The sequence below is a fragment of the Sphingomonas sp. SUN019 genome (assembly GCF_024758705.1).
Taxonomy (GTDB): domain Bacteria; phylum Pseudomonadota; class Alphaproteobacteria; order Sphingomonadales; family Sphingomonadaceae; genus Sphingomonas.
This window is the reverse complement of record NZ_CP096971.1, coordinates 2,730,185-2,956,945: the sequence shown is the minus strand read 5'-3', so window position 1 is coordinate 2,956,945 and position 226,761 is coordinate 2,730,185. Positions and strand designations below refer to the sequence as shown.

The following is a 226,761-nucleotide window of genomic DNA, read 5'->3' as shown; positions in this document are numbered from 1 at the left end:
ATTCCGGACGACGAGATCACGTCGTTGGAAATCCCGACCGGGCAGCCGATCGTGTACGAACTCGACGACGCGTTGAATGCGACCGATCGCTATTATCTGAACGAACGATAGGCGCTCAGAGCAGGACGTCGGCGCTGCTGCTGATCAGAAGCAGGAGGTTGGCCGTCATCAGCATCGCGATGTTCAACCGCCGCCGCGCGATGAACAACAATGCGATCAGCAGCGCCAGGATGCCGATTCCGGATACTCCCGCGAGGATAGCCGCAGCGTCGCTCATCGGCGCGGAATCGACCGGGTCGGGGATCAGATTCTCGACCGCGATCTGCCCTGCGATCTGCATCAGATTGGCGGCCAGCACGCCGCCGATCACCAGCCGGTGCTGGCGATCGTAGAAATCGTCGAGATCGCGCCACTCGCCGGGCTCCGCCGGAAAGACCAATGTCGCGACCATATAATAAGTGCCGCAGATCGTCAGGATTCCGAACAAGGTCAGGAAATTGGCCTGCAACTGGTTGCGGAAATCGAACGCAAGCAGCCAGAAGCTGGTCAGGTCGAGCACGACGAACAGGCCGAGAAGCGGGGTCAGCCAGCCGGGCCGCGCCTCGTCGCGGGCGTTACGGCGATAGGCGAGCGTGCGCGAAAAGCCGCTTAATACCTCGGTTATCGCCAGCCCCAGCAACAGGCTGACGAACGCAAACACCAGATCGAACCCGCTCACCCCGCCGCCTCCCCCGATCGACCAATGCGCTGCCGCGTGTGGCGCGGCGGCGCGCCCCGCGCAACCGCAGTTGCCTCCCGCCCTTGCGCTCGCTAACCGCCGGAAATGGCGCACGTCGGCATCATCATGGGGTCACAGTCCGATTGGGACACGATGCGGCACGCCGCGGCGACGCTCGACGCGCTCGGCGTCGCGCATGAGGCGAAGGTCGTGTCCGCACATCGGACTCCGCAGCGGCTGTACGATTATGCGACCGGCGCGGCGGATCGCGGGCTGAAGGTCATTATCGCGGGTGCGGGCGGCGCGGCGCATCTGCCGGGGATGGCGGCGGCGATGACGCATCTGCCAGTGCTGGGCGTGCCGGTCGAATCGAAGGCGCTGAAGGGCATGGATAGCCTGCTGTCGATCGTCCAGATGCCGGGCGGCATCCCCGTCGGCACGCTCGCCATCGGTAAGGCAGGCGCGATCAACGCCGGACTGCTCGCCGCCGCGATCCTCGCGCTGTCGGACGGTGCGCTGACCGAACGGCTGAAAGCGTGGCGCGCGGCGCAGACGGACGGCGTGGCCGAAACGCCTGAATGACTCCCCTCCCCCCCGGCAGCACGATCGGCATCCTCGGCGGGGGGCAGCTCGGGCGGATGCTCGCGTCGGCCGCGGCGCAACTTGGGTATCGCACCCACGTCCTCGCGCCCGACAGTGAAAGCGTGGCGGCGCAGACCGCGTCGTCGCTAACCCGCGCGGATTATCACAACCGCATCGTGCTCGCCGATTTCGCCGCTCAGTGCGACGTGGTGACGTACGAATTCGAGAATATCGACGTCGCGCCGGTCGAATGGCTCGCCGCACGCGTGCCGGTCCATCCCTCCCCCGCCAGTCTGAAGATTGCGCAGGAACGCGTTGGGGAAAAGCGCTTCGTCGAACAGGTCGGCGGCACCCCCGCACGCTGGGCCGCGGTGGCGACACGTCAAGAACTCGACGACGCGATTGCGAGCGTCGGCACGCCAGCGGTCCTGAAGACGACGCGGATGGGCTATGACGGCAAGGGCCAGGTGCGCCTCCAAGCGCCAGACGACGCCGACGCCGCGTGGGACGCGATCCAAGGCCCCGCGGTGCTGGAGGCGTTCGTCGATTTCACGCACGAATTTTCCATCGTCCTCGTTCGCGACGTCGACGGCCGGATGGTCAGTTACCCGCCGCCGTGGAACGAGCACCACGACGCGATCCTGTCGCGCTCCACGCTGCCCGCTCCGGCCGAGATCGCGCAGCATTGGACGCAGGCGGCGGCACTGACCGGGCGGATCGCCGATGCGCTCGGGCATGTCGGGGTGCTGACGTGCGAGTTCTTCGCCACGCCCGACGGTCCGGTGTTCAACGAAATGGCGCCGCGGGTACATAATTCGGGGCATTGGACGATCGAGGGCGCGGTCACCTCGCAATTCGAAAACCACATCCGCGCGATCTGCGGGCTTCCGCTGGGGGACACCGCGCTGACCGCGGCGCAGGTCGAGATGGAGAATCTGATCGGCGACGATTGGGAACGCTGGCCCGACGTACTGGCCGAACCCGGCGCGCATCTGCACCTGTATGGGAAGCGCGAGGCGCGCGCGGGCCGCAAGATGGGGCATGTGACCCGGTTGCGGCGGTAGCCCGGATCGACACGGGGCAAAGCCCCGTGTCGTCAGTCGCCGCCGTGCGGCGCTGGCCGGTCGGGCACGTCCGCTGCGCGGACCGCCCGCGTAGCCGGGCTACGCGGTTCTCGTGCCCAACATCGGAAAACTCCCGAACGCCCCCGCGCCCACGGTGCCCGTCACCGTATCGCCATCGACCGTGGCGGTCATGTCGAGCGTCATCGGCATCGGCACGGTCATTTCCTGCTTCCACGCCAGCGTATCGCCGTCGACGGTGCCGGACACGTCGTTGGACCCCATCGCGCCCGAATTGGTGCCGGTGAAGGTCGCGCCGTCGCTTTTCACGGTCAGCGTCGATTTCTGGTCGCCCAGCGGCGATTTCACGATCACGTCGTAGGTGCCATCAACGGACATCGATCTCTCCTATCTCGCGTCCGCCACGGACGCTGCCGGCATGACCTCGACCGGCAGGCCAATGCTGTCAAGCTGCGGCCGGACGGTCTTCGCATCGCCAACGACCACCCACACAAACCGATCCGGCGCAAAAGTCGCGCGTGCCGCAGCGTCAAGCTGATCGCGGGTCAGCGCACGGTATTTCTGCGTGATCGTCGCATAATAATCGTCCGCGCGCTGGTACAGGTCGTTGCGCTGCATCGCGCCCAGCACGTCGCCCGAGGTTTCGAAATCCCCCGACAGCGACCGAGTCGCGCCCGTGATCGTGCGGTCGAACTCGGCTTGCGTCAGCGGCTTCGCCGTCACGAAATCCTTCACGTCCTGCCGGATCGCGGCGATCGACGCGCCGGTCTTGTCGGCCTGCACCGGCGCGTTGATGACATAGGGCGCGCCGAAGGCGTTGCGATAGAAGCTGCCATAGGCGCCGTACGACCAATGTTTCGTCTCGCGCAGGTCCATGTTGATCCGCCCGAGGAAATCGCCGCCCAGCGCATCGTTGACCGTGATCTGCGGCAGCAGTTCATCGGTCCCGACCAGCCCCGTGCGCAGTCCCCCCGACACGAGCGACTGCGGCGAATCCGGCCGGTCGATCAGCAATATCCGCGGCGCGGGCAGGCTGCGATCGGTGCGGAACACCTTCGTCCCCGCCGCACCGCTCGCGGTCCAGCCCGCAAACGCCGTGTCGAGCGCCGCCTTCACCTCGGCCAGCGGACGATCGCTGACGACGAACACCTTCGCCTTGTCGGGCCGCAGCCATGCCTGCTGGAACGCGACCAGATCGGCGCGCGTCAGCCGCTCGACCGCCGCCGCATCGCCGCTGCCGCGCGATTTCGCATAGGGATTGCCCGCACCGTACAGGATCGGCGGCAGCACGCGCTGCGCCAGGCCCTCGGGACTGGTCATCTCCTGCGCGATCTGCGTCAGTTGCTGGTTCTTGACCCGCGCCAGCTCGCTTTCCGGGAATGCCGGGTTGCGCGCGATGTCGGCGAAGATCGCCAGCGACGGCGTCAGATTGGCGCTGGGGCTGCGGAAGCTGAGCGTCGTGCGATCGGGCGTCGATCCCGTGGAGATGTCGAGCCCCAGCCGCTCCTTCGCCTCCGCCAGCTGGATCGAATCGAGCTTCGCCGTCCCCTCGTCGATCATCGCCCGCGTCAGTTGCTCGGTCCCGAGCGTGTCGGCCACGTCCGCCGCCACGCCCGCATCGAAGCTCAGCACCCCCTGCGTGATGGGCACCGTCGTGCGCTGCGCATAGATCAGCTCGACGCCGTTCGACAATTTCGTCCGCTCGACCTTCGGGAAGGTCAGCCCCGCGACCTCGCCGACGCCCGGCATCGCGCCGCGCGTGCCCTTCACCGGCGCGGGCGGCGCTTCGACCACCTTGGCGGGCGGCGGTGCGATCGCCTCGTCGTACTTGTCGCGCTCACCCTGCACGACCGTCAGGGTATAGGCGGGTCGCGTCAGCCACTTCCCCATCGCCGCCTTCACGGTCGCGGGCGTTTGCGCGGCGAGGAGCGCCAACCGCTTCTTGTAGAAGCCCGGATCGTCCGAATACAGCGCGCCCTCGGCCAGCGCGACCGCCTTGCCGTTCGATCCGCCGACCGATTCCAGCCCGCCGATGCGCCGCGACACATTGGAGGTGACGACCCGCGCGACCTCGTCCGCGGTCGGCCCGGTCTTCACGAAATCGGCGATGATCGCATCCAGCCGCTTCGCCACCAGTGCGGGATCGACGCCGGGCCGAACCACCGCCTGCACGTCGAATGTCCCGACCTGCGCATAGTCGCTATTGCTGGCCCCCACCTGCACCGCCAGTTTCTCGCGCTTGACCAGGATATTGTCGAGCCGTGAACTGGCGAGGCCGCCCAGCACGGACGCCGCGACGTCCAGCGGCACCGCATCCCTGTCGTTCAGCCCCGGCACCGCCCAACTTTTGACGATCAGCGGCGCGGCGACGCGGTCCTTCATCACCTCGGATTTTGGCGCAGCCAGCGTCGGCACCGATACGGTCGGCCGCACGCTTTTCGGCCCCGCCGGGATCGCGCCGAAATACTTCTCGGTCAGTCGCTTCGCGGTCGGAACGTCGATATCGCCCGCCAGCACCAGCACGGCATTGTTCGGCCCGTAATGATCCTTGAACCACGATTTCACGTCGCCCAGGCTCGCCGCATCCAGATCCGCCATCGAACCGATCGTGGTGTGGCCATATGGATGGCCGGCCGGGAACAGCCCTTCGATCAACTTGTATTCGATCAGCCCGTACGGCTGATTGTCCCCTTCGCGCTTCTCGTTCTGGACGACGCCGCGCTGCTCATCCAGCACGCCCTGCGTGATCGCGCCGGTCAGATACCCCATCCGGTCGCTTTCCAGGAAAAGCGCCCGGTCCAGCGCCGCGGTCGGCACGGTCTCGAAATAGTTGGTGCGATCGAAATATGTCGTGCCGTTCAAATCGGTCGCGCCGACCTGTTTCAGCGGTTCGAAGAAATCGCCCGGCGCATTCTCGCTGCCGTTGAACATCAGATGTTCGAATAGGTGCGCGAAGCCGGTCTTGCCCTTCGGTTCGTGCTTTGATCCGACATCGTACCATATGCTGAGCCCAACCACCGGCGCCTTCCGGTCGGTATGGACGACCACGCGCAAGCCATTCTTCAGCGTGAATTGCTCATATGGAATGTCCACCGCGCGGACGAGATCGGCGACCGGCGCGGGCTTTGGCGCGGGGACTTGCGCGAACGCAGGAGCGGCCAGCGCGATCACGGCCGCGCCGGAGAGGGTCAGCACACGCAAGGGGGAATACTCCTGAAACAATTGGCGCGCAGCTTAGCGTCAACGCACACGGCGTAAAGCGGGCAACGTTCAGACACATAAACTTGACGGCCCGCAGAATGGTTGCCAAGGCAACGACATGGCGCATTTCGACGAGTCCAACTTCTTTCCCGACACGTCACCGGGGTATCTCGTCCGCGTCATCAATCAACTCAGCATCGCCGGGATCGACCGCGTCTTCGCCGAAGAGGGCCTGACTGCTACGCAATGGATGGCGCTGGTGTCGATCCACTTCGGGTTCGGCGACACCGGCGCGGCGCTCGCGCGCAGCCTGGCGCACGACAAGGGCGCGATGACGCGGCTGATCGACACGATGGAGGCGCGCGGCTGGGTTCAGCGGACCCGCGGCGACGGCGACCGGCGGCTGGTCAAACTGTCGCTGACCGAGGCCGGGCTCGAGGTGGCGATGCATGCGCGGCGGCAGGTGATCGAATGCTGGAACGAGTGGCTCGCCGACTGGAGCGAGGATGAGGTGAAGGCGTTGCTCGTCACCTTGCACAAACTCCGCACCTCGCTGGAGGCGAAGACCTGATGCGCCGTCTCGCACCGTTCATCGCCGTGCTGCTGGTCGCCGGCTGCACACCGCCCGACACGCGCCCCGCGGTGACGCCGCGCGCGCCGGCCGATCTCGGGCTGAACGGTCCCCCCGCCCCCGCGATCGATGCGACCTGGTGGCGCGCGTTCGGCGATCCGCAACTCGACCGCATCGTCGCGGACGCGCTGTCCGGCAGCCCGACGCTCGACGCCGCATTGGCGCGCGTGCGTCAGGCGCAGGCGACGCTGGCCGCGCGCGATTCGGAAGATGCGCCGCAGGTCGCGTTCGACGGTAATGCGCAGATTTCGCGCCTGAGCGGCGAATCGACCATCCCGCCGCCGTTCCGCGGCACGGTCCGGTCGCAGGGCAATCTCCAGGCCGGACTCAACTGGAACCTCGACCTGTTCGGGCGGCAGAAGGCCGCGATCGAGGGCGCGCGGGCATCGGTCGATGCGGCGCGGCTGGATGCGGCGGCGGCGCGGCTGATGCTCGCCGGGTCGGTCGTCCAGACCTATGCCGAACTCGCGCGCGCCGAACGCCAAGGCGCGATCGCCACGCGTACGATCGCCACGCGCCAGCGCTCCGCGCGGCTGGTCGATGTGCGCCTGCGCAACCGGCTGGCCAGCAAGCTGGATGTGCAGGCGGCGGGCACATTGGTGGCGCAGGCGCGCGTCGCCCTGGTGCGCGCTGAGGCCGCAAGGTCGCTCGCGGCCAATGCGCTCGCCGCGCTTGCCGGGCGCGGTGCGGACTATCCCGCGACGATCGGCGCGACCGATCTGAGCGCTGCACCCGCGCTGGCGCTGCCCGCCACGATCCCCGCCGACCTGCTCTCACGCCGCGCCGATATCGCCGCGGCGCAGGCGCGGATCGCTGCGGCAGCGGCGGGACGGCAGGTCGCGCGGCGGGCTTTCTATCCCAACATCAACCTGACCGCGCTCGTGGGGTTGCAGGCGGTAGGCCTGCAAAATCTGTTCGACATCAACGCCGGTACCGCCGGTTCCGGCGCGGCGATCCATCTGCCGATCTTCGACGGCGGGCGGTTGAAGGCCGACCTTGCGGGGGCGGACGCCGCGCTCGACCTCGCCATCGCCGACTATAACCGCATCGTGGTGGGCGCAGTGCGTGAAGCCGCAGATGCCGTCGCTCAGATCGGCGCGACAGACGCCGAACGCGCGCGGCAGGCAGACGTCGTACGCGGCTACGCCGAAACCGCGCGCCTCAACGCGGTGCGCGTCTCCAGCGGACTCGATTCGCGGCTCGCCGGGATCGACAACGACGTGCGCCAGCTGGAGGCCGAACAGGCCGCCGCCAACCTCGCCACCGACGCGCTGTCGCGCCGCGCTGCCCTCGCGGTCGCGCTCGGCGGCGGCTTCGATCCCTCCCGGAACCTCACGCCATGAACGATATGACGGTCAAGGATCGCGACATGACCGCGCGAACCGCTGCACCGGGCCAGCAGCGCGGCAATCCTGCACTCCGCAAGCGCCTCTTGCTGATCCTCGGCGTCGTGGTGCTGATCGGCGCGATAGTCTGGGCGGTGTTCCATTTCCTGCTCGCCGCGCCGCAGGAGGAAACCGACGACGCTTATGTCGCGGGCGATGTCGTCGCGATCACCGCGCGTGATCCCGGCAACGTACTGCGGCTCCACGCCGACAATACGCAGAGCGTGACGGCGGGCCAGCCGCTGATCGATCTCGATCCGCTGACCGCCGACGTGAACCTGGCTGCGGCCGAAGCTGACCTGGCGCGCGCCGTCCGCAGCACGCGCGCCGACTTCTCCCGCGTCAACGAAAGCGGCGCAGCGCTGGGGCAGGCGCGCGCGCAATTGGCCGCCGCGCAGGCCGACTACACCCGCCGCCGCGGCGCTGCGGCCGAGGGCGCGGTGTCGGGCGAGGAACTCGCGCACGCCGCCGATCAGGTCACCGTCGCACGCGCCGCGCTGCGCCTCGCCGAAAGCCAGCAGGCGCAGACCCGCAGCACCGTCTCGGGCACCAGCGTCTCCACCAACCCCGCGGTGATGACCGCGATCGCCGCCTATCGCCGCGCCGCGATCGCGCGCAGCCACATGCACGTCACCGCCCCGATCGATGGCGTGATCGCGCAGCGCACGGTGCAGGTCGGCCAACAGATCGCGGCAGGCGCCCCACTCATGGCGATCGTCCCGATGACGCGCCTGTGGGTCGACGCGAATTTCCGCGAGACGCAGTTGAAGGACGTCCGCATCGGCCAGCCCGCGACCGTGGTGGCCGACATGTACGGCGACGACGTGGTCTATCACGGCCGCGTCGTCGGCCTGGCGGCGGGCAGCGGCAACGCCTTCGCATTGCTCCCGCCGCAGAACGCCAGCGGCAACTGGATCAAGATCGTCCAGCGCGTCCCCGTCCGCATCGCGCTCGATCCGCAGGAGCTGATGGCCAACCCATTGCGCGTCGGCCTGTCGGTTGCAGCGACCGTGGACACGTCGACCCGGTCCGGCCCACGCCTCGCCAGCCCGGCGACGACGCCATACCGTGGAAACACCGATACGTCGGACCCCGAAGTCGAAGCCCGCATCCGCCAGATCATCGCAGCGAACCGCTAAGTGGCGTCCGCCGCTGTTCCAGCGTCCAATGGAGCATCGGGCACCGGCCCGCTGACCGGCGCCCGCCTCGCGCTCGTCGCGTTCGCGCTCGCGCTCGGCACGTTCATGATGGTGCTCGATACGACGATCGCGAACGTGTCGCTGCCGACGATCGCCGGCAATCTGGGCGTGTCGTCGGACAATTCGACCTGGATCATCACCGCCTTCGCGGTCGCCAATGGAATCTCCGTGCCGCTGACCGGCTGGCTGATGCGACGGTTCGGCGTGGTGCGCGTCTTCTGCACCTCGCTGATGCTGTTCACGATCGCATCGTTCCTGTGCGGCATCGCGTGGAACCTCCCTTCGCTGATCGCCTTCCGCATCCTGCAAGGCGCGGTCGCGGGGCCGATGATGCCGGGCAGCCAGGCGCTGCTGATCTCGGTCTTTCCGGTGGCCAAACGATCGACCGCGATCGGCATCTGGTCGATGACCACGCTGGTCGGACCGATCATGGGGCCGGTGCTGGGCGGCGTGATCTCCGACAATTATCACTGGAGCTGGATTTTCCTGATCAATGTGCCGTTCGGCATCTTCGCCGCGCTGATCTGCTGGACCAATCTGCGCAGCCGCGAAACGCCGACCGCGAAGCTGCCGATCGATACCGTTGGGCTGGGGCTGCTGATCCTGTGGGTCGGGGCGCTGCAGATCATGCTAGACCTCGGCAAGAACGCCGACTGGTTCGCTAACCCCGCGATGGTCGCACTGGCGGTGATCGCCGCGATCGGGTGCGTCGCTTGGCTGATCTGGGAGCTGACCGATGCGCATCCGATCGTCGATCTGACCCTTTTCAAACAGCGAAATTTCCTGATCGGCAACCTCGCCTTCTGCCTCGGTTACGCGGTGTTTTTCGCCAACATCCTGCTGCTGCCGTTGTGGCTGCAGACGCAGCTTGGCTACAATGCGACATGGGCCGGGCTGGTCGCGATGCCCAGCGGCATCCTGGCGGTTGCGCTGACGCCGCTGGTCGCGCGGCTGTCCGGGCGGATCGACGCCCGCATCCTGGCGACCGTCGCCTTCGTCAGCTTTGCGACGAGCTACTGGATGCGATCGAATTTGACGACCACCGCCAGCTTCACCGATTTCCTGTGGCCGATGCTGGTGCAGAGCATCGCGATGAGCACCTTTTTCCTCGCCATGCTCACGATCTCGCTCGATCGAATCCCGCCCGAACGCCTGCCGTCGGCGACCGGCATCGCCAATTTCGCGCGGATCACCGCGGGATCGTTCGCCGCGTCGCTGATCACCACCGGCTGGGACCGGCGCGAGGCGATCCACCAGTCGCGGCTGGCCGAGGCGGTCGGATCGGGCGCGCCATATCAGATGGCGGCCGACACGCTCCAGTCGTTCGGGCTGACCGCGACGCAGGCGGCGGGGGCGATCACGCGGCAGATGGTGGGGCAGGCATATCTGCTCGCCTCGACCGATCTGTTCCGGCTCTCGGCATGGCTGTGCGTTGCACTGATTCCGCTGGTCTGGGTCTGTCGCCGCCCCTCCCCGTCGGGCGCACCAATCGCGGCGGACTGACTTGCGCGAGGCCGGGTCCGCTCGCATAGCCGTTTAAGCGACCCGGCTTAACCGGGCGGGGAGAGCGGCGATGGATTTCAGCCTGAGCGACGAACAGGCCATGCTGCGCGACAGCGTGACACGCTATCTCGCGGACCATCCGTTCGACCCGAAACGGAAGCGCGACGATGTGGCGATGTGGCGCGATTTTGCTGTCCGGCTCGGCATCCTCGGCGCGGCGCTGCCCGAATCCGCTGGCGGGTTCGGCGGCGGCGCGGTCGAGACGATGATCGTGATGGAGGCGCTGGGCGAGGCGTTGGTGACCGCGCCGTATCTGGAAACCGTCGTGATCGCGGGCGGGCTGCTGAAACGCTTGCCGGGCGAACGTGCCGCGTCGCTGCTGGCGAAGATCGTGAATGGCGAAGCAACGGTCGCGCTGGCCGCGTTCGAGGCCGGGGGCCGTCATGCGCTCGAAGCCGTCACGACGACCGCCGCAGCGGACGGTAATGGGTGGGTATTGAACGGCACGAAGGCGGTGATCGTCGGCGCGCCTGCCGCAGACCATTTGCTGATCACCGCGCGCACTGCCGACGGGCTGTCGCTCTTTCTCGCCGACCGCGACGCGACTGGGCTGACGCGCCACGACTATCGCCTGATCGACGATCGTCCGGCGGCCGATGTGACCCTCCACAACGTTCGCGCCGTCCTGCTCGGTGATGACGGCGGCGCGCTGCCGCTGCTCGAGCAGGTCCGCGATGAGGCGATCGCCGCGCTGTGCGCAGAGGCGGCGGGGGTGATGAAACGGATGCTCGCCGACACGGTCGCCTACACCAAGGAGCGCAAGCAGTTCGGTCAGCCGTTATCCAGCTTCCAGGCGCTCCAGCACCGCATGGTCGATATGTTTATGGCGGTCGAGCAAGCCACATCCGCGGCATATCTGGCGACGCTCAACCTCAACGTCGACGCCACCACACGCACCCGCGCAATCGCAGCGGCGAAGGCGACCGTATCCGACGGCATCCGCTTCGTCGGACAGAATGCGGTGCAACTGCATGGCGCGATGGGCATGACCGACGAACTGGCGGTCGGCCACTATTTCAAACGCGCGACCGTGATCGAACAACAGTTCGGCGCGGCGGACCATCATATAAAACGGTACGTCGCACTCGCACAAGCGAGCTGACTTGCGAGCTCGGGGTGACCCCCGCCGTACAGTCGTCATCATGAATTACGTAATTTTCGTATTTCATTAAGGATAACGGTTTATTCCGGTCATCGGCGTCGCAGCTTGAACCAATCATGGGAGACAGCCGATGATCGCATTTCTGAAACGCCTGTTCGACCGGCGTCCTCTGCTGCTGGCCACGCCATCCGATGCGCTCGACCGCACGCACGAGTTGCTCGAGATGCTGCGCGACATGGACCGGATCGACTTTCGCTGAAGTTCAGCCGAGTGTTTCCACCTGCTCCGCCAGTTCGAGCCAGCGCATTTCCGCCGCCTCCTTCTCATCGCGCGCCACCGCGATACCTTTCATCAGCCGGTCGAACGCGCCGGGATCGCGTACGTAAAGGTCCGGGTCGGCAAGCGCCGCTTCATCCTTAGCGATCTTACGATCCAGCGCGTCGATCCGTATCGGTAGTTGATCGTAATCGCGCTGATCCTTGTACGTCAGCTTCGTTCGCACCGCGGCGATAGCCGGTGCTGCAGCCGACTTAGCGGCGGCCTTTTTAGCTTCCGTTCGCGGCTTGCGCTGACGCTCCCAATCCTCGTACCCGCCTGCCACGACGTCGACATGACCGGTCCCGTCCAGTCCCAATGTCACCGTCACCGTGCGATCAAGGAAGTCGCGGTCGTGGCTGACGATCAACACGGTCCCGTCATAGTCCGCGATCACCTCCTGCAGCAGGTCCAGCGTCTCGAGGTCGAGGTCGTTGGTCGGTTCGTCGAGCACCAGCAGGTTCGAAGGCCGCGCGAACTCGCGCGCCAGCAGCAGGCGTGATCGCTCGCCGCCCGACAACGACCCGATCTTCGCATCGATCATGTTCGGATCGAACAGAAACTCCTTCAGGTATCCGTGGACGTGCTTCTTCGTGCCCAGCACATCGATCCAGTCGCCGCCGTCGGCCAGCACCTCGCGCACGGTTTTCTCCGGCGCCATCAGCTTGCGCTGCTGGTCGATCACGATCTCGTCGAGCGTCTTCGCGCGCTTCACGCGGCCGGTATCGGGTTCCAGCTCGCCGGTCAGCAATTTCAGCAACGTCGTCTTGCCCGCGCCATTGCGCCCGACGACTCCGATCCGGTCGCCGCGCGTTACCCGCAACGTCAGGTCGCGGATGATCTCGCGCTCGCCGAACGATTTCGAGATGCGCTCGGCGTCGATCACGACCTTCGACTTGGCGTCGTCATTCCCCGCGCTCAGGTTCGCCGACCCTTGCGGTCCGAGCATCGCCGCGCGCTGTGCACGCATCTCGTGCAGCTTCGTCAGTCGGCCCTGGTTGCGCTTGCGCCGACCGGTGACGCCGCGCAGCAGCCAATGCTCCTCCAACTTCAGCTTCGCGTCCAGCTTCTCCGCCGCGCGCTGTTCCTCGGCGTGGACCTGTTCGGTCCACGCCTCGAACCCGCCGAAGCCGATCTCGGCGCGCCGGATCGTTCCGCGATCGAGCCACAACGTCTGGCGCGTCAGCCGCGTCAGGAACGTGCGGTCGTGGCTGATGACGACGAACGCGCCCTTGAAGCGCGCCAGCCAGTCCTCGATCCATTCGATCGCCGCGATGTCGAGGTGGTTGGTCGGCTCGTCGAGCAGCAGCACGTCGGGGTTCTGCGCCATCGCGCGCACGATCGCGGCGCGGCGGCGTTCGCCCCCCGACGCGGATGTAGCGTCGCGGGTCAGGTCGATGCCGAGCTGATCCGCGATCGCGTCGGCCTCATGTCGTTCCGGCGCATCGTCGCCCGCCATGACGTAGTCGGCGAGCGTCGCATGGCCAGACAAATCGGGATCCTGTTCCAGCAGCACGACGCGCGTGCCCGGCACGATCGTCCGCCGCCCCTCGTCGCAGTCGATCGATCCGGCGATGAGTTTCAGCAGCGTCGTCTTTCCCGCGCCGTTACGCCCGATCAGCGCGAGCCGGTCGCGCGGCTGGACGTGCAGGTCGAGATGGCGGAACAGCCAGCCCGATCCCTGGATCAGGCCGAGGTCTTCGTATGCAAGGATTGGGGCAACCATGGCCGCGCCAGATAGGCGCGCGCGGGCGAACCGCCAAGCGTTCAGTCGCGGGCGGGGTTCCGTATTGCTGCCAACCAACAAACAAAGGGCCGGGGTTGCCCCCAGCCCTTTGCTTTCGATTGATCGGAGCGGAAGACGAGCACCGGCAAAGCCGGTGCTGGCACGTCGGACGGGTTCGGCTTGGCCTGCCCGCCGGCCGTTCTGATTTCGTGTCCGGGGCAGCTTTCGCTGCCCCGGTCCGAAATCAGAAGTCCATGCCGCCCATGCCGCCCATGCCGCCGCCGCCCATGGGCATGGCGGGCTTGTCTTCCGGCATTTCGCTCACCGCCGCTTCGGTGGTGATGAGCAGGCCAGCGACCGAGGCCGCGTCCTGCAGTGCGGTGCGGACGACCTTGGTCGGGTCGATCACGCCGGCAGTGACGAGATTCTCGTACACGTCGGTCTGCGCGTTGAAGCCCATCGACGGATCGTTGCCCTCGAGCAGCTTGCCCGAGATCACCGCGCCGTCATGGCCTGCATTAGCCGCGATCTGGCGAACCGGCGAGTACAGCGCCTTGCGGACGATATCGATGCCGCGGGTCTGGTCGTCGTTCGCACCCTTCATGCCCTCGAGCGCCTTCGTGGCGTAGAGGAGCGCGGTGCCGCCACCAGGGACGATGCCTTCTTCGACAGCTGCGCGGGTCGCGTGCAGCGCATCGTCGACGCGGTCCTTGCGCTCCTTCACCTCGACCTCGGTCGAACCACCGACCTTGATGACCGCAACGCCACCGGCGAGCTTGGCAAGACGCTCCTGGAGCTTCTCGCGGTCGTAATCGCTGGTGGTGTTCTCGATCTGCTGGCGGATCGCTTCGGTGCGGCCCTTGATCGCGTCGGAATCACCCGCACCGTCGACGATGGTGGTGTTGTCCTTGTCGATCTGGACGCGCTTGGCGGTGCCGAGCATGCCGAGCGTCACGGTCTCGAGCTTGATGCCCAGGTCTTCCGAGATCATCTCGCCCTTGGTCAGGATCGCAATGTCCTCGAGCATCGCCTTGCGTCGATCGCCGAAGCCAGGCGCCTTGACCGCTGCGACCTTCAGGCCGCCGCGCAGCTTGTTCACCACGAGCGTGGCGAGCGCCTCGCCCTCGATGTCCTCGGCGATGATCAGGAGCGGACGGCCCGACTGGACGACGGCTTCAAGGATCGGGAGCATCGCCTGCAGGTTCGACAGCTTCTTCTCATGGATCAGGATGTACGGATCGTTCAGTTCGACCGACATCTTTTCCGGGTTCGTGATGAAGTACGGCGACAGGTAACCGCGATCGAATTGCATGCCCTCGACGACGTCGAGCTCGAATTCGAGACCCTTCGCTTCCTCGACGGTGATCACGCCTTCCTTGCCGACCTTTTCCATCGCTTCGGCAATCTTCTCACCGACGACGGTGTCGCCGTTTGCGGAGATGATGCCGACCTGCGCGATTTCCTTGGTGCCGGACACCGGCTTCGAGCGCGCCTTGATGTCCTCGACGACCTTCACGACGGCCAGATCGATGCCGCGCTTCAGGTCCATCGGGTTCATGCCGGCCGCAACCGATTTCATGCCTTCGCGGACGATCGCCTGCGCCAGCACGGTCGCGGTGGTCGTGCCGTCACCGGCGACGTCGTTGGTCTTCGACGCCACTTCGCGCAGCATCTGCGCGCCCATGTTCTCGAACTTGTCTTTCAGTTCGATTTCCTTGGCGACGGTGACGCCATCCTTGGTGATGCGCGGTGCGCCGAAGCTCTTGTCGATGACGACGTTGCGGCCCTTCGGACCCAGCGTCACCTTCACCGCGTCGGCGAGGATGTCGACGCCGCGCAGGATGCGTTCACGCGCATCGCGGCTGAATTTCACGTCCTTGGCTGCCATGGTGGCTACCCTTTCAAATGTGGAAAGTTAGGGGAAGGTTAGACCTAAATCAGGCCTCGACGATGCCCAGAATGTCCGATTCCTTCATGATCAACAGCTCTTCGCCATCGACCTTGACCTCGGTGCCCGACCATTTGCCGAACAGCACCTTGTCGCCGGGCTTCACTTCGAGCGGGTGGACTTCACCGGCTTCGTTGCGGGCGCCGGTGCCGGCGGCGACGACTTCGCCTTCCTGCGGCTTTTCCTTGGCGGTGTCGGGGATGATGATCCCACCCGCGGTCTTCTCTTCAGCCTCGATACGGCGGACGAGAACGCGGTCGTGCAACGGACGAAAGTTCATTGCTGATGCCCTCTTTACAGGTTGTGACAGTTTTTTGGCACTTGAGTCGGTCGAGTGCCAGCGGGGCGGATATGTGACCGCTGGCACTCCACGTCAACGGGTGCCAACGTACTATCGCGGAACTTTTCGTCAGACCGTTCGCGCGATCAGCCCAAGCCGTTCGCGCGCGCGCCAGCGCCACAGCAGCAGGATCGACACCGCCAGCAGTCCCGCCGCGAGGCCGAGCCATATCCCGACCCCCTCCAGCTTCAGTCCGAAGCCCAGCAGGATCGACGTGCCGAACCCCACCACCCAATAACCGAACAGCGCGACCAGCATCGGCACGCGCGTGTCCTGAATGCCGCGCAGCACCCCCGCCGCGACCGCCTGCGCGCCATCGAGCAACTGGAACATCGCCGCGACCAGCAGATATTGCAGCGCGAGCGCCACGACGCGCGCGTTGCCCGGCGCATCGACGTCGATATAGGCGCTGATGAACAGCCGCGGCATCGCCCAGATCAGCGACGCGGTGACCACCATCGAACCGATCCCGACCCACAAAGCGACGCGACCCGCGCGCGCGATCCATTCGCGGTCCTGCGCGCCGTATCCCATGCCGACGCGGATCGTCGCGGCCTGCGCCACCCCGAACGGAATCTGGAACGCGACCGCGGCAATGTTCAGCGCGACGGCGTGCGCCGCGACCTGATCGACCCCGATCAGCCCCATCAGGATCGCCGCCCCGCCGAACAATGCGCCTTCGAACATCCACGTCAGCATGATCGGCACGCCGAGCCGCACGATATCGCGAAAGCGCGACCATTCGGTGCGCCACCAATGGCCGAACAGCCGGTAGCGCCGCAGCCGCCGGTCGCGCGTCAGGATCACCCAATACGCCAGCGCCATCATCGTCATGCTGATGACGCTGGCCAGCGCCGATCCCTCCAGCCCCAACGCGGGAAACCCCGCATTGCCGAACACCAGCAGCCAGTTGCCGAGAATGCCGGTCAACAATGCGAGGCCCGTGACGACGAACGCCCAGCCCGGCCGCCCTAGCGCCGCCGCGCTGGTCCGCATGATCCCCGCCGCGACGCCGGGGATGGTGGCGAACAGGATGATGTCCATGAACGTGCCCGCGCGGCGTGCGACCTCCGGATTTTGTCCGGCGAGCAGCAGCAATGTCTCGCCATGCGCCAGCATCAGGATCACCGGTGCCGCCCCGGCCGCGCCGACCCACAACGCCATCCGCACGCTGCGCCGCACCTCGCGGACCGCATGTGCCCGCGCGCCGAGTTCGGCGGCGATGATCGGCGCGGCGGCGCTGGTCAGCCCGATCAGCGCGTACATGCTGAGGTTGAACAGGAACACGCCGAGCGTCGCCGCGGCCAGATCGACCGTTCCCAATCGCGCGACGAAGATCACATCGACCGCGCTGACCGCCATCTGCAGCAGGTTCGCGCCGACGAGAGGCCCCGCCAGCCGCGCGAGCGCCGACAGTTCCGCGCGGTCGCTGCGCGGTTTCGGGCCGGTCAGCGGCGGAGTGGCGGTCAGGTCCATGGCCGGGCGGCGTTAAGGGGTTCCGGCGCGTTCGTCACGCGGTCCACCCTCCAAAAAAACCACGGTCATTCCCGCGAAAGCGGGAACCCATGGCCGGAACCGTCCGCGGGCTCTACTCGACGTGCACGTGGCGCACGCGCGTTATAGGTTCCCGCTTTTGCGGGAATGACCGGGTTTGGTACATTGTCCCGACGCACGGCGTATTGCTCGCGCCATACACTTCGCGCTATTGGCGTATGCTGATCCCTCGGAGTTCCCGTTCCCATGAAGCTCGTGCGCGGCGCCTGGAAATTGCTGGTCGGCATCAAGGACGCGCTCGTGCTCGTCGCGATGCTGTTGTTCTTCGCCCTCCTCTTCGCCGCGCTGAACAGCCGCCCGTCGCCGACGACCATCAAGGACGGCGCGCTGGTGCTCGATTTCAACGGCCCGATCGTCGAACAGCCCGAAGAGATCGCGCCGACCGCATTCCTGTCCGGGCAGGAGGTCGGCCAGCAATATCGCCTGCGCGATGTCGTCCGCGCGATCGACGATGCGAAAAGCGACGCGCGGGTGAAGGCGATCGTGGTCGACCTCGATCGCTTCGGCGGGGCGTATCCCGCGGTGCTGGGTGAGGTCGCCGACGCCCTGACTCGTGCGCGGACGGCGGGCAAGCCCGTTCTGGCCTACGCCACCGGCTACACCGACGGCGGATACCGGCTGGCGGCGGCGGCCAGCGAAATCTGGATGGACCCGATGGGCGGCACATTGTTCGCCGGACCGGGCGGCAACCAGCTGTATTACAAGGGCCTGATCGACAAGCTGGGCGTCAACACGCACGTCTATCGCGTCGGCAAGTTCAAGGCCGCGGTCGAACCCTATACCCGCGCCGAGCAGAGCCCCGAATCGCGCGAGGCGAACGCGGCGCTGTACGGCACCTTGTTCGACCAGTGGAAGGAAGCGATCGCGCGGTCGCGGCCCAAGGCGCAGGTCGCCAACTGGCTGACCGCGCCCGACCGGGTCGTGCAGGCCGCGAATGGCGACATCGCACAGGCAAACCTTGCCTCGGGACTGGTCGACAAATTGGGCGACCGTGTGGCGTTCGGCAGACGGGTCGCGCAACTGGCCGGGACCGACACGAAGAAGCCCGCAGGGTTCTTCAACACGATCAAGTATGACAATTGGCTCGCCGCGCATCCGGTCGCCAAGACCGGCGAGATCGGGGTCGTGACGATCGCGGGCGAGATCGTCGACGGCAAGGCCGATCCGGGCACCGCTGGCGGCGATACCATCGCCAAATACATCTATGACGGGCTGGCCGAGAACAAGCTGAAGGCGCTGGTCGTGCGGGTCGATTCGCCCGGCGGATCGGTGCTGGCGTCGGAGAAGATCCGGCTGGCGATCCTGGAGGCGAAGCGCCGCGGCCTACCGATCGTGGTGTCGATGGGCGGGCTCGCCGCGTCGGGCGGCTATTGGGTGTCGACCCCCGCCGACGTGATCTTCGCCGAACCCGGCACGATCACCGGATCGATCGGCATTTTCGGGATCATCCCGACGTTCGAAAATGCGCTGGCCAAGATCGGCGTCACCACCGACGGCGTGAAGACCACCGCCTTGTCGGGCCAGCCCGACGTGCTGGGCGGCACGAACGCGGTGACCGATGCGGTGCTGCAATCGGCGATCGAGAACGGATACCGCCAGTTCCTGATGCGTGTGTCGCAGGCGCGCAAGCTGCCGGTCGAGCGCGTGAACGAGATCGCGCAGGGCCGCGTGTGGGTCGGCGGCACCGCGCGGCAATTGGGGCTGGTCGACCGGTTCGGCACATTGTCCGATGCGGTCGCCGAGGCCGCGAAGCGTGCCAAGATCGACCCCGCGACCGCGAAGATCGCGTATCTGGAGAAGAAGCCCGGCTGGGCGGCGGAACTGGCCAAGCAGATCGCGGCGCGCGAAGAGGACGATGACGCCGCCGCGCCCGCCGACGCCTTCGCACGGATCGCGTGGGAACGCCGCCAGACGCTCGCGCGGGCATTGGGCGACGTGCAGAAACTGGTGTCGGGCGGCGGGGTGCAGGTGCGCTGCATCGAATGCGCCGCGATGGGGCCGGTCGCGGCGGGTGGCGGCGATATCAAGTTGCTCGATCTGGTGCTCGCCAAGATCGGGCTGTGAAGACCAGGCTGTGATGTTGGCGGTCCTGTTGGTGCAGGCGGCGGTGGTCGCCGCGCCGACCGCCGCGTCGCCGCGCACGCTGTCGGGGCGGTTCGTGTGTGGCGCGCACGCCTATGACGTCGCGATTACCGCGACGCCCGCCGATCCGGCGCGCGCGGCGACACTCGACCGGCTGACGGTGAACAATCGTGCGCCCGATCCGGTGCAGATGGTGGAGATCACGCGGGCGGTGGGTCGGCTGTCGGACATCCGCTCGCTCGACCTGCGCTGCCTCCCCGACGGCGGCGAACTGTCGCTCTACGGCGTCGATCCCACCTCCCGGCGCGCGCGCATCCGGGCGCGGGTCGGCGCGGGTGGCGTGCGTGATGTGGGTTTCTCGGTCGAACAACCGCGGCGTTGAACCGCGCCGCGCACGCGGCTAGCGATAGTATTCGGAACCACAGGAGACCCGCATGGTCGCGATCCGCGCCGCCCGCCCCGAAGACGCCGCCGCCATCGCCGCAATCTATGCGCCCTATGTCCTGACCGGCACCGTCTCGTTCGAGACCGAAGCGCCCGACGCGGCCGCGATGCGGGATCGGATGACGGCGTCGGACGGGCTGTACCCGTGGCTGGTCGCGACGACCGGGGACGAGCCCGACGCGGGTGTCCTCGCCTACGCCTACGCGACCAAATTCCGCGATCGCCCAGCGTATAAATATGCGGTGGAGACCTCGCTCTACGTCGCGGGCGCGGTGCAGGGTCAGGGCGTCGGGCGGTTGCTGTACGAGGCGCTGATCGACACGCTGCGCGCGCAACGCTTCGTCCACGCGGTCGGCGTGATCGCGCTGCCCAACGAACAATCGATCCGCGCACACGAAGCCGCCGGCTTCCGACGCGGCGGGGTCTATCGCGAAATCGGCTACAAACAGGGCCGCTGGATCGACGTCGGCTTCTGGCAATGCGAACTGAACAATCCGGTCGTGCCACCGGTCGAGCCGAAGCGGTTTGCGGATGTGGGGGTGGTGCGGGATTGAGGCGGGATCGGTTATCAGAGAGAGAGAGAGAGAGAGAGAAAGAGAGAGAGAGAGAGAGACGACCCACTTGCGTTAAACTCAAGTTTACCGCGATAATTTCGTCGATGCCCAACCTCTTAAGAAGGACTGTCCGAGCGAAATGAGCAACGTCGTTACGTGGCTTGAAAATCACGACAAATTGGCAGGGTGGGCGCAATTTTTTGGTGCGACCTTCGCCCTTTTAATCACCTACCTCACCGCATTTGCGCCTGTCTGGCGGCGAAAAAGGCAGATGAAGAAGTCAGCCGACCGCCTTTTGTCTAACGGCTACGAAACCATCGAAAGCTATCATCGGACGTCCGCCCACTTTCTCCCTTTTCCGCTATCCCTTCGACAAGCTGCGCTTACTATGACCATTGTCGCCGAGGAAATTAGCCGTTTTCCTGTTTTTGAGCTGGACGACCAAGGAAGTCGATCGGCGGCTCGTCACCTTTTAGCGACAAGCGCCACGCTAAGCGCGCTAAGGCTTTTTCTCGAAACCATGGCGGTAGAACTCGACGGTCGAGACGGTACGGTGGAGGATCAAGAAGCAATCAGATCTTTTGTTGGCGACCGACTAGAAGCTATTCGAACAATAATAACCGGGTCTGAAATCAAGCGTCCTGTGTGGCCTACTTCGCCTGACGGATTGTTTTCGACATCCCAATAGAGGGAAATCTTACCGCCGCCCGCGATACGCCGGCAGGTGAAGATGCCACCGGATCGCCGCCGCCCTGAGCGCGAACCCCGCGCTCGCCGCCACCGCCGCCGCCAGCGGCACCGGCACGCCCGCCACCGTCAGCACGACGTGCAATGTCGACGCCAGCGCCGCGGCGGTGACGTATAGCTCGGGCCGCATCAGGATCGACGGTTCGCCCGCCAGCACGTCGCGGATGATGCCGCCGACGCAGGCGGTGACGACGCCCATCACCGCGGCGGGGACCGGGGGCACGCCGTAGCTGAGCGCCTTGGTCGCGCCGTACACCGCATAGGCCGCCAGTCCGACCGCATCGAACCAGTCGAGCGCCGCGCCGCGCCACCAGCGTTCGGGGGTCACCCAGATCAGGAACGCGACCGACAGGCAGAGCGCCGCCACCCGCGCGTCGTGCACCCAGAACACCGGCGCGCCGATCAGCAGGTCGCGCACCGTCCCCCCGCCGACCCCGGTGACGAGCGCGAAGAATGCCAGCGTCACCGCCGTCTGCCCGCGCTGCGCCGCCGCCAGCGCCCCCGACGCGGCGAATACGGCGAGGCCCGCGAGGTCGAGCCACGGGGCGAAGGCGGGAAGGAGCGCGACGGGCTGCATCCGGGCGGCGGTAGCGTGATGCGGACGGTGCGGAAAGGGTTGCTGTAGATCGCCAGTGCCACGGCCCGTCTGCCCTCGCTCGCATACTAATCCTCCCCTGCAAGGGGAGGTGGCAGGCCGAAGGCCTGACGGAGGGGTGTAACCCTTTCGATAGCGTGACACCCCTCCGGCGCTCCGCGCCACCTCCCCTTGCATGGGAGGATCAGAAGGAAACGAAAGTGGGTAACGTATCCGGCTTCAAAGCTTCCCGCCCAAAAAACAAAAAAGGGACCGGCATCGCTGCCGATCCCCTCTGTCACCTGGCGTCTCCGCTGAACGGGAGTCCGAAGACGGCCGTCCGCATCCTGCCTGGCGGCCCGTACATCCCTGACCACGAACGGCCGTGGGACGATACGGTGTGGCGGCGGGGGCTGAGCCGCGCGACCGCAAGGGTTGCGCGTTCACCTGATCCGTCCACCCACGCTGTCACCGATCCTCCGGGGGGAGCATCGGATCGGCGGTTTGGTCACCGGGGCCGACCTGTTCCGCTCCCTCGAAAGGCAGCGAAGGCGGTCGACCCGCGGCGGCCTGCTCCGCCAGCGCACCGAAATGCTCCTGGCATCGCGTTTCGGCCGTCGTTTGCCTGGGTCGGTCGTCGCATCCACAGTCCCGAAGGCCTGTTTCCCGCGCCGTATCCGCGCCCATCCGCGTGCGGCCCGCATCTCCGTTTCGACCCTTTCGGGCCGCATCGGCGATGCGTCGGTCCACCGTTCCTTCTCGAAAATCCGTACCCGCCTGCACCGTTTTCACGGATCGTGCGGAAAAGTTTTCCTGCCCGGTTCGGCTTCCCACCCGGCCAGTCGAACTCGGCCTCCCTTGCGGGTGCCCACGTCCTTCCGATCGGCATAGAGTGTTGCGATGTCTGGAGAATTCTCGCCTCCAACGCTTCCCTCTACACAACGGATGCTGTCACCCTTCGCGAGTCGCACCAAGCACGATTCGGGAGGATGGGCTGTGGATAACGGGGATAATTCGGGTATCCCCCGCATCGATGAACGGCACGTTGTTTCTGGTTCATGCAACTTCGATCAGAATGCACCGTTACGTAGCCGATATTGTTTCTCACCAACGATTTTTAATGAGGGAGTTTAGTTATGCGTAAGTTCATGTTGGCGCTGGGCGCCACCGCGATGGTCCTGCCTGCGCTCACCGTCGCGGTCCCGAATGCCGACGCGCAGAAGCGCTATAAGTATCGCGAATGGCGCGGCAATGACGGCCGGATGCGCTGCCGTAAGCCGAACGGCACCACCGGCCTGATCGTCGGCGGCGTTGCGGGTGGTCTGCTCGGCCGCACGATCGACACGCGCGGCGACCGGACGCTCGGCACGCTGGGCGGCGCCGCAATCGGTGCGCTGGCCGGTCGCGAAGTCGAGCGCAGCACGAGCAACCGTCGCTGCCGCTGAGCGTTTGACGCCACGGTTACCCGCGGGCGCGGTCCACACCGGACCGCGCCCGCTTTTCGTTTTCGGGAGAATGAAGATGCCTGTTCACAGTGGTTCGGCGCGTTACGAAGGCCTCGGCAAGGACGGCAAGGCGTGGGTGTCGACCCAGTCGGGCGCGCTCGCCGATCAGCCGTATGGTTTCGCGACACGGTTCGAGGACGAACCCGGCACCAATCCCGAGGAACTGATCGCCGCTGCGCACGCCAGTTGCTTCACGATGGCGCTGAGCTTCGCGCTGGCGAAGGCGGGGCACAGCCGCGGGACGCTGGATACGACCGCCAACGTCACGCTGGACAAGGACGGCGACGGGTTCAGGATCACGAAGTCGGCGCTGGAACTGCGCGCCAATGTGCCCGGCATCTCGGGCGACGATTTCGCCACCATCGCTGAAGACGCGAAGAAGAATTGCCCTGTTTCGAAGTTGATGACCGCCGAGGTGACGTTGGCGCACAGCCTGTCCGAATAATGGCCACGCGGTGAACGGAAAGTAGTTTTCCGTTCACGCAACTTGCCGCCGACCGGACTGTTCTACCCTCGCACTGTTCAAGGAGTTTCAAGGTCATGCGTTTCGTTCTTGCCGCGGCCCTCGCCGCTACGACTCTTACCGCCGTACCCGCGATGGCGCAGAACAACCCCAACCGCGAGTATCGCGAAGACCTGCGCGAGGCTCGTCAGGAGCGTCGTGAGGATTTGCGCGATGCCGATTCACGCCGCGACGTTCGCAATGCGCGGCGCGAATATCGCGGCAATGTGCGGGAGGCGCGGCAGGACCGCCGCGAGAACGTTCGCGACTGGCGGCAGTATCGCAACTACGATTACAATCGCGGCCCGCGCGGCCAGCGCTATTTCGCCGACAATTACTATCGCGACGGCCGTTATTATCAGCCGCGCCGCCTGAGCCGCAACGATCGCATCTATCGCGGCAACAACGGCCGGTATTATTGCCGTCGTTCGGATGGCACGACGGGCCTGATCATCGGCGGCATCGGCGGCGGTCTGGCGGGTAACCTGCTGACCAATGGCGGTTCGCAGACGCTGGGCACGTTGATCGGCGCAGGTGCGGGCGCGTTGCTCGGCCGGTCGATCGACCGCGGCGGGGTCACCTGCCGCTAAGACTTCGGTTTAGTGAAGCGTAACGGAAGGCCCCCGGCGAGCAACTCGCCGGGGGTTTTTTGTGTTTGACGCCCTCGCGGGCGTAAGTCGGTGCCAGCCCGCTCCCCCGCCCGGCCACCCACAGAATATCCTGAATGGGTGGCCGGGCGGGGGAGCGGGCTGGCGCCGACTATCGGCGTGAGCCGATCAAATCAGATAATCCCGCCGCCCAGCGCAAGCCGGATACCGAAGATCACGATCAGCACCAGGTTCAGATTGCGTCCGCCATTGCTGGACGACAGCGCACCGATCGCCGCGCCGACCACCGCGATCGGGATGACGAACCAATATCCCCACGCGAAAAACGGCAGGAAAGGCACGATGCCCAGCACGAGTGCGACGAGGCCGATCAGGATCGAGACGATGTTCAACATTGCACAGACATGGCGAAACCGCCGGTGTATTGCAAGAGTGATACGCACTCGCACGAACGCTTCGTTTACGCGCCAGCTGGTATGGTGACGCGACGATCACTTAATTGACCGAAAAGGTGCGGACATGGCCCGCCATTCACGCTGGACCCCGACCATCGCCGCGCTGCTGCTGGCCGCCTGCGGCACGCCGCCCGGCAATCAGGCCGCTGCGATCGACGATCTCGACAATCAGCTGACCGCCAACGCCGCCGATCCGGCCAACGATCCGGCGCTGAAAAGCGCACTGAAGGACCAGATCATGGTCGATCCGGCGCTGGTGCAGCAGGCCAACGACGGCGCGGTCCGTCCGCCGGTCCAGCCCGCGTCGGGCGCTCTCCCGCCCGATGACATTGCGGCGCGGTCAGGCCTCGCGGAGGCCGACACGCTCCGCGCCGCCCCCGCGCCGACCGGCAACTGCCGCGAATGTGCGGCCGCGCGGCGTTCGCTGACGCTGGGCGCGCTGGCGGAGGCGCAGGGGACGAAGGGCAATTGCGCCGCCAATATCGGTTATTCGAACGACTGGGCGAACCGCCTTCCGCGCGGGGTTCAGCTCTATCCCGACGCACGCGTGCTGGAGGCGGCGGGCGCGGACGGTCAGGGCTGCGCGCTGCGCGTCGTCAGCTTCGCCAGCGCCGCGCCGATGCAGCGCCTGCTAGATTATTATTACACCAAGGCGGGCGACGCGGGATACGCCGCGCAGCACAAGGCCGACGGCGCGGAACACGTCATCGCGGGCACGAAGCGCGGCGGCGCGGGCGCGTTCATGGCGATCATGCGCGCGCGCAAGGGCGGCGGCACCGAGGTCGATTTGATGGCCGACGGCGGAAGCTGACCCCCTTCCCTTCCGCTTTCGCGCGTTTGCCTCTAGGGGCACGCGATGCAACCGCTTCTTCTCGTGATGGCCGGCGGCGCGGTTGGTTCCGCGGCGCGCTATCTCACCGGCCGCGCGATGGGCGTGTGGCTCGGCCCCGATTATCCGTGGGGCACGCTGACCGTCAATCTGGTCGGCGGATTCCTGATGGGTCTGCTGGTCGGCGTGCTTGCGCGCAATAATGCCGGGGAGAGCTGGCGACTGTTGCTCGGCGTCGGTGCGCTCGGCGGGTTCACCACCTTCTCCGCCTTCGCGCTCGACGTGGTCGTATTATTCGAACGCGGAGCGATGGCCAGCGCGGCGCTATACGCGATCGCCTCGGTCGTCGGGGCGATCGTCGCGCTGTTCGCCGGGCTGTCGCTGGTGAGAGCAGTCGCATGACCGACGCCGTGCGCCAGTTCACCATCGCCCCCGACGACGACGGCATCCGCCTCGATCGCTGGTTCAAGCGGCATCTGGCCGATACCAGTTTCACCACGGTCGCCAAATGGGCGCGCACCGGGCAGATCAGGCTTGACGGCGCGCGCGTCGGCCCCGGCGACCGCATCGTCGCGGGGCAGGTGCTGCGCGTGCCCCCGCCCGAAGCGGTGCGCGTCGACGCCCCTGCGAAACGCGAACGCCCGCCGCTGAGCGACGACGAAGCATTGTTCGCGCGCGAGATGGTGATTCACAAGGACGCGCAGGCGCTCGTCCTCAACAAGCCGCCCGGCCTCGCGACTCAGGGCGGCACCAAGACGGTGCAGCACGTCGATGGGCTGCTCGACGCGCTGCAATATGAGGCGGAGGGCCGCCCGAAACTGGTCCACCGGCTCGACAAGGACACCAGCGGCGCGTTGCTCGTCGCGCGCACGTCTCGCGCCGCGGCGTTCTTTGCGAAGACGTTTTCGGGGCGGTCGGCGAAGAAGGTCTATTGGGCGCTGGTCGTCGACGTGCCCTCGATCGACGACGGCACGATCGACCTGCCGATCGCGAAACAGCCCGGCACCGGCGGCGAGAAGATGCACGTCGACGAGGCCGAGGGCAGCACCGCGCGCACGCGTTATCGCGTGATCGAACGCGCCGGAAACCGCTGCTGCTGGGTCGAATTGCAGCCCTTCACCGGCCGCACGCACCAGTTGCGCGTCCACATGGCGGCGATCGGCCACCCGATCGTCGGCGACGGCAAATACGGCGGACCCGCGGCGTTCCTGACCGGCGCCATTTCGCGAAAGATGCACCTCCATGCGCGGCGCCTGCGCGTCGATCATCCCGACGGCGGGCAGATCGATATCGAGGCCGAATTGCCGGCACATTTCGCCGAAAGCCTCGCCAGCCTCGGTTTCGAACAGATGTCGGGCAACAACATGCCGCTCGACGATTTCACGCCCGAGACGCGCGAGGAAAAGAAGACCAAAGCGCGCGCGCACGCCAAGAACATCCGCAAGGAACGCCGCGGTGAGCGGCGCGGTCGTGGCGATCCGGACCGCGAGCGGAAGCGGTGAGCGATCCCGCCCGCAACCGCTGGCTGGCGATCGTGGGATCGCGCATCGCCGGCGCGATCGGCGGGGCGTTCGGGGTGGTGCTGCTCGGTCGCGCCGAGACGCTGGGGCCGAAGCTGCTCGGTGTCGCGATCGTCCTTTCGGCGCTGGCGATGATCGCGATCGTTCCGCGCAGCCTCGCGCGGCGCTGGCGGACGCCGCCCGAATGAGACGGTTCTGGAAGAGCGTCACGATCGACGCCGACCGCGTGATCCGGCTCGACGACAAGCCAGTACGCACCCCCGGCCGCGTGCCGCTCGCGCTGCCGACCGATACGCTGGCCGACGCGATAGCCGATGAATGGCGCGCGGTCGGCGATAAAGTCGATCCGCGCGCGATGCCGCTGACCGGCCTCGCCAACGCTGCGATCGACCGCATCGCGCCCGATCCCGCCACCTTCGCCGCGGGCCTGGCGCGCTACGGGGAAAGCGACCTGCTGTGCTACCGCGCCGAATCCCCCGAACAATTGATCGCACGGCAGGAGGCGGCGTGGGATCCTTTGCTTGGCTGGGCGCGTGACCGCTACGATGTGCATTTCGAGACCGTCGCGGGCGTCATGCACCGCGCGCAGCCCCCCGCGACGATCGCGCGGCTGGGCGAAGCGACCGCCGCCCGCGACGCGTTCGCGCTCGCCGGGCTGTCGCCGATCGTCACGATCACCGGTTCGCTGATCGCCGCGCTTGCGCTGGTCGAGGGTGTGGCCGACGCGGACACGGTGTGGACCGCGGCGCAGGTGGACGAGGACTGGCAGGCCGAATTGTGGGGCGAGGATACGCTGGCGGCCGAGACGCGCGCGCTGCGGCGGCGGGAGTTCGATGCGGGGGTGCGGTTCTTGGGATTGCTGGGTTAGGATAGTAACAAATCCTCCCCTGCAAGGGGAGGTGGCAGCGCGAAGCGCTGACGGAGGGGTGTCGCGCTATCGAGAGGTCGATACCCCTCCGGCGCTCCGCGCCACCTCCCCTTGCAGGGGAGGATTAAGATTAAGCGTTCCGCCGCAGCTTGCGGATGAACCCGATCAGCCCGGTCTGGCGCGATCGCTTCAACCGCTCCGCCGCCAGGATCGTCTTCACGTGCGCGAAGCATTCCTCGACGTCGTCGTTGACCAACACGTAATCATAGCCGTCCCAGTGGCTGACTTCGTTCGCCGCGCGGCTCATGCGGCGGTCGATGATTTCGGTCGAATCGGTCGCGCGGCGCTTCAGCCGTTCGTGCAGTTCCTCCATCGACGGCGGCAGGATGAACACGCGCACCACGTCGCCGCCGGCGATCTGGTGCAGCTGCTGCGCGCCCTGCCAGTCGATGTCGAAAAGCACATCCTTGCCCTGCCCCAGCATCTCGTCGACCGGCGCGCGGGGGGTGCCGTAACGTTCGTCGAACACGTGCGCCCATTCGAGGAATTCGTGGTTCGCCGCCATGTCGCGGAACCGGTCGAGCGTGACGAAATGATAATCGACGCCGTCGACTTCGCCCTTGCGGATCGGCCGCGTCGTCGCGGACACCGACATTTCAAGCTCAGGTTCCGAGGCCAGCAGCTTGCGCGCGATCGTCGATTTGCCCGCGCCTGACGGCGAAGAAAGGACGAACAGCACGCCGCGGCGTTTGAAACCATGGTCGTCGTGCGAGATGGGCGAATCCATCCGCGCTACTGAAGGCGTGGGCGGGGGCGCGTCAAGCGCGACGCGCCCGGGACACGGTTACGGCCGCTGCGTATAGTCGCGCGGCATGACCTTCGACGCCTTGTGCCGGTCATACGCCTTTTTGGCGATATAGCCGCCGCCCAGGATCATCCCGAGCGGCCCCATGCGCGTCGCGGCGCGCGCGGCGATCGCGCCGATCGCCGCACCCCTCAGCCCGCCGCCGCGGCCGTTCTTGCGCAATTCGCCCCCGATGAGCGCGCCGATGATGCTGCGAATCATGCCTTCGTTCCCTTTTGAAATACTGCGTCGCCCATCGCGTCCTTGGCCTTGCCGATGCCGTGCAGCACCAGCCAGCCGACCGCATAGGTCATCACGACCGGGGCGAGTCCGCGGATGAGCGCCCCCGCCAACGCGCCGCCAATCGCGCCGTCCAGCGTCGAATCGTCGCCGTCGGCGCCATCGATCGCGCTGCCGATCGCCGCGCCGATTATCGAACTGAGCATCAAGTCCTCCGCTTCGAGCGGGATAAGTCCCGGCGCGGCCACAAGTTCCGTCGCGCGCTCTGGTTCGGCTCTCGCCGAACGAGGCGGTGCCAGCCCGCTCCCCCGCCCCGCCTCCCATTCAATATACTGTTGTGGGAGGCGGGGCGGGGGAGCGGGCTGGCACCGCCTCACGCGCGTGAGCGCGTCGGACAAATCACCTGCCCAGCATCGCCTCCGGCCGAACCACACGATCGAACGTCTCCGCATCGACCAGCCCCAGCGCCAGGCCCGCCTCGCGCAACGTCTGGCCATGTTCGTGCGCGTGCTTGGCGATCTTCGCGGCGTTATCGTACCCGATCTCGGGCGCGAGCGCGGTGACGAGCATCAGCGAGCGGTCGACCAGTTCGGCGATGCGCGCCCGGTCGGGCTCCAAGCCGTCGACGCAGCGTTCCGCGAACGTCTCCATCCCCACCGCCAGCAGGTCGATCGAGCGCAGCACGTTCGCGCCGATCAGCGGTTTGAAGACATTCAGTTCCAGATGCCCCTGCAAACCGCCGATCGTGATCGCGGTGTGGTTCCCCATCACCTGTGCGGCGACCATCGTCAGCATCTCGCATTGCGTCGGGTTGACCTTGCCCGGCATGATCGAGCTGCCGGGTTCGTTGGCGGGCAGGATAAGTTCCCCCAGCCCCGATCGCGGGCCGGAGCCGAGCAGGCGGATGTCGTTCGCGATCTTGGTCAGCGCGACGGCCAGCGTGTTGAGCGTTCCCGACAGATGGACGAGCGGATCGTTGGACGCGAGCGCCTCGAATGCGTTCTCCGCAGGAACGAAGGGGTGGCCGGTGATATCACGCAGCGCGCCGCCAAACGCCGCGGCGAACCCGGCGGGCGCGTTCAGCCCCGTCCCGACCGCGGTACCGCCCTGCGCCAGCCGGTTCGTGCCATGCTCCACCGCGGGCTCGATCCGCCGCCCGCACCGATAGAGCTGATTCGCATAGCCTGAAAATTCCTGACCCAATGTCAGCGGCGTCGCGTCCTGCAGGTGAGTCCGGCCGATCTTCACGATATCGTCCCACGCCGCGGCCTTGGCGGCGAGCGCATCGGTCAGCCGATGAAGGGCGGGAAACAGCCGGGTCGTGACGGCGATCGAGGCGGCGATATGCAAGGCCGTGGGAAAGCTGTCGTTCGACGACTGCGCCCGGTTCACGTCGTCGTTGGGATGAACTGGCGACTTGCCGCCGCGCGCGCCGGTCAGAACCTCGTTCGCACGCCCCGCGATGACCTCGTTCACGTTCATGTTCGATTGCGTGCCGCTCCCGGTCTGCCAGATCACCAGCGGGAATTGATCGTCGAGCTTGCCCGCGACCACCTCCGCCGCCGCCGCTTCGATCGCATCGGCCTTTTCCGCGCCCAAAGCATCGCGGTTCACCCGCGCCGCGGCCTGCTTCACCAGCGCGAGCGCATGGACGATCGCGATCGGCATCCGCTCGATCGGCGGAAAGGGGAAATTCTCGATCGATCGCTGCGTCTGCGCGCCCCAATAAGCGTCGGCGGGAACGTCGATCGGGCCGATCGAGTCGGTTTCGGTGCGGGTTTGTTTGGTCGTGTCGGTCATGCCGCCCCCAATACGTCATCCCCGCGCAAGCGGGGACCCATCGCCTGCGCTAGGGTGCAAGCACTACGGGCGTATGAATGGTTAACGCCCGAGATGGGTTCCCGCTTTCGCGGGGATGACGAAGGGATCGAGGAAACTCAGGGCCGTCACGGGAGTAAATCCCGTCACGTCGGGCGCGGCTTCGCCGCGTCGGCCGGCGTTCGCGTCGCTGCGCGACCGGCGATTAGCTTTGGCTAATCGCCTCGCTTCCGCTTGAAATCCACAGCCACCACGTTCGACCCGTCCTCCGCGCCAACGTTGGTATCGCCGTCGTTCTCGGCCGGATCGTGTCCGCCGGGGCCGTCCTCCGGCCCCTCCTGCGCCTGGAACCGCAGCTCGAAATTGACCGCAGGATCGTGGAAACCCGTGATCGCCGAATAAGGGATGACCAGCTTCGACGGCACCTGATTGAAGCTCAATCCCACCGAGAAGCGCGTGCCGTCCACGGTCAGATCCCAATAGCGGTTTTGCAGGACGATCGTCATCTCGTCCGGGAACCGCTCGATCAGCCGCTGCGGGATGTCGACGCCGGGGGCCTGCGTCTTGAACGTGATATAGAAATGATGCTCGCCGGGCAGCCCGCCAGACTCCGCCACGGTGCCCAGCACGCGCCCGACGACCGCACGGAGCGCCTCCTGGACGATCTCGTCATAGGGAATCAGGCTGTCTGCTGCGTGGTCTTCCATCCTGCGCATGGGTAGCGGGCTTACCGGCGTGGTCAAGATTGCATGAACCCACCCAGCCGCTATGGGAACGGCCATGCGCACCGCCACGATCAACCGCGACACCAGCGAAACGAAGATCGCCGTCACCGTCAACCTGGACGGCACGGGGCAGTACGATATCGCGACCGGGGTCGGTTTTTTCGACCACATGCTCGAACAACTCTCGCGCCATTCGCTGATCGACCTGCACGTCCGCACGCAGGGTGATCTGCACATCGACCAGCACCATACGGTCGAGGACACCGCGCTGGCGATCGGCGCGGCGGTGGCGCAGGCGCTGGGCGACAAGCGCGGCATTCGCCGCTACGGCGACGCGCTATCCCCGATGGACGAGACGCTGACCCGCGTCGCGCTCGACATTTCTGGCCGCCCGTGGCTGGTGTGGAAGACCGAGTTTACCCAGAAGCGGCTGGGCGAAATGGATACCGAGTTGTTTCAGCACTGGTTCCATTCCTTCGCACAAGCCGCCGGGATCACGCTGCACGTCGAGACGCTGCACGGCGACAACAACCACCACATCGCCGAAAGCGCGTTCAAGGGCCTCGCGCGCGCATTGCGGCAGGCGGTAGAGATCGACGCGCGCAAGGCCGACGCGATCCCGTCGACCAAGGGGACGCTGTAGGCCGATGCTAGCGCTGATCGACTACGGCGCGGGAAATCTGCATTCGGTCGAGAACGCGTTGCGGGCGGCGGGTTGTGCGGACCTACGGGTGACCGCCGATCCAGACGTTGTCGCGAAGGCGGAGCGCATCATGCTCCCGGGCGTCGGCGCATTTGGGGCGTGCGCGTCGGCGCTGCGCAGCGTCGACGGCATGGTCGCCGCGCTGAACCGTCGCGTGCGGGATGAAGGCGCGCCCTTCCTCGGCATCTGCGTCGGGATGCAGTTGATGGCCGATGCGGGCGAGGAGATGGGTACGCACGCAGGGCTCGGCTGGATCTCCGGCCGTGTGCGGTTGATCGACGCCGCGGGCACCGACGCGAAGGTGCCGCACATGGGCTGGAACGACGTGGTTCCCGCCGCCCACCATCCGTTGATCGAGCGCGGCGAGGCGTATTTCCTCCATAGCTATGCGTTTGAGGGCGCGGACGTGATCGCGACCACCGACCACGCGGGGCCAGTCACCGCCGCGATCGGTCGCGACAATCTGATCGGCGTGCAATTCCATCCCGAGAAGAGCCAGCGCTACGGGCTGGCGCTGCTGGAAAGGTTCCTGACATGGCGGCCGTGATCGCGCTCGATCCTCTCCTGCAAGGGGAGATGGCGCGCGCAGCGCGACGGAGGGGTGCCCCCCCCTCGATAGCGCGACACCCCTCCGTCAGCCCTGCGGGCTGCCACCTCCCCTTGCAGGGGAGGATTGGGTGACCCTCATCGTCTTCCCCGCGATCGACCTGAAGGCCGGGCAGGTCGTGCGTCTGGCCGAGGGCGATATGGATCGCGCGACCGTCTACGGCGACGATCCCGCGCGCCAAGCGATGCTGTTCGCGGATGCGGGCGCGCAGCACCTCCACGTCGTCGATCTCGATGGAGCGTTCGCAGGCAAGAGCATCAATGGCGAGGCGGTAAAGGCGATCGTCGAACGCTTTCCCGGTCACGTCCAGCTCGGCGGCGGCATCCGCACCCCGGACAGCGTCGCGCGCTGGTTCGATCTCGGCGTATCGCGCGTCGTGATCGGCACCGCCGCGCTCGACGACCCCGATTTCGTCCGCGACATGGCGCGGGAATACCCCGGCGGCATCGTCGTCGCGGTCGATGCGAAGGACGGGATGGTCGCGACCAAGGGCTGGGCCGACGTCTCGACCGTCACCACCACCGACCTCGCGCGCCGCTTCGAGGACGCAGGCGTCGCCGCGGTCCTGTTCACCGACGTCGGCCGCGACGGGATGCTGAAGGGCTGCAACGTGGAGGCGACGGTCGACCTCGCACGCAGCGTCGACATTCCGGTCATCGCCAGCGGCGGCGTGAAGGGCATCGCCGACATCCACGTCCTGGCGCTCCACGCACGGGATGGCGTGGAGGGCGTGATAACGGGCCGCGCGCTGTACGACGGGCGGCTCGATCTGGCGGCGGCGTTGAGCGTGGCTGCCGCGGCGTGAGGGGCAATTGCGTCTTCTCCCTCTCCCCTCCGGAGAGAGGGTTGGGGAGAGGGGCATATCGGTACGCCGACGCGACAGGCCCCTCTCCCGGCCTCGCTTCGCTCGGCCACCCTCTCCCCGCCAGCGGGGAGAGGGAGAGATGACCCTCCGCGCGCGCGTCATTCCCTGCCTCGACGTTTCGAACGGCCGAGTCGTGAAGGGCGTGAACTTCGTCGACCTGATCGACGCGGGCGACCCGGTGGAGCAGGCGCGCGCCTATGACGCGGCGGGCGCGGACGAACTCTGCTTCCTCGACATCGGCGCGAGTCACGAGGGGCGCGACACGATCCTCGACGTCGTGCGCCGCACTGCGGCGGTGTGTTTCATGCCGCTGACCGTCGGCGGCGGCGTGCGCAGCGCCGAGGACGCGCGCGCGCTGTTGCTGGCGGGGGCGGACAAGGTCGCGGTCAATTCCGCCGCAGTCGCGCGGCCCGAACTGGTCGCCGACATCGCCGAACGCTTCGGCAGCCAATGTTGCGTCGCCAGCATCGACGCGCGGCGTGTGGGGGATGCGTGGGAGGTCTTCACCCACGGCGGTCGACGCGCCACGGGGATCGATGCTGTATCGCACGCGCTGCGGCTGGCCGAACTGGGCGCGGGCGAATTGCTCGTCACATCGATGGACCGCGACGGCACGCGCGACGGATACGACCTGGCGCTGACCCGCGCGATCGCCGATCGCACCAGCGTACCGGTAGTGGCGAGCGGCGGGGTCGGATCGCTCGAACACCTCGTCGCGGGAGTGGTCGAAGGCCACGCCTCTGCCGTCCTCGCCGCGTCGATCTTCCATTTCGGCGAAGCGACGATTCGCCAGGCGCACGCCGCACTCGCCTCAGCGGGCGTGCCGGTCCGCGCTCACTGAAGCGCCCGCCGCACCGCAGGCATGATCCGCCGCACGATGATCGCGACCCCGCGCGCGGTCGGGTGCAGCCCGTCGCGCTGGATCAGCGCGCGGTTCCCTGCCACGCCGTCCATGAAAAACGGATACAGCGGCACACGGTGTTTCCGCGCCAGCCGCGGATACATCCCCTCGAACGCGCGCGCATAAGCGGGGCCGAGGTTCGGCGCGGCGCGCATTCCCGCCAGCAGCACAGGTATCTGCCGCCGTTTCAGTTCGGTCAGGATGCGATCGAGGTTCGCCTCGGTCTGCGCCACCGGCAACCCGCGCAGCATGTCGTTCGCGCCGAGTTCGACGATCACCAGATCGGGCGTCGCTTTCAACCCGCGCAAGCCCCACGCCAGCCGCGCGCGCGCCTGCGCCGCGGTATCGCCCGCAACGCCGCCGTTGCGCACCGTCGCCGCCACGCCCGCCGCCCGCAACGCGGCCTGCAATTGCGCGGTGAAGCCCTGGTTCGGCGGCAGGCCATAGCCCGCGGTCAGGCTGTCGCCGAACGCCCAGATCAGCGGCCGTCGCGGGTCCGCGGTCGCGGGCGCGGCGATCAGCATCGCCAACAGCAGGTGGACAAGCCAGCGCCCCACCCCATATCGCATCACGCGTGACATCCCTGATCCTTCCGGCAACAGCCACCGGCGTTAGCAGCGTCATTTCTGCGCGCAACGTGACGCTGACGCTCGGCCGCGCGCCGGCGAGCGTCCAGATCCTCCACGGCATCGACCTGGACGTGGCCGCCGGCGACACCGTCGCGCTGCTCGGCCCGTCGGGATCGGGCAAATCGTCGCTGATGGCGGTACTGTCGGGATTGGAACGACCGACGTCGGGCGAGGTGATCGTCACCGACCTGGATTTCGCGCAGCTCGACGAGGACGCGCTGGCCAAGGCGCGGCGCGGGCGGATCGGGATCGTGCTGCAGGCGTTCCACCTGCTCCCGACGATGACCGCGCTGGAGAATGTCGCGGTCCCGCTCGAACTGGCGGGCGACCCGGATGCGTTCGATCGCGCCGCCGCCGAACTCGCCGCGGTCGGCCTCGCGCACCGCACCGATCATTATCCCGCGCAGCTATCGGGCGGCGAACAGCAACGCGTCGCGATCGCCCGCGCGCTGGCGGGGCGACCGCGACTGATCTTTGCCGACGAACCGACCGGCAACCTCGACACCTCAACTGGCGCGGCGATCATGGACCTGCTGTTCGCCCGCCAGCGTGACGCGGGCGCGACGCTGTTCGTCATCACGCACGACCCAAGCCTCGCCGAACGATGCGCGCGCGTCATCACGCTGGCCGACGGCCGCATCGCGACCGACCGGCGGAGCGTGTGACCCTCACGCCATGAGCCTTGTTGGGCGGCTGGCGCTCCGCGATCTCCGCCGCGGCGGGCGCGGGTTGTTCCTCCTGGCGTTGTGCCTGTTCTTCGGCACCGCCGCGCTCGCGGGAATCGGCAGCCTGTCCGCCAGCATGATCGCCGCGCTCGACGCGCAGGGGCGGCAGATGCTGGGCGGGGATGTCGAGCTGCGCGTGTCGCAGCGCCGCGCGACCGTCGAGGAAGCTGCCGCCTTCGCCGCGCGCGGGCCGCTGTCCGAAACAGTCGGGATGCGCGCGATGGCAGACGCCGAACGCGGCGACGCGCCGGTGTTGGTCGCGCTGAAGGGCGTCGACGCGCGCTGGCCGCTGATCGGCGATTTCCGCCTCCAACCCGGCGCGCTCGCCCCGCGCCCGGCGGGCCTGCAGGCCGCCATCGCCCCCGCGCTCGCCGACCGGCTGGGGGTAAAGGTCGGCGACAGGCTCCGCGTCGGCGCCGCGCGCCTCACGGTGATCGGGATCATCGCCACGGAACCCGACGCGCTCGGCGAAGGCTTCAGCCTTGGCCCGCGCGTATTGGTCGACATGGCGGGCCTGGACGCGACCGCCGCGGTCCAGCCCGGCAGCCTGTACGACAGCCGCTATCGCCTCCTCCTGCCGGTCGGCGCGAACGCCAAGACGATCGGCGATGGCCTGAGCGACCGATTTCCCGGCGCCGGCTGGTCCACCCGCACTCCCGACCAGGCCGCGGGCGGCCTGCGCCGCGGGATCGCGCAGCTCGGGCAATTCCTGCTGCTCGTCGGCCTCTCCGCGCTCGCTATCGCGGGGGTCGGGGTTGGCAGCGGCGTCGCGGCGTACCTTGCGGGCAAGACGCGGATCATCGCGATGCTGAAGGTGCTGGGCGCGGAATCGCGCACGATCGCCGCGATCTTCCTGACCCAGCTCGCCGCGGTCGCCGCGATCGGCATCGCGCTCGGGCTGATCGTCGGCGCGGCCGTGCCGGCGATCGTCACGGGAGTCGCGGGCGATGCGCTCCCGGTCGTGCCCCGCCTCGCGCTCTACCCCGTTCCGCTGCTGACCGCGGCGGCGCTCAGCGCGCTCGTCGCGCTGCTGTTCGCGCTCCCCGCGCTGGCGAGGGCGCGCCGCGTTCCCGCCGCCAGCCTGTTGCGCGATGTGGTCGCCAACCGCCGCTGGCCCTCGCTGCGCACCGCCGCCGCGATGACCGGCCTGCTGGCGCTGCTCGTCGCGCTCGCGGTGCTGACAGCCTCCGACCGCATCCTCGCATTGGGCTTCGTCGCTGCGATGGCTGTGCTGGTGGCGCTGTTATGGGGCATCGGCATCGCACTCCGCCGCGGGCTCGCGCGCCTGCCGCGCCCGCGCCGCCCGCTTCTTCGCCTCGCGCTCGCCAATCTCCACCGCCCCGGCGCGCAGACCGACCGTCTGGTGGTCGCGCTCGGCCTCGGCTTCGCACTGTTCGTCGCGCTCGCCACGATCGACACCAGCCTGTCCAGCGAGATGGCCAGCCGCGCGCCCGCGAAAGCCCCGCGCTTCTTCGCGATCGACCTTCAGCCCGACGACGCCCCCGCCTTCCGCACCGCGGTCACCCGCGCCGCACCGGGCGCGCGGATCGAGGCCACGCCGTCGCTGCGCGGTTCGATCGTCGCACTGAAGGGTCAAAGCGTCGCCGACATGAAGACCGTGCCCGAAGGCGCGTGGGTGCTGCGCGGCGACCGCACAATCACCTGGGCGAAGTCGCTCCCGCCGCGCAACGAGATCACCGCCGGACGCTGGTGGCCCGCCGATTACCGCGGCCCCCCGCTCGTCTCGATCGAGGATCGCGCTGCGGAAGCATTGGGCCTGAGGATCGGCGACGAGATAACCGTGGCGGTGCTGGGCGTCGATGTGACCGCGCGGATCGCCGCGACGCGAAAGATCGACTGGAGCGGCCTTGGCCTCAACTTCGCGATCGTCTTCTCGCCCGGCCTGATCGAGGAAGCGCCGCACAGCCTGCTCGCCAGCGTCTATGCCCCGCCCGGCGGCGACGGGGCAATCGCGCGCGACGTCGCGCGCGCCCTCCCCTCGGTCACGATGATCCGCGTCGGCGATGTGATCGGGCAGATCGGCGAATTGCTCGGCCAAATCGCGCTCGCGATCCGCGTCGCCGCCGCGGTGACCGTCGCCGCCGGACTCGTCGTATTGGTCGGCGCGATCGCCGCCTCCGCAAGGGCACGGCGCACCGACGCGGTGATCCTGAAACTGCTCGGCGGCAGCTCGGGCCAGGTATTGGGCGTGCAGGCGATCGAATACGCTCTGCTCTCCGCCTTGCTTACCGGCGTCGCGCTGGCCGTCGGCGGCGTCGCGGGCTGGTACGTCGTGACGCAGGTGTTCTCGCTCGGCTGGGCGCCCGACTGGAGCGTCGTCGCACTGACGCTGGCCGCGTCCGCTATCGTCACGCTGGGGATCGGCGTGCTCGGCAACCTCCCGCTCCTCCGCACCCGCCCCGCCGCCGCGCTACGCGCCGACTAGCATCCGACCACGCCGCGCCCTAAGTCACCGCTATGCTGACCCCAGATCAGGCGCGCGATCGCGCCCAGGACATTGTCGCCCGCGCACAGAAGGCGGGCGCAGACGCCGCCGACGCGGTGTTCGCCGCCGACGCCTCGACCGAAATCTCGATCCGCCTCGGCAAGCTGGAGGACGTCGGCCGCTCCGAAAGCGGTGACCTTGGCCTGCGCGTCTTCGTCGGCAAGCGTTCCGCCAGCGTCTCCACCTCGGACCTGTCCGACGACGCGCTGTCCGCACTCGTCGACCGCGCGGTCGCGATGGCGCGCGAAGCGCCCGAGGACGAATGGGCCGGTCTCGCCCCCGCCGAACGCCTGATGCACGGCGCCCCGCCGCTGCTCGACCTCGACGACGGCGGAGAGATTGCGCCGACGTTCCTGCGCGAGGTCGCGCTCGCCGCGGAGGACGCCGCGCGCGCGGTCCCCGGCGTCACCAACAGCGAAGGCGGCGGCGCAAGCGCAGGGCGCAGCGTCTGGGCGCTCGCCACCAGCCACGGGTTCGCTGGCTCCTACGCCACCACCAGCTACGGCCTGTCGGCCAGCGTCATCGCGGGCGAGGGCGGCGGGATGCAGCGCGACTACGCTTATCATTCCACGCGCCACCTGAACCGGCTCGAAGCGGCGGACGACATCGGCCGTCGCGCAGGAACTCGCGCCGTCGCGCGTGTGAACCCCGCGAAGGTGCCGAGCGGACCGATGCCTGTCGTGTTCGATCCGCGCGTCGGGGCCAGCCTGCTCGGCCACCTGACCGGTGCGATCTCGGGCCAGGCCATCGCGCGGAAGACCAGCTTCCTGCTCGACGCGCTTGGCACACAGGTCTTCGCGAAGGGCGTCAGCATCCACGACGATCCGCACCGCCCGCATGGCTTGCGCTCGCGCCCGTTCGATGGCGAGGGCCTGCCCGTTTCGCCGACCGCGATCATCAATGACGGCATGCTGGAGATGTGGCTGCTCGAATCCGCCGCCGCGCGTCAGCTTGGCCTCGAACCGACCGGCCACGCCGCGCGCGGCGTCGGCGGCGCCCCGGGCGTCACGACCAGCAACCTGTACATGGCCGCGGGCCGCGTTCCGCCCGCGACGCTGATCGCGGACATCAAATACGGCGTGTTCGTGACCGAGTTGATCGGCATGGGCGTCAACGGCGTTACCGGCGATTACAGCCGCGGCGCGGCGGGTTTCCTGATCGAGGATGGCGAGGTCACCACGCCGGTCGCCGAATTCACCATCGCGGGGAATCTGAAGCCGATGTTCGCGAACCTGACGCCTGCGAACGACCTGGAATTCCGTTACGGCGTCAACGTGCCGACGATCCGCATCGACGGGATGACGGTGGCGGGTGGCTGACGCCCTCGCGGACGCCGTCGCGGCCATCGCGCGCGAGGCCGCGGCGATGGCGCATGCGCGCTCCGCGACCGACTTCGCGCGATCGGAAAAGATCGACGGCAGCCCGGTGTGCCAGGTCGATCTCGACGTCGACGCGATGCTCCGCGCGCGGCTGTCGGCGCTGCTGCCCGACGCAGGCTGGCTGTCGGAGGAAACCGCCGACGCGCCCGATCGCCTGTCGCGCGAACGCGTGTGGGTGGTCGATCCGATCGATGGCACGCGCGACTATATCCGCGGCCGTCCCGGCTGGGCGGTGTCGATCGCACTGGTCGAACATGGCCGCCCGACGATCGGTGTGCTCGACGCCCCCGCGCGCGGCGAAATCTGGCGCGCGACTGCAGGTGGCGGCGCGACGCTGAACGGCGCGAGTATCCACGTCGGCGGCCGCGTGGACTTCCCCGGTTCACGTGTCCCGACAGACAGTCTGCCCAAAGTCGACCGCGATCTGGTCGCGGTCGAAAAGCCCAACTCGATCGCCTTGCGCATCGCGATGGTCGCCGCCGACCGCGCCGACCTCGTCGCGACGCTTCGCTGGGGCAACGAATGGGACATCGCCGCCGCCGTCCTGATCGCTGCGGAGGCGGGTGCGGCGGTAAGTGACGCTCTCGGCGCACCGCTTAGGTTCAACAAACCCGACCCCCGCGCCTTCGGCGTGCTGGCCAGCACCCCCGGCATCCACGCCGCCGCGGTCGAACGCCTCAGCGACCGCGCGAAGGTGATCTTGGCGGCTTAAAAATCCTCCCCTGCAAGGGGAGGTGGCGCGTAGCGCCGGAGGGGTGTCGACCTCTCGATAGGCAGACACCCCTCCGTCAGGCTTCGCCTGCCACCTCCCCTTGCAGGGGAGGATTGGAAGGTCACTTCCCGCACGCCACCACCGTCGCGATCACCGCCAGCGTGTCGCCCGGATCGCGCACGCGGACCGTGTCGAGCCCCAGCTCCTTCGCCGGATAATCGTTGCCGCCGGGGAAGATCGCGTCGCCGACAAACATCATCGCGTCCAGCGCGATCCCGCTGGCGTCGCGCAGTTTCTTCAGGCCATACGCCTTGTCCACGCCCTCGCGCGTGATGTCGATCGAGGTCGCGCCGCCCATGTTGATCGACAGGCCCGGCAGGCGCCCCCGCAGGTCGGCCTGGATTACCTTGCGCTTGGCGAAATCGGGATCCCAATGCTCCTTCGCATCGATCGGGGCCTGCTGGCCGAGCGCGGAGAAGGTGATCTGGCTGCCGCGGTCCTCGATCCGTTCGCCCCAGGTCTGTTCGGGCTGAAAACCGGTCGCATCGAGACTCTCGTTGAACGCGGAGATGATCTTCGCGCGTTCTTCGTCGCTGAACAATTCGGCATAGACCGGCGACCATTGGCCGTCCTTGTGCGTGTACAGTTTCGTCCCCGTCGTCGGCATCAGCCACAGTTTCGTGAAGTCGGCGCGCGCCGGCAGGCGGCTGGCGACCTGCTTGTCGAACTGCGGCCAGTCCCCGCCCGAGATCACCGCGACGTTCACCACGCCCAGCAGGTCGGCCAGCGCCTCCGCCATATCGTCCTTGATCGCCTGCTTGCTCTCGGCCAGCGTTCCGTCGAGATCGAACGCAACTAACTCTTTCATCTACGAAACTCCGCTCAGGATAAGGGTGTCGATGGCGTGCGCGACACCGTCTTCGTCATTGCCGCGGGTCACGTCGTGCGCGACCGCCTTCACCGCATCGGGCGCATTGCCCATCGCGATCGACCGGCCCGCAAGCTTCAGCATGGGCAAGTCGTTGGCCTGGTCGCCGATCGCGGCGATGTTGGCGAAGTGCACACAGAACGCATCCGAGAGCGCGCCGAGACCCGCGCCTTTGTCAGCACCCAGCGCGGTGACGTCGAGGTAATAGGTCTGCGACTGCATGATGGTCGCTAGGTCGCGGAATTGCACACCGACGCGTTCGGCAAGCTGCCGAAGTTGTCTCTCGTCATCGCTGACGAAGGTGATCTTGTCCGCGCGATCGAGCAGCGGATCGAGGTCGGTCACCGCGACCGGTTCCTGATTGGCCGCGATCCGCTCGCTCGCGGTGTGCGGACCGTTGGGGTCGGTCGCGTACCAACGATCGTCCGCGAACACCCACGTCTCGACCGGCGCATCCTTGGTGAGCGCGACGATCCCGCGTGCGACCTCGGGCGTGATCGTCAGGTGCCTGGACACGCTGCCGTCGCGGCGGAATACGATGCCGCCGTTGAACGCCGCCATGTCGCCGTCGAGCGCCAGCGCCTCGGCGATCGGCAGCATCCCCGACATCGGCCGCGCGCTGATGATCGTGAACGCGATGCCCGCCGCGCGCAGCCGTTCGACCGCGGCGATCGTCGCGGGGGTCACCTTTTTCTGCTTGTCGACGAGCGTCCCGTCGACGTCGCTCACCACCAAGGCTATACTCATTGCGGAATCTCGACGTGACCGCCGAAGCCGTAGCGCATCGCCGACAGCAATTTGTCCCCGAACATATCGTCGATCCGGCTGCGATAGCGCGCGAACAGCGCGGTGGTCAGCACGTTGACCGGCGTCGCCTGTTCCATCGCGGCGTCGATCGTCCAGCGGCCCTCACCCGAATCCGCGACATGGCCGGAGAATTGTTCGAGCTTCTGGTCCTTGGCCAGCGCGATCGCGGTCAGATCGAGCAGCCAAGACGAGATCACGCTGCCGCGCCGCCAGACTTCGGCCACGTCGGTCAGGTTGAAATCGAAGCGTTGATCGTCGGGCAGCCCCGGCGCACCGCGGCCGTAGAGCACGTCGAACCCCTCGGCATAGGCCTGCATCAGGCCGTATTCGATGCCGTTGTGGACCATCTTCACGAAATGCCCCGCGCCTGCGGGACCGGCGTGGATATAGCCCTTTTCCGCGCGCGGATCTTCGCCGTCATGCTCGTCGCGACCGGGGGTGCGCGGGATCGTGCCGACGCCGGGCGCGAGCGTGTCGAAGATCGGATCGAGCAGGTCGACCGTTTCCTTGTCGCCGCCGATCATCATGCAGTAACCGCGTTCCAGACCCCACACGCCGCCCGACGTGCCGACGTCGACATAGTGATGCCCGTGGTCGGCCAGTTCCTTCGCGCGGCGGATATCGTCCTTCCAAAAACTGTTGCCGCCATCGATGATGATCGTGCCCGCGGGCGAGGCCTTGCAGATAGTCTGGATCGTCTGTTCGGTCGGATCGCCCGCGGGCAGCATGATCCACCAGATCGCGGGCGTACCCAGCTTGCCGCGCATGTCATCGAGCGAATCCGCGGTGATCGCGCCCTCACCGCCCAGCGCCTCGACCGCGGGCGCGTTGCGGTCCCACACGACGACCTCATGGCCCCGACGCATCAACCGCCGCGCGATATTGCCGCCCATCCGGCCGAGGCCGACGATGCCGATCTTCATGCTGTATCTCCGTGAGGCCGACCCCAACTCCGCTCATCCTGAGGAGCCATTGAGCTTGTCGAAATGGCGTCTCGAAGGGCGTGGACCGTCCTTCGAGACGGGGCTTCGACAAGCTCAGCCCCTCCTGAGGATGAGCGGGTGTGAGGATTCGAGTGCAGAACGGTTCAAGCAGCCGCGGGTTGCTTGTGCGCGATCGCGGCCAGCAGGGTGTCGAACGACTTCACGAACGACGCCACGCCTTCCTCCACCAACCGATCGGTGGTCCCGCCCAGATCGAGCCCCAGCCGCTCCGCCTCGGCCAGAACATGACGCGCGTCATCCACATCCGCGGTCAGCGTTTCCGCCGCCACGCCGTGGTCGCGGAACGCGTCCATCGTTGCAGGCGGCATGGTGTTGACCGTGTCGGCACCGATCAGCGTGTCGATGTAGAGCGTGTCGGGATAGGCCTTGTCCTTCGTGCCGGTCGACGCCCACAGCAACCGCTGCGGCATCGCGCCCTTCGCGGCCAGCGCCTTCCAGCGGTCGCTTTCGATGAAGTCGAGATACCATTGATACGCCAGTTTCGCGTTGGCGATGGCGACCTTGCCGCGCACCGCTTTCGCGTCGTCCGACCCCAGTTCGTCGATCTTCTTGTCGATCGCGCTGTCGATCCGGCTGACGAAGAAGCTGGCGACGCTGGCGATACGGTCGATCGGCTGCCCTTCGGCAACGCGCTTTTCCAGACCCGCGGCATGGGCCAGCGCGACCGCCTTATATGCTTCGATCGAGAACAGGAGCGTCACGTTGACGTTGATCCCGTTCGCGATCGACGCGGCGATCGCCGGTACGCCTGCGCGCGTGCCCGGAATCTTGATCATCAGATTGGGCTTGTCGACCCGCCCCCACAGTCTGCTCGCCTCGGCGATCGTCTCGTCGGTGTCGTCGGAGATATAGGGCGACACCTCAAGGCTGACGTAACCATCCTTCGCGTTCAGCCGGTCGTACACCGGGCGGAGGATGTCGCACGCCGCCTTGATATCCTCGATCGCGAGATGTTCGTATCGCGCGATCGTCGCGGCTTCCGGGTGCGCGCGGTCGAACGCGGCGAGGCTGTCATCATAGGCGGTACCCTGCCCCATCGCCTTTTCGAAGATCGACGGGTTGGAGGTCACGCCGGTGAGGCCGTCTTCGTCGACAAGTTTCTTGAGGCCGCCGTCCGCGAGGAATTTGCGGTCGACGAAATCGAGCCACACGGCCTGGCCGAGGTCTTCGAGTTGGTTGAGGGTAGTCATCACGTTCACTCCAAAATTCGTCCGTACCCCTCACTCCGCTCATCCTGAGGAGGGGCTGAGCCTGTCGAAGCCCCGTCTCGAAGGACGGCCCGTGTCCTTCGAGACGCCATTTCGACAAGCTCAATGGCTCCTCAGGATGAGCGGGGTGGGGTAACCCGCCGCTCAATGCGTGGGTGGGGGTAATCCGTCACCCGACAAACCGATGCGGGCCTTCTGGTCTTCTACGAACCCATCACCTGCTTCGCCACCTTCACGATGTTCTCCACCGTAAAGCCGTACTTGTCCTGCAGCTTGGCGATCGGGGCCGATGCGCCGAAGGTCGACATGGTGATCGTCTCGCCCGACAGCCCGACATAACGGTCCCAGCCGATCTCCCCCGCCATCTCGATCGCGACGCGCGCGCTGACGCCCTTCGGCAGCACGCTTTCCTTGTACGCGTCGGATTGCAGTTCGTAGCGATACCAACTCGGCATCGACACCACCCGTGCAGCGACGCCGTCTGCGGTCAGCTTTTCATACGCCTCCACCGCCAGCGACACTTCGCTGCCGGTCGCGATCAGGATCACTTGCGGGTTTTCGGCGCTGGCCAGCACGTAGCCGCCCTTCGCCAAACCGTCGGCGCTGGCATATTTCGTCCGGTCCAGCGTCGGCAGCGCCTGCCGCGACAGGACCAAAGCGGTCGGATGCTTGCCGTCCTCCATCGTCGCGCGCCATGCGGCGGCGACTTCGTTCGCGTCGGACGGGCGGATCGTGTCGAGCCCCGGAATCGCGCGCATCGTGGCCAGATGCTCGATCGGCTGGTGCGTCGGGCCGTCTTCGCCGACGCCGATCGAATCGTGCGTGTAAACCCACACCGATCCGATTTCCATCAGCGCCGACAGCCGAACCGGCGCGCGCATGTAATCAAGGAACACCAGGAACGTGGAGCCGTAAGCGCGCAGCCCTGACAGCGCCATGCCGTTCACGACCGCACCCATGCCATGTTCGCGCACGCCGAAATGGAAGTTCGCGCCGCCGTAATTGTCCGCCTCGAACGACGCCGCGCCCTTGATGTCAGTCTTGGTCGACGGCGCGAGATCGGCCGAACCGCCGAGCAGCCACGGCACGCGCTTCGCGATTGCGTTCAGCACCTTGCCGCCCGCGTCGCGGCTGGCGACGCCCTTCGCATCGGCCTCGAACACCGGAATGTCCGCGTCCCAGCCATCGGGCAACGTTCCGCCCATCAGCGCGTCGAGTTCCCTGGCGAGATCGGCGTGCTCGGTCCGGTATTTCTCACGCAGTTCGTCCCACGCCTGACGCAGCGGCGCGCCGCGGTCCGAGATCGACTTCTCGAACCCGGCCTGCACGCCGTCGGGCACGTAGAAATCCTTGTCGACCGGCCAGCCGTAGGCTTCCTTGGTCTTGACGATATTCTCCGCGCCCAGTGGCTCGCCATGCGCCTTCTCGCTGCCCGCGCGGGGGCTGCCCCAGCCGATCACCGAATGGACGACGATGAAGGTCGGGCGGTCGTTCGTCGCCTTGAACGTCTCGAATGCGGCGGTCAGCGCGGCCACGTCGTTCGCGTCGTCGACGTGGATGACGTTCCAGCCGTACGCCTCGAAACGTTTTCCCACATCCTCGTCGAACGCGAGGTCGGTCGCGCCCTCAATCGAGATATGGTTGCTATCGTAGATCCAGCACAGGTTCGACAGCTTCAGATGCCCGGCGATGCTCGCCGCTTCGCCGCTGACACCCTCCATCATGTCGCCGTCGCCGCACAGCGCATAGACGTCATGGTCGAACAGGTCGAAGCCCGGCTTGTTATAGCGTCCCGCCATCCAACGTTCGGCGATCGCCATGCCGACCGCATTGCCGCAGCCCTGCCCGAGCGGGCCGGTGGTCGTCTCCACGCCGGTGGTGTGGCGATATTCGGGATGGCCGGGGGTCTTGGAACTCAGCTGGCGGAACTGCCGGATATCCTCCAGGCTGACCGCCTCCGCGCCGTCCTTTTGCTTTACGCCGGCGAGGTGGAGGAGCGAATAGAGCAGCATCGACGCGTGGCCGACCGACAGCACGAAGCGGTCGCGGTTGGGCCAGTCGGCGTGCGCGGGGTCGTAGCGCAGGAACTTCGACCAGAGCGTCCAGCCGACCGGGGCCAGCGCCATCGGTGTGCCGGGGTGCCCCGAATTCGCCTTTTGCACCGCGTCCATCGACAGCGTGCGGATCGTGTCGATCGCCAGGCGTTCGGGCGAGCCGTCCTCGTGTACCGTGGACAGGGTGGCGGTATCGGTCATGAAAATCCTCGCTCGGCTCATCGGTCGAACGAACGTCCGCCCGATGCGTTGCCCTTTTATAAGAGTCGCCGCCGCTTTAGCCGCTCGCACCGGCGCGTTCCACCCGCGTAACGACACCATCATGGGCGATGTACGCCGCGTCGATCTCGTCGAGGAACAGCCCGTGCCCGAGCGCGCCGGGGATTGCGTCGATTTGCGCGGCGAGGGTTCGGGGATCGTCGAGCGTGGGGAAACGGCAATCGGCGATCAGATTACTGTTGTCGGTCAGGCCATCGCGGACGATCACGATCGCACCAAGCCGTTCCAGCGCCGCGACAACGAAGCTGAGCGCGAACGGCAAGACCTCGACCGGCACCGCCGCGCGGCCGATCGCCGCGACGTGCTTCGATCCATCTGCGATCACCACCATCCTCCGCGCCGCGCTCGCCACCGCCTTCTCGCGCAGCATCGCCCCGCCCGCCCCCTTGATCGCGAAGAGTCGCGCGTCGATCTCGTCCGCCCCGTCGATCGCCAGGTCGATCGCGGCCACGCGCGCGAAGTCGACGACGTCGATCCCCGCCGCCCGCGCCGCCGCCTCGGTCGCAATACTGGTGGCGACCGCGGTGATGCCTAGTCCTTCGGAGACCCGCCGCCCCAGCGCCGCGATCGCGTACGCCGCGGTCGACCCGGTGCCGAGCCCGACCAGCATCCCGTCGCTCACCTCGGCCACCGCAGCCTCCGCGGCGAGGCGTTTGTCGTCGTCGATCATACCTCAGCTATACCGCTGCTCTTCCCACCACGGAAAATAATCCGGCATTCCGCTCGACACCTTGTCCGGATAGACCGGCGTCCGCTTCTCCAGAAACGAGGTCACCCCCTCCTTTGCGTCGCCCGACCGCCCGCGCGATAATATGCCGCGGCTGTCCACCTTGTGCGCGTCCATCGGGTGCTGCATCCCGAGGCCGCGCCACAGCATCTGCCGGATCAGCGCGACCGAGACGGGGGCGGTATTGTCGGCGATCTCGCGCGCGATTTCGTGCGCGCGGGCCTTCAGCCGGTCGCCCGGCACCACCTCCTTCACCAGGCCCCCCGCCAGCGCCTCGTCGGCGGGGAACACGCGCCCCGAATAGCACCATTCCAGCGCCTGGCTGATGCCGACGATGCGCGGCAGGAAGAACGACGATCCCGCCTCGGGTACGATCCCGCGCCGCGCGAACACGAAGCCGAAGCGCGCGGTGTCGCTCGCCAGCCGGATGTCCATCGCCAGCGTCATCGTGCTCCCGATCCCGACCGCGGGACCGTTGATCGCCGCGATCACCGGCTTCAGGCATTCGAAGATGCGCAGCGTCAGCCGCCCGCCCCCATCGCGGGCGCTTTCGCTGCCATAGCGCAATTCGCCATCCGGCCCGACCGGCGAATCCGCGCCGCGCCCTTCATAGTCGAACGTTTTCCCCCCGCCCGACAAATCCGCCCCGGCACAGAAGGCGCGCCCCTCGCCCGTCACAATTACACAGCGCACGGCGTCATCGGCGTCGACCTGATCGAACGCGTCGATCATCTCCGCCATCATCTGCCCCGTGAAGGCGTTCAACTTCTCGGGCCGGTGCAGCGTGATCGTCGCGATCCCGTCGGCGATGTCGTAGCGGATCTGTTCGTAAGCCAAACCGGTTCTCCTGTTGTTTGATGCGCTCACGCGCATGGAGCGGTACCAGCCCGCTCCCCCTCCCGGCCGCCCACAGAATATCCTGAATGGGTGGCCGGAAGGGGGAGCGGGCTGGCACCGCGACAATTCACAACGTCTGTCCGTCGTCGATCGTCATCACCGACCCCGTCACCTCGGCGCTGGCGTCCGAACACAGATACAGCAGCATCGGATCGAGCGCGCCGGCGCTCATGATCCGCGGGCGGGCGAAGCGGGCGAGCAGCTTCTTGCCCTCGGCGTGCTCCCACAGATCGGCGTTGATGTCGGTCAGGATATAGCCCGGGCAAAGGACGTTGACGTTCACGCCGCGCAGCGCCCAGTCCTTGGCGAAGCTGCGGCCCATCTGCATCACCCCGGCCTTGGTCGCGGCATAGGCGCCGGTGTGCGGTGAGACGTGATGCGCGGTGATCGAGGAGATCAGCACGATCCGCCCCCGCCCCGTTTCGGTTGATCCCGCGGCGATCATCCGTTTCGCCCCTTCGCGCGCGGTCAGGAACACGCCGCGCAGGTTCACCGCGACCGTCTGGTCGAACGCCTCCATTTTCATGCCGAGCGAACTCGCGCCGTGCGCGATCCCGGCATTGGCGACCACGGTATCGACCGTCCCGAACGCGGCCTCCGCCGCATCATACGCCGCGATCGTCGACGCCTCGTCCGCCACGTCCATCGCCACCGCCAGCGCTTCGCCGCCCGCCGCCTCGATCGCGGCGCGCAGTTCCTCCAGCAAGGCGGTTCGCCGCGCCGCGATCACCACCTTCGCCCCGCTCGCCGCCAGTTGCAGCGCGAACCGCCGCCCGATCCCCGACGACGCGCCCGTCACCAACGCAACACGCCCGCTCAGATCGAACGAAAATCCCGCCACGCACCTCTCCTCGGCATCACCATAACATTATTTATGGTGGGCAAGGCAAGCCCGCTCTACCCCAGCACCGCGTGGAGCAGGTGGATCGCATCCGCCTCGCGATTGACCCCCAGCTTCGCGAACAGCGTGCGCAGGTGCGTGCGCAGCGTTTCGCGCGTGATGCCGCGCGCGGCGCAGATTTGCGCGCGCGGCTGCCCCATCAGCAGCGCCAGCGCGATCGCCGCCTCCGCCGCAGTCAGACGGTACGTGTCGCGCAGCACGCTCGCATCGATCGGGCCGGGATAAAGCGAGCGTTTCACCACCAGGATTGCAGCGGGCGCGAACCCCATGCTCCAGTCGCGCGCGGGCAGGCAGTGGAGCTTCAGCGTCATCACCCCGCCGGTCCCGCCCTCGACCTCGTCCGGCACGACGACATGCCCAGCCAGCGCGCGGCCCGATGCGACCGCATTCATCGCCGCCGACAGCCGCCGCTGATCCTCCGCGATGGGCAAGGCGACGCGCCCGTCCGCCAGTCTCACCACCCCGGCGCGCAGCAACCCTTCTGCGCTGACTGTCCGCGCGCGCACCCTCAGGTCGGCGTCGAGCACGAAACACGCAGTTCCCATCGCGTCGAAACTGCCCGCGATCAGATGGTGCCCCTGCCGCTCCAACGCCACCTGCAGCGCCGCTGCGGCGACCGCATAATCGCGCAGTTCGGCGAAATCGGCGCGCACCGCCGCCGTGGTCGGCCCGGACCGCGCCGACCGCAACAGCGCGAAGCCCAGCAGATTGTGCTCGTCGCGCCGCAAATTTGTCTGGCAGCCGTGCGGGATATCCACATCACGCGTCAGATCGAGATAGGCGTCATTGACCAGCCCGCTCCGCGCCGCGGCGTAATGCGCCTCGTGCAGCACCGCGTGCGGGCCGGCCGCCACGCTGGCGGCGACGCGGTAGTTGATCAATGGCGATCCGTGATCGATCGCGTCGAACCGGCGCAGCGCGCCCGCATCGATCCCGCTGACGAAGTTGAACGCGACATCGTAATCCGGCCCGAACCCGATGATCTGCGCATGATCGGACCGGCACGCCGCCGCCACGTCGGACAGCACGCCCAGCCACCGATCGGGCTCGATCGCAGCCGCCAGCAACTTGTCCGCCAGGCCATGATGCCGCCTCACCGGAATCCCCCTTCCCGGTTGCCAACCCCACCGAACGTGCTGCGCGCGCCCGATAATTCCTTATTATTACATCGTTTCCTAACGTGATACGATCGATTTTACGTAATCATTATCCATAATGGGTAAGATCAGACCGGATCGGATCGAATCAACCGGGTCGTCTATTGGCGAACAGCCGCGTCAGCAGCGCGCCCGCCGCATCGCCGATCGCATCGGCGACCGCCTGCGGATCGATCGCTTGCGTCCCGCCGACGCCAGGCTGTGGCGGGACCGGGGGCACGGGCGGAACGGGCGGCGCCGGAGGAACGGGAGGTGTCGGCGGAACGGGAGGGGCCGGCGGAACAGCGCGCTCTTCGCCCGCGTGCGGCGACTGCCGCCGTTGCCGCCCCGCACTCGCCGCCGCCGCGGTCGCCGCCAGCGCCAGCCCGGACGCGATCATCTCGCGCCCCTGCGGCGAATTCGCCTTCGCGATCAACGCCTCGCCCATGCGGCGCAACTCGTCCGGCACCTCGAACCCCGGCGCGCCGCGTCCCGCCGACCCGCCTGCCGAAGCCTCCGCCGCCATCCGCGCGGCATAGGCCGCAGCAGCAGCCTCCGCCGCCTTGCGCGCCGCCTTCTTCGCGTCCTTCTTCTTGCCCATCGTCAGCCTCTATCGTGTGTATCGCAGATATAATACACCGCCCGGCGTTTCGCTAGGCCCGGTCGTTCGAAAAGCGTTGCCGCGATCATCGCAGCCAAAGCGCCAACCGCATCGATACGGCCGCAACATCGCGCAATTCGCATTCCCACACCGTCATGGCGGACCAGCCAAGGCGGTCCAGCGCGGCCGCTACATCCAGGTCGCGCGCGCGGTTGCGAGCGATCTTCGTGCGCCAATATTCAGGGTTGGTCTTCGGCGCACGACTTCCCCGCGCGCAATTATGGCCGTGCCAGAAGCATCCATGTACGAAGAGCGCCTTGCGCCGACCGATAAAGGCGATGTCCGGCGTGCCCGGCAGATCGGCCCGGTGCAGGCGATAACGATAGCCGAGGTCGGTCAGGATACGGCGAACCGCCCGTTCCGGCGACGTATCGCGCGACCTGACCCGCGCCATCGTCTCCGATCGGGTCAGGGGCTTTTCGGCTTCAGGTCGTTTCGCCGTGATCGCCTTCATCGTCCGGTTCGTCCGTCTCGCGTTCTTCGACCGCCGCTTCGCCCCCAAGCGCGGCGAAGCGCTTGTTGGCGAGCCACGCCAGTCTATCCGCCTGCGTCGCCAGCGCGCGACGCAGGCCGGCCTGAACGTCGCGACCGGCGATGATCTGCGAGAGCCGTGCGATCGTCTGCGCGCGTCGCGCGATCCGCAAATCCGGATGTTGCCGGATGCGCCGGACGTCCTCGCTTACGATATCGCCCCTGATGCTGGGCGGCGTCTCGCAGACCGGGACGTCTGGCGGATCCTTCTCATTGAGAATTTTGCCGAACTTGCTTTCGGCGACGAGCTTCAGGAAGATGGTGCGCTCCAACGCGTCGAGATGCTTCGCCGCTTCGACCGCGCCAGCAGTCTTGCCGCCCACCTCTTGATATTGCGGCAGCGGCCATACAGCGATCGATCGAACCTCGAACGGATCTAGCACCGCCATCGCCACCGCATCGGTGCGCTGGTTGGTCAGGTGCCGGGCGATCCGTTGTCCCAGGCTTTCGCGCGTTTGGCCCACGTAGATCGGTTCGCCGTCATAATCGAAGAATGCGTAGACGCCCCACTTCACCGCACCGACCGTTATCGACGCTCCCTTTCGAGTCTGCGGTGCGTCAGTGTGAAAGCTCGACAGCGATTGGGAAACGAACTGTTGCAGCCCGCGCCTCAGTTCAACCGTTTCGCTCGGCGGACTCTTGGTGGCGAGGTCGGCAACGGGGCCTTCATCGTTACGCCGCGACAATACGAACCTCACGCTGGTGCAACACCGGCTCCAATATCGTCTCCGCGATATGCCGCACCACGGGCACCGCCACGCCGTCCCCGGTCAGGTGATAGGCATCGTTGTATCGCAGCGGCAGCCGATATTCCTCGGGCAGCCCCATCAATCGCGCGGTCTCGCGCGCCGAGATCAGCCGGGTCCGGACCCGCCCATCCTCGACCGCGACAATCGTCTGCCGGCTCGATCCGCCGCCGGGCGTCCGCAGGCATCCTGCGAGGTCGAAACGCACTTCTGCGCGCTGCATCTTGCGACCCTGCTCGATCCGCGTGCGTTTGTAGACCGCGCCGACGCTTTTGCCGCCGTTCGCCGCGACCAGATCGATCTTGGCGCGATTGACCGGGGTCATCATCGCCAGAATCTTTGCGGTTTCCGCGTCGCTGCGCCACGCCACGTCGTGCGGTTCGTCTTCGATCAGATCGATCAGCCGCGCATTTCGCTTTGGCGGTTGGGGCGGCGCAAACCATAGCCACATCGACCGCAATTGTTCGGGCAAGGCGGCCTGCGCCGCGCGGAGGCGCGCGGGATGCCAGCGATCGAGCGCCCACGGACTCTGGATATGGCCCGGCACCGGCAGCGAATCGTCGATCGCGACGACGAACAGGCGCGGGCGCGATTGCGGCAGGAACAGTTGCGCATCGACCACCATCGCGCCGATCCAATATCCCGCCTTCGCGACCGTCGCGCACAGCGCCGCAAAGTCCGCGCCGTCGTTCGACGTCAGCAGCCCACACACGTTCTCCAGCACGATCGTCCGCGGTTTGCGACCCTCAGCGCGCAAACCCTCGATCAACCGCCAGAACGGCCAGAACGCACCCGACCGACCACCGCTCAGCCCAGCGCCCGCACCCGCCAACGACAAGTCCTGGCACGGAAACGAAGCCCAGACGAGATCGGCCCGCTCCGGCAATTGCGCCGTCGTCACCGCGCCGACGTCGCCGACGTGCAACGCCGCATCGCCCCAGTTTTCTGCGTAAGCCGCGCCCTTCTTCGGATCGAAATCGTTTGCGAACAAGCAGTCCCAGCCCGCGCCTAACCCGGCGCGCGCCATCCCGCCGCCGGCGAAAAACTCGTAAAAGACAGGTCGTTCGTCCATCATCGTCACCATGCCGATCCCCGCTCGCCACGCAACCCCGCTTGCCCGGTCGCGCGCCTGACCCCATCTGTCGGCATCGTGCCGTGCTCCCGCTTGCGGATCAAGAACAAATATGGAACACTCCTTCCCATGCTGACCCACATCTCCGTCCGCGGCGCGCGCGAGCATAATCTGAAGGACGTGAGCGTAGACATTCCGCGCGATACGCTGACCGTCATCACGGGGCTGTCGGGCAGCGGCAAATCGTCGCTCGCGTTCGACACCATCTATGCCGAGGGGCAACGCCGCTACGTCGAATCGCTCAGCGCCTATGCGCGGCAGTTTCTGGAGCTGATGCAGAAGCCCGACGTCGATCATATCGAGGGGCTCAGCCCCGCGATCTCGATCGAGCAAAAGACCACCAGCCGCAATCCGCGATCGACCGTCGCGACCGTCACCGAAATCTACGATTACATGCGGCTGCTGTGGGCGCGTGTCGGCATCCCCTATTCCCCCGCGACCGGCGAGCCGATCGCCGCGCAGACCGTCAGCCAGATGGTCGACCGCGTAATGGCGCTGCCCGAGGGCACGCGGTTGTTCCTGCTCGCGCCCGTCGTGCGTGGGCGGAAGGGCGAATATCGCAAGGAAATGGCCGAGTGGCAGAAGGCCGGCTTCACCCGCGTCCGCATCGACGGCGAAATCCACGAAATCGACGAAGCCCCCGCGCTCGACAAGAAATACAAGCATGACATCGAGGTCGTGGTCGACCGGCTCGTCGTGCGCGGCGACATCGGTACGCGGCTGGCGGAATCATTCGAGACTGCGCTGAAACTCGCCGAGGGGCTGGCGTATGTCGACCCCGCCGATCCGGTCGAACCGCATACGCCGAAATCGATGATCCTCGGCGATCACGCGCCGCCCGGCCGGATCGTGTTCAGCGAAAAATTCGCCTGCCCGGTCAGCGGCTTCACGATCAGCGAGATCGAGCCGCGGCTGTTCAGCTTCAACGCCCCGCAGGGCGCGTGCCCGGCGTGCGACGGCCTCGGCGAAAAACTGATCTTCGACGAAGACCTGGTCGTCCCCAACCACGCGCTCAGCATCAAGAAAGGCGCGGTCGCGCCGTGGGCGAAATCGAACCCGCCCAGCCCCTATTATATGCAGGTGCTCGGCAGCCTGGCGCGCGAATTCGATTTCAGCCTGGAAACGCCGTGGGAGGATCTGCCCGAGGAGGTCCAGCGCGTCATCCTGCACGGGACGAAGGGCAAGCCCGTCACGCTGACCTTCATCGACGGGCGCAAGAAATACGACGTGAAGAAGCCGTTCGAGGGCGTCGTCGGCAACCTCAACCGCCGCCTGCTCCAGACCGAGAGCGCGTGGATGCGCGAGGAACTGGCAAAATACCAAAGCTCGCAGCATTGCGAGACCTGCCACGGCGCGCGCCTGAAGCCCGAGGCGCTGGCGGTGAAGATCGCGATGCAGAACATCAGTTACGCCACCCATCTGTCGGTGGTCGACGCGCTGGCGTTCTTCACCGACCTCCCCAGCCACCTCGGCGATCAGCAGAAGGCGATAGCCGAACGCATCCTGAAAGAAATCGTCGAGCGCCTCGGCTTCCTCAACAACGTCGGGCTCGACTACCTCAACCTCGATCGCACCAGCGGCACGCTCAGCGGCGGCGAGAGCCAACGCATCCGCCTCGCGTCGCAGATCGGCAGCGGCCTGTCGGGCGTGCTCTACGTCCTCGACGAACCCAGCATCGGCCTCCACCAGCGCGACAACGATATGCTGCTGAAGACGCTCCGCCGCCTGCGCGACCTCGGCAACACCGTGCTGGTCGTCGAACATGACGAGGACGCGATCCGCACCGCCGATTACGTCATCGACATGGGGCCGGGCGCAGGCCTCCACGGCGGGAGCATCGTGGCGCAGGGCACGCTGAAACAGCTCCTGAAATCGAAGGGCAGCGTCACCGCGGACTATCTCAACGGCACGCGCTCGGTCCCGCTCCCCGACGAACGCCGGACCGGCAACGGGCGGAAGGTGACCGTCCACAACGCCACCGCCAACAACCTGACCGGCGTCACCGCCAGCATCCCGCTCGGCACCTTCACCTGCATCACCGGCGTGTCGGGATCGGGCAAGTCCAGCTTCACGATCGACACGCTCTACGCCGCCGCCGCACGCGCGCTGAACGGCGCGCGCATCCTGGCGGGCAAGCACGACAAGATCACCGGCCTCCAGCATCTCGACAAGGTCATCGACATCGACCAGTCGCCGATCGGCCGCACCCCGCGGTCGAACCCCGCGACCTACACCGGCGCCTTCACCCAGATCCGCGACTGGTTCGCCGGCCTCCCCGAAAGCGCCGCGCGCGGCTACAAGCCCGGCCGCTTCAGCTTCAACGTGAAGGGCGGCCGGTGCGAGGCGTGCACCGGCGATGGCCTGCTCAAGATCGAGATGCACTTCCTCCCCGACGTCTATGTGACGTGCGACGTCTGCCACGGCGCGCGCTACAACCGCGAAACGCTGCAGGTGAAGTTCAAGGGCCACAGCATCGCCGACGTGCTCGACATGACGGTCGAGGACGCGGCGGAATTCTTCAAGGCCGTCCCCCCGATCCGCGACAAGATGGCGATGCTGGTCGAGGTGGGGCTGGGCTACATCAAGGTCGGGCAACAGGCGACGACGCTGTCGGGCGGCGAGGCGCAACGCGTGAAGCTCGCCAAGGAACTCAGCCGCCGCGCCACCGGCAACACGCTCTACATCCTCGACGAACCGACCACCGGCCTGCATTTCGAGGACGTCCGCAAACTGCTCGAAGTCCTCCACGCGCTGGTCGAACAGGGCAACACCGTGGTGGTGATCGAACACAACCTCGACGTCATCAAGACCGCCGACTGGGTGCTCGACCTTGGACCAGAGGGCGGCGTGAAGGGCGGCGAGATCGTCGCCCAAGGCACCCCCGAGGACGTCGCCGCCGAACCCCGCAGCTTCACCGGCAAATACCTCGCGCCGCTGCTGGAGCGGGCCGAGCGGGCAGCGGCCGAGTAAATTCCTCCCCGGCACGGGGAGGGGGACCATTCGCTACTTCAGCGAATGGTGGAGGGGCCGCCGAAGGCGGTGGCGGGAGCGTGAAATCAATGCCCGGATACAGACCAGAATTCGAAGCCGCCCTCCGCCTCTTCGCCCGCCTCAGCGAGGCGATGAAGGCGCGCGGTCTGCCGCGGCCGATCCTCGTCGGCGGCGCGGCGGCGGAATATTATTCGGGCAGCGCAGTCAGCACCGGCGACTTCGATATGTGTTCCCCCGCGGAGCCCGAGCTTGAAGAGGAAATGGAGCGCCTCGGTTTCATCCGCCCGATCGGTCCCGGCCACACCACGCTCGGCTGGGTCCATCCCGAACTGAAGCTGGGTTTCGAGATCGTCGCCCGCGTGCCGATGGACGGCAACATCCCGCAGGACCGCATCCTCCTGATCGAAAATGTCGACCCCGGCGCGTCCTTCGCGATCATCTCGGTCGAGGATCTGATCGCCGACCGCATGGGCCAATATGCGTCGGGCACCGCAAAGGACCGGCTTGAGCAGGCGCGCATCCTGTTTCGGCTTAACCCGCAGATCGATCTGGACTATCTCGATCGACGCGTCCGCGAAGAGAGTTCTGGCGATCATGGCATCGAAGACGTCCGAGACTGACCCCGAGCCCTGGCCCGGCCCCCGCGTCGATTTCACCGATTTCGCCGCCAGCCTCGCCGCGCGCCGCGCCGAACTCGGCGAACCCGACCTGCCTCGCAACTCCGGCACCCACCGCACCCCGAGCAAGCGCGCGTTGCTGAAATCGATCGAGGATGCTGGGGGAAAATGGTAACAAAGTAGGATAAGTCAGCAGGTGAAAGCGGTAAATTGAAAGACGGTGATGCATATTTAGAATCGCCAGTTTTCTCCGATTGGCCCGCCGACGATGACATCCTGATCGAGCTAGGCCGTCTCATGACGATTTGGGGTGGCCTTGAGTCCGGATTAAACGTCGCGATCGGTAAGCTCGCGGGATTCGACGCAGTTGCCGATGTTCGACCGATGATACTTATCGCTCATGGCAGCTTCCCGCAGCGCGTGGATAACCTTAGTTCACTATGTCATCAGCTACAGGATCAGTTTGATAACTTGCGCGTCTATCAAGAGGTTGTGTCGGCACTTAGGGCGGTTCAAGCCCAAAGAAACAAGTACGCGCACAACATGGTCGTTAAAGATCCTTTGAACTCAATCCATGTTATGTCACGCTTTTCCGCTAGAAACAAAATATTGTATGACGTTGAGACGGTCAGTGCGAGAGACATTCGAAAAGTAACTTTTCAAGTCCACGCTGTCTCGCTGAAGCTTCATGCGTTGGTAACTGGAAAAGTTTATCCTCCGATTTGGGACCGCTTTCAGCCAAAAGAACCCTGATCATCTAAACTCCGATCACAACCCCGCCGCCTTCCGCAGCGCCTCATTGATCCGCCCCTGCCACCCCGCCCCCCCCTCTCGAAACCGCTCAATCACATCGGGATCGAGCCGCAGCGTCACCTGACGCTTCGCGCGATCGCGCAGCGGCGGTCGCCCGCGCACCACGCCGTTTGGCCCGAGATAGCCCGTCGCCGGACGGATCACCTTCCCGCCGATGGAAAACTCGGCGACGTCCAACATTTCGTCCGTCAGCTCCGGCGCGTCGTCGGCCGGGTCAAGCCAGGCGGTTCCGGTATCTGGCTTGCTCTCGCTCATTTGCCTTCCTCATCGAAATGACACGGCGTCCGTCCGCCGCTTCCGCCCAGACCACCGCCATCAACCGTCCGTCGAGCAGACCGTAGGTTACGATCCGCCGCTCCGGATAGGCGAAGCGATCATCCTCGAACTCGAACACCGGCCCGTTGAACACTTTGGCGGCATCGGCGAAGTCCAATCCCCGGTCTGCAAGCGCGAGCGCTCGCTTCGCCGGATCAAAGCTGATTTTCAAGTCCGCCCCTTATGTAACTACAAAAAAGAAACCGTCAATCGTCACGTCAGATGCCGCGCCCAATGATCCTCGGAAACGATCGCGATCGGGATGCCCGCCTCGCGGAAATCGACCGCCTTCACGATCTTAGTTCCGAACGACGAATGCTTCCACGACTCCGTCGCATACATTCCGATGACGAGGACATTCGTCTTCTGCGTCAGGCTGCCGCACACGCCGCCCCGCCATGTCACCGCAGCCTCGCAATCCGCGCGCTGGCCGAAGTTGAACGTGCCGGTAAGACAGTAGCGTCGGCCACTGAAATCCAGCGTCGGCGCGGGATCGCAAAGCGGCAGACTGGTCGATTTCAGCACCTCCCCCAGTTCGAAATCGCGGCTCGAAAAGCTGTTCAGTGTATCGAGCAGATCGCGGCATTCCTCCGCATCTGCGATACCGTCTGCCAACACAGCGTTGATGCGGTGATATAGTCTGGCAATCATCGGCTGATTGCTGATCGCCATATTCGCGGCGAGCCATTTCTGCAGAAACTCGATCTCCGCCTGATTCAATGTTCCATCCGCCGCGACACCGCGTGCAAGACCGACCAGTTCGTCGATCTGCCGCGATGTGATGCGGTCGTTGCCGATCAGATTGAATCTTTCTTCCGTCATGTTTCCCCCTCGCGATCCGCAATGCTGTCCGCTTCTTTCTGGAAAATCAATCGCTTCAGTTCAAACTTACGATTGATCGGCACACGAACACACCAAGAACAAACATTTTCCTACACGCCCGAAATGCGATAACTGGTCTCCCCTCACCGAACTGAGGGGGAACGAAAATGCCGACCGACATCAGCCACCTGCCGCCCGCCCCGCGCCGGGTAATCCCGTCCAGCACCCCGCAACCCGACGACCACCGCACCCCCCTCACCGACTGGCTCGCGCACATCGCCGCCGGGCGGATCGGCGCGAACCCGCCCGCGTCCGCCGCGGTCACCGCCAACCGCGACGCCAGCGCCGCCCTCTTCACCGCCCGCCGCCGGGAGCAACGCGCATGACCGCGCTCCTCGCCGCGCCGCACGCAACCGAGCGCCCCGCCCTCCCCACCGAAACCTTCCTGCCGCAGGACGAGACCCCCCACTTCTCCTCGCGCCGTCACGACGGCTGGTCCGCCGCCAACCAGCGGCTGTTCCTCGAAGCGATCGCGGAGGGGCATGGGGTCGACGCGGCCAGCCTGCGGGTCGGGCTGTCCGCATCCTCCGCCTACGCCTTCCGCCGCACCGCAAAGGGCGCGGCGTTCGCGCTCGGCTGGCGCGCGGCGGGGCTGGTCGCGCGCGACACGATCGCCGAAACCCTGCTGGTCCGCGCGCTGGAGGGGCAGGTCGACACGCTCGTCCGCGCCGACGGCACCACCGTCACGCGCCACCGGCACGACAACCGCCTCGCCATGAGCCTCCTCGCGCGGCTCGACCGGCAGGTCGAAACCGCCGCCGATGCCGACGTGAAGGCCGCGCGGCTGGTTGCGCAGGAATTCGACGCCTTCCTCGATCTGGTCGCGCGCGACGAAGGCCCTGCGCGCGCCGGACTCTTCCTCGCGCGGCGTAGTGGAGGGCTCGATGAATGCGCGGACGACGCGCGCGATCTCGCCCCGATCTACGCGCTCGCCGCCGCCGACCGCCTGGTCCGCACCGGGGTCGCGACCGCACAGGAGGTCGACGTCGCCGATCTCGATCCGGCCGCCCGCGCGCACTGGACCGCCGAACAATGGGCGCGCGCCGAAGCCGCCGGGCTGGTCGCGCTCGCCTGCCCCGCCGACGAACCGGAGCCTGAAGAAACCTCGCCTCCAGAAACCTCGCTCTCAAAAACCTCGCTATCTTATCAACATTCTCAACATTCGCCTGCCGAAACCGCCACCGACGACATCGAGGATCACATCTGGTGGGATTATGAAGCGAAGGAATGGCGCACCGATTTCCCCCCGACCGACGATTTCGACGGCGACGAGCACGGCGACCTCGGCCATGTCGACTATCAACGCACGCTGGGCGAGGACGAGGCGGCGGTGATGGGCGCCGGCCCGGATCACTATGACGACGAAGACCTCGCCGATCTGGAACGCGCGCGTGACGCCTTCTTCGCGCAATTCGCCGTCCCTGACGATGATCGCGCGGAACCCGCTCACCCCGGCTCGGAAACGCCGCCATCGCCTGCACTCGCGCAAGAAGCGGCTGGCGTCCCCGCCGGACGCACCCTAGCATCGCCGTCATGACCACAACTCGCCTCGCCACCCCCGCGCTCCTGCTCGCGGCCTTCGCCACATCCAGTTGCGCTACGATCGCCGGGACGGTCGGCGAAAGCTTCACCACCGCGCTGGTCGGCGCGCAGGAAGTGCCCGGCCCCGGCGATCCGCAGGCGACCGGCACTGCGAAGGTCACCGCCGATTCCGCGACCGACACGATCTGCGCCGACGTCCGCACACAGCGGCTCGCGCCGGCTACGATGGCGCATATCCACAAGGGCGCACGCGGCGTCGCGGGGGCGCCGGTGCTGACCATCGACACCCCGACCGGCGGCCGGTCGAACAGATGCTATTCGGTCGACAAGGCGCTGGCCGCGGCGATCCTGGCCGATCCGGCGGGCTATTACGTCAACGTCCACACCGCGCAGTTCCCGAAGGGCGCGATCCGCGGGCAGCTTCGGTAAGCGGCTGGAATATTTGGTGTGCGCCGGACCCGATCGGCGCGGCGCTTCGTTAGGCCAACTCCAATCACGTACCCGGAGTAAGACACCATGGCCGACACCAGCCACGACATCCGCACGCTCAACGGCCTGATCGCCACCACGATCGACAGCGTCGACGGGTACACCGAAGCCGCCAAGGATTCGGACAGCGGCCGTTTCGCGCAGATGTTCAACGATCGCGCGAGCGAACGCCGCCAGGTCGCGACCGCGCTGCAGGGCGAAGTCTCGCGGCTCGGCGGCAATCCTGAGGACGACGGCACGATCCTGGCCGGCGCGCACCGCGCGTTCCTGAACCTGAAGTCCGCGGTCACCGGCAAGGACGACAAGGCGATCGTCAACGAGGTCGAGCGCGGCGAGGATCACATCAAGGCCAAGTTTGAGGAAGCGCTGGCCGACGGCGAGGTCTCGGCCGAGGTCAAGACCGCGATCCAGCAGGCATACGGCTCGGTCCGCGAAGGCCACGACCAGATGCGCGACCTGAAGCATTCGATGGAAGCATGACGGGCCGGCCGGGCGGCGTGATCGTCGCCCGGCCTGATAACCGCCTGCTCATCACTTCGCGGTAATGCGCGAATGGTGAGATATTCCCTTCCCCTCCTGCTGCTGCTCGCCAGCCCCTCGCTGCTGGCGAACGGCCATACCGGCACCGCGACGCCACGCACCGCGCCCGAACTCTCCGACCTCGCGCTGTTCGCCATGGCCGCCGCCGGAATCTGGTTCACCCGCCGCGCGCTCAGAAATCGCGCGCGAAAAGATTGACCGCAAGCGCCAGCCGGGGCAGCGAGGCGGGCATGGCCGACGACATCCTCGACCGTCTCGAAGCGACGATCCGCACCCGGAAGGACGCCGAGGCGCTGACGTCCTACACCGCGTCATTGTTCTTCCAGGGCCGCCACAAGATCGCGCAGAAACTGGGCGAGGAAGCGGTCGAAACCGTCATCGCCGCGTGCGCGGGCTATGACGAGGGCATCGTCCCCGAAGCCGCGGACCTGCTGTACCACCTCCTCGTCCTGCTCGCCGACGCCGGCCTGACGCTCGACGATGTGCGGACCGAACTCGCCCGCCGCGAAGGCCAGACCGGCCACGACGAAAAGGCCGGCCGCCCGCTCTCCTTCCGCCCCGAATGAGGTAGCTCATGTCCGTCGACGCGACCAAGCCCTACGACGACAGCAACATCTTCGCAAAGATCCTGCGCGGCGAAATCCCGTCGAAGCGCGTGTACGAAGACGAATACGCACTCGCCTTCCACGACATCGCGCCGTGGTCCCCGACGCACCTGCTGGTGATCCCCAAGGGCCACTACGTGTCGTGGGACGATTTCAGCGAGCGCGCCTCCGACGCCGAGATCGCCGGTTTCGTCCGCGCCGTCGGAAAGGTCGCGCGCGACGCCGGGCTGGTAGCGCCGGGCTACCGTCTGCTCGCCAACACCGGGTTGGACAGCCACGCCGAGGTGCCGCATCTCCACGTCCACATTCTCGCAGGCCGTCCGCTCGGCCCGATGCTGGTGCGGAACGATACCGCCCAGAAAAGCGGCGACGCGTGACCCAAAAGCCGCACGCCGCCACCGACCGCCGCTAAGGGATTGCGCGTCACACAATTGCCACTAGGCTCGCGCGCTTAACGCATTTCGGGCCGCCGGGGGGTGGCCAAGGGAGAATTATGGCGACCAGACCCGTACCTGGGCTTATCGGCCGAATGCTGCTCCGCAAGACGGTGGAACAGGTCCAGCGCGAAACCGAGCAGAGCGAATTGAAGCGTACGCTCGGGCCGTGGAACCTCGTTTTCTTGGGTATCGGCTGTATCATAGGCGCTGGCATCTTCGTGCGGACGGGCAGCGCCGCATCGCTCCATGCCGGCCCCGCGGTGCTGCTGTCGTTCCTGATCGCTGGCGTCGTCTGTGCGCTAGCGGGCCTGTGCTACGCCGAACTCTCCTCGACGCTGCCGGTGTCGGGTTCGGCCTATACCTACAGCTACACCACGATCGGCGAATTCGCGGCGTGGATCATGGGCGCATTGCTGTTGCTCGAATACGGGCTCGCGGCCTCGGTCGTCGCGGTCGGCTGGGCGGGGTATGTCGTCAGCCTGCTCGGCGATTTCGGACTGGTCATCCCGGTCGAGTTGACCGGTCCGTCGGGCCATACCGTCATGCAGACGGTCGGCAATGCGATGGTGCCGGTGGTCGTGAACGGCGCGCCGGTGACGTATCTGTTCAATCTGCCCGCCTTCCTGATCTGTATGGCGATGACCGCATTGCTGGTCGTCGGCGTGTCCGAAAGCGCGAAGGTCAACAACGTCATCGTCGCGATCAAGGTCACCGTGATCCTGGCCTTCATCCTGATCTGCGGCGGTTACGTGATCGCGCATTTCGACACGCTGAAAGCGAACTGGGACCCGTTCATCCCGCCCGCCACAGGCGGCGAGGGCGAATTCGGCTGGGGCGGCATCCTGCGCGCCGCGTCGATCGTGTTCTTCGCCTATATCGGGTTCGAGGCGGTCTCCACCGCGGGGCAGGAAGCGAAGAATCCGAAGAAGGACATGCCGATCGGCCTGCTCGGGTCGCTCGCCGCGTGCACCGTGATCTATATCCTGGTGTCGATCGTGATGACGCTGATCGTCAACTACAAGACGCTGAACGTGCCCGATCCGGTCGCGGTCGCGGTCGATGCGCTCGGCCCGCAATGGGCGTGGTTCGCAAAGTTGGTTAAGGCGGGCGCGATCGTCGGCCTGACGTCCGTGGTGCTGGTGCTGATGTACGGCCAGACGCGCATATTCTACACGATGGCGCGCGACGGGCTGTTGCCACGCGTCTTCGCGACGGTACATCAGAAGTTCAAGACGCCGTGGGTCAATACGATCCTGGTCGGCCTGATCACCGCGTGCGCGGCGGCGTTCTTCGACATCAACACGCTGGGCGACATGACCTCGGTCGGGACGCTCGCGGCGTTCGCGATCGTGTGCCTGTCGGTGATCTGGCTGCGGCGCACGCATCCGAACATCCCACGCGGGTTCACCGTGCCGTTGTTCCCGATCCTGCCTGCGCTCGGCATCCTGGCTTGCGTCGCGTTGATCTTCACCGTCGAGACGCGCGTACTGGTCTTCTTCGGGTGGTACACATTGGGCGCGGTGGTGCTGTATTTCGTGTACGGGATGCGCAACAGCCGCCTGTACAAGGGGCTGGACCAGGAAGGCGGACCCGCGATGGGTGAATATGTCGCGCCGGTCGGACAACAACCCTGACCTGACGATGGTTCGAGCAACGAAAGGCCGGGGGCGACCCCGGCCTTTTTCGTTTCCGTGCTTGGCGGCGTTTCGCGCCTCGCCTAATCCACAGCCATGACCGCGCTTCCCAAGACCGACGCCGAGGTCGCCGCCGAGCTGGAGACGCTCGCCGCCGAGATCGCGCGCCACAATGCGCTGTACCATAATGACGACGCGCCCCAGATCAGCGATGCCGATTACGACGCGCTCGTCCGCCGCAATGCGGCGCTGGAGCGGGCCTTCCCGCACCTGATCCGCGCCGATTCACCCAGCCATCAGGTCGGCGCGGCCCCCGCCGGGCATCTGTCAAAGGTTGCGCACGCGCGGCCGATGATGAGCCTCGACAATGCGTTCGACGATGGCGAGGTCGAAGAGTTCGCAGCGCGGGTCAGGCGTTTCCTGAAACTGCCCGCCGACGCCCCCGTCGCGCTGACCGCGGAACCGAAGATCGACGGCCTGTCGTGTTCGCTGCGCTACGAGGCCGGAAAGCTCGTCCAAGCGCTGACCCGCGGCGACGGCACGACCGGCGAGGACGTGACCGCCAACGTCCGCACGATCGGCGATATTCCCACCACGATTCCCACCACGATCGCCGATGCCCCCGCCGTCTTCGAGGTGCGCGGCGAGGTGTATATGGCGAAGGCGGATTTCGCCGCGCTCAACGCCCGCCTGCTGGCCGAGGCGGAAACGACGGGCAAGGAAGCGCGCCAGTTCGCCAACCCGCGCAACGCCGCCGCCGGATCGCTGCGGCAGAAGGAAGCGACCATCACCGCCAGCCGCCCGTTGCGCTTTCTGGCGCACGGTTGGGGCGAAACATCGGACCTGCCCGCCGACACGCAATCGGGCGTCGTCGCGGCGCTCAAGGACTGGGGCTTCCCCGTCGCCGCTGGTTTCGCGCGGGTCGAAACCACCGCCGACGCGCTCGCAATCTATCGCACGATCGAGGCCGCGCGCGCCGATCTGCCGTTCGACATCGACGGCGTGGTGTACAAGGTCGATCGGCTCGACTGGCAGGCGCGGCTAGGTCAAGTGGCGAAGGCCCCGCGCTGGGCGATCGCGCACAAATTCCCCGCCGAACGCGCGCAGACCGAACTCGTCGCGATCGACATCCAGGTCGGCCGCACCGGCGCGCTCACCCCGGTGGCACGGCTCGCCCCCGTCACCGTCGGCGGGGTCGTCGTCACCAACGCGACGCTTCACAACGCGGACGAGATCGAGCGGCTGGGCGTCCGCCCCGGCGACCGCGTGGTCGTTCAGCGCGCCGGCGACGTGATCCCACAGATCGTCGAGAACCTGACCCCCGACGAACCGCGCGACCCGTGGACCTTCCCCACGCATTGCCCCCAATGCGGATCGGCGGCCGAACGCGGCGAGGGCGAAGTCGTCTATCGCTGCACCGGCGGGCTCATTTGCCCCGCGCAACGCGTCGAACGGTTGATCCATTTCGTCTCGCGCCACGCCTTCGACATCGACGGGCTCGGCGCGACGCTGATCGAGGCGTTCTTCACCGACGACCTGATCGCCTCCCCCGCCGACATTTTTCGGCTTACCGAAGAGCAACTCGCCGCACGGAAAAAGGATGGCCGCACCTGGTCGGCGAACCTGATCGCTGCGATCGAGGCGAAGCGCCAGATCGCGCTCGACCGCTTCCTGTTCGCGCTCGGCATCCGCCACGTCGGCGAAGTCACCGCGCGCGACCTCGCCCGCCGCTATCGCTCAGCCAGGGCGCTCGGCCGCGCGCTGCGTCATGCGGTGTTCCTCCACCACCGGACGCAGCCCACGCTGGGCGAGCCCGAGCGCAAATTCGTCCTCCGCCGCGACAAACTGCTGGTCGCCGCGATCGAGACCCCCGGCATCGGTCCCGAGGTGGCGGGCGCGCTGATCGGATTCGCCGCCGAAGCACACAACCGCGCCGTCGTGTTCGACCTTTTGCGCGAGGTCCGCCCGGCCGACGTGATCCACGAAACCCGCACGTCCGAGGTATCGGGCAAGACGGTGGTCTTCACCGGCAGCCTGGAAACGCTCAGCCGCGACGAGGCCAAGGCGCAGGCCGAATCGCTCGGCGCGCGAGTCGCGGGATCGGTGTCGGCGAAGACCGACCTGGTCGTCGCCGGGCCGGGCGCGGGATCGAAGGCGAAGAAGGCCGTCGACCTAGGCATCCGCGTGGTGAACGAGGCAGAGTGGGCGGAAATCGTCGCTTCCGCCGGATAACCGGCCCGCGCAACCTGTCGCCTTTTTGCAACGCCCGGCCAAGGAGTCGCACCCCCGCCGGAATCGACTCGCCCGTGTAACGCAACCGACATAATGCCGGTGCACGGGCGCGCCATCGGCACAGAAACGAGCCGCGACCAGAGCCAGGGCTCTCAAGGGGAATATAGATGCGTAATAACCTGCTTTTGGGTGCGGCCGTCGTCGCGCTCGTCGCTCCGGTCGCGGCGATGGCCCAGGAAACGACCTCGGTGATCCGCGGTACGGTCACCGCCGGCGGCGCGCCGATCGCCGGCGCCAAGGTCACGATCGTCAACGTGCCGTCGAACACGACCAGCATTGTCACGACCGACGCGACCGGCGCGTTCAACGCATCCGGCCTGCGCATCGGCGGCCCGTTCTCGGTGATCGTCGCGGCCGAAGGGTATCCGCAGACCACCGTAACCGACATCTATACCGTGATCGCCCAGGCGTATGACCTGCCAATCGACCTGCAGCCGGGCGAGGGCGCGGAAGTGGCCGCCGGCGGCGACATCGTCGTCACCGCGTCGCGCCTCGCGAACGCGCGCACCGTCAGCCAGGGTCCGGCGACGGTCCTGAACGCGGCGCAAATCGCCAATGTTGCGACGATCAACCGCGACGTGCGCGATCTGATGCGCCGCGATCCGATGGCCCGCCTCGACGACACGCCCGGCGGCGGTCGCGCGGTCAGCTTCGCGGGCCAGAACGCACGCTTCAACCGTTTCTCGGTCGACGGCGTGCCGGTCACCGACAATTTCGGCCTCAACCCCGACGGCCTGCCGACCCGCCGCTCGCCCGTGCCGCTCGATGCGATCGGCCAGTTCCAGACGAAGGTCGCGCCGTATGACGTGCGCGAAGGCAATTTCCAGGGCGGCGCGATCAACGCCATCCTGAAATCGGGCACCAACGAATTCCACGGCACCGGCTTCTACGCTTATTCGGACGACGGCCTGACCGGCAAGAAAACCAAGGCTGGCCCCGGCGTCACCACCGGACGCATCACGCTCCCCGATTTCAAGGTCGAGAATTACGGCGCCGAACTGTCCGGCCCGATCATCAAGGACAAATTGTTCTTCATGGTCGCGGGCGAGCGCATCCGCGCGGGCACGCCGATTCCGGAGGGCACGCCGGGCAACAACGCCGGTACGATCATCCCTAACATCACCGACGCGCAGGTCACCGACATCCAGTCGATCGCGCAGTCGCGCTACGGCTATGAAACCGGCGGCGTGCTCAACAATTCGAAGGACAGCGACGACCGCGTCGTCGCGCGCCTCGACGCGAACCTGTCGGATACGCAGCGCGCGTCGCTGACGTATCTGTACACCAAGGATTCGATCCAGTTTAACCAGAACAGCTTCGTCACCGGCACGCCGGGTCTTGGCCTGGAATCGAACGGCTACGTGTCGTCGAACCGGTTGCACACCGGCGTGTTCCAGTTGAACTCCGACTGGTCGGACGAATTCTCGACCGAAGTCCGCGGCTTCTACAAGGATTACAAGCGCGGTCAGGATCCGATCCTGGGTCGCGGTTTCGCGCAGTTCCAGGTCTGCACCGCGCCGACCTCGGATCGCACCGCGCCGGGCAGCGCCGGCGCAGGCGCGTCGACCGCCTGCCAGCCGGGCTTCGGTCAGGTCAGCTTCGGCCCTGATGTGTCACGCCAGTCGAACGAACTGACCAGCCGCACCTTTGGCGGTCTCGTCCAGGCTCGCCTGACCCGCGACGGCCACGACCTGCGCGTGTTCGCCGACGTTCAGGACACGAAGATCTTCAACCTGTTCCTGCAGCGCACCGCAGGCGATTATTACTTCGATTCGATCGCCGATTTCCGGGCGGGCAATGCGCAGCGCCTGCGGTACCAGAATGCGGTGCCGTCGCTCGATCCGGCGAACGCCGCCGCGGCGTTCCGCTATCAGTCCTACGCCTTCGGCATTCAGGATAACTGGACGGTCAGCGACATCTTCACGCTGAACTACGGCGTCCGGTTCGATATGTACGGCGGCAACAGCCGTCCGGCGTTCAATCAGAGCTTCACGCAGCGCGTCGGCTTCCCGAACACGTCGTACATCAGCGGCCGTTACGTGATCCAGCCGCGCGTCGGCTTCGATTTCAAGCCGGTCAGCGACATCAGCCTGCGCGGCGGCATCGGCATCTTCTCGGGCGGGTCGCCCGACGTGTACGTGTCGAACAGCTTCTCCAACACGGGCTTCCTGTCGAATTCGATCGACATCCGCCAGAACAACGACGGCAGCTATTCCGCCCCCGGCGCCACCAACCCGGCGGCGGTCGGCACGGCCGGTCTGGTCAACGTCAACGGCACCACGATCCCGGGCACGATTAACAGCTATCTCGCCAGCGTGACGACGTCGGCGGCATCGCCTGCGCCGACCAACGCGCTGGACAAGGATTTCGAGCTGCCGTCGCAGTGGCGCGGCACGTTGTCGGCCGACTGGTCGCCGTCGTTCGGCGACAGCGCGTTCGGCACCGGCTGGAACTTCGGGGCCGATTTCTTCTGGTCGAAGGTTCGCAATCAGGTGTTCTTCACCGATGCGCGCGTTCGCCCGAACGGCCTGCTCACGCCGGATGGTCGCACGCGTTACAGCCCGGTCACGACGTTTGCCGACAACAATTTCGACATCATCCTGACCAACACCAACAAGGGCCGCAGCCTGATCGGCGTCGCGCGCGTCAGCAAGACGTTCGACTGGGGTCTGGAAGCAGGCGTCAGCTACACGTACCAGGATATCAAGGATCAGGCTCCCGCGACCTCGTCGACCGCCACCTCCAACTATGGCAACGGCGCGTTCCTCGATCCCAACGGCGCGGCGTACGGCATCTCGAACGATCAGGTCCGCCACAATCTGAAGTACAATCTGACGATCAACCCGGCGCTGTTCGGCGACTATAAGACGACGTTCGCGCTGTTCGGCGAAACCCGTATCGGCCGTCCGTACAGCTACACGATGCAGGACGCGTCGAACAACCGCAGCCCGGTGTTCGGCACGGTCCAGTCGTCGTCGCGGTACCTGCTGTACGTGCCGACCAGCGGCACCGATCCGCTGGTGTCGTATGACAGCACCGCCACCCAGACCGCGTTCGAGAACCTGATCAGCTCGACCGGCCTGGCCAAGTATCGCGGCAAGATCGCACCGCGCAACGCGTTCAATTCGAAGTGGTTCACCCGCTTCGACCTGCATCTGGCGCAGGAAATCCCGACCTTCGTCGGCAAGTCGCGGGTCGAGCTGTTCGCGGATATCGAGAACTTCACGAACTTCATCAACAAGAACTGGGGTCAGATCCGGGAATATCAGTTCCCGTACACAATCCCCGCCGTGCGTGTTCAGTGCCTTGCCGCGCCCGTCGCGACCGGCACCGCGGCGACCGCGATCACCAATTCGTCGCAGGCGTGCGCGCAGTATCGCTATCTCGCGCCTAACTCGACGCCGACCGACACGATCTATTCGCGTCAGTCGCTTTATGCGATCCGCGTCGGCGCGCGCTTCACCTTCTAAGCGCAGCCTGCACGAAAGCACTCGGGGCCGCCGTCCATACCGGACGGCGGCCCCTTCTTTTTGCGCCAGCGTCGCACCCGGTGTAGAGGCGCGGGCCTATGGCGACCACGCTTCCAAACCCGGCCACTCCCACGTCTGCGTCCGCGGATACCGCCGTCGCCGCGGCAATCCGTACGCGGACGATGTTCGCGCGGCCGTTCTTCGAGGACAAGGCGCGCGCGTTCTGGATGCTGCAGGCGGCGGGCTGGTCGGGGTATCTGATCCTGCGCTCGGTCTCGACGCTGTCGAACGGCTTCAGCCTGCAACTGATCGTGCCGGTCATCATCGAATCGATCGTCGGCTATTGCATCACGCTGCTGCTCTCGACGCTCTACGGCCTGTATCGCGGTTTTCCGCGGATCACCGGCGCGTTGCTGTCGATCTTCACGCTCGCGGCGGCGACGTTCCTCTATTCGGTGCTCGACGCCTTTTCGTTCAGCTTCATGCGCGACGCTGCGCCGGGGGTGAATTTGACGCTTTTGCTCGGCACCGTATTCCTCAATTTCACCGTGCTCGCCGGATGGTCGGCGCTCTATTTCGGGATCAATTTCTATCTGATTGTCGAGGAACAGATCGACCAGATGGAGCATCTGGAAACGCAGGCGTCATCCGCGCAACTCGCGATGCTGCGCTATCAGCTGAACCCACATTTCCTGTTCAACACGCTCAATTCCATTTCGACGCTCGTGCTGCTGAAACAGACCGAACGCGCGAACGCGATGCTCAGCCGCCTTGCCTCGTTCCTGCGCTATACGCTTGCGAACGAACCGACCGCGCACGTTACGATCGCGCAGGAGGTGGAAACCCTGAAGCTGTACCTCGAAATAGAAAAGATGCGTTTCGAGGACCGGTTGCGCCCGAAATTCGAGATCGATTCCGCAGTGGAAAAGGCGCGCCTGCCATCGCTCCTGCTGCAGCCGCTGGTCGAAAACGCGATCAAATACGCCGTGACGCCGAAGGAAGACGGCGCCGAAATCTGCGTCACCGCGCGGCTCGCCGGGGAACGGGTGCAGATCGGCGTATCCGACACCGGACCGGGATTGCAGGGAACGACGAACCGTCCATCCCTTTCAACCGGTGTCGGCATTGCCAATATCAGGGAACGGCTGGCGCAGGCCTACGGAACGGATCATCGTTTCACGGTTCGCGCGATGCCGCTTGGCGGGTTCGGGGTCGAGATCGAATTCCCGTTCCAGCTCGAATGAAAGAGTGAAAGAGACTAGATGACCATTCGCACCATCCTCGTCGACGACGAGCCGCTCGCGATCCAGGGGCTCGAACTGCGTCTGGAGGCGCATGACGACGTCGAGATCATCGCCAAATGCCAGAACGGGCGCGAGGCGATCAGCGCGATCAAGACGCACAAGCCCGACCTCGTCTTCCTCGACATCCAGATGCCCGGCTTCGACGGCTTTTCGGTCGTGCAGGGGTTGATGGAGGTGGAACCGCCGCTGTTCGTGTTCGTCACCGCCTACAGCGACCACGCGCTTCGCGCGTTCGAGGCGCAGGCGGTGGATTACCTGATGAAGCCGGTCGAGGAATCGCGCCTCGCCGACACGCTCGACCGCGTCCGCCAACGCTTGTCCGAAAAGCGCGGCGTCGAGGAGGTCGAGAAGCTGAAGGAAGTGCTGGCCGAGCACGCGCCCGAGGCTGCGGCGGAAATGGTCGATGGCGGCGATCAGGTGAACGCCAGCCGTTTCGAAAAGCTCATCAACATCAAGGATCGCGGGCAGATCTTCCGCGTCGACGTGGACACGATCGAACGCATCGACGCAGCGGGCGACTACATGTGCATCTACACCGGCGACAACACGCTGATCCTGCGCGAGACGATGAAGGATCTCGAAAAGCGCCTCGACCCTCGCCGCTTCCAGCGCGTCCACCGCTCGACGATCGTCAACCTCGACCTGGTGAAACAGGTGAAGCCGCACACCAACGGCGAATGTTTCCTGGTGCTGGATTCGGGCGCGAGCGTGAAGGTCAGCCGCAGCTACCGCGACGTGGTGGCGCGCTTCGTCCATTGATCGCAAGAATCGGATAGCCCGGTACGGCCGCGCTCGGGCAACCGGCGCGGCGAGGGAGACAAAACATGTCAGCCAAGTTCGACACCTTCGCCGCACTCCATATCGCGGGCGACCCGATCGTCCTGTTCAACGTCTGGGACGCGGGCAGCGCGCAGGCGGCGGAACGCGCGGGCGCAAAAGCGATCGCGACCGGCAGCTGGTCGGTCGCCGCCGCGCACGGGCTGAGCGATGCCGAGGCGCTTCCGATCGACCTCGCGCTCGCCAGCGCGGCGCGGATCGTGGGCGCGGTGACGCTGCCGGTGACGATCGATTTCGAGGGCGGCTATGCGGTCGATCCCGCCGCGTTCGCCGCCAACGTTGCAAAGCTGGCCGCGACCGGCGCGATCGGCTGCAATGTCGAGGATCAGGTGATAGGCGGCAAGGGAATCCACCCCGTCGACGCGCAGGCCGCGCGCATCTCTGCGGCGCGCGCCGCTGTCGGCCCGGCCTTCTTCATCAATGCGCGCACCGACATCTTCCTGCAGGCCGCGCCCGAAACGCATGACAAGGCCAAAGTCGACGCCGCGCTGGACCGCGCCCGCGCCTATGCCGATGCGGGTGCCAGCGGCTTCTTCGTCCCCGGCCTCGCCGATCTGGCCTTGCTCAGGCGCGTTTGCGAAGCGTCGCCCCTGCCCGTCAACGTCATGGCCTCCCCCGGCGCGCCATCACGCGCGGCCTTCGCCGAGGTCGGCGTGGCGCGGATCAGCCACGGCCCCTTCCCCTACCGCGCCGCACTCGCGTCGTTCGAGGAAGGCGTGAAAGCCGCAATGAGATGATCCGCGTCGCCGCGCTCTGCCGGTTCGTCCACTAAGGACAATCGCTTAGCCCCTTGCGGCCTGCCCTGCGTTGCGTCAGCAAGGTGTCGGGGCGCGCCTGCGCGGGGGGGACAAGATGATTCGACGGGGCCTGACGCTGCTCGCGCTTGGGGGATTGGCGATCGGCGCGGTCATCAGGGTCGATGCGGAGACCCCCGCACCGCCCGCGCGGCATACGGTGGCCGACTTCGCGCAACTGCCGCTGGTCGAGAACCCCACGCTGTCGCCCGACGGGACTCAGATCGCGGCCAAGATCGCGATCAGAGGAACACAATATTTCGCGATCCTGCCAGTCGACGGCAGCCCCAAACGCATGGTCGCGCTGGGCGACAACGACCTCAACTGGTGGCGCTGGGTCAACGACGACTGGCTGGTGATCGGCATCGGACAGACCACCGATGTGCAGGGCGACGATTGGTACATAACGCGCGCGTTCGGCGTGAATGCGAAAGACACGAAAATCGTGAAGTTCGCGGCCACGCAGGCGGGGCAGGATGCCGACGACGTGATCTGGACCGCGCATGACGGCAGCCCGCGGATATTGCTGTCGTATCAGACGTCGATCTATCTGAGCGACCCCGGATATTGGCCGCGGATCGACGAATTCGACGTCTCCACGGGCAAGCGGCGGCGCGTGCTGGATGCGCATGAGGGCGTACGGCAATGGTACGCCGACGGCGACGGCATCGTGCGCATGGGCATCGGGCACAGCGCCGATGGCCGCGCGACCCGCGTCCTCTACCGTCCGGCGACGGACAAATCGTTCCGCGTGATCGATCGTGCGAAAACGCGCGACGACGCCGTGATGGCGCCCGCCCTGTTCCTGCCGGGTGGCGACAAGGCGCTGATGATCGCCGACGACGATGCCGGGCTCAGCGCGTTGTACGATTTCGACCTGACGACGCTGGAACGCGGCAAGCAATTGTTCGCCAGCAAGAGATACGACATCGGCGGGCTGGAAACCGACCATACCGGTTATCGCCTGCTCGGCGTGCGGGTGAACGAGGAGGCGCCCGCGATCCGCTGGACCGACCCCGACGTCGCTGCGCTGGAGGCGGAAGCGGGAAAGCTGGTGAAGGGCGCGACGGTGCGGGTCGTCTCGCTCAGCCGCGATCATCAGCGCGCGATCGTCCGCGCGGGCAGCGCCGAAGCGCCGGGGCTGCTGCTGTTGTTCGATCGCAAGGCGGGCGTGCTCGATTCGCTCGCCTTCACCAACGAAACCTTCCGCAGCCGCCGGCTGCATCCGGTCCGCACGATCCGGTACAAGGCGCGCGACGGGCTGGAGATCGCAGCGGTCCTCACCCTGCCCAAGGGGCGCAAGACCGGATTGCCGCTGATCGTCCTGCCGCATGGCGGCCCGTTCGCGCGCGATACCGAGGAATGGGATTGGTGGACGCAGTTCCTGGCCGACCGAGGCTATGCGGTGGTCCAGCCCAATTATCGCGGGTCGTCGGGCTATGGCACGCCGTTCACCGCCAAGGGTGAAGGGCAATGGGGCCTGGCGATGCAGGACGACCTGAACGATGCGGTCACTTCGCTGGCGGCGCAGGGCATCGCCGATCCGAAGCGCGTATGCATGGTCGGCGCATCCTACGGCGGTTACGCCGCGGAGCGCGCGGCGCAGCGCGACGGCCCGCTGTTTCGCTGTGCGATCGCTTATGCCGGCGTGTCCGATCTCAACGCGATGATGCGCTATGACGGGCGCTTCCTGGGCGCGGGCGCGCGCAAGGACTGGATGCGCAAGCAGGCGCCCGATCTCGCCGCGGTGTCGCCGGTCAACTATCCCGAACAGTTCACGATCCCGCTGCTGGTCGTGCATGGTGCCAAGGATCGCGTGGTGCCGGTGCGGCAGTCGCGCGCCTTGGTGCAGAAGCTGCGCAAGGCGGGCAAGCCGGTCGAATACCTTGAACAGCCGCTCGCCGATCATCATTTCAGCCGCGCCGAGGACCGTCAGTCGTTCCTGGAGGCGATGGAGGCGTTCCTGACCAAGCATAACCCCGCGTGACCGCATCGCGGACGATCCGCGTCGCCGCGCTGTACCGCTTCGCACCGTTCCCCGACTGCGCCGCGTTGCGCGATCCGTTGTTAGCGCTGTGCGAAGACGCGGGCGTGCGCGGCACGATCCTGCTGGCGCCCGAGGGGATCAACGGCACGATCGCGGGGCCGGACGCCGGCGTCGAACGCGTGCTCGACCATATCCGCGCTCTGCCCGGTTGCGCCGACCTCGAGGTCAAGGACGCGCAGACCGACGCCATGCCGTTCCACCGCCTGAAGGTGCGCCTGAAGCGCGAGATCGTCACGATGGGCGTGCCCGACATCGACCCGCTGCGCGAGGTCGGGACGTATGTCGCGCCCGAAGACTGGAACGCGCTGATCGACGCGCCCGATACGATCGTGATCGACACGCGCAACGATTACGAGGTCGCGGTCGGAACCTTCGCCGGGGCGGTGAACCCGGACACGCACAGCTTCCGCGATTTCCCCGCCTGGTTCGCCGCACACCGCGACGAACTGGACGGCAAGCGCATCGCGATGTTCTGCACCGGCGGCATCCGCTGCGAGAAGGCGACCGCCTTCGTCAAGGCGCAGGGGATTGAAGACGTATTCCACCTCGACGGCGGCATCCTGCGTTACCTGGAGACCGTCCCGGAAGCGGAAAGCCGTTGGCACGGCGAATGCTTCGTGTTTGACGAACGCGTCGCGGTCGGCCACGCGCTGACGCCCGGCACGCACGAACTCTGCCGCGGCTGCCGGATGCCGGTCAGCCCGCAGGACCGCACATCGCCGTTGTATGAGGAGGGCGTCGCCTGCCCGCGCTGCCACGATCGCCGCGACGAAACCCAGCGCGCGGGCTATGCCGAACGGCACCGGCAGACGAAACTCGCTGAAGCGCGCGGCGAGCGGCACGTTGGCGGCGCCGTACCCAACCCCCGTTCGCCCTGAGCGAACGGTGTTTAGGGCTGAGTAACCAAGGCTCGGCAAACCGCCCCACATCTGCTACCGGCCCCGCCATCATGCTCAATCTCAACGGCATCACCGTGCGCCTTGGCGGCCGCACGATCCTCGACGGCGCGACCGCGGCGTTGCCGCCGGGCAGCCGCGTCGGGCTGATCGGGCGCAACGGCGCGGGCAAATCGACGATGGTGCGCGTCATCGCCGGGCTGCTGGAGCCCGATGGCGGCAGCGCGGACATGCCGCGCGGCAGCCGTATCGGCTATATCGCGCAGGAGGCCCCGCACGGCGCCGACAGCCCGTTCGAAACTGTGCTGGCCGCCGATATCGAACGCCGCGTGCTGCTGGCGGAGGCCGATACCTGCCAGGACCCCGACCGGCTCGGCGACGTGTACGAACGCCTGATCGCGATCGACGCCTATACCGCCCCCGCCCGCGCCGCGCAGATATTGATCGGCCTCGGCTTCGACGAGGAGATGCAGTCGCGTCCGCTCGACAGCTTTTCGGGCGGGTGGAAGATGCGCGTCGCGCTCGCCGCTTTGCTGTTTTCACAGCCCGACCTGCTGCTGCTCGACGAGCCGTCGAACCATCTCGATCTCGAGGCGGTCATGTGGCTCGAGGATTTCCTGCAAAGCTACAAGGCGACGATCGTCGTCGTCAGCCACGAACGCGATTTCCTGAACAACGTCGTCGATCACATCCTGCACCTGCAGAACGGCAAGATCACGCTCTACCCGGGCGGATACGACGCGTTCGAACGCCAGCGCGCCGAACGCATGGCTCAGCTCGCCGCCGCCAAGGCCAACCAGGATGCGCAGCGCGCCAAGCTGCAGGATTATGTCGCGCGCAACTCCGCCCGCGCCTCCACCGCGAAACAGGCGCAGAGCCGCCAGAAGATGCTCGCGCGGATGCAGCCGATCGCGGAGATGGCGAACGATCCCTCGCTCTCGTTCGGCTTCCCCAACCCCGACGAACTGCGCCCGCCGCTCATCACGCTCGACATGGCGAGCGTCGGGTATAGCGACGTGCCGATTCTAAAGCGGCTGAACCTGCGCCTCGACCCCGACGACCGGATTGCGCTGCTCGGCCGCAACGGCAACGGCAAGACCACACTCGCCCGCTTGCTCGCCGCGCAGCTCGCGCCGATGGACGGCGCGATGTCCGCAACGGGCAAGATGAAGGTCGGGTACTTCACCCAGTATCAGGTGGAGGAACTCGACACCGACGACACCCCGCTCGAACACATGACGCGCATCATGAAGGGCGCGACCCCCGCCGCCGTCCGCGCGCAACTCGGCCGCTTCGGCTTTTCGGGCGACAAGGCGATAACGAAGGTCGGCAAGCTCTCCGGCGGCGAACGCGCGCGCCTCGCGCTGGCGCTGATCACGCGCGAAGCCCCGCATCTGCTGATCCTCGACGAACCGACCAACCATCTCGACGTCGATGCGCGCGAGGCGCTGGTGCAGGCGCTGAACGATTACACCGGCGCGGTGGTGCTGGTCAGCCACGACCGCCACATGCTCGAACTCACCGCCGACCGTCTGGTGCTGGTCGACGACGGCACCGCGCGAGAATATGACGGCACGCTCGACGATTACATCGCGATGATCTTACGCGGCGACAGCGCCAAGGGCACCAAGGCCGAGCGGAAAGCCGACAAGAAGGCCGTCGCGGAGGCGCGCGAAAAGGATCTCGCGCTGCGGAAAACCGTCCGCGACCTGGAAACCGAAACCGCAAAGCTCACCAAGGAACGCGGCGCGCTGGACCGCGCGATGTTCGATCCCTCCGGCGCCGAACCCCGCTTCGCCAAACTGTCGATGAGCGACCTGTCGAAGAAGCGCGCCGAGGTGCAGGCGAAACTGGAGGCGACAGAGGCGCGCTGGCTGGAGGCGAGCGAGCGGCTGGAGGTCGAGGCTTAGCGGGATGTGATCGCGGCGCGGCCAGCCCATCGTGAGGGGGCCTTTCGTCCAATCGTCACGCTGGAATAGTTACATTGACATGGGATTTCGACCGGGCGGCTTCGTTGCGGCTTCGGACGCAGCGCACTATCACTGATCCAGGTTAGCGTTTCCTGCATCGTGCGTGCGCGAGTTCGCCTTGCCCCGGCCATGTGCTCTCGCGCCGATCGGAGGCATCATGTCCGACCCGTTGAAGCTCACGCTGGAGCAGTTCTTCAAGGACGCGCTCGATATCTACAAGATTTTCGGCCTGCGGGTCGACGGCATCGAGATCACGCAGTCGACGCAATACTACCATGCCAGCGACCATCTGACCGATGCGGCGGTTCGCGGTCCCGACAATTCGATTCCGCTCATCGCGGGCAAATCGGCGCTGGTGCGGGTCTATGTCCGCAACCGCGCCGGTCCGCTTTCGGGTGTGACCGGCACGCTGAAGATCGAACGGCTGAGCTGGCGTGCGGGGCCGACCGTCGTCAAAACGCTCATGCCGCTGCCGCCCGGCACAACCACGGCCGAGGCTGATCCGGACTATGCCGGTGAACGCGGTAGTCTGGATGCGTCGCTCAACTTCCGCATTCCGGCGGCGCTGGTCGGCTACCGCCTTCGGCTAACCGCGCAGGTGCGCTCGGCCGATGGCGCGGACACCGACGAGATGTCGATCGATGTTACGGCCGGTCTGCGCCAGACGCTCCGCGTACGCGGCATCGCGATCAGCTACCGCGGCCCCGATGCGGCGGGAAACGACATCACGCTCGCGCGCCCGACGCTGGCGGATTTCGCCCGCACCGCGGCGACGGCGGTCGCGATGTTCCCGGTCGAGGACCAGCCCGACATCACCCTGACCGGCGACTTCAACTGGTTCGCGCCGCTCTCCGGCGCGCCGGACGCGAAGGATCCGGGCGGTTGCGCGCCCAGTTGGAATGCGTTGCTGTACTGGCTCAACCTGCTGAAGTCGGCGGACGGCAACCGGACCGATCGTATTTATTACGGTCTGGCGCCGGCAGCGATCCCGATCGGCTTCAACAGCGGCTGTGGCGGACAGGGCGGGGTGGGCGCGGGGCTGGTCGGCGACGCACCGGCGTTCGCACATGAATGCGGCCATGTCCTCGGCTTCGGCCATGCGCCGTGCAACCTGACGCCCGGCGATCCCAACGACCCGAATTATCCCGCGTATCGGCCGTATGACACGCCGGCGGCGCGCATGGCGTCGATCGGCGAATATGGCGTCGATCTGCGCAACAACGCGATCGCCGTCCCGGCGGTCAGCGACTTCATGTCCTATTGCGGGTCGCCATGGATCGGCCCGTATCACTATCGCGCGCTGATCGGTCACGCCTTGCTCGATCCGCGGCATTTGACCGAACCCGGACCCAAATTGCCTGATTGGGTGGACGATCAATTCTTCCCCGAACTCGATCTGCCGCGCCCCGGCCCGATCGAATTCGATCGCCCGCGCATCCTGTATCGCATGAGCAAGGTGCAGCCCCTGATCCTCGTCACCGGATTGCTGCGCGGCGGCCGGTTCGAACAGCTCTCGGTGCTGCGCCTGCCCACTCGTCCAGGCCCCGTCGGCACGGTTGTGCCGGGCGTCGCGGTCGAGGTGCGCGACCGGCAAGGCGTGCTGGTCGACCGCGCACGGCTGCGGCGGGCGCCGCTGTTCGCCTCGGGATGCGGCTGCGGCAGTGGCGAGCACGGCGGCTACGATCCCGAACCCGGCTTCGAATCCGGACTGGTCGAGGCGGTGCTCCCCGATCGCGACGACATCGGCGAAATTCGCATCGTGCGCGATGACGCCGTGCTGTGGTCGCGCCTCGCCGACGAGCAGATCCCCGTGTTCGAAACGGTGTCGGCATCCGTCGAAGGCGACGAACTGCTGATCCGCTGGGTGGTGCGTGGCGCGAGTCCGCAGACGCATTACATCCTCCGCTGGTCGCGCGCGCGAACCGAAGACCGGCGCGCCGAGGATTGGGAAACGCTCACCATCGTGCCCGGCACGGACCCGGCCCGCGGTGCCCCCGCGTCGGAGGCGCGCGTGGCGGTCGCGGCGCTGCGACCGGGTCAGGCGTTGGTCGAGGTCGTCGCCGTCGATGGCCTGCACACCGTGGTGTCCAGCCCGGCGGACGTGACCATTCCCGATCGCCCGCCGGCCGTCGCCATCCTCTGGCCGCGCGAAGGCAGCGTTGTGCTGAACAGCGAACCGGTGCGGCTATGGGGCATGGCCGCTTCTTCGAGCGGAGAACGGTTGCCCGATGACCTGCTCTCCTGGACGCTCGACGGCCACCCGGCGGGACAGGGTAGCACCGTAGAGGGCGAACTGGGCGGCTGGGAGGGCGAACATCGCGCCACGTTGACCGTCCGTACTGAAACGGGCTCGGTCGAAGCCAGCGTCACCTTCCTCGCCACCTGCTCCGGCGATCGGCCCCGCCGCTATCTCCGCTAGCGAGCCCGCGGCTGGAACGGCCAGCGCCGAACGAAAGCGTCATGGCTTAGCATTGGCGCGCCGCATCGCCGCTTGTTAGGGCCGTCGCCATGTCGCGCATCGACGCCCCGACCCCGCCACATGCCATCGCCCGATGCCGCGGCTGATCCTGTTCAACAAACCCTACGGCGTCCTGCCGCAGTTCACGGACCGCGGCACGGACGGCGCGCGGCCGACGCTATCGGATTTCATCGACCTCCCCGGCGTTTACCCCGCGGGACGGCTCGACCTCGATAGCGAGGGGTTGCTGCTGCTGACCGACGACGGTCGTTTGCAGTCGCGGATCGCCGATCCGCGGTTCAAATTGCCCAAGACCTATCTGGTGCAGGTCGAGGGCGAACCCGATGCGGCCAGTCTCGACGCGCTGCGCCGCGGGGTCCAGTTGAAGGACGGCCCGACCCGCCCGGCCGAGGTCGAGCGAATCGCCGACCCAGCGCTATGGCCGCGCGACCCGCCGATCCGCGTGCGAAAGAGCATCCCCGATTGCTGGATCAGCCTGACGATCCGCGAAGGCCGCAATCGCCAGGTCCGTCGCATGACCGCGGCGGTCGGTCACCCGACCCTGCGGCTGGTACGCTGGCGCGTCGGCGACTGGACGGTCGACGGGCTGAAGCCCGGCGAATGGATGCCGGTCACCGCTTGAGCCGCCCAAGGCCCGAAGCCCGCCACGCAGGGGGTCGAAGCAGTTTCTCGGCCGCGCGCGTTTCAGCCGCCCGGTTCAGCCAATCGTCACCGTCCCCGAGGCGCGCTCGCCCTGCGGGGTCAGGTCGATGCGGAACGGCTTATCCTCGGTCGTTCCCTTCAGACCATTGCCGTCCGCGCTGACCTTTACCCCCGCTTTCTCGAATTCCTTCACGAACCAGTCGTGCACCTTCGCGGGGGTCGCCGGGCTGTCGAACTTCACGCTGACGGTTCCGTCGCCCTCTCCTTGCGCATTGATGTTCATGTCCGCGATGCGCGATCCAGGGTACAGATGCACGCCGTTGATGTCGAAATTGTCGGCGGTCAGGTTCATCTTGGGCAGGTTGAAGCTGCCCTTGAACACCGGCGTGTCGATCTTCACTTCGCCCGATTTGCCGTCGACGCTGGCGCCCGCGGAATTGCCGTTGATCGAAATCGACGTGCCGTTATCGCCCCGGTCGCACGCCGCCAGCGGCAAGGCGAAAAGGACGACGGGCAGGAAAAGACGGTTCATCGCAGCCACTCCGCTGTGTTGTTTAGGCAATACAGTTAATACGTATGCGCTGCGTCCACAAGCCCGGCGCAAGGGGTGACTTCGCCGTCTGCGATCCCTACTTGGCCCATCATGCCCAGCGCCGAACCGAATACGCCCGATCGCGGCGCAGCGATCGACGGCGCGCCGATCGGCACGCGCGAATTCGTCGCGCTGATCGCGTCGCTGATGGCGATGGGCGCGCTCGGCATCGATTCGATGCTCCCCGCGCTTCCGGCCATTGCCGACTCGCTCGGCGTCACGGTCGCTAATCATCGCCAGTACGTCATCATGGTGTTCGGGGCGGGCTTTGGCGTCGCGCAGTTGATCCACGGCCCGCTCGCGGATCGCTACGGCCGCCGCAACGTGCTGCTGGTGTCGCTCGCGCTCTACGCCGTGGCGAACGTCTGCGCGGCGATCGCGGGCAGTTTCGAGCTGCTGCTGGCGGCGCGCTTTGCGGGCGGCGCATGCGTCGCGGCGACCCGCGTGGCGACCGTCGCGATGGTGCGCGATTGTTATTCCGGGCGCGCGATGGCGCGGATCATGTCGCTCGCCTTCATGATCTTCATGATCGTGCCGATCGCAGCACCTGCCTTTGGTGCCGCCGTGCTGCTGTTCGGCGACTGGCGGACGATCTTCTGGGTCGTCGCAGGTCTCGCGCTGGTCGTGATGGCGTGGCTCTGGGTCCGGATGCCCGAGACGTTGCACGCGGAGGATCGCCGCCCGATCGAGGCCGCGCCGATCCTGGCCGGGTGGCGCATCACGCTGACCGACCGTTATTCGCTCGGCTACACGCTGGCCGCCGCGGCGCTGACGGGGGCGCTCTACGGCTATCTCGGCTCGATCGAACAGATCATGGCGGAAACGTTCGCGCGACCTAAGCTGCTGGTGGTCGTGTTCGCCACGACGGCGGGGATGATGGCGGTCGCCAACCTGCTCAACTCGCGCATCGTGATGAGCCTCGGCACAAGGCGGATCGCGCACGGCGCGCTGGTGCTGCTAATCACCGCCAGCGCCTTGCACTTCGCCATCGCGGCGGCAGGATATGAATCGCTGATCGGCTTTGGAATATTGATGGCGGTGATGATGGCGTGCTTTGCGCTCTCGACGTCCAATTTCTCGGCGATGGCGATGGAGAAGATGGGGCATATCGCGGGCACCGCCTCCAGCGTGCAGGGTTTCCTGGCGATGACGCTCGGCACCGCATTGGGCGCGGCGATCGGTCAGGGCTTCGACGGCAGCGTGCTGCCGATGGTCGGCGGGTTCCTGCTCGCCGCGCTGGTCGCGCTGGCGCTCGCCGCAAAGACCGAACGCGGCCGCCTGTTCCAGCCCGCCTGACGGAACCCGCGGCCCCGCTCCGCCGTTGCTTGCCCATACAGATGGAGACGACGACATGGGCGGTCATCAGGTAGGCGGGCATGGCAGCGGCGACGACGGCTATGACGAGGACGGCTATGACGAAAGCCAGCGCGCCGAAATACTGGAGGCGACGCGCGACGGGCCGACAGACGGGAACATCATCGTCGATCTCGATCCCGACATCGACGCCGAGGACGACGAGGAAGAGGCCGAAGACGATCTGTTGATGAGCGATAACGAGGTCGCGACGACGGACGACGACGCCGATCAGTCGGACGACGATATCGACGAAGACGAAGCGCAGGTCGATTTCGACGACGGCAATGCGGACGACGAAACGCTGAACGATACCGACGACGCGGCGCTCAGACCGTAAACAGCCCGCGGTTTCGCGCGTCGGCCCGGAACGAATATCGTTACACGGACATGGTTTCATGCGTAGTTTTCTCGTTTCGTGCGCGCTCCCGCTGATCGCGATCGGCGGCTGTTCGCGCGAATCGGACGTCTCGAACGAGGTCGACATCGCGACCGCAGCCGACGCCGCGCGTGGATCGGTCGACAATTACGCCGCTCTGCCCGACGAAGCGCCACCGCGGCCCCAGCCTGCCGCCACGAAGCCAGCGGCGCCCGCATTCGGGGAGGTCACCACGGCGGCGGACGCCGAAGGAGTCGAAGCCGCAGCAGCCGTGGTTTGTCATTATTACGCACTGATCGGCGCGGGGCGTTATCCGCAGGCGTGGCGCCTGTGGGACGACGATGGCCGCGCCTCCGAAATGAGCCAGCAGGCATTCGCCGCCAGCTTCGACAAATACGCCGAATATCGCGCGGAGGTCGGCGCACCGGGCCGGATCGATGCGGGCGCAGGCCAGCGCTACGTGACTGTCCCGATACGCATTTCGGGTCGGTTGAAGGAGGGCGACCGTCCATTCGCGATGGAAGGACCGGTCACCCTTCATCGCACCGCCGAGATCGACGGCGCGTCTCCAGAACAGCGCCGCTGGCGGATCAGCTCCTCCGGCGTCCGCCCGCGGCGAGGCGAAGCGACGCCCGCGCCCGATCCGGAAACGCCGGACCGCGTGACCACACGCTATCGCTGCGACGACGGCACCGCCTTCACCGCGGTCTTCGACAACCGCGCCGACGCGGTGACGTTGCGGTTCGGCGCAGGCGAGGTGGTGCGCCTGCCGAGCGAACGTCCCGCCTCCGGCATCTGGTACCGGAACTCGCGCTATGAACTGCGCGGCAAGGGACGAAATGCGACGCTGACCCGTGGCCGCGCGATGCCGGTGGACTGTACCGCCGCCCAGTAACGCCCACAGTAACAATCGCGACGGAACGGAAGCGCGCGTGGTGCGCTACGCCCCGCGGAACGCGCCACGCCTGGAACCCGCCGATGCCGACGATCGCCCTGCTGGTCCTGTCCAATGTCTTCATGACGATCGCATGGTACTGGCATCTGAAGGGTGGCATGACGAAGGCGCTGCCGATCGTCATCGCGATCAGCTGGGGCATCGCGCTGGTCGAATATTGCTTCGCCGTGCCCGCCAACCGGATCGGCTACGCCAGCGGCTGGAGCGGCGGGCAGCTGAAGGTGACGCAGGAGGTCATCACGTTGCTCGTCTTCGGCGTGTTCGCCGTCGCGGTGCTGGGCGAGCAATTGTCGTGGCGGCACGCGGGCGCGTTCGTCTGCATGATCGGCGCGGTCGCGTTTATGTTCGCAGGCAAATGACGGTTTCCATCACGCGCGCGATGCGGCACCCTGCAGGGCGATGCTGATCGCCCTCGCCCTCGCGCTGCAGGCCGCGCCCGAAGTGCCGCAGCGCTTCTCGATCCTGACCCCGGTCGCGAACGAACCCTGCCGCCCGCGCGAAAAGCCCGATGGCGACGTCATCGTTTGCGCCGACCCGATTCCCGACCAGCAATTGCCCTATCCCGATGAAGTCGCGAACGGCCCACCCCGCGCGGTCAACCCGAACCTGACCGGCGCAGGCGCGCTGGCAGCGGAAGGAACCCCGTGCGCCGCATCGCAACGCGGCTGCACCGTCGGCTTCGGTCCCCCGATCGCGCCGCTCGTCGCGGGTGCGGTCGGGCTGATCAAGGACGCCTTCGCGAAAAAGCCCGACAAGACCGGGCGCGTCTCGATCCCGCTGGACGATCCGGCGCCGGCGGGCAGATAACTCACCCTAGGATATGCATCCACAGCGGCTCGCCCGCCAGGCTCTGCGACCCGCGCAGCCGCTCCAGCGCCGCCGCCACGTTTGATTCGGGCGCTTCATGCGTCACTATCACCACCAGCACATTGCCGTCCGCACCCGCGCCACGCTGGATCAGGCTTTCGATCGACACGCCCGCGTCGCGCATCGCCGCCGCGATCTCGGCCAGAACGCCGACGCGGTCCGCCACCGTGAAGCGTAGATACGCCCGCGCGCGCCGCGCCCCGCTATCCGCCGCCGCCATGTCGGCCAGCGCATCCGCAGGCATCGCATAAGGCGGGCCATATTCACCGCGCGCGATGTCGACCAGATCGGCGACCACCGCGCTTGCGGTCGGTCCGTCGCCCGCACCCGCGCCCTGGAACAGCAGCCGCCCGACGAAATTCCCCTCCGCCACCACCGCGTTGGTCGATCCCGTGACGTGCGCCAGCGGGTGATCCTGCGGCACCAGATGCGCATGGACGCGCTGGAATAACCCGCCCGCGCCAGCCTCGGCGATCCCCACCAGCCGCACGCGATAGCCCAGCGCCGCCGCCTCGGCGATATCCGCCGCGATGACATGGCGGATGCCGCTCGCCGCGACGCCCGCGAACGCCGGGCGCGTGCCGAAGGAGATGCTGGCCAGGATCGACAATTTATGCGCCGCATCCACCCCATCGATGTCGAACGACGGATCGGATTCGGCAAAGCCCAGCGCCTGCGCCTCGGCCAGCACCTCGTCGAAGTCCCGTCCCTCGGCTTCCATCTTCGACAGGATGAAATTGCACGTCCCGTTCAGGATGCCATAGACGCGCGCGATCTCGTTCGCCGCCGCGCCCTCGCGCAGCCCCTTGATCACCGGGATGCCCCCCGCGACCGCCGCCTCGAACTTCAACGCCGCGCCCGCAGCCTCGGCGGCGCGCGCCAGTTCCAGCCCGTGGTGCGCCAGCATCGCCTTGTTCGCGGTGACGAAGCCCTTCCCCGCCGCCAGCGTGTTCCGCGCCAGCGTCAACGCCGGGCCGTCCGCGCCACCGATCAGCTCGACCACCACGTCCGCGTCGGCAGTCGCCAGCGCCGCGGTGTCGTCCACCCAGGCGAAGCGCGACAGATCGACCCCGCGGTCCTTCGACCGGTCGCGCGCCGATACCGCGACGATCTCGATCCCCCGCCCCGCGCGGCGCTCTATCAGCGCGCGGTTCGCGTCCAGCACGCGAATCACTCCGCCGCCGACCGTGCCCAGCCCCGCCAACGCCACCCGCAATGCGCCCGCCATCTCATGCTCCCTTGTCCGCGCGGTGGGACTAGGGGTGTCGCATCATGCTGTCGATGGCGGCGCAGGCACGAAAATGCTCGGTTTGTACGAATCAGCGAGTGCGCTCACCCGTTCGGGGGATGCGGTTTGCCGCGGTGGACGGCACTAGTATCGAGCGACCCGAGCCTGCCATCCGGCAGGTTGACTGTCCGGCCGGGCGCTCGTCGTTCGGCCGGGCTTTTTTCGTCTTCGGACACGACGTCTTTCGTGCCACACGGGCGGCCATGCAAACACCCGCTGCCGCCCCCACGCCAATCGCCGAACTCACGCTGCGCGGCATCCTGCTCGGCGGCCTGATCACATTGCTGTTCACCGCCGCGAACGTCTATCTTGGCCTCAAGATCGGGCTGACCTTCGCCACCTCGATCCCTGCTGCTGTGATCTCGATGGCGGTGCTGCGCGCGTTCAAGACGTCGACGATCCTCGAAAACAACATCGTCCAGACCGTCGCCAGCGCGGCGGGAACGCTCGCCGCGATCATCTTCGTCCTGCCCGGCCTCGTGATGGTCGGTTACTGGCAAGGCTTCCCGTTCGTCACCACCGCCGCGATCACCGCGACCGGCGGCATATTGGGCGTGATGTTCTCGGTTCCCTTGCGCCGCGCGCTCGTCGTCGACACCGTCCTCCCCTATCCCGAGGGACGCGCGGCGGCGGAAGTGCTCAAGATCGGGGCGGAAAGCCGCGAGGGCGGCGCGGAAAGCGCACGCGGGCTGAAGGTCATCGTCGTCAACGCGGTCGTCTCGGCGGGCTTCGCGCTGCTCACACAAACGAAGCTGGCCGCGGCCGAATTCGCCACCTTCTTCCGCGTTGGCGCGGGTGCGACCGGCGTCACCGGCGGTCTGTCGTTCGCTCTCCTCGGCGCTGGCCATCTGGTCGGGCTGTCGGTCGGCATGGCGATGCTGGCGGGCGTCGTCATCGGCTGGTGGATCGTGCTGCCGATCCTGACCGCCGCGCAGCCGCAGACGGGCGAGGTAGCGACGTGGGTCGGCGCGGTGTTCGGGCGCGACGTGCGGTTCTTCGGCGCGGGTGTGATCGGGGTCGCCGCGATCTGGACGCTGGTGAAGATAACGCGGCCCGTGATCGGCGGACTGCAATCCTCGCTCGCCGCCTCGCGAGCGTCGCGCAGCGGCGACGCGCTGCCGATCGAGGAACGCGACCTGCCGATCGGCATCGTCGCCGCGGTATCGGCGGCCGTGATGGTCCCGATCGCCTTCCTGCTGTGGAGCGTACTCGCAGGAGGCCCGCTCGCCGCCTCCGCCATCCCGCTGATCGCGGCGAGCCTGCTGTTCATCCTCGTCATCGGCCTCGTGATCGCGGCGGTGTGCGGGTACATGGCCGGGCTGATCGGCGCGTCGAACTCACCCGTGTCGGGGATCGGCATCCTCGCGATCCTCGCCTCCTCGCTGATGCTCGTCGCCTGGTTCGGGCGTGATGGCGGGACGAGCGAGACGCAGGCGCTGGTCGCCTATGCGCTGATCGTCACGGGCATCATCTTCGGCGTCGCCACCATCTCCAACGACAATCTGCAGGATCTGAAGACCGGGCAACTGGTCGGCGCGACGCCGTGGAAGCAACAGGTCGCGCTCGTCATCGGCGTCTGCTTCGGCTCGGTCGTCGTCCCGCCGGTGATGCAGTTGTTATATGTGTCATTCGGGTTCGCCGGTAGCGCAGGCGCAGGCCCCAACGCGCTGGCCGCGCCGCAGGCCGCGCTGATCTCGGCGCTGGCTAAGGGGGTGCTGGGCGGCGACCTCAACTGGGCGATGATCGGCTGGGGCGCGCTGACCGGCGTCGGCGTGATAATGCTCGACGAAATACTGGGCCGCGCGAAAAAGCTGCGCCTGCCGCCCCTCGGCGTCGGGCTCGGCATCTACCTGCCGATGGCGGTGACGCTGCCGGTAGTGATCGGATCGGTCATCGGCGCCTACTACGACCGCTGGGCCGACCGCACCCGCGATGCCGAAGCCGCGCGAAGGATGGGCGTGCTGACCGCCACGGGCATGATCGTCGGCGAAAGCCTGTGGGGCGTGGCCTTCGCCGGTGTGGTGTACGAAACGGGTAGCGACGCGCCGCTGGCGGTGGTCGGACCGGAATTCGAGCGGTACGCGCTGGTGGGAGGGACGGTGCTGTTCTTCGCGCTGGCGTGGTGGCTCTACCGGCGGACGCGGGCAGCGGTAGCTGGTTGAGCCGGATGTCTTGATGTGGTGGGTTAGCTGCCGTTCCTTTTCATGCGGGACGCACACTCCGCGGCAGACGTTAGCTCCAATTTCTTGACTTTGACGAATATGAACTGGCGTCCCTCCCAATTTTGCATCATCGTCGGTTTCCGGGAGGCTAGATACCCCTGACCAATAATGCGGAAGCACTTCGTTTCATCAGGATGGTGGATGTAAGCGTCGTTCACAGGCTTGGCGTAAACCTGCTGCCACTTCTCCTCTCTCAACTGGAAATCCATATATTCTAGACCTGGTTTGCGGTCAGGTAAGAAGCCGGGATACTCCCAATGCGCGTTCAAAAGCCCGCGAACCGACTGTAATTTCTTCGCGTCCGCCGGCTCTTGGCCAGCGGTCGGCGCCGGAATGTTCGCGACCATGGCGCAAAGCAGGAGCGTAGTGAGCCTGATCATCGAGGCAGGTTGGCACGACCTGCTAATGTCCGCAATTGGGCGTCACCCGTTGTCCAATCCCAGCAGCCGAGGAGCTTCTCGCTCAGCATCCTCAATGGTGCCGTATAGTCCCGAAAGGGGTTCAACCCCCTCATAGATTGCGGGCGTGCTATTCACCGTCCACCGTCGGTCCTCGACAGGTTCGACATGGAAGGCGACTTGCGTCTCCGCGGTCCAGTGCCAATGCTGATAGAGACAGAAACGACCATCGGGCCTGTGCACAATTGCTACCCGGCCATACCGATCCGGCGATAGCAGCACCTTAACTTCGTCAATTTCCATAGGTGCAAGGCTCGCACACTGCGGCGAATGTCCGCAAGTGGGCGGAAACGGTCATCGCGTTTTCCTACACGCTGCCCATCTGCTAGGAGTCTCCTGCTGCGGCCCGCTCTTTCTCTTTGTCGATCCCTTTCCTCAGGAGCGCACAACTCGCTGCCTCAACATTCGCGAAAATATGTGCGCCGGCGTCTCAACATTCTCAACATTCGCGGACGCCGCCCTGTCGGCGATGCGTACCGGACGACCGAGTTTTTCTGAGTGCCGGACCGCTGCGAACCGCGCTCGATGGGTGGGCGCACGCGTGACTTTATCGTGACTTTTGGCGCGCCGCGAACGGCCGTCTTGGCCTAACCTTAGCCTAACTTTCCGCGATCATCTGCGTTCATTGGTGTGACTTTACCGTGACTTTTGGCCCGGACCGACGTCGGCAAAGCCGCCGTCTGCACGTCGGACGGGGTCGGCTGACGCCTTCCCGCCGGCCGGCGCGGGCGCTGCGCGGCTTTGCCGCGCACCGGCGCCGTCGCTTCGCCGACGCGCCTGCGCCCGCGCTCACATCGCTTTCAGCAACTCGCTGATCTCGACGAACGCGAAGCCGACCGAGCTATCCGCGATGCCGTAAGGCAGGAACAGCTTGTTCCCGTGCCGGATCGCGCCGCAGCTATAGACGACGTTCGGGACATAGCCCTCGCGGTCCTGATCCGCCGCCGCCAGGATCGGTTCCCGCGTCCGCCCCAGCACCTTCGACGGATCGGTCTTGTCTAGCAGCGCCGCGCCGATCGAATATTTCCGCATCGCGCCGACGCCGTGGGTCAGCAGCAGCCAGCCTTCGTCGATCTCGATCGGCGGACCGCAATTGCCGATCTGCACGAACTCCCACGGATGTTCGGGCGTCAGGATCAGCTCGCCGTCGTCCCAATGCTCCAGGTTGTCCGACCGCAGCAGGTACAGATTCTCCCCGTCCTGCCGTCCGATCGCCAGATACTCGCTGCCCACCTTGCGCGGGAACAGCGCGATGCCCTTGTTGCGCGCCGCCGTCCCCGTCATCGGGACCAGATCGAACGCGCGGAAATCCTTCGTCCGCAACAGCTCGGACTGGATTTTCGACCCGTTGTACGCGGTGTACGTACCGAGCCATTCAAGCGAACCGTCGCCGTGCTCGAACTGGACGAGCCGCAAATCCTCCAGCCCCTTCGACTGCGCATCGGTGATCGGGAAGATCACCGTGCCGCTGAGGGTACTGTCGCGGTGGCGGAACACCGTGACCGGCCCCTCGGGCGCGACATCCTCGTCCGCGCGCGGCGTGTCGGCGGCGGTGGCGAAGGGCGGTTCGGGGGCCAGCTTCAGTTCGTTGTTCGTCGTGATGATGCCTTCGCGGAACGCGACCGAGGAGATGTGCCCCTCTCCCACCGCGCGCAGCGACATCAGGATGCGCTGCGATCCCGCGGGCATCCCCGACTGGTCGAAATGCGGCACCGCGCTGGGGTTCATCAGCGCGGCGGCGGCATAGCTGTATTCGTGGCAGAAATACGCGCCGATCAGCTGCCGCTTCTCGTCGCCGATCTCGCTGCCGTCCAGCCCGTGCTGCGCCTCGATCTCGTCATAGCGCGTCATGAACACGCGCCGCGTCTGCCAGTGACGCTCCTCGAAATCCTTCAGCACCGCCTGCAGCTGCGCATGCGCCTGCGCCTGCGTCATCTCCAGCACCTCGGCGATCAGCCGTTTTGCGCGGCTCTGCCCCTGGCCGTTCATCGCCGACCAGGCGATATGGAACGGGCGCACCACGACGCGCGAAGGGTCGGCGTGCAGCCGAAGCTCGTGATTGAAGAGATCCAAGAACCCGAGCCTCGTATTGCCGCAGCACTGTCAGCGCCGCGGCAGACGAGGCCTACGCGACGGCGCGCTCCGTCCCTGCCACGCTTGCGGCCCGTTTTGAAAGCCCCGAAATCGCGCACGACGCCAATTGCAGCGCCAAAATCGACTCCGCGCCTTGGTTTCGGTTCAATCCGGTCGGCATCAATCCGTCGAAACACCCGCCGTCCTGCACCGACGCCAGCGGCAGATCGAGATCATTGCCGCCCAGGAACCAGCGATACGCGCGCATCGCCTCGTCGTACCAGCGTTGCTCGCCGGTCGCCTCATACGCCGCGGTACAGGCGTTGATCGTCGCCTGCGCCTCCAGCGGCTGCTGGTCGAACGGCAAGGGATCGGCATATTCGCGCCCGAAACTCTCGCTGCCGACCGCACGGAAGCGGCCGTCGGGGCTGGTCTGACGCGCCATGATCCACTCCAGCGTATCCACCCCCGTCGCGATCAGGTCACGGCGGCCGAGCGCCACGCCGGCTCGGATCATCGCTTCGGGCAGGCGCGCATTGTCATACGCCAGCACGATCTCGAACCACTCCCACTCCGGGCGGCGCGCCACATCGAGCAGCGCGCGATGCTCGTCCGGGAACCGTTCCAGAATCGATCGCGCCAGCTGATGCCCCGGCGACGCCTCCAGCATCGCGACCGCGCCTAGCATGGCGAAGGATTGCGCGCGCGGGGAACCGAGTTCGAGCGCGAGGCTGGCGGTCAGATCGAACATCGCGGTCGCCCAGTCGCGATGCTTGCGCTCCTTCGCATCGCGCGCGGTGACGCCGAGCGCCCAGAGCGTGCGGCCGTTCGAGTCTTCCGACCCGACCTCCTCGCACCACGTCCGGTCGAAATTCATGAAATTGCGGAACCGGCGCTTGTCCGGGTTCCAGGCATATTGGACAAACGACGCATAGATCGTCATCCATTTGTCGCGTAGCACCGAATCCAAGTCCGGAATTGCGCTCATCAACATCAGCGCGCGCGCATTGTCGTCGATGCAATAACCGTGGCGGCGATCGGGCACCGAATAGATCGAATGCTGGAGCATGCCTGTCGAATCGCTCATCCGCTCGACCGCGGCGATGTCGGGCGGCAGGATCTTTACCGCGCTTTGCTGCGCCAGCCGCTGCGGCTGCTGGGCGACGATCAAATCGAGTTCCTTCATGGCGGTCTCGGCCAGAACGGGCCAGATCATCGTCCGGCCACGCGCATAGGCGCGTGCCGAAAGCCGGTTACGGTTACGATCGTTGCCGAGCAGATCGTTGATTTCACGCGCAAAAGCGGCTGAGTCGCGGAAATCGACCAGCACGCCATGCCCGTCGCCAAGGATTTCGGTCGCGTGCACGTAAGGGGTTGAGATCACCGCCTTGCCGACGCCCACCGCATAGGACAGCGTCCCGCTCGTGATCTGCGCCGGGTTCAGATACGGCGTGACATACAGGTCGGCCGCCTGCAGATAATCGATCAGGTCGTTGTGATCGACGAACGCATCGATGAAGGCGACATTGCCCGAAACGCCGGTGTCCGCCGCCAGCTTCTTCAAACGCTGCCGATAGACTTCGCCCTCATGCGCGACCAGGTTCGGGTGAGTCGCGCCCAGCACGACATACACCGCGTCGGGATGCTGCGCGACGACGGCGGGCATCGCCTCGATCACCGTCTCGATCCCCTTGCCGGGCGCGAGCAGGCCGAACGTCAGGATCACCTGCCGCCCTTCCCACCCGAAACGCGGCTTCAGCAGCGCGGGGTCGACGAACGCGCGGTCGGGCACGCCATGCGGTATCATCACGATCGAACGCGGATTCGCGCCATAGACGCGACGCAGGATCTCGACCCCGCGTTCCGCCATCACGATAACCTTGGAGGCGCGACGGAGTAGCCCTTCCATCACCTCGCGCTCGGATGCGCTGGGCTTTTCGAGCACCGTGTGAAGCGTGACGATCAGCGGCAGGGTCGATCGGTCGAGCAAAGCGAGGATATGTTCGCCCGCCGCGCCGCCGAAGATGCCATATTCGTGCTGCAGCCAGATCGCCTGCGCGCCGCTCGCCTCGATCGCACGCGCCGTGGCGATATAGGCGGACCGGTCCTGCTGCGGAATCGCCGCCACGACGGCGGCGGGGTAGTCGTAACGACCGGGGTGATCATCCATCGCATAGACGTCGACACGCAGGTCCGGGTAACGGCCGCGCAGCGCGGTGTAGGTGTCGGTCGTGTACGTCGCGATGCCGCATTTACGCGGCAGGAAGTTGCCGATCAGCGCGATATGGGAAATCGTTTCGACGTCCGCCGCCATGCCTCTTACCTTCGCTGATGCAATATCACACGGAGCGCCGGCGATACAGGTCCATCAAACGGATCGGACGGTGGTTGGTTGCAACGCAGCAGAGCGAAAGCGCCTGATCTCAATCAATCAACCGCGGCCACGGTAGGCCGCAACGCCTTGATCGGGCAGCCATAGATCGACAGGCGGCGCGCCGCTCTGCCAGAACACGTCGATCGGAATACCGCCGCGCGGATACCAGTAACCGCCGATGCGCAGCCAGCGCGGCTGCATTTCAGCGGCGAGGCGTTCGCCAATTCCGACCGTACAATCCTCATGAAAGGCGGCGTGATTGCGGAAGCTGCTGAGGAACAGCTTCAACGATTTCGATTCGACGATCGTCTCGCCCGGTACGTAGTCGATCACGATATGCGCGAAATCGGGCTGGCCGGTGACCGGACACAGCGAGGTGAACTCCGGCGCTGCGAAACGCACCAGATAAGTGCGGCCGGGTCGCGGGTTGGGAACATAGTCCAGCACCGCTTCTTCCGGCGTGGCGGGCAGCGCGCTGGTCTGGCCAAGATGTTTCGGGGTCATGGTGCGCAGATAGGGTTCGCAGCGCGCGGCGTCACCCCGCCTTCCTCGACGCGCGCGATCGGACTTACTAGGGTCGCGATAGTCATGGAGAAGCAGATGGACGCGCTCGTCGAAACCGAATGGCTGGCCGCCAACATCGACGCGCGCGATCTGCGCGTCGTAGATGCGACGTGGCGGCTGCCCGGCGATGGCGGCGAACCGCGCACAGACTTTGACGCGGCGCATATCCCCGGCGCGGTCTTTCTCGATCTGGCCGAAATCGTCGACAGCGCGAACGCTGCGCCGATGATGCTGCCCCGCCCTGAAAAGTTCGCCAGCCGGATGGCGGCGTTGGGCCTTGGCGATGGCACGCGCATCGTGCTGTACGACGACAGTTCGCTGCACAGCGCAGCGCGGGCGTGGGTGATGCTGCGCAGCTTCGGCACCCCCGATGTCGCGACCCTCGACGGCGGGTTGGCGAAATGGCGCGCGGAGGGGCGGCCGCTGTCGAGCGAAAAACCGACGCCCCGGCCGCGCCACGTTACCCCGCGTATTCGTGGAGAGGGTATCCGCGACCTCGCCGACTTACGCGCCAATCTTGACAGCGACGCCGCGCAAGTGCTCGACGCGCGGTCGCCTGCGCGCTTTGCGGGCGAGGAGCCCGAGCCGCGTGCAGGCGTGGTCCCCGGCCACATCCCCGGATCGATCAACCTGCCCTATACCCGCTTCTTCGACGAAGACGGCACGTGGAAGCATGGCACGTCCTTGCGCGCCGTGTTCGCCGACGCCGGCGTAGACCTAAACCGCCCGATCGTCGCGACGTGCGGATCGGGCGTCACCGCCTCGGTCATCGCCTTCGCCGCCCATCTGCTCGGCAGGGACGCCGCCGTGTACGACGGCAGTTGGGGCGAATGGGGCGCAGACCCGTCGACCCCAAAGGCGACCGGCGCATGAAAGATCACGACATCGGCGACGAAACCCGCGTGGTCGAGGCGGGCCGGCGCAAGGAATGGACGGGAGGGATCGTCAACACCCCGGTCTGGCGCGCGTCGACGATCCTCTACGACAGCGTCGCCGACCTGCGCGCCGCGGCGGGACGCGATACGCATCACCGGTTGTTCTACGGGCGGCGCGGGACACCGACGCAGTGGAGCCTGGCCGATGCGCTGACCGACCTGGAGCCCGGCGCGGAGGGAACGTTCCTCTACCCGTCCGGCGTTGCGGCGGTCGCCGCCGCCTTGTTGTCGGTGCTGTCGCCGGGCGACGAACTGCTGCTGGTCGACAGCGCGTACGACCCGACGCGTTCGATGGCGAACGGGTTGTTGAAGCGGCTGGGCATCACGACACGCTTCTACGATCCGCTGATCGGCGCGGACATCGCCGACCTGATCGGCGACAGGACGAAGGCGATCTTCCTCGAAAGCCCCGGCAGCCTGACGTTCGAGGTGCAGGACGTGCCCGCGATCGTCGCTGCGGCGAAAGCGCGCGGGATCGCGACGATCCTCGACAACACCTGGGCCACCCCCCTCAACTTCCGCGCGATCGGGCTCGGCGTCGACCTGTCGGTGCTCGCCTGCACCAAATATATCGTCGGGCACAGCGACGTGATGCTAGGCAGCGTGACCGCTGCGCCGGGCCGGTTCGCGAAATTGCGCGAAACGAGCTTCCAACTCGGACAGGTCGCAAGCCCCGACGACTGCTGGCTTGCCAGCCGCGGCCTGCGAACGCTGGCGGTGCGGCTGAAGCAGCACGAATCGTCGGCGCTTAAGATCGCGCGCTGGCTGGAAACGCGGCCCGAAGTCGATCGTGTGCTTCACCCGGCACATCCCGCGTGTCCCGGTCACGCCCTGTTCGTGCGCGATTTCGCGGGCAGTACCGGACTGTTCTCGTTCGTCCTGAACGGCGGCGACGAGGCGTCGCGCGCCGCGCTGATCGACGGGCTCGATCATTTTGGCATCGGCTACAGCTGGGGCGGTTTCGAAAGCCTCGCGCTGCCGGTCGATCCACAGCGCTATCGCACGGCCACCACGCCCGATTTCGCCGGGCCGATGGTCCGGCTGCAGATCGGGCTGGAAGACCCCGACGACCTGATCGCCGACCTCGCGCGCGGTCTGGATCACTTCGCCGCCGCGCTTTAGCCGCCCCACGCAAAAGGGGCGACGAGTCTCGCCAGTAACGATCGCATCGGCATCGTAGCGGTGTTCGACGATCACGCCCGCGCCATCCCGATCGATCGCCACGACGGTGCTGCAGCGGGTGCCGTAAAAAGGATTGCGAATGAAGATGCGCGCGTGCGGTTCGTGGTCGGCGTCAGGCGGATCGGTGACGGCCGTATCGCGGTCCTCCGCCAGCGCGTCGAACAGCGACGCCGGATCGCTCGCATCGCCAGCCAGCCAGGCCGCGAGCAAGGCGTTCAACCGCGTGACTTTCGGCCAATCCGAATCGACCGCACCGTTCGACAGGCCGTGCATGCCCGCGGTCAGGGCGTTACGTGACGGTGCGGGCCGGTTGCTGACGACCTCCAGCGTATCGCGTGTCGCGACGATCAGGTTAAATGCGTTGAACGCGGCGAGCGCATCACCGTCCGGTATTGTTCCCGCCAGCGCACCGGCCACCAACGCACCGCGCGACGGGGCCGCGCCGTCGGGCGCGTACCCTGTCAGATTGGTGATGACCGCGAGCCGCCCAGCTTCGGAGACACCCAGCCACGTCCCGCCAGAGCGCAGGTCGCGCCCGGCGACAATCCCCGAATCGTCCCATCGCGCCAACGGCGCGGCGGGGCGCCCGTGCAATTCGTCGCGATTGCCCGCCAGCACGACCAGCCAGCGCGGATGCGCGTCCCACGCGATCGTCGCCACGCACATCGTGCGTCAGGCGGCCTGCAATGCGTCGATCTCGCTGGCGACGATACGACGGATATGGTCGGCAAGCGGGTTCAGGTCGCGATCGGGGTCGGCGATGCGGCGGTGATTGAGCCCCATGCCGAGCGTCATGATGACATCGGCCAGCGCCTCGCATTCGGCGACGCGGTGATCGCCGGACACCAATGTGCACAATGCCGACACCAGCGTTTTCCTAACCTGGTCGTGCAAACCGCGCATGACGCTCGCGATCCGGTCGTTACGCGCCGATTCGGCCATGATCTCCGGCATGATGCGGAAATCGTCGATCGGCTGGTCGATGTCGATGAAGTGCATGATCCAGTCGCGCACCCCTGCGAAATCGCCCGATGCGACCGCCTTGTGGAGTCGCTCCGTGTCGAGAAACTCGGCGCATCCTTCCTCGGTGATCGCCGCGATGATGTCTTCCTTCGAGGCGAAGTCGCGGTAGATTTGCCCCACCCGGATGCCCGACGCGGTGGCGAGTTGCGCCATGCCGACCCCATGAAAGCCCTGCTCGCTGAACAGTTTCGCGGCTGTTTCCAGAAGCTTGATCCGGCGGGCATCCGCGCGACTTGGGGCGCATTCTACGCTGCACTGCAAAAGATTCATTCGTATTCAGGCTTTCGACACTTGCGGCTTTCGGACGACGGTTCTAGATGGCGTTATCTGTGAGCGATCGTTCACTCACACAATAGCATAGCTTTCGGGGACGTGTATGAGAAAGTTCGGTCCGGCCATCGCCGCCGTTCTGTTGCTGTCGGCGTGCGGCAAGGGCGCGCCGCAACAGCCGCCGGAGGGACCGCCGCAGGTGTCCTATGTCGTCATGCGCGAAACCCCGGCGATGCTCAGCACCGAATTGCCCGGCCGCACCGCCGCCTATGAGACATCAGAGGTGCGCCCGCAGGTCAACGGCCTGGTCCGCGCGCGACTGTTTGCGGAGGGCGATTCGGTTCGCGCCGGGCAACCGCTCTACCGCATCGATTCCGCACCCTATCAGACGCAGGTCGCCAGCGCCCGCGCGGCGCTGACCCGCGCCCGCGCCGCGATCGCGTCGAACGACGCGCTCGCGCGGCGCTATGGCGAACTGGTCAAGATCAACGCGATTTCGCGCCAGGAATACGATAACGCCATCACCAGCGCGCAGCAGGCGCGCGCGGACGTGTCTGCGCAGCAGGCGGCGCTGCGCACCGCGCAGATCGACCTGGCGCGCACCACGATCACCGCGCCGATCTCCGGCCGGATCGGGCGATCGACCTTCACCACTGGCGCGCTGGTCACTGCGGCGCAGGCCGAACCGCTGACGACGATTCAGCGGCTCGACCCAATCTATGTCGACATCAGCCAGGCGAGCGCAGACGTGCTGAAGCTCCGCCAGCGTATCATGGCCGGAGAGGTCGCGCGCAGCGGCGCGGCGGCCAAGGTCCGCCTGAAGCTGGAGGACGGATCGACCTATCCCATCGAAGGCACGCTGAAATTCACCGACGTGACGGTCGATCCCACGACGGGCACGCAGGCGCTGCGCGCGCAGTTCGCCAATCCGCGTGGTCTTCTCCTGCCCGGTATGTACGTCCGCGCCGAACTCGGCGAGGGGACGCAGGCGCAGGCAATTTTGGTCCCGCAACGCGCGGTCAGCCGCGACGAAAAGGGTCAACCGGTCGCAATGGTGATCGGCAAGGGCGACAAGGTCGAACCCCGCATCCTGAAAACCGAACGCACCGTCGGCGACGCCTGGCTGGTATCAAGCGGCCTGAAGCCCGGCGACAAGGTGATCGTCGAAGGCGGCATGATGCTGCGCCCCGGGATGCCGGTGAAGGGTAGCGTCTGGAACCCCAACGCGAAGCCCGCCGCGCCGCAGGGCGCACAACAGCCGCAGGCGAAGTAACCCAGCATGGCCCGCTATTTCATCGATCGACCCATCTTCGCGTGGGTTATCGCGATCATCCTGATGCTCGCCGGCGGCCTTGCGATCCGCAGCCTGCCGATCGCGCAGTTTCCCGCGATCGCCCCGCCCGCGGTGACGATCACCGCGACCTATCCGGGCGCCGACGCGCAGACGCTGGAAAATACGACGACCCAGATCATCGAACAGCAGATGAAGGGGATCGACAACCTTCGCTATTTCTCGTCGTCGTCCTCGTCGGCTGGCACCGTCACGATCACGCTGACCTTCGAACAGGGCACCGATCCCGACACGGCGCAGGTGCAGGTGCAGAACAAGCTGCAATCCGCCACGCCGCTGTTGCCGCAGGAGGTGCAGCAGCAGGGCCTGTTCGTCGCCAAATCCGCCGCCAATTTCCTGCTCATCATCGGCGTCTACTCTGAGGACGGGTCGCACGATGTCCCCGACCTGGCCGACTATACCGTAGCACGTCTGCAGGATCCCCTGAGCCGCGTCAGCGGCGTCGGCGATACGCAGGTCTTCGGGTCTCAGTACGCGATGCGCATCTGGGTCGATCCGCTAAAGCTCAACAATTTCGCGCTGACGATGACCGACGTGACCGCCGCGGTGCAGGCGCAGAATGCGCAGATTTCGGCGGGGCAGATCGGCGCGCAGCCCGCGCCGAAGGAGCAGATGCTCAACGCCACGGTGTCGGTCCAGTCGCGGCTCCAGACGCCCGAACAATTCGCCGCGATCCGGTTGAAATCGAACATCGACGGTTCGGTCGTCCGGCTGGGCGACGTCGCACGCGTCGAGATCGGCGCGGAGAATTACGGCTTCGGTTCGAAATATAACGGAAAGCCCGCCGCGGGCATGGGAATCAAGCTGGCCCCCGGCGCCAATGCGCTCGCCACGGTCGAGGCCGTGAAGGCGCGCGTGGCGGAAATCTCGAAGGGTTTCCCACCCGACGTGAAGATCGTCTACCCGTATGATTCGACACCGTTCGTGCGGCTGTCGGTCGAACAGGTCGTGGAAACGTTGTTCGAGGCGGTGCTGCTCGTCTTCCTCGTGATGTTCCTGTTCCTGCAGAACTTTCGCGCGACGCTGATCCCGACGATCGCGGTGCCGGTCGTGTTGCTCGGCACATTCGCGGTGATGGCGCTGGCGGGTTTTTCGATCAACACGCTCACCTTGTTCGGCATGGTGCTGGCGATCGGCTTGCTCGTCGACGACGCGATCGTCGTGGTGGAGAACGTCGAACGGCTGATCCAGACCGAAGGCCTGTCGCCGAAGGAAGCCGCGAAGAAATCGATGGACGAGATCAGCGGCGCGCTGGTCGGTATCGGCCTGGTCCTGTCCGCGGTGTTCCTGCCGATGGCGTTCTTCGGCGGGTCAACCGGGGTGATCTACCGCCAGTTCTCGATCACGATCGTCTCCGCGATGGTCCTGTCGGTGATGGTCGCGCTGATCCTGACGCCTGCACTCTGCGCCACGATCCTGAAACCGCACGATCCCGACAAGCACGAAGGCAATGGCCTGTTCGCGCGCTTCTTCCGCTGGTTCAACGACAAGTTCGATCGCAGCCAGGTACGCTACGAACATGGCGTGAAGCGCACCGTGCGCAGCTGGAAGCGGTCGGCGCTCGTCTACCTGCTGATCGTCGGGCTGATGGCGTTGCTGTTCGTGCGCCTGCCATCGGGCTTCCTCCCCGAAGAGGATCAGGGTGTCGTCATCGCGCTGGTCCAGGGCCCATCCGGCGCGACCACGAGCCGCACAGAAAAGGGCCTCGATCTGGTCCGCAACCATTTCCTGAAGACCGAGGGCGCCAATGTAGAGGGCGTCTTCACCGTCGCCGGGTTCAGCTTTGCAGGCGCAGGCCAGAACAGCGGCATCGCCTTCGTCAAGCTGAAGGACTGGGCCGACCGCTCCGGTGCGGAAAACCGCGCACCGACGATCGCCGGGCGCGCGATGGGCACATTCAGCCAGTTCAAGGACGCGCTGATCTTCGCGATCGTCCCGCCCGCGGTGCAGGAACTGGGCAACGCCACGGGTTTCGACCTGCAGCTCGTCGACACCGGCGGCATTGGCCACGAACGGATGGTGCAGGCGCGCAACATGATGCTCGGCATGGCTTCGCAGGACAAGCGCCTGGTGGGCGTGCGTCCCAACGCGCTGGACGACGCGCCGCAGTTGAAGATCGACATCGATCAGGACAAGGCGCGCGCGCTCGGCCTTGACCTCACGCAGGTCAATTCGACGATCGCGACCGCCTGGGGCGGCGCGTATGTGAACGACTTCATCGACCGTGGCCGCGTGAAGCGCGTTTATATCCAGGCCGACGAACCCTATCGCATGAAGCCGGAGGATATCGGCAGCTTCTTCGTCCGCGGCGCGACCGGGACGATGGCCCCGTACAGCGCGTTTTCGACGCTTAGCTGGGCGCAAGCCCCGGTGCAGCTGACACGCTACAATGGTCAGCCCGCGATGCAGATTCAGGGTGCGCCAGCGCCCGGCGTCTCGTCTGGCGCGGCGATGGAGGCGATGGAGGAAATCCAGGCGAAGCTGCCGCCCGGCACCTCGCTCGAATGGACCGGCCTCAGTTACGAGGAACGGCTGTCCGGCGGCCAGGCGCCGGCGCTGTACGGTCTGTCGTTGCTGATCGTGTTCCTGTGCCTTGCCGCGCTGTACGAAAGCTGGTCGGTGCCGTTGTCGGTGTTGCTGGTCGTCCCGCTCGGAATCCTCGGCGCAATCCTCGCCGCGACGCTGACCGGGCTCTCGAACGACATCTATCTGCAGGTGGGCCTGATCACGACGATCGGCGTGTCGGCGAAGAACGCGATCCTGATCGTGGAGTTCGCCGAGGAACGGATGCGCGACGGCATGAGCGCGTTCGACGCCGCGGTGGAATCGGCGAAGCTGCGGCTCCGCCCGATCCTGATGACCAGTCTCGCCTTCGTCTTCGGCGTGCTGCCGCTGGCATTGTCGACCGGCGCGGGCGCGGGCGGGCAGAATGCGATCGGCCGCGCGGTCGTTGGCGGGATGTTGTCCGCGACGATCCTCGCCATCTTCTTCGTGCCGATGTTCTTCGTCGTCGTGCGTCGCCTGTTCGATCGTACGCCGAAGAACCAGCCCGACGCCAACCGCGACGCCGACCCCGCGCCGCAGGGAGCCTGACGTGACCAAGAGTTTCCGCCTGTCGATCGTCCTGATGGCCAGCGCCACGCTCGCCGGATGCAACCTGGCGCCGAAATACGTGCGCCCCATAGGCGCGGTGCCCGCCGAACTGCCGCAGGGCGGGCCGTACCCCCGCGCGGCGACCGACGCGCCGGACATCACCGCGGTCGGCTGGCGCGATTTCTTCACCGATCCGCGGCTGGTGCACGTCATCGACGCAGGCCTCGCCAACAATCGCGACCTGCGCGTCGCGGCGGCGAACGTCCTGAAGGCGCGGGCGCAATTCCGCGTCCAGCGCGCCGATCTGGTCCCGTCGACGACCGCATCGGGATCAGGCACGTACACCAACAACCTGCTCGGCGCAGGCGGCGGTGCGGGTGCAGGCGGAGGTGCAGGTGGCGGCGCAGGGACCGGATCGACGTCGTCCAACATCGAAATCTATTCCGCGACGGTCGGCTTTTCTGCCTTCGAACTCAACCTGTTCGGCCGCACCCGCAACCTGACGCGCGCGGCGCAGGAGCAATATTTCGCCAGCGAAGAGGCGCAGCGCTCGACCCGGATCAGCCTGATCGCGGAGATCGCCACCGCGTGGCTGACGTTGGCGTCGGATCAGGACCAGTTGCGCCTCAGCCGCGAGACGTTGAAGGCGTTCGAAAAGACGCTGGAGTTGACCCGCGCCCAGTTCCGCGTCGGGGTCGCCAGCGAACTCGCCGCGCGGCAGGCGGAGACGACGTATCAGCAGGCGCGTAACGATATCGCCGTCCTTGAAAGCCGCATCGCGCAGGATCAGAACGCGCTGAACCTGCTCGTCGGCACGACGGTCACCGCCGACCAGCTTCCGGCCGGTCTGGGCACCGCGGGCTACGCGCGTGATGCTTTGCCGGGCAACATCTCGTCGGAGGTGCTGCTGCGCCGCCCCGACGTGCTGCAGGCCGAACACCAGTTGATCGCGGAGAACGCCAATATCGGCGCGGCGCGCGCCGCATTCTTCCCCACAATTTCACTCACCGCGACGATCGGGACGATCTCGACCGCGTTGTCCGGCCTCTTCGGCGGCGGCAGCTTCACCTACACCGGGTCGCCCGGCGTCTCGCTGCCGCTGTTCGACGGCGGGCGCAACGCGGGTAATCTCGAAGCCGCCAAGGCGACGCAACAGGCCGCGGTCGCGACCTATGAGAAGGCGATCCAGACCGCCTTCCGCGAAGTTGCCGACGCGCTCGCCACGCGTGGAACGATCGACGAACAGCTTTTCGCCCAAACCGCGCGCGTCAACGCGGCGGATGTCGCATCCCGGCTTTCCGATGCACGGTACCGCGCCGGAATCGATTCGTTCCTGACCGCCCTCGACGCACAACGCACCGCTTACGCCGCGCGGCAGCAGTTGCAGACAACGCGCCTCGCACGCGCAAGCAACATGATCGAAGTTTATCGGACCTTGGGGGGCGGCCTCAACTGACGTAACCATAACCTTGGTTATGGCCGTGACGATACGCACTTGCGTCGCGCCGGAATCGGCATATCCTCTCCTGAAAATATAAGGAGAGTTTGATGGCGCAGTTCGAGCTTACCGAGGCTCAGGCCAACGAAAAGACGATGGTGATCCTGCAGAGCCTGCTTTGCCTGATGCGTGAGAAGAATTTGCTCACGCGCGCCGATATCGAGGATCTGTGCGCGAAGGTGCAGATGCGCGCCGCGCAGCATGAGCGCGATCCCCTGCCCTGCTGCGCAGAGGGCGTGACCGCCGCGGCGAACGAAATGACGCAGATCGGCGACTATATCGGCAAGAAGTACGGCGGAAAACACCGCCGCTTCTGAACCCAGCGTGCGGTTTCACGGCAAGGTCGCCATCATCACCGGCGGCGCATCGGGCATAGGCGCGGCGAGCGTTCGGCGTCTCCATGCCGAAGGTGCGAGCGTGATGATCGCCGATCTCAGCGACACGGGTGCCGCGCTGGCGCAAGAGTTGGGCGAGCGAGCCGCTTTCCAGGCGACCGACGTCGCGGATCCTGCCGCGGTCAAAGCGTTGGTCGCCGCGACCGTCGCGCGTTTCGGCGGCATCGACATCCTTTACAATAACGCAGGGATCGGCTGCTTCGGCGAAACCCCCGACCTGGCGATCGAGGACTGGCGGCGCGTCATCGCGATCGATCTCGACGCGGTCTTCTACGCCTGTCGCGCAGCCATCCCCGAAATGCGCAAGCGCGGCGGCGGGGTGATCATCAACACGGCCTCTGCTTCCGGGCTGGCGGGCGACTATGGCTTCACCGCGTACAATGCCGCGAAGGGCGCAGTCGTGAACTACACCCGCAGCCTGGCGATCGACCACGCGCGCGACAACATCCGCGCGAACGCGATCTGCCCCGGCCCGGTCGACACGCCGATCCTGACCGACGGAATCATGCAGGTGCCGGGCCTGCGCGACGCGTGGGAGCAGGTCGTTCCGATGAAACGCTTCGCGCGGCCTGAGGAAATCGCCGCGGTCGCGTGCTTCCTCGCCTCGGACGATGCCAGCTACCTCACCGGCGCGGCGATCCCGGTCGACGGGGGCCTAGGCGCACACACCGGCCAGCCCGACCTACGCGCGATCTTCGCGGCCGCGAACTGATCACCCGATCAGCCCGGTGATGTCCACCGGTCGCCCGTGGCGGCGCAGTTCCACCCCAACCTGAGCGCGCTCGCCACGGCCCGCGCGACCCAGAACATCGCCCGCCGTCACGGCCTGTCCTGCCGCCACATCGACCGCGCCCAAACCGGTGACGAGCGTCGTCCATTCAGCGCCGTGATCGACGATCACCACCTGCCCGAAGCCGCGAAACGCGCGCGCAAAGACGATCTTTCCCGCTGCGGGGGCGATCACCCGCGCGCCCGGTTCGGTGGCGACGGAAAGGCCCCGCGCACGCACGCCATTTTCGGACACTTCGCCGAGTCCCGCCAGCAACCTGCCACGCACCGGCAGGCGATAGGTCGGCGCTTGGCCAATTGGGGCCGGGTCAGTCACGGGCGGCCCCGGCAATCGCGAAAGCGCCGCGCGCGTCGCCCGGTCGTCGCCGATCGTCTCCATCCGGTCGACGATGTCGCGCGCCGCCTCGCCCAGCCCGATCGCGCGGTCGGATTCGGCCAAAGCGTCGCGTCCCAGCCGCGTCGCCGCCGCCGCGTGGCGCACCTGCAGCGCCGCCAGCGCGCGCCGTTCGCGCACCAGCGTCACGCGGCCGTCGCGCAGGCTTTTCGCCGCGAGCGCCGCATTCGCCTGCAGCGCCCGCGTGCGGTCGAGTTCTTCCCGCACGTCCGTAGTACGCGCGCGCACGACGGGCAGCGCCGTACCCAGCACCGCGCGGATATGGACCAGATCGTCGACCGAGCCCGGCTGCGCGATCGCCGCCACCGCGGGCCGTCGCGCGAGCGATCCCAACGCCGCGAGCAACCGCGCGACCGGCTGCTGCCGCGCGCCCAGATCGGCGCGTTGTTCGGCCAGCAACCGCTCGACGATCGCGACGCGGGCGCGGGCGGCGGTGATATCGGCTTCGGCGGCTGCAATCCGTTCGCCCATCGCCGCTTCCTCGGCTCGCGCCTTGGCCGCCGCATCGCGCTCCGCCGCGGCCTGCCGGTCGAGCGCGACGGCGCGCTTCGCCGCGGCGTCGGCGTCGGACTTCGCGCGCTCCAGCCGCTCACGTTCGATCGCCAATCGATCCTGCGCGGGCGCGGACGTGGCGAGCAGCACCGCCCCCCCGATCACCATAGCCACCCGCCGCCCCAGCATGGCGCCTAGCCTTCGCGGTGATAGGGGTGATTGGCAAGGATGCTCGTGGCGCGAAACAATTGCTCCGCCAGCATCGCGCGCGCCATCATGTGCGGCCAGGTCGCGCGCCCAAACGACAGCAATCGGTCGGCTCCCGCCCGCTCGGCGTTATCGAACCCGTCCGCCGCGCCGATCAGGAAGCGCGTTTCGCGCACCCCGTCATCACGCCATCGTCCCAGCAGCGTCGCGAATTCGACCGACGATAGCATTTCGCCTTTTTCGTCGAGCAGCACGCGCTTCGCTTGCCCCGGCAGGGCGGGCGCGCGCCCGCCGGTGTCGGGCAATTCCGTCACCCTTGTCGGCCACGCAATCCGCTTCAGATAGCGCGCAACCAGATCTGCCTCGGGCGATCGCCCGATCCGGCCGCGCGCGACAATATGCAGGATCAGGTCAGTTGATCCCACTCATATCGGTCGGGGCTTCGGGCTCGGGCGCCGGCGCGTCGCCGAACGACCACATCCGCTCCAGATTATAGAAGCTGCGCACCTCGGGGCGGAACAGGTGGACGATCACGTCGCCCGCATCGATCAGCACCCAATCGGCGGTCGGCAATCCCTCGATCCGCGGGCTGCGCCCGGTTTCGCCCTTGATCTTCTCGGCCAGCTTCGACGCCATCGACGCGACCTGACGCGTCGATCGTCCGCTGGCGATGATCATGTGATCGGCGATCGAGGATTTCCCGGCGAGCGGGATAGAGATCGTGTCCGCGGCCTGGTCGTCGTCGAGCGACTGGAGGACGATGCGGTGAAGCGTGGCGACGCTGTCCGCGTCGGACGATCGATACGCTGTGGCGGTGGCGGGCAAGGTTACTCCTGTGTTGCCGGTTTGGGTGGGGTTGGTGGGGCGGCGTAGTGAACGTGCCAGTCAGGATCGGCGGCGCGAAGCCGCGTCGCGGAGGTCGGATCGGGGCGGAAGCGCAACAGCACGAGGGCCGGCAAGCTCCACTCGGTCCAGTCCTTTACCTGACCGGGGCGCCGCTGGAAACGCCGCAGCCATCCCGTCGCGGGCGCCGCGAGGGCCTTAGCGTCATAGCCCGGACGCGCGATCACCGCAATCGGCATCATCCGCGCGATTTTCCGCCAGTCGCGCCAGCGGTGGAACTGGGCGAGATTGTCCGCCCCCATCAACCACACGAAGCGGTTCTTCGGATAACGCCGGATCAACGCGGCCAGCGTATCGACGGTGTACCGCGTGCCGAGTCGCGCCTCGATATCGCTCGCCCGGATGCGCGACCGCCGCGCCGCCGCGCGCGCCGACGCCAGCCGCGCGACGAACGGCGCCATCCCCTTCGCGGGCTTCAGCGGATTGCCGGGCGAAACCAGCAACCAAACCGCATCCAGTTCCAAAGCCCGCATCGCAGCGAGGCTGACCGCGCGATGCCCCGAGTGCGCCGGATTGAACGACCCGCCGAGGAGTCCGATGCGGGTCAAGGGTCCGTCCGCCAGTCCTCGTGCGCGTGCCGCAAGCGCACGATCTCGATCCCGCCAGTTACGATCCGGTAGATCAGCAGATAGTCAGTCGATCGAATCCGCCACTTTCGCGTCCCACCGCCGAATGCTGGACCGGACGCGGGATGAGCCGCGAGAAAGCGTGCCGCCGCCAGCGCCTCTCGCCCGATCCTTAGCGCATATTCCGGCGCTATCGGACAGTAATAATCGTCAACGGCGGCGAGGTCGGCGCGCGCCCTTGCGGTCCAACGCGCGCGATTCATTCAGCGGCGGCTGACCGACGTCGCGCCTCGAACCACGCCTCCATTTCTTCCTGGCTGATCAGTTCGCCGCGATCCGCCGAGTCGATACCTTCCTGTACGAAAGCCGCCAGTTCGGCGTCCATCTCCGACGCGCGAGCAATCACCTGCCGCGCATATTCTTGCAGCGACATATCGCGCCAAGCCGCGGCGGCCTGCGCGGCGTCTTGGAGTTCACGATCCAATTCGATGGGTGCGTGTTGCGTCATGCCAAAATAGCTAGGGCTGAAGCCGCATGCGATCAACCCCGCACCTGCCCTGTGCCGACGCCGACCCACTTGTACGTCGTCAGCCCCTCCAACGCGACGGGGCCGCGGGCGTGGAGGCGGCCGGTGGCGATGCCAATCTCCGCGCCGAGGCCAAATTCACCGCCGTCGGCGAACTGGGTCGAAGCGTTCCACAGGACGATCGCTGAATCGACTTCGGCCAGAAAACGTTGCGCCACTCCCTCGTCCTCTGCCACGATTGCATCGGTGTGGTGCGATCCGTGGCGGGCGATGTGTGCGATCGCGTCGTCGGCCCCCTCAACCAGTGCAACCGAAGCAATCGCGTCAAGGTATTCGGTATCCCAGTCGGCATCGCTGACCGGCTCCACGATCTCTCCGGTCGACGCCTCAAGAGTATCGCCGCGCACCTGGCAGCCAGACCGCTGCAATGCTTCGACCAACTCTACCGGCTCCGGGAAATCGCGATCGATCAGCAACGTTTCCATCGCGCCGCATACGCCGGTGCGCCGCATCTTGGAGTCGCACACGATCGCCTTGGCCATCACCGGGTCGGCGGAGGCGTGGACGTAGACGTGATTGATGCCGTCGAGGTGCGCCAGCACGGGGACGCGCGCTTCGGCCTGCACGCGCGCGACCAGGCTCTTGCCGCCACGCGGCACGATCAGGTCTATCATACCGTCCGCCGCCAGCATCGCGCCGACCGCCGCACGATCGGTCGTCGGCACAAGCTGCACCGCGTCCGCGGGAAAGCCCGCCGACTCCAGGCCGTTCAATAACGCTGTGTGGATAGCGCGGTTGCTCTCCATCGCTTCCGAGCCGCCGCGCAGGATGACGGCGTTGCCCGATCGGACGCATAGCGCCGCGGCGTCGGCGGTTACGTTGGGGCGGCTTTCGTAGATGATGCCGATCACCCCGATCGGCACGCGCACGCGGCGGAGGACCAGACCGTTTGGGCGAACGCGTTCGTCAATCACTGCGCCGACCGGATCGTCGAGCGTCGCCACCGTCTCCACCGCCGCCGCCATCGCTGCGACCCGTTCGGCGTCGAGCATCAGGCGATCGAGTAATGCACCCGACAGGCCATTCACCTTGGCGCGCGCCATGTCTGTGGCGTTGGCAGCGAGAATGTCGGATTGCGCCGCGCGGATTGCATCCGCCGCCGCAACCAAAGCGCGCGCCTTGTCGGCGTCGGGCAAACGCGCAAGCGCTGTAGCGGCCTGACGCGCGCGTCGGCCCATGTCGGCGATCAGCGCCGTCGGATTCGCAGGATCGAGCATCGCGCCCGATTATCACGCGGCTTGCGCGACGCCCATAGCGTGGTTCAGTTCGGCTTCACGGTTTCCGCCCGCAACGGTTCGGCCGCGCCGGAGCAGTCCCCGTCGCGCGCCGCGGCCACCGCTGGAGGCTTTGCGCGACCCATCGTCCAGTTCGCCTGCAGCCGCACGCGCGGATTGGGCGCGCACCAGATCTCGCCCGTTTCGTTGATCGCCGTAACCCAGATCAGATTATGCTCCTGCCCGTAATCGATCACGGCGAAGGCATAGCCCGGCCCCTTGTCAAGGATATGGACCGGAAGCGGCGGATCGAGTTGCTGGAAGGACATGACCCGGAAACCCGCGTCCGACACGCTTCGTTCCACAAGATCATCCTGATCCCGATCAGTGACGTAACTGGATGCGTCGCTGCGGCGAACTATATCGTATTGGAAAAGAGGTTCCCATGACCCACGACCGTCGTCATTTCCTGTCGCTAGCCGGTATTGGCGGGGGCGCATTCGCCATCTTTGGCTGCAGCGCCGCGCCCGCCGCCGCGCCCGAACGCTTTGCGGTCACGCTGAGCGATGCGCAGTGGAAGGCGAAGCTGTCGCCGGCCGCCTATCAGGTGCTGCGTCACGAGGACACCGAGCGTCCCTATTCGAGTCCGCTCAACGGGGAGAAGCGCGCCGGGATTTTCGCCTGCGCGGGGTGCAAATTGCCGTTGTTCAGCTCGAAGACGAAGTTCGAGAGCGGCACCGGCTGGCCAAGTTTCTGGGCGCCGCTGCCGAATGCGGTCGCCACGAAGACCGACCGCGCGATGATGATGGCGCGAACCGAAGTTCATTGCCGCCGCTGCGGCGGGCATCTCGGCCACGTCTTCGACGACGGTCCGAAGCCGACCGGCAAGCGGTATTGCATGAACGGGCTGGCGATGACGTTTCGGGCTGTTTGATCGGTTCAGCGTCGCTGAACCGATCAAACAGCCCGCTCCCCCGCCCCGCCTCCCACAGAATATCCTGATTGGGAGGCGGGGCGGGGGAGCGGGCCGGTGCCGACTTATCCGCGTGAGCGGATCAAACTAGCGCGCCAGCGGTGCGAAGCCCGTCAGCGTGCCCTTAACCGAAATCGGGTTCGACGACGCGTAGTATAACGTCGGCAGCTGCGCTTCGTCCTGCACCGCAGGAGTCTGGGCGGGGGCCTGATCCGAATAGATGAAACCGTTGGTCGGATAGCTCGACGTGCCGAGGCCGCCCTGCGGCGCATACCAGACCTTCACCACGCTCCAGTCGCCCGCCGCCGACACGTCGACCGCGCGCACGTCGCGTTCGATCCCGCCGCGGCGCGACCAGTTTGCGTGGGTCAGCAGGACTTCGCGGTCGTCGACGATCCGCGACACCATCGCGACATGGCCGACGCGCATCCGCGCGGTGGACTGAAAAGCGAGCACCGCGCCGACCTTCGGGGCCTTGCCACGCGCATGTTTGCCCGCCGCCTGGCCCCACCAGGTATTCGCGTTACCGCGGATCTGGATGCCGGAAATTTCACGGGCGTAGGGCGCACACTGCCAGAATTGCGCCATCGCGGGGGTGGCCGTCAGCAGGCCGCACGATACCACCAGCGCAAAACGCGCTGCCAACGCCCTGAAATTCATTGCGACCCCCCGGTCCCCGGTTGTTCGATGTATCCGGGCTATCCGGGCAGGTTAAAGAAACCAATAGCCGCGGGAACCAAAGCCGACGAACGGTGTTTGCGCGCCGACGAGTGGCGGAATGGGATGGGATTCCGCTCTTAGTCCTCCCCTGCAAGGGGAGGTGGCAGGCGAAGCCTGACGAAGGGGTGTCACCCTATCGAGAGCGCGACACCCCTCCGGCGCTGCGCACCACCTCCCCTTGCAGGGGAGGATTTTCGTGACGTTCGATTCCGTTGTGTAGGACTTCAGATACGCGGTTCGGCGGCGACTGTTGCGCCCGCTAGCTTCGCCAGACGCGCTTCGTGTTCGACCCGGCCAAACGGAAAGCGGGTGTAGAAGAACGCCGCAGCGAGGACGAAGGCGGTGTACGTAACGATGTAGATCAGCGTCAGCCGGTCGATCGTCGCCTCAGGCACCTTCCCCGGCACCGCCTTCGCCGGAAAGCCCGCGACCGCCAGGATCAGCCCGCAAACGAAGATGCCGATGCCGCTGGTGCATTTCTGGACGAAGAAACCACCGGCGAAGAAGATGCCCTCCGATCGGCGGCCGGTTTTCGCCTCCGAATCCTCCACCACGTCGGCCAGCATCGATGCGCCGAGGATATAGGCGGTCACCCCGCTGGCGGTGGCGAGCGTCAGGAGCGCGAACAGCAGCGGGATCATCAACGGATCACCGAGCGCCGGGAACACCCCCGCCAGCCGCAGCCAATAGGGCAAGGTGCCGAGCGTCACGCCGACGACCGCAGCCAGCGCCGCCGCCTTCGGCTTGCTAGTCCGCGCGCCGATCCGCGGCGCGGCGACGAACGAGATCATCACGCCGACGAACAGCGACACGCTGAAATAGACAAACGTGATTCCCTTGAAGCCCCACACGAAGCTGTAGAGATAATTCGACAGCGCATAGACGATGCCCTGCCCGGTGTAGGCGCAGATGCCCGCCAGCATCAGGATCACGAAGGCGCGGTTGTTGACGGTTTCCTTCAGCTCGCGAAACGCATCGCCCAGCGACTGCCGCTCGATCGGCGGCTGCGGCAGGTTGGGGATTTCGCGGTGCGTGCCGCCCGCCGACACCATGATCGCCACGCCCATGAAGATCGCGCCCGCAATCGCGAACCGCTTATAGCCTTCGGGATTCAGCAGCCCGTTGGGATAGCCCGGCGCAGGGGCGAGGAAATAGATGTACGCGCTGATCAGCATCAGCAGCCCGCCCGCCCAACCGAACAGATAACGATACGCCATGATCCGCGTACGTTCGTCGTAATCGCCGCTGAGTTCGGCCGCCATCGCCTGACTCGGCACCTCGTACGCGCTGACCGCCGAGCGGACGAGCACCGCGACGACGAACAGCCAGCCAAGGATCATCGGCTCGGACGCCTGCGGCGGATTCCACAGCAATATCCAGCCGAGCATGATCGGCAGCGCCGCGCCGTACATCCATGGATGCCGCCGCCCCCATTTGCTGCGCGTGCGATCGGAAAAGAAGCCGACGGTCGGGTCGACGAACGCGTCGATGATCAACGCGAGCATGATGACGAGGCCGACGGTTGCGGCGGGGACGCCGACGACCTGATTGTAGAACAGCAGCAGGAACGTGCCGAACCCCGCGTCCTTCACGCCATATGCCGCCGCGCCGAAGCCGTAGCTGCCCATCGTCCGGTTGGCGAGCCGCCGCGCCTTTGGCGTCGTGGCGGAGGCGGCGGGCGTTGCTACGGTTGGGGCGTTCATGCCAGCGCGTCCAGCGCCGCAAACATTCCCGGCATTTCGGGATCCCAGCTCTGCCGGGTGCCGATCGTGATGCCGCCGTCGACCAGGATGTGCGTGCCGGTGATGAACGCGGCATCGTCGCTCGCAAGGAACGCGACCGCCGCGGCGATGTCCTCCGGCCGACCGGCGCGCTTCACCGGCTGCGCCATGGCGGCGGCGCCAGCGATCATCTGGTTCGCGATGTCGCGCTTGTCGTCGGGAATTTCGAGGTGGCGGGTGAAGATGTTGGTGGTGATGAAGCCGGGGATTACCGCGTTGACGCGGATATTGTCCTTGGCGAGGTCCGCCGCGGCCATTTTCGAGAGGTGCAGCACGCCCGCCTTGGCGGTGGAATACGCGGTCGGCGCGTAGCCGGTGCCGAGCGCCGAGACGCTGGAGGTGTTGACGATCGCCCCGCCCCCGCGTTTCGCCATCAACGGCGCGGCGTAACGGATGCCCAGCGCGACCGAGCGGAGCAGAAGGTTCTGCGTCCGGTCCCAATCGTCGGGCGAAATCTCGTCGATCTTTTCCTTCGCGCCGCCTGCCCCGGCGTTGTTGAACAACACGTCGAGGCCGCCCGCGGCGTCAACCTCTTCGATCAGCGCCTTGATGTCCTCGGCGTTCGTCACGTCGCAGCGGCGGAACTTGATCTTGCCGTTGGAGGTGTCCGCCACCTCCTGCCCGCCCGTTTCATCGACGTCGCCGATCCAGACCTGCGCGCCTTCTTCGGCCAGGCGAAGCGCAGTCGCGCGCCCAATGCCCGAGGCGCCGCCGGTCACGACGGCGCGCTTGCCCTGAAAGCGCATCTAACTCTCCTGCTTGTCGTTTTCGGTAGCATAGTATGGCGCGCAAGCGCGTCAATTATCCCATGTTCGAATTTCGGGTTTGGCGGGTTGCGGCGTTCGCACCGCGGCGGTAGCGGTTGGCCATGGCCCTCGACACCGAAACCTTCGACGCGCTTCTCGACACCATCCGGCGCTTCGTCGCCGAACGGCTCCGCCCGCTGGAGGGCGCGGTGGAGGAGAATGACGCGATCCCCGATGCGATCGTGCAGGAGATGCGCGAGATGGGCCTGTTCGGCCTGTCGATTGCGGAGGAGCATGGCGGGCTTGGCCTGACCATGTACGAGGAAGCGCGGGTTGCGATCGAGATGGGACGGACGACGCCGGCGTTCCGATCCGCGTTCGGCACCAATGTCGGGATCGGCAGCCAGGCGCTCGTCATGTCGGGCACGCCCGAACAGCAGGCTGAGTGGCTGCCGAAAATCGCCAGCGGCGAGATCATCACCAGCTTCGCGCTGACCGAGCCGGATGTCGGCAGCGATTCGGGCGCGGTGAAGGCGCGCGCGGTGAAAGACGGCGATGTGTACCGATTGTCGGGCACGAAGCGCTACATCACCAATGCCGACAAGGCCGACCTGTTCACCGTCATGGCGCGCACCGGCGAGGAAGCGGGAGCGCGCGGCGTTTCCGCCTTCCTGGTGCCGCGCGATCTGCCCGGCGTGTCGATCGGCGAGCCGGAAAAGAAGATGGGGCAGAAGGGCGCGAAGGTCGCCGACGTCAATTTCGACGACGTGCCCGTTCCCGCCGCCAACCGGCTCGGCGCGGAGGGCGAGGGCTTCAAAATCGCGATGCGCGTACTCGATCGCGGGCGGCTGCACATCTCGGCGGTGTGCGTGGGCGTGGCGGAGCGGCTGATCGCGGATTGCGTCGCTTATGCCGCGGAGCGCAAGCAGTTCGGCAAGCCGATCGCCGAGCATCAGCTGATCCAGGCGATGATCGCGGATTCGAAGACCGAATCGCTCGTCTCCAAGGCGCTGGTCCTCGAAACCGCGCGGCGGAAGGATGCGGGCGAGGACGTGGTGATGGAATCGGCCGCGGCGAAATATTATGCGTCCGAAATGGTCGGCAGGGTTGCGGATCGCGCCGTCCAGATCTTCGGCGGCGCGGGCTATATCGCGGATTACGGGATCGAACGGCTCTACCGCGACGTCCGCCTGTTCCGCATCTACGAAGGCACCAGCCAGATTCAGCAGATCATCATCGCGCGCGAAACGATGAAGCGCGGGGGGTAAGGGACGCCGCAATGCACCGCGCCATCGTCCTTGCTCCGCTGCTGCTGCTCGTCGCCCCCGGGGCCGTGGCGCAGACGCCTGCGCCGCCGACCGCACGGATCGATCACGTCGCGATCCATGTGCGTGATGTCGACGCGAGCGCACGTTTCTATGTCGCGCTGTTCGGGTTGCGCGAGATACCTTCACCGGTGGCGGGGCGGCGCTGGTTCGATCTCGGCTACGGCGTCGCGCTGCATCTGTTGGGGGTGCGGAGCGCGCCGGTCGCCGACGATCGTTCGGTGCATCTTGCGATCACCACCGCCGATCTGGCTCCGGTCGTCGCGGCACTGAAGGAACGCGGCATTTCCTACACGGACTTCGCCGGGCGCGTCGGCGCGATCGGTTCGTCACGCGGTGACGGCGTGCATCAGATCTTTCTGCGCGATCCCGACGGCTATTGGCTCGAGGTCAACGACGCGCTGGCATCCAGGCCTCCACAGACATCCAAGGATTAACGACGATGGACACCACCAACTTGTTCCGCCTCGACGGGCGTGTCGCGCTGATCACCGGGGGCAGCCGCGGAATCGGCAAGATGATCGCGGCGGGCTTCATCGCAGCAGGCGCGAAGGTTTACATCTCCTCGCGCAAGGCCCCGGCGTGCGAGGAGACCGCGGCCAAGCTCGGGCCGAACTGCATCGCGCTGCCGCACGACGTATCGACCGTCGACGGGTGCAAGGCGCTCGCCGCCAAGCTCGCCGAACATGAGGACCGGCTCGACATCCTGGTCAACAATGCGGGCGCGGCGTGGGGCGTGCCGTTCGAGGAATTTCCCGAAAGCGGGTGGGACAAGGTCATGGACCTGAACGTCAAATCGCCGTTCTTCCTGACCCAGGCGCTGCATCCGTTGCTGAAGGCCGCGGGGACGCCCGCGCAACCCGCCAAGGTCATCAACATCACCTCGATCGACGGCCAGCGGCTGAATCCGTGGGAGACGTATAGCTATCACGCATCGAAATCGGCGCTGATCTATCTGACGAAGCGGCTCGCCGCGCGGCTGATCACCGATTCGATCAACGTCACCTCGATCGCGCCGGGCGCGTTCGCCAGCGAAATGAACCGCGCCGCGCGCGATCACGGCGACGACGTGGCGAAGGGCATTCCCGCCCGCCGGATCGGTGTGGACGAGGATATGGCGGGCGCGGCGATCTTCCTCGCCTCGCGCGCGGGCGACTATGTGGTCGGAGACACGATCACGGTCGACGGCGGATTGGTGAACGCATCGCTGGGGGTCAGCATCGACGCTTAGTTTGATCGAGACGGCGCCAGCCCGCTCCCCCTCCCGACCACCCATTCAGGTTACGCTGTGGGTGGTCGGGTGGGGAGCGGGCTGGCGCCGTCTCACGCGCGTGAGCGCGCAAATAACGAGTGGGGGACTTCTGTTGCCCGGTGTCCCCCGTACCGCTGGAATCCGCTTCTGTTGCCCGGTGCGGTCCAACCGCGCTATTTTAGAGTAACATCAGGCCGTTAGGCCCTCAGTTACGCCGCAATCGCGAGTGCTTCGTTATCGTTGGCACTTGTGTAATGGGCCGTTGCGGTGGTCCCATTCCGAGCGAAAGCTGCGCCTTTCAACACACGTCGATCCTAGTTCGACCCCATCATCATCCGCCCTGAAAGGACGCGTGGTGGTGGAGTCGCCGGGTACTGCCCCCGGGTCCGCTGCGCCTAGTCTACGCCGCAATTTATCGCCATATTCGGGCCGGGAAAATCCCGTCCGACCGAACCGATATAAGGATATTGCGAGCAAAACGAAAGACCCGCCTTTCGCGCGCCATAATCCGCGTGCATAGGATAGAATATCATGTTGACGCAGCGTTCCCGCTACGCGCTTCGGGCCATGCTTTTCCTGGCTCGCGCGCCTGCCGCATCCCCGCCCATCCCGATGAACCGGATCGCGATGGAGGCCAACGTCCCGCGCAAATTCCTCGAACTGATCCTCGCTGATCTGCGCGACGCCGGGCTGCTCCACAGCCATCGCGGGAAGATGGGCGGTTACTGCCTGTCGCGCCCGACGCATCTGGTGTCGCTGGGCGAGATCATTCGCGTGATCGAGGGACCATTGGCGCTCGTCCCGTGCGTCAGCCGCACCGCCTATCGTTCATGCAAGGATTGCAAGAGCGAAGCCGATTGCGCGATCCGCCACGCGATGTTGCGCGTGCGCGATGAAACCGCGCGAATTCTGGACGGGACCAGCCTGGCCGACGCGACCGCAGAGGATCTGGCGGCGGCCTGACTTCATTGGACTGGCTGAGCCGCTTCGCCGATCCTGCGCATCAGTATCGCAAACATCGGCATCGCACCTATCCGATTACGCCGATGTTGGCCCGAAATTGACCTTCCGGCGACAGACGACGGTTCTTATCCCTGATGCAGATGGCGGCGGGCGGGCGTGATGCACGGCGCGCCGTATGCTTGGGGGAGCGCCAGACGACATGCGCATGCCGGACGCCGATGAGATTGCGCGGTGCACCGCCCGTGCGCCCGGCCAGCCGGCGACCGGGGATCAGGCGTCGCGCGCCGGACAGCGCGTGGCGGTCTTCACCAATTGCTATCCCAAGACCAGCCACACCTTCATCCGCAACGAAATCGCAGCACTGGAGCGGCTGGGGTTCGACGTCCTGCGGATCACCATTCGCCGGTCGAGCGAAGGTTTGGTCGATCCCGCGGATCAGCGCGAGGCGAACAGGACGCTGACGCTGCTGGGAAGCGCGATGATCGCGGCCGTGTGCGCGCGCCTGATCAAGGCGCCCGGGCGATTCTTGCGGACGCTGCGCCTGACGATCGCCGAGCGGGAATCGACCGGCGTCATTCGCGGACTGGCGTATTTCATCGAAGCGTGTCGCCTGGTGGAAATGATGGAGACCGCGGGTGTCCGCCATGTCCACGTCCACTTCGGCACCAATCCCGCGACGATCGCGCGGCTGGCGAGCCGGCTTGGCGCAGTGACGTTCAGCGTGACGGTGCACGGGCCGGATGAATTCGACGCGCCGCGCGCGCTGTTGCTGCCCGAAAAGATCGCCGACGCGCGCTTCGTCGTGGGGATTTCGCACTATGGCTGCAGCCAGTTGATGCGCTGGTCGGACCCGGCGCATTGGCCGAAGATCCGAATGGTGCGCTGTGGCGTCGCCGACACGTTCCATGCTGCTCCGATCGACGACGACCCCGGCCTGCGGTCGAACACCTTGGTGTGCGTCGCCCGGCTTAGTGCGCAAAAGGGTATTCCGCTGCTGCTGGAAGCGGCCGAGACGCTCGCGCGGACCGAAACTTTTTCACTGCGGATCGTCGGCGACGGCGAACTGCGCGCGTCGCTGGAGGCCGCCATCGAAGCGCGGGGGCTGGCGCGCCATGTGCATCTGCTGGGCTGGCGCGATGCCGCCGGTGTGCGCGGCGAACTGTTGAACGCACGGGCGCTGGCCCTGCCCAGCTTCGCCGAAGGGCTGCCGGTCGTGCTGATGGAGGCGATGGCGCTGGGTCGTCCGGTCATCGCCACCGCGATCGCCGGGATTCCGGAACTGGTCGATGCGGAGGTCGGCTGGCTGATCCCGGCCGGATCGGCTTCGGCGCTGGCCGGCGCCATGCGCGCGGCGCTGCACCGTCCGCCCGAAACACTCCGGGCGATGGCGGCGGTCGGCCGCGCGCGCGTGCGGAAAGATCACGACGTGAACCGCAATGCAGCCGTGCTGGCCGCGCTGATCCGCTGAAATTGCAGTACGTGGTGTTCATCATGGCGAGGCATCGTCGGCACGCTAGAATGCGCCTGACAAATCAGGCCGTTCCAGACGAAACTCAACCGATTCATGGCGATGGAGTGAAGGTCATAGCGATGCCGTCGAATACGGTCGGTTCGTCCGCGCTGCTCAACGCCTTCAACATGGTCCCGTTGATCGTCGCCGTCGGCGCCTCGATCGTCTACACCAGATGGCTGTGGCAGCAATCGCGCGTGGTGATCGAAGATCGCCATATCGCCAGCCTGCCCGAACGGTTGCGATTCATCGCGGTAGGATGGCGGCACCAGGAACTGTTGTGGCCGATGCGAACCGCCCTGCCCGGCAGCGCGCTGGGACGCGCGACGGCGCCGAATTCTGTCATGTTCGATGCGGTCACCCGGCCCTATCAATCGACTGCCTGGAATGCCGCCACGCGGCTGCGCAAGGTGTCGGCGCATTACGAAACGATGGCCGGCCTGCGGCTGCCGATCTGGCCTGCGGCGGGCGAGATGCTGCAGATCGTACGGTTCGACGGCATCCTGGGCGGCCTGCGATTGGTGGTCGACGAAGCGTGCTGGTTGAAACGCGAAGGCCCGTTGGTGCTCAGCATCTTTTCGGGCGACCATCGATTGTTCTCGATCGCCTTCGCCCTGCGGCGCGAGGACGGCCGCCTGCTGGCCTATGTCGGGGCGATCCAGGGGTGCAACCAGCCCGGTACGCTCGACATCTTCCGGACGCTGACCCACATCGCGCATGGTATCCGGCCACAGGATCTGATGGTCGAGTTGTTCCGCATGTTCTGTGGCGACATCGGGGTCGAACGAATCCTGCTCGTCTCCGACAGCCACCGTCATCATCGCGACCGCTATTTCGGGGCGAAAGCGGAAGGGTTCTCCACCAATTACGACACGATCTGGACGACCAGGGGCGCGATCCGGATCGACGCCGGAACTTTCGAGTTGCCGATAACTCCGCGCCGTCGCGCGGCGGACGCGATCCCGCCGCGCAAGCGCGGACTTTATCGCAGACGCTATGCGATGCTCGATATCGCCGCAGCGCAGATGGACGCCGGTATCGCGGCATTGCGGACGGCGGAGACCGCAGACGACGACAGGAGCATAGCGCGATGAGCCGGTTCCTGTCCGGCAGCAACCTGCGCGCGCGGACGCTGCAACCCGCCGACGAATTATGGGACCGGCGGCTCGGCGTGCGGACGTTCGGTTATCATCCGGCAGACGGCGCACACGACAGCGGCCAGTGGCGGGCGCACTACATCCCGTCGTCGTACCGCGACGTCTTTCGCGTGCTGCGCGCCGCGAACCTGTCGAAGGACGATATCGTGACCGATCTGGGGTGCGGGCTGGGCCGCGTGGTGTTCGCCGCGAGCTGGCTGGGCGCGCGCCGCGCGGTGGGGGTCGAGCTGATCCCGTGGCTGGCCGAGGCTGCGGAACGGAACCGGCGGGAAAGCCGGCTGGCTGGGCGCGACATCCGGATCGTGACAGGAGACGCCGCCGCTCACTCGCTTGGCGATACGACGTTGCTCTACATGTTTCACGCGTTCGGAGAAGGCGTGCTGTCGCGGGTCATCGAAGGCGCAGCCGCCGATCGTGAACGCGCCGCGCTGGGCGCGCCCGCACCACTTCCGCCGTTGCGCATCGCTTACGTCAATCCGGTGCATGAAGTCGTGCTGCAGCGGAGCGGCTGGATGCGGCGCGTCGCCGAACTGCCGCCGGCGAGACAATGGTTTTCGAATGCAGATCATTATGCGACGGCGATTTGGGAGTCGACGCCGTGAGGTCGACGTCGTTGATGGGATCGTAACCGTAAGAGCGTAAGCTGATCGGCGAAAGAAAGGACTTTACGCGTGCGACTCTCCATCTTGCCGAGCCCCCGCCGTGAACGATGATATCGGATCGGTACGGGACTGGCTGACGGTTCGCGAACGCGAAGTCCTGAAATCCGTCGCGATGGGATTGTCGGCGAAGGAAATCGCCAAAACATTGAACATCGCGCCGCGGACGGTCGAGCGTCATATCGACCATATCCGGCTGAAGACGCGCACGCGCAACAGATCGCACATGGTGGCCTATGCGATCGAGAACGGATTCATGGACGCCTGATCCACGTCGTCGCGCTCCGCATCAATCACCGATTGTAAATAATCGCCGACCAGTGGTCCGCGCAACTGCGCGCTCCGCCCCGGAGAGAAATGTTTCGCTTTGGGACGCAGGCTATACTTATTGCGCCGTTACCTATTTGTTGCCGTTACCCGACGAATCGATCGTGCATGCCGCGAAAGTAGGTACTCGAAAGCACAGGCGACGGAATGCCCGATTTTCGCGATTATCCGTTGCGGGGTGTTTCTTCCTGACTCTGATTTTCATATGGGGGGTACCGATATGTCCAGGCACGTCGTTGAACTTACGCAATTAACTAGTCGCGAAGCGCAGGTGTTACGGCTCGTCGCCTGTGGAATGTCTGCCAAGGAAGCTGCGCAGGAATTGGATATCGCGCCGTGCACCGTCGAGCGTCACGTCGAGAACGTGCGGCTGAAGACGCGGACCCGCAACCGCGCGCACATGATCGCGCACGTCATTCGCGAAGGGATGCTGCCGGTGCATGCGCCGGAGCGCCAGCTCGCGCTGGTGGCGGGAAGCTGACGATCGGCCTCGGCTAACGGACGCGCCATGACGGGCGATATCGTGCATCTCGCCAGGCGAGACATGGATGATACGCCCGACGAGCGCGCGGCGGCGGCAGCGCCGCTGCCGGGCGCGCGCATGGCGGTGCCGATCGGACTGATGTCGATCGCGACATGGGCCACCGACATCGCCGCGATCGCGGGCGCGAGCCTGCTGCTGGATACGATCGGCCTGACCAACCAGATCGATCGCATCCTGCCGATCGCGGCGATCTGCTACACCGGGATCGCGCAGGTCACCGGCGCCTATGACTTCGAAAGCCTGCTGTATTTCAAGCGCGCCTGGCCGAAGGTCGCGAATGCGTGGCTCAGCACCGTGCTGGCGATCGTGGCGCTGGCGCTTGCGCTGAACCCGGTGGTCGAGCGATCCCTGCTCGTCATGTCGTTGTGGTTCGTCGCGGGCGCGACCGCAGTCGCCGTCGCGCGCACGTTGCTGATCCCGGCGGTCCGCGCGCTGAAGCGCGCCGGCGCGTTCGATGGCCGCACCGCGATCATCGGCACCGGCGTACAGGGCGTCGATCTCGCCGACTATGTCGCGCACAATGACGACCTCGCGCTGTCGCTGGTCGGCTTCTTCGGCGACATACCGCTTTCGGCCGAGGAAGCGGCGGCGTTGCCCTTGCCGTATTTCGGGGGGATCGCCGAACTGGTCGCTGCGATCCGCGCGGGGGCGATCGACAAGGTCTTCCTCGCGTTGCCGTGGTCCGACGAGGAGCGGTTGCGCGCGATCGTGGTGGCGCTGGCCAACACCCCGGTCGAGATCAGGCTGTCCCCCGACAAGGCGGGGTTCGCCTATGCGCGGCGGCCGATCACGTCGATGGCCGGACTGTCGGTCATCACGCTGCTGGAACAGCCGCTCAGCGGCATGCAGCGGCTGCAGAAGAGAATCGAGGATGTCGTGCTGGCGCTGGCCGCGCTGCTGCTGTTGACCCCGGTGATGGCGATCGTGGCGCTGGCGATCAAGCTGACCTCGCCCGGTCCGGTGCTGTTCCGGCAGCCGCGTGAGGGCTTCAACTGCCAGTCGTTCGACATATTGAAGTTCCGCACCATGCATTATCATCTGTCGCCGCCGTCGGCCGAGGTTGTCCAGGCGCAACGGCGTGACCCGCGCGTCACGCGCGTCGGCGCATTGTTGCGGCGCACCAGCATCGATGAGCTGCCGCAATTGTTCAACGTGCTGCTCGGCCATATGTCGCTGGTCGGACCGCGTCCTCACGCCCCGTCGACGCGCGCGGGCGGCAAGCTGTTCGCCGACGTCGCGGCGACCTATGCCGCGCGGCACAAGGTGAAGCCGGGCCTGACCGGCTGGGCGCAGGTGTGCGGCTGGCGCGGCGAGACGACGACCGAGCATCAACTGGTGCGGCGGCTGGAACACGACATGTATTATGTCGATCACTGGTCGATCTGGTTCGACCTCTACATTCTGGCGCGTACGGGGGCGACGGTGCTGCTGCAACGCTCTGCTTACTAAGGCTTCAGCGAACGCGCGCCCATGCTGCCACCAGCCCGTCGATCCGCAACGACCCGACGTCGATCCGGCTGCCGCCGTGGACGACCAGGCAATCGCCGCTAAGCCCGGTGTCGAGCTCGATCGGCGGCAGCTGCAGCCCGACGCCGAGCGCCTTCAGGCACGCCTCCTTGCGGGTCCACGCGCCGAGAAACGCGGCGGGACTCGAGCCCGCTTTGCGATAGGTGTCGTACTCGCGGGCGTTGAAGTACATCGCGGCCAGCGCATCGGCATCATCGACCACGCGCTCCACCTCCACATCGACACCGATTTCATGGTCTTCGGCGATCCCGATTAAGGCGATGTCGCCGGCGTAGCTCAGGTTGAAGCGGCACGGCGAACGATCGGTGAGCCGCCATTTCCCGTGGACGCCGCGAACATACCGCTGCGCGGCGGCGTCGATGCCGCACGTTGCTGCGACGACGATCCGCAAGCCGACGTGCGCGGCGACGTACCGCGCCCGATCGCGTTCGGCATGAAAGCGCGCCGCGCGCTCGACCTCGAATGGCGACAGCCACGCGCGTTCGTCCGCAGACGGCGCGATCGTCAGGTCCAGCAACCATAGCGACAGCGGCGCGGCGCACTCGATCGCGCGGATGCGACGATCAGCATCGACGGTCCGCAGCGTCACCCCCCGACGATCGCCGAATGACGCAGGAAATCGGTCAGCAGCGCCGGCGGATCGTCATCCGCGCGCGCGGCGATGCGGCGCCGTGCGCGCCACATCAGATGCGTTACGGCCCAGGCGATATCCGCCAGCACCGCATAAGCGCGGCCGTGGTTCTTGACGAAATATCGCCGGCGCGATTCGAACCAGTAACGCGGGACGCGCGCCGCGACGGGCTGCCCGTCGATCAGCCCGGTGCTCTGCCCGGCGATATGGACGACCGATCCGTGCGGGACGTACCAGGTCTGCCAGCCCGCCTTGCGCGCCTGCAGGCAGAAATCGGTTTCCTCGAAATACAGGAAATAGGATTCGTCCATCAGGCCGACCGATTCGAATACCGCGCGCCGAACGACCATGCTGGCGCCCGACACCCAATCGACGGGCGCGGCGACCGGCGGCATCCGGCGCAGCACCGAGCGACCGGCCAGCAGGCGCGACACCGCGCCCAGGCGCGCGCCGCGCTCCGTCTCGCTCAAAATCGTCGGAAAGCGGAACGCATAGGGCCACAAAACGCCGTCGCCCTCGATCAGCGCGCTGCCCGCGATGCCGGCCTCCGGGTGATCGCGCAGGAAATCGCTCAGCGCCCGGACCGCGCCGGGCACGACGCGGGTATCGGGATTCAGCAGCCAGAACAGGTCCGGCGGATCGGTGCGATCCAGCAAGACCCGCACCGCCAGGTTGTTGCCGCACGCAAAGCCGCCGTTGACCGGCGACGGCAAAAGATCGGCCCACTCGCCCCAGCCGTGCGCGGCGATCGCGGCGGCGATGACCCCGCACGATCCGTCCCCGGATGCATTGTCCACCACGGTGGCGCGCAGTCCCGGCGTCGCCGCCACCTCCACCGCCAGGCTTTTCAGGCAATCGACCACCAGCGCGCCGGTGCGGTAGTTGACGATCACGACGTGCATCGCCGGCGTGCTCACAACGTCGCCGCCATGGGCGTCTGGAGCGATTTCTCGAACGGCGCGGCGGTCGGCGTCGTATCGGCCTGCGACGCCCACCGCGCCAGCGCGCGGTCGATCGCCTGTTGCAGCGTGGTCGCGAGGACGTCGACGTGCGGTTCCTGCAGGATGCTGGTGTGTCCGCCGGGAACGACCACCAGCGCCACGTCGTCGGCGACCCGTTTGCCCCAGCCGAGGATGCAATCGCTGTAACGTTCCGCGAACGGAATGTCGTCCTCCGCCCCGCTGCCCGTGGTCGCGCGGAACAACACCACGTCCCCGCCGGAGAACAGGCCGCGCGGACGGTGGGCGCTGTGCGCGACCTCGTAGAGTTGCAGGAAATCGAGCAGCGACGGGGCGGGATTTTCCTCCGGCGGGGCGCGCATCCGGTCGACGATTCGCGCGCGGCGCATCCGTTCCCACCGCGAGGTCACTTCCCACGTCGCGGCGTTGGCGGCGCGGGTGATCAGTTCGGGCACCGCGCCCGCCACCGACGCGAAGGACGCACGCTGCGCGTCGCCTCCGCCAAGCAGCGCCCGCACCCGGTCCAGCCGCGATCGCATGATGAACAGGGGTCGCTTGGCGGCCTCCACATCGGCGGCGTCGAAGATCGCGACCAGCGGAACCGCCGCGCCGGTATCCTGCAGTTGCCGCGCCATTTCGAACGCGATCACGCCCCCCGCGCACAATCCGGCGAGCAGATACGGCCCGTCGGGCTGAACGCGGCGGATGCGATCGACATAGGCCGACGCCATTTCTTCGATGCTGGTATGCAAATACGCCCCGTCGGGGCGGCGGCCGGGTTCCAGCCCGTATATTGTGTGATCGGCGGACAGGCGCAGCGCCAGGCTGCGATAGAGCAAGGTCTCCCCCAACCCGTCATGCACCAGGAACAACGGCGGTTTCGCGCCCCCGGCGCGGATCGTCACAACGCCCGGCGGTACTGGTTCGGTGATGGCATGATCCGCATCCGCCGCCTGCACGCGGGGGTGTCCGCAAGCGGCGGATGCGGCGCCTTCGGGATCGATGAGTGCGGCAAGCCGCTCGACCGTGGGCGTCTCGAGAAGGGCTGATAATGGCAGGGTCTTGCCGGTCTGCTTGCGCAGCCGGTTGGTGAACTGGACCGCGAGCAGCGAATGCCCGCCCAGATCGAAGAAATCGTCGCCGCGGCGCACCTGCGCGACGCCCAGCATGTCGCCCCACATCCCGGCGATAATCTGTTCAGTGGCGGTGCGCGGCGCGTCTTCGTCCGCCATGTCGCCGGCCGCCTGCACCGCCGCGGCGCGTGGCGGTGCACGCAGGTGAGCGATGGTGGGCGCCAGATCCTGCGGCGAGACGATCAGATGCGGACCCGGATCGCCGGTCAGAATCCGGTCCAGCACGCGCAGGCCCTCTTGCGGGGTCAGGCTGTTCGCCGACACCTGAGGCGCGACGGTCCGTGCCGGGCGAGACGCCGCGACCGTTCCCGACAGCAGCGCGGGATCGCGCATCCTGATCATCGTGAACTCGGCGATGTCGACGAGCACGCGCCCGGCCTCGTCGGTCAGCGTCACGTCGAACACCGCCAGCGCACCGCTGTTCGTCGCATCGGCGCGGTAGCGGATGTGGCTGAAGATCGTCGCGGGGAGCGGTGCGGCGATGTGGATGCGACCGTAGGACATCGGGGCGAAGAACTCTTGGCGCGGATCGTAGCCGGGGATCAGCGACTGCCCTCCGGCGGTCGCGAAATCGAGCAGCGCAGGATGCAGCGCGATCGTATCGAGGTCGCCGTGGAACGCTGCGGGAAGCTCCAGCCGCAGCAGCGCCTCGTTCGATCCCAGCGCGAAGTCGCGGACGTTGCGCCAACGCGGGCCGAGGCGGAGGAATGGCGAAGCGTCGGCCCCGATCGCTGCCGGGGCGGGGCGTTGGCAACGCTCGCGGATCGCATCCAGCGGAAGATGTCGGACGCCCCCGGCGGGTTGCGCGGCGATCTGCCCGCGGACGTGCTCGACCCAGCCGTCGGTCGCGGCGGCGGCGCGGCCGTGGATCTCGAAACGCCAGGCGTCGTCGCGGCGGCGGAAATGCACGCGCAGGTCGCGCGCCGATCCGTCGGAGACCGCAAACGGCGTCACGAACATCACGTCGCGCAATTCGGCTGGACCGGGCGCGATCTCGGCAAAGGCGGCGCGCACGATTTCGTTGAAGCCGGTGCCGGGGATCAGCGCGCTGCCGTCCGCCAGGCGATGTTCGTCGAGCAGCCAGTGCGTGCCGGGCGACAGCGTCGCGGTGACGACCGTCTCGTCCGCCGACACAATATGGATGGCGTCCAGCAGCGGATGGTCCAGCGCGCGGCCAGCACCAATGGGCGCGACATCGTGACCGGCCAGCGCGGCGGCCATGCCGACCTCCTGCCACTGGCTCCAGCCGATCGAGACGACGCGGATTCGCGGATCGCCGTGCCGCGCCTGCGCGAACGCGTCGAGGAAGCTGTTCGCTGCGGCGTAATCGACCTGCCCGACCAGCCCCGCAAACGCGCTGATCGAGGAGAACAGCAGCATGAAATCGGGCCGGTCGTCACGCAACGCCGCGTCGAGCGCCAGCGTGCCGTACAGCTTCGGGGCGATGACCGCGGCGGTGGCCTGACGCGTCTTGCCTTGCAGCAGGCCGTCGTCGAGTACGCCCGCGGCATGGAAGACGCCGTCGATCCGGCCGAAGCGATCGCGGATCTGCCGCACGGCGCGGCGCATCGCGCGCGCGTCGCAGACGTCGGCGGCCACCGACAGCACCGCGCCGCCGGCGGCTTCGATCGCCAGAATCTCGCGAATCCGGGTGCTGACCGGGTCGTCGTGCGCGCGCGTCGCGAGATGTTCGTCCCACGTCGCGCGCGGCGGCAGCGTGGTGCGTGCGACGAGCGCCAGCCGCGCGCCGCAGATGTCGGCAAGGTGGCGTGCGATCGCCAGCCCGACTCCGCCCAGACCCCCGGTGATCAGATAGACGCCGCCCTCACGCAGCCGCCCCGCGGCCGGATCGTGGGTAAGCGCGCGATCGGTGCGTGAAACCGCGGTGAAGGACTGCGCCCAGCGTTCGTCCATACGATACGCGACCGCCGCCGCGGTGTCCCCGCTCGCCACTTCCGCGATCAGCAGATCGGCGATGCGCGTCATTCCGGCCGCACCGGGAAGCGAGATGTCGATGCTGCGCACGTTCAGCTGCGGGTTTTCGGCGGTCGCGATGCGGCACGCGCCGAGCACCGTGGCCTTGGCCGGAACCAGCCCCGCCTCATCCGAAACGCGCTGCATCCCGTCCGAGATCACCGCGATTTCAGTGCGCGCGTCCGAATCCTCCTCGGCCAGCGCCTGGACGAGGAACATCACGCTGTAGAAGCCGCGATCCTGCAGCGCCGCGGCCTCGCGCATCGCGTCGCCGCCGCGATCCCGGCCCGTCGCCAGCCAGCAGTGATAGATTTGTTCGGGCAACCGGCCATCGGCCGCAAGGCTGGCGACGAGCGAGCGGTAATCGGCGGGATTCGCCGGATCGATCGCGAAGGCGTCGGGTCCGCACGGCTTGAAGCGACGCCCGGCGCGGACGGTCACGACGTTCCGTCCGGCACCGCGGAGGCTTTTCGCCAACGCCGCGCCAAGGCCGGCGCGATCCTCGAACACCAACGCAGCGCCGTTCAGCATCGCGGTTCGCGGACGCGACGTCCGCTGCCAGACGGGTTCATGGAACCAGTCGGCGATGTCGGCGCGGCGTTCGAGCGGTTCGTCGAGCGACGGCTCGGCCTGGAACAGCGCCGCTCCCGGTTCGATCCAGTGACGCTCGCGGTCGAAGCAATAGGTCGGCAATGGCGCGCGCCGCCGCCGCTCGTCGATCCAGAAACTGCCCCAGTTCACCGGCACGCCCAGCGTCCACAACCGGCCGAGCGTGGTCAGGAGATAGCCGAGATCGGCCGCGGTCTCGTCCGGGTGGCGCAGCGAATTGAGCACCGGCTGGGTCTTCGCGCGCGCCGGGTGTTGCCGCGCGAGCGACGACATCGTGCGCCCCGGCCCGACCTCCAGCAGCACCTTGTCGGGATCGGTCAGCAATTGCGCCAGGCCGTCGGTGAAGCGGACCGTCTGGCGCAAGTGGCGCACCCAATATTCGGGATCGGTCGCGTCCGCCGGGGCGATCCACGTGCCGGTCAGGTTCGACACGAACGGCAGCTTCGGCGGTTCCAGCCGCATCCGCGACAGGCCGTCGCGGAACGTCTGCAGGATCGGATCGAGCATCGGCGAATGCGCGGCGACCGCGATCCTGACGCGCTGGCTTTCGATCTCGCGCGCCGTCAGTTCCGCCTCCAGCCGCGCGATGGCTTCAGTGGTGCCCGAGGCGATGCACAGTTCGGGGCCGTTGATCGCCGCGATCGACAGATCGTCGCCCAGCAGCGGGCGCAGTTCGTCCTCCGACAGCGGCACACTCAGCATTCCGCCCTGCGGCAGCGTCTCGAACAATTTGCCGCGCATCCCGACGATGGCGAGCGCATCGGTCAGGCTGAACACGCCCGCGACATGCGCGGCGGCATATTCGCCCGAGCTGTGGCCGATCATTCCGTCAGGCCGCACGCCCCACGACATCCACAACCGCGCCAGCGCGACCTGGATGATGAACAAGGCGGGCAGCGCGACGGAGGGGCGTTCCAGTTCGGCGCGCGCCCGATCCATGTCTGCGGGCGTCGGAAACAGCCAGCGCCGCAGTCCGATGCCGCCGGGCGCGTCGGTCTGCGCAAGGCAAGCGTCGACGACATCGCGGAACACCGGTTCCGATTCGTACAGCCCCGCGCCCATGCCGGCATATTGCGACCCCGCGCCGCAGAACAGGAACGCCGCGGCGCGATCGGTGATCGCGTCGCCGGTGAACATGCGCGCGGGCGTCGCAAGCGCCTCAACCGCATCGGCGCCGCTGCTGGCGACGACGATGCGGCGGCGGCCCAGATGCTGTCGGCCGACGCTGAGCGTATAGGCGGCGTCGGCCAGATCGACCGCCGCATCGCCCGCTAGATGATCAGCCAGCGCCGCAGTGTTGGCGTCGAGCGCGCGCGCCGATTTGCCCGACACTGTGATCAGCTGGTGCGTCCGGCTCGGGCTGGTCGGGCCGCGCTGCGGCGCTTCCTCCAGCACGACGTGGGCGTTGGTCCCGCCGACGCCGAGCGAGCTGACCCCCGCGCGGCGGCGCTGGTCGCCGTGCCGCCGCCACGGCTTCAGCACGGCGTTCACCTGAAACGGGCTGGTCGCGAAATCGCACGCCGCATTGGGCGCGGTGTAATTGAGCGAAGGCGGCAGCATCCGGTGATGCAGCGCCAGCGCGACCTTGATCAGGCTCGCGGTGCCCGCGGCGGTGTCGGTGTGGCCGATGTTCGCCTTGACCGATCCGATCCCGCAATAGCCGACCTTGTCGGTGTCGCGCCGGAACGCCTGCGTCAGCGCCGCGACCTCGATCGGATCGCCGACCGGTGTCCCGGTGCCATGCGCCTCGACATAGTCGATCGTGTCCGCGGCGATGTCCGCGATGCTCAGCGCTTCGGTGATGACGCCCGCCTGGCCATCGACGCTGGGCGCGAGATAGCCGACCTTTTCCGACCCATCGTTGTTGACCGCCGAGCCGCGGATCACGGCATAGACGTGGTCGCCGTCGTCCAGCGCGTCCTTCAACCGGCGCAGCACCACCAGCCCGACGCCGCTGCCGAACACCGTTCCCTGCGATTCAGTGTCGAACGGGCGGCAATGGCCGTCGGGGGAGAGGATTTCGCCCTCCTCGTACAGATAGCCCTGGCGATGCGGCAGCTCGATCGATGCGCCACCGGCCAGCGCCATATCGCATTCGCCGTTCAGCAGGCTCTGCGCCGCCATGTGCACCGCGACGAGCGAGGTCGAACAGGCGGTCTGCACGTTGACGCTGGGGCCCTTCAGGTTGAGCAGGTACGACGCGCGCGTGGTCAGAAAATCCTTGTCGTTGCCGGTGTGCCGCAACAGGAACCGGCCGACGTCGCGCACCAGCTTCGGGTTGGTCAGCAGATTGCTCGCGAAATACGCGTTGTGGCCCGATCCGCCGAACACCCCGATCGCGCCGTTGAAACGCTCCGCGGTATGGCCCGCGTTTTCCAGCGCCTCCCACGCGCATTCCAGGAAATGGCGATGCTGCGGGTCCATGATCGCCGCGTCGCGCGGGGACAGGCCGAACAGCGCGGCGTCGAAACACTCCATGTCCTCGATCGGCGCGCCTGCGCGGACGTAGTGCGGATCGCGGAGCAGCGCAGGCTCGACTCCCGCCGCGACCAGATCGTCGTCGGCATAGGTCGCGATCGATTCGACCCCGTCGCGCAGATTGGCCCAATATTGCGGGACCGACCGCGCGCCCGCGAAACGGCACGACATGCCGACGATCGCGATATCGGTGTCCATCGCCGCGTCGGGAGAATCGCCAAAGTCGTTGCCCGATTGATACATGCCGTTCACCCCCGTTCCGACGCGGCCGGGGCCAGCCGCAGGCCGATCCGCCGCTGCAGCGCCGCCCGCCGTCCGACCGCACGCGCCTCACCCTGACGCACCGCCGCATCGTCGCCGCCCGTGGTCGACAGATGCGCGCTGAGCGTCTCCACCGTCGGGAAACGGAAGATGTCGGTCAGCGGCAACGGTCGGTCGAGCGCATCGCGCAAGCGGCGATGGACCTGCACCGCCAGCAGCGAATGGCCACCGATATCGAAGAAATTGTCGCGCGTGCCGACTTTCGGCAGTTTGAGCACGTCCGCCCACACCGCGGCGATCCTCGCCTCCAGACCATCCGCCGGCGCGACGAACGAGACATGATCGACCGCGATCACGACGCCCTCCGGCTTCGGCAGCGCGGCGCGGTCGATCTTGCCGTTGGGCGTCTGCGGGAACGCGGGCAGCGCGACCAGATGAGCCGGGATCATGAATTCGGGCAGCCGCGCGCGCAGATGGTCGCGCAGCTCGGCGGGCGGCGGCGCAGATGTCGACGCGATGAAGTAGGCAACCAGCCGCACGTCGCCCGGATCATCCTCGCGCACGGTGACGACGGCCTGGCGGACCGCGGAATGGCTCGCCAGCACCGCTTCGATCTCGCCGAGTTCGATTCGGTGGCCCCTGATCTTGACCTGATGATCCAGCCGCCCGAGAAATTCGAGCACGCCGTCGTCGCGCAACCGCGCCAGATCGCCGGTGCGATACACGCGCGCCTCGGCGTCGAACGGATGCGCGACGAAACGTTCCGCAGTCAGTTCGGCGCGGCGCAGATAGCCGAGCACCACGCCTTTGCCGCCGATGACCAGCTCGCCCGGCACGCCCGGCGGCGCGAGTTGCTGCCGGCTGTCGAGGATGTAGATCTGTTGGTTCGCGAGCGGACGGCCGAGCGGCACCGCGCCCGGCGCGTCGTCCACCGCGTACGTCGCCGACCAGATCGTCGTCTCGGTCGGGCCGTACATATTGTGCACCGATCCGCCGACCAGCGCGGTCAGTTCGCCCGCCAGCGCGCGCGGCAATGCTTCCCCGCCGACCAGCAACTGGCGCAGCGCGGCCAGACCGGGGCGTGCGGCCTCGTCCCCGACCAGCATCTGCGCCATCGACGGTGTGCATTGCAGGTGCGTCACCGCGTGTCGGCGCATCAGCCCGGCCAGCGTCTCATCCTCGGCCCGCGGCGCGGGCGCGGTGGCGAGGCGACGCAGCCGGTCGAGCGCGGGGAGATGGTCGAGCACCTGCTGCGCGGGCACGCCGAAATCGATCAGGCAGCCGATCTCGTCGACGCCCGCTGCGCGGACCTGATCGACCACCGCCAGACATTGCGCTGGCGTCCCGAACAGCCCGCCGGTTTCGTAATAACGCTCGAACGCGAAATCGTGCAGCGCCGCCAGTTCCTCTTCGTCGAGCGCGCCAAGGTCGATCTGCGCGCCGGGTTCGGCCATGCCGGGGCGGCGCTTGAACGCGGGGAACGACCAGGCGAATTCCTTCACCAGATTGGTCGAGGTGCGCAGGTAATCGGTCAGCGGCTGGCGCACCGCTACGCGCACCGCAGCGGCGTCGTCGCCGACGAAGCTGTGCAGCATCAATGTCACGTGCCCCTCGCCGGGATGGCCCGCTTCGCGCCACGCCGCGCGATACGCCGCCAGCTTCGCGGCGAGCTCGTCGACGGTCTGGCCCAGCAGATGCGTCAGGATGTTGGCCCCGACGCGTCCCGCCGCAGCAAACGTGTCGGGGTTGCCCGCCGAGGTGATCCAGAACGGCAGTTCGGGCTGGACCGGGCGCGGGTAGATCGCGACCTCGACATCCTTGCCCAGCGGTCCGGGGAACGCGCGCTTCTCGCCGCGCCAAAGCCCGCGCACCGTGTCGATGCCATTCATCAGCGCCGCGCTCTTGTCGGCGAAGCTTTCCGGCCGCAGCACGAAATCGTTCGGCTGCCAGCCCGAGGCGAAGGCGATGCCGACGCGACCGTTCGACAGATTGTCGACCAGCGACCATTCCTCCGCCACGCGGACCGGATGGTGCAACGGGACGACGACGCTGCCGCCGCGGATTTTCACCCGGCTGGTCACCGCGGCGATCGCGGCGCTGGTGACCGACGGGTTGGGATACAGGCCCCCGAAGGCGTGGAAATGCCGCTCCGGCGTCCACACCGCGGCGAAGTCGTGCGTGTCGGCGAAGCGTGCGCCCTCCAGCAGCAGGCGATACTGGTCGGCCGCGCTGCCGCCGTCGGCGCTGGCGAAATAGAACAGGCTGAACTCGACCGGGCGCTTCACCGGCGCATCGGTGGCCTTCATCTCCTCGCCCGTCGCCACCACGACATGGCATCCGCGCGCGACCGTCCAGCACACCTCCAGCACCGAAATGTCGAACGACAGGCTGGTGACCGCCAGCCACGTCCCGCCGGGTTCGATCACGCGGTCCATGCCGGCGAAGAAGTTCACGACGTTGCGGTGTTCGACCACTACGCCCTTCGGCACCCCCGTCGAACCAGAGGTGTAGATGACGTACGCCAGATGATCGGGCCGCGCGGTTGCGGGCAGCGGCGTCGCGGAATGCTGTTCGACCAGCGGCCAGTCGACGTCGATGCAGACGATCGCCGCCTGCGTGCGCGGCAGCTTTCCGGCGAGCGCGGCCTGCGTGACGATCACCTGCGCGCGCGAATCCGCAATCATGTGCTGGATCCGGTCGGACGGATAGGCCGGGTCGAGCGGGACGTAGGCGCCGCCGGCCTTGTGGATCGCCAACAGCGCGATGAGCATGTCCACCGAACGTTCGACGTTCAGCCCGACGAGCACGTCGGGGCCGACGTCCAGTTGCTGCAGATGCCGCGCGAGCCGGTTCGATCGCGCGTCCAGATCGGCATAGGACAGAGTGACGCCGCGGCTGGTGACCGCAGGCGCGTCGGGCGTGCGCACCGCTTGTTCGACGAACAGATCGTGCAGGCACGCGTCGTCGCGCCAGTCGGCCGCGGTCGCGTTCCAATGGTCGACGAGTTGCTTGCGAACCTCATCAGGCACCAGCGGCAGCGTCGCGACGGGATGATCGGGCGCAGCGAACGCAGCGGCGAGCAGCGTCGCGAAGCCGTCCTGCAGCGACCGCACGCGCCGTTCATCCAGCGCGCGGTCGGCGTACAGCCAGCGGCAGGCGCGCCCGTCCGACCGGATCGCGATCGTCAGGTCCGCGGTCGCGGTCGCATCGTCGAGCGCATCGACGATCGTCACCGCGACCGGCAGGTCGGCGGAGACGCCGTGCAGTTCCGGGCAGCGTGCGAACAGGTCTGCGGCATGGCCGATGCGGCGGTGCATGTCGCGCACGTCGGCCGCCACGGCGTCGCGCAACGCGTCCAGCCCGCGATCGAAGGCGATGTCGACGCGCAGCGGCAACTGGCGCGCGACCCACGGCTCCGCGCCTGCGTAGCGCGCCGCGAACACCGGATCGGTGAAGCCGACATCGAACGCGGCCTTGTCCGCGATCCGGGCGAGCCAGGCGATCGCCGCCGCCAATATTGTCTGCGCGGTCGCGCCGGGCGGCAGCGCAAGGTCCGCCGTCCCGACGCGTTCGGAAGAGGATGGTCCCTCGACCCGGCCCACCGGCAGGATCAACGGATTGCGTGAGCCCAATCGCCTGCGCCACCAGGGTTCGTAGCGGGCGATGGCGGAATCGAGCTGCGACAGCGTGGTGGCGGCGGCATCGTCCAGCGCGGGGATGCGCATGCCCGGCGCGAGCCCGGCTTCGCCGCTGGTCAGCGGTGCGCCTTGCAGAGTCGTCAGGCGTGTCAGGCGTAGATCGTCGGTCGCGGTCGCGATCACAATTCCGGCGTCATCCGCGCGAACGACGGCGCCCGGCGCTTGCCCGGAACGACCTTCCGCGACCGCCTCGCCGATCAGGACGATCCGGTCCCCGATCCGGAGTTTGGGGGCGGCGAGCGGGTTGGCGTGGCCGCCGAAATCGAGCGCGCGCAGCAATCGGACGATGTCCTCGGCGGGACGGTTCCAGTCGATCGTCGCTGCGGCGGGCGGGCGGGCGTCGCGACCGAAATAGCGGCCTGCGACTGCAGCCTGGCGCACGGGGACAAGCGTACGACGCGCCAGCCCGTCGATCAGCTCGCCGAACGTCTCGATCGCGGCGGCGAAGCATTTGGTGTTGAGCGAATGCGCGGTTTCTCCCTCGTCGATGTCGAACGATCGCGTAGCGAGGACGTCGCCCGCATCGACGCGCTCGGTCATCGCGTGCCAGGTCACGGCATGGCGTGTCTCGCCGTTCAGGAGCGCCCAGACCGGCGTGTTCAGTCCTGAATAACCGGGCAGCGGCCCGTCGTGGAAGTTGATCGCCGCGACGCGCGGCAACGCCAGGATGTCGGGCGACAGCACCGACAGGTTGGTGATGCTGAACAGATAGTCGAACGCATCCGACCCCGCGTCGTGCAGGTCACGAGCGGCGTCGACGGCGGGAATGCCGAGCGTCGCCGCCCATGTTCGAATTTCCGCGCGCCGGCTGACGATGGCTGCCACCTGATGGCCGCGCTCCCGCAGCATCGTCCCGCATTCGATCAGCAACGGTTCCGACCCGATCAGGACGCAGCGCCACGGCGCGGTCACGATGCGACGGCCTTGATCGCCTTGCGCCGCGAGGCCTGATTCCCGATTACCGCCATGCAGCCCAAGAGCATGAGGCACAGCGCCTTTTCGGTGCCGCTCATGACGTTGGCGCTGGCGCAGGCGGGATCGTCGAGCGCGGAATCCCCTGCCGCGCGGGATGCGGATGCGGTGGACGACGCTGCGGATGCGGGTGTCGCGGCGCACGTCTGATCGACCGCCACCGACCGCCCGCTCGACGCGGTCGTCAGCGTAACGCCAATGACGACGGGTAATATTCGCCAGTAGTTCGTCATGTCGTTACCCCCCGAGGTGACGATGCCATCGATAAAACCTATGATCGCATTTCGATCGCGGCCATTTAGTCAATTGCGTGGTGCGAAACCCCCATCGACATTCTGCGATGTCGCAGGAATCATTTGTACTCGATCAATCGCGCTCGTCGTTTTATCCAATAATCCATTTGCCCGTGGCATTGCGGAATTTTGCCCAGCACGATGAATGTCGCATACACGGCGTCGCGTTGCCGCCGCAGCACGCGCAACCACAGGATCGGCCACAATGGCCATGCGATCGGCAGCGCCCACAAGATGTTGCTGGTTACGTCGCGCAGCGCGTGCCGGTCGGCCCGGCCGCGGCGCGCCAGCCCCTCGGCAAAGGCGTAGCCGCTGCGGCGGTTGCGCTGCCACCATTGCGCGAACCGCGTCATCGCCGCGTCGTGCGTGGTCATGTCGCGATCGAGCCGGTGGATCGTCCAGCCCGCGCCGCGGATACGGTGGCACAGATCGGGTTCCTCGCCCGCGATCAGATCGCCCGAAAAGCCGCCTACGGCCTCGAACGCCTCCGCGCGGATCAGCGCGTCGCCGCCACAGGTATCCGCCTCTCCAACGGGCGTGTCCCATTCGTAATCGCACAGGCGATTGTAGGGACTGGCGGCGGGATGACGCTCGCGCCGACGGCCGCAGGCGACCGCCGCATCGGGCCGCGCCTGAAGAAAGGTGAGCGCCGATCCGACCCATTCCGGGGCGAGTTCGCAATCGCCATCGACGAATTGAACGAAAGAAATGTCGGGCGCGGACTGTTTCAGGCGCGCGAAACCGGCGTTGCGCGCGCGCGCCGCGGTGAAGCCGCCCAGCGGATCGAGCCGGACGATGTCGACGCCGTGGCGACGCGCGCGCGCGACGCTGTCGTCGGACGATCCGGAATCGACATAGACGACCAAATCGGCCTGCGCCCGGACGCTGGAAAGGCACACGTCCAGCCGCGCGCCTTCGTTGCGGCCGATCGCCACGACGCCGACCACGGTCATGGCGCACGGCTCGTGCGGATCCAGCGCTGTTCGCGCCGTCCCAGCAGGCGGGCGTAGATCGGCTGTTTCCACAGGATATAATGCGGCAGTCGCAGCAAGGCGGCGGGCGGCAGCAGCGCGCGCCCGTGCGCGCGCCATGTCAGGACCAGCGTCGCCGCGAACAGAAGCTCGACCGCGAGGAGCAGCGCCAGCGGCGCGCCGTCGCCGGCGATCACCGCCGACAGCAGCAACGCCAGGGTGATCACCGCGACGAACTCGACCAGCAACGCCAGCGGCGGCACCAGCAGGTCGGCGGCGAGCAGCAGCAGGCGCGGCCGACGGATGCCGGCCACCAGCAGCCGCGGCAGATACACTGCGGCGGTGGCCAGCATGCCGTGTTCCCAGCGCGTGCGCTGCGGGCGGGTCGCGGCCTGCGCGCCCGCGCGGCTGGTGAAGCGCGCATCATCCTCGAACCGGACATCCTCGCCCGCCAGGACCAGATCGAGACCCAGCTTCAGATCCTCGACCAGCGACGGCGTGGCGAGCGGCGCGGTGTCGAAGATGCGCCACGGAAACGCCATGCCCGCGCCCTGCAGCAGGGCCATGCCGCCCAGCCGGTCCAGCCCGCGTTGACGCACCAGATTCTTGATCAGAAAGGCGAAGCTGGAAATGCGCACGATCGCGGTGGCGGAGGGCGCGGCGGACAGCAGATAGCGCCCCTGCACGCTCGCGCCGCGCCGCGCGACCGATCGCGCCAGCGCCTGCAGCGCGCCGGGTTCCGGCACGCAATCGGCGTCGATCACGATGACGGCCGCGGGCGGATCGTTGCGCAGGATGTCGCGCCCGAAGGCCAGCGCATACCCCTTGCCCCGGCGACCGGGATCGTTGCGCCGGACCACCGCCGCGCCTGCGCGCAATGCGACGTCGGCGGTAGCATCGACGCAGTTGTCGGCGACCACCAGCAGCCGGTCGCACGCGCGCAGTTGCCGGCGGATGGCGGCGATGGTCGCGGCGATTCCCGCCGCCTCGTCATGCGCAGGGACCAGCACGACGAACGGCGGCGCATCCGCGGTGCGCGACGGCGATCGGCCGGGCCGCAAGCCTGCGAGGCATTCGATGCTGACGATCAACAGCGGCAGCGCGGCGCAAAGGGCCGCGGCCCAGGCGACCGCGATCATCGCGCGCAGGTCCAGACGCTGGTTTCGATCGATTGCGTGGCCACCCCGCCCCGTCCTCGCTGATTTTCGATGGCCGGTTCTGACCTGCGCGCCGGGCGGGCGTAATTCGTCATTCTGCCAAGGCTTCGTCCGTGGGTGCGAACACCCTCCGTAGAATACGCACGGGTTGCGCCGGATTGGGGCGGGGCGCGGCGACGGATAGGCCTGATCGGTCCGGAAAAAAGGCACGGGGGTGCGCGATGCGGATGCAGGACGCGGCGGTGATCGCAAGAGACGCAAAATTGCAGCGCGCCGGTCGAATGGCGTGACGCCGCGCGCGCGACCGGCTCGCCGGAAACTGCTCACGCTCGGCATCGTCGCAGCCGCAACGGCAGCGATCGGCGCGGCGTCGCCGGGGGGGAAGCGCCTGCTGAACCGCGACACCCAACAGCCCGTCGGCCCGGCCGTTCCGACGGATATCGGCATCAACCTATTCGGTATCGCACCGTACAATCGGCAGCAGGTGTTCACCAACCTGATCGCGCAGAGCGAATGGTTCGCATCGCAAGGGGCGGGGTGGACCGCGTTGCCGCACGATCAGGTCGATGCGCGCGGCTGGGTCCGCTTCCTGCGGGCCGGTCAGTTCGCGCCGCGCCCGCTCGTCCTGCCGCCCGCGCCGTTCATCACGCTGGCCGTGCGCTGCACGTTCGCTGGCCGTGGCCGGCTGTCGGCCGGGGGCGTCGCTCGGCTGGTCGCGGAACGTCCGTCGTCGGTCGATATCATGCTGACCTCCGAAGGGCGCGCCGACGAGGGCGGCTGGATCCAGCTCGAACAGACCGACCCGGCCGACCCGCTGCGGGACGTCGATTGCCGCGACCGCGCACTGCCGCAGGACCAGCTGTTCCACCCTGCGTTCGTGGCGTCGCTACGCGGTTTTTCCGCGGTACGCTTCCTCGACTGGCAGCGCGTCAACGACAATCCGGTGAGCATCTGGGAGACGCGGACGCTGCCCGATGCGTCGTCGCAGGCGGGGCCGGGCGGCGTCGCGGTCGAGCATATGGTGGCGCTGGCCAACGAGGCGAGCGTCGATCCGTGGTTCATCATGCCGTACAATGCGGAGGAGGATTATATCGCACGCTTCGCCCGATATGTTCACGCGAACCTCGCGCCTGGGCGCACCGCTTATGTCGAACTCGGCAACGAAATCTGGAATGACATGTTCGCCGCCGCGCGGCAGGCGCGCGAAGAGGGACTTGCCGCCGGATTGGCGCCGAAGGACGATCCGTTCCGCGCGCAGATGCGGCGTTATGCGCAGAAATCGCGCGCCGCGCTGCGCATCTGGACGGGGGTCTTCGCCGATCGGCCGACGCGGCTGGTGCGGGTGATCTCCACCCAGAACGTCTATCCCGATCTGGCGGAGATGGTGTTCGATTACGAGGACACCGCGCGCTGGACCGACGCGCTGGCGACCGCACCGTACATCACGCTCGATCTGAATGGCCGCGGCGCGGGCGACGTCGACTGGGTTTATTCGCGCCTGGATGCCGCGGTCGACGAGACGATCGATTTCGCCGCCCGCAACAAGGCGATCGCCGCGCGGCACGGCAAGCGCTTCATCACCTATGAGGGCGGCCAGCATCTGGTGACGCGCGACATGGCGCTGGCGCACCGTATCCAACGCGATCCGCGAATGGCGGCGATCTACACGCGCTATCTGGAACGCTGGCGCGATCGGATCGGCGACCGGATGATGCTGTACGCGTCGACCGCGCCGATCGGCGACTATGGCGCGTGGGGGCTGACCGAATATGCCGGGCAACCCGCCGCCGACGCGCCGAAACTGCGCGCGGTGCGCGCGTTTCTAGGCGGTGCGCGCTGATGCCGCCGATCGCAATGGCGCTGATCGGCGGGATGGTCCTGCTGGCGCTGGTGACGGCGAAGGCGGCGATCTACGTAGTCGCGGCGACCGCGTTGGGGCTGGCGATCTTCCATCACTGCCTGACCCCGCCTGCGCGGCGGCAATTGGGGTATCAGCCGATCGTGATCGCGCTCGTCATGCCGCTGGCGGCGTGGCTTATGCCCAGCGTCACGTTGCTGTACGCGGTGATGGGGGCGATGATCCCGTTGATGGTGCGACGCGGTGGGCAGGTCGCCCCGATCTATCTGTTCAGCCTGCTGCTGCTGCCGCCGCTGGACCAGACGATCATGATCGGCAGCCTGAAGCTGTTCGATTTCGGCGTGCACGACGCGCTCGCCTGCGGGGCGACCATCACGTTGCTGCGCTATCCCGACCGGCGCGCGGCGCGCGGGGCGCGGTTCGACATGCCGTTCTTCGCGGTGCTGGTGCTGCTGATCGCGATGACCGCGCGGGAAACCAGCTTCACCAATTTCTTCCGCGTGATGGTCAATGCGACGCTCGATTGCGCGCTGCCCTATTACATCATCAGCCGCAGCGTCCGGAACATGGACGATGTCCGCAACTGCATGCTGCATCTGGCGGCGGTGGCGACGGTCCTGTCGTTGATCCTGCTGCTGGAAGTATGGAAATCCTGGCCGATCTACAACGAATTGTACGGGCGGCACGGCGTGGAGATGCTGCTGCTGGTGAAAAGCCGCGGCGGCATGATCCGCGCCGGCGGGCCGTTCCTGGAACCGACGTCGATCGCGATGATCCTGGTGTTCTGTTTCCTGGCCGCGTGGATGGCGCGCGATGCGTTCCGGTCGCGGGCGCTGCACCGGTGCCTGCTGGCGTTGTTGCTGGTCGGGCTGCTCGCGCCGCAGTCGCGCGGGGCGTGGATCGGACTGGTCACCGGGCTGACGCTGATCGACCTGTACCGCGCGCGGGTCACGCAGGCGGCGGCGCGCGTCGTGTTGATCGGGTTGGCGGGCGTCGGACTGATGACGCTGGCGCAGAACAGCCGCGACCTGTCGGAATCGGTCGGGCTGTCGGGCGCATCGGTCGAATCCGCCGACTATCGCGAACGGCTGCTGGAGCGCGGGATCGAGGAATTCTGGCACAGCCCGCTGCTCGGCTATTCCAACCCCGAGATTCTGGCCCGGTTGAGCGACCTGCGGCAGGGCGAGGGAATCGTCGATTTCGTCAACACCTATGTCTTCATCGCGCTGGCATCGGGGGTCGTCGGGCTGATGATCTTCAACGGGACGTTCGTGTTCTACCTGGTCCAGCTATGGCGGCGGCGCGGCAGGTGGCGGCGTGGCGGGCCGGCGCAGGCCGGGGCGGCCGCCTTTGCGTTCGCAGGGCTCGGAACGCCGATGGAGATGCTGTTCTTCACCTCGCTGGGCGGACGGACACAGGTGTTCCTGATCGTCTTCTTCGCGCTCGCCGCTGCGGTGCTGAGGATCGGGAAGGTCGGCGGCGTTCAATGGGAGAAGAAGGGCAGCAGCGCGGCGTTCGCGATCAGCCCGATGCCGATCCCGGCGCCGCCTGCGCCCAGCAACAGCAGTTCCTCGCCCGCCCTGAACAATCCGGCGCGGTAGAGCGCAAGCCAGCTGTAGATCAGCGCCGGAAGCTCGATCGCCCCGACGACCGCTACCAACCCCAGCGGCCCGAACCACCAGAACGCGGCGGGTCCGGCGGCGACGAGCCAGCAAAGCTTGGCCACACTGGCGTGAAATGTCGCCTGCACCCGGCCGGATGCGGTCAGCCCCTCATTCCCGGCGGCGACGCCCAGCGCCAGCAACGGCGTGATCGCCAGCAGGCGCAAATAATCCGCCGCCCCGGCGTAGCGATGGTCGTACAGGATCGCGATCAGCAGCGGCGCAACGCCGATCAGGCCGCCCGCCGCGATCATGTACAGCAGCGAACCGCGCCGTCGCGCGGCATAATAGACCGCCGCCAGATCGCCCGGCCGCTCGCGCCAGACCCGCGCGTACAGCGGATAGAGCACGCGACTGGCGTAGGCCGTGGTGAAGGCGATCGGCGCGAGCGCGAGATTGCCCGCCAGAATGTACAGGCCAAGCGTATCGAGCGACAGCACGAGCGACAGGATCACCTTGTCCGCCTGCATCAGCAGCATGGTTATGATGCTCGATCCGGTGACGAATCGTGCGAACGACCACAATTGCGCATTGTGCCGCCGGTCCCACCGCCAGCGCCGCCGCGACCCCGGAAACATAGCGTAGCTCAGCCACGACTTCACGAAGCTGCCGAACAGCAATGCGATCAGGATCGCCCACGCGTTTCGCCACACGATCGCCAGCGCGATCGACGCAAGCAACTGGACGACTCCCACCACCAGCTCAAGCGCACTCAAGCGCAGCAACAGCCGGTCGCGCAACGCGGTGATCAACGACAGCGACGACAGCCCTTCGATCACGAATATCGCAGAGGACGCCGCGATCAGCGGGCTTAGCTGACCCTTGTGCAACGCGGCTGCGATCGGTTCCGCCAGGACGAACAGGATAAGCGTGAGCGCGCACCCACGCACCAGTCGCACCGTCCAGATCGCGTCGAGAAAAACCGGCTCGTCGCCCTGTTCGTGGCGGACCACGAACGCCTGGAATCCCAGGTCGGAAATCATCAGCAGGACGAAGATCACCGACATGATGATCCCGACCACGCCGAACGCCTCTGGCGCCAGCAGCCGGGTCAGGATGATCGTGCTGACGACGCGGAGCAGGTTCAGCGCCACCACGGTGCCCGCGACGACGACCGTATCGCGGCGCAGCAGGTCGATCAGCGATCCGGCGCTGCGGATCAGGAATCCGTAACAGGGATCGGGCGCGATATCAGGAACGGGCGTCATGCTGCGCAAGGATATCGCCGTAAAAGGCCATCGACTGCCGCCCGACCTTGTCCGGCGCGTAGACGTCGCGGCAGCGCCGCCATGCCGCGGCGCCGGTGCGCGCGGCCTCGTCGGGATGGTCGAGCAGCCAGTCGATCCGTTCGGCGAGCCGTTCCGCGCATCCGACCGGCGTCAGCCAGCCGGTCTCGCCATCCTCGATCACTTCGTTGCTTCCCACCCAGTCGGTGGAGATCAACGGGCAGCCGATCGCCATCGCCTCCACCGCGGTATAGGAAAAGGTCTCGCTGCGCGACGCCACCACCGTCAAAGCCGCACGCTGCCGCAGTTGCGCGATGCGATCGGGGGGAAGGACGCCGGTGAATTCGACGCGCGACCGCACCGACGGATCGACGTGCCTGACCATATAATCGTCGAAACCCAGCTGACGGTCGTCGGCGATGCGCACGCCGGAATCGGGGCCGACCATCACCAGTCGTACATCGCGCCGCCGCGCCGCCAGCAGGCCAAAGGCGTCCAGCATCGTGTCGGCGCCCTTCAGGTGATCGAAACGTCCGACGAACAGGATGGTGTTGGTCCTGTCGGGCTGCCAGCGCTGATCGTCGCTGCGCGGCTGGACCGGATTGGGGATCACCCGCGACGATGGCAGCGTTTGCCGGTAATGGTCGCGGGTCGCCTGCAGCGTGGCCTTTGTCGGCGCGGACACCGCGCGCGCGGTGCGGATCGCGCGCCCCTCGGCCGCCATGCGTTCGCGCGACTGCCGCCGCTGGGTCGCGTTCCGGTAACGATCGCAGCGGCGGAATTCGGGACAATGCAGACGCGTCAGGACCGGCACGTCGAGCCGCCGTTGCGCGGCGTAGGACCAGCCGAAACTCTCCTCCATCTCGACCAGGTCGAACCGCGCGATCCGGCGCGCCGCCGACAATTGCCTGGCGAGCGCCACGGCGGTGAAGGGAAGGTCGCCGCGCACATGGTCGACCCGGCGCTTCACCCTTCGCCACAAGTCCAGCGGTCCGACCCCGGCCTCGGTCAGATCATGTTCGCGCCCGTCGCCAGTGTAGAGTTTTCCGCCCGCCAGCACGGATACGTCGTGCCCCTCGCCCAGCAGGTGGCGGCGCATCTCATACACGTAGGTGACGATGCCATTGGCCGCGCCTGCCGGGGGCCAGGCCGGCGAGTAATAGGCAACGTGCATGATCGACTTCCCCCGCGCCGACGCAACCGCATCGCGCCGACAGCATCGGCCGGGCGTGAAGCGGTGTCGATGGGGGATAATCGGTAGGGAAGACCATGAACTAGACGCGCGCGACCGCGGCCTGTCTAATCGCGGTTCGATATGCCGCGCGTGCCGGCATCGATGCCCTGGGGAGGCGCAGATGGCATTGCTGGATATGGGCGACCGGGGCGGTTACCGCAGCTTCGACGAGGCGCAGTGCCGCGCGGCGGGACAGGGGCTGGCCGATCGATACCGGTCGGCGGACCCCTTCCCCCATATCGTGGTCGACGACTTCATCGACATCGCCATGCTACGCGACGTGGTGCGCCACTTTCCAGGCGGAGAGGCAGGCGCGCGCCCGTTCGATCGCGACCAGGAACGGTTCAAGCAGCAATTCCATCCGCAACAATGCAGCGGCCTGACGACGCGCAACATCTTCGCCGAACTCAATTCTCAGGCGTTCCTCGGTTTCCTAGAGGAAATGACCGGCATGAAGGGGTTGATCGCGGATCCGTATTTCGCCGGTGCTGGACTGCACGAAACGCGCCGTGGCGGGCATCTGGGTATCCATGCGGACTTCAACCGCCACGACGTGATGAATGTCGAGCGGCGGCTGAACCTGCTGATCTATCTGAACGACGACTGGGACGATTCCTATGGCGGTGCGCTGGAGCTGTGGGACCGGCAGATGAGGGAATGCCGGGTTCAGACATTTCCGCACATGGCGCGGGCGGTGGTCTTCGCGACCGATCTCGACAGCTATCACGGGCATCCCGATCCGCTGCAATGCCCGCCGGGCCGTACGCGCCGGTCGATCGCGACCTATTATTACACCGCCCCGCGCGATGTCGTGTTCGACGTGGATCGCACGACGAACTTCCGCAAACGCCCCGGCTCCAGCGACAAGCGCGACTGGCGCGTGGCGCTGCACCATCTGGCGAACGACTGGGCCCCGCCCGTCCTGCGCCGCCGGTTGCGGGTTTAGCCCGGGACTATCGCGTGATGGGCAGCCAATAATCGCGATCGGAAGCGGCGTCGTAATAGAACGGGTTCGCCGCGCTGCGGCGCGCGAACAGGACCGGCCAGCCGATCCGGTGCCGCGCCCATTTCAGGTTCGCGCGCACGAAACCTGAGTCGCGCCAAGCCGTGTCGCGTTGGTAGGCGAGATAGACGGGCACGAAGCGCGCGACATAGCGCCGGCATCCGGCCAGCGTCCTGGGGCGCAGCCGCGCGGCGTCTTCGTGGACGAAACGCCGCGCGATCGATCGCAGCGACGCGGCGGTCGCGGTTTCCACGCCGTCGGGCGACCATGTGGCCTCGGCCCGATGCCCGCGCAGGTAGGCGTGGGTGACGAGCGCGGTGTAATAGGTTCCGGCCGATGTCAGATGGACGTCGTCGCGAAAGATCGCTTTCAGCGTAGCAGCGGTGCTGGCCCCGGTCAGGCCCGGCACCGGCGTTCCGGCGGTGGCCCGTTCGACCAGCGTCGCCAGCGCCAGCGCGGTCGGAACGACGCGCACCCGGTCGCGACGCCCCTCCCCCGCCAGCGACCGGTTCACGCGGTGCGCGGCGCATTCCCACAGCGGCGCGGCGGCGCGTTCATAGGCGATCCAGCGCGCCGGATCGGCCAGGTCCGAAACGGCCAGCCACGACGAGAACAGCATCGTGCGCGCGTGCGGGTTCGCAACGACCGATCGATCGTGCGCCTGACGCAGGTGACGGATCGTGTCGTTCCAGACGATATTGCCGAGCAAGCTATGTTGTTCGGTCACGATCAGCGCGTCATGCGGCGCGCCGTCCGCGCCCGGCAGGCCGAGCGGTGCGCGATCGCGCAAATTCGATCCCGCCGGATTGTGCGCGCTCCAGCGGGTCGGATGGCCCGCGCTTAGCCCGATCGCGGCCAGATGCGCCGGAAAAGGAGCGGCGGTCAGGCTGTGGCCCGAAATCAGGATGCGTTCGGGCGCACCAACACGCCGATCGGTCTCGGCGTTTACCGCGTCGTCGCCGTCGTTCGCCGTGCTGGCCGGGCCGGTCAGCAGGGCGAAGATCGCCGCGAACGACAGGCCGATCGCGAGCCCCGCGTCACGACCGCGAAACATAACCTCACGCCGCCCGTCCCCAATTGCGATAGATCTGGAAGATCATCGGCCCGTCGACCAGATAGCGCCGCCACAACCGGCCGGGTTGCGACAGCAGGCGGAACAGCCATTCGAGCGACAGGCGCTGCACGAAGCGCGGCGCGCGGACCTGTCCGCCGGTCAGAAATTCCAGGCTCGCGCCGACGCACAGGCCGATCCCGGTCGCCTTGCCGCTGCGTTCGACGCGGCAGGCGAGGATTTCCTGCTGAGGAGAGCCGACCGCCAGGAAGCTGTAGCGCGCCTTCGCATCGATCAGGAATTCGGTCGCATGGCTCAGCGCGGCGTCATCGGCGATGAACCCCATCGGCGGATTGTGATGGACGACATCGGTCAGCCCGTACGTTCGGCGGAGCTGCTCCACCGCTTCTTCCGATCCACCCAGGATGGCGACGCGGTCGTCGCTGCGGATCACATCGCGGAACAACGCCGCGGTCAGATCGCTGCCGGTCACGATCGGCAGTTGCAGCCCCGAATTTCGCGCCAGCCGGGCGAGGATGCGGCTGTCGCACAAGGTGAGCCAGGCGCGGCGATAGACCGGCCACAGATCGGACCGGCTGTGCTGCAGCCGGACCACATGATCGACGTTGGGCGTCAGGACATAGGAAAACGTCTCGGACTGCTGCCGGCCGCCGATGTGGTCGAGGATGTCCTTCTGCTCCCCGCGCCGGAAATGAAGGCCCAGGAAATCGATGGTTCCGAACGCCGTCGCCGGTGCGGTGCGGCTGACGGTCGCCGTCTCCGCGACGTTGGGATCATACAGCACGGCATTCCCTCCCCAGGTATCGCGGGCGATTAGAACCGTTGCGCCGCCGGCATGAAATCCTGCGATCGCATTGGCCCAAACAGCGTTGGCCTTTGTACGCGGGGAAAATGCGGGAGGAGATCGCGCCCGCCGCCTTCCGATTTTTCCGCACGCAAGAAACGGCGGGTGAACGGCTGACTGTCGTCCACGAATCACGGGTTTAGGGTGCGAGGCTGGGTCGGAAGGAATTGACCGATGTGCGTGTGGGGACACGTCGATCGCATGGCGAACGACTTTCATGAATGGCGCAAGGGCGGCAGTGCGCTCACCTTTTGCGTTCTGGCGGCCGCGATGCTGGTCGCACCAGCGCACGCGCAGTCGACCGCCGCCGCCGCCGCGCCGGCCGTCGGCGCGAACCTGCTGGGCGAATATCGCATCAATCCCGGCGACGAGCTCGACATATCGGTGTGGGGCGAGGAGCGGATGCAGCGCACGGTGCGCGTCCTGTCCGACGGCACCTTCGCATTTCCGCTGGCCGGAACGATCGTCGCCGCCAACCGGACGGTGAAGGACGTGTCCGGCACCATCCGCGAGCGGATTGCGGGGAACTATCGCACTAGCGTGCCCGACGTCACGGTCGGCGTGCGGGCGGCGGCCGACATGAGCTTCTATGTGGTGGGGAAGGTGCGCACGCCCGGCACCTACGCCACCGGCCGCCCGATCAACGTGGTGCAGGCGCTGAGCATGGCCGGGGGGCTCGCCGAATTCGCCGACGTGAACAATGCGGTGATCCTGCGTCAGACGCCGAACGGACAGGTCGTCGAACCGGTCAAGCTCGCCAGGGTTCTGAAAGGGCAGCGGCGGCTCGAGGCGGGCGCCCTGACCCAGCCGCTTCCCATCTTGCGGAGCGGCGATGTCCTGGTCATCCCGTGACGCGCCGCGCGTCACGCCGCAGGTGCGCCGCATTGCCGGGTCGCTGTCTGTCCTGGGGCTGGTCGTGAGCGCGCCCGCGCCGGCGCAGCCCGTGCCGCGGCTGGAGGTGGACATCCGCGCCCTCGCCTCGGAAAATCCGCTGCTTGTAACCGGATCGGACCGCGGCGCGGCGCTGGTGGAGGTGTCGGCGCGTCCCGGCGTGACGTTCACGACGCCGACCGGATCGACCTTCGACCTTGGGGCCGAGATCAGCAATCGCCGGTACAGCCGGCGCTACGGGAATTTCGTGACCGGCAGCGTCGATGCGGCCGCCAATTACCGCGACAGCGAATACCTCTCGATCGGCGCGTCGGCCGGGTTTGCGCGCGAACTGGCGGTCGACCTGCTCACCAGCAGCGTCGAATCCGCCACCGATCCGACCAGTATCCGCACATCCTATGTCGGGCGCGCCTCGGTCACATGGCATCCGGACCAATATACCTGGGTTCTGCCTGAAATCAGCGCGGAGAAGTTCAGCTTCACGCGCACCGGGCTGCTCGGCGACACGCGCGCGGTTACCGCCAGCCTGGCGTACCGCAGGCGGACGTCGGAACGCACCACGCTGGGCGTGCGGGCGGGATCGATCTTCAGCAACACCGAACGGCTGTCCGACACCAGCACGCAGTTCCTGTACGCGACGATCGCGCAACGGCTGGACGCGCACTGGCGCGCAAGCGGGGAGCTGGGCGTAGAGCGCAACAGCGCGCGCACCGAAGACCTGCTGGGCATCGGTATCGATCAGCCCGCCCGCACCTTGCTGAGCGGCCGGGCCGAATTGTGCCGCGAGGCCCCCGGTCCGGTGATCTGCGTGGCGGGGTCGCTGAATTCAGAGGTAAGCGGGCTGGGCGGGCTGCAGCGCCGCGCGGTCGGCAGCGCATCGTACCGGACCGCGCTTGGCGAACGCACATCGATCGACCTGGCCGCCGAATATCAGCGCACCGTCATGCAGGGATCGGTCTTCCCCGCGTTCGACGCGATCCGCGCGACCGCGACGGTCGAACGATCGCTCAGTAGCGACCTGACGGTGGCCGCGACGCTGCAATATCTGCGTCGCCGCCTGATCGAGGGGACGCGCGTCGGCGCGCTCTTCGCCGGGCTGCAACTCACCTTCACCCCGAGTCTGCGATGAACGAGGACGACGCCCCCACCGGCTCCTTCGGCGTGCTCGAAGGCGTCGCGATCCTGTATCGCCGCCGGTACTGGCTGATCGCACCGCTGATCCTCGGCCTGCTCGGCGCGCTCGTCGCGATGGTCGTGATCGTGCCGATCTATCGCTCGTCCGCGACGTTGCTGATCACCTCGCAGCAGATACCGACGACGGTCGTCGCGTCGCCGTTGACCAATTATGCCGACGAACGGATCGCCAAGATCCGTCAACGGATCATGAGCCGGGAAAACCTGACCGGGCTGATCGCCACGCACAATCTGTATGCGAAGGAACGCGCGCGCCTGCCGCAGGATGAGGTTCTGGGCATCATGCGCGATGCGATCGGGGTCGATCTGGTCGGGACCAGCGCCAATCAGCAACATGGACCAGCGGGCAGCACGATCGCCTTCACCCTGTCGTTCAACTACCGCGACGCGAGAGTGGCGCAGGCGGTGACCGAGCGGTTGACTGCGATGTTCATCACCGAGGACAAACGCCTGCGGACCGAACAGGCGTCCGGCACCGCCGCCTTCCTCGGCCGTCGCGCGATCGAACTGCGCGATCAATTGACCGCGATCGGGGAAAAGCGCCGCGCGATCGAGGCGCGCTATGCCGGCGCGCTGCCCGAACAGGTGGCGGTCAGCGCGCAATCCGGATCGGCCCTGCGCGCCGAAGTGTCGCGGATCGACGCCGAGACGCAGGGCCTGATGCAGCAGAACAGCCTGCTGGCGGCGCGCAGCCAGGAAATCGCGGCGACGCCCGGTGCGGGCGCGGAGGCGCTGCGCCGCGCGGAGGAACGGCTGAACCTGCTGAGCACGGTCTATTCGGACGATTTCCCCGACGTGGTCGCGGCGCGCGACGTGGTCGCCCGCCAGCGCGCGGCGCTGCGCCGGGATGCGACGCCGAACGCCGGAACCGGTGCGATCTACGCCGAGGTGTCCGCGGGAAGAGCGCGGATCGCCACGCTGGCGGAGCGCCGCGCCGGGCTGGTCGGATCGATTTCGAACATGGACCGGATGGCGTCGCTGGCCCCGCAGGCGACGTACGAGCTGAACAACCTCGAACGCGAATATGAGAATGTCCGCATCCAGTATCAGGGCATCCGCGAAAAACAGATGGAAGCGCAGGTCGCCGCCAATCTGCAGACCGAGGACAAGGGCGAACGCTTCTCGGTCGTCGATGCGCCCAGTCTGCCGCTCGAACCCACCGGGTCGGGCCGCGCGAAGATCCTGGGGATGGGCATTGCGGGCGGACTGGGCGCCGGCCTTGCGCTGCTGGTTCTGTGGGAAATGATCGCGGGCGCGGTTCACGGCGAAGGGGGCGTGGCGCGGATCATGGGCGCGCCGCCGCTCGTGGTGGTGCCGGTGTTGCAGACCGGGGACGACGCGGGCCTGTTGCAACGCCTGTCCCGGCTGCTGCGCTTGCCCGGACATAGAGGCGCGCCGATGTGGGGACAGACATGACGATCGCCAACGCGACCGCAGCGGACTTCGTGACGCCTGGTGAAATTCACCGGCTGCGCACCGAACGCGAACCGCGCCAATTGGACGATGCACGCGTCGGCCGCGTTCCTCTGGACCGCGCGATGCTGATCGCTAACGGCATCTTCGGGTTCGAACATCTCGATGTCCGCGCACGCAGCTTCGTGCTGCTGCGGTCGCAATTGCTCAACCGATTCCATCGGCCGGGCGGCCGGGTGCTGGCGGTGACGTCGACGCAGCCGGGCAATGGCAAGACCTATGTCGCCGCCAATGCGGCCGCCGCGCTCAGCCGCATCCATCCGACCGTGCTGATCGACCTGGACCTGCGACGCCCGACGCTCGCGCGCCGGTTCGGCCTGACGCCCGGCCACGGAGTCGACGACTATCTTGCCGGTGACGTATCGTGGGAGAGTACGGGCAGCAGGATCGCCGACACCGACCTGACCATATACGGCGTGCGCGAACCGCGTCCGGATTCCGCCGCCCTGCTCGCATCCGAACGCCTGGGACTGATGCTGGACGCAATCCGCGCGCTGCCGGGCGCGCCGATCTGCATCGTCGACACGCCGCCGATCCTCGCGCTCGACGACATCATGCTGATCGCCGAAAAGGTCGACGGCGTCCTGATGATCGTCGAGGAAGGACGGACCAAAAGCGCCGACATCCGCGATGCGCTGCGTCTGCTCAGCCCGACGCCGATCGTCGGATCGATCCTGAACAAGTCGCTGACCGCCAAGGGACGCAGGGACGGCTACGAACATTATTACGATGCGCCATAGCTGGCCGACGCCGGCCGTGTGTCGGCCGGTCCGCGTCTGAAATCCGCCCGGGGGAGCTTGTCCATGGAAGCACAGCCGACCGTTTCCTCGTTCGTAGAGCCGTCGGCCGGATCGGCGGCCCGACGCCGCGGGGTCGTCGCGCGGCTGATCGAGACGCAGCGCAAGCGCATCGCGGGATTGCGCGACGTTCCGGCGCGAACCGCCTTGCGCGCCGCCAACACCGCCCCGCTGCGGCGCATTCTGGGCGCGAAATATCAGGCCGCGATCGAGCGTCATCGCGCAAACCTGCCGACGCTGACCGGGATCGACGCGCAGATCGTATCCGCGCTGTTGCGGGACGGCGTGTTCATCACGTCGCTGGAGGCGCTGTCGCTTCCCGGATCGGCCGGGATCGTCGATCTGGCAGACGCGATGGCCGACGATTTCGCCGCCGAGGCGCGTCGCCGGGTCCGTGCGGGCATTGATTTCAACGTCGTCCCGCCGGGACCTTTGGTCGCGACGCCCGAGGTGTTCCGCTGGGGGCTGCACGATCGCCTGCTCGATATCGCCGAAGCCTATCTCGAACTGCCGGTCGCTTATGACGGCGTCAGCATCAATTACACCGTCGCGGACGGGCGCGAAGTGTCGACGCGCAAATGGCATCGCGACTGGGAAGATCGCAAGATGCTGAAGATCGCGGTCTATCTGAACGACGTCGACGATCAGGGCGGGCCGTTACAGGTGGTCGGGCGTCACCACATCGCGCAGGACGACGCGAACGGCTATCGCTACGAGCTGGCCTCCGACGAGGAACTTGGCGCCGTGCTGGGCGAGGGGTTCCGCAAGGACATCGTGAGCTGCGAAGGGCCGAAGGGCACCGTCGTGTTCACCGACACCGCGCGGTATTTCCACCGCGGCAAACCCGCCGTCACGCGCGACCGCAAGGCGCTGTTCTACAGTTATTTCGCCCGAACGCCGCGGCACCCGTTCTTCTGCGAACGATCCGGCCTGTCGCGCAGCGACATCGCAACGCTGTCGCAGGGCATGATGCCGCGCCAGCGCGCCGTCACGGCATGGCGCACGACACTGCCTTGGCTCCTCCAGCTGATTCCCCCAGCGCAGCTATAGACGCGCGACCGCTCTACCCCGCCCAGATCGACAGCAGCGTGTGCGCGATGGCGTAGGGCGGCGGCGCGAGGAACGCGCCCTCCCCGCCCGACAGCACGCTGCGCACTTCCTCACGCGAAACCCAGATCGCGTCCTCCAGCTCATTGTCGTCGAGCGTGATTGCGTCGTCCTCGGCGATGCCGACGCACGCGATCATCAGCTGCGACGGGAACGGCCACGGCTGGCTGGAGATATAGCGTACGCCGGTGACGCGCACACCTGCTTCCTCATGGATTTCGCGCGCGACGGCCTCCTCGATCGATTCGCCGGGCTCGAGGAAACCGGCGAGCGCCGAATAGCGGCGCGCGGGCCAGCTCGCCTGACGGCCCAGCAGGGCACGCCCATCGTGTTCGGCGATCATGATGACCACGGGATCGACGCGAGGGAAATGCTCCGCACCGCACTGGTCGCACTTGCGGCCCCAGCCAGCACGGAACAGCCGCGTCGGCGTGCCGCAATTGGCGCAGAAGCCATGCCGCGCGTGCCAGTCGAGCACGCTGCGCGCAGCGGCGAACGTCGCCGCCTCACCCGGCCGCAGCTGATCCAGCGTGGCGAACAGATTGGGCGAACGGAACGGCGGCGGCGCGGGCTCGCCCGGCGTGAAGGCGGCGAAGCGCGGCTTGCCGTCCTCCAGCCCGAGCAATACGAATTCGGCCTCGTCGGGGGCCTCGGTCAGCATCGTCCAGCCGAGGCGGCCGTCGTCGGTCACCTCCGGCTCCCACGCGTGCAGTTTCAGCAGCCGCGCCTGCCAATTGCCCATCGCCGCCGACACCGCCGCCTCGTCATGCCGCAAATGATCGGCGCGATCGAGCAACCCGCCGGTGAAGCCGGGCACGAGACCCGTCATGGACGGCCGCCGTGCAGGCGCTGCGCATCACGCATCAGCGCGGGCAGGATTTCCTGCCGCAGCGGCCATTTCTCGGCCGGGAAATATTGCACCATGATCGTGCCGCGGAATTTCTTCACCGGATCGACGAACGCGATCGTGCCCGCAGCCCCGCCCCAGCCATAGGTGCCCTTCGACGCGCCGCCCGGCATGTCGGCGAGATACACCGACCCACCCGCGCCGAACCCCATCTGCGCCGACATCGCGCCGCCCGTGCCGCCGCCGATCCCGCCGAAGGTGACGCCGGGGGGCAACAGGTTCGACATCGCAAGCGCGACCGTCTGCGGCTTCATCACGCGCACGCCGTCCAGCGTCCCGCCGTCCTGGAGCATATGCAGGAAGCGATCGTAGTCGCGCGCGGACGACACCAGCCCCGCCCCGCCGTAGGGGAAGCTCGGCGGCGTGAGCCACACAGAGGTGGCGCCGGGATCGAGCGGCGTGCGTGCATCGCCGACGAAGGCGTAGTTGGTGGAAAGCCGCTTCGCCTCGCTTGCCGGGACGGTCCAATAGGTCGACCGCATCTGCAGCGGGTCGAACAACTTCGTCTGCACGAACCGGTCGAACGGCATCCCGCTCGCCTTCTCGATCACCGCCCCCATCAGGTCGAGGCCGATCGAATAGCTCCATTTCGTCCCCGGTTCGGCGATCAGCGGAACGGTCGCGACGCGGTTGGCGAATTCGGCCAGCGTCGTCGGACGCGCCCGCCGCGCCTGCGCCTCGATCGCGGCGTTGACCGTGCCGGGCAGCAACCCGAGCCGTTCGTACTCTTTCAGCAACGGACCCTTTGCGCTGATATTGTAGCTGAGCCCGGCGCTGTGCGTCAGCAGGTGACGGATCAGGATCGGGTTCTTCGCGGGCACGCTGTCCATCGAAGTGTCCGGGCTGGTCAGCACGCGCATCTTCGCAAACGCCGGGAAATACTTGCTGAGCGGATCGTCGAGCGACAGCTTGCCCTCCTCGACCAGCATCATCGCCGCCATGCCCGTGACGGGCTTGGTCATCGAATAGACCCGCCACAGCGAATCGGGGCCGGCCGCCGGCGCGCCCACGTCGTCGGCGATCTTCCCCGCGCTGACGAAGACGGTCGGCGCGTCGCCGACGCCGAACGCCCCGACGATCCCGGGCATCTTGTTGCTGGAGACATAGCCGTCGAATAACGCCTGCGTATTGGCGAGGATCGAGCGCGAAGGCAGTGGAGCGGCTACGCGCTGTGGCTGTGGCTGCGCCTGAGGTTGAGGTTGAGGTTGCGCTTGGCGCGCGAACCCCGCACCTGCCGCCGCCAGGGCCAACACACCTACCGCACCCACGAAATAGCCTGGCTTCACCGCATCCTCCGTATCGCATCCGCCGCCTTGGCGAAGACCGTGGGCAAACCCGCCGATTTCAGCCGGTCGGCTGCCCAATATTCACCCACTACGTGCGCTGTCTGCGCGTCCGCTCGCCCCACCGCAAGCGCAAGATCGAGCGTGAAGTGCGTGAAGCCGTGAGAGATTGTCTCGGGCAGAATACGCCAGTCAACCGCGGCGGGCGCGTCGGCGAGCGCAGGCGGCGCATCTATCCACGGCCCGGTCGGCAGTGCGCGCATCCCGCCGAGCAGGCCCTTGTCTGGACGACGGACGAGCAGGACTTCTTCGTCCCACTCCAGCCAAAAGACAGTGCCGAAGCGTTGCGGTCGCGCCGCCTTCGCCGCTTTTGCGGGGAAGCGGTCCGGCTCGCCGCTCGCCAATCCCGCGCAATCCTCGCGTAGCGGGCAGAGCAGGCATTTGGGCGAACGTGGCGTACAGATGCCCGACCCAAGGTCCATCAATCCTTGCGCGAAATCGCCCGCGCGAGATTCCGGAAACACATCGTCCGCTGCCGCGCGGATCGCTTTTCTCGCGCCCGGCAGCGGATCGCCAATCGCGAACAGCCGCGCGACGACGCGTTCGACATTGGCGTCGATCACCACCGCCCGCCTGCCGAACGCGATCGCCGCCACCGCCGCGGCGGTATAGTCGCCCAGCCCCGGCAGCGAGCGCAGCGCCGCCTCGGTATCGGGCAACCGCCCGTCATGAGCGTCCGCGACCACCCGCGCGGTCCGCACCAGATTGCGCGCGCGGGCGTAATAACCAAGCCCCGCCCACGCCGCCATCACCTCCGCCTCGTCCGCCGCCGCCAGGCTGGCGATGTCGGGCCAGCGCGCCACCCACGCCTGGAACCGCGGCCGCACGGTGGTGACTGTCGTCTGCTGGAGCATCACCTCCGACAACCACACGCGGTACGGATCGGCGCGCTCGCCCGTCTTCGCGCGCCACGGCAGATCGCGCGCATGAGCGTCGTACCAGTCGAGCAATTTGCCGGATATCGAGCACTTGGCGTCCACGCCCCGGCTATGGCATGGAAGCGCACATGAGCAAGCGCATCCGCGCCCCCGAACCCGAACGATCGAACCGGTCGCGGCAGGTCGCCGAACTGCTGCCCGCGGTCGGCGGCGCGGCGTTCCGGCGCTTCGGCTTCGTGCAATCGTCGATCGTCACGCGCTGGCCCGAGATCGTCGGCGATCGGCTGGCGAAGGTCAGCGCGCCCGAATCGATCCGCTTTCCGCACGGCAAGAAACAGGACGGCGTCCTGACGCTAACCGTGCGCGGCGCGCACGCCGCGATGATGAGCCACATCACGCCCGAGATCATGGAGCGGGTGAACCGCTTCTTCGGCTATGCCGCGGTCGCGCGCGTGACGATCCGGCAGGGCGAGGTCGCACCCCGTGCCGAACGCCGCGCACCGCCGTCGATCAAGGCCGTCCCTGCCGAACTGGGCGCGAGCCTGAAGACCATCGCCGATCCTGAACTCAAGGCGGTGCTAGAGGCGCTGGCCGCGGGGATCGGCAACCAACCCTTATTACCGGTAGTCAAATGAAGCGTCTCCTCGCGGCCGTATCCCTCGCCATCGCCATCCCGCTCGCCGCCGCGACGCCGCGGCCGTGGACAAGCGTCGCCACGCCAGCGCCGCAGGGCAGCTACGTCATCGGCAACCCAAAGGCGCGCGTGAAACTGATCGAATACGTCAGCTACACCTGCCCGCATTGCGGCCATTTCGCCGCCGACTCGGCCGCCACGCTGAAGGGCAAGTTCGTCGCCTCGGGTTCGACCAGCGTCGAGATCCGTAGCTCTGTCCACGATAAATACGACCTCGTCGCCGCGACGCTCGCGCGCTGTTCGGGATCCGCTGTCTTTCCGAAGCTGCACGACGCATTTTTCGCCCAGCAATCGACCTGGCTCGATCGCGCGGTGAATTTCGACTCTGCCAATGCGCAGCGGATTTCGACCTATCCGGTCGCCGACCAGTATCGCGCGCTGGCCGATGGCGCGGGCCTCAGCGATATCGCCAAGGCGTCGGGCATGACCGATGCGGGGGTCCGCGCGTGCCTCGCCAACCCGGCGACGGTCCAGAAAACGCTGGACGTGGCGCAGGCGATGAGCGGCAAGATCAAGGGCACGCCGTCGTTCGAACTGGACGGAAAGCTGATCGAGAACACCGACTGGGCGAAGCTCGAACCGATGCTGCGCGCTGCCGGCGCCAAATAATCCTGTCCCCTGGAGTAACAGTATGACGTTCCGTTTCGCCGCCCCGCTTCTCGCTCTCGCCGCACTCACCGCGTGTGGCGATGGCGCGGGCAACACCAGCGCGCCCGCCGGTTCGGTCGCCGCAGTCGCCGCGCCCGCCGGGCAGGATTGGACGCAGACGGTGTCGAAGACGGCGGATGGCGGGTATGTGATGGGCAACCCGAACGCATCGCTGAAGCTGGTCGAATACGGATCGCGCACCTGCCCCACCTGCGGCGCGTTCGGCCAGAATGCGACGCGGCCGCTGGAGGAGAATTACATCAAGAGCGGCAAGGTTTCGTACGAATTCCGCGATTTCCTGGTCCACGCGCCGGACCTCGGCGTCGCGCTGCTCGGACAATGCGCGGGCGAAGGGCCATTCTTCGGCATTCTGGAACAGATGTTCGTTGAACAGCCGCAATTCCTGACCAAGCTGGAGACCGTGCCGAACGATTTCCAGCAGCGGCTGCAGTCGCTGACTCCGGCGCAACAGGCGACTGCCTGGGTCGATTATCTCGGCTATGTGGATTTCGTGAAGCAGCGCGGGCTGACCGAGGCGCAGGCGCGGCAGTGCCTGACCGACCCGAAGAAGATCGAGGCGCTGGCGAAGGTCAGCGAGGTCGCGATGAAGGAAAAGGACGTGACCGGCACGCCGACCTTCATCCTGAACGGCAAGAAGCTGGACGTGGCGACGTGGCCGCAGGTGGAGTCCGCGCTGAAGAACGCGGGCGCCTGACGGCAGGTCGGGCGTCGGGGGGCGCGCGATGCAGATCAAGCGGCTCCGGCTTACGGGGTTCAAGAGCTTCGTCGACCCGGCCGATCTGCGGATCGAACCGGGCCTGACCGGCGTCGTCGGGCCGAACGGCTGCGGCAAATCGAACCTGCTCGAGGCGCTGCGCTGGACGATGGGCGAGAACAGCGCGAAGTCGCTGCGCGGCGCGGGAATGGAGGACGTGATCTTCGCCGGCACCGCGACGCGGCCGGCGCGCGATTTCGCCGAAGTGTCGATGCTGGCCGAGATCGACGGCGAGGAATCGGAAGTCGTGCGCCGGATCGAGCGCGGTGCGGGATCGGCCTACCGGATCGACGGGCGCGACGTGCGTGCGAAGGACGTCGCATTGCTGTTCGCCGACGCCGCGACCGGCGCGCATAGCCCGGCGCTGGTCAGTCAGGGCCGGATCAGCGCGGTGATCGCCGCCAAGCCCGCCGACCGCCGCGCGATGCTGGAGGAAGCGGCGGGAATCGCTGGGCTCCACGTCCGCCGCAAGGACGCCGAGCAGAAACTGCGCGCGACCGAGGCGAATTTGCTACGGCTCGACGAGGTGATCGCCGACCAGCAGGCGCGCGCCGCGGCGTTGAAGCGGCAGGCGCGGCAGGCCGAACGCTATCGGCTGTTGTCGGGCGAGATCCGCACGGCCGAGGCGCGGATGATCTTCGCGCGCTGGCGCGATGCCGCGGCGGCGGCGGATGTCGCAAAGGCCGAGGCGGCGGCGGCGGAGACCGCGGTAGCGGCCGCGGCGGAGGCGCAGCGCGCCGCGGCGGCGTATCAGGCGCAGGCGACCGAAACGCTGGCCGAGGCGCGCGCCGCGGCGCAGGCCGCGCGCGACCGGGCGAGCGAGGCGGGGCACCGGCTGGCCGGACTGCGCAGCGAAAAGGTTGCGGCCGAACGGCGGCTGGCCGATCTTGGCGAACAGGCCGCGCGGATCGTCGCCGATCGCGACCGCGAAGGCGCGCTGGCCCATGACGCGGCCGAGGCGCTGGCGCGACTGGCGGCGGAGGCAAGGGCGCTGGAGGCGTCGCTGACCGAGACCGCCGCCCGTCTGCCATCGCTCGACGCCGCGTTGGCGGATGCGGAACGCAGCGCGCGCGATGCCGAGGTCGCGCTGGCGCAGGGGCTGTCACGGCAGGCCAGCGAGTCGGCCGACGCCCGCGTCGCGCACGCTGCTTTATCCGCGGCGCGCGCACGACTCGACCGGGCGGCGCGCGACGTGGCCGCGGTCGCGGCACAGGCGGCGGCGCTGGGCGACGCCGCACCGCTGGAGGCCGCGCGCGCGGACGCCACCGCCACTTTGGCAGCGGCGACCGCGGAGGGTGAAGCCGCACGAACCGCGCAAACCAGCGCCGAAGCGGCCGAACGCGACGCGATCGTCGCGCGTGACGCCGCGCAGGCAAAGCGCGCCACCGCGCGCGCAGACCTCGCCGCACTCGATAGCGAAGCCGCCGCGCTGACCCGCGCGACGCAACGCACCGGCCGCGACCGGCTGCTCGATCACGTCCGCGCCGCGCCCGGCTACGAACGCGCGCTCGCCGCGGCGCTGGGGGACGATCTGGAGGTGGGGCTGGACCCGGCTGCCGAGAGCCATTGGAGCAAGACAAGCGCGACGACGACGCCGGGGCGCGCAGATTCTCTCGCCTCTCACGTAACCGCCCCGGACCTGCTCGCCGCGCGCCTCGCCCACATCATCGTCGTCGATACCGACGACGACCGCGCGCTCATCCCCGGCCAGCGTCTCGTCACCCGCACGGGCTATCTGCGCCGGTGGGACGGGCTGATCGCCAAAAGCAGTGGCGCTGCAGCGGCCGAGCGGCTGGAACGGCTCAACCGCCTGACAGCGATCGAGGCAGCACTCCCCGCGGCACGCGGCGCGGCAGCCGATGCGGACGATACGCTGGGCACCGCCGAACAGGCGATAACCGCGGCGCGCGCCGATGCCCGCGCAGCCCGCGAGTCGCTGTCCCGCGCCGAAACAACAGCGCGAGACGCCCGCGCTCGCGCCGACCGTGCCGCAGCACAGATCGAACGGCTGACAGGACAGCGCGCCGATTTAGACGCCCGCGCGGCGCGCACCGCCGCCGAGCGCGAAGAGGCTGCCGCCGACTTCGCCCAGGCCGAGCGCGCGATGGCCGCGCTGCCCGACACCAGCGCCACCGCGGGGCTGGTCGCCACGCTGCAACACGATGCCGCAGCGGCGCGCGCAGCGGTCGGCGATGCACGCGCGGCACGCGCGGCGGCCGATCGCGCCGACAGCGACGCGCGCCAGCGGCTCGCAGCGGCGCAGGCCGAAACCAAGGGCTGGCGCACCCGCGCAGGCGATGCGGCGCGACGGATCGCCGACATGGCGAAGCGCGAGGCGGAGATCGCGCGCGATCGCGACGCGCTCAGCGATCGTCCCGCTGCGCTTGATGAGGAAATTGCGACGCTGTCGGTGGATCACAACTCCGCACGTGCCTCCGCCGACACGCTGGCGGCTGCCGAGCGCGCGGCCGAAGCGGCGTTGCGCCACACCGAGGACACCGCACGCGCAACCGGCGAAACGCTCGCCGCAGCGCGGGAGGCGCGCGCCGGAGCGGTCGCGCGCGCGGAGAACCAGGAATTGCGCCGGGTCGAGATGGGCCGCGTCTCGGGCGAACGCTTCGAATGTCCCGCCCCGGTGCTGCCCGAAAAGATCGGCTTTACCGTCGAGACGATCCGGACTCCGCAGGAAGAATCATCCGCGCACGAGAGACTCTCGCTCGACCGTGACCGCATCGGGCCGGTGAATCTGGTCGCCGAACAGGAACTGGCCGAACTCGACGCCGCCAGCCTCGGCAACGCCGCCGAGCGCGACGAACTGGGACAGGCCGTGAACCGCCTGCGCGGCTCGATCGGGACGCTCAATCGCGAGGGTCGTCAGCGTCTGCTCGCCGCGTTTCAGGCGGTCGACGGGCATTTCCGGCGCCTGTTCACGACGCTGTTCGACGGCGGGCAGGCGCATTTGGAACTGATCGATTCGGATGACCCGCTGGAGGCGGGGCTGGAAATCATGGCGCAGCCGCCGGGCAAAAGGTTGCAATCGCTGACTCTGTTGTCCGGCGGCGAACAGGCGCTGACCGCGGTCGCGCTGATCTTCGGGCTATTCCTGACCAACCCCGCGCCGATCTGCGTGCTGGACGAGGTCGATGCGCCGCTGGACGACGCCAACATCGAACGCTTCTGCGACCTGCTCGACCGGATGACCGAGGAAACGCAGACGCGCTATCTGATCGTCACGCACAATGCCGTGACGATGAGCCGGATGCATCGGCTGTTCGGCGTCACGATGATCGAGAAGGGCGTCAGTCGGCTGGTATCGGTCGATCTTGGCGGGGCGGAACGGTTGCTGGCGGCGGAGTGAGCCAGTCGGGCGCGGACTCGAACATGGCCGATCCGGTGATCCACAGCATCGCGGCGCCCCGGAACGCCGCGGCGATCGCGATATGCGCCGGCGTAGCGGCGGGCCACGCGCCCTCCATCCCTGCAAACATCCAGAACTCGGCGAAATAGGCGGCGATGTCGCCGATCGCGAACCATGCGACCGGCCACAGCCGCCGACTGGTCAGCAGCAGGAACGGAAACAGCCACAGGTCGAATTGCGGCGAATAGACCTTATTGGTCAGCAGGAACCACGCCAGCACCGGGGTGAACAGCAGCCACGGCCGCGCTCCATGCCGTAGCCATCCGCCCGCGACGATCGCCGCCGCTCCTCCCGCGAAGATCGCAAACGACCAGAAATTGCGTGTCGGCACGTCGGTGATCCACCAGCTGCGCACGCCCATGATCTCCCACACCGACGCCGCGGTGCCGCTGCGGCCTTGCGAAAACACATAGAACTCGCGCCAATTCTCGAACGCCGCCAGCGCGATCGGCAGGTTCACCGCGCCCCATGCGACGATCGCGACAGAAACCAGCGTCGCCGCGCATATGACCCCGCCCCTGCGGAACAACGCGCCAAGGCCGAGGAGCGGCAGCATCAACACCGGGAACAGCTTCGCCGCCGCCCCTAGCGCCGCAAGCGCGGTTGCGCGTACCGCTTGGTCACGCTTCGCCGCCAGCAACGCCGCGACCGCGAAAGCCACCGCCAGCATATCCCAGTTATGTCCCAAATACAGGACCAGCGCCGGCGCGCCCGCCCACGCATACAGCCGCGCCCGATCGACCCCGGCGCGCTCGAACATCCACAACACGACGAACGCCAGCGCCGCGTTCACCGCCGCAACGACGCTCAGGAAATCGAGCGCATCGGCATTTTCCCCGCCGATCGTCCGCGCGACGAATCCCTCGATCCAGATCAGCGCGCCCGTCAGCACCGGATATTCCATCCGCGCCTGGAGATATGGCACCTGCCCCGCCGCCACGCCACGCAGACCCCAGAACGGCACCGCGTCACTGTAGCAGCCAGTCGTGTATTGGATCGACGCGGTCCAGGACGCCCCGCAATGCGCCTTGAACGCCCAGCCAAGCGCGCAGGTGAGCGCGAGCAGAATGTACGGTCCGGCGCGCGCGGCGATCAGGTTTCGCATTGCCTTGGGTTAGCGCGGGAAAATGACAGCGTCGACAGCGCGCGGATTAGAACATATAGCAAACGGATGGCGCAGCTCGATGTCCGACAAAAGCTGGAAATCCTCGCCGACGCCGCGAAATACGATGCGTCGTGCGCGTCGTCGGGCACCGCCAAGCGCAACAGCCGCGACGGAAAGGGGCTGGGCTCGACCGAGGGAATGGGCATCTGCCACGCCTATGCCCCCGATGGCCGCTGCATCAGCCTGCTGAAGATATTGCTGACGAACAGCTGCATCTTCGACTGCCATTACTGCATCAACCGCAAGTCATCGAACGTTCGCCGCGCGCGGTTCACCGCGAAGGAAGTCGTCGATTTGACGATCGCCTTCTACAAACGCAATTATATCGAGGGACTGTTCCTGTCGTCGGGGATCATCGGATCGTCGAATTATACGATGGAGCAGATCGTCGAGGTCGCGCGGTCGCTGCGCGAGGATCATCATTTCCGCGGCTACATTCATCTGAAGACGATCCCGGACGCCGACCCCGAACTGGTCCATCAGGCCGGAATGTTTGCTGACCGCGTGTCGATCAATGTCGAGCTGCCGACCGAACAGGGACTGACGCGGCTCGCGCCCGAGAAATCCGCGGGCCGGATCGAGACTGCGATGAAGGAAATGAAGACTGCGATCGTCGATACGGGCGACGCGCGCAAACGCTTCAAGTCCGCGCCACGCTTCGCGCCCGCGGGACAGTCGACGCAGATGATCGTCGGCGCGGACGCAGCGACCGACGGCGATATCGTCCGGAAAGCGTCGTCGCTGTACGGCAAGTTCGGCTTGCGCCGGGTCTATTATTCCGCGTTCAGTCCGATCCCCGACGCGTCCGCCGTCCTGCCGCTGCAACGCCCGCCGCTGATGCGCGAACATCGCCTGTATCAATCCGATTGGCTGATGCGCTTCTATGAATTTCAGCCGCACGAGGTGGTCGCCGCCGCCGATGACGCCACGGGGATGCTTCCGCTCGACATCGATCCAAAGTTGGCTTGGGCGTTGAAGTTTCGTGCGTCCTTCCCGGTCGACGTAAACCGCGCGCCGCGCGAACTGCTGCTGCGCGTGCCGGGGCTGGGGGTGAAAGCGGTTGCCAACATCATCGCCTCGCGCCGGTGGCGGCGGTTGCGGCTCGAGGATGTCGCGCGGCTGACCGTTTCGGTTGCGAAGGTTCGGCCGTTCATCGTGGCCGCGGATTGGCGGCCGATCACGCTGTCCGATCGCGCCGAGCTGAAACCGCTTGTTACTCCAAAGAAGCAGCAACTCGAACTGTTTGCGGCCTGAGAATGATTCGCGGATGAAACGAGGCGGCGATTGGCCGGTTGTGCGTGGGACATTCAGGGAGAGACACGATGGCCGACGCCAGGATTTTCGCCGACCTCAAGGCCGATCACGACCGCCACCGCGATCTGCTCGCCAAACTCGCCGAGACGACCGGCGACAGCGCGGATCGCCGCGCGTTGTTCGACGAATTTCGCACCGAAGTGACCGCGCACGCCGCCGCGGAGGAGGAATCGCTCTACGCGACGATGCTGGGCAAACCCGATCTGCGTGAGGACGCGGTCCATTCGGTCAGCGAGCACAAGGAAATCGGCGATTTCCTCGGCGAGCTGTCCGAGATCGACATGGGGACCGGCGCGTGGCTGACGAAGTTCAAGGATATGCGTCACCGTTACGAACATCATATCGACGAGGAGGAGGAAGAGATGTTCCCCGCCGCCGCCGATGGCCTGTCCGATGCGGAGGAAGCGAAGCTCGCCAAGGTGTTCGAAGACCGCAAGCCGAAGGAACTGGAGCGCGCCGAGGCGAATCCACCCGAGGCAGATGAGCGCGATTGATCGCAGATGCGCGTCGTAACGCTGCCCGCGCCGGACGATTTCGACGCGTGGCGCGATGCGGCGCGCGGGCTGGTCGCGGACGACGTGCCGGCCGAGGATGTGGTGTGGCAGGTCGGCGCGGAATCGACCGACCTGTTCGCCGCCACCGCCGATCCGGTCCCAGCCCCCGCCCCCGGCGCGATGTCTGTTCCGCGCGCCTTCCTTGATCTCGCGCGCAATGCGATCCTGCATTCTGACCCTGAGCGGTTCGCGCTGCTCTATGCACTGCTGGCGCGATTGCGGAGCCAGCCGAAACTGCTGGAGGACCGCGCCGATCCGCTCGTCCGCCGCCTCGATGGCCTCGCGAAGAACGTCCGCCGCGACATCCACAAGATGCGCGCGTTCCTGCGCTTTCGCGAAATGCCCGAGGACGACGCGACGCGCTATGTCGCGTGGTTTGAGCCCGACCACCATATCGTCCGCGCCAACGCCGCGTTCTTCGTCAATCGCTTCGCATCGATGAGCTGGTCGATCCTGACGCCGGAGGTTTCGCTCCACTGGGACGGCGCGGCGCTGAGCGAAGGCCCCGGTGCGGCGAAGGCCGACGCCCCGGACGGCGATCCGGTCGAGGAGGTCTGGAAGACCTATTACGCCAGCATCTTCAATCCCGCGCGCGTGAAGGTCGGCGCGATGCTGAAGGAAATGCCGCGCAAGTACTGGAAGAATATGCCCGAAACCGCGCTCGTTCCGGGCTTGCTGGCGGCGGCGCAAGCGCGGGAGAGCGGCATGATCGAAAAAGCCCGAGGAGCGATCGGCGGCAACGCGCAGATCGCGTGGGAGGCGCTGCGCGAGGAGGCGATGGGTTGCACGCGCTGCCACCTGCACCGCCACGCGACGCAGACGGTGTTCGGCGAAGGCCCCGTCACCGCATCGCTGATGTTCGTCGGCGAGCAGCCCGGCGATCAGGAGGATCTGGCGGGGCATCCCTTCGTCGGCCCCGCGGGTCAGGTGTTCGACCGCGCTCTGGCGCAGGCCGGGATCGACCGCGCCGACGCCTATGTCACCAACGCGGTGAAGCATTTCAAGTTCGAACAGCGCGCCAAACGCCGCATCCACGCCAAGCCCGACGCGGGCGAGATCGAGGCATGCCGCTGGTGGATCGAACAGGAACGGATGCTGCTGCGCCCGAGAGTGACGGTTGCGCTGGGCGCCACCGCGGCACGGTCGCTGTTCGGGAAGGTAATGACCATCTCGCGCGAACGCGGCCGCGCGCTGCGACTGCCGGATGGTGGCAGCGAAGCGTGGATCACCGTGCACCCGAGTTATCTGCTGCGACTGCCCGACAAGGCCCAGGCAGAGGAGGAGTTTGAGCGGTTCGTGGAGGATTTACGGCTGGCGAACGCGGCGGCGGCATAGTCCCGCCGGATGGTTCTACATCGCGCCCGGTTCCGGCCCGATCCGCCCGCCCGCATCATCCAGCGCGTCGATCGCCGCCACATCCGCGTCCGACAGTTCCACCGCCAGCGCACCGTGATTGTCCGCCAGATGTCCCGCATCCGCCGCTTTCGGGATGACCGACAGACCGTGCGAAAGATGCCACGCGATCACCACCTGCGCTGCCGTCGCGCCCAACCGCGCGGCGATCGTCGTTACGACCGCTTCGCCCAGCACCTCGCCCTGCCCCAGCGGACTCCAGCTCTGCGTCACGATGCCGTGCGCGTCGTGATAGGCGCGCTGCTCGCGTTGCTGAAACCGCGGATGGAGTTCGATCTGGTTGACCGCAGGCGTTACGCCGGTCGCGGCGACGATCGCGTCGATATGCTCGGGCAGGAAATTCGACACGCCGATCGATTTTGCCTTCCCCGCCTCATGCGCCGCGATCAGCCCTTTCCACGCCGCGACATATTCTCCGCCCGACGGGTGCGGCCAGTGGATCAGATACAGATCGACCGAATCGCGCCCGAGCAGCGCCAGGCTCTCGTCGAGCGCCGCCGCCGCATCGGCATGGCGATCGTTCCACAGCTTCGTCGTGATCCAGATCTCGCCGCCGCGCAGTCCATCGCCCACGCCGCGTTCGTTGTGATAGATCGCCGCGGTATCGACCATCGCGAATCCCAGGTCGATTCCGGCGCGCATGACGCTGGCGGCCTGCGAATCGGGGATCAGGTACGTTCCCATGCCGAGCTGCGGCATCGTCCGGCCGTCGTTGAGGGTCATGCTGGTCATGGCCGCACGAACCGCGCCCGCGCGCGTCGGTTCCGTCATGGCGTTTGACCCTGCTCGGCCGGACGCGGCAAGATCGGACGGCACGGGGGCCACCATGATCGATCGACTAAAGCGTCTCGCCCGTTCGGCAAGCCCGCTGCTCGCCGGATTGCTGGCGGGGATCGCGTTGATCGCGGTCGTCAGCCCGCGGCTGGCGGTTCTGCTGTTCGTCGCATGGACCGTCGCGGTCGCGGTGCGGCATGACGGCGATACCGGCACATGGTCGACGCTTTATGTGGTATTTCTGATCATCCTGGCGATCCTGGTCCTTCTGCTCGCCGGACTCGGGCTGCTCCACCGGCTGATCTCGGGCTGATGCGAAAGCCCCTTCCCTTCGCACCCCGCTTGCCGCATCGGCGCTAGCCATGCTCGAAAAGCTCATCGCCTATCTCGCCACGTTCACCATCGCGGTCATCTCGGCCGGTGGATATTGGGGAATCGCATTGCTGATGGCGATCGAATCGGCGTGCATTCCGCTGCCGTCGGAAATCATCATGCCGTTTGCGGGCTATCTCGTCTCGACCGGCGAGCTGAACCTGTACTGGGCGGCGACGGCGGGGGCGATCGGGTGCAATCTGGGATCGATCGTCGCCTATGAAGTCGGACGGCGCGGTGGACGGCCGCTGGCGGAAAAATGGGGCAAATGGGTGCTGATCGGCCCGGGCGAGCTCGACGCGGCGGACCGCTTCTTCAATCGCTGGGGCGCGGCGGCGGTGTTCGTCGGGCGGCTGCTGCCGATCATCCGCACCTTCATCGCCTTTCCGGCGGGCGTCGCGCGCATGAAGCTGATCCCGTTCCATGTCTACACGTTCCTCGGATCGTGGCCGTGGTGCTTTCTGCTCGCGTGGATCGGCATGAAGCTGGGCGCGGCGTGGAACAGCGATCCGAAGGTCAAGGCGATCTACCACCAACTCGAAATCTTCATCGCGGTCGCGATCATCGCGGCGGGCGTCTTCTTCATCTGGCACCGCATCCGCGGCCTGAAGAAAACGCCTCAGGAATAACCGCGCTTCGCCGCCAGCGCGCGAAGGTCGTCATCGCGCGTCGGGGCCAGTTTCCGCACCCGCGCGCGATACGTTTCCACCAGCGCCGGACCGGCGCGCTCGGGCGAACCGCTGTCGAACGGCGGCGCGGGATCATATTCGAGCGCGAGTTGCACCGCGCGGGCGTGGTCCTCACCCCGGACAAGCGCGGTCAGCGTCAGCGCGAAATCAATCCCCGCGGTGACGCCCCCGCCGGTCACGCGGTTGCGATCGATCACCGTGCGCGCATCGACCGGCTCGGCCTTGAACAGCCGCAGCATCTCGCGCTGTCCCCAGTGGCACCCTGCGCGATACCCCTCCAGCAACCCCGCCGCACCGAGGATCAGCGATCCGGTGCACACGCTCGTCACCCACGTCGCCCGTTCACCGACCGATCGCACCCACGCCATCGCCACGTCATCGGCAATCACGCCGTTGATGCCGAAACCGCCGGGGACACACAGGATATCGGCGGCCGGAACATCCTCAAACGTCGCGGTCGGAACGATCGCGAATCCCGCATCGGTCATCACCGGATCAAGCGTTTTCCACACGAGTTCCAGCCGCGCATTGCCGAGACAGCACCTGCGCCGGCCCGGTCAGGTCGAGCTGGGTCACGTTCGGGAACAGCAGGAAGGCGATGGTGAGACGATCGGTCATGGGCGCGTCCTTCACATTCGAGGATGCCCAGGCGCGCGGCAGATCAGGTCCGCGCTCCCCCGTGGTGCTCCACGAATGCGCCAGTCACGCGAACGATACTTTTTCTAGCCGAAAAGCCAGTGTCCGAGAAGCCGGTCGAACGGGAAGGTGAAAAATCCCGCGACGACCAGCGCGCCGGTCACCATGCCGCGCACCGCGCGCCGATGCCGCACGACGTTGTGCGTCCGCGCGCTCCACCAGATGATCGGCACCTGCACCAATGTCCACAGCGACAGGATGTGAATGACGCTGAACCCTCCCCCGGTCCGCACGCCGAGCGACAGCAAGACGGTGGCGAGCATCGCCACGACCCAGACCGTGCCGAGCAGCCGGTGCCGGGCATCGCCGCGACGCCGCAGCAACATCACCGGCGTCAGGCCCGTCGCGATCAGTACGGTCGCCAGATGCGCCCATATCAGCGCCGGAACACGCAACCATTCGCTCTGTCCGCGCAGAATTGCGGTACACGCCGCGACTAACAAGATCGTCGCCGCTACCGAGAGGATCTTCTCATAAAGGTCGACGCCCAGGCCCTTCGCCCTTCGCGCGTCCGCTGCTGTCGTCGCCATGGATCACGCCCCCCAGCCCCGATCATGGGTGAGCGTGCGACAGCGATCAATAAGGATCGAGGTCCGGCGTCGCGGCCTTTTCGCGCGACTGCACGTCCTTCTTGGAACGGCGCGCATTCTGCACGAAACAGCCGGTGCCGCCGCCGGGGCCGACCGTGGTGCAACTGCCGATGCCAGTGTTCCCGACGTCGTTATTGGCCTTTTCGCGCGCCGCCCAGCTTTCGTTCTCGGGCGTCACCTCGAAGTTGCGCAATTCCTTCGGGATGCGGAATTGCTCCTCCGCGCCGCGGCGGACGCAGACGACGACCTCCGCGCCGTCCTGATTGGTCGGGCAGCGTTCGTTGCCATAGAGCGTCAGCACGCCGTTGATCGGCGCGTTGCGCGATGTTCCCGTGCTTGCGCTGGTCCGGCTCGCGCGCGGCGCGCCGGGCAGCGCCGGGGCAGCGATGGCGCTGGAAGTATCGGGCGCCGGCGTTTCCACCGTCTGCGCCCACGCGGGCGCGCTAGCCAGCAACAACAAGGCGGCAACAGGTCGACGAAACATCATACTCTCCCGTCAGATACGCTTGGCCGCGGCGATCGCCACGCGACAGCCGGCGCGGATCACCGCCGACATCAATGGATAGGCCGGCGCATCCTCCGCACCGCTGGCCAGCGCGATTTCCTTATGCTCCAGTTCCTCGGCCTGGAAATCGACGACCGCGGCCGACAATTCCGGGTCGCTGTCGCCCAGTTCGACCAATTGATCGGCGTAATGCTTGTCGATTTCGGTTTCGACCGCCGCCGTGCACGCCATCGCCGCCTTCGGACCGATCGCCGCGGTCACCGCACCCAGTGCAAAGCCCGCCACGTTCCAGATCGGTTGCAGAAGCGTCGGCCGCACGCCGCGTTCGGCGATCATACGGTCGAAGAACTGCCGGTGGCGTTCCTCCTGCAACGCCATGCCCGCGATCGACCGCGCCGCAGGCGAGCGATGCCCCATGATCGCCAATTGCCCGGCATAGATGCGCGTCGCACCATATTCGCCCGCCTGATCGACGCGGATCATCGAATCGGTCGCGCGCGTCCGATCACCCGGTTTCCACGTCATGCGGGCCTCCTGATCAGCAGCGCGATCAACCCCGCGCCGCCGAGCGAGAATATCGCATTCCACCCGGCAAGCGAAATCCCGATCAGCCGCCACTGCGCCGCATCACAACGGATGACGGGTGCGGCGAGGATATTGCGGAGCATCTGGTCGGTCGAGACGCCCTCTCCCCCCGCCATCACCGAACAGGCGGTGATGCCGTTCCACCAATGATATTCGACGCCCGCGTGGAACACCCCGATCAGCCCCGACAGCGCGATCATCGCCGCCGCGCCCGCGATCAGCGTCACGCGCGTCGAACGCCCCGGCACGACGAACGCCAAGCCGGCGATCACCACCGCGGCATAATGCGGCCAGCGTTGCCAATGGCACATCTCGCACGGATACAGTCCGCCGATCAGTTGCGATCCCCACGCCCCGGCGAGCAGGGCGAGTGGCAGAAACAAAGCGATCAGGCGCGCGCGAAATTGAGCTTCGGTCAAACAGTCACGCTCATTTCTTGCCCATCGCGCTCGTCACCGCCGCGACCTGCGTCGGTCCGCCCAGCCGCGCCACCGTCTTCAGCGCGTACCAGAGCTGGAAATCCTCGATGCCCTGCTTCTTCAGCCCCTCGGGCGTCGCGGTGAAGCGCGGATCGTCCTTCGTATCCTCCTCCAGCGCGGCATTGTCGGTCTTGATCTCGTTGATCAAATGCCGCCGCAGATCGGCTTCGCGGAACACCGGCCGCGTTTTGTAATCGGGATCGGACAGCTGCGGGACGGCGATATCGGGTTCGATTCCGCCCTCCTGCACCGACCGGCCCGACGGGGTATAGTAGCGTGCCGTCGTCAGCCGCAACGCGGTCGTCGGGCCGACCTGCAGCAGCGTCTGGACCGATCCCTTTCCGAAGGTGCGCTCGCCCATCACGATCGCACGGTGATGGTCCTGCAGCGCGCCCGCGACGATCTCGCTCGCGCTCGCCGTTCCCGGATCGGTCAGCACGACGACCGGCAGGCCATGCGCATCGTCGCCGGGCTTCGCATAATAACGATCGATATCGGTCTTTTCGCGTCCACGCTGCGACACGATCTCGCCGCGCTCCAGGAACGCGTCGCTGACCTCGATCGCCTGCGTCAGCAACCCGCCACCGTTCGAGCGAAGGTCCACGACATAGCCCAGCGGCTTCTTACCCAACGCCTTGTCGATCGCCATGATCGCGGCGCGCGTGTCCGCACCCGTATTCTCGGAGAAGGTGTTGATGTTGATATAGCCGACATCGCCCTTCAACTCCCATTTCACGGGACGCTGGACGATGACCTCGCGGACGAGTGAGATTTCCATCGGCTTGTCGCGACCGGGACGGACGATCGTCAGCGCCAGCTTGGAGCCGGGTTTCCCCCGCATCTGCGCCACCGCCTCGTCGAGCGTCCCGCCGTAGATCAGCTTCCCGTCGATGTGCGTGATATAGTCGCCGGGCTTGATCCCGGCCTTGAACGCGGGCGTATCCTCCTGTGGCGCGATGACCTTCACCGCGCCGTCCTCCATCGACACCGACAGGCCCAGGCCGCCGTAATTGCCCTCGGTCTGGATACGCAGATTCTCGAAATCACTTGCATCGACGTAAGACGAATGCGGGTCGAGCGCGGCAAGCATCCCGTCGATCGCGCCCTTGATCAGCTGGTCGTCGGTGACCTTGTCGACGTAATCCGCCTTCACGCGATTATACACGTCGAGGAACTTGTCCATCGACCGATAGGCGTTGGTGTCGACCGCCGCCATCGCACCGGTGGCGACCGGAACCAGCGCGATCGTCGCGACCAGCGCGGTGGCGGACAGGAATTTGAACTTCATGGCCAAGCAATCCCGTGGACGGAAAGTCGCAATACCCTAGCGACTAACCGTCCGTCCACCAAGCGCGCGACGACGTGAACCGCGCCTGAGCGACTACGCGCCTGCGGGAGAGGGATTGCCGAACGGCCCCGACGGACGCCGCGTCTTGGGGATCGATGTACCGACGGTGATGTGCGGCGTCTTCGCGCCGCTGTCGCCGCGGTCGATATGCTCACCCGCGATCAGACGCTTGATCTCGTCGCCCGACAGCGTCTCATACTCGAGCAATGCGCCCGCCAGCAGGTGCAACTGGTCGAGATGCTTGGTCAGCAGATCCTTGGCGCGGTTCAATCCGCCCTCGACGATCGTCTTGATCTCGTCGTCGATCAACTGCGCGGTCGAATTGCTCATCCGCACGGGTTGCGAACTGGAATAGCCCAGGAACGATTCGCCCTCGGGCTGCGCATATTCGACCGGTCCGACCTTGTCCGACATACCCCATTTGGTGACCATGTCGCGCGCCAGACCCGTGGCGTACTGGATGTCGGAAGACGCGCCCGACGACACCTTGTCATAGCCGAAGATGACTTCCTCGGCGACGCGTCCGCCCATCGCGACGGCCAGGTTCGCGTACATCTTGTCGCGGTGATAGCTGTACGAATCGCGCTCGGGCAGCCGCATGACCATGCCCAGCGCACGGCCGCGCGGAATGATCGTCGCCTTGTGTATCGGATCGCTCGCCTGTTCGTGGATCGAAACGATCGCGTGCCCCGCCTCGTGATAGGCGGTCATCCGCTTCTCGTCCTCGGTCATGACCATCGAACGCCGTTCCGCGCCCATCATGACCTTGTCCTTGGCCTCCTCAAACTCGGCCATCGCGACGAGCCGCTTGCCCTTGCGCGCCGCGGTCAGCGCCGCCTCGTTGACCAAATTGGCCAGGTCCGCGCCCGAGAAACCCGGCGTGCCGCGCGCGATGACCCGCGCATCGACGTCGGGCGCGAGCGGGGTTTTCTTCATATGGACTTCGAGAATCTTCACGCGGCCATCGATATCCGGCCGAGGGACGATCACCTGACGATCGAAGCGGCCCGGACGCAGTAGTGCTGGATCCAGCACGTCGGGACGGTTCGTCGCGGCGATGATGATGATGCCTTCGTTCGCCTCGAAGCCGTCCATCTCGACCAGCAACTGGTTCAGCGTCTGCTCGCGCTCGTCATTGCCGTTGCCGAGGCCTGCGCCGCGATGACGGCCGACCGCGTCGATTTCGTCGATGAAGACGATGCACGGCGCGGACTTCTTCGCCTGCTCGAACATGTCACGCACGCGACTCGCACCGACGCCGACGAACATCTCGACGAAGTCCGACCCCGAAATGGTGAAGAACGGCACGCCCGCCTCACCCGCGATCGCGCGGGCGAGTAGCGTCTTGCCGGTGCCGGGCGAACCGACCAGCAGCGCGCCCTTCGGAATCTTGCCGCCCAAACGCGCGAATTTCGTCGGATCCTTCAGGAACTCGACGATCTCCTCCAGTTCTTCGCGCGCTTCGTCGATGCCAGCGACGTCCTGGAAAGTGACCTTTCCTTCCTTCTGCGTTAGCATCTTCGCGCGGCTCTTGCCGAAGCCCATCGCGCCGCCCGCGCCGCCGCCCTTTTGCATCTGGCGCAGCACGAAGAACGCGATGCCCAGGAACAGCAGGAACGGCAAAGACTGATACAGCAGAACCATCCAGATCGACGGACCATCCTCGGGCTTGCCCGCGACCTGCACGCCCGCCTTGCGCAGCTTCTCGACCAGCGTCGCGTCCTGGACCGGATAGGTGCGGAACTTGTCGCCATTCTCCAGCGTGCCGGTGATCAGCTCGCGGCTGATATTCACGTCCTTCACGCCGCCGCTGTCGACGCGGTCGAGGAAGGTGGAATAGGCGAGCGTATTGCCCTGCGCCGCGGTGCTGCGGCCGTCAAACATGGTGACCACGACGGCCAGCGCCATCAGGATGCCGACCCAGATCAGCAGGCTTTTCATCCACGGGTTCGGACCGCCCGCGCCGCCGCCGCCGGAACCGTTGTTGCCCTGCTGCTTGTCGTTGTCGTTCATGGACTACCTTTCGCCCCTGCAATGTAGGGCAGCCGGGATTAATGGCAATGGAATGCGCACGCAGTTTCGTCGGTCAGCATGCCGATCCGTGCTGGCGGCGCGGCGGGGCCGGGCGAAAGGTCCAGATGCCGTCCTTCGGACTGATCAGCACCCCGGCCTGAGTCGCGCGACGCCCCGCGGCCAGGGCGTCGAGCAAGGGCTCGATATTGACCGCATCCGACCAGTCGGGCTGGACGATCCCACGCTGGTCGCGGACGACGCCGATCGCGCGGCGCGCCAGCCGCCGGAGCGCGTCACGCGGGATGCCGTCGGTCTGCAGCCGTACGCGGTCCGCCAGCATCTCGGCGCGCTCGGTCCACAGCAACGCAATCAGCGCGCTCATCCCGCTTTCCGCCTCCGCCAATGCCGCCGCGGCGCGCGCCAGATTGGGCGGGTCGAGCCATTCATTCGCGTTCAGCAGGTTGCGGAAACGGGTACGGTCGTGGCGCGGATCGGCGTTCGCAGGATCATCGACGAACGGCGCACCCGCACGCCTGACGATCGCGCGCAGTTCGGCGCGCCGCCAGCCGAGCAAAGGCCTGACCACGGTAACGCCCGCGATCGTCGCGCAAGGCCTGATCCCGGCCAGTCCCGCAAGGCCCGATCCTCGCGCCGCGCGCATCAGAAACGTCTCGGCCTGATCGTCGGCATGGTGCGCGGTCGCCAGCGCCGCCGCCCTTACCTCTCCGACCCAGCGCGCGAGCACCGCGTAACGCGCCTCGCGCGCCCGCGCCTGCAGGCTTGACCCTTCGATTCGAACGTCGAGAGTCAGGATCGTGTGCGGAACGCCCAGTGCGGCACAATGCCGCGCGACCATCGCGGATTCGTCCGCGCTACCGTCGCGCAGTCCGTGGTCCACCGTCGCAGCGACGACCGCGCCGGGCAACGCGCCCGCCGCCAGCGTCAGCAGCGCCATGCTGTCCGGCCCGCCCGACACCGCCAGCGCAAGCGGGATCGCAGGCCCCCCTGCTACGCGAGCCAGATCGGTCAGGAACCGCGCGCGCTCGTCGCCGACAGTTTCCGCTGGCCTAGCCGTTCGCATCGCGCACTTCCGTCAGACGGCGCTCACTTGCACTTCGCCGCGGTCCGCGCGCGGGTGATATCGGCCTGCATCGAGGCCGCGATCTTGCCCGCATAAACGTCGGTCAGTTCGCCATAGACCTTGCACGCGTCCGCAGGCTTGTTCAGCTTCACCAGCGACTGCCCGAGATAGAACAGGCTTTCGGGCGCGCGTTCGCCGTCGGGCATCTTCTTGTAATTGTCATAGAAAGCGATCGACGCGAGGCTCGGCTTGCCGTCATCCAGATACGACCGCCCGAGCAAATTCTGCGCATAGCTCGCGCGACGGTGCTTGGGAAAATCGGCGACGACCTTCTTCAGCTGCGTCGCGGCTTCGGGATACAGTTTCGCCGCCCACAGGCGATAGCCATAGAGATATTCGTCCTCCGGCGCATCGCCGGTCGTCGACCGCGCGACGGTCGCGACCTGCGCGCCGCGCGCCGGATCCTGCACCACCGGCGCCTGCGCCGCGGGGCGGACCGCCGGCGGCGTCACCGCTGCGCCATTCCCGAACCCGCCCGCCGTCGGCGGCGGCGTCGTGACGCCCGTGGCCAGCTTCGCGTCAGTCGTCTTGCGATAGGCGGCGAAGGATTCCTCCAACTGGCGCAGGCGGTATTGCGCCTGTTCGATCTGCCCGGTCATCGTCGCCATCTGCCCTTCGAGCGACGACACGCGCTGCGTCAGATCGTCGACCGCGCTGGACGCGGGCGATCCGACGTCGCGCGGCGCGGCCTGCGTCGGGTTGATCTGCGGTTCGATGAACGTGCCCGCACCACCCGGAAAGACCTTGCGCTGCACCGCGCGCATTTCACTTTCCAGCTTGCCGACACGGCCATCCAGATTGGCCTGGGCGAGCGCCGGCGCGCTCCACACGCCGCCCGACAACAGCGCGATCATCAACAACTTACGCATGGGTTACCCCCCGGTGACCGTTCACCATCACACCATTGCTACAGTTCGAACCCTGTCGCCAGCCTTTACGAGCGGCGATTACGGCCGATCCGTCGCGAACCCGCTCGGCAGCAGGTTTTCCGGTCCCTCGCGGCTCGGCGAAGCGCGCGGCCGGGGCCGCCCGGTCGCCCGCGACGCGGGTGCGCGGCTGGGCGTCGCGCGCGGGCGGGGGCGCTGCGCGAAGGCCGGGGGCACGTCGCGGCTGCGAGTCGCCCCACTGGTCGCGATCGGCGACGGTTCCGCCACGGGTGCGCTGGTCCCCGACGCACGCGCGGTCAGCGCCGCAGCCCCGATCCGCACATCCTTGATCGCGCGCTCGCCGGTGCCGAGCGGCGCGACCTTCGATCCGTTCAACGTCACCGACAATTTGTCCGGACGCCCGATATTGATCATCGGATCTTTCGCATCCGGCGGTACGTCGAACGTCTGGCCTGCCCTCATCGTCCCCGTGAACAGCCGCTTGCCGTCCGATTCATAGACTTCCATCCACAATTCGTCGGTCGCGGTCAGCGCAACCTGCCCGCCGCCGGCGGGGGTCGGGCTGGCGACCGGCGCAGGGGCCGCCGGAACCGGGATCGCAACAACCGCCGTCCCCGCGTTCTGCCCGTCGCGGCCAAAGCCCGTGGCCAACCACAGACCCGCCAGCACCAGCACCGCGATCGCGATTCCGGCCGCCACGATCATCAGCCCGCGCGACGGCACGCGCGACGGATCGGCGATCTCATACGGCTCATAACGCGGGGTTGGCCGCTGCACCCGCGCCACCTCGGCGCGAACGTCGCGCGCCAGCACGATCTCGTCCTCGTCGACCGCGCGCGCATAGGCGCGCACGAAACCGACCGCATAGGTAGCAGACGGCAGTCCAGCGAAATCCGCCGCCTCGATCGCCTCCAGATGACGCAGCGGCACGCGCGTGCGCGCCGCCACTTCGGCCAGCGACAGGCCTAGCGCCTCACGCTTCGCGCGCAGGCGTTCACCGACGGTTCTGGTGAGGCGCGTCGCATCGTCGCCGCGCTCGGCTTCGGTCATTCGGATCTCCGCTCGGGGCGATGGCCTGACGATGACCGCCTCCGCGGCGCACGTCTCACAGAGGGCAGCCGGGCTGTCAATCGAGCGCCGCAGCCGTTGATCGAATCATCGCGCCCGTTCGACGCCGCGCCCGTCTCGTCAGGCAAGTTCGACACTATGCCGCTCCGCCCATTCGGAAAGCGCCGCCCGCATGTCGCGCGGCGGCGTCGCCAGCAACCGGTCCATTTCATCGGAAATTGCGGCACGGTCCAGACTGCGCACCATCGCCTTGATCGGCCCCACCGCCGCCGGCGTGATCGACAGCCGGTCGATCCCCAGACCGATCAGCGCCATCGCCTCCAGCGGCCGTCCGCCCATCTCGCCGCATACCGCCAGCGCGACGCCCGCATCGCGCGTCGGGCCGACGACCTGCTTCAGGAAACGCAGGATGGAGGTCGACAGCCAGTCATAGCGCTCGGCCAGCTTGGGGTTGGCGCGGTCCGCTGCGAACAGGAATTGCGTCAAGTCGTTGGTGCCGATCGAGACGAAATCGACGTTCGGCAGCAGCAGGTCGAGCTGATACGCGAGGCTCGGCACCTCCAGCATCGCGCCATAGCGAATCCTGTCGGGCAATTTGCGCCCGCGCTTGTTCATCCAGTCGCGCTGCGCCTCGAACAACGCCTTCGCCTCGTCGAACTCCCACGCCTCGCTGACCATCGGGAACATCACCGACAGCGTCCGCCCCGCCGCCGCCTCCAGCAGCGCGCGCGCCTGCGCCTTCATCAGCCCGTCTCGTTCGAGCGCGAGCCTGAGCGCGCGCCACCCCATCGCGGGGTTTTCCTCGTCGCCATTGTCGTGCGTCAGATACGGCAAGGCCTTGTCGCCGCCGATGTCGACCGTGCGGAAGATGACCGGACGTTCGCCCGCCGCGTCGAGCACTTCCTTGTACAGCCGCTGCTGACGTTCGCGCTGCGGCAAGGTCGCCGACACCAGGAACTGAAACTCGGTGCGGAACAGCCCGATTCCATCCGCCCCGGTCAAATCCAGCGCCGCGACATCGTCGCGGAGCCCGGCGTTAACCATCACCGTCACCCGGTGGCCGTCCTTCGTCTCGGGCGCGACGTCGCGCAGCGCGGCATAGGCCGCCTTTCGCTTCTGCCGCAGCGCCAGCCGCGCGTCGAACGCCTCCTCCATCGATGCAGAGGGACGGACGAACACGTTGCCCTCGGTCACGTCGAGCAACAACATGTCGCCCTCGGCGATCGTCCGCCGCACATCGCGCACACGGCCCAGCACCGGCACGCCCATCGCGCGTGCGACGATCGTGACGTGCGCGGTCAGCGATCCTTCCTCCAGGATCACGCCCTTCAACCGGCGCTTGTCATATTCCAGCAGTTCGGCCGGCCCCAGATTGCGCGCGATCAGGATGGTATCCTGCCGCAGGCCCATCTGCGCCGCGGTGCCCATCTGCCCCGATACGATCCGCAGCAGCCGGTTCGACAGATCCTCCAGATCGTGCATCCGGTCGGCCAGCAACGGATCGTCGATCTGCCGCATCCGCTGGCGCGTGCGCTGTTGGACGCGCTCGATCGCCGCCTCCGCAGTCAGGCCGCTGTCGATCGCCTCGTTGATGCGGCGAGACCAGCCCTCATCGTACGCGAACATCTTGTACGTCGCGAGCACCTCGTCATGCTCGCCGCCCACGCCGAATTCGGCCTCGCGCGTGATGCGGTCGATCTGTTCGCGCATCTTGTCGAACGCGGCATAGACACGGTGCCGCTCGGCATCGGTATCCTCCGCCACGGTATGTTCGATCGTGATCCGCGGCTGATGATAGACCGCAGCGCCAGCACCCATCCCGTCGACCAGCTTCTGTCCCTGCAGCCGGATCGCGGCGGTCGATTGCGCGCGCTCGCCCGGCCCCGTCGCCTGGTCGATCAGCCCCGCGTTGGCGATCAGCTCGGACAGCACCATCGCGACCGTCTGCAGCGCTTCGATCTCGACATCGGCATATTTGCGCGACTCAGTATGCTGCACCGCCAGCACACCGACCGATCGTTCGCGCCGGATGATCGGCACGCCCGCAAAGCTGTGATAGCGATCCTCGCCCGTCTCGGGCTTGTACGCGAAATCGGGATGGCTCGCCGCCTCGTCGAGGTTCAGCACCTCGCCTCCTTCGGCGATCGTGCCGACCAGACCCTCGCCCATCGCCAGCTTGGTGACGTGCACCGCTTCCTGCGCCAGCCCGCGGGTCGCGAACAGTTCCAGCACGCCTTCGCGCAACAGATAGATCGAACAGACCTCGCTATCCAGCGCCTCGCCGATGATGTTGACGACGCTGTTCAGCTTGGCCTGCGCATTCGACCGCGCCGCCATCACGTCATGCAGATTGACCAGTATCTCGCGGGCGGAGGCGGCGGCGGAAAGCGGCATGAACCGTGGCTAGCAGGTCGTCGCCCGCGGTACCACGACAGGATTTGTTTCGTCGCTGGAAAGCCGACCGATCACAACCACGGCGGCCGGACGCGAAAATCCGAAACCATTCGCCGCATCAGCGTGATCAATTCGCGCGCGCCGTTTGGCGTCAACCGTCCCTTGCGCCGTTCCACCAGCGGCCGGACGTGATCATTGACGAACGCGCCAGGCCCGAAGCGCGCCATTCGCCAATTCGGAAACAGCCGTTCGCGCGATGGCGGGGTGTCCGCCATCACGATGCGGGTATGGCGCGGATCGGCCCGGATGCTGTTCATCACCGCATCCAGCCCGCGCACGTCGCCTTCCATGAACTGCGCGAAATGATCGGGGGTCGCGATCAGGACGCCGGTAATGTCGTACAGACTGTTGCGCGAAACCGACACGTACTGGATGTGCGCCAACTGATCTTCATCGGACTGCCGCCTGAGACGATTTTCGCTGATGTAAAGGATCGAATCCAGCATCGCAGCAAGATGAACTAGAGGCCGCGCAGATGCCAAGACCTTCGGCTCGGGTAATCCTGTTAGTCGAACAGTCCGTCTTGACTGCCCGGCGGCGGACTTAGTCCAAGGTGCTTCCACCCGCCCGCATTCAGGCACCGCCCGCGCGCCGTCCGTGCGATCAGGCCGAGCTGGATCAGATAGGGCTCGATCACTTCCTCCACCGTATCGCGCGGCTCGCTCAGGCCCGCGGCCAGCGTCTCCACCCCCACCGGCCCGCCGCGATAGACGTCCGCGATCATCGTCAGATACCGCCGGTCCATCGCATCCAGGCCCAGCGCATCGACCTCCAGCCGGTTCAGCGCGCGGTCCGCCGCCACCGCATCGACGGTCAGCGTCCCCGCCACATTGGCGAAATCACGCACCCGCCGCAGCAGGCGTCCGGCGATGCGGGGCGTGCCGCGCGCGCGCCGCGCGATCTCCACCGCACCGTCGGGCGCGACATGCAGGTCGAGCAATCCAGCCGCGCGCGTCACCACCCGCGTCAGTTCCTCGACGGTATAGAATTGCAGCCGCACCGGAATCCCGAACCGGTCGCGCAGCGGCGTGGTCAGCAATCCCTGCCGCGTCGTCGCCCCGACCAGCGTGAATCGCGGCAGATCGATCCGCACGCTGCGCGCGGACGGCCCTTCGCCGATCATCAGGTCCAGCGCGCGATCCTCCATCGCCGGATACAGAATTTCCTCGACCGCGGGCTGCAACCGGTGAATTTCGTCGATGAACAGCACGTCGCCGTCCTCGAGATTCGTCAGCAACGCCGCCAGATCGCCCGACTTCGCGATCACCGGCCCGGACGTGGCGCGAAACCCCACCCCCATCTCGCGCGCGACGATCTGCGCCAGCGTCGTCTTGCCCAGCCCCGGCGGCCCGAAAAACAACACATGGTCCAGCGCATCGCCGCGTGCCTTCGCCGCCGCGATGAACACCCGCAAATTCTCGCGCGCCGCCTGCTGCCCGACGAAATCGTCGAGGCTCTTCGGGCGCAGGGCGGCATCGACGTCTTCGGACCGGCGGGCGGGGGTAAGGAGGCGATCGGCGTCGGTCATCGTCCGCCGTTCCCTACCCGTTCGCCCGTCCGCGTGTCGAGCGAGGTTATCGCGCGTCGTTCAGTAGAATGCGTCGCGGATCACGTCGTAGATCCGTCCCGTCCGTGTGCCGACCAGCAGCAGGTCGGGCCCATAGCGCACCCAGCGATAGCCGCGCGGCGGCGGACCAATGCCCAACCGTCCATAATCGTTGAAGTAATAACGATCGGCCAGGAACAGCCGCGGCAGGATGACGCCGATCGCCCAGCGACGATAACGATAGCCACGCGGATAATTCCAGCCGGGATAGTTGATCGGGCGGAAATTGGGCGGACGTCCCGCGCCGGGCCGATGCGGCGGCCGCGGCGGACGCACCTCGGGACGGCCAGGCCGTGGCGGCTGAATCTCGGGTCTACCAGGACGAGGCGGCTGGACTTCAGGTCGGCCGGGACGCGGCGGCTGGACCTGCGGGCCGCCGGGTCTCGGTGGTCGAATTTGCGGCCCGCCCGGTCTGGGCGGCTGAACCTGCGGGCGCTCGGGCGGCGCGGGGCGCGTCGTCTGTTGCGCGATCGCTATGTCGGAAATTACCAGCAGTACGCCCGTCGTCATCAGAAGAAGCCGCTTCATCACCGTCTCCTGTCTCTGTGCAGAGGCAGGCTAGAACGCTTCAACAGACGGAGCAAGCCGCCCCTCAGACGCTCCAGCTTGCCCCATATCCGCGCTGCTTCAGCGGTCGACATGATGCGTGGTGACCGAGGTCACTTCGCTGCCTTGCGCAATGCCAGCCGAACCAGCGCATCCAGCGTCGCGTCAGCGTCAAGCTCGGCCTCCGCGGCCGCCACCGCCGCCGCCGCTTCGGCCGGACGAAAGCCCAGATTGAGCAGCGCCGACACCGCGTCTGCGCCCGCCCCGGCCGGCGCGTTCACCGCGGCCGGCCCGAGCGTCGCGGCGATGCCGCCAACCTTGTCCTTCAATTCGCGCACGATCCGCTCGGCCAGTTTCGGTCCCACGCCGTTCGCGCGCGCCACCATCGCCTTGTCCTGGCTCGCGATCGCGCGGCTCAGGTCGACCGGCTCGAACGCCGACAGGATCGCCAGCGCCACCCGCGCGCCGACCCCCTGCACGCTGGTCAGCAACCGGAACCAGTCGCGTTCTTCCGCGCGCGCGAAACCCACCAGCCGGATGAAGTCCTCGCCCACCAGCATCTCGGTGAACAAGGTCGTCGCCTCGCCCACCGGGCCGATGCTCGCCAGCGTCCGCGACGACGCGCCGACCAGATAACCGACCCCGCCGACATCGATCACCGCATGGTCGATGTCGGTCGAATCCAGGCGGCCTTTGAGATGCGCGATCATGCGCTCGGCTATGCGACGGCTACTGCCAGGCGGCAAGCGTCAGGGCCGATCGCCGTCGTTCGCCCACAGGCCCGGCGTCGCCACCTCCAGCACATGGCCGTCGGGATCCTCGAAGTACAGGCTCCGACCGCCCGCCGGCCAGCGCATCTCGCCCCGCAGCGGCACGTCCGCGGCGGTCAGATGCGCGCGCCACGCATCATAGTCCTGCTCGGCGATCGCGAACGCCATGTGCAGCGGCCCACGCCCATCATGCCCAGCCACCGTCCCGCGATCCGACACCATGTCGGCAGTGGATTCGCCGCGCGCGAACACCAGCAGCACCCCGCCATGCCCGGCGTCGAACGCCGTCAGTCGGCCGGTCTCCAGCATCACCGTCAGCCCGATCACGTCGCGAAAGAACCCGGCCGACCGCGCCATGTCGTCGACATACAGCGCCGTCTCCAGCAACCCCGCGATCGGCGGTGCGCTCACCGCCCGATCGACGAATAGGCGAAGCCCGCCTTCTCCGCCTCCGCGCGATCATAGACGTTGCGCAGGTCGACCAGCACCGGAACCGCCACCGCCGCCGCCAGACGGCTGAGGTCGAGCGCCCGGAACGCGTCCCATTCAGTGACGATCACCACCGCATCCGCGCCCGCCGCGGCATCATAAGCGTCGCTGCAATAGGTGATGTCGGGCATCAGCCCGCGCGCCGCCTCCATCCCTTCGGGATCGAACGCGCGCACCGTCACGCCCGCATCGGTCAGCGCCTGCACGATCGAGATCGCGGGCGCGTCGCGCATGTCGTCGGTATTGGGTTTGAAGGTCAGCCCCAGCACCGCAACCGTCTTGCCGCGCGCTTCGCCGCCCATCGCGGCGATCACCTTGCGGCCCATCGCGCGCTTGCGGCTGTCGTTGGCCTTCACCACCGCCTCGACGATGCGCACCGGCGCATCATAATCCTCCGCTGTCTTCAACAGCGCCAGCGTATCCTTCGGGAAACACGAACCGCCATAGCCCGGCCCCGCGTGCAGGAACTTCCGGCCGATACGGTTGTCCAGCCCGATCCCGCGCGCCACGTCCTGTACGTCCGCGCCGACCGCCTCGCACAGATCGGCCATCTCGTTGATGAAGGTGATCTTGGTCGCCAGGAACGCATTCGCGGCATATTTGATCAGTTCGGCGGTGCGCCGCCCGGTGAACATGATCGGGCTTTCGTTCAGGTAGAGCGGGCGATACACCTCGCGCATCACGTCCATCGCACGCGCGTCGTCGGTGCCCAGCACGATCCGGTCGGGCCGTTTGAAATCGCCGATCGCCGCGCCTTCGCGCAGGAACTCGGGATTGGACACGACCGCGAACGCCACGTCGCCGCGCGTGTCGCGCAAAATGGTTTCGACCCGGTCGCCCGTACCGACCGGCACGGTGGATTTGTTGACCACCACCAGCGGACCGGTGGCCGCCTGCGCGATTTCCTCGGCGGCGGCATAGACGTACGACAGATCGGCGTGGCCATCGCCCCGCCGTGACGGCGTGCCGACCGCGATGAACACCGCATCGGCGTCCGCCACCCCAGCGGCGATATCGGTCGTGAAGCTCAGCCGACCGGCCGCGACATTGGTCGCGACGAGCTGGTCGAGGCCGGGTTCGTAGATCGGCATCCGCCCGGCGAGCAGCGCGTCGATCTTTCCCGCGTCTTTGTCGACGCAGGTCACGTCGTGGCCGAAATCGGCGAAGCACGCCCCCGACACGAGACCGACGTAGCCAGAACCGATCATGGAAATGCGCATCGCTGGCCCCCTGTGCCGTCACGCGCGCCCCCCGCGCCGCGACGCGCGGTCTTTAGCGGAAGTACAGGGTGAAGCGCCAGCCGAAGTCTAGGCGGGTCGCGCTGGATTTTCGATACAAAGAAAAAGGGAGGCCGGCATCAGCCGACCTCCCCAATTCTTTGCCGTCTGGCAAGCCGGTCTTACTGGCCCGAACCCGGACCGTAAGTGACTTCCACGCGACGGTTCTGTACTTCGCGCACACCATCGGCGGTATCGACGCGCGGACGGCTTTCGCCGAACGCTTCGGTCGAGATCACGCCATCCGGGATGGCCTTCGACGTGAGGTACGCCTTCACCGCGTCGGCACGACGCTGCGAGAGACCCACGTTGTAGGATGCCGCACCCGAACGGTCGGCGTGGCCGGCCAGCATGACCTGCGCGTTGCCGCACGACTGGTACTGCGTGACCGCGTTGTCGAGAATCGACGCCGCTTCCGGGGTGATGTCCGACTTGTCCCACTCGAAGAACACGATGAACGGACCCGGCGAGCAGACCACCTCGGGCGGAGGCGGCGGCGGCGGGGGCGGAGGAGGCGGCGGCGGCGGCGGCGGAGGCGGAGCTTCCGGTTCGCCGAAGTTGTAGGTCACGCCACCCAGGATGCTGTGCGACCGGAACCGCGACTCGAACGAGCGGTTCAGGAAGTCGACCAGCTTCACGTCCTGCGCATTGAAGAAGCGATACTTCAGCGAGACGTCGATGTTGTCGGTGATCGGAGCGCGAACGCCGGCGATGCCCTGATATGCGAACACGGTGTCCGAATCGTTCAGGAAGCTTCCGCGCTGGTTGAGCGCGATGCGGGTCTTGACCCGCGCCACACCGGCGCCGCCGCCGATGAAGCCCTGAATGCCGTCGTCATCGCCGAAGTCGAGCATGGCATTGACCATGAAGCTCAGCGCGGTCGAACGGCCGCCAGCCTGATTGTACGTGCCGGCCGGCGCATTCTGCGTCGTGGTGCCGGTGTTGAACGGCGTCACGGTCGACGACGCATAACCATCGACATCAGCCGACTTATAGGCGACTTCGGCTTCCATGCGGAACCCGCCGAAATCATATCCGATCACGCCATCGGCATCATAGCCGTAATCGCTGTTCAGAATTCCCTGACCCGACGTCGCGGCAGTCGTGCCCGCAATGTCGTAATCGATATCTTCGACGATCATACCGCCGAATTCTGCACCAACGTACCAAGCATTATCGCGCGCCAAGGCGGGCGAAGCCAGTGCGGTGGACGCAAGCGCCATAACTACGGCAAGCTTCCGCATCGTAATCCCCTTTCCAGTGTGTCACTCGGACAGCGCAAACTCACTACCCAAAGCTTGGTTTCCACGCAAGCGAACAAATGGCCGGGGTGTTGCTGAAATAGCACGTTTTCGGGGGTCAGGACGCCAGCAATCCATGTTCGATCAATGCGGTGAGCATCAGGGCGACTGCAGCACGCGCTTCGGCGTCCACGGTTGCGCCGCCGGTCGGAGGCGGAACGGCGGGCTGTTGCGCACCGACAACCTGCACGCCGTCGACCAGCAACCGCGCCACCGGAACGTCGCCGGCACGCCATGCGCCTGCGGCAAACCGCACGTCCACGCCATCGGCGACGCTCCACGCGCGCATCCCCTCCCGCGCCGCGACGAAGCGCCAGCCGCCCGCCGTCCACCCCGCGATCGCGCTGGCGCGCCCGGCCCACGCCCCGACCGGCCCCGGTCCCACGATCCAGCAATCGCCGGGCGCGGGGCCGGACGGCGGCGTATCGACGCCCACCGCCACCACCGCCGCCTGCACCGCCAGATCGATCAGCGCGAGCGCCTCGTTATGCGTCGTCTCCTTCTGCGCTTGTCCCGCATGAAGCTGCGGCAGGTCCAGCCGTGCCGATCGGTCGTCGCTCATCGTGGTGTCTCCTTTATATCGCCGCGCTCAACGCAGGCGATTCCCCGTTGGTCCCGAGCTGCCGGACGGTGATCGCAACCGGTCCGCCCGCTCGCTCGCCGGCGGTCAGCATCGTCTCGGGCAGGACCGTCTCGATCGTCCGCGCAGCGCCAGCCGCCGGCGCGATCGTCACGCGGTAAGCCTCGCGCTCCTCGCCCAGCGGCGCGTCGACCGCGTCGCTCCAGCGCCAGCCGATCCGGCTGCGCCGCGCCCAGCGCAGCATTGCGCCGCCGTCCGCGGTCGGCAGCGCGGTCAGCCCGACCGGCGCGGGCGGCAGGATCGACGCGCCGGTCATCACCGCCATCGTTTCCGCCGCGCCGCCGGTATCGCCCGCCCCGCTCGCCATCACGCGGATCGTCGCACCCGGCGTCACGTCCACCGGCAAGGTGAGCGAACTGTCCGCCTCGATCAGTACGAACCGTGCACCAGCGCCCGGCGGCGCGCCCGCCATCCCGCGCCGCGCGCGCCACAGGCCGGACAGCCGCCAACGCCGCGCGCCGATCGGCTCCGCAAGCTCGAACTGCAGCAATTCGTCGCCGACCAGCGCCAGGTTCGCGCCGCGGTCGATCGCGGGCGGATCGGCGCTTTCCAGCGTCATCGCCTCATGCGCCAGCTCGACTTCGATCGTGTTAAAGCGGTCGACCAGTGTCGCCGATCCACTGCCCGGCGGTGACACGACGATCCCGATCGTCCCCGCCGCCGCGGTTCCGCCAGCGGCGATCCACGTCACGCCGTCATCCAGGCTGTAGAGCAACGCCGCACGCCGCCAGCCTGGCTCGCTCCCCGCCGCGACGATCGTCAGTCGCGGCACGGTCAGAAGGGTGTCACCCAGCGCAGGCGTCTCGAACGCATGGACGATCGTCGTCCCGATCGCCGCATCCGGCGCACCCAGCACCCGCCCGCCGCTCGCTGTCGCAGGCAGCGTCGCCGCAACGACCGGCGTCAGTTCCAGCGTCACCGCCATCTTCTCCAGCGTCGCCTCGCGCACCCGCCACACGCCGCTTTCCCCGGTGATCGTCACCCCGTCGCCCGGACCGATGCCCAGCGCCGACACGTCGGTCGTCACGCGCCGCCGCACCCGCACAGCCTCGGCCCGCGCCAGCATCGCCTCGGCCATTGTCTTCGCCGCATCGGCAGACAGCGCCGCGGGCATCTCGACCGCTTCGGCGCGCATTCCCGTACCCGGCCGTCGCGCGCGCTGCACCCCGGCCTGATAGTCGCGCGCCGGATCGTAATGCGCCACCGACACGCTCAACGGCACGGTCTCCAGCGGTGCGATCGTCCGCATCCGCCGCGCACCACCGGTCCCGGCATCTTCCACCGCAACGGTCGCGCCCACATCGCTCCGCATCGCCAGCGTATCGCCGACCGGCGCGAACCACGCCCCCGACGCCTCCGCCAGCGTCTCCAGCACCCCTCGCACACCATCGCCATACGCCGAAAAGCCGTCGACCCTCGCGCCCGGCCCCTCGCCGGTCACAACCCCGTCGCCAATTTCGCGCGCAATGCGCCCGATCGCCACCGGCGCATCGTCCGCCACCACCTCAAACGTCAGCGACGGAATGCGGTTGCCGAAATCCGCCAACGCCAGATTCTCGAACACCACATAGGCGATGCCGCGATGCGCCGGGGCGAGGCCAATCCCCTCCGCGCTCGCGATCAGCGGATCGACCGCCTGATCCTCACCGCCGGAGTGCAGCCGGAACCCGGTCGTCGCCTTCCAGTCCCCCGCCGCCCCGCGCAGCAATTTCCCCTCTGCCCAGATCCGCCCGACCGACCGCACCGGCCGCCCGGACAAAGCGACCGCGAACGACGCCGCATAATTATATGTCGTCGTCGAAGGCTGCCCCTTCCCACCGCTGCGCTTTTCGCGCGTCTCGATCAGGTCGGTCGCCCAGATCACCGTCCCCGCCACGCGCATCGTCCCGAAGATCTTCGCGATCGGCGATCCATAGGACGATGTCTGCACCGCCAGTTCGGTCAACCGCGGCCCTTGCCGCCCCTTCGGCTTCAGCAATCGCCCATCGGCCGCAACGCCCAGCAGCCCCCCGATCGCCGCGCCGATCGGCCCGCCAAGCACGCCCCCCACGGTCGTCAGGATCAGCGTCGCCATAAATCGTCCCCTTCATCGATCCGCCACGCCCGCATCACGGGCCACGGCACGACCCCCGGCCGCTCGACCACCCGCCGCAACCCTGCATCGGCATGGACGAAGCCCGCGCCGGTCAGCACCACCAGATGCAACTGCCCCGGCCCAGCCCGGCACAGCAGCAGATCGCCAGCCCGATCGCCGTTGCACGCGGCCAATCCGCACACCTCGTCATCGAACGCCCCGGTCCGCAGCGCATAGCCCTCGGGAACCGGCCCCGAATAACCCCCCGCCCGCAGCGCCACCGCCGCGACCCCGACGCAATCCAGCCCATACGCAGGATCGCGCCCCTGCAGCCGGAACCGCACCCCGACCACGCCCCGCGCCGCCGCGACAACGCGTTCCTCCCGCATCACGCGCCCGGATACCGCGTCAGCAGGTCGATCCCCGGCAGATACGGCTCACCACGAAAGTTGGCGACATTCGCAAAACGCCCCGCACACGTCGCGACGCTCTTGTCGCAGCCCTCGGTCATGCGCCCACCACGGCCAGCGTTTGTAGAGTTCGCGCAAGCCGCTCGCGGGCAACGTTTCCATGACGCGCACCTGCTCGGCCGGCGGCAGCGCGATGAACGCGTCCAGTATCTGCCGGTCGGAGCCGCCCCGCGCCCGCCTACTCGCCACGCGCCCTCTGCTCCCTGACCTGCGCCTTTTCGACGCGCTTCTTCGCCGCCGCCAACGCCTTCAGCAGCAGCTGGTTCGTTTCCTCGCGCGTCATGTTCTTCAACGGCGCGCCGCCCCTCGGCGTCGCGCGCTGACCCTGCCGCGCCGCGCGGTGAAAGGTCAGCAGCCGCAACGCCTTGTCGAAATCGAACGGCGCGGGATCGGCCCCCGCTTCCACCGCGCGGTCCGCGTCGGGCTCGATCGGCATCGCCGCCCCGCCATGCTCCAGCGCGAGCGCCTCCAGCCGGTCGTACCCCATCTCCAGCGCCGCCTGCCACTGCGCGGCAAATACCGGATCGTCACGCCGCGTGCGGTAGATCGTCGAATCCTTGATCCCGGCGAAATCGGCCGACTTGCGCACGTTGCAGGTAAGCGCCAGCGCATCCAGAAACGCCTGCCGGCGCTTCAGCGTGAAATGCAAAGGCCCCGGCGTCCGCATCTTCCGCCGCCCGGCAGGTCCGGTGATCAGCCCGGTGATCGTCTCTCCCATCTCGCCCCCCGCCCCGCCAAACCCGCGCCGCCACCGACCCGCAATTCTTCAGCATTCCTGTTATGTACCGGAATAGCGTCGCGCTGTCAAGCAAAAATAACCGTATTGGTTCGTACGAGACTGGGAAGAGCGCAATTACTGTCGCGCGCGGAATGTCACGCCGATTGTCTGCGGGTCGCTGGGGGTCGCCAGGATCAGCCCCGAATTGCCCGCCTGGATCGTCACATTCTGGATATAGTCGCGGTCGAATAGGTTGCGCGCGAATACCGCCAGTTCCCATCCTTGTGCACTGCGAAAACCGATGCTGCCGTTGACCAGCGCATAGCTGCCGATCGTCGTGAAGCGTGATCCGGTCGGGTCGCCCAGTTGCCGCGTCTTCGCGACCGCGTCGGCATGAAGCAGTACCTCTCCGCCAGGCCCCGACAGCGGTAGCGCGTAATCGCCGCCCGCGGTCAGCGACCATTTGGGCAGGCCGGGCAGGCCCACCCCGCTCAGGTCGCATGCCGCGGCGGTATTGCCGATCCGCTCGATCGGACACGGGCCGCTCGGATAATCTGCATATTCACCGTCGGCATAGGCCACCGATGCGCGCAGCGACAAATCGCGCGTGAGCATCGCGATCGCATCCGCCTCGAACCCCTTCACCGTGACGCGCGGGATGTTGGCCAGATAGGTGCGCAGCGCCGCCGCCGCGCGCGTGTCGCTGACGTTGGTCTGGAAATCGGTGACGCGGGTATAGAAGCCATCGATGTTGAAGATCAGCCGGTTGTCGAACAATCGCGTCTTGAGCCCGATCTCATAGGCGGTGTTCTGTTCCGGGCGCACCACGGCGGTGCCGATCGCAGGCTGATTCTGGTCGTTCAGCGGCAGCCCCGACATGTTGATCCCGCCCGACTTCGCGCCCCGCGCAAAGCTGGCGTAGCCGAGGATATCGTCGGTGATTTGGTACGAGACGTTCGCGCGTCCGGTCACGTCGCCGTCCTTGTCACTGGCGGCATAGGTCTGCGGCCGCAGGATCGACAGCTTCGCGTTCATCAGCGCGGTGTTGGTGGTCGCCCGCCCGCCGAACACGAACGTATCGTACGTTCCTTCCTTCTCCTCATAGGTATAACGCAACCCCCCGGTCAGCGTCAGGCGGTCGATCGGGCGCCAATTGACCTCGCCGAACGCGGCGTAGCTGTCCGACCGGAAATCGGTCCGCCCGTCGGTCCCGTACCCGTCGAGCAGATTGCCCGGCACGGGGGTCACGATTTGGTTGGGCGCGGTCCCGGTGGTGACGCTGGTGCCGATCAGATAGCGCGCGGCGGCGGGGCCATAGATCGAGATCGGCCGTCCGATCACACGCTGACGAAAGAACTACAGCCCGCCGACATAGCTGACGGGGCCGTCGCCGTTGGACGCCAGCCGCAGTTCCTGGCTGTATTGATCCTGCCGCGACGGAATATGCTGTTCCAGCTGGATCGGTATGCCGGTGTAATCGCGGTCGTTCGCCGCATCCCAGTTCCAGAAGCGCCACGCGGTGACGGAGGTGAGCGTAGCGCCGCCCAGATTCCAGTCGACGATCCCGCCGACGCCGCCCTCGTTGGTGTCGACGCCGAGCGGCGCGTCGATATCGGTCAGACGATCGTACGGGTTGGTGCTCGGCGGGGCATAACCGAATTGCGCGGCCAGACCAGTCGGCCCGCCATATTGCCGCGTCGCGGTGCGCGGCACATCGCGCCCCGCCACGCGGTAGAACACCTGTGTGCAGCAATTGCTCTGGAAATTGGTGAAATCGGCGCTCAGCTTCACCTGCACGGCGTCGCTCGGCTTGAACAGCAACTGCCCGCGCACCGCCTGATTGCCGATCTGGTTGTGAGCGCGTCCGGTATTCACATTGTCGATCACGCCGTCGCGCCGCGTCACTACCGCGGAAATTCGCCCGGCCAGCGTATCGCCCGACAACGGCCCCGAGGCTGCTACCCGCGCCTGGACGAAATTGAAACTCCCGACCGAAAACTCCTGGCTGGCCTCTGGCGTAAAGCTGGGCGCGCGCGTCGTGATGTTGATCGCGCCCGCGGTGCTGTTCTTGCCGAACAACGTCCCCTGCGGCCCGCGCAACACCTCGACCTGCGCGATGTCGCTGAAGTCGAACGCCGCGGTCGCAGGACGCGCATGATAGACCTGATCGACGTAAAAGCCGACGCCCGGCTCCAGTCCGTCGTTCGCCTGGCTGACGGCCACCACACTGCTACCTAAGCCGCGGATCGTGAACGCGGTGTTGCGCGGATTGGCGGAGCTGTAGTTCAGCGCGGGGACCAGTTGCGCCAATTGCTGGGTGTTCACGGTGTACGACCGGTCGAGCAGGTCGCCCCCGACTACCGAAAGCGATCCCGGAATGCGCTGCGCATCTTCCGCCCGCCGCCGCGCTGTGACGGTCACTTCTCCGCCCAAAGGTTCCGCCCGATCTAGAGTTTCGGTGCGCAGCGCTGCATCCGTCGTCGACGCCTCGTCGGCCGACAACGCCTGCGCACCGGCCGGCACCGCACCAGTCGCCATCAGCAACGCCAGTGCGCTCGACGCCTGAAAATTCCGCATGATGCCCCCTCTTTGCGGCGCACTCCAACGGCGACTCGCTATATCCGGCCGTATATAGCAGGTCGCACGCGATGAAAGCGGCGACGTCCGCCTTTCGCTATCTCATCGCTTCGGGTCGATTTCCGCCGTCGCAGCCAGCGGCGTCTCACGCACCATGCCAGTCAGCGCGCGATACGCGTCGCTTTCAGTGATCACCGTCGATCGTTCCTCCAGCGCGCGATAGGCGGCCAGCACCGCGCGTCCGTTGTCGGTTAGCTGCGCGCCGCGCTCACGCCCGCCGCCTGGGTGCGCCGCAACCAGCCGTTCGCGAAAACAGCGGTTCATCTCGTCGACCAGCAGCCAGGCACGGCGATAGCTCATGCCCAGCGCGCGCGCCGCCGCCGAAATCGATCCCGCGCGCGCGATCGCCGCCAACAGGTCCGCCTTGCCCGGCCCCATCGCAAACGCATCGCCGCACACCAGTTGCAGCTTCAGCTTCAGCGCGCCGACCCGCATCCTATTTGCCGATCAGCACGTCGCTCGCCTTCACGATCACCGTCACCTGATCGCCCTCGGTAAGCCCGAGATCAGCGATCGCTTCCTCGGTGATGCTCGCGGTGACGATCATCCCGCCGCCGATATCGACCTTCACAGTGCCGTTGACTGCGCCGGGCGTAATCTTGGTCACGTGGCCGGGCAATTGATTACGTGCGCTGATTTTCATGCCTGCTCCCGATCAACGCGGAAAACATAACACCTGTCGGCCGATGCGACCACACAATCAGCGTCGCGCACGCGCGCAATAACCCCCGCCAGCGAACCCCCGCATCGCCGCCAGCGTCTCCTCGCTCAGATGGTGTTCCAGCCCCTCGGCGTCCATTTCCGCCACCGCTTCCGACACCCCCAGCGCGCGCAGGAACGCCACGACCAGTTCGTGCCGCGCCTTCGCCTTCGCCGCCATTTCGGTTCCGACGGGGGTCAGGAAGATCGAACGGTACGGCCGCATCTCGACCAGCCCGTCGCGCTTCAGCCGGTTCAGCGTGTTCGCGACGGTCGCCGGGGTCACCCCCAGCCGCTCGGCCAGGTCGGTCGCGCGCGCCTCGCCGGCATCCGCGATAAGGTCCGCGATCAGCTCGACATAGTCCTCCTGCGTTTCGGTGCGGTGCGCGGTGCGCACGCGGGCGAACCGCGCCGCCTGTTCTTGTGCATCCGGCAACGACACGCATTCGGCTCCCATCAAACCTCACCTTTCGCACATGACAGCCCGGGGCACAAATCTTAGCACTGGCTAATCCGGGAGACGCGTGCTTATTGCGCATCATGGCCGAAGACTCACCCGCGTGGCGCACCCGATCGGGTGACAGTTTGCCGGAAGTATTCCGCTCCATCGGCGTACCCGCGAACGCGCGCTTCTGGACCAAGCTCGGCGCGTTCTCCGGCCCCGGCTACCTTGTCGCGGTCGGTTACATGGACCCCGGCAACTGGGCCACCGATCTCGCCGGCGGATCGCAGTTCGGCTACACGCTCCTCTCGGTCATCCTGCTCTCCAACGTCATGGCGATCCTGCTGCAGGCGCTGTCGGCGAAGCTCGGCATCGTCACCGGCCGCGATCTCGCACAGGCGTGCAGCGATCACTACAGCCGCCCGGTCGGCTTCATGCTCTGGGTCGCGTGCGAACTGGCGATCGTCGCCTGCGACCTGGCCGAGGTGATCGGCACCGCGATCGCGCTGCAATTGCTGTTCGGCCTTCCGCTCGTCTGGGGCGTCTGCCTCACCGCGCTCGACGTGCTGCTGATCCTGCTCCTCCAGCAGCGCGGCTTCCGGAAACTGGAGGCGTTCGTCATCGCGCTCCTCATCATCATCGCGCTCTGCTTCGCGGTGGAACTCGCGCTCTCCCAACCCGCGATCGGCGACGTGCTGACCGGGTTCATCCCGACAACGCAGGTCGTCACCAACCCCGCGATGCTCTACATCGCGATCGGCATTTTGGGCGCGACGGTGATGCCGCACAACCTCTACCTCCACTCCGCGATCGTCCAGACCCGCGCCTTCGAACGCGACGACGCGGGCAAGCGCGAAGCGATCAAATACGCCACGCTCGACAGCACGATCGCTCTGATGCTGGCGCTGTTCATCAACGCCGCAATTTTGATCCTGGCCGCCTCGACCTTCCACGTCGCGGGCCGCACCGACGTGGCGGAGATCCAGGACGCCTACCAACTGCTCGCCCCGATGCTTGGCGTCGGCATCGCCAGCACCCTGTTCGCGGTCGCCCTCCTGGCTTCCGGGCAAAACTCCACGATCACCGCCACGCTCGCGGGCCAGATCGTGATGGAGGGCTTCCTCAACATCCGCCTCCCCCCCTGGCAACGCCGCCTCATCACCCGCCTGCTCGCGATCATCCCCGCGGTGACGGTCGCGGCGCTCTACGGCGAAAGCGGCACCGCCAATCTTCTCGTCCTGAGTCAGGTGGTTTTGTCAATGCAGCTTCCCTTCGCGGTGATCCCCCTCGTCGCCTTCACCAGCAACCGCGCGAAGATGGGCAAGTTCGTCAACCCCGCGTGGCTCAAATGGGGCGCATGGCTGATCGCGGCGGTCATCGTCGGCCTGAACGTGAAGCTGCTGCTCGCCTTCGTCGGCATCGGCTGATGCGCATGCACCCCGTCTTCCTACTGGCCGCGTTGCTGCTAGTCCTCCCGCTCCCCGCGCTCGCACAGGATCGCGAGATGGTCACCGACCGCCCGGACAAGACCGAATCGCCTTATACCGTCCCCGCCGGGCGCGTGCAGGTCGAACTCGATGTCGCCACCTATACCCGCGATCGCAGCGACGGTTTCCGTCTTGAGACGATCGGCGTCACGCCCGTGAACCTGAAACTCGGCCTCGCGCGGAACACCGATGTTCAGCTCATCGTCGCACCCTATATCCATCAGATCGCTACCGATCTGCAGAGCGGCGCGCGAACGAAGACCGGCGGCTTCGGCGACATCACGCTCCGCCTGAAACAGAATCTGTGGGGCAATGACGACGGCACAACCGCCTTCGGCCTGATGCCCTATGTCACGCTGCCGACCAGCACCAACGGCGTCGGCACGGGCAAGGTCGAATTCGGCCTGATCGCCCCGCTCGCGATCAAGCTGTCGGACGCAGTCGACCTCGGCGTGATGACCGAAATCGACGTGGTGGCGGACGACGACGCCCGCGGCCACCGCATCAATTTCGTCAACTCCGCCACGCTCGGCTTTTCGCTTACCGACAAGCTTGGCCTCTACACCGAGATATTCACCGAAAAGGGCGCGGCCTGGAACGTCACCGGCGACGCCGGGATCACCTACAAACTGACCGACGAGCTCCAACTCGACACCGGCCTCAACCTCGGCCTGACCGACGCCGCCGACGACGTGATGGCCTTCGTCGGCCTGTCACGGCGGTTCTAGAGGCGGTAAATAATCCCCCTCCCCGTTCATCCTGAGTAGCGGCTGAGCTTGTCGAAGACGCGTATCGAAGGACACGTGCCGCGGCGTATCCTTCGATACGGGCCTTCGCCTGCGCTCAGTCCCTACTCAGGACGAACGGTATGAGTAAATTCGACCCGCGCGAGACCACCGTCTTACCCCGCCACATAATTCCCCGGAAACTTCTTTAGATCGTCGTCGATCGCATACCAGTCCGGCTTCGACTCCACGTTCAGATGCGCGGTCGGCCGAATACCCGGATCGTCGTCCAGCACCGACGCCGCGACGACGTACATCGCGCCCGACTGCAACTCCCCCAGCGCCGATCCGCACCCGTCGCAGAACGCGCGGCGATGCGTCCACGGCGGCTCCGGCTCGATCCGGCGGATACGATCCTCCCCGCTGACGATCCGCAGATCGTCCGCCGCGCCGATCAGCACCGCCGCGAACACGCCCTCCGCCTTGCGGCAGCGGCTGCAATGGCAATAGCTTAGCGACCGCGGCGTCCCCGATATCTCCAGCCGCACCGCGCCGCACAGGCAACTTCCCCGAATCATCTGCCCGCTCCTCTCAAGAAGGAACATATCACGAACACAATCCAACGCAATCACCCCCGTGGAAAATCGCCGCGAAATCGCCTATGTGCCCGCGAATGCATACAGCAGCGGCCGCCAACATGCCCATTCCGGGGCACTTCGATCCCGTGCCCGTGGCGCGTTCGTTCGCCCCGCGCAGCGACGGTCGCATCGACCTGCTCGGCCTGTCGAAGGACGATCTGCGCATGGCGCTGGAGACGTCGCAGCTCGAACCGAAACAGGCGAAGCTGCGTGCGAAACAGCTGTTCCACTGGATCTACAACCGCGGCGTCACCGATTTCTCGCTGATGACCGACATCGCCAAGACGATGCAGCCGTGGCTCGCACAACGCTTCGTCATCAGCCGCCCGCAGGTGGTGGAGGCGCAGGTGTCGACCGACGGCACACGCAAATGGCTCCTGCGCAGCGATGACGGCCAGGACTATGAAATGGTCTTCATCCCCGACGCTGATCGCGGGACATTGTGCGTCTCCAGTCAGGTCGGCTGCACGCTCAACTGCCGCTTCTGCCACACCGGCACGATGCGGCTGGTCCGCAACCTGAATCCGGCCGAGATCGTCGGCCAGGTCATGCTCGCGCGCGACGGCCTCGGCGAATGGCCCAGCCAGCCCGAAGGCCGGATGCTGACGAACATCGTGATGATGGGCATGGGCGAACCGCTCTACAATTTCGACAACGTCCGCGATGCGCTGAAACTGGTGATGGACGGCGACGGCCTCGCGCTCAGCAAGCGCCGCATCACGCTCAGCACCTCGGGCGTCGTCCCGATGATGGCGCGCGCTGGTGAGGAGATCGGCGTCAACCTCGCCGTGTCGCTCCACGCGGTGACGAAGGAGGTACGCGACGAGATCGTGCCCCTGAACCGCAAATACGGCATCGAGGAATTGCTGCAGGCCTGCGCCGATTACCCCGGCGCCAACAACGCGCGCCGCATCACCTTCGAATATGTGATGCTGCGCGATAAGAACGACAGCGATGACGACGCCCGCGAACTCGTCCGCCTGATCCGCCATTATAAATTGCCCGCCAAGGTGAACCTGATCCCGTTCAATCCGTGGCCGGGCGCGCCCTACGAATGCTCGACGCCGGACCGGATCAAGTCGTTCAGCAGCATCATCTTCGAAGCCGGCATCAGCGCCCCGGTCCGCACGCCAAGAGGCCGCGACATCGATGCGGCATGCGGCCAGCTGAAGACCGCGAGCGAAAAGAAGTCGCGCGCCGAACTCGATCGTCAGGCCGAGGAAAAGCTCGCCGCGCTCGGCTAGACTTCGCGATCCGCGCTTGCACAGGCACGTGCGGTGCGTTCTACCCTCCCTCAAACAACGGGAGGGGACAGGCATGGCGACCGCCGCCAACACGATGAGCGGCCGTCTGGCCAAGCGCCACATCCTGGTCGCGATGTGCGCGATCGCGACGTTCATCTGCTACATCGACCGGGTCAACATCTCGGTCGCGATCATCCCGATGGCCGAACAATATGGCTGGTCGGGGACGACCAAGGGCTTCGTCCTGTCGTCGTTCTTCATCGGTTACATGGCGGCGATGATCCCGACCGGCTGGCTCGCCAACCGCTACGGCGGACGCCGCCTGCTGGGGATCGCGCTTCTCGCGTGGTCGCTCTTCACCTTCCTGACCCCGATCGCCGCCGGCCTGTCCTTCGCCGCGCTGATCGCCACGCGCATCCTGATGGGGATCGGCGAAGCCGCCAGCTTCCCCTCGGTCTACAATCTCCTCGCGCGCTGGGTGCCCACCACCGAGAAATCGCGCGCCGCCGCGATCAACCTGACCGGCATTCCGATCGGCACGATCTTCGCGCTGTCGACCACCGGCTGGCTGATCGCGACCTATGGCTGGCCGAGCGTATTCTACGCGTTCGGCAGCCTCGGCATCGTCTTCGCGCTGTTGTGGTTCCGTCTGATCCACCAACGCCCCGCGACGCATCCGACGATTAGCGCGGCCGAACGCGACCTGCTCGCCCCGCTGGAGGCAAGCACGGGCGCGGCATCACTGCCGATCCCGTGGCGACGCCTGTTGTCGCACCCCGCGGTCTGGGCGCTCATCATCAACCATTTCTGCTCCAACTGGACGCTCTACCTGATGCTCGCATGGCTCCCGAGCTACTTTCGCGATGTGCAGGGGCTGTCGGTCGCCGGGTCGGGGCTGTTCGCGATCGGGCCGTGGGTGTCGCAATTCGTCGTCGGCAATGCAGCGGCCGTGGTCGCCGACCGGCTGATCGCGCGCGGTGCGGACATCACGCGCGTACGCCGCTTCATGCAGTGCGTCGGTCTGCTCGGCAGCGCGACGTTCTTCCTCGCCGCATCGCAGGCCGCCACGCCCGGCGTCGCGTTGCTGTGCATGTGTGGTGCGCTGGGCGTCGGCGCGCTCAGCTTCGCGGGGTTCGCGACCAACCATCTCGATATCGCGCCGCGCCATGCCGATGTCCTGTGGGGCATCACCAATACCGCCGGCACGCTGCCGGGCATCATCGGCGTCGCCGCGACCGGGCTGCTGCTCGACCTGACCGGCGGCTATACCGCGACCTTCATCGTCGCCGCGGGCGTGAACGTGGTCGGCGCGGCGGTCTGGTTCGCGTGGGGGACGGGGGAACGAATCTTCGATTAAGCGCATGACGGGGCCGCGGATCGGTCCCTATAGGCGCTGCGATGATCGAACTCGCCGCTATCGCTCTCGCCGCCGGTGCAGGCCTGATCGGCGGGGCGATGAACGCGCTCGCAGGCGGCGGCACCTTCGCGACGCTTCCCGTACTCATCGCGCTCGGCCTGCCCGCCAACACCGCCAACGCGACCAGCAATGTAGCACTGCTCCCCGGCGCGGCGACCAGCGCGTGGGCGTTTCGCGACGAACTCGGCCCCGTCGCGGGGATCGACGTGCGCGTGCTCGCCGGGATCACCTTTGTCGCCGGGCTGGCCGGATCGGCCCTGCTGGTGATGACCCCGACCCGCGCGTTCGACCTCATTATCCCGTGGCTCCTGCTGTTCGCTTTCGTCGCGATGTTGTTGGGGAAAACCGCCGCCGATTGGCTGGCGCAGCGCGTCACGATCGGCGCGCGGACATTGGTCGTCATGCAGACCCTGCTCGGCATCTACGGCGGCTATTTCGGCGGCGGCGTCGGGCTGATGACGACCGCGCTCTACGGCCTGCTCGCCGGGATCACGCCCCGCGCGTTATTCGCCCCGCGCACGCTGATGCTGGCGGTGGCCAATGCCGCCGCGGCGATCGTCTTCATCTGGGCCGGACTGATCGTGTGGGGGCTATGCGCCGCGATGCTGGTCGGTGGCCTGCTCGGCGGCTGGCTCGGAGCGCATGCGGGAAAACGCCTACCCGCCCCCGCGGTGCGCATCTGGACGCTGCTGGTGACCGCGGCGACGACCGCCGTGTTCTTCTGGCGTGCTTACGCCTGACCCATATGCGCCGACAGGGTGACCTTGCCGTGATGCGGGCGATCTGATCCACTCAGGTTGGATGTTTCGGGCGTCATCCCGCGCGTATGTCGCGTGCGTTCCACAAACTCTAAGCGACGGAGATGACTATGACTGTTCATGTATCCGCGATTCAGTGGAAGACCCTGGAGCATATTGCCGATGTGAAGCCGATCGACGATATCGATGCGCCGTGTCTGGATGACGTTCGCGCCGTCCTTGAGAAACACGGTTGTCTTGATCGATTCGGAATCGCGCTGATTCATAACCATTTCGATCTGGGCGACGACGAGATCATGATGGAGACGACCGATCTGGATCGTCGCGAGCATCTCGTGCGCCCGATGAAGAAACGCGAGCTGGAGCTGGCGGGCGTGACCGCGCAGACGACGATCGTCCGCTTCGATGAGAACGGCTACCACCAGAATTGCGGATGCGACCCGCGGGCAACCGGCCATCATCACAAATAGCGTATGTCGACGGGCGGCGCGCAAAAAGATGTAACCGCGCGCCTCCCGTCGTCGAACTACCTTTGATGCAGTCACCGCGATCCATGCTAAGCCGACGGCGATGAACGCGCCCACTCGCCGATCCGAAAGGACGATCTATCGCCACGCGCTGTCGACGCGCATCTGGCATTGGGTCAACGCGATCGCGATCTTCATCCTGATCGGCAGCGGCCTCGGCATCTCGAACGCGCACCGGCGGCTCTATTGGGGTCAGTTCGGCGCGAACCTGGATGCTGCTTGGCTCGACGTGCCGCGCTTCGCGTCGTGGCTGACGATCCCCGCCAATTACAACCTCGCACTCTCGCGCCGCTGGCATTTGTTCTTCGCGCTGGTCCTCGCGTTCGGATTGCTGGCGTACATGATCCTCAGCCTGCTCAACCGCCACTTCCAGCGCGACCTGCGCGTGCGCACCGGCGACGTCGCGCCGCGCCATTTGTGGCACGACATCCGCGAACACCTCGCCTTCCGCTTCCACGATCCGGCCAAACCCGGCGCGTACAACGTGCTGCAGAAACTCGCCTATGTCGCGGTGATCTTTATCCTGCTTCCGCTCGTCATCCTGACCGGCCTGACGCTGTCGCCCGGCATGGACGCGGCGTGGCCGTGGCTGCTGGACCTGTTCGGCGGGCGGCAATCGGCGCGCTCGCTGCACTTCATCGCAATGGCGGGGATCGCCGCGTTCATCGTCGTCCACCTCGTGCTGGTGATCCTGGCAGGCGTGTGGAACGAAATCAGGTCGATGATCACCGGCCGCTGGCGCATCCCCGAGGAACCAGCATGACCATCCTCACCCGCCGTTCGCTGATCGTCGGCGGCACGATCGGCGCGGGCGTGCTCCTATCGGGCTGCGACAAACTTGCGCAGAACCAACAATTCCGCACGATCTTGTTCAAGGGCGAGGACATGCACCGCGGCCTCCAGCGCGCGCTCACCAACCGCGAGGCGCTCGCCCGCGAGTTCCGCCCCGATCAGCGGTCGCCCGTGTTCCGCGCCAACGGCACGCGCAACCCCAACACCCCCGACTACAACGCACTCGCCGCGGGACAGTTCGCCGCCTGGCGGCTGAAGGTCGGCGGCCTCGTCCAGCGTCCACTGTCGCTGTCGCTGTCCGATCTCGGGCAAATGCCGCAACGCGCGCAGATCACCCGCCACGATTGCGTCGAGGGGTGGAGCGCGATCGGCAAATGGCAGGGACCGAAACTGGGCGACGTGCTGAAGACCGCAGGGCTGCGCGACACCGCGCGCTACATCGTCTTCACCTGCGCCGATCTCTATCGCGGCACGCCTTATTACGAATCGATTGACCTGATCGACGCGGTGCACCCGCAGACGATCCTCGCCTGGGCGCTGAACGACCGCTTCCTCCCCGTCGCCAACGGCGCGCCCGTCCGCCTCCGCGTCGAACGCCAGCTCGGCTACAAGCACGCCAAATATCTGATGGGGATCAACGCGGTCGCCAGCCTCGACGGCATTGGAAAGGGCAAGGGCGGCTATTGGGAGGATAACGTAGATTACGATTGGTACGCCGGAATCTGATCGCTACTTGATCGTGTCATGGCGCTGATCGACCGCTTCCTCGCATCCCACGTCAAGCGCGGGCTGCTCCACGTCACCCATGCGAACGGCGAAAAGCGCACCTTCGGCGCCGCCGACCCCGACATGCCCGAAGTCGCGATCCGCTTCGCCGACCGTGGCGTGCCGCTCGCCATCGTGCGCAATCCCGGCTTGGGCGCGGCGGAGATGTTCATGGACGGCCGCCTGATCATCGAATCAGGCGACATCCGCGGGTTGATCGTGCTGCTGAAGGCCAACACGCTATGGGAAGCAGGCCGCAAATCGATCGAACCGATCCTGCCGCTGCGCCTGCTCGGCAGCGTCTCGCACCGCGTCGACCGGATCAACATGGCGCGCCGATCGAAGCGCAACGTTGCACACCATTATGACCTGAGCGACCGGCTATACGACCTCTTCCTCGATGCCGATCGCCAGTACAGCTGCGCTTACTATACCGACCCGGCCAATACGCTCGATCAGGCGCAGGCCGACAAGAAGGCGCACATCGCCGCAAAACTCCTGCTGAAACCGGGGATGCGCGTGCTCGATATCGGCTGCGGCTGGGGCGGGCTGGCGCTGTACCTGCACGCGAAGACTGGCGCAGACGTGCTCGGCATTACCTTGTCCGAAGAACAATTGAAGGTCGCCCGCAGGCGCGCCGCCGACGGGGGCGTCGCGGACAAGGTGCGCTTCGAACTGATCGACTACCGCGAACTGACCGGCCAGTTCGACCGCATCGTATCGGTCGGCATGTTCGAACATGTCGGCCCGCCGCAATACCGCACTTTCTTCCGCAAATGCCGCGAACTGCTGGCGCCCGACGGCGTGATGCTGGTTCACACCATCGGCCGCATGGGAAAGCCCGGCGTCACCGACGACTTCACCGCCAAGTACATCTTCCCCGGCGGCTACAACCCGGCGCTGTCCGAAATCGTCCGCGCCTACGAAGGCCTCCGCCTCTTCCCGACCGACATAGAGGTGCTGCGGCTCCACTACGCCTGGACGCTGGACGCCTGGTACGACCGCACCGTCGCCGCGAAAGACGCGATCGTCGCGCTCTACGACGAACGCTTCTACCGCATGTGGACCTTCTACTTGGCGGGCGCAGGCACCGCGTTCCGCCACGGCGGCCTCTGTAATTACCAGATCCAGCTCGCCCGCAGCCGCGTCGTTGTCCCCATCACGCGAGATTACATCGTCGACGCCGAACGCGCGCTCCGCGCTCAATCCGGATAGCGCGCGCGATTATCGGCCCAGGCCGCGGCGATCACCTGCTCCAGCACGCCCCCGTCCACGTCCGCCAATTTCTTGACGTACAGACACCCCTTGCCGGTCGAATGCTTGCCCAACCGCGCAAGCAGCGCGTCGTGCGATCCCGCATCGACGTACAGGACAAGCGCCGCCTTGCGCGGGGAGAAGCCGACCCGGCACGACTCTCCCTCGCGCCCACTCTCGTAGCGATATCGATAGCGCCCGTATCCGACGATCGACGGGCCCCACATCGTCGCCGTCTCCCCTGTCACCCGCGCGAACGTCTCCGCCAGCACCTTGCCATCCACCCGCCGCTGTTCCGGTTCGGCCCGATCCAGAAGCACGGCAACGTCGCTTTGGGTCGCCCTGGTCTTCATCTCCGCCATTTCAACAACTCCCGCGGTTGCGCCGCCGGATGCTCGCTCTTAGAGCGCGGCGCGTCCAGTCCCGCCGGAGTTGCCCATGTCAGACCAGATCAATCGCGTCGTTCTCGCTTATTCGGGCGGCCTCGACACCAGCGTGATCCTGAAATGGCTGCAGCAGACCTATGGGTGTGAGGTCGTGACCTTCACCGCCGATCTCGGCCAGGGCGAGGAGCTGGAACCCGCCCGCCGCAAGGCCGAGATGGCCGGCGTCAAACCCGAACATATCTTCATCGACGATCTGCGCGAGGAATTCGTCAAGGATTACGTCTTCCCGATGATGCGCGCGAACGCGCTCTATGAAGGGCTGTACCTGCTCGGCACGTCGATCGCGCGCCCGCTGATCGCCAAGCGACAGATCGAGATCGCGCGGGCGGTAAACGCCGATGCGGTCAGCCACGGCGCGACCGGCAAGGGCAACGATCAGGTCCGCTTCGAACTCGGTTATTACGCGCTCGCGCCCGACATAAAGGTCATCGCGCCGTGGCGCGAATGGGATCTGACCAGCCGCACGCGCCTGATCGAATTCGCCGAACAGCACCAGATTCCGGTCAGTAAGGACAAGCGCGGCGAAGCGCCGTTTTCGACCGACGCGAATATGCTGCACACCTCGTCCGAGGGCAAAGTGCTCGAAGACCCGTGGGATGAAGTCCCCGATTACGTTTATTCGCGCACGGTCAATCCGGAGGACGCGCCCGACGCGCCGGAAACGATCACGATCGACTTCGAACGCGGCGACGGCGTCGCCGTGAACGGCGTCGGCACGTCGCCCGCGACGTTGCTAGAAGCGCTCAACGACCTCGGCCGCAAACACGGCATCGGCCGTCTCGATCTGGTCGAGAACCGCTTCGTTGGGATGAAGTCGCGCGGAATGTACGAAACGCCAGGCGGAACGATCTATCACCTCGCGCACCGCGGGATCGAACAGCTGACGCTCGATCGAGGCGCGGCGCACCTGAAGGACGAACTCGCCCCGCGCTATGCCGAACTGGTCTATAACGGCTTCTGGTTCAGCCCCGAACGTGAAATGCTGCAGGCCGCGGTCGACCACAGCCAGGAAAAGGTGACGGGCACCGTCCGTCTCAAACTCTACAAGGGCAACGTGTCCGTCACCGGCCGCAAATCGCCCCATTCGCTCTACAGCGAAAAGGTCGTGACGTTCGAAGACGACCAGGGCGCCTACGATCAGCGCGACGCGGCGGGCTTCATCAAGCTGAACGCGCTCCGGCTCCGCCTGCTCGGGCGACGCGACCGATAGCGCGGGCGAAGCGGCGGGTCGTTGCCGTTCTGGAACGACTCAGGGAGATTTGGCGTTACACTGCTCACCCCGGCCGAACCCCGGCCTGTAGAGAGGGAGGATGTATGAAAGCCGGATATCTCACCGCGCTTCTGATCGGCGCGACCGCGCTCAGCGCCTGCGCCACCGATCGCGAGGAAATCGTCGCGCCCGCGCCGCCGACGGGTCCGGGCGCAATCGCCGGGACGGTCGCCGCGGACAGCAATGGCGACGGCATCGTCGACGGTTACTACACGCCCGATGGCGTGTTCCACCCTATCTCCGGTCCGCCCTGCCCGCCTCCGCCACCGCCCCCGCCGCCCACCCCGCGCGGCGAACGAGGCTGACCTTGCCCGCCCGCGTCCGGGCAGCCGCCCGGCACGCGGGCTGGCTCGCATTGCCGCTCGCGCTTGCCGCCGCCGCCACGCTCCCAAGCGTCGCGGCGGCGCAGGCTGTGGCGGTCGCGCCGACCGAATCGAGTGCGGTCGCGAAGTCGATCCGCGACCAGGTCGGCGGGAAGATCAAGAATTTCTACCGCCAGCGCGGCTATTGGCCGATCTGGGTTACCGACACCGGCGTCGCGCCGCAGGCGCAGAACTTGGTCGATATCATCGAGACGGTCGATGTCGACGGCCTCGACCCCGACCGCTATAACCCAGATCGCCTCCGCCGCCTGATCGCCGAGTCCGAAAGCGGCGATCCCAAGGCGTTGGGCTATACCGAAATCGCGTTGTCGGCCGCGTTCGCCGAACTCGTCCGCGATATGCGTAACCCGCGCATCGACATCCGTTACCTCGACACCGAACTCGAACCGCAACGCGACAAGCCCGAGGAAATCCTCCGCCGCGCCGCGCTCGCACCTTCGTTCGGCGATTACGTAGCGCGCATGGGCTGGATGAGTCCGCTCTACGCGCGCCTGCGCACCGCGCTCGCAGAGAGCAGACCGGCCATCGAAGGCCCGCCGGTCGAAATTCCGCCCGGCCCACTGCTGAAGCCCGGCGCGACCGGCGACCGCGTCGCGCTGCTCCGCCAACGCCTCGGCCTCGACGACGGCAACGCCTTCGACGATGCGCTCGCCGCCCGCGTCCGCCGCTTCCAGGCGTCGCACGGCCTTCCCGCTGACGGCATCGCGGGCGCGCGCACCATCGCCGCGCTCAACACCAATCAGGCCGATCCAGCCCCCGATCGTCGCGCGCTACTCCACCTGAACCTCGAACGCGCGCGTCTCTTGCCCGGCGCATGGACCCGCCACATCGTCGTCGACGCCGCCGGCGCTCGGCTGTGGTATTTCGGCGAAGGGTCCGAACAGGGCACGATGCGCGTCGTCGTCGGCACGCCCGAAACACAGACCCCGATGATGGCCGGCATGATCCGCTACGCCACGCTCAACCCCTATTGGAACGTGCCCGTCGACTTGGTCCGCAAACGAATCGCGCCCAAGGTGCTGGCGGGAAAATCGCTCGCCGCGCTCGGCTATGAAGCCATGTCGGACTGGACCGCCGACGCCACCGTCCTTCCCGCATCGTCGATCGACTGGCGCGCGGTCGAGGCGGGCACGGTCGAACCGCGCGTCCGCGAACTGCCCGGCCGCGGCAATTCGATGGGGTCGGTGAAGTTCATGTTCCCCAACGACCAAGGCATCTACCTCCACGACACGCCGCAAAAGGCGCTGTTTGCAAAGGCCGACCGCCACCTCAGCAACGGCTGCGTCCGGCTGGAGGACGCATCCCGGCTCGGCCGCTGGTTGTTCGGCCAGACGCTGAAACCCAAATCGTCCGCGCCCGAACAGCATCTCCCCGTGCCCGCCGCGGTTCCGGTGTATCTGCTCTATTTCACCGCCAGCCCGGCCGAAGAGCGCATAACCTACACCCCCGACACCTACGGCCGCGACGCGGAACAGATCGCCAGCCGTTAACCACCCCTCAACCATCCTCGTTCATTTCCGGCTCCGAGAAAGCTTGGGGGCTAAGGCGAGATGGCGAATTCCGGCGGTGCGGTGGACGTGGCGATCATCGGTGCGGGGCCTGCGGGGCTTACCGCGGCGTATCTGTTGGGGAAGCAGGGCTATTCGGTCACGGTGATCGAGAAAGATCCGACCTATGTGGGCGGGATCAGCCGCACGGTCGAACATCAGGGCTTCCGCTTCGATATCGGCGGGCATCGCTTCTTCTCGAAATCGCAGGAAGTCGTCGATCTCTGGAACGAGATTCTTCCGCACGATTTCATCGAACGCCCGCGCATGAGCCGCATCTATTACGAGGGCAAATTCTACAGCTATCCGCTGCGCGCGTTCGAGGCGCTGTGGAATCTCGGCATCTGGCGCTCGACGCTCTGCATGGCCAGTTTCGCCAAATCGAAACTGTTCCCCAACAAACTGGTGAAGAGCTTCGAGGACTGGACCGTCAACCAGTTCGGCTGGAAACTCTATTCCATCTTCTTCAAGACCTACACCGAAAAGGTCTGGGGGATGCCGTGCGACGAAATGTCCGCGGACTGGGCGGCGCAACGCATCAAGGGATTGTCGCTGTGGGGCGCGGTCACGGATGGGCTGAAACGCAGCCTGGGCCTGAACAAGCGCAAGAACGACGGCATGGCGGTGAAGACGCTGCTCGAAAGCTTCCGCTACCCGCGGCTCGGCCCAGGCATGATGTGGGACGCCGCGCGCGATCTCGTGATTGGTCGTGGCAACCGCATCCTGATGGGCCATGCGCTGAAGCAACTCGCCTTCAACGACGCTACGCAACGCTGGACCGTCACCGCCACGCATGACGGCGCGGCCGTGGCGATCAACGCCGCGCACGTCATCTCCTCAGCCCCGATGCGCGAACTCGCGACGCGGCTTCACCCGCTCCCCGCGACGCTGCCGGAGGCCGCAAACCTGCGCTATCGCGACTTCCTGACCGTCGCGCTGATGATCAGATCGCCCGATCTGTTCCCCGACAACTGGATCTACATCCACGATTCGAAGGTGAAGGTCGGCCGCGTGCAGAACTTCCGCTCGTGGTCGCCCGAAATGGTGCCCGACGCCGGGATCGCCTGCGTTGGCTTGGAGTATTTCTGCTTCGAAGGTGACGGACTTTGGGCGTCCAGCGACGAAGACCTGATCGCGCTGGCGACGAAGGAAATGGCGATCCTCGGCCTCTGCGATCCCGCGCAGGTGACGGGCGGCGCGGTCGTGCGGCAGGAAAAGGCCTATCCCGTCTATGACGAGGATTACGCCGCCAACGTCGACGCGCTGCGCCGCGAGATCGAAGGCCGCTACCCCACACTCCACTGCGTCGGCCGCAACGGCATGCATCGCTACAACAACCAGGATCACGCGATGATGACCGCGATGCTGACCGCCAAGAACATAGCACTCGGCCACCGCGCCTATGACATCTGGGCGGTCAACGAAGATGCCGAATATCACGAAAGCGGCACCGAGGGCGAACAGGCCGCACTGGCCAGCGTCCGCGACGTTCCCGCACGCCTGCCGGACCGAAAAGCGGCGTAAGGCGATGAGCCACCCCCTACCTTTCGGGGCGTCGGAAAAGACGGAGATACCGTTGCTGGCCCGGCCCATTCTTGTCACCTGGGCCATCGCGGCGACGATCCTGATTCTGGTCGCGCTCCCGGCCATCGCGGTCCTGAAACTCCCCGACCCCGACGATATGATGCGCCTGATGGAGGTACGCGACTGGCTCGCCGGGCAAAGCTGGTGGGACGTCGCGCAGCACAAACTGAATCGCGGCAATTTCCCGATGCACTGGTCGCGCCTGGTCGACCTCCCGCTCGCCGCCACATTGCTGGCGCTCCGGCCATTGCTCAGCGATCCACTCGCCATCCGCGGCACGCTCGTCATCGTGCCCCTGCTCACCCTGCTCGCCGCAATGGCTGCGGCGGCGATGGTCACGCGCCGCGCCGCGGATGGCGCGACCGCTCGGCTGGCGATGATTCTGCTGCCGCTATCGGCTCCCATCCTGTACCAAATCCGTCCGCTCCGGATCGATCATCACGGCTGGCAGATCGTTCTAACGTTGGCCGCGACCGCACTGCTGCTTGCGCCGCCCACAGCAAGGCGCGGCGCGCTGGCCGGACTGTCTCTCGCCGCGTTGCTCACCATTTCGCTCGAAGGGCTGCCGATCGTTACAATGATTGTCGTGGTCGCCGGCGCCGCGTGGGCTTTCCAGCCCGATCGACGAGCGTTTTTGCTGGCGTTGATCTGGTCGCTGTTCGTCGGCGCGCTCACGCTCCACGCCGTCACCCGCGGTCCCGCCCTGTGGCTCCCCGTCTGCGATGCGATCGCCCCGGCGTGGCTCGCGATGCTCGGCGCGGCCGCGATCGGCGTTACCGCTGCGGTCGGCACGACGCGCTTCGGGCCGCTTGCACGCCTCGCCGCACTTGGAATAGCCGGTGTCGCGACCGCAACCACGCTCTTTCTGACCGACCCGGCATGCCTCAAAGGCCCCTTCGCGACGCTCCCGCCGATCGTCTATGATTTCTGGTATCTCAACGTCCCCGAAGGCCGTCCGATCTGGGAACAGACCCACTATTGGGCCGCGATGAGCATCGGGCTCCCGCTTGCCGGTCTGTACGGTACGATTCGCGCTCTGCGTCTATCGACCGGAGCGGCGCGCACACGCTGGCTGCTTCTGCTAGCTCTACTCGCCGCCGCCACCGTCCTGTCGCTTCTCGTCAACCGCGCCAGCGCCACCGCCAATGCTCTGGCGCTTCCCGGCGCCGCCGCACTGCTGTTAGCGATGTTGACCCGTGCACGGGCGATCCGCTCACCGACGAAGCGACTGTTTGCCACCGCCGGCGCGCTGTTGGTCGCGTCACCGGGACAGGCGGCGGGAATTGCGCTGGTCGCTGGCGGAGCACTCTCCTCTTCGGCCTATCACCCGACTGCCCCAGCCTCGAACCGCCCGTCGTGTGATGCCTTCGCCGATATCCGCGCGATCGATCGGCTGCCAGCCGGCCTCGTCTATGCGCCGATCGACGTCACGCCGGAAATCATCGCCATGACCCGCCATCGCGCGATTGCGGGCGGCTATCACCGCGGCGCGATCCCGCTCGCCAATGTGCTGACGACTTTCACGGGAAGCCCGCTATCCGCCCGTCGAATGATCCTGGCCAGCGGCGCGGACTACGTCGCCTTTTGTCCCGGTCTTGCCGAAGGGGCGATCTACCACAGGCTCGCCCCGAACGGATTCTGGGCGCGGCTGGAGCGCGGTGAGCGGTTCGATTGGCTGCAACCGATCGATCTCCAAAGCCCCGCCCTGGCTTGGCGCGTCGTTCGCCCCTTGCCGAGCGCGCCCGCCCGCCCCTAGAGCGCGGCGCATGGACCGTCCGGGCGCGCCCCTCACCTGGTGGCAGACACGCAGCTTCGTCGCGCTGGCGACGTTCGTCGCGATCGTGCCGCTGCTATGGCCGAACATCCCGCCGCTGGTCGACCTGCCGGGCCACATGGGCCGTTTCCGTGTTCAATTGTCGCTCGATAGCGCGCCGTGGCTCGCCGACTGGTTCGACTTCCGCTGGTCGCTGATCGGCAATCTCGGGTTCGACCTGCTGATCGAACCGCTCGCGCCGGTCTTCGGGCTGGAGTTTGCGGTCAAGCTGATCGTGCTGACGATCCCCGCACTCACCGCCGCGGGCCTGCTATGGATCGCGCGCGAAGTGCATGGCCGCGTCCCCCCGACCGCGTACTTCGCGCTGCCGCTCGCCTACAGCTACCCCTTCCAGTTCGGCTTCGTGAACTTCGCGCTGTCGATGGGCATCGCACTCTGCCTGTTCGCCCTGTGGCTCCGCCTCGGGCGGCTCGGCAAATTCCGCCTGCGCGCGATCATCTTCGTTCCCGCGTCGTGCCTGTTGTGGCTATGTCACACCTTCGGCTGGGGCGTGCTCGGCGTGCTCGCTTTCTCCGCCGAGATGATCCGTCAGCATGATGCGCGAAAGGACCGTGCGGGCGGGCATTGGATCGAAAGCTGGTTCCGCGCCGGGCTCGGCTGCCTGCCGCTCGCGCTGCCAATGCTGATGATGATCTTCTGGCGGTCGGGCGATCACGTCACCGGGCAAACCGCGGACTGGTTCAACTGGCGCGCGAAGATCGGCTGGCTGACGATGATCCTGCGCGATCGGTGGGAGGCGTGGGACGTCGCCGCGACGGCCATTCTTTATCTCGTCCTGTTCAAGGGCTTTCGCGATCCCGCGATCGAATATTCGCGCAACTTGGGCCTATCGGCGATCTTCCTGGCGCTCGTCTTCGCGGTGCTGCCGCGGATCGTGTTCGGTTCGGCCTATGCCGACATGCGCCTCGCCCCGTTCGTAATCGCCATCGCCATCGTCGCGATCCGCCCGCGCGCGGCGATGACCGCCCGTCACGCCAGCATCCTTGCGGTGCTGGCGGTGACGTTCTTCCTGCTGCGCACCGGCGGCACGACGATCAGCTACTGGATGTTCGATCGCGACTACGACACCGAACTCGCCGCGCTCGATCGCCTGCCGACCGGCGCGAAGGTGGTCACCTTCGTCGGGTACAATTGCAACAACGACTGGATGATGACGCGGCTCGAACATATTTCCGCGGTCGCGCTGGAACGCAAGCTCGCCTATTCGAACGATCAATGGTCGATGGCCGGCGCGCAATTGCTGACCGCGAAATACACGATCGCGCGAACCTTCGCGCATGATCCGTCGCAAATCGTCACGCCGGTGCAGTGCAAGCGCGAATTCTGGCGTCCGATCAACCGCGCGGTGGCGCGTTTCCCGCGCGACGCGTTCGATTACGTCTGGCTGGTCCGCCCGCCGCTGTTCGACCCGAAATACGCCAGCGACCTCATACCCATCTGGCGCTCGCCGACCAGCGCCAGCGTCCTGTACCGCGTCGACCACCGCCGTCCCCCGCCAAGCTTCGACGACAGCGAATTCGGCATCGTAAGGCGCTAACCGCGCCGGAACGGCGTCATCTGTCCCAGGAACTCAGCGTCCGCCGCCACCGCCGCCCGCTCGCGCACCAGGAAATCGGACACCGCGCGTCGGAACCCCGCGTCAGGAATATAGTGCGCCGAAAACGTCGCCACCGGCGCATAGCCCCGCGCCAGCTTATGCTCCCCCTGTGCGCCCGCCTCGACCGTCCCCAGCCCCCGCGCGATCGCGGCGTCGATCGCCTGATAATAGCATAATTCGAAATGCAGGAACGGGACGTCCTCAGTACAGCCCCAATAGCGCCCGTACAGCACATCGCCGCCGATCAGGTTAAGCGCCCCCGCGACCGGCCGCCCGTCACGCTCGGCCAGGATCATCAGCACGCGCTCGCCCAGTTTCTCCCCCAGCAACGGGAAGAAGTCGCGCGTCAGATACGGCTGCCCCCATTTCCGGCTGCCGGTATCCTGATAGAACGCCCAGAACGCATCCCACTCACGCGCGCCGATTTCCGCGCCCGTCAAATGCCGGATCGTCAGCCCCTCGACCGCGCCGCTGCGCTCCTTGCGGATCGCCTTGCGCTTGCGGCTAGACAGGCGTCCGAGGAAATCGTCGAACGTCGCGTAACCATCGTTCTTCCAGTGGAATTGCGTGCCGTGCCGGATCAGCCACCCTGCCGCCTCGAACAGATGCACCTGACCGGGCGCGACGAACGTGGCGTGCGCAGACGATAACTTATGCTGGTCGGTCACCTCCTCCAGCGCGGCGATCAGCGCAGGCGCGGCCGAGGAATCGCGCAGCAACAACCGCGGCCCCGGAACCGGCGTGAACGGCGCTGCGATCTGAAGTTTCGGATAATAGCTGCCCCCGGCCCGCTCCCACGCATCGGCCCAGCCATGGTCGAAGACATACTCGCCCTGACTGTGGCTCTTGGCATAGGCGGGCGCGACCGCGGCGGGCGTCCCGTCCGCGCCATCGACGATCACCGGAATAGCCTGCCACCCGCTACGTCCGCCGACGCTGCGCGATTCCTCCAGCGCCGACAGAAACGCGTGCCCGACGAAGGGATTATCGCCCCCCGCACACGCATCCCATTGCTCGGCCGGAATGGCGGAAACGCCGTCCGCGATGCGAGCGATGAGCGCGGTCATCCGCCGCTAACGTAGCAGGGGTGGGTTAGGGCTCAAGCCACCTGCACGATCGCATCGATCTCGACCGCCGCGCCCAGCGGCAGCACCGGCACGCCCACCGCCGACCGCGCATGACGCCCGGCATCGCCGAACAGCGCCACCATCAGCTCGCTCGCACCGTTCGCCACCTTCGGCTGGTCGGTGAAGTCGCCATGCGAATTGACGAACACGCCCAGCTTTACGATCCGCTCGACCCGGCCTAGATCACCGCCCAGCGCGGCCTTGATCTGCGCGACCAGCATCAGCGCGCAGCGCTGCGCCGCATCCTGCCCGTCCTCCAGGCTGACGCCGTCGCCCAGCCTTCCGGTGACGACCTTGCCGTCCTTGAACGGCAACTGCCCCGAAATGTGCAGCAGATTGCCTGCCAGGACGGTCGGAACATAGGCCGCGACGGGCGCGGCGGCAACGGGAAGCTCGAGTCCGAGTTCTTCCAGCTTGCGATCGATATGCGTGGTCATGGCCCGGCTTCAACACCGCCCGCGCGCCGCGGTCAATCCTTCGCCGGGCGTCCGTCGGCAAAGCGCGCCGCGATCCAGTCCTGCGCCTCACGCCAGTCGTCGATCCGCGCGTGCGCGAACGGCGCGGGCGGGATTTTTTCCGCCAGCGTCGGCTCGCTGATCATGTGCAGCCGGTGGACCCCCGGCGCGGCCCGCGCGACCGATTCGTGATGCACCGCCAGATCGTCGATGAACACCGTGACGGGATCGCCATATTCCGCTACCAGCCGCGCGACCGGATCGCCCTTGCCGCCCTGGTTGCATTCGACCCGGTGGTCGATCCCGAACGCCGCCAGTTGCTCGATCCGGTGGGCGCGGCAATGATCGCCCAGATTGGTCAGGATCACGATATCGGCCCGTTCGCCCAGCGCCGTCAACGCCTCGCGCGCATGCGGCACCAATGTCTGGCGGTGCATCTCGCCGGGAAAGAAACCCTGAAAGAACCCCCACATATCCTCGCGCGTCGGCGCCGCGCCGCCGCCCCGCCGCGTCATGCTGCCCGACAGGTCGCTGCCTGCGATCGCGAAGTCGATCTCATGCGCCTCTTCCAGCCACGCGCCGAAATGCTTCACCATGTGGAGCAGCACTTCGTCGCAATCGGAAATCAGCAGCGGGCGGGTCATGTATTCTCCAAGGTATGCCGCGCCCGCACCAGCGCCTCGGGCTTCACCCCCAGCCCCTCCGCGCACGCGATCAGATCGGGCTCATGCGCCTCCAGAAAGGCGAGACTAGCGGCCAAAACCGTAGGATCGGTGATCCGCGAACGCAGGTCGGACGGCTCCAGCCCCGTCAGCGAAATCAGCCGCAAGGCGCGATCGGGTTCCGCCAATGTCCACACCAACGCGCGCAGCGCCAGCGAATCGGCGTCCTCAATTGTCTCGCGCGTCCGCATCGCCTAATCGTCTCGCCATGGAGGATGAACCGCGCGTGGCAAAAAGGGTGCTCGTTGTCGAGGACAACGAACTCAACCTGAAGCTGTTCTGCGACCTGCTGCGCGCGCACGAATATGCCGCCGAACCCGTTCGCGACGGCCGCGAAGCCGTCGCCCGCGCCCGCGAATTCACCCCCGACCTGATCGTGATGGACATCCAGATGCCCCACGTAACCGGCTACGAACTGATCCTGGAGCTGAAGGCTGACGACGAGTTGAAAGGCATCCCGGTCATGGCGGTGACCGCTTATGCCGGGCGCGAAGACGAGGAACGCATCCGCGCGGCGGGGGCCGACGCCTATGTGTCGAAACCGATCAGCCTCGCCCGCTTCATGGACGCGGTCGGCGCGCTGATCCAGCCGCCCGCAGCGCCAGAGGCCGAACCCGACCTGGAAACCACCTAACACGAAAAGGCCGCTCGGCTCATCGCCGGCGGCCCGTTCGAACCTTCGCCGGCGACCGTCAGGCCGCCGCTGCGATCACTTGATCTTGGCTTCCTTGAACTCGACATGCTTGCGCACGACGGGATCGTACTTCTTGAACGAAAGCTTTTCGGTCTTGGTCCGCGGGTTCTTCTTGGTGACGTAGAAGAAACCGGTGTCGGCCGAGCTCACGAGCTTGATCTTGACGGTGGTTGGCTTGGCCATGACCTCCTCCTGTAGCTGAAAAACGAAAATAGCGGCGAGGCGAGCCCACCGCTGCAAGGGGCGGCGCATGGCGGAAGCCTGTGCATGAGTCAAGTCTGACCTGCCGTTAACGCGTCCTTTACCCTGTTCGGGCGACGCTGTCGTCCAGAAGGGGATTGGGCATGATCGAGGACGGAATCATCACCGCACGCGCGGAACTCACCCGCCGCATCGCCGCGATCGAATGGCGCGCTGGCCCCGCCACCGTCGCGAACGAAATCGACGCGATCCGTCGCGTCGCGCACCGCAACGGGATGCTGCCCGCGGTCACCGTCGCCCACCTGCTCGAATCGGCGCTCGCCCGCGGCGAACAGGGCGTGCTCGTCCACGGCTGGCTGGCGATGCTGAAGGACGCGGTCGGCTGCGACCGGCAGGACGCCGCCGCCTCGGACGCATTCGCCGCCGCGTGCCAGGTCCGATTCGCCGCCTGATTCATGGACGCGCTGATGGCCGCTCTTGTGCTCGGCGCCCTGTGCCAAATCGGCGACAAGACCCCGTGGCTCGCCGCAATTCTGGCCGATCGCTTCCGCTCGCCCGCCTTGGTGATCGCCGCGATGACGATGGCGCTCGCCGCCAACTACGCGCTCGGCGTCGTCGGCGGCATCCTGGTCGCGCCGCTCCTGACGCCCGAAGCGAAGCAACTCCTGCTCGCCCTCGCGCTCCTGTTCGCCGGCCTCGGCGCGCCGTTCCGCAACAAGGCACCCGACCGGCTGGAGAACTGGCGCATCGGCGCGGTCGCGACAAGCATCCTCGGCCTCGCCATCATGGCGCTCGGCGACCGGATGCAGTTCGTCACCGCCGCGCTCGCCGCGCGCAGCCCGATGCCGTGGCTCGCCGCAATCGGCGCGACGATCGGGGCGCTCGCTGTCGCCACGCCGGCGATCCTGCTCGGCGAAGCGAAATGGCAGGCGCTCCCGCTCCGGCCCGTCCGCATCGCCGCCGCCGCGATCCTGACGATCGCCGGACTGTGGATCGGCCTGACCGGGCTTCGTCTGATCTGATTCGTCGCTTTCAGTGACCGCCACAATCACGGGAGCGATTCCGTGATCGGTTCGTTATCGCAACAAATCCCAGCACTGGAGCCGAATCAATGGCCGACATCGCCCCCGCCCTGAAAACCCCCACCGATCTCGCCCGCAACGACGTGAAGTCGGTGGCCGATGCGCTCAATTCCGCGCTCGCCGATTGCTACGCGCTGTATTTCAAGACGAAGAACTTCCACTGGCACGTGTCCGGCCCGCATTTCCGCGACTATCACCTGCTGATGGACGATCAGGCGACGCAGATCCTGGCGGTCACCGACGACATCGCCGAACGCGTGCGCAAGACCGGCAACGTCACGCTTCGTTCAATCGGCGACGTGTCGCGCCGCCAGACGATCAAGGACAATGACAAGGAATTCGTGCCCCCCGCCGAGATGCTGGCGGAACTGCGCGAGGACAACCTCAAGCTGGTCGAGAGCTTCCGCGTCGTGAAGGACGCCGCCGACGACGCAAAGGACAACGCGACAAGCGGCATCGTCGACGAATGGACCGACCAGGCCGAGGAACGCGCATGGTTCCTGTTCGAGGCGAGCAGGAAGGGCTGATTCCGGTCGCGGCGAAGGCTGTCCCACGATGCACGCCTTCGCCGCGCTTCTCGATTCGCTGATCTACACCCGCTCGCGCACTGCGAAGCTGAAGCTGATCGGCGATTACCTCCGCGCCACCCCCGACCCCGATCGCGGTTGGGCGATGGCGGCGCTGACTGGCGATCTCGATCTGCCCGGCGTCAAATCCGCGGTGATCCGCGGGCTGATCGAGGAACGCGTCGATCCCGTCTTGTTCCGGATGAGCCGCGATTATGTCGGTGATACGGCGGAGACGGTAGCGTTGCTGTGGCCCGAACCGCATGAGGTGGGACAGGCCGAACCGCTGAGCGTCGCTGCGGTTGTCGACACCCTGCAGAATTTATCCCGCTCCGAAGCCCCCGCTGCTCTCGCCGCGATGCTCGACGCGTCGGATGCGGAGGAGCGCTTCGCCCTGCTCAAGATGGCGACCGGGGGGCTGCGCGTCGGCGTCTCCGCGCGGCTCGCCAAACAGGCGCTGGCCGACGCGTTCGGGATCGACGTCAATGCGGTCGAGGAAGTCTGGCACGGCCTGAAGGCCCCCTATCCCGAACTGTTCGCCTGGGCCGAGGGCCGCGGCGCACAGCCCACGCCCGCCGACGTCCCCGTGTTCCGTCCGTTCATGCTCGCGCATCCGCTCGAAGACCTGCGCGTCGACCTCACCGACTACGCCGCGGAATGGAAATGGGACGGCATCCGCGTTCAGATCGTCCATGTCGCCGGACAAACGCGGCTCTACAGCCGCACCGGCGACGACGTGACCGGCGCCTTCCCCGACGTCGCCGCCGCCTTCGCCGAACCCGGCGTGGTCGACGGCGAACTGCTGGTGAAGGGCGACACGCAAGGCGGAGAGGCGGCCAGCTTCAACGCGCTTCAGCAGCGCCTTGGCCGGAAGGTCGTGTCCGCGAAAATGCTCGCCGAAGCCCCCGCCTTCGTACGCCTGTACGACATCCTGTTCGACGGCGCGGAAGATTTACGCACGCTGCCGTGGACTGAGCGTCGCGCGCATCTGGAAGGCTTCGTCGACCGCCTCGACCCAGACCGCTTCGACCTCAGCCGCGTGATCGAGGCCGAGAACTTCACCGCACTCGAAGGCATCCGCGCCGGCACGCGCGACGCCGCGATCGAGGGCGTCATGCTCAAACGCCGCGACTCCCCGTACGTCGCGGGCCGCCGCACCGGACTGTGGTATAAATGGAAACGCGACCCGCTGACCGCCGATTGCGTGATGATGTACGCCCAGCGCGGCAGCGGGCGGCGATCGAGCTTCTACAGCGACTACACCTTCGGCTGCTGGACGCCGGATGGAGAGTTGCTCCCGGTCGGAAAGGCCTATTCCGGCATCACCGACGAGGAGCTGAAGATGCTCGACAAATTCGTCCGCAACCACACGACGGGCCGCTTCGGCCCCGTCCGCGAAGTCGAGAAGACGCTCGTGCTGGAAATCGCCTTCGATTCGATCCACCAGTCGAAACGCCACAAATCGGGCGTAGCCATGCGCTTCCCCCGCATCGCGCGGATCAGGACCGACAAACCTGCGGCGGAGGCGGATAGCGTGGATGGGCTGAAGCGGTTGATTACGTAGGGTTTGCGCTTCGCGTGGCCGCGGAAAGTTAGGCTAAGGTTAGGCCAAGACGGCAGTCGGCGCGTTCCAAAAGTCGCAGTAATGCCGCACCCATGCACCGGCATCGAACGCGCGCGGCGGTAATTCAGCGCTCAGGAATGGTCATCGGCCAGCGCGCGGTCGAGTGGCATTACGCCCGCGAATGTTGAGAATGTTGAGACGCTGGCACGTTTTTGGACGCGAATGTTGAGAGCGCCGACCGGCTAACCCGCGTGGGAGGGAATCGACAAAGTGAAAGAGCGTCCGTTAGCCAGCGAGCATTAGCAGATCGGCATCGTGTAGGAAAACGCGGGTGCTACGTCATCCTCCCCCGCCAGGGGGAGGTGGCGCCGAAGGCGACGGAGGGGGTGGTAAGCGATGCGTCTGCGATTGCCCCGTCGCGGAACAGCAACCGCGATGACCAACGCAACTTCAACGCGCATTGCTTTCCTCCCCCTCCGTCACGCTACGCGTGCCACCTCCCCCTGGCGGGGGAGGATTGCGGTCCATGCCTTGCCTTCCTCACTCCGCAACCCCCTCCCGGGCCGCCCACCGCGACTTGATCGTTTCGCTCGTGTCGCGCGATCCGTCGTGGCTCCAACCCGGCGGACGCCAGATGTAGCCGAGCTTCGACCCCCACGGCGCGGCCCAAACGTCCTTCGCAATCCCGAACCATTCGTGCACCGCCGCCCACAGCAGATTGAAAGACCCAAGCTGCTTCACGATCCCATAGCGCGGCCGATCGTCGTCGCGCTCGGGTTCGAACGTGCCGAACATCCTGTCCCACACGATGAACACCCCCGCATAATTGCGATCGAGATAGCGCGGGTTGGTCGCGTGGTGGACGCGGTGGTGCGACGGCGTGTTCATGACGGCCTCGAACCAGCGCGGGCAGCGTCCGATCACCTCGGTATGAATCCAGAATTGATAGATCAGGTTCAGCCCTGCGACGAAGAACACCATCACCGGCGCAAAGCCGATCAGGAACAGCGGCAGGCGGAACAGGAAGGCCAGGCTGAAGAAACCGGTCCACGTCTGCCTGAGCGCGGTCGACAGATTATAATGCTGGCTCGAATGGTGGATGACATGGCTCGCCCAGAACCACCGCACGCGGTGCGCCGAGCGGTGGAAGAGGTAATAAGCCAGATCGTCGAGCACGAAGCAGACGACGAACCAATACCACGCATATCCGATGTCGAAGACGCGGTAAGCGCTCACCCACGTCGCCAGCGCGAATACCGCCCCGCCCGACAGCACCCCCGCCACCGTGCTCCCCAGCCCCAGCCCCAGCGAGGTCAGCGTATCGCGCGGTTCGTAGCGCGTCCGGTCCTTCCACCGCGCGACCAGCATCTCCGCCAGCACCAGCAGGACGAAGCCGGGAACCGCCAGATCGACCGGATTGGGAAGCGCCATGACGACACAAAGCTTACACCTGTGTCAGTTGCGGCGCCAGCCTTCGCACGTCGAGCGCGTTGACGCCCTTCACCAGCACCGATCCGAAGCGTCGCTCGCCCGTCTCGACGATCATCCCGTCGGGCGCGGACCGCACCGCGCGCCACGGCACCTCACGCGCCGCAACCTTCGCGCCATGCGCCTTCAGCACCGCGACCCGACCGCCCCGGTCGAACACCAGCGCGGCGCTGAAATCCTCGCTCACCGCGGCGGAGACGGCGACGAAACCCGACAGCGCCTCTTCCGCGCCGCGCATCGCCTCGGCCGGATCGGTCAGCGCGACATCCTTGCCGCCCAGCTTCAGCCACGCGGCGATCCCAGCCAGAATCACGATGGCGGCGAGCGATGCGCCGAAGACGATCCAGTTCATGTGCGTTCAGGCTTTGGCGGAAACGGCGTCCATCAACGGCCTCAGCCCGGTAAGGTCATATCCCGCCGCCGCGCCCTTCGCCGTCACCTCGTCGGCATCCGCGCCGAGCCCTGCGGCGGACAGCGCCCACAGATTGCACGACCGCGTGCCCGACCGGCAATAAGCCAGCACCGGCCCGCCCGCCTGCCCGACCGCATCGATCATTGCGGTCACCTGCGGATGCGAGAAGCCCGCCGAGGTCACCGGAATCGCGGTGTAGGAAAGTCCCGCTTCCTGGCACGCCGCGCGGATCGCCGCGCCGGTCGGCTGGCCCGCTTCCTCGCCATCGGGACGGTTGTTGACCACCGCGACATAGCCCGCGGCCTTCACCGCAGCGATGTCGGCGGGGTCGATCTGCGGCGCGACCGCGATGGTGTCGTCGATGGGGCGAATGTCGAGCATCGCGAATCCCTAGAGCGGTTCAAATGAAAATACACGGTTCGATTCGTCGGCTCCGGAAAGCACCATCGCTATTCCACCCCCGTCACCCCGCGAAGGCGGGGATCCATAATCACCGCCGTTGCGGCCCTTTCAGCAAACGCAGCGACTATGGATTCCCGCTTTCGCGGGAATGACGACCGCCGGGATCAATTCTCGCGGATCACTTTCAGGAACGCTTCCCCATAAGCGTCGAGCTTGCGCTGCCCGATCCCCGACAACCGGCTGAGCCGAGAGATCGAGTCCGGCCGCCGCTCGACCATCTCGCGCAGCACCGAATCGTGGAAGATGACATAGGGCGGAACCCCCGCCTCCTTCGCCAGATCGCGACGACGCGCGCGCAGCGCCTCGAACAAGGGATCGCCGATCGGGTTCAGCGTCACCTCGCCCCCGCGCCCGCCGGTCCGCGCCCGCCGTTCGCGCTTCGGCGGCACGATCATCGACAGGCTATCCTCACCCTTCAGGATCGCGCGCGCGTCCGGTCCGAACTCCAGCCCGCCATGCGGATTGGTGCGCAAAGCGTCGCGCAACTGCAGCGCGCGCCCGACGGGTTTCAGCAACGCCGCCTCGTCGCCAGACACGATCCCCCACACCGACAGCGCCTCATGCCCGTTCATCAGGCTGCGCTCGGACGATTTGCCGACCAATACCTCCTCGACATACGTGCTGCCGAACATCTGCCCGGTGCGGAATACCGCCGACAGATATTTCCGCGCGGTTTCGGTCGCGTCGATCGCGGCGGGCGGGTTCAGGCAATTGTCGCAATTGCCGCACGTCACCGCCGGGTCTTCGCCGAAATGCTTCAGCAGGATGCGCCGCCGGCAGCCCGCGGTCTCGACCAGCGCCCCCAGCGCGGTCAGCCGCTGCCGTTCGCCCGGCTGGCGCGCGGGTTCGACCTCGCCGATCCGTTGCCGCGCCTTCGCAAAATCCTCCGCCCCCCAGAACAGATGCGCGACCGACGGATCGCCGTCGCGCCCCGCGCGCCCCGTCTCCTGATAATAGGCCTCGATCGACTTCGGCAGCCCGGCGTGCGCGACGAAACGCACGTCGGGCTTGTCGATCCCCATCCCGAACGCGACCGTCGCGCAGATCACCATGTCCTCCGACGCGACGAAATCGGCCTGGTTCCTCGCGCGGATCGCGGGTTCCAGCCCGGCATGATACGCCCGCGTCGGCCGCCCGGTGACCGCCAGCGCCTCGGCCAGCTTCTCGGTCGCGACGCGCGTCTGCGCATAAACGATCCCCGGCCCCGGCGTCGCACGCACCAGATCGACGATCTGCCGCGTCGTCCCGTCGCGCGGCGCGATCGTATAGCGGATGTTGGGCCGGTCGAACCCCGCGACGATCATCCCGTCCTCGGGAATGCCGAGCTGTTCGAGGATATCGGCCCGCGTATGCGCATCCGCGGTCGCGGTCAGCGCGAGCCGTGGCACATCCGGAAACAGATCGAGCAACGGCCGCAGCAACCGGTAATCGGGCCGGAAGTCGTGGCCCCATTCGCTGACGCAATGCGCCTCGTCGATCGCGAACAGGCATAGTTTCCCACGCGACAGCAGATCGCGGAAATCGCCGCCCGAGGCACGCTCCGGTGCGACGTACAGCAGGTCCAGTTCGCCATCCAGGAACCGCCCGCGCGTTTCGGCCTGATTCGTGTCGACGCTGGTCAACGTCGCGGCGCGGATGCCGACCGCCTCGGCCGCGCGCAGTTGATCGTGCATCAGCGCGATCAGCGGCGACACCACGACGCACGTCCCGTCGAGCATCGTCGAAGGCAATTGATAGCACAAAGACTTGCCTGCCCCGGTCGGCATCACCGCCAGCGTGCGCTGATGACCGAGTACACGGTCCACCACCTGCCGCTGGACGCCGCGGAAGTCGGGAAAGCCGAAGATGCGCTGAAGATCGGGAAGGGGATCGGAAACCATGATTAGCGCGCTATAGCCGCCGGAAACGCCTCACGGGAAAGAGACTTTGATAGAAAAGGTGCGCGACAACCGGGCCGAACAGGAATTCGAGCTGACCGTCGACGGATACCGCGCGGTCGCGGCATATCAGCGCGAAGGCGACCGCATCGTCTTCACCCACACCCACGTCCCCAAACCGATCGAAGGCCACGGCGTCGCCGCCCGCCTCGTCCGCGCCGCGCTGGACAGCGCCCGCGACGAAGGGCTGAAGGTCGTCGCGCAATGCAGCTACGTCCGCGCGTATATCGACCGCCACCCGGAATATCGAGACCTGCTCGGCTGACTATTCCGCCGCCAAGGCCTCATCGCGCTCCTTCGCCTGCCGCATCCACATTTCGGCATACAGCCCGCCGCGCCGCAGCAGCTCCGCGTGCGTGCCTTGTTCGACGATTCGCCCCGCCTCCAGCACGACGATGCGGTCGGCGTTGACCACCGTCGACAGCCGGTGCGCGATGACGATGGTGGTGCGACCGCGCTCGATCGCCTCCAGCGTCTCCATGATCTCGCCCTCGGTGCGGCTGTCGAGCGCGCTGGTCGCTTCGTCCAGGATCAGCACCGGCGGATTCTTCAGCAATGTCCGCGCGATCGCGACGCGCTGCTTCTCGCCGCCCGACAGCTTCAGCCCGCGCTCGCCGACGCGGGTGTCGTAGCCCAGCGGCTGCGTCTCGATGAACCCCGCGATCGCCGCGCCGCGCGCCGCGTCACGTATCTCGACGTCGCCCGCGCCCTCACGGCCGTAGGCGATATTGTAGCCGATCGTGTCGTTGAACAGCACGGTGTCCTGCGGCACGATCCCGATCGCGGCGCGGAGCGACGCCTGCGTGACCAGCGCGATATCCTGTCCGTCGATCGTGATCCGCCCGCTCGTCAGATCATAGAAGCGGTACATCAGCCGCGCGAGCGTCGATTTCCCCGCGCCCGACGGCCCGACCACTGCCAACGTCGTCCCTGCGGGCAGATCGAGATCGATACCCTTCAGGATATCGCGCCCGGCATCGTATCCGAAGCGCACGTCCTCGAACCGCACATGCCCCTTCGTCACGACCAGCGGTGTCGCATCGGCCGCGTCGACCACCTCGGACGGCGTATCAACCAGATCGAACATTGCCCCCATGTCGATCACGCCTTGCCGGATCGTCCGATAGACCATGCCGAGCAGGTCGAGCGGCCGGAATAACTGCGCCAGCAGCGTCGACACCAGCACCACGTTGCCCGCAGTGAAACGCCCCTGGCTCCAGCCCCACGCGACATAGGCCATGCCCGCACCCAGCATCAGGTTCGTAATCAGCGCCTGCCCGATGTTCAGCCAGGCGAGGCTGTTCTCCGATTTGACCGCCGCATTCGCATAAGCGGTCATCCCCGCCTCGTACCGCCGCGCCTCGCGCTCCTCCGCACCGAAATATTTCACCGTCTCGAAATTCAGCAGCGAATCGACCGCATGCGCGACCGCCCCGGTATCCAGATCGTTCATCCGCTCGCGAAGCGACGCGCGCCAGTCGGTCACGACACGCGTGAACCAGATATAGACGACCACCATCAGCACCGTCGCCGCCACCAGCGGCCAGCCGAACTTCACCCAGAAGATGCCGATGACCAAGCTCAACTCCAGCACCGTCGGCGCGATGTTGAACAGCAGGAAGTACAGCATCGTGTCGATGCTCTTCGTTCCCCGCTCGACCACCTTGGTCACCGCCCCCGTGCGGCGCTCGAGATGGAACCGCAGCGATAACTGATGAAGGTGCCGGAACACGCGCGCCGCCAGCCGCCGCGTCGCCTCCTGCCCGACCTTTTCGAACACCGTGTTGCGCAGATTGTCGAACAGCGTCGTGCCGAACCGCGCCGCCGCGTAGCCGATCACCAGCAGCACGACCAGACTGACCGGGCTGGGGCTGACCGTCCCCATCCCGTCCACCGCGCCCTGCAGCGCGAACGGCGCGCCGTACACCTGCACCAGCTTCGACGCGACGACGAGCACCATCGCGACGCACACACGCGCCTTCATCCCCGGCGCGTCGGACGGCCAGAGATACGGAAGGAAGCGGCGGAGCGTCGGCAGCAACGGGCGGTCGGCGCTGGTCCGGGTGGTCGGATCGAGCGGAGGCATTGGCGCTACAGGTCGTGCGCCCCGTCCCCGGCGTCAATCCCCGACCAAAAGACGCTCTTGCGGATCACTCGCAACAAAGCTACCGGCAGGGCAGTTATTGCGAAGGGGTCTCAATTAAATGTCGCGTCGCCTGTTCACCGTCTGCCTGCTCGCTACCGCCGCGCTCCCGATCGCCGCCCACGCCCAGTCCGCAGACGCCCAGAGCGAGGACGTGATCGTTACCGGCACCAGCGCGTCCGCGACAAAGACCGACACCCCCGTCATCGACGTGCCGCAATCGCTGTCGATCATCGACGAACGCCGCCTGGAGGACCGCGCACCACGCACGATCAACGAGGCACTTGCCTACACGCCGGGCGTCAACGTCGGCAGCTACGGCTTCGATACGCGCTACGACGCATTCTTCCTGCGCGGCTTCAACGCCACCTACACCGGCGTCTTCCGCGACGGCCTGCGCCAGCTGAATTCACCCTCGGGCATCTACCGCAACGAGCCCTACGGCCTCGAAAGCCTTACCGTCGTCCGCGGCCCGGCGTCGGTCCTCTACGGCGCGAGCGGCGCGGGCGGGCTGATCGACCTGACCAGCAAGCGTCCGACCGACATTCGCTTCGCCGAGGTCGAGGGACTGATCGGCAGCTATGACCGCTATCAGGTGAACGTCGATCTCGGCGGTCCGATCGGCGACAATATCGCCTACCGCCTGACCGGCGTGTTCCGCGACAGCGGCACGCAGCTCGACGGCTTTCCCGACGACCGCCTATTCATCGCCCCGGCGGTCAGCGTGCAGGTCGACGATCGCACGAAGATCACGCTGCTTGGCGAGCACATGAAGTCAAAGACTGGCGGCAGCGCGGCATTCTATAACGATGCGAACGGCATCACCGACATTTTCTCGTCCGACCCGCGCTACAACGCATTCGAGCACGAACAATGGCGTGCGGGTTACGAGCTGGAACACCAGCTGACCGACACGATCTCGCTGCACCAGAACCTGCGCTTCCAAGGCATCTGGCTCGATCTCGGCTATTCCTATCTGGTCGATCCGACCCCGCCGATCGCGCGCTTCACCGGCCGCGTCAGCGAACTCAGCAAGAGCTTCAGCGTCGACAATCAACTTCGCGCGAACCTGACGACGGGCGCGCTGACGCACCGCATCCTCGTCGGCGTCGACTATAACGGGGTCCGCTACCGCTCCGCGCAAGGCTTCGGCGCCGAACCGATCCCCGCGACCGGCTCGGTCGACGCACCACCACTCGGCGCGCCGACGCGGCAGCGGTTCCAGCAGACCGGCGTCTATGCGCAGGACCAGATCGAGGCCGGGCGGCTCGGCATCACCGCGGGCATCCGCCACGACTGGCTCGACGCGCGGACGCAGACGCCGGGCGTCGCGAGTATCGACCAGGACAATACCGCGCTCACCGGCCGCGTCGGCGTGACCTACAAACTGGACGGCGGTTTCGCGCCTTACGCCAATTGGTCAACCTCGTTCGAACCCAATATCGGGCTGCTGGTCGACGGAACGCCCGCGCAGCCGACCAGGGCGCGCCAGTTCGAAGGCGGCGTCAAATGGCAGCCGCGCGCGGGCATCCTGCTCACCGCCGCCGCGTTCGACATTCGTCAGCGCAAAGGCATCGTGTTCGACGCGTCCAGCGGCGTCAACGAACAGGTCCAGCTCGACCTGCGTTCGCGCGGGCTGGAGTTCGAAGCATCGGTGCGCGTGCTGAAAGGCCTCGACCTGACCGCAGCCTACGCGCTGACCGATGTGGAGATCGAACGCGGCGCGCAGGGGACGACTGGCAATACGCTGAACGCGACGCCGCGCCACACCGCCTCGGCCTGGGCCGATTATGCCGACGCGGCCAGCGGCTTCGGCATCGGCGGTGGCGTACGCTATTTCGGCAAAAGTTTCGGCAACGACCAGAACACGATCCGCAACGGCGATCGCGGCTTCGTCGACGCGGTCGCGCATTACGACGTTCGCGCGGTTCAGGGCCTGCGCTTGCAGCTTAACGCCTACAATCTGTTCGATTCGGAGCCGACGATGTGCGCGGCTGGCTATTGCTACCGCGATCAGGGCCGGACGGTGCTAGGCAGCGCACGGTTTCGTTTCTAGGAATCATTAGCATGACGCACGGCCGCCTTCGCACCTGGGGTATCGTCCACAAATGGACCAGCCTGATCTGTACGGTCTTCCTGCTGCTGATCTGCGTCACCGGCCTGCCGCTGATCTTCCATCACGAGATCGAGGGAGCCTTCGATCCCGCCCCGCCGCCCGCGCTGAGCGGCGCGCCCGCCGCGGTCGATCCGATGGTCGCCGCGGCGAAGCGCGCGGTGCCCGGCTGGGTGATCGGCGGCGTTTATCTCGATCCCGAAGCGCCGGTCACGACGGTCTATTTCCACCCCTCGCACGACGCGATCGCGAACGAGCCGTATAAGGTCAAGGACGTCGCCTTTTCTCAGGCGACCGGCGAACGCCGGGGTGAAGCCACCGCGAACCCGGCGGAGGGTTTCATCCTCTTCATGTACCGGCTGCACGTCGATCTGTTCGTGCTGCTGCCGGGGATGCTGTTCATGGGTGCGATGGGCCTGCTGTTCCTCGTTGCGATCGTCTCGGGCGTCGTTCTCTACGGCCCGTTCACGCGAAAGCTGGAGTTCGGCGCTGTCCGTAAACAGCGCGCGACCCGCGTGAAGTGGCTCGATTTCCACAATCTGCTCGGCATCATCACGCTCGCCTGGGCGGTCGTCGTCGGCTTCACCGGCGCGCTGAACGAGATTTCGGGGCCGCTCTACAGCCGCTACATCGCGACCGACGTGGCGGCCGCGATCGCGCCGTGGAAGGGCGAGACCCCGCCCGCCGCCGATGCGAAACTCGCCTCGGTCGACGGCGCGATCGCGACCGTGACAAAGGCGTTCCCCGACCGGAAGATCACCTTCGTGTCCTTCCCCGGCAACCCCTTCGGCAGCCCGCATCACTATTTCGTGTGGACGCAAGGCTCGTCGGCGCTGAACGCGCGCCTGCA

General features: G+C 66.8%; 221 protein-coding genes, 1 other RNA gene, 2 pseudogenes and 1 riboswitch (2 of these 225 only partly in view). Of the genes and pseudogenes, 116 read left to right on the top strand and 108 right to left on the bottom strand.

The annotated features are described in order from the left end of the window. Positions 1-111 carry the 3' portion of a 2,3-diphosphoglycerate-dependent phosphoglycerate mutase gene (gpmA, locus tag M0208_RS14250; protein ID WP_258892334.1) on the top strand. Its footprint begins 576 nt before the window's first position, so the window shows 111 of its 687 coding nt (coding positions 577-687); its start codon lies off the left edge, out of view; its stop codon occupies positions 109-111. A 4-nt stretch (positions 112-115) separates the two neighbouring features. On the opposite strand, the gene M0208_RS14245 is transcribed toward gpmA, so the two are convergent. Then, the gene (locus M0208_RS14245) at positions 116-718 is read right to left on the bottom strand and encodes a hypothetical protein (RefSeq protein ID WP_258892333.1); all 603 of its coding nucleotides are present in this window, start codon (positions 716-718) and stop codon (positions 116-118) included. Between the two features lie 105 nt (positions 719-823). Here M0208_RS14245 and purE point away from each other — a divergent pair, with 105 nt between their 5' ends. Both purE and M0208_RS14235 read left to right on the top strand, forming a co-directional pair. Next, positions 824-1,300: a 5-(carboxyamino)imidazole ribonucleotide mutase gene (gene purE / locus M0208_RS14240; RefSeq protein ID WP_258892332.1), complete on the top strand. Its 477-nt coding sequence runs from the start codon at positions 824-826 to the stop codon at positions 1,298-1,300. Further along, entirely contained in the window at positions 1,297-2,364 is a 1,068-nt protein-coding gene (locus tag M0208_RS14235) for a 5-(carboxyamino)imidazole ribonucleotide synthase (RefSeq protein ID WP_258892331.1), read from the top strand. Before purE ends, M0208_RS14235 begins: the two co-directional genes overlap by 4 nt. A 99-nt stretch (positions 2,365-2,463) precedes the next feature. Here the strand turns inward: M0208_RS14235 and M0208_RS14230 are convergent, their stop codons facing one another. After that, positions 2,464-2,760 carry a hypothetical protein gene (locus M0208_RS14230; RefSeq protein WP_258892330.1) on the bottom strand — a complete coding sequence of 99 codons (297 nt, stop codon included), beginning with the start codon at positions 2,758-2,760 and terminating at the stop codon, positions 2,464-2,466. A gap of 9 nt (positions 2,761-2,769) precedes the next feature. Beyond that, a complete protein-coding gene (locus M0208_RS14225; RefSeq protein WP_258892329.1) occupies positions 2,770-5,583 on the bottom strand; it encodes a pitrilysin family protein in 2,814 nt (937 codons plus the stop codon). Between the two features lie 118 nt (positions 5,584-5,701). Here M0208_RS14225 and M0208_RS14220 point away from each other — a divergent pair, with 118 nt between their 5' ends. The 6 genes from M0208_RS14220 (at position 5,702) to M0208_RS14195 (ending at position 11,722) form a co-directional block, all read left to right on the top strand. Then, the gene (locus M0208_RS14220; protein WP_258892328.1) at positions 5,702-6,154 is read left to right on the top strand and encodes a MarR family winged helix-turn-helix transcriptional regulator; all 453 of its coding nucleotides are present in this window, start codon (positions 5,702-5,704) and stop codon (positions 6,152-6,154) included. Next, positions 6,154-7,557 carry an efflux transporter outer membrane subunit gene (locus M0208_RS14215; RefSeq protein ID WP_258892327.1) on the top strand — a complete coding sequence of 468 codons (1,404 nt, stop codon included), beginning with the start codon at positions 6,154-6,156 and terminating at the stop codon, positions 7,555-7,557. Before M0208_RS14220 ends, M0208_RS14215 begins: the two co-directional genes overlap by 1 nt. Continuing rightward, entirely contained in the window at positions 7,554-8,738 is a 1,185-nt protein-coding gene (locus M0208_RS14210) for an efflux RND transporter periplasmic adaptor subunit (RefSeq protein WP_408988103.1), read from the top strand. The genes M0208_RS14215 and M0208_RS14210 overlap by 4 nt, the downstream gene beginning before the upstream one ends. Further along, positions 8,739-10,301 carry a DHA2 family efflux MFS transporter permease subunit gene (locus M0208_RS14205; RefSeq protein ID WP_258892326.1) on the top strand — a complete coding sequence of 521 codons (1,563 nt, stop codon included), beginning with the start codon at positions 8,739-8,741 and terminating at the stop codon, positions 10,299-10,301. A gap of 70 nt (positions 10,302-10,371) precedes the next feature. Continuing rightward, positions 10,372-11,463, top strand: coding sequence for an acyl-CoA dehydrogenase family protein (locus M0208_RS14200; RefSeq protein ID WP_258892325.1), 1,092 nt, complete (start codon positions 10,372-10,374; stop codon positions 11,461-11,463). Positions 11,464-11,593: 130 nt separating this feature from the next. Continuing rightward, on the top strand, positions 11,594-11,722 hold the full coding sequence (locus M0208_RS14195; RefSeq protein WP_258892324.1) for a hypothetical protein: 129 nt from the start codon (positions 11,594-11,596) through the stop codon (positions 11,720-11,722). Positions 11,723-11,725: 3 nt separating this feature from the next. Here the strand turns inward: M0208_RS14195 and M0208_RS14190 are convergent, their stop codons facing one another. From M0208_RS14190 to M0208_RS14175, 4 genes are all read right to left on the bottom strand, one after another. Next, positions 11,726-13,504, bottom strand: coding sequence for an ABC-F family ATP-binding cassette domain-containing protein (locus M0208_RS14190; RefSeq protein WP_258892323.1), 1,779 nt, complete (start codon positions 13,502-13,504; stop codon positions 11,726-11,728). Between the two features lie 244 nt (positions 13,505-13,748). Continuing rightward, complete coding sequence (groL, locus tag M0208_RS14185; protein WP_258892322.1) at positions 13,749-15,392, bottom strand: chaperonin GroEL; 1,644 nt, start codon at positions 15,390-15,392, stop codon at positions 13,749-13,751. A 49-nt stretch (positions 15,393-15,441) separates the two neighbouring features. Further along, entirely contained in the window at positions 15,442-15,732 is a 291-nt protein-coding gene (groES, locus tag M0208_RS14180; RefSeq protein ID WP_258892321.1) for a co-chaperone GroES, read from the bottom strand. Positions 15,733-15,861: 129 nt separating this feature from the next. Beyond that, positions 15,862-17,268 carry an MATE family efflux transporter gene (locus M0208_RS14175; protein WP_258892320.1) on the bottom strand — a complete coding sequence of 469 codons (1,407 nt, stop codon included), beginning with the start codon at positions 17,266-17,268 and terminating at the stop codon, positions 15,862-15,864. Positions 17,269-17,532: 264 nt separating this feature from the next. On the opposite strand from M0208_RS14175, the gene sppA reads away from it, so the two are divergent. From sppA to M0208_RS14155, 4 genes are all read left to right on the top strand, one after another. Next, entirely contained in the window at positions 17,533-19,410 is a 1,878-nt protein-coding gene (gene sppA, locus M0208_RS14170; protein ID WP_258892319.1) for a signal peptide peptidase SppA, read from the top strand. Between the two features lie 13 nt (positions 19,411-19,423). Continuing rightward, positions 19,424-19,810, top strand: a complete 387-nt coding sequence (locus M0208_RS14165; protein WP_258892318.1) for a hypothetical protein — start codon at positions 19,424-19,426, stop codon at positions 19,808-19,810. 52 nt (positions 19,811-19,862) lie between these two features. Beyond that, on the top strand, positions 19,863-20,426 hold the full coding sequence (locus tag M0208_RS14160; RefSeq protein ID WP_258892317.1) for a GNAT family N-acetyltransferase: 564 nt from the start codon (positions 19,863-19,865) through the stop codon (positions 20,424-20,426). Positions 20,427-20,565: 139 nt separating this feature from the next. Further along, entirely contained in the window at positions 20,566-21,114 is a 549-nt protein-coding gene (locus tag M0208_RS14155; RefSeq protein ID WP_258892316.1) for a hypothetical protein, read from the top strand. A 9-nt stretch (positions 21,115-21,123) separates the two neighbouring features. Here M0208_RS14155 and M0208_RS14150 read toward each other — a convergent pair whose 3' ends face one another. After that, positions 21,124-21,750, bottom strand: coding sequence for a trimeric intracellular cation channel family protein (locus M0208_RS14150; RefSeq protein WP_258892315.1), 627 nt, complete (start codon positions 21,748-21,750; stop codon positions 21,124-21,126). 1,133 nt (positions 21,751-22,883) lie between these two features. Here M0208_RS14150 and M0208_RS14145 point away from each other — a divergent pair. The 3 genes from M0208_RS14145 to M0208_RS14135 all read left to right on the top strand — a co-directional run bounded on the left by M0208_RS14145 (position 22,884) and on the right by M0208_RS14135 (position 24,344). Next, positions 22,884-23,192 carry a glycine zipper 2TM domain-containing protein gene (locus tag M0208_RS14145; RefSeq protein ID WP_258892314.1) on the top strand — a complete coding sequence of 103 codons (309 nt, stop codon included), beginning with the start codon at positions 22,884-22,886 and terminating at the stop codon, positions 23,190-23,192. 76 nt (positions 23,193-23,268) lie between these two features. After that, positions 23,269-23,697 (top strand): OsmC family protein, encoded by a 429-nt coding sequence (locus M0208_RS14140; RefSeq protein ID WP_258892313.1) that lies wholly within the window; start codon positions 23,269-23,271, stop codon positions 23,695-23,697. Positions 23,698-23,792: 95 nt separating this feature from the next. Beyond that, positions 23,793-24,344 (top strand): glycine zipper 2TM domain-containing protein, encoded by a 552-nt coding sequence (locus tag M0208_RS14135; protein ID WP_258892312.1) that lies wholly within the window; start codon positions 23,793-23,795, stop codon positions 24,342-24,344. Between the two features lie 191 nt (positions 24,345-24,535). Here the strand turns inward: M0208_RS14135 and M0208_RS14130 are convergent, their stop codons facing one another. Then, positions 24,536-24,757, bottom strand: coding sequence for a hypothetical protein (locus tag M0208_RS14130; RefSeq protein ID WP_258892311.1), 222 nt, complete (start codon positions 24,755-24,757; stop codon positions 24,536-24,538). 124 nt (positions 24,758-24,881) lie between these two features. Between M0208_RS14130 and M0208_RS14125 the strand changes: the two genes are divergently transcribed. Genes M0208_RS14125 through M0208_RS14105 form a run of 5 tightly spaced genes read left to right on the top strand, consistent with a single transcriptional unit; the run spans position 24,882 to position 28,034 of the window. Further along, complete coding sequence (locus tag M0208_RS14125) at positions 24,882-25,628, top strand: hypothetical protein (protein WP_258892310.1); 747 nt, start codon at positions 24,882-24,884, stop codon at positions 25,626-25,628. A gap of 45 nt (positions 25,629-25,673) precedes the next feature. Beyond that, positions 25,674-26,048 (top strand): fluoride efflux transporter CrcB, encoded by a 375-nt coding sequence (gene crcB, locus M0208_RS14120; RefSeq protein WP_258892309.1) that lies wholly within the window; start codon positions 25,674-25,676, stop codon positions 26,046-26,048. Then, positions 26,045-27,148: an RluA family pseudouridine synthase gene (locus tag M0208_RS14115; RefSeq protein WP_258892308.1), complete on the top strand. Its 1,104-nt coding sequence runs from the start codon at positions 26,045-26,047 to the stop codon at positions 27,146-27,148. The genes crcB and M0208_RS14115 overlap by 4 nt, the downstream gene beginning before the upstream one ends. Next, entirely contained in the window at positions 27,145-27,354 is a 210-nt protein-coding gene (locus M0208_RS14110; RefSeq protein ID WP_258892307.1) for a hypothetical protein, read from the top strand. Before M0208_RS14115 ends, M0208_RS14110 begins: the two co-directional genes overlap by 4 nt. Beyond that, positions 27,351-28,034, top strand: coding sequence for an ATP12 family chaperone protein (locus M0208_RS14105; RefSeq protein ID WP_258892306.1), 684 nt, complete (start codon positions 27,351-27,353; stop codon positions 28,032-28,034). Before M0208_RS14110 ends, M0208_RS14105 begins: the two co-directional genes overlap by 4 nt. A gap of 130 nt (positions 28,035-28,164) precedes the next feature. Here the strand turns inward: M0208_RS14105 and gmk are convergent, their stop codons facing one another. The 5 genes from gmk to M0208_RS14080 form a co-directional block, all read right to left on the bottom strand. Further along, positions 28,165-28,821, bottom strand: coding sequence for a guanylate kinase (gene gmk / locus M0208_RS14100; protein ID WP_258892305.1), 657 nt, complete (start codon positions 28,819-28,821; stop codon positions 28,165-28,167). 57 nt (positions 28,822-28,878) lie between these two features. Continuing rightward, positions 28,879-29,100, bottom strand: coding sequence for a hypothetical protein (locus M0208_RS14095; protein WP_258892304.1), 222 nt, complete (start codon positions 29,098-29,100; stop codon positions 28,879-28,881). Continuing rightward, on the bottom strand, positions 29,097-29,324 hold the full coding sequence (locus M0208_RS14090; protein WP_258892303.1) for a hypothetical protein: 228 nt from the start codon (positions 29,322-29,324) through the stop codon (positions 29,097-29,099). Before M0208_RS14090 ends, M0208_RS14095 begins: the two co-directional genes overlap by 4 nt. A gap of 193 nt (positions 29,325-29,517) precedes the next feature. Further along, complete coding sequence (fumC, locus tag M0208_RS14085) at positions 29,518-30,918, bottom strand: class II fumarate hydratase (protein ID WP_258892302.1); 1,401 nt, start codon at positions 30,916-30,918, stop codon at positions 29,518-29,520. A 233-nt stretch (positions 30,919-31,151) separates the two neighbouring features. Next, positions 31,152-31,643 carry an SspB family protein gene (locus tag M0208_RS14080; RefSeq protein WP_258892301.1) on the bottom strand — a complete coding sequence of 164 codons (492 nt, stop codon included), beginning with the start codon at positions 31,641-31,643 and terminating at the stop codon, positions 31,152-31,154. Between the two features lie 73 nt (positions 31,644-31,716). On the opposite strand from M0208_RS14080, the gene hisB reads away from it, so the two are divergent. The 4 genes from hisB to hisF all read left to right on the top strand — a co-directional run bounded on the left by hisB (position 31,717) and on the right by hisF (position 34,677). Continuing rightward, entirely contained in the window at positions 31,717-32,304 is a 588-nt protein-coding gene (gene hisB / locus M0208_RS14075) for an imidazoleglycerol-phosphate dehydratase HisB (RefSeq protein ID WP_258892300.1), read from the top strand. A gap of 4 nt (positions 32,305-32,308) precedes the next feature. Beyond that, positions 32,309-32,911: an imidazole glycerol phosphate synthase subunit HisH gene (gene hisH, locus M0208_RS14070; RefSeq protein WP_258892299.1), complete on the top strand. Its 603-nt coding sequence runs from the start codon at positions 32,309-32,311 to the stop codon at positions 32,909-32,911. 130 nt (positions 32,912-33,041) lie between these two features. After that, the gene (gene hisA / locus M0208_RS14065) at positions 33,042-33,776 is read left to right on the top strand and encodes a 1-(5-phosphoribosyl)-5-[(5-phosphoribosylamino)methylideneamino]imidazole-4-carboxamide isomerase (RefSeq protein WP_258892298.1); all 735 of its coding nucleotides are present in this window, start codon (positions 33,042-33,044) and stop codon (positions 33,774-33,776) included. Positions 33,777-33,915: 139 nt separating this feature from the next. Further along, positions 33,916-34,677 carry an imidazole glycerol phosphate synthase subunit HisF gene (gene hisF, locus M0208_RS14060; RefSeq protein WP_258892297.1) on the top strand — a complete coding sequence of 254 codons (762 nt, stop codon included), beginning with the start codon at positions 33,916-33,918 and terminating at the stop codon, positions 34,675-34,677. On the opposite strand, the gene M0208_RS14055 is transcribed toward hisF, so the two are convergent. After that, positions 34,671-35,318 (bottom strand): arylesterase, encoded by a 648-nt coding sequence (locus M0208_RS14055; RefSeq protein WP_258892296.1) that lies wholly within the window; start codon positions 35,316-35,318, stop codon positions 34,671-34,673. The genes hisF and M0208_RS14055 overlap by 7 nt on opposite strands. On the opposite strand from M0208_RS14055, the gene M0208_RS14050 reads away from it, so the two are divergent. From M0208_RS14050 to M0208_RS14035, 4 genes are read left to right on the top strand one after another with little or no spacing between them, the layout of a single operon-like run. After that, positions 35,312-36,031: an ABC transporter ATP-binding protein gene (locus M0208_RS14050; protein WP_258892295.1), complete on the top strand. Its 720-nt coding sequence runs from the start codon at positions 35,312-35,314 to the stop codon at positions 36,029-36,031. The genes M0208_RS14055 and M0208_RS14050 overlap by 7 nt on opposite strands. A 10-nt stretch (positions 36,032-36,041) precedes the next feature. Beyond that, positions 36,042-38,537: an ABC transporter permease gene (locus M0208_RS14045; protein WP_258892294.1), complete on the top strand. Its 2,496-nt coding sequence runs from the start codon at positions 36,042-36,044 to the stop codon at positions 38,535-38,537. 32 nt (positions 38,538-38,569) lie between these two features. After that, a complete protein-coding gene (locus tag M0208_RS14040) occupies positions 38,570-39,916 on the top strand; it encodes a TldD/PmbA family protein (protein WP_258892293.1) in 1,347 nt (448 codons plus the stop codon). Next, complete coding sequence (locus M0208_RS14035; protein ID WP_258892292.1) at positions 39,909-40,688, top strand: 3'(2'),5'-bisphosphate nucleotidase CysQ; 780 nt, start codon at positions 39,909-39,911, stop codon at positions 40,686-40,688. The genes M0208_RS14040 and M0208_RS14035 overlap by 8 nt, the downstream gene beginning before the upstream one ends. Positions 40,689-40,809: 121 nt before the next feature. Here the strand turns inward: M0208_RS14035 and M0208_RS14030 are convergent, their stop codons facing one another. From M0208_RS14030 to M0208_RS13970, 13 genes are all read right to left on the bottom strand, one after another. Further along, positions 40,810-41,556 (bottom strand): HAD-IIB family hydrolase, encoded by a 747-nt coding sequence (locus M0208_RS14030; RefSeq protein WP_258892291.1) that lies wholly within the window; start codon positions 41,554-41,556, stop codon positions 40,810-40,812. After that, entirely contained in the window at positions 41,557-42,345 is a 789-nt protein-coding gene (locus M0208_RS14025; RefSeq protein WP_309547013.1) for a Cof-type HAD-IIB family hydrolase, read from the bottom strand. It lies immediately after the preceding gene. A 14-nt stretch (positions 42,346-42,359) separates the two neighbouring features. Next, positions 42,360-43,346 carry a phosphogluconate dehydrogenase (NAD(+)-dependent, decarboxylating) gene (gene gnd / locus M0208_RS14020; protein WP_258892289.1) on the bottom strand — a complete coding sequence of 329 codons (987 nt, stop codon included), beginning with the start codon at positions 43,344-43,346 and terminating at the stop codon, positions 42,360-42,362. A gap of 164 nt (positions 43,347-43,510) precedes the next feature. Beyond that, the gene (gene tal / locus M0208_RS14015; protein WP_258892288.1) at positions 43,511-44,617 is read right to left on the bottom strand and encodes a transaldolase; all 1,107 of its coding nucleotides are present in this window, start codon (positions 44,615-44,617) and stop codon (positions 43,511-43,513) included. 221 nt (positions 44,618-44,838) lie between these two features. Then, positions 44,839-46,890 (bottom strand): transketolase, encoded by a 2,052-nt coding sequence (gene tkt, locus M0208_RS14010; protein ID WP_258892287.1) that lies wholly within the window; start codon positions 46,888-46,890, stop codon positions 44,839-44,841. A gap of 76 nt (positions 46,891-46,966) precedes the next feature. Continuing rightward, complete coding sequence (gene rpiA / locus M0208_RS14005; protein ID WP_258892286.1) at positions 46,967-47,638, bottom strand: ribose-5-phosphate isomerase RpiA; 672 nt, start codon at positions 47,636-47,638, stop codon at positions 46,967-46,969. 3 nt (positions 47,639-47,641) lie between these two features. Next, positions 47,642-48,532: a crotonase/enoyl-CoA hydratase family protein gene (locus M0208_RS14000; RefSeq protein WP_258892285.1), complete on the bottom strand. Its 891-nt coding sequence runs from the start codon at positions 48,530-48,532 to the stop codon at positions 47,642-47,644. Between the two features lie 127 nt (positions 48,533-48,659). Continuing rightward, positions 48,660-49,433 (bottom strand): SDR family NAD(P)-dependent oxidoreductase, encoded by a 774-nt coding sequence (locus tag M0208_RS13995; protein ID WP_258892284.1) that lies wholly within the window; start codon positions 49,431-49,433, stop codon positions 48,660-48,662. Between the two features lie 56 nt (positions 49,434-49,489). After that, positions 49,490-50,590, bottom strand: a complete 1,101-nt coding sequence (locus M0208_RS13990; RefSeq protein WP_258892283.1) for a helix-turn-helix transcriptional regulator — start codon at positions 50,588-50,590, stop codon at positions 49,490-49,492. Between the two features lie 148 nt (positions 50,591-50,738). Beyond that, positions 50,739-51,230: a hypothetical protein gene (locus M0208_RS13985; RefSeq protein WP_258892282.1), complete on the bottom strand. Its 492-nt coding sequence runs from the start codon at positions 51,228-51,230 to the stop codon at positions 50,739-50,741. A gap of 85 nt (positions 51,231-51,315) precedes the next feature. After that, a complete protein-coding gene (locus M0208_RS13980; protein ID WP_258892281.1) occupies positions 51,316-51,744 on the bottom strand; it encodes a very short patch repair endonuclease in 429 nt (142 codons plus the stop codon). Then, a complete protein-coding gene (locus M0208_RS13975; protein ID WP_258892280.1) occupies positions 51,716-52,336 on the bottom strand; it encodes a GIY-YIG nuclease family protein in 621 nt (206 codons plus the stop codon). The genes M0208_RS13980 and M0208_RS13975 overlap by 29 nt, the downstream gene beginning before the upstream one ends. Before the next feature lie 157 nt (positions 52,337-52,493). Further along, positions 52,494-53,651 (bottom strand): DNA cytosine methyltransferase, encoded by a 1,158-nt coding sequence (locus M0208_RS13970; RefSeq protein ID WP_258892279.1) that lies wholly within the window; start codon positions 53,649-53,651, stop codon positions 52,494-52,496. Positions 53,652-53,768: 117 nt separating this feature from the next. On the opposite strand from M0208_RS13970, the gene uvrA reads away from it, so the two are divergent. The 4 genes from uvrA (at position 53,769) to M0208_RS13950 (ending at position 58,060) form a co-directional block, all read left to right on the top strand. After that, entirely contained in the window at positions 53,769-56,669 is a 2,901-nt protein-coding gene (gene uvrA / locus M0208_RS13965; protein ID WP_258892278.1) for an excinuclease ABC subunit UvrA, read from the top strand. Positions 56,670-56,758: 89 nt separating this feature from the next. Next, on the top strand, positions 56,759-57,310 hold the full coding sequence (locus M0208_RS13960) for a hypothetical protein (RefSeq protein ID WP_258892277.1): 552 nt from the start codon (positions 56,759-56,761) through the stop codon (positions 57,308-57,310). Beyond that, positions 57,285-57,482: a hypothetical protein gene (locus M0208_RS13955; protein ID WP_258892276.1), complete on the top strand. Its 198-nt coding sequence runs from the start codon at positions 57,285-57,287 to the stop codon at positions 57,480-57,482. The genes M0208_RS13960 and M0208_RS13955 overlap by 26 nt, the downstream gene beginning before the upstream one ends. Before the next feature lie 35 nt (positions 57,483-57,517). Next, entirely contained in the window at positions 57,518-58,060 is a 543-nt protein-coding gene (locus tag M0208_RS13950; RefSeq protein WP_258892275.1) for a hypothetical protein, read from the top strand. Between the two features lie 15 nt (positions 58,061-58,075). Here the strand turns inward: M0208_RS13950 and M0208_RS13945 are convergent, their stop codons facing one another. From M0208_RS13945 to M0208_RS13935, 3 genes are read right to left on the bottom strand one after another with little or no spacing between them, the layout of a single operon-like run. Further along, a complete protein-coding gene (locus tag M0208_RS13945; RefSeq protein WP_258892274.1) occupies positions 58,076-58,375 on the bottom strand; it encodes a BrnA antitoxin family protein in 300 nt (99 codons plus the stop codon). Then, positions 58,335-58,607, bottom strand: coding sequence for a BrnT family toxin (locus M0208_RS13940; protein ID WP_258892273.1), 273 nt, complete (start codon positions 58,605-58,607; stop codon positions 58,335-58,337). Before M0208_RS13940 ends, M0208_RS13945 begins: the two co-directional genes overlap by 41 nt. A 41-nt stretch (positions 58,608-58,648) precedes the next feature. Then, positions 58,649-59,257, bottom strand: coding sequence for a BRCT domain-containing protein (locus M0208_RS13935; protein ID WP_258892272.1), 609 nt, complete (start codon positions 59,255-59,257; stop codon positions 58,649-58,651). Between the two features lie 167 nt (positions 59,258-59,424). Between M0208_RS13935 and M0208_RS13930 the strand changes: the two genes are divergently transcribed. From M0208_RS13930 to M0208_RS13845, 18 genes are all read left to right on the top strand, one after another. Then, complete coding sequence (locus tag M0208_RS13930; protein WP_258892271.1) at positions 59,425-59,643, top strand: hypothetical protein; 219 nt, start codon at positions 59,425-59,427, stop codon at positions 59,641-59,643. After that, on the top strand, positions 59,640-60,854 hold the full coding sequence (locus tag M0208_RS13925) for a hypothetical protein (RefSeq protein ID WP_258892270.1): 1,215 nt from the start codon (positions 59,640-59,642) through the stop codon (positions 60,852-60,854). The genes M0208_RS13930 and M0208_RS13925 overlap by 4 nt, the downstream gene beginning before the upstream one ends. Continuing rightward, positions 60,851-61,288 carry a CHRD domain-containing protein gene (locus M0208_RS13920; RefSeq protein WP_258892269.1) on the top strand — a complete coding sequence of 146 codons (438 nt, stop codon included), beginning with the start codon at positions 60,851-60,853 and terminating at the stop codon, positions 61,286-61,288. The genes M0208_RS13925 and M0208_RS13920 overlap by 4 nt, the downstream gene beginning before the upstream one ends. An 87-nt stretch (positions 61,289-61,375) precedes the next feature. Next, a complete protein-coding gene (locus M0208_RS13915) occupies positions 61,376-61,828 on the top strand; it encodes a PA2169 family four-helix-bundle protein (protein ID WP_258892268.1) in 453 nt (150 codons plus the stop codon). A 72-nt stretch (positions 61,829-61,900) separates the two neighbouring features. Further along, a complete protein-coding gene (locus M0208_RS13910; RefSeq protein ID WP_258892267.1) occupies positions 61,901-62,086 on the top strand; it encodes a hypothetical protein in 186 nt (61 codons plus the stop codon). 32 nt (positions 62,087-62,118) lie between these two features. Beyond that, entirely contained in the window at positions 62,119-62,454 is a 336-nt protein-coding gene (locus M0208_RS13905; RefSeq protein ID WP_258892266.1) for a phosphoribosyl-ATP diphosphatase, read from the top strand. 8 nt (positions 62,455-62,462) lie between these two features. Further along, positions 62,463-62,870: a histidine triad nucleotide-binding protein gene (locus M0208_RS13900; protein ID WP_258892265.1), complete on the top strand. Its 408-nt coding sequence runs from the start codon at positions 62,463-62,465 to the stop codon at positions 62,868-62,870. A 116-nt stretch (positions 62,871-62,986) separates the two neighbouring features. Continuing rightward, on the top strand, positions 62,987-64,564 hold the full coding sequence (locus M0208_RS13895; protein ID WP_258892264.1) for an amino acid permease: 1,578 nt from the start codon (positions 62,987-62,989) through the stop codon (positions 64,562-64,564). Positions 64,565-64,660: 96 nt separating this feature from the next. Further along, positions 64,661-66,796 (top strand): NAD-dependent DNA ligase LigA, encoded by a 2,136-nt coding sequence (ligA, locus tag M0208_RS13890; protein ID WP_258892263.1) that lies wholly within the window; start codon positions 64,661-64,663, stop codon positions 66,794-66,796. A gap of 167 nt (positions 66,797-66,963) precedes the next feature. After that, the gene (locus tag M0208_RS13885) at positions 66,964-70,326 is read left to right on the top strand and encodes a TonB-dependent receptor (RefSeq protein ID WP_258892262.1); all 3,363 of its coding nucleotides are present in this window, start codon (positions 66,964-66,966) and stop codon (positions 70,324-70,326) included. A gap of 182 nt (positions 70,327-70,508) precedes the next feature. Beyond that, entirely contained in the window at positions 70,509-71,570 is a 1,062-nt protein-coding gene (locus tag M0208_RS13880) for a sensor histidine kinase (RefSeq protein ID WP_258893267.1), read from the top strand. Between the two features lie 18 nt (positions 71,571-71,588). Further along, positions 71,589-72,389 (top strand): LytTR family DNA-binding domain-containing protein, encoded by an 801-nt coding sequence (locus tag M0208_RS13875; RefSeq protein ID WP_258892261.1) that lies wholly within the window; start codon positions 71,589-71,591, stop codon positions 72,387-72,389. 65 nt (positions 72,390-72,454) lie between these two features. Continuing rightward, complete coding sequence (locus M0208_RS13870) at positions 72,455-73,204, top strand: isocitrate lyase/phosphoenolpyruvate mutase family protein (protein WP_258892260.1); 750 nt, start codon at positions 72,455-72,457, stop codon at positions 73,202-73,204. A gap of 115 nt (positions 73,205-73,319) precedes the next feature. Then, positions 73,320-75,248 carry a S9 family peptidase gene (locus tag M0208_RS13865; RefSeq protein ID WP_258892259.1) on the top strand — a complete coding sequence of 643 codons (1,929 nt, stop codon included), beginning with the start codon at positions 73,320-73,322 and terminating at the stop codon, positions 75,246-75,248. Further along, on the top strand, positions 75,245-76,186 hold the full coding sequence (locus M0208_RS13860; protein WP_258892258.1) for a rhodanese-related sulfurtransferase: 942 nt from the start codon (positions 75,245-75,247) through the stop codon (positions 76,184-76,186). Before M0208_RS13865 ends, M0208_RS13860 begins: the two co-directional genes overlap by 4 nt. 71 nt (positions 76,187-76,257) lie before the next feature. After that, positions 76,258-78,114: an ABC-F family ATP-binding cassette domain-containing protein gene (locus M0208_RS13855; protein ID WP_258892257.1), complete on the top strand. Its 1,857-nt coding sequence runs from the start codon at positions 76,258-76,260 to the stop codon at positions 78,112-78,114. Between the two features lie 217 nt (positions 78,115-78,331). Continuing rightward, positions 78,332-80,593 (top strand): hypothetical protein, encoded by a 2,262-nt coding sequence (locus M0208_RS13850; RefSeq protein WP_258892256.1) that lies wholly within the window; start codon positions 78,332-78,334, stop codon positions 80,591-80,593. 133 nt (positions 80,594-80,726) lie between these two features. Further along, positions 80,727-81,275, top strand: coding sequence for a pseudouridine synthase (locus tag M0208_RS13845; RefSeq protein WP_258892255.1), 549 nt, complete (start codon positions 80,727-80,729; stop codon positions 81,273-81,275). 75 nt (positions 81,276-81,350) lie between these two features. On the opposite strand, the gene M0208_RS13840 is transcribed toward M0208_RS13845, so the two are convergent. Next, positions 81,351-81,827, bottom strand: coding sequence for a hypothetical protein (locus tag M0208_RS13840; protein ID WP_258892254.1), 477 nt, complete (start codon positions 81,825-81,827; stop codon positions 81,351-81,353). Positions 81,828-81,938: 111 nt separating this feature from the next. Here M0208_RS13840 and M0208_RS13835 point away from each other — a divergent pair, with 111 nt between their 5' ends. From M0208_RS13835 to M0208_RS13815, 5 genes are all read left to right on the top strand, one after another. Next, positions 81,939-83,183: a multidrug effflux MFS transporter gene (locus tag M0208_RS13835; protein WP_258892253.1), complete on the top strand. Its 1,245-nt coding sequence runs from the start codon at positions 81,939-81,941 to the stop codon at positions 83,181-83,183. 55 nt (positions 83,184-83,238) lie between these two features. Then, the gene (locus M0208_RS13830) at positions 83,239-83,580 is read left to right on the top strand and encodes a DNA primase (RefSeq protein WP_258892252.1); all 342 of its coding nucleotides are present in this window, start codon (positions 83,239-83,241) and stop codon (positions 83,578-83,580) included. A 58-nt stretch (positions 83,581-83,638) separates the two neighbouring features. Beyond that, on the top strand, positions 83,639-84,514 hold the full coding sequence (locus M0208_RS13825) for an MliC family protein (protein WP_258892251.1): 876 nt from the start codon (positions 83,639-83,641) through the stop codon (positions 84,512-84,514). Positions 84,515-84,597: 83 nt separating this feature from the next. Beyond that, a complete protein-coding gene (locus M0208_RS13820; protein ID WP_258892250.1) occupies positions 84,598-84,933 on the top strand; it encodes a DMT family protein in 336 nt (111 codons plus the stop codon). 40 nt (positions 84,934-84,973) lie between these two features. Next, positions 84,974-85,381, top strand: a complete 408-nt coding sequence (locus M0208_RS13815) for a hypothetical protein (protein ID WP_258892249.1) — start codon at positions 84,974-84,976, stop codon at positions 85,379-85,381. 1 nt (position 85,382) lies between these two features. Here the strand turns inward: M0208_RS13815 and M0208_RS13810 are convergent, their stop codons facing one another. Beyond that, positions 85,383-86,669: a homoserine dehydrogenase gene (locus tag M0208_RS13810; RefSeq protein ID WP_258892248.1), complete on the bottom strand. Its 1,287-nt coding sequence runs from the start codon at positions 86,667-86,669 to the stop codon at positions 85,383-85,385. A 263-nt stretch (positions 86,670-86,932) separates the two neighbouring features. Between M0208_RS13810 and M0208_RS13805 the strand changes: the two genes are divergently transcribed. Continuing rightward, entirely contained in the window at positions 86,933-88,891 is a 1,959-nt protein-coding gene (locus tag M0208_RS13805) for an OPT family oligopeptide transporter (RefSeq protein WP_258892247.1), read from the top strand. Between the two features lie 23 nt (positions 88,892-88,914). Here the strand turns inward: M0208_RS13805 and M0208_RS13800 are convergent, their stop codons facing one another. The 4 genes from M0208_RS13800 to queF all read right to left on the bottom strand — a co-directional run bounded on the left by M0208_RS13800 (position 88,915) and on the right by queF (position 94,360). Then, positions 88,915-89,331 carry a hypothetical protein gene (locus M0208_RS13800; RefSeq protein WP_258892246.1) on the bottom strand — a complete coding sequence of 139 codons (417 nt, stop codon included), beginning with the start codon at positions 89,329-89,331 and terminating at the stop codon, positions 88,915-88,917. An 867-nt stretch (positions 89,332-90,198) separates the two neighbouring features. Beyond that, complete coding sequence (locus M0208_RS13795) at positions 90,199-91,482, bottom strand: glycoside hydrolase family 130 protein (RefSeq protein WP_258892245.1); 1,284 nt, start codon at positions 91,480-91,482, stop codon at positions 90,199-90,201. A gap of 52 nt (positions 91,483-91,534) precedes the next feature. Then, complete coding sequence (locus M0208_RS13790; RefSeq protein ID WP_258892244.1) at positions 91,535-93,796, bottom strand: glycosyltransferase family 4 protein; 2,262 nt, start codon at positions 93,794-93,796, stop codon at positions 91,535-91,537. Positions 93,797-93,913: 117 nt separating this feature from the next. Then, a complete protein-coding gene (queF, locus tag M0208_RS13785) occupies positions 93,914-94,360 on the bottom strand; it encodes a preQ(1) synthase (protein WP_258892243.1) in 447 nt (148 codons plus the stop codon). 96 nt (positions 94,361-94,456) lie between these two features. Between queF and M0208_RS13780 the strand changes: the two genes are divergently transcribed. Beyond that, positions 94,457-95,293: a sulfurtransferase gene (locus M0208_RS13780; protein WP_258892242.1), complete on the top strand. Its 837-nt coding sequence runs from the start codon at positions 94,457-94,459 to the stop codon at positions 95,291-95,293. Further along, entirely contained in the window at positions 95,290-96,477 is a 1,188-nt protein-coding gene (gene metC / locus M0208_RS13775) for a cystathionine beta-lyase (protein WP_258892241.1), read from the top strand. Before M0208_RS13780 ends, metC begins: the two co-directional genes overlap by 4 nt. Positions 96,478-96,588: 111 nt before the next feature. On the opposite strand, the pseudogene M0208_RS13770 reads toward metC, so the two are convergent. Next, a pseudogene (locus tag M0208_RS13770) lies at positions 96,589-97,203 on the bottom strand (NRDE family protein); the annotation flags it as partial. 6 nt (positions 97,204-97,209) lie between these two features. Next, positions 97,210-97,713: a TetR/AcrR family transcriptional regulator gene (locus M0208_RS13765; protein ID WP_258892240.1), complete on the bottom strand. Its 504-nt coding sequence runs from the start codon at positions 97,711-97,713 to the stop codon at positions 97,210-97,212. A gap of 9 nt (positions 97,714-97,722) precedes the next feature. On the opposite strand from M0208_RS13765, the gene M0208_RS13760 reads away from it, so the two are divergent. The 6 genes from M0208_RS13760 to M0208_RS13735 all read left to right on the top strand — a co-directional run bounded on the left by M0208_RS13760 (position 97,723) and on the right by M0208_RS13735 (position 104,879). Next, the gene (locus M0208_RS13760; RefSeq protein ID WP_258892239.1) at positions 97,723-97,893 is read left to right on the top strand and encodes a hypothetical protein; all 171 of its coding nucleotides are present in this window, start codon (positions 97,723-97,725) and stop codon (positions 97,891-97,893) included. A 43-nt stretch (positions 97,894-97,936) separates the two neighbouring features. Further along, positions 97,937-99,103: an efflux RND transporter periplasmic adaptor subunit gene (locus M0208_RS13755; RefSeq protein WP_258892238.1), complete on the top strand. Its 1,167-nt coding sequence runs from the start codon at positions 97,937-97,939 to the stop codon at positions 99,101-99,103. 6 nt (positions 99,104-99,109) lie between these two features. After that, positions 99,110-102,274, top strand: a complete 3,165-nt coding sequence (locus M0208_RS13750) for an efflux RND transporter permease subunit (protein WP_258892237.1) — start codon at positions 99,110-99,112, stop codon at positions 102,272-102,274. Positions 102,275-102,308: 34 nt separating this feature from the next. Then, on the top strand, positions 102,309-103,730 hold the full coding sequence (locus tag M0208_RS13745; protein ID WP_408988153.1) for an efflux transporter outer membrane subunit: 1,422 nt from the start codon (positions 102,309-102,311) through the stop codon (positions 103,728-103,730). Positions 103,731-103,822: 92 nt separating this feature from the next. Beyond that, complete coding sequence (locus tag M0208_RS13740) at positions 103,823-104,089, top strand: hypothetical protein (protein ID WP_258892235.1); 267 nt, start codon at positions 103,823-103,825, stop codon at positions 104,087-104,089. Positions 104,090-104,096: 7 nt separating this feature from the next. Further along, complete coding sequence (locus tag M0208_RS13735) at positions 104,097-104,879, top strand: SDR family NAD(P)-dependent oxidoreductase (protein WP_258892234.1); 783 nt, start codon at positions 104,097-104,099, stop codon at positions 104,877-104,879. Here M0208_RS13735 and M0208_RS13730 read toward each other — a convergent pair whose 3' ends face one another. The 8 genes from M0208_RS13730 to M0208_RS13695 are packed head-to-tail and all read right to left on the bottom strand — an operon-like array spanning position 104,880 to position 109,647. Further along, a complete protein-coding gene (locus M0208_RS13730; protein WP_258893266.1) occupies positions 104,880-106,010 on the bottom strand; it encodes a murein hydrolase activator EnvC in 1,131 nt (376 codons plus the stop codon). It abuts the gene before it with no gap. A gap of 26 nt (positions 106,011-106,036) precedes the next feature. After that, positions 106,037-106,459, bottom strand: coding sequence for a 23S rRNA (pseudouridine(1915)-N(3))-methyltransferase RlmH (locus M0208_RS13725; protein WP_258893265.1), 423 nt, complete (start codon positions 106,457-106,459; stop codon positions 106,037-106,039). Between the two features lies 1 nt (position 106,460). Then, positions 106,461-106,874, bottom strand: coding sequence for a ribosome silencing factor (gene rsfS / locus M0208_RS13720; RefSeq protein ID WP_258892233.1), 414 nt, complete (start codon positions 106,872-106,874; stop codon positions 106,461-106,463). 2 nt (positions 106,875-106,876) lie between these two features. Continuing rightward, complete coding sequence (locus M0208_RS13715) at positions 106,877-107,500, bottom strand: nicotinate-nucleotide adenylyltransferase (protein WP_258892232.1); 624 nt, start codon at positions 107,498-107,500, stop codon at positions 106,877-106,879. Beyond that, entirely contained in the window at positions 107,497-107,781 is a 285-nt protein-coding gene (locus M0208_RS13710; RefSeq protein WP_258892231.1) for a type II toxin-antitoxin system RelE/ParE family toxin, read from the bottom strand. Before M0208_RS13710 ends, M0208_RS13715 begins: the two co-directional genes overlap by 4 nt. Next, positions 107,778-108,062 (bottom strand): hypothetical protein, encoded by a 285-nt coding sequence (locus M0208_RS13705; RefSeq protein ID WP_258892230.1) that lies wholly within the window; start codon positions 108,060-108,062, stop codon positions 107,778-107,780. The genes M0208_RS13710 and M0208_RS13705 overlap by 4 nt, the downstream gene beginning before the upstream one ends. Next, positions 108,059-109,321 (bottom strand): glutamate-5-semialdehyde dehydrogenase, encoded by a 1,263-nt coding sequence (locus tag M0208_RS13700; RefSeq protein ID WP_258892229.1) that lies wholly within the window; start codon positions 109,319-109,321, stop codon positions 108,059-108,061. The genes M0208_RS13705 and M0208_RS13700 overlap by 4 nt, the downstream gene beginning before the upstream one ends. 44 nt (positions 109,322-109,365) lie before the next feature. Continuing rightward, positions 109,366-109,647, bottom strand: coding sequence for a hypothetical protein (locus M0208_RS13695; protein WP_258893264.1), 282 nt, complete (start codon positions 109,645-109,647; stop codon positions 109,366-109,368). Positions 109,648-109,763: 116 nt separating this feature from the next. Here M0208_RS13695 and msrB point away from each other — a divergent pair, with 116 nt between their 5' ends. Continuing rightward, entirely contained in the window at positions 109,764-110,252 is a 489-nt protein-coding gene (msrB, locus tag M0208_RS13690) for a peptide-methionine (R)-S-oxide reductase MsrB (protein WP_258892228.1), read from the top strand. 126 nt (positions 110,253-110,378) lie between these two features. Here the strand turns inward: msrB and M0208_RS13685 are convergent, their stop codons facing one another. The 3 genes from M0208_RS13685 to M0208_RS13675 all read right to left on the bottom strand — a co-directional run bounded on the left by M0208_RS13685 (position 110,379) and on the right by M0208_RS13675 (position 113,538). After that, complete coding sequence (locus M0208_RS13685; RefSeq protein ID WP_258892227.1) at positions 110,379-110,951, bottom strand: CHAP domain-containing protein; 573 nt, start codon at positions 110,949-110,951, stop codon at positions 110,379-110,381. Positions 110,952-111,235: 284 nt separating this feature from the next. Next, entirely contained in the window at positions 111,236-112,714 is a 1,479-nt protein-coding gene (locus tag M0208_RS13680; RefSeq protein ID WP_258892226.1) for an MFS transporter, read from the bottom strand. After that, entirely contained in the window at positions 112,711-113,538 is an 828-nt protein-coding gene (locus M0208_RS13675) for an SDR family NAD(P)-dependent oxidoreductase (protein WP_258892225.1), read from the bottom strand. The genes M0208_RS13680 and M0208_RS13675 overlap by 4 nt, the downstream gene beginning before the upstream one ends. A gap of 122 nt (positions 113,539-113,660) precedes the next feature. Between M0208_RS13675 and M0208_RS13670 the strand changes: the two genes are divergently transcribed. Genes M0208_RS13670 through M0208_RS13660 form a run of 3 tightly spaced genes read left to right on the top strand, consistent with a single transcriptional unit; the run spans position 113,661 to position 116,094 of the window. Continuing rightward, on the top strand, positions 113,661-114,806 hold the full coding sequence (locus M0208_RS13670) for an acyl-CoA dehydrogenase family protein (RefSeq protein WP_258892224.1): 1,146 nt from the start codon (positions 113,661-113,663) through the stop codon (positions 114,804-114,806). An 11-nt stretch (positions 114,807-114,817) separates the two neighbouring features. Next, entirely contained in the window at positions 114,818-115,300 is a 483-nt protein-coding gene (locus tag M0208_RS13665; protein WP_258892223.1) for a VOC family protein, read from the top strand. A gap of 5 nt (positions 115,301-115,305) precedes the next feature. Further along, the gene (locus M0208_RS13660) at positions 115,306-116,094 is read left to right on the top strand and encodes an SDR family oxidoreductase (protein WP_258892222.1); all 789 of its coding nucleotides are present in this window, start codon (positions 115,306-115,308) and stop codon (positions 116,092-116,094) included. A 118-nt stretch (positions 116,095-116,212) separates the two neighbouring features. Here the strand turns inward: M0208_RS13660 and ssrA are convergent. After that, positions 116,213-116,603, bottom strand: a transfer-messenger RNA (tmRNA) gene (ssrA, locus tag M0208_RS13655). 43 nt (positions 116,604-116,646) lie between these two features. Between ssrA and M0208_RS13650 the strand changes: the two genes are divergently transcribed. The 7 genes from M0208_RS13650 to M0208_RS13620 all read left to right on the top strand — a co-directional run bounded on the left by M0208_RS13650 (position 116,647) and on the right by M0208_RS13620 (position 122,724). After that, positions 116,647-117,078, top strand: a complete 432-nt coding sequence (locus M0208_RS13650; protein ID WP_258892221.1) for an Rrf2 family transcriptional regulator — start codon at positions 116,647-116,649, stop codon at positions 117,076-117,078. A gap of 205 nt (positions 117,079-117,283) precedes the next feature. Further along, positions 117,284-118,546: a glycosyltransferase gene (locus M0208_RS13645; RefSeq protein WP_258892220.1), complete on the top strand. Its 1,263-nt coding sequence runs from the start codon at positions 117,284-117,286 to the stop codon at positions 118,544-118,546. A 122-nt stretch (positions 118,547-118,668) separates the two neighbouring features. Continuing rightward, positions 118,669-119,682: a VirK/YbjX family protein gene (locus M0208_RS13640; RefSeq protein WP_258892219.1), complete on the top strand. Its 1,014-nt coding sequence runs from the start codon at positions 118,669-118,671 to the stop codon at positions 119,680-119,682. Beyond that, on the top strand, positions 119,679-120,347 hold the full coding sequence (locus M0208_RS13635) for a hypothetical protein (protein WP_258892218.1): 669 nt from the start codon (positions 119,679-119,681) through the stop codon (positions 120,345-120,347). Before M0208_RS13640 ends, M0208_RS13635 begins: the two co-directional genes overlap by 4 nt. Before the next feature lie 100 nt (positions 120,348-120,447). Beyond that, positions 120,448-120,672 carry a response regulator transcription factor gene (locus M0208_RS13630; RefSeq protein ID WP_258892217.1) on the top strand — a complete coding sequence of 75 codons (225 nt, stop codon included), beginning with the start codon at positions 120,448-120,450 and terminating at the stop codon, positions 120,670-120,672. Between the two features lie 264 nt (positions 120,673-120,936). Beyond that, positions 120,937-121,212 carry a helix-turn-helix transcriptional regulator gene (locus tag M0208_RS13625; RefSeq protein WP_309547036.1) on the top strand — a complete coding sequence of 92 codons (276 nt, stop codon included), beginning with the start codon at positions 120,937-120,939 and terminating at the stop codon, positions 121,210-121,212. A 27-nt stretch (positions 121,213-121,239) separates the two neighbouring features. Then, positions 121,240-122,724 (top strand): undecaprenyl-phosphate glucose phosphotransferase, encoded by a 1,485-nt coding sequence (locus M0208_RS13620; RefSeq protein WP_258892216.1) that lies wholly within the window; start codon positions 121,240-121,242, stop codon positions 122,722-122,724. Positions 122,725-122,728: 4 nt separating this feature from the next. Here M0208_RS13620 and M0208_RS13615 read toward each other — a convergent pair whose 3' ends face one another. The 4 genes from M0208_RS13615 to M0208_RS13600 are packed head-to-tail and all read right to left on the bottom strand — an operon-like array spanning position 122,729 to position 135,457. After that, positions 122,729-123,391, bottom strand: coding sequence for a 4'-phosphopantetheinyl transferase superfamily protein (locus M0208_RS13615; RefSeq protein ID WP_258892215.1), 663 nt, complete (start codon positions 123,389-123,391; stop codon positions 122,729-122,731). Then, positions 123,388-124,350, bottom strand: a complete 963-nt coding sequence (locus tag M0208_RS13610; protein ID WP_258892214.1) for a glycosyltransferase family 2 protein — start codon at positions 124,348-124,350, stop codon at positions 123,388-123,390. The genes M0208_RS13615 and M0208_RS13610 overlap by 4 nt, the downstream gene beginning before the upstream one ends. Further along, the gene (locus M0208_RS13605; RefSeq protein WP_258893260.1) at positions 124,347-130,829 is read right to left on the bottom strand and encodes a type I polyketide synthase; all 6,483 of its coding nucleotides are present in this window, start codon (positions 130,827-130,829) and stop codon (positions 124,347-124,349) included. The genes M0208_RS13610 and M0208_RS13605 overlap by 4 nt, the downstream gene beginning before the upstream one ends. A gap of 5 nt (positions 130,830-130,834) precedes the next feature. Continuing rightward, positions 130,835-135,457 (bottom strand): MupA/Atu3671 family FMN-dependent luciferase-like monooxygenase, encoded by a 4,623-nt coding sequence (locus M0208_RS13600; RefSeq protein WP_258892213.1) that lies wholly within the window; start codon positions 135,455-135,457, stop codon positions 130,835-130,837. Between the two features lie 69 nt (positions 135,458-135,526). Between M0208_RS13600 and M0208_RS13595 the strand changes: the two genes are divergently transcribed. After that, positions 135,527-135,667, top strand: a complete 141-nt coding sequence (locus M0208_RS13595; RefSeq protein WP_258892212.1) for a hypothetical protein — start codon at positions 135,527-135,529, stop codon at positions 135,665-135,667. Positions 135,668-135,869: 202 nt separating this feature from the next. Here the strand turns inward: M0208_RS13595 and M0208_RS13590 are convergent, their stop codons facing one another. Together M0208_RS13590 and M0208_RS13585 are read right to left on the bottom strand one after the other, a co-directional pair. Beyond that, entirely contained in the window at positions 135,870-136,763 is an 894-nt protein-coding gene (locus M0208_RS13590; protein ID WP_258892211.1) for a glycosyltransferase family 2 protein, read from the bottom strand. Beyond that, on the bottom strand, positions 136,760-137,920 hold the full coding sequence (locus M0208_RS13585) for a glycosyltransferase family 2 protein (RefSeq protein ID WP_258892210.1): 1,161 nt from the start codon (positions 137,918-137,920) through the stop codon (positions 136,760-136,762). The genes M0208_RS13590 and M0208_RS13585 overlap by 4 nt, the downstream gene beginning before the upstream one ends. Positions 137,921-138,152: 232 nt before the next feature. Between M0208_RS13585 and M0208_RS13580 the strand changes: the two genes are divergently transcribed. Together M0208_RS13580 and M0208_RS13575 are read left to right on the top strand one after the other, a co-directional pair. Next, positions 138,153-139,778: a hypothetical protein gene (locus M0208_RS13580; protein ID WP_258892209.1), complete on the top strand. Its 1,626-nt coding sequence runs from the start codon at positions 138,153-138,155 to the stop codon at positions 139,776-139,778. Further along, entirely contained in the window at positions 139,778-141,397 is a 1,620-nt protein-coding gene (locus M0208_RS13575; RefSeq protein ID WP_258892208.1) for an O-antigen ligase family protein, read from the top strand. Before M0208_RS13580 ends, M0208_RS13575 begins: the two co-directional genes overlap by 1 nt. Here the strand turns inward: M0208_RS13575 and M0208_RS13570 are convergent. Together M0208_RS13570 and M0208_RS13565 are read right to left on the bottom strand one after the other, a co-directional pair. Beyond that, the gene (locus M0208_RS13570; RefSeq protein ID WP_258892207.1) at positions 141,280-142,665 is read right to left on the bottom strand and encodes an oligosaccharide flippase family protein; all 1,386 of its coding nucleotides are present in this window, start codon (positions 142,663-142,665) and stop codon (positions 141,280-141,282) included. The genes M0208_RS13575 and M0208_RS13570 overlap by 118 nt on opposite strands. Further along, the gene (locus M0208_RS13565) at positions 142,649-143,857 is read right to left on the bottom strand and encodes a glycosyltransferase family 4 protein (protein ID WP_258892206.1); all 1,209 of its coding nucleotides are present in this window, start codon (positions 143,855-143,857) and stop codon (positions 142,649-142,651) included. Before M0208_RS13565 ends, M0208_RS13570 begins: the two co-directional genes overlap by 17 nt. 181 nt (positions 143,858-144,038) lie before the next feature. On the opposite strand from M0208_RS13565, the gene M0208_RS13560 reads away from it, so the two are divergent. Next, positions 144,039-144,863 (top strand): 2OG-Fe(II) oxygenase, encoded by an 825-nt coding sequence (locus tag M0208_RS13560; protein ID WP_258892205.1) that lies wholly within the window; start codon positions 144,039-144,041, stop codon positions 144,861-144,863. 7 nt (positions 144,864-144,870) lie between these two features. On the opposite strand, the gene M0208_RS13555 is transcribed toward M0208_RS13560, so the two are convergent. Together M0208_RS13555 and M0208_RS13550 are read right to left on the bottom strand one after the other, a co-directional pair. After that, positions 144,871-145,974 carry a hypothetical protein gene (locus tag M0208_RS13555; protein ID WP_258892204.1) on the bottom strand — a complete coding sequence of 368 codons (1,104 nt, stop codon included), beginning with the start codon at positions 145,972-145,974 and terminating at the stop codon, positions 144,871-144,873. 4 nt (positions 145,975-145,978) lie between these two features. Then, positions 145,979-146,776, bottom strand: a complete 798-nt coding sequence (locus tag M0208_RS13550) for a WecB/TagA/CpsF family glycosyltransferase (protein ID WP_258892203.1) — start codon at positions 146,774-146,776, stop codon at positions 145,979-145,981. Positions 146,777-147,037: 261 nt separating this feature from the next. Between M0208_RS13550 and M0208_RS13545 the strand changes: the two genes are divergently transcribed. The 5 genes from M0208_RS13545 to M0208_RS13525 all read left to right on the top strand — a co-directional run bounded on the left by M0208_RS13545 (position 147,038) and on the right by M0208_RS13525 (position 152,241). Then, positions 147,038-147,688, top strand: a complete 651-nt coding sequence (locus M0208_RS13545; RefSeq protein WP_258892202.1) for a polysaccharide biosynthesis/export family protein — start codon at positions 147,038-147,040, stop codon at positions 147,686-147,688. Then, positions 147,669-148,856, top strand: a complete 1,188-nt coding sequence (locus tag M0208_RS13540; RefSeq protein ID WP_258892201.1) for a hypothetical protein — start codon at positions 147,669-147,671, stop codon at positions 148,854-148,856. The genes M0208_RS13545 and M0208_RS13540 overlap by 20 nt, the downstream gene beginning before the upstream one ends. Next, the gene (locus M0208_RS13535; RefSeq protein WP_258892200.1) at positions 148,853-150,337 is read left to right on the top strand and encodes a lipopolysaccharide biosynthesis protein; all 1,485 of its coding nucleotides are present in this window, start codon (positions 148,853-148,855) and stop codon (positions 150,335-150,337) included. Before M0208_RS13540 ends, M0208_RS13535 begins: the two co-directional genes overlap by 4 nt. Continuing rightward, a complete protein-coding gene (locus M0208_RS13530; RefSeq protein WP_258892199.1) occupies positions 150,334-151,134 on the top strand; it encodes a CpsD/CapB family tyrosine-protein kinase in 801 nt (266 codons plus the stop codon). Before M0208_RS13535 ends, M0208_RS13530 begins: the two co-directional genes overlap by 4 nt. Before the next feature lie 63 nt (positions 151,135-151,197). After that, entirely contained in the window at positions 151,198-152,241 is a 1,044-nt protein-coding gene (locus tag M0208_RS13525; RefSeq protein ID WP_258892198.1) for a hypothetical protein, read from the top strand. A gap of 13 nt (positions 152,242-152,254) precedes the next feature. On the opposite strand, the gene nudC is transcribed toward M0208_RS13525, so the two are convergent. The 3 genes from nudC to M0208_RS13510 are packed head-to-tail and all read right to left on the bottom strand — an operon-like array spanning position 152,255 to position 155,528. After that, complete coding sequence (gene nudC / locus M0208_RS13520; RefSeq protein ID WP_258892197.1) at positions 152,255-153,127, bottom strand: NAD(+) diphosphatase; 873 nt, start codon at positions 153,125-153,127, stop codon at positions 152,255-152,257. Then, positions 153,124-154,473, bottom strand: a complete 1,350-nt coding sequence (locus M0208_RS13515; protein ID WP_408988152.1) for a serine hydrolase domain-containing protein — start codon at positions 154,471-154,473, stop codon at positions 153,124-153,126. The genes nudC and M0208_RS13515 overlap by 4 nt, the downstream gene beginning before the upstream one ends. Positions 154,474-154,487: 14 nt before the next feature. Then, positions 154,488-155,528, bottom strand: a complete 1,041-nt coding sequence (locus tag M0208_RS13510; RefSeq protein ID WP_258892196.1) for an A/G-specific adenine glycosylase — start codon at positions 155,526-155,528, stop codon at positions 154,488-154,490. 26 nt (positions 155,529-155,554) lie between these two features. On the opposite strand from M0208_RS13510, the gene M0208_RS13505 reads away from it, so the two are divergent. Genes M0208_RS13505 through M0208_RS13490 form a run of 4 tightly spaced genes read left to right on the top strand, consistent with a single transcriptional unit; the run spans position 155,555 to position 160,901 of the window. Beyond that, positions 155,555-156,061: a DUF721 domain-containing protein gene (locus M0208_RS13505; RefSeq protein ID WP_408988102.1), complete on the top strand. Its 507-nt coding sequence runs from the start codon at positions 155,555-155,557 to the stop codon at positions 156,059-156,061. Next, positions 156,058-156,729 carry a DsbA family protein gene (locus M0208_RS13500; protein WP_258892194.1) on the top strand — a complete coding sequence of 224 codons (672 nt, stop codon included), beginning with the start codon at positions 156,058-156,060 and terminating at the stop codon, positions 156,727-156,729. The genes M0208_RS13505 and M0208_RS13500 overlap by 4 nt, the downstream gene beginning before the upstream one ends. Positions 156,730-156,751: 22 nt before the next feature. Beyond that, positions 156,752-157,483, top strand: coding sequence for a DsbA family protein (locus tag M0208_RS13495; protein WP_258892193.1), 732 nt, complete (start codon positions 156,752-156,754; stop codon positions 157,481-157,483). Positions 157,484-157,511: 28 nt separating this feature from the next. Then, entirely contained in the window at positions 157,512-160,901 is a 3,390-nt protein-coding gene (locus tag M0208_RS13490; RefSeq protein ID WP_258892192.1) for a chromosome segregation SMC family protein, read from the top strand. On the opposite strand, the gene M0208_RS13485 is transcribed toward M0208_RS13490, so the two are convergent. Next, positions 160,843-162,066, bottom strand: coding sequence for a hypothetical protein (locus M0208_RS13485; RefSeq protein ID WP_258892191.1), 1,224 nt, complete (start codon positions 162,064-162,066; stop codon positions 160,843-160,845). The two genes, M0208_RS13490 and M0208_RS13485, sit on opposite strands and share 59 nt — an antisense overlap. Positions 162,067-162,132: 66 nt before the next feature. Between M0208_RS13485 and M0208_RS13480 the strand changes: the two genes are divergently transcribed. From M0208_RS13480 to M0208_RS13470, 3 genes are all read left to right on the top strand, one after another. After that, the gene (locus tag M0208_RS13480; RefSeq protein WP_258892190.1) at positions 162,133-163,380 is read left to right on the top strand and encodes a putative DNA modification/repair radical SAM protein; all 1,248 of its coding nucleotides are present in this window, start codon (positions 162,133-162,135) and stop codon (positions 163,378-163,380) included. Positions 163,381-163,448: 68 nt separating this feature from the next. Further along, entirely contained in the window at positions 163,449-163,934 is a 486-nt protein-coding gene (locus tag M0208_RS13475; RefSeq protein ID WP_258892189.1) for a hemerythrin domain-containing protein, read from the top strand. Between the two features lie 6 nt (positions 163,935-163,940). Further along, positions 163,941-165,329 carry a UdgX family uracil-DNA binding protein gene (locus M0208_RS13470; RefSeq protein ID WP_258892188.1) on the top strand — a complete coding sequence of 463 codons (1,389 nt, stop codon included), beginning with the start codon at positions 163,941-163,943 and terminating at the stop codon, positions 165,327-165,329. 15 nt (positions 165,330-165,344) lie between these two features. Here M0208_RS13470 and M0208_RS13465 read toward each other — a convergent pair whose 3' ends face one another. Beyond that, positions 165,345-166,178 carry an aldo/keto reductase gene (locus tag M0208_RS13465; protein WP_258892187.1) on the bottom strand — a complete coding sequence of 278 codons (834 nt, stop codon included), beginning with the start codon at positions 166,176-166,178 and terminating at the stop codon, positions 165,345-165,347. A 55-nt stretch (positions 166,179-166,233) separates the two neighbouring features. Between M0208_RS13465 and M0208_RS13460 the strand changes: the two genes are divergently transcribed. Further along, the gene (locus M0208_RS13460; RefSeq protein WP_258892186.1) at positions 166,234-166,494 is read left to right on the top strand and encodes a hypothetical protein; all 261 of its coding nucleotides are present in this window, start codon (positions 166,234-166,236) and stop codon (positions 166,492-166,494) included. A gap of 49 nt (positions 166,495-166,543) precedes the next feature. Next, positions 166,544-167,182: a DedA family protein gene (locus M0208_RS13455; protein WP_258892185.1), complete on the top strand. Its 639-nt coding sequence runs from the start codon at positions 166,544-166,546 to the stop codon at positions 167,180-167,182. Here the strand turns inward: M0208_RS13455 and M0208_RS13450 are convergent. The 29 genes and pseudogenes from M0208_RS13450 to mntR form a co-directional block, all read right to left on the bottom strand. Then, complete coding sequence (locus M0208_RS13450; RefSeq protein WP_258892184.1) at positions 167,173-167,730, bottom strand: DJ-1/PfpI family protein; 558 nt, start codon at positions 167,728-167,730, stop codon at positions 167,173-167,175. The two genes, M0208_RS13455 and M0208_RS13450, sit on opposite strands and share 10 nt — an antisense overlap. A 7-nt stretch (positions 167,731-167,737) precedes the next feature. Then, positions 167,738-167,860, bottom strand: coding sequence for a hypothetical protein (locus M0208_RS13445; protein ID WP_258892183.1), 123 nt, complete (start codon positions 167,858-167,860; stop codon positions 167,738-167,740). Between the two features lie 18 nt (positions 167,861-167,878). Then, positions 167,879-167,958, bottom strand: a riboswitch (ZMP/ZTP riboswitch). Between the two features lie 6 nt (positions 167,959-167,964). After that, the gene (locus M0208_RS13440; protein WP_258892182.1) at positions 167,965-168,468 is read right to left on the bottom strand and encodes a DUF2306 domain-containing protein; all 504 of its coding nucleotides are present in this window, start codon (positions 168,466-168,468) and stop codon (positions 167,965-167,967) included. 46 nt (positions 168,469-168,514) lie between these two features. Beyond that, a complete protein-coding gene (locus M0208_RS13435; protein WP_258892181.1) occupies positions 168,515-169,012 on the bottom strand; it encodes a hypothetical protein in 498 nt (165 codons plus the stop codon). A 12-nt stretch (positions 169,013-169,024) separates the two neighbouring features. After that, a complete protein-coding gene (locus tag M0208_RS13430) occupies positions 169,025-169,558 on the bottom strand; it encodes a demethoxyubiquinone hydroxylase family protein (RefSeq protein ID WP_258892180.1) in 534 nt (177 codons plus the stop codon). After that, a complete protein-coding gene (locus tag M0208_RS13425; protein WP_258892179.1) occupies positions 169,555-170,037 on the bottom strand; it encodes a disulfide bond formation protein B in 483 nt (160 codons plus the stop codon). The genes M0208_RS13430 and M0208_RS13425 overlap by 4 nt, the downstream gene beginning before the upstream one ends. Positions 170,038-170,047: 10 nt before the next feature. Continuing rightward, on the bottom strand, positions 170,048-171,385 hold the full coding sequence (locus M0208_RS13420; RefSeq protein WP_258892178.1) for a S41 family peptidase: 1,338 nt from the start codon (positions 171,383-171,385) through the stop codon (positions 170,048-170,050). Positions 171,386-171,478: 93 nt separating this feature from the next. After that, positions 171,479-173,458, bottom strand: a complete 1,980-nt coding sequence (ftsH, locus tag M0208_RS13415; protein WP_309547012.1) for an ATP-dependent zinc metalloprotease FtsH — start codon at positions 173,456-173,458, stop codon at positions 171,479-171,481. 73 nt (positions 173,459-173,531) lie between these two features. After that, positions 173,532-174,539 carry a tRNA lysidine(34) synthetase TilS gene (tilS, locus tag M0208_RS13410; RefSeq protein ID WP_258892177.1) on the bottom strand — a complete coding sequence of 336 codons (1,008 nt, stop codon included), beginning with the start codon at positions 174,537-174,539 and terminating at the stop codon, positions 173,532-173,534. 23 nt (positions 174,540-174,562) lie between these two features. Beyond that, positions 174,563-175,468, bottom strand: coding sequence for a hypothetical protein (locus M0208_RS13405; protein WP_258892176.1), 906 nt, complete (start codon positions 175,466-175,468; stop codon positions 174,563-174,565). A 78-nt stretch (positions 175,469-175,546) separates the two neighbouring features. After that, entirely contained in the window at positions 175,547-176,536 is a 990-nt protein-coding gene (locus M0208_RS13400; protein WP_258892175.1) for a RodZ domain-containing protein, read from the bottom strand. A 138-nt stretch (positions 176,537-176,674) separates the two neighbouring features. Then, positions 176,675-178,948: a phosphoenolpyruvate--protein phosphotransferase gene (gene ptsP / locus M0208_RS13395; protein WP_258892174.1), complete on the bottom strand. Its 2,274-nt coding sequence runs from the start codon at positions 178,946-178,948 to the stop codon at positions 176,675-176,677. A 71-nt stretch (positions 178,949-179,019) separates the two neighbouring features. Continuing rightward, positions 179,020-179,454: a BLUF domain-containing protein gene (locus M0208_RS13390; RefSeq protein WP_258892173.1), complete on the bottom strand. Its 435-nt coding sequence runs from the start codon at positions 179,452-179,454 to the stop codon at positions 179,020-179,022. A 59-nt stretch (positions 179,455-179,513) separates the two neighbouring features. Next, on the bottom strand, positions 179,514-180,536 hold the full coding sequence (ruvB, locus tag M0208_RS13385; RefSeq protein ID WP_258892172.1) for a Holliday junction branch migration DNA helicase RuvB: 1,023 nt from the start codon (positions 180,534-180,536) through the stop codon (positions 179,514-179,516). Positions 180,537-180,596: 60 nt separating this feature from the next. Further along, positions 180,597-181,142: an RcnB family protein gene (locus tag M0208_RS13380; RefSeq protein ID WP_258892171.1), complete on the bottom strand. Its 546-nt coding sequence runs from the start codon at positions 181,140-181,142 to the stop codon at positions 180,597-180,599. Positions 181,143-181,273: 131 nt separating this feature from the next. Continuing rightward, positions 181,274-181,870, bottom strand: a complete 597-nt coding sequence (gene ruvA, locus M0208_RS13375) for a Holliday junction branch migration protein RuvA (protein ID WP_258892170.1) — start codon at positions 181,868-181,870, stop codon at positions 181,274-181,276. A 39-nt stretch (positions 181,871-181,909) separates the two neighbouring features. Further along, a complete protein-coding gene (locus M0208_RS13370; RefSeq protein WP_258892169.1) occupies positions 181,910-182,341 on the bottom strand; it encodes a VOC family protein in 432 nt (143 codons plus the stop codon). Next, positions 182,338-183,639, bottom strand: coding sequence for a UDP-glucose/GDP-mannose dehydrogenase family protein (locus M0208_RS13365; RefSeq protein WP_258892168.1), 1,302 nt, complete (start codon positions 183,637-183,639; stop codon positions 182,338-182,340). The genes M0208_RS13370 and M0208_RS13365 overlap by 4 nt, the downstream gene beginning before the upstream one ends. A gap of 179 nt (positions 183,640-183,818) precedes the next feature. Further along, on the bottom strand, positions 183,819-184,940 hold the full coding sequence (locus M0208_RS13360) for an OmpA family protein (protein WP_258892167.1): 1,122 nt from the start codon (positions 184,938-184,940) through the stop codon (positions 183,819-183,821). Positions 184,941-185,055: 115 nt separating this feature from the next. After that, positions 185,056-185,559, bottom strand: coding sequence for a DUF2793 domain-containing protein (locus M0208_RS13355; protein WP_258892166.1), 504 nt, complete (start codon positions 185,557-185,559; stop codon positions 185,056-185,058). Positions 185,560-185,572: 13 nt separating this feature from the next. Then, the gene (locus M0208_RS13350; RefSeq protein ID WP_258892165.1) at positions 185,573-187,711 is read right to left on the bottom strand and encodes a phage tail protein; all 2,139 of its coding nucleotides are present in this window, start codon (positions 187,709-187,711) and stop codon (positions 185,573-185,575) included. Beyond that, the gene (locus tag M0208_RS13345; protein ID WP_258892164.1) at positions 187,699-188,100 is read right to left on the bottom strand and encodes a peptidoglycan endopeptidase; all 402 of its coding nucleotides are present in this window, start codon (positions 188,098-188,100) and stop codon (positions 187,699-187,701) included. Before M0208_RS13345 ends, M0208_RS13350 begins: the two co-directional genes overlap by 13 nt. Beyond that, positions 188,100-188,267: pseudogene (locus M0208_RS18595) on the bottom strand (phage BR0599 family protein); the annotation flags it as partial. The pseudogene M0208_RS18595 and the gene M0208_RS13345, both read right to left, overlap by 1 nt. A gap of 92 nt (positions 188,268-188,359) precedes the next feature. Continuing rightward, a complete protein-coding gene (locus tag M0208_RS18590) occupies positions 188,360-188,899 on the bottom strand; it encodes a hypothetical protein (RefSeq protein ID WP_408988101.1) in 540 nt (179 codons plus the stop codon). 135 nt (positions 188,900-189,034) lie between these two features. Further along, complete coding sequence (locus tag M0208_RS18585) at positions 189,035-190,240, bottom strand: TonB-dependent receptor (RefSeq protein ID WP_408988100.1); 1,206 nt, start codon at positions 190,238-190,240, stop codon at positions 189,035-189,037. Positions 190,241-190,255: 15 nt separating this feature from the next. Then, positions 190,256-191,476: a TonB-dependent receptor gene (locus M0208_RS18580; protein WP_408988099.1), complete on the bottom strand. Its 1,221-nt coding sequence runs from the start codon at positions 191,474-191,476 to the stop codon at positions 190,256-190,258. A gap of 102 nt (positions 191,477-191,578) precedes the next feature. Further along, a complete protein-coding gene (locus M0208_RS13330) occupies positions 191,579-191,971 on the bottom strand; it encodes a winged helix-turn-helix domain-containing protein (protein WP_258892163.1) in 393 nt (130 codons plus the stop codon). Between the two features lies 1 nt (position 191,972). Continuing rightward, a complete protein-coding gene (locus M0208_RS13325; protein WP_258892162.1) occupies positions 191,973-192,179 on the bottom strand; it encodes a molybdopterin-binding protein in 207 nt (68 codons plus the stop codon). Between the two features lie 57 nt (positions 192,180-192,236). Beyond that, a complete protein-coding gene (mntR, locus tag M0208_RS13320; protein ID WP_258892161.1) occupies positions 192,237-192,692 on the bottom strand; it encodes a manganese-binding transcriptional regulator MntR in 456 nt (151 codons plus the stop codon). A gap of 83 nt (positions 192,693-192,775) precedes the next feature. Here mntR and M0208_RS13315 point away from each other — a divergent pair, with 83 nt between their 5' ends. Further along, on the top strand, positions 192,776-194,104 hold the full coding sequence (locus tag M0208_RS13315; RefSeq protein WP_258892160.1) for an Nramp family divalent metal transporter: 1,329 nt from the start codon (positions 192,776-192,778) through the stop codon (positions 194,102-194,104). A gap of 5 nt (positions 194,105-194,109) precedes the next feature. Continuing rightward, positions 194,110-194,892: a transporter gene (locus M0208_RS13310; protein WP_258892159.1), complete on the top strand. Its 783-nt coding sequence runs from the start codon at positions 194,110-194,112 to the stop codon at positions 194,890-194,892. 173 nt (positions 194,893-195,065) lie between these two features. Here M0208_RS13310 and M0208_RS13305 read toward each other — a convergent pair whose 3' ends face one another. After that, positions 195,066-195,467: a GFA family protein gene (locus M0208_RS13305; protein ID WP_258892158.1), complete on the bottom strand. Its 402-nt coding sequence runs from the start codon at positions 195,465-195,467 to the stop codon at positions 195,066-195,068. A gap of 119 nt (positions 195,468-195,586) precedes the next feature. On the opposite strand from M0208_RS13305, the gene rlmN reads away from it, so the two are divergent. The 3 genes from rlmN (at position 195,587) to M0208_RS13290 (ending at position 198,928) form a co-directional block, all read left to right on the top strand. Beyond that, positions 195,587-196,771 carry a 23S rRNA (adenine(2503)-C(2))-methyltransferase RlmN gene (gene rlmN / locus M0208_RS13300; protein ID WP_258893256.1) on the top strand — a complete coding sequence of 395 codons (1,185 nt, stop codon included), beginning with the start codon at positions 195,587-195,589 and terminating at the stop codon, positions 196,769-196,771. 73 nt (positions 196,772-196,844) lie between these two features. Next, complete coding sequence (locus M0208_RS13295; RefSeq protein ID WP_258892157.1) at positions 196,845-198,128, top strand: ACS family MFS transporter; 1,284 nt, start codon at positions 196,845-196,847, stop codon at positions 198,126-198,128. A 41-nt stretch (positions 198,129-198,169) separates the two neighbouring features. Next, positions 198,170-198,928 carry a sulfite exporter TauE/SafE family protein gene (locus M0208_RS13290; RefSeq protein ID WP_258892156.1) on the top strand — a complete coding sequence of 253 codons (759 nt, stop codon included), beginning with the start codon at positions 198,170-198,172 and terminating at the stop codon, positions 198,926-198,928. Here M0208_RS13290 and M0208_RS13285 read toward each other — a convergent pair. Further along, complete coding sequence (locus tag M0208_RS13285; protein ID WP_258892155.1) at positions 198,919-199,530, bottom strand: hypothetical protein; 612 nt, start codon at positions 199,528-199,530, stop codon at positions 198,919-198,921. The two genes, M0208_RS13290 and M0208_RS13285, sit on opposite strands and share 10 nt — an antisense overlap. Here M0208_RS13285 and M0208_RS13280 point away from each other — a divergent pair. Genes M0208_RS13280 through M0208_RS13270 form a run of 3 tightly spaced genes read left to right on the top strand, consistent with a single transcriptional unit; the run spans position 199,517 to position 202,245 of the window. Continuing rightward, on the top strand, positions 199,517-200,236 hold the full coding sequence (locus tag M0208_RS13280) for a cytochrome b/b6 domain-containing protein (RefSeq protein ID WP_258892154.1): 720 nt from the start codon (positions 199,517-199,519) through the stop codon (positions 200,234-200,236). The genes M0208_RS13285 and M0208_RS13280 overlap by 14 nt on opposite strands. Beyond that, on the top strand, positions 200,233-200,991 hold the full coding sequence (locus tag M0208_RS13275) for a molybdopterin-dependent oxidoreductase (protein WP_258892153.1): 759 nt from the start codon (positions 200,233-200,235) through the stop codon (positions 200,989-200,991). Before M0208_RS13280 ends, M0208_RS13275 begins: the two co-directional genes overlap by 4 nt. A gap of 18 nt (positions 200,992-201,009) precedes the next feature. Further along, positions 201,010-202,245 carry a cyclopropane-fatty-acyl-phospholipid synthase family protein gene (locus M0208_RS13270; protein WP_258892152.1) on the top strand — a complete coding sequence of 412 codons (1,236 nt, stop codon included), beginning with the start codon at positions 201,010-201,012 and terminating at the stop codon, positions 202,243-202,245. On the opposite strand, the gene M0208_RS13265 is transcribed toward M0208_RS13270, so the two are convergent. Continuing rightward, complete coding sequence (locus M0208_RS13265; protein ID WP_258892151.1) at positions 202,233-202,646, bottom strand: DUF1801 domain-containing protein; 414 nt, start codon at positions 202,644-202,646, stop codon at positions 202,233-202,235. The two genes, M0208_RS13270 and M0208_RS13265, sit on opposite strands and share 13 nt — an antisense overlap. Before the next feature lie 76 nt (positions 202,647-202,722). On the opposite strand from M0208_RS13265, the gene M0208_RS13260 reads away from it, so the two are divergent. From M0208_RS13260 to M0208_RS13235, 6 genes are all read left to right on the top strand, one after another. Beyond that, entirely contained in the window at positions 202,723-203,940 is a 1,218-nt protein-coding gene (locus M0208_RS13260) for an argininosuccinate synthase (RefSeq protein ID WP_258892150.1), read from the top strand. A gap of 104 nt (positions 203,941-204,044) precedes the next feature. After that, the gene (locus M0208_RS13255) at positions 204,045-204,305 is read left to right on the top strand and encodes a hypothetical protein (RefSeq protein WP_258892149.1); all 261 of its coding nucleotides are present in this window, start codon (positions 204,045-204,047) and stop codon (positions 204,303-204,305) included. Positions 204,306-204,307: 2 nt separating this feature from the next. Further along, a complete protein-coding gene (locus M0208_RS13250; RefSeq protein ID WP_258892148.1) occupies positions 204,308-205,873 on the top strand; it encodes a murein L,D-transpeptidase in 1,566 nt (521 codons plus the stop codon). Between the two features lie 60 nt (positions 205,874-205,933). Next, a complete protein-coding gene (locus M0208_RS13245) occupies positions 205,934-207,454 on the top strand; it encodes an NAD(P)/FAD-dependent oxidoreductase (RefSeq protein WP_258892147.1) in 1,521 nt (506 codons plus the stop codon). Between the two features lie 52 nt (positions 207,455-207,506). Then, positions 207,507-209,270, top strand: coding sequence for a hypothetical protein (locus tag M0208_RS13240; RefSeq protein ID WP_258892146.1), 1,764 nt, complete (start codon positions 207,507-207,509; stop codon positions 209,268-209,270). Between the two features lie 10 nt (positions 209,271-209,280). Next, complete coding sequence (locus M0208_RS13235; protein WP_258892145.1) at positions 209,281-210,885, top strand: hypothetical protein; 1,605 nt, start codon at positions 209,281-209,283, stop codon at positions 210,883-210,885. Here the strand turns inward: M0208_RS13235 and M0208_RS13230 are convergent. Genes M0208_RS13230 through M0208_RS13215 form a run of 4 tightly spaced genes read right to left on the bottom strand, consistent with a single transcriptional unit; the run spans position 210,882 to position 213,440 of the window. Further along, positions 210,882-212,012 (bottom strand): GNAT family N-acetyltransferase, encoded by a 1,131-nt coding sequence (locus M0208_RS13230; RefSeq protein WP_258892144.1) that lies wholly within the window; start codon positions 212,010-212,012, stop codon positions 210,882-210,884. The two genes, M0208_RS13235 and M0208_RS13230, sit on opposite strands and share 4 nt — an antisense overlap. A gap of 32 nt (positions 212,013-212,044) precedes the next feature. Continuing rightward, complete coding sequence (locus tag M0208_RS13225) at positions 212,045-212,509, bottom strand: RidA family protein (RefSeq protein WP_258892143.1); 465 nt, start codon at positions 212,507-212,509, stop codon at positions 212,045-212,047. A gap of 32 nt (positions 212,510-212,541) precedes the next feature. Further along, on the bottom strand, positions 212,542-213,171 hold the full coding sequence (locus tag M0208_RS13220; RefSeq protein WP_258892142.1) for an HAD family hydrolase: 630 nt from the start codon (positions 213,169-213,171) through the stop codon (positions 212,542-212,544). After that, positions 213,168-213,440, bottom strand: coding sequence for a DUF3572 domain-containing protein (locus M0208_RS13215; protein WP_258892141.1), 273 nt, complete (start codon positions 213,438-213,440; stop codon positions 213,168-213,170). The genes M0208_RS13220 and M0208_RS13215 overlap by 4 nt, the downstream gene beginning before the upstream one ends. 35 nt (positions 213,441-213,475) lie before the next feature. Between M0208_RS13215 and M0208_RS13210 the strand changes: the two genes are divergently transcribed. Next, on the top strand, positions 213,476-213,883 hold the full coding sequence (locus M0208_RS13210; RefSeq protein ID WP_258892140.1) for a response regulator: 408 nt from the start codon (positions 213,476-213,478) through the stop codon (positions 213,881-213,883). Between the two features lie 75 nt (positions 213,884-213,958). On the opposite strand, the gene rpmG is transcribed toward M0208_RS13210, so the two are convergent. After that, a complete protein-coding gene (rpmG, locus tag M0208_RS13205) occupies positions 213,959-214,126 on the bottom strand; it encodes a 50S ribosomal protein L33 (protein ID WP_066648079.1) in 168 nt (55 codons plus the stop codon). Positions 214,127-214,287: 161 nt separating this feature from the next. On the opposite strand from rpmG, the gene M0208_RS13200 reads away from it, so the two are divergent. From M0208_RS13200 to M0208_RS13185, 4 genes are all read left to right on the top strand, one after another. Continuing rightward, the gene (locus M0208_RS13200) at positions 214,288-214,596 is read left to right on the top strand and encodes a hypothetical protein (RefSeq protein WP_258892139.1); all 309 of its coding nucleotides are present in this window, start codon (positions 214,288-214,290) and stop codon (positions 214,594-214,596) included. A gap of 15 nt (positions 214,597-214,611) precedes the next feature. Then, the gene (locus tag M0208_RS13195; RefSeq protein ID WP_258892138.1) at positions 214,612-215,166 is read left to right on the top strand and encodes a TMEM165/GDT1 family protein; all 555 of its coding nucleotides are present in this window, start codon (positions 214,612-214,614) and stop codon (positions 215,164-215,166) included. 89 nt (positions 215,167-215,255) lie between these two features. Beyond that, entirely contained in the window at positions 215,256-215,753 is a 498-nt protein-coding gene (locus tag M0208_RS13190) for a Dps family protein (RefSeq protein ID WP_258892137.1), read from the top strand. Between the two features lie 28 nt (positions 215,754-215,781). Then, positions 215,782-217,356 (top strand): cisplatin damage response ATP-dependent DNA ligase, encoded by a 1,575-nt coding sequence (locus M0208_RS13185; RefSeq protein WP_258892136.1) that lies wholly within the window; start codon positions 215,782-215,784, stop codon positions 217,354-217,356. A 540-nt stretch (positions 217,357-217,896) separates the two neighbouring features. On the opposite strand, the gene M0208_RS13180 is transcribed toward M0208_RS13185, so the two are convergent. The 4 genes from M0208_RS13180 to recQ form a co-directional block, all read right to left on the bottom strand. Continuing rightward, positions 217,897-218,787: a sterol desaturase family protein gene (locus M0208_RS13180; protein WP_258892135.1), complete on the bottom strand. Its 891-nt coding sequence runs from the start codon at positions 218,785-218,787 to the stop codon at positions 217,897-217,899. 13 nt (positions 218,788-218,800) lie between these two features. Continuing rightward, positions 218,801-219,196 carry a hypothetical protein gene (locus tag M0208_RS13175; RefSeq protein WP_258892134.1) on the bottom strand — a complete coding sequence of 132 codons (396 nt, stop codon included), beginning with the start codon at positions 219,194-219,196 and terminating at the stop codon, positions 218,801-218,803. Positions 219,197-219,202: 6 nt separating this feature from the next. After that, positions 219,203-219,637: a TIGR01244 family sulfur transferase gene (locus M0208_RS13170; protein ID WP_258892133.1), complete on the bottom strand. Its 435-nt coding sequence runs from the start codon at positions 219,635-219,637 to the stop codon at positions 219,203-219,205. A 185-nt stretch (positions 219,638-219,822) separates the two neighbouring features. Then, positions 219,823-221,598, bottom strand: a complete 1,776-nt coding sequence (recQ, locus tag M0208_RS13165) for a DNA helicase RecQ (RefSeq protein ID WP_258892132.1) — start codon at positions 221,596-221,598, stop codon at positions 219,823-219,825. A 58-nt stretch (positions 221,599-221,656) separates the two neighbouring features. On the opposite strand from recQ, the gene M0208_RS13160 reads away from it, so the two are divergent. Continuing rightward, a complete protein-coding gene (locus M0208_RS13160; protein WP_258892131.1) occupies positions 221,657-221,920 on the top strand; it encodes a GNAT family N-acetyltransferase in 264 nt (87 codons plus the stop codon). Here the strand turns inward: M0208_RS13160 and M0208_RS13155 are convergent, their stop codons facing one another. After that, the gene (locus M0208_RS13155) at positions 221,921-223,741 is read right to left on the bottom strand and encodes an ABC transporter ATP-binding protein/permease (RefSeq protein ID WP_258892130.1); all 1,821 of its coding nucleotides are present in this window, start codon (positions 223,739-223,741) and stop codon (positions 221,921-221,923) included. Positions 223,742-223,859: 118 nt separating this feature from the next. Between M0208_RS13155 and M0208_RS13150 the strand changes: the two genes are divergently transcribed. Beyond that, on the top strand, positions 223,860-225,854 hold the full coding sequence (locus M0208_RS13150; RefSeq protein WP_258892129.1) for a TonB-dependent siderophore receptor: 1,995 nt from the start codon (positions 223,860-223,862) through the stop codon (positions 225,852-225,854). Between the two features lie 11 nt (positions 225,855-225,865). Next, positions 225,866-226,761, top strand: the 5' portion of a protein-coding gene (locus tag M0208_RS13145) for a PepSY domain-containing protein (RefSeq protein WP_258892128.1). 256 nt of this gene lie beyond the right edge of the window; the window shows 896 of its 1,152 coding nt (coding positions 1-896); it begins with the start codon at positions 225,866-225,868; the stop codon falls past the right edge of the window.

What these genes read in the sequence shown, in the direction of transcription:
- purE (WP_258892332.1), top strand. Translation starts at nt 824, where the DNA reads ATGGCGCACGTCGGCATCATCATGGGGTCACAGTCCGATTGGGACACG.
- M0208_RS14235 (WP_258892331.1), top strand. Translation starts at nt 1,297, where the DNA reads ATGACTCCCCTCCCCCCCGGCAGCACGATCGGCATCCTCGGCGGGGGG.
- M0208_RS14230 (WP_258892330.1), bottom strand. Translation starts at nt 2,760, where the DNA reads ATGTCCGTTGATGGCACCTACGACGTGATCGTGAAATCGCCGCTGGGC.
- M0208_RS14220 (WP_258892328.1), top strand. Translation starts at nt 5,702, where the DNA reads ATGGCGCATTTCGACGAGTCCAACTTCTTTCCCGACACGTCACCGGGG.
- M0208_RS14215 (WP_258892327.1), top strand. Translation starts at nt 6,154, where the DNA reads ATGCGCCGTCTCGCACCGTTCATCGCCGTGCTGCTGGTCGCCGGCTGC.
- M0208_RS14210 (WP_408988103.1), top strand. Translation starts at nt 7,554, where the DNA reads ATGAACGATATGACGGTCAAGGATCGCGACATGACCGCGCGAACCGCT.
- M0208_RS14200 (WP_258892325.1), top strand. Translation starts at nt 10,372, where the DNA reads ATGGATTTCAGCCTGAGCGACGAACAGGCCATGCTGCGCGACAGCGTG.
- M0208_RS14195 (WP_258892324.1), top strand. Translation starts at nt 11,594, where the DNA reads ATGATCGCATTTCTGAAACGCCTGTTCGACCGGCGTCCTCTGCTGCTG.
- M0208_RS14190 (WP_258892323.1), bottom strand. Translation starts at nt 13,504, where the DNA reads ATGGTTGCCCCAATCCTTGCATACGAAGACCTCGGCCTGATCCAGGGA.
- groL (WP_258892322.1), bottom strand. Translation starts at nt 15,392, where the DNA reads ATGGCAGCCAAGGACGTGAAATTCAGCCGCGATGCGCGTGAACGCATC.
- groES (WP_258892321.1), bottom strand. Translation starts at nt 15,732, where the DNA reads ATGAACTTTCGTCCGTTGCACGACCGCGTTCTCGTCCGCCGTATCGAG.
- M0208_RS14175 (WP_258892320.1), bottom strand. Translation starts at nt 17,268, where the DNA reads ATGGACCTGACCGCCACTCCGCCGCTGACCGGCCCGAAACCGCGCAGC.
- sppA (WP_258892319.1), top strand. Translation starts at nt 17,533, where the DNA reads ATGAAGCTCGTGCGCGGCGCCTGGAAATTGCTGGTCGGCATCAAGGAC.
- M0208_RS14165 (WP_258892318.1), top strand. Translation starts at nt 19,424, where the DNA reads ATGTTGGCGGTCCTGTTGGTGCAGGCGGCGGTGGTCGCCGCGCCGACC.
- M0208_RS14160 (WP_258892317.1), top strand. Translation starts at nt 19,863, where the DNA reads ATGGTCGCGATCCGCGCCGCCCGCCCCGAAGACGCCGCCGCCATCGCC.
- M0208_RS14155 (WP_258892316.1), top strand. Translation starts at nt 20,566, where the DNA reads ATGAGCAACGTCGTTACGTGGCTTGAAAATCACGACAAATTGGCAGGG.
- M0208_RS14150 (WP_258892315.1), bottom strand. Translation starts at nt 21,750, where the DNA reads ATGCAGCCCGTCGCGCTCCTTCCCGCCTTCGCCCCGTGGCTCGACCTC.
- M0208_RS14145 (WP_258892314.1), top strand. Translation starts at nt 22,884, where the DNA reads ATGCGTAAGTTCATGTTGGCGCTGGGCGCCACCGCGATGGTCCTGCCT.
- M0208_RS14140 (WP_258892313.1), top strand. Translation starts at nt 23,269, where the DNA reads ATGCCTGTTCACAGTGGTTCGGCGCGTTACGAAGGCCTCGGCAAGGAC.
- M0208_RS14135 (WP_258892312.1), top strand. Translation starts at nt 23,793, where the DNA reads ATGCGTTTCGTTCTTGCCGCGGCCCTCGCCGCTACGACTCTTACCGCC.
- M0208_RS14130 (WP_258892311.1), bottom strand. Translation starts at nt 24,757, where the DNA reads ATGTTGAACATCGTCTCGATCCTGATCGGCCTCGTCGCACTCGTGCTG.
- M0208_RS14125 (WP_258892310.1), top strand. Translation starts at nt 24,882, where the DNA reads ATGGCCCGCCATTCACGCTGGACCCCGACCATCGCCGCGCTGCTGCTG.
- crcB (WP_258892309.1), top strand. Translation starts at nt 25,674, where the DNA reads ATGCAACCGCTTCTTCTCGTGATGGCCGGCGGCGCGGTTGGTTCCGCG.
- M0208_RS14115 (WP_258892308.1), top strand. Translation starts at nt 26,045, where the DNA reads ATGACCGACGCCGTGCGCCAGTTCACCATCGCCCCCGACGACGACGGC.
- M0208_RS14105 (WP_258892306.1), top strand. Translation starts at nt 27,351, where the DNA reads ATGAGACGGTTCTGGAAGAGCGTCACGATCGACGCCGACCGCGTGATC.
- gmk (WP_258892305.1), bottom strand. Translation starts at nt 28,821, where the DNA reads ATGGATTCGCCCATCTCGCACGACGACCATGGTTTCAAACGCCGCGGC.
- M0208_RS14095 (WP_258892304.1), bottom strand. Translation starts at nt 29,100, where the DNA reads ATGATTCGCAGCATCATCGGCGCGCTCATCGGGGGCGAATTGCGCAAG.
- M0208_RS14090 (WP_258892303.1), bottom strand. Translation starts at nt 29,324, where the DNA reads ATGCTCAGTTCGATAATCGGCGCGGCGATCGGCAGCGCGATCGATGGC.
- fumC (WP_258892302.1), bottom strand. Translation starts at nt 30,918, where the DNA reads ATGACCGACACGACCAAACAAACCCGCACCGAAACCGACTCGATCGGC.
- M0208_RS14080 (WP_258892301.1), bottom strand. Translation starts at nt 31,643, where the DNA reads ATGGAAGACCACGCAGCAGACAGCCTGATTCCCTATGACGAGATCGTC.
- hisB (WP_258892300.1), top strand. Translation starts at nt 31,717, where the DNA reads ATGCGCACCGCCACGATCAACCGCGACACCAGCGAAACGAAGATCGCC.
- hisH (WP_258892299.1), top strand. Translation starts at nt 32,309, where the DNA reads ATGCTAGCGCTGATCGACTACGGCGCGGGAAATCTGCATTCGGTCGAG.
- hisF (WP_258892297.1), top strand. Translation starts at nt 33,916, where the DNA reads ATGACCCTCCGCGCGCGCGTCATTCCCTGCCTCGACGTTTCGAACGGC.
- M0208_RS14055 (WP_258892296.1), bottom strand. Translation starts at nt 35,318, where the DNA reads ATGTCACGCGTGATGCGATATGGGGTGGGGCGCTGGCTTGTCCACCTG.
- M0208_RS14045 (WP_258892294.1), top strand. Translation starts at nt 36,042, where the DNA reads ATGAGCCTTGTTGGGCGGCTGGCGCTCCGCGATCTCCGCCGCGGCGGG.
- M0208_RS14040 (WP_258892293.1), top strand. Translation starts at nt 38,570, where the DNA reads ATGCTGACCCCAGATCAGGCGCGCGATCGCGCCCAGGACATTGTCGCC.
- M0208_RS14030 (WP_258892291.1), bottom strand. Translation starts at nt 41,556, where the DNA reads ATGAAAGAGTTAGTTGCGTTCGATCTCGACGGAACGCTGGCCGAGAGC.
- gnd (WP_258892289.1), bottom strand. Translation starts at nt 43,346, where the DNA reads ATGAAGATCGGCATCGTCGGCCTCGGCCGGATGGGCGGCAATATCGCG.
- tal (WP_258892288.1), bottom strand. Translation starts at nt 44,617, where the DNA reads ATGACTACCCTCAACCAACTCGAAGACCTCGGCCAGGCCGTGTGGCTC.
- tkt (WP_258892287.1), bottom strand. Translation starts at nt 46,890, where the DNA reads ATGACCGATACCGCCACCCTGTCCACGGTACACGAGGACGGCTCGCCC.
- rpiA (WP_258892286.1), bottom strand. Translation starts at nt 47,638, where the DNA reads ATGATCGACGACGACAAACGCCTCGCCGCGGAGGCTGCGGTGGCCGAG.
- M0208_RS13985 (WP_258892282.1), bottom strand. Translation starts at nt 51,230, where the DNA reads ATGGGCAAGAAGAAGGACGCGAAGAAGGCGGCGCGCAAGGCGGCGGAG.
- M0208_RS13980 (WP_258892281.1), bottom strand. Translation starts at nt 51,744, where the DNA reads ATGAAGGCGATCACGGCGAAACGACCTGAAGCCGAAAAGCCCCTGACC.
- M0208_RS13970 (WP_258892279.1), bottom strand. Translation starts at nt 53,651, where the DNA reads ATGGTGACGATGATGGACGAACGACCTGTCTTTTACGAGTTTTTCGCC.
- uvrA (WP_258892278.1), top strand. Translation starts at nt 53,769, where the DNA reads ATGCTGACCCACATCTCCGTCCGCGGCGCGCGCGAGCATAATCTGAAG.
- M0208_RS13960 (WP_258892277.1), top strand. Translation starts at nt 56,759, where the DNA reads ATGCCCGGATACAGACCAGAATTCGAAGCCGCCCTCCGCCTCTTCGCC.
- M0208_RS13955 (WP_258892276.1), top strand. Translation starts at nt 57,285, where the DNA reads ATGGCATCGAAGACGTCCGAGACTGACCCCGAGCCCTGGCCCGGCCCC.
- M0208_RS13945 (WP_258892274.1), bottom strand. Translation starts at nt 58,375, where the DNA reads ATGAGCGAGAGCAAGCCAGATACCGGAACCGCCTGGCTTGACCCGGCC.
- M0208_RS13935 (WP_258892272.1), bottom strand. Translation starts at nt 59,257, where the DNA reads ATGACGGAAGAAAGATTCAATCTGATCGGCAACGACCGCATCACATCG.
- M0208_RS13930 (WP_258892271.1), top strand. Translation starts at nt 59,425, where the DNA reads ATGCCGACCGACATCAGCCACCTGCCGCCCGCCCCGCGCCGGGTAATC.
- M0208_RS13925 (WP_258892270.1), top strand. Translation starts at nt 59,640, where the DNA reads ATGACCGCGCTCCTCGCCGCGCCGCACGCAACCGAGCGCCCCGCCCTC.
- M0208_RS13920 (WP_258892269.1), top strand. Translation starts at nt 60,851, where the DNA reads ATGACCACAACTCGCCTCGCCACCCCCGCGCTCCTGCTCGCGGCCTTC.
- M0208_RS13915 (WP_258892268.1), top strand. Translation starts at nt 61,376, where the DNA reads ATGGCCGACACCAGCCACGACATCCGCACGCTCAACGGCCTGATCGCC.
- M0208_RS13910 (WP_258892267.1), top strand. Translation starts at nt 61,901, where the DNA reads ATGGTGAGATATTCCCTTCCCCTCCTGCTGCTGCTCGCCAGCCCCTCG.
- M0208_RS13905 (WP_258892266.1), top strand. Translation starts at nt 62,119, where the DNA reads ATGGCCGACGACATCCTCGACCGTCTCGAAGCGACGATCCGCACCCGG.
- M0208_RS13900 (WP_258892265.1), top strand. Translation starts at nt 62,463, where the DNA reads ATGTCCGTCGACGCGACCAAGCCCTACGACGACAGCAACATCTTCGCA.
- M0208_RS13895 (WP_258892264.1), top strand. Translation starts at nt 62,987, where the DNA reads ATGGCGACCAGACCCGTACCTGGGCTTATCGGCCGAATGCTGCTCCGC.
- ligA (WP_258892263.1), top strand. Translation starts at nt 64,661, where the DNA reads ATGACCGCGCTTCCCAAGACCGACGCCGAGGTCGCCGCCGAGCTGGAG.
- M0208_RS13885 (WP_258892262.1), top strand. Translation starts at nt 66,964, where the DNA reads ATGCGTAATAACCTGCTTTTGGGTGCGGCCGTCGTCGCGCTCGTCGCT.
- M0208_RS13880 (WP_258893267.1), top strand. Translation starts at nt 70,509, where the DNA reads ATGTTCGCGCGGCCGTTCTTCGAGGACAAGGCGCGCGCGTTCTGGATG.
- M0208_RS13875 (WP_258892261.1), top strand. Translation starts at nt 71,589, where the DNA reads ATGACCATTCGCACCATCCTCGTCGACGACGAGCCGCTCGCGATCCAG.
- M0208_RS13870 (WP_258892260.1), top strand. Translation starts at nt 72,455, where the DNA reads ATGTCAGCCAAGTTCGACACCTTCGCCGCACTCCATATCGCGGGCGAC.
- M0208_RS13865 (WP_258892259.1), top strand. Translation starts at nt 73,320, where the DNA reads ATGATTCGACGGGGCCTGACGCTGCTCGCGCTTGGGGGATTGGCGATC.
- M0208_RS13855 (WP_258892257.1), top strand. Translation starts at nt 76,258, where the DNA reads ATGCTCAATCTCAACGGCATCACCGTGCGCCTTGGCGGCCGCACGATC.
- M0208_RS13850 (WP_258892256.1), top strand. Translation starts at nt 78,332, where the DNA reads ATGTCCGACCCGTTGAAGCTCACGCTGGAGCAGTTCTTCAAGGACGCG.
- M0208_RS13845 (WP_258892255.1), top strand. Translation starts at nt 80,727, where the DNA reads ATGCCGCGGCTGATCCTGTTCAACAAACCCTACGGCGTCCTGCCGCAG.
- M0208_RS13840 (WP_258892254.1), bottom strand. Translation starts at nt 81,827, where the DNA reads ATGAACCGTCTTTTCCTGCCCGTCGTCCTTTTCGCCTTGCCGCTGGCG.
- M0208_RS13835 (WP_258892253.1), top strand. Translation starts at nt 81,939, where the DNA reads ATGCCCAGCGCCGAACCGAATACGCCCGATCGCGGCGCAGCGATCGAC.
- M0208_RS13830 (WP_258892252.1), top strand. Translation starts at nt 83,239, where the DNA reads ATGGGCGGTCATCAGGTAGGCGGGCATGGCAGCGGCGACGACGGCTAT.
- M0208_RS13825 (WP_258892251.1), top strand. Translation starts at nt 83,639, where the DNA reads ATGCGTAGTTTTCTCGTTTCGTGCGCGCTCCCGCTGATCGCGATCGGC.
- M0208_RS13820 (WP_258892250.1), top strand. Translation starts at nt 84,598, where the DNA reads ATGCCGACGATCGCCCTGCTGGTCCTGTCCAATGTCTTCATGACGATC.
- M0208_RS13815 (WP_258892249.1), top strand. Translation starts at nt 84,974, where the DNA reads ATGCTGATCGCCCTCGCCCTCGCGCTGCAGGCCGCGCCCGAAGTGCCG.
- M0208_RS13810 (WP_258892248.1), bottom strand. Translation starts at nt 86,669, where the DNA reads ATGGCGGGCGCATTGCGGGTGGCGTTGGCGGGGCTGGGCACGGTCGGC.
- M0208_RS13805 (WP_258892247.1), top strand. Translation starts at nt 86,933, where the DNA reads ATGCAAACACCCGCTGCCGCCCCCACGCCAATCGCCGAACTCACGCTG.
- M0208_RS13800 (WP_258892246.1), bottom strand. Translation starts at nt 89,331, where the DNA reads ATGATCAGGCTCACTACGCTCCTGCTTTGCGCCATGGTCGCGAACATT.
- M0208_RS13790 (WP_258892244.1), bottom strand. Translation starts at nt 93,796, where the DNA reads ATGGCGGCGGACGTCGAAACGATTTCCCATATCGCGCTGATCGGCAAC.
- queF (WP_258892243.1), bottom strand. Translation starts at nt 94,360, where the DNA reads ATGACCCCGAAACATCTTGGCCAGACCAGCGCGCTGCCCGCCACGCCG.
- M0208_RS13780 (WP_258892242.1), top strand. Translation starts at nt 94,457, where the DNA reads ATGGACGCGCTCGTCGAAACCGAATGGCTGGCCGCCAACATCGACGCG.
- metC (WP_258892241.1), top strand. Translation starts at nt 95,290, where the DNA reads ATGAAAGATCACGACATCGGCGACGAAACCCGCGTGGTCGAGGCGGGC.
- M0208_RS13765 (WP_258892240.1), bottom strand. Translation starts at nt 97,713, where the DNA reads ATGGCGCAACTCGCCACCGCGTCGGGCATCCGGGTGGGGCAAATCTAC.
- M0208_RS13760 (WP_258892239.1), top strand. Translation starts at nt 97,723, where the DNA reads ATGAAAGCCCTGCTCGCTGAACAGTTTCGCGGCTGTTTCCAGAAGCTT.
- M0208_RS13755 (WP_258892238.1), top strand. Translation starts at nt 97,937, where the DNA reads ATGAGAAAGTTCGGTCCGGCCATCGCCGCCGTTCTGTTGCTGTCGGCG.
- M0208_RS13750 (WP_258892237.1), top strand. Translation starts at nt 99,110, where the DNA reads ATGGCCCGCTATTTCATCGATCGACCCATCTTCGCGTGGGTTATCGCG.
- M0208_RS13745 (WP_408988153.1), top strand. Translation starts at nt 102,309, where the DNA reads ATGGCCAGCGCCACGCTCGCCGGATGCAACCTGGCGCCGAAATACGTG.
- M0208_RS13740 (WP_258892235.1), top strand. Translation starts at nt 103,823, where the DNA reads ATGGCGCAGTTCGAGCTTACCGAGGCTCAGGCCAACGAAAAGACGATG.
- M0208_RS13730 (WP_258893266.1), bottom strand. Translation starts at nt 106,010, where the DNA reads ATGGTGATCGGGGGGGCGGTGCTGCTCGCCACGTCCGCGCCCGCGCAG.
- M0208_RS13710 (WP_258892231.1), bottom strand. Translation starts at nt 107,781, where the DNA reads ATGAATCGCGCGCGTTGGACCGCAAGGGCGCGCGCCGACCTCGCCGCC.
- M0208_RS13700 (WP_258892229.1), bottom strand. Translation starts at nt 109,321, where the DNA reads ATGCTCGATCCTGCGAATCCGACGGCGCTGATCGCCGACATGGGCCGA.
- M0208_RS13695 (WP_258893264.1), bottom strand. Translation starts at nt 109,647, where the DNA reads ATGTCCTTCCAGCAACTCGATCCGCCGCTTCCGGTCCATATCCTTGAC.
- msrB (WP_258892228.1), top strand. Translation starts at nt 109,764, where the DNA reads ATGACCCACGACCGTCGTCATTTCCTGTCGCTAGCCGGTATTGGCGGG.
- M0208_RS13685 (WP_258892227.1), bottom strand. Translation starts at nt 110,951, where the DNA reads ATGAATTTCAGGGCGTTGGCAGCGCGTTTTGCGCTGGTGGTATCGTGC.
- M0208_RS13680 (WP_258892226.1), bottom strand. Translation starts at nt 112,714, where the DNA reads ATGAACGCCCCAACCGTAGCAACGCCCGCCGCCTCCGCCACGACGCCA.
- M0208_RS13675 (WP_258892225.1), bottom strand. Translation starts at nt 113,538, where the DNA reads ATGCGCTTTCAGGGCAAGCGCGCCGTCGTGACCGGCGGCGCCTCGGGC.
- M0208_RS13670 (WP_258892224.1), top strand. Translation starts at nt 113,661, where the DNA reads ATGGCCCTCGACACCGAAACCTTCGACGCGCTTCTCGACACCATCCGG.
- M0208_RS13665 (WP_258892223.1), top strand. Translation starts at nt 114,818, where the DNA reads ATGCACCGCGCCATCGTCCTTGCTCCGCTGCTGCTGCTCGTCGCCCCC.
- M0208_RS13660 (WP_258892222.1), top strand. Translation starts at nt 115,306, where the DNA reads ATGGACACCACCAACTTGTTCCGCCTCGACGGGCGTGTCGCGCTGATC.
- M0208_RS13650 (WP_258892221.1), top strand. Translation starts at nt 116,647, where the DNA reads ATGTTGACGCAGCGTTCCCGCTACGCGCTTCGGGCCATGCTTTTCCTG.
- M0208_RS13645 (WP_258892220.1), top strand. Translation starts at nt 117,284, where the DNA reads ATGCCGGACGCCGATGAGATTGCGCGGTGCACCGCCCGTGCGCCCGGC.
- M0208_RS13640 (WP_258892219.1), top strand. Translation starts at nt 118,669, where the DNA reads ATGCCGTCGAATACGGTCGGTTCGTCCGCGCTGCTCAACGCCTTCAAC.
- M0208_RS13635 (WP_258892218.1), top strand. Translation starts at nt 119,679, where the DNA reads ATGAGCCGGTTCCTGTCCGGCAGCAACCTGCGCGCGCGGACGCTGCAA.
- M0208_RS13625 (WP_309547036.1), top strand. Translation starts at nt 120,937, where the DNA reads ATGGGGGGTACCGATATGTCCAGGCACGTCGTTGAACTTACGCAATTA.
- M0208_RS13620 (WP_258892216.1), top strand. Translation starts at nt 121,240, where the DNA reads ATGACGGGCGATATCGTGCATCTCGCCAGGCGAGACATGGATGATACG.
- M0208_RS13605 (WP_258893260.1), bottom strand. Translation starts at nt 130,829, where the DNA reads ATGTATCAATCGGGCAACGACTTTGGCGATTCTCCCGACGCGGCGATG.
- M0208_RS13595 (WP_258892212.1), top strand. Translation starts at nt 135,527, where the DNA reads ATGAGGCACAGCGCCTTTTCGGTGCCGCTCATGACGTTGGCGCTGGCG.
- M0208_RS13590 (WP_258892211.1), bottom strand. Translation starts at nt 136,763, where the DNA reads ATGACCGTGGTCGGCGTCGTGGCGATCGGCCGCAACGAAGGCGCGCGG.
- M0208_RS13585 (WP_258892210.1), bottom strand. Translation starts at nt 137,920, where the DNA reads ATGATCGCGGTCGCCTGGGCCGCGGCCCTTTGCGCCGCGCTGCCGCTG.
- M0208_RS13575 (WP_258892208.1), top strand. Translation starts at nt 139,778, where the DNA reads ATGCCGCCGATCGCAATGGCGCTGATCGGCGGGATGGTCCTGCTGGCG.
- M0208_RS13570 (WP_258892207.1), bottom strand. Translation starts at nt 142,665, where the DNA reads ATGACGCCCGTTCCTGATATCGCGCCCGATCCCTGTTACGGATTCCTG.
- M0208_RS13565 (WP_258892206.1), bottom strand. Translation starts at nt 143,857, where the DNA reads ATGCACGTTGCCTATTACTCGCCGGCCTGGCCCCCGGCAGGCGCGGCC.
- M0208_RS13560 (WP_258892205.1), top strand. Translation starts at nt 144,039, where the DNA reads ATGGCATTGCTGGATATGGGCGACCGGGGCGGTTACCGCAGCTTCGAC.
- M0208_RS13555 (WP_258892204.1), bottom strand. Translation starts at nt 145,974, where the DNA reads ATGTTTCGCGGTCGTGACGCGGGGCTCGCGATCGGCCTGTCGTTCGCG.
- M0208_RS13545 (WP_258892202.1), top strand. Translation starts at nt 147,038, where the DNA reads ATGGCGAACGACTTTCATGAATGGCGCAAGGGCGGCAGTGCGCTCACC.
- M0208_RS13540 (WP_258892201.1), top strand. Translation starts at nt 147,669, where the DNA reads ATGTCCTGGTCATCCCGTGACGCGCCGCGCGTCACGCCGCAGGTGCGC.
- M0208_RS13535 (WP_258892200.1), top strand. Translation starts at nt 148,853, where the DNA reads ATGAACGAGGACGACGCCCCCACCGGCTCCTTCGGCGTGCTCGAAGGC.
- M0208_RS13530 (WP_258892199.1), top strand. Translation starts at nt 150,334, where the DNA reads ATGACGATCGCCAACGCGACCGCAGCGGACTTCGTGACGCCTGGTGAA.
- M0208_RS13525 (WP_258892198.1), top strand. Translation starts at nt 151,198, where the DNA reads ATGGAAGCACAGCCGACCGTTTCCTCGTTCGTAGAGCCGTCGGCCGGA.
- nudC (WP_258892197.1), bottom strand. Translation starts at nt 153,127, where the DNA reads ATGACGGGTCTCGTGCCCGGCTTCACCGGCGGGTTGCTCGATCGCGCC.
- M0208_RS13505 (WP_408988102.1), top strand. Translation starts at nt 155,555, where the DNA reads ATGAGCAAGCGCATCCGCGCCCCCGAACCCGAACGATCGAACCGGTCG.
- M0208_RS13500 (WP_258892194.1), top strand. Translation starts at nt 156,058, where the DNA reads ATGAAGCGTCTCCTCGCGGCCGTATCCCTCGCCATCGCCATCCCGCTC.
- M0208_RS13495 (WP_258892193.1), top strand. Translation starts at nt 156,752, where the DNA reads ATGACGTTCCGTTTCGCCGCCCCGCTTCTCGCTCTCGCCGCACTCACC.
- M0208_RS13490 (WP_258892192.1), top strand. Translation starts at nt 157,512, where the DNA reads ATGCAGATCAAGCGGCTCCGGCTTACGGGGTTCAAGAGCTTCGTCGAC.
- M0208_RS13485 (WP_258892191.1), bottom strand. Translation starts at nt 162,066, where the DNA reads ATGCGAAACCTGATCGCCGCGCGCGCCGGACCGTACATTCTGCTCGCG.
- M0208_RS13480 (WP_258892190.1), top strand. Translation starts at nt 162,133, where the DNA reads ATGGCGCAGCTCGATGTCCGACAAAAGCTGGAAATCCTCGCCGACGCC.
- M0208_RS13475 (WP_258892189.1), top strand. Translation starts at nt 163,449, where the DNA reads ATGGCCGACGCCAGGATTTTCGCCGACCTCAAGGCCGATCACGACCGC.
- M0208_RS13470 (WP_258892188.1), top strand. Translation starts at nt 163,941, where the DNA reads ATGCGCGTCGTAACGCTGCCCGCGCCGGACGATTTCGACGCGTGGCGC.
- M0208_RS13465 (WP_258892187.1), bottom strand. Translation starts at nt 166,178, where the DNA reads ATGACGGAACCGACGCGCGCGGGCGCGGTTCGTGCGGCCATGACCAGC.
- M0208_RS13460 (WP_258892186.1), top strand. Translation starts at nt 166,234, where the DNA reads ATGATCGATCGACTAAAGCGTCTCGCCCGTTCGGCAAGCCCGCTGCTC.
- M0208_RS13455 (WP_258892185.1), top strand. Translation starts at nt 166,544, where the DNA reads ATGCTCGAAAAGCTCATCGCCTATCTCGCCACGTTCACCATCGCGGTC.
- M0208_RS13450 (WP_258892184.1), bottom strand. Translation starts at nt 167,730, where the DNA reads ATGACCGATGCGGGATTCGCGATCGTTCCGACCGCGACGTTTGAGGAT.
- M0208_RS13445 (WP_258892183.1), bottom strand. Translation starts at nt 167,860, where the DNA reads ATGACCGATCGTCTCACCATCGCCTTCCTGCTGTTCCCGAACGTGACC.
- M0208_RS13440 (WP_258892182.1), bottom strand. Translation starts at nt 168,468, where the DNA reads ATGGCGACGACAGCAGCGGACGCGCGAAGGGCGAAGGGCCTGGGCGTC.
- M0208_RS13435 (WP_258892181.1), bottom strand. Translation starts at nt 169,012, where the DNA reads ATGTTTCGTCGACCTGTTGCCGCCTTGTTGTTGCTGGCTAGCGCGCCC.
- M0208_RS13430 (WP_258892180.1), bottom strand. Translation starts at nt 169,558, where the DNA reads ATGACGTGGAAACCGGGTGATCGGACGCGCGCGACCGATTCGATGATC.
- M0208_RS13420 (WP_258892178.1), bottom strand. Translation starts at nt 171,385, where the DNA reads ATGAAGTTCAAATTCCTGTCCGCCACCGCGCTGGTCGCGACGATCGCG.
- ftsH (WP_309547012.1), bottom strand. Translation starts at nt 173,458, where the DNA reads ATGAACGACAACGACAAGCAGCAGGGCAACAACGGTTCCGGCGGCGGC.
- tilS (WP_258892177.1), bottom strand. Translation starts at nt 174,539, where the DNA reads ATGCGAACGGCTAGGCCAGCGGAAACTGTCGGCGACGAGCGCGCGCGG.
- M0208_RS13405 (WP_258892176.1), bottom strand. Translation starts at nt 175,468, where the DNA reads ATGCGTAAGTTGTTGATGATCGCGCTGTTGTCGGGCGGCGTGTGGAGC.
- M0208_RS13400 (WP_258892175.1), bottom strand. Translation starts at nt 176,536, where the DNA reads ATGACCGAAGCCGAGCGCGGCGACGATGCGACGCGCCTCACCAGAACC.
- ptsP (WP_258892174.1), bottom strand. Translation starts at nt 178,948, where the DNA reads ATGCCGCTTTCCGCCGCCGCCTCCGCCCGCGAGATACTGGTCAATCTG.
- M0208_RS13390 (WP_258892173.1), bottom strand. Translation starts at nt 179,454, where the DNA reads ATGCTGGATTCGATCCTTTACATCAGCGAAAATCGTCTCAGGCGGCAG.
- ruvB (WP_258892172.1), bottom strand. Translation starts at nt 180,536, where the DNA reads ATGACCGACGCCGATCGCCTCCTTACCCCCGCCCGCCGGTCCGAAGAC.
- M0208_RS13380 (WP_258892171.1), bottom strand. Translation starts at nt 181,142, where the DNA reads ATGAAGCGGCTTCTTCTGATGACGACGGGCGTACTGCTGGTAATTTCC.
- ruvA (WP_258892170.1), bottom strand. Translation starts at nt 181,870, where the DNA reads ATGATCGCGCATCTCAAAGGCCGCCTGGATTCGACCGACATCGACCAT.
- M0208_RS13365 (WP_258892168.1), bottom strand. Translation starts at nt 183,639, where the DNA reads ATGCGCATTTCCATGATCGGTTCTGGCTACGTCGGTCTCGTGTCGGGG.
- M0208_RS13360 (WP_258892167.1), bottom strand. Translation starts at nt 184,940, where the DNA reads ATGCGGAAGCTTGCCGTAGTTATGGCGCTTGCGTCCACCGCACTGGCT.
- M0208_RS13355 (WP_258892166.1), bottom strand. Translation starts at nt 185,559, where the DNA reads ATGAGCGACGACCGATCGGCACGGCTGGACCTGCCGCAGCTTCATGCG.
- M0208_RS13350 (WP_258892165.1), bottom strand. Translation starts at nt 187,711, where the DNA reads ATGGCGACGCTGATCCTGACGACCGTGGGGGGCGTGCTTGGCGGGCCG.
- M0208_RS13345 (WP_258892164.1), bottom strand. Translation starts at nt 188,100, where the DNA reads ATGCGGGAGGAACGCGTTGTCGCGGCGGCGCGGGGCGTGGTCGGGGTG.
- M0208_RS18590 (WP_408988101.1), bottom strand. Translation starts at nt 188,899, where the DNA reads ATGGGAGAGACGATCACCGGGCTGATCACCGGACCTGCCGGGCGGCGG.
- M0208_RS18580 (WP_408988099.1), bottom strand. Translation starts at nt 191,476, where the DNA reads ATGCGGAATTTTCAGGCGTCGAGCGCACTGGCGTTGCTGATGGCGACT.
- M0208_RS13330 (WP_258892163.1), bottom strand. Translation starts at nt 191,971, where the DNA reads ATGCGGGTCGGCGCGCTGAAGCTGAAGCTGCAACTGGTGTGCGGCGAT.
- M0208_RS13325 (WP_258892162.1), bottom strand. Translation starts at nt 192,179, where the DNA reads ATGAAAATCAGCGCACGTAATCAATTGCCCGGCCACGTGACCAAGATT.
- mntR (WP_258892161.1), bottom strand. Translation starts at nt 192,692, where the DNA reads ATGGGAGCCGAATGCGTGTCGTTGCCGGATGCACAAGAACAGGCGGCG.
- M0208_RS13315 (WP_258892160.1), top strand. Translation starts at nt 192,776, where the DNA reads ATGGCCGAAGACTCACCCGCGTGGCGCACCCGATCGGGTGACAGTTTG.
- M0208_RS13310 (WP_258892159.1), top strand. Translation starts at nt 194,110, where the DNA reads ATGCACCCCGTCTTCCTACTGGCCGCGTTGCTGCTAGTCCTCCCGCTC.
- M0208_RS13305 (WP_258892158.1), bottom strand. Translation starts at nt 195,467, where the DNA reads ATGATTCGGGGAAGTTGCCTGTGCGGCGCGGTGCGGCTGGAGATATCG.
- rlmN (WP_258893256.1), top strand. Translation starts at nt 195,587, where the DNA reads ATGCCCATTCCGGGGCACTTCGATCCCGTGCCCGTGGCGCGTTCGTTC.
- M0208_RS13295 (WP_258892157.1), top strand. Translation starts at nt 196,845, where the DNA reads ATGGCGACCGCCGCCAACACGATGAGCGGCCGTCTGGCCAAGCGCCAC.
- M0208_RS13290 (WP_258892156.1), top strand. Translation starts at nt 198,170, where the DNA reads ATGATCGAACTCGCCGCTATCGCTCTCGCCGCCGGTGCAGGCCTGATC.
- M0208_RS13280 (WP_258892154.1), top strand. Translation starts at nt 199,517, where the DNA reads ATGAACGCGCCCACTCGCCGATCCGAAAGGACGATCTATCGCCACGCG.
- M0208_RS13275 (WP_258892153.1), top strand. Translation starts at nt 200,233, where the DNA reads ATGACCATCCTCACCCGCCGTTCGCTGATCGTCGGCGGCACGATCGGC.
- M0208_RS13270 (WP_258892152.1), top strand. Translation starts at nt 201,010, where the DNA reads ATGGCGCTGATCGACCGCTTCCTCGCATCCCACGTCAAGCGCGGGCTG.
- M0208_RS13265 (WP_258892151.1), bottom strand. Translation starts at nt 202,646, where the DNA reads ATGGCGGAGATGAAGACCAGGGCGACCCAAAGCGACGTTGCCGTGCTT.
- M0208_RS13260 (WP_258892150.1), top strand. Translation starts at nt 202,723, where the DNA reads ATGTCAGACCAGATCAATCGCGTCGTTCTCGCTTATTCGGGCGGCCTC.
- M0208_RS13255 (WP_258892149.1), top strand. Translation starts at nt 204,045, where the DNA reads ATGAAAGCCGGATATCTCACCGCGCTTCTGATCGGCGCGACCGCGCTC.
- M0208_RS13245 (WP_258892147.1), top strand. Translation starts at nt 205,934, where the DNA reads ATGGCGAATTCCGGCGGTGCGGTGGACGTGGCGATCATCGGTGCGGGG.
- M0208_RS13235 (WP_258892145.1), top strand. Translation starts at nt 209,281, where the DNA reads ATGGACCGTCCGGGCGCGCCCCTCACCTGGTGGCAGACACGCAGCTTC.
- M0208_RS13230 (WP_258892144.1), bottom strand. Translation starts at nt 212,012, where the DNA reads ATGACCGCGCTCATCGCTCGCATCGCGGACGGCGTTTCCGCCATTCCG.
- M0208_RS13225 (WP_258892143.1), bottom strand. Translation starts at nt 212,509, where the DNA reads ATGACCACGCATATCGATCGCAAGCTGGAAGAACTCGGACTCGAGCTT.
- M0208_RS13220 (WP_258892142.1), bottom strand. Translation starts at nt 213,171, where the DNA reads ATGACCCGCCCGCTGCTGATTTCCGATTGCGACGAAGTGCTGCTCCAC.
- M0208_RS13215 (WP_258892141.1), bottom strand. Translation starts at nt 213,440, where the DNA reads ATGCGGACGCGCGAGACAATTGAGGACGCCGATTCGCTGGCGCTGCGC.
- rpmG (WP_066648079.1), bottom strand. Translation starts at nt 214,126, where the DNA reads ATGGCCAAGCCAACCACCGTCAAGATCAAGCTCGTGAGCTCGGCCGAC.
- M0208_RS13200 (WP_258892139.1), top strand. Translation starts at nt 214,288, where the DNA reads ATGATCGAGGACGGAATCATCACCGCACGCGCGGAACTCACCCGCCGC.
- M0208_RS13195 (WP_258892138.1), top strand. Translation starts at nt 214,612, where the DNA reads ATGGCCGCTCTTGTGCTCGGCGCCCTGTGCCAAATCGGCGACAAGACC.
- M0208_RS13190 (WP_258892137.1), top strand. Translation starts at nt 215,256, where the DNA reads ATGGCCGACATCGCCCCCGCCCTGAAAACCCCCACCGATCTCGCCCGC.
- M0208_RS13185 (WP_258892136.1), top strand. Translation starts at nt 215,782, where the DNA reads ATGCACGCCTTCGCCGCGCTTCTCGATTCGCTGATCTACACCCGCTCG.
- M0208_RS13180 (WP_258892135.1), bottom strand. Translation starts at nt 218,787, where the DNA reads ATGGCGCTTCCCAATCCGGTCGATCTGGCGGTTCCCGGCTTCGTCCTG.
- M0208_RS13175 (WP_258892134.1), bottom strand. Translation starts at nt 219,196, where the DNA reads ATGAACTGGATCGTCTTCGGCGCATCGCTCGCCGCCATCGTGATTCTG.
- M0208_RS13170 (WP_258892133.1), bottom strand. Translation starts at nt 219,637, where the DNA reads ATGCTCGACATTCGCCCCATCGACGACACCATCGCGGTCGCGCCGCAG.
- recQ (WP_258892132.1), bottom strand. Translation starts at nt 221,598, where the DNA reads ATGGTTTCCGATCCCCTTCCCGATCTTCAGCGCATCTTCGGCTTTCCC.
- M0208_RS13155 (WP_258892130.1), bottom strand. Translation starts at nt 223,741, where the DNA reads ATGCCTCCGCTCGATCCGACCACCCGGACCAGCGCCGACCGCCCGTTG.
- M0208_RS13150 (WP_258892129.1), top strand. Translation starts at nt 223,860, where the DNA reads ATGTCGCGTCGCCTGTTCACCGTCTGCCTGCTCGCTACCGCCGCGCTC.